This window comes from Streptomyces cinerochromogenes (assembly GCF_014648635.1).
Taxonomy (GTDB): Bacteria; Actinomycetota; Actinomycetes; order Streptomycetales; family Streptomycetaceae; genus Streptomyces; species Streptomyces cinerochromogenes.
The window spans coordinates 111,969-340,576 of the sequence record NZ_BMRM01000005.1 but is presented as its reverse complement, the minus strand read 5'-3'; the positions used below and the strand labels follow the sequence as shown (position 1 = coordinate 340,576).

Genomic DNA, 228,608 nt, shown 5'->3' with positions numbered 1-228,608 from the left:
GTCCTCGTCGACGACCTGATCCGGCGGATCGAGTCGGACCTGTGCGTCGACACGACACAGCGCTTCGCCCTGGGGTTCAGCTACGGCGCCGCCATGTCGTACGCCCTCGCCTGTTCCCGCGCCACGGTCTTCCGCGCGGTCGCGGTCCAGAGCGGCGGGCAGCTCAGCGGATGCAGCGGCGGCACCCAGCCCATCGCCTACCTCGGCGTGCACGGCCTCAGGGACAACGTCCTCGGTATCTCCGGCGGACGGGCGATGAGGGACAGGTTCGTCAGGAACAACGGCTGCACCCCCCAGAACCCGCCGGAGCCGGCCCAGGGCAGCCTGACGCACCGGATCACCGCCTACGCGGGCTGTTCGGCCGGGCACCCGGTCGTCTGGGCCGCGTTCGACGAGGGACACATCGCCGCTCCGCAGGACGGGGCGCCAGGAGACAGCGGCTCCCGGACCTGGCTGCCCGGAGAGGTGTGGAAGTTCTTCGCACAGTTCCAGCCCTCCGCCCCGCCGCCCGGATCCGCGACCTGCCGGGTCACCGACACCGTCAACGCCTGGAACACCGGCCTCACCTCCAGCATCACCCTCACCAACACCGGTACGACGCCGGTCGACGACTGGTCCCTGGTGTTCACCCTCCCCGACGGACAGACCATCACCTCCGGCTGGAACGCGGAGTACACGCCCTCCTCCGGCCGGGTGACGGCCCGGCACGTCGCCCACAACGCCACCATCGCCCCCGGCGCCTCCGTCGACATCGGCTTCCAGGCCGTCCACGCCGGCAACACCGCCCCGCCCGGTTCCTACACCCTCAACGGCACTGCCTGCACCGTCACGACAAGCGCGTACGGAACAGCGAACCCGAACCACCCCGCGGGGATTGTTGGTTAGGGTGGCGGACGGAGACCGACTCCCGTGCCCCTTGCCGGGGTGACGGCCGGGCTGGGGCGAGGCGGGCAACGGCCGGCGGTTCCCGCGTCGGGAGAGTCGGATGTCGATCCCGACGGGAGGGCGAGGTGCAGCGCATCTGCCGGACGCTCGGCGACGGTGTGCGGGATCTTCCCCGCTGCGGTCGGCTCGGCCGTCGCCGGCCGGGTGCGGTGGGCGTGTGAGCGGCCGGCCGGTGTCCGCGGCGCTGCCCCGGCCGCTGCGTGCGGGGTGCGGGCTGGTCGCGGGTCTCGCCGCGCTGGTGGTGGTCGTGCTCGGGGTGGTGTACGCCGGCCGCGGCGAGCCCGGCAGAGCGGACCGGTGGATCGTCCCGCCGACGGCGGACAGCGTCCGGCCGCCGTGGCGGCGCGTCGCCCTGGCCATGGACTACCTGGGGGAACCCGCCGGAGCGCTGATGCTCGTCGCGGCCGTCGTGACGGGCTGCCTGCTGCTTCGGCGCCCCCGTGCGGCCGTGCTCGTCGTCGCCGGAGCCGCCGCGACCGTGGGCGCGGCGACACTGCTCAAGCACCTGGTGGGACGCACCATCCACGGCGAGGGCAACCTGTCCTACCCGAGCGGGCACACCGCCTTCCTCACCGCGCTCGCCCTCGCCCTGGCGCTGCCCGAGGCCGGCCGGCTCGGCCTCGGCAGGACGGCCGGCACGTCACTCGTGCTCGCCGCGGCGCTGACGGCCGGCGCCGCCATGGGCTGGGCGGAGGTCGCCCTGGGCGCGCACTACCCGACCGACGCCCTCGGCGGCTGGTGCACCGCGCTGGTGGTGGCACCGGCGACCGCGTGGCTGGTCGACCGGGTGGCCGATCGGACGGCCGGTGGCCGGACGCCCGGCAGGCAGGCCGGGCGGAGGGCCGACTCCGGTCCTGCCGACCGCCGCTGACGTCACGTCACGTCACGTCACGTCACGTCACGTAACTTCACTTGACGCCAGGTCAGGTCACGTCACAGCACGTCGCGTCACGCCAGACGGCGGAACACCGGCTTCACCGGTCGTCCGCCCAGCCAGGGAGCGGGGTCGCCGGCGTCCAGTGCCTTCCGGTACACCGCACACGCCTCGGCCACCACGTCGACGGTGCGATCGATGTCGGCGTCGCTGAGCGCGCTGCTCACCACGAACGACGGGGCCAGCACCCCGCCCGTGAGCAGCCGGCGCAGGAACAGGGTGCGGTACCGCTGCGACGGCTGCCCGTGTTCGTCGAGGGTCGCGAAGACCAGGTTGCTGGGCCGGCCCCGGACGACGACGTGCTCGCCGACGCCCATGGCGGCCGCGGCGCCGCGGACACCGGCGGCCAGCCGCTCGCCGAGGGCGTGCAGCCGCGCGGTGACGCCCTCCTCCGTGTAGGTGGCGAGCACGGCCATCGCGGCCGCCAGGGAGTGCGTCTCCGCACCGTGCGTGGTGGACAGCAGGAACACCCGGTCGCCGCAGTGACGCAGCCCGCCCCGCTCCATCAGCTCGCGGCGCCCGGCCAGCGCGGAGACGGCGAACCCGTTGCCCAGCGCCTTGCCGAACGTGGAGAGGTCGGGGACGACGCCGTACAGGCCCTGGGCGCCCGCCTCGGACCAGCGGAAACCGGTGATCATCTCGTCGAAGACCAGGACGCAGCCGTGCCGGTCGGCCAGCTCCCGCAGCCCGGCGAGGTACCCGGGCGGCGGCTCGGTGTGGGTGGCGGGTTCCAGGACCAGGCAGGCGACCTCGCCCTCGTACCGGGTGAGCAGCTCCTCCGTGGCCGCCAGATCCCCGTAGGGGAACGCCACGGTCAGCTCGGCGGTCGCCGCCGGAACGCCGGCGGACATCGGCGTGGTCCCGATGAACCAGTCGTCGACGGAGAAGAACGGATGGTCGGCACAGAGGGCCACCCGCGGCCGCCCGGTGGCGGCGCGGGCGAGGCGCACCGCGGCGGTGGTGGCGTCGGAGCCGTTCTTCGCGAACTTCACCATCTCGGCGGTCGGTACCGTGGCCAGGAAGCGTTCCGCGGCGTCCAGCTCCACGACGGAGGGCCGGACGAAGTTGCCGCCGCGGTCGAGTTCCCGCCGCACCGCCTCGACGACGCGGGGGTGGGCGTGGCCGAGGCTGACCGACCGCAGGCCGGAGCCGTACTCGACGTAGCGGTTGCCGTCGATGTCCCACACGTGGGCACCGCGGCCGTGGCTGATGACCGGGGCCAGGTGCTCGGGGTACTGGTCGTCGCCCTTGGCGTAGGTGTGCGCGCCCCCGGGGACCAGGCTGTGCAGCCGTTCGTTCGCCGCCCGCGACCGGGGCAGGTGGAACTCTCCAGTGTCCAAGCCGACTTCATCCTTCCTGGAGCTTCAGGACCTCGGCGAGGCTCGGCGCCTCCCGGTCCCGTCGGGACATCGAGGTGACCGGCAGCGGCCACGGAACGGCCAGCTGCGGGTCGTCGTAGGCGATCGTCACGTCCTCGGACGGGTCGTGCGGGCGGTCGATCCGGTACGAGGTGTCGGCGGTCTCGGTCAGCGCCTGGAAGCCGTGGGCGCACCCCGCCGGGATGTACAGGGTCGCCTGCGTGTCGCCGGACAGCTCGAAGAAGGCCCGGCCCAGGTAGGTCGGCGAGTCCGGTCGCAGATCCACGACGACGTCGAAGATCCTCCCGTACGAGCAGCGCACCAGCTTGGCTTCGCCGGCTCCGGAGCGCAGGTGCAGGCCGCGCAGGACGCCCCGGACCGAGCGGGACACGCTGTCCTGGACGAAGGCGTGCGGGTCGAGGCCCACCGAGCGGACCACGTCGGCGTCGAAGGTGCGGCAGAAGAAGCCGCGCTCGTCGGCGTACGGCGTCGGCTCGAAGAGGTACGCGCCGGTGATCTCCGGGACTTCGGTCGCCTTCATGGAGCCTCCCGCAGGGCGTGGGTGTGGCCGGCCGCCGGGAACAGGGCCGAGGTCAGGGCGGTGAACTGCTGCTCCAGGTGCCGGACGGCGGCCTGGTTCCGCTCGGCCAGGGTCCGCCGCAGCTCGGCCGACCGCTGCTCCAGCGAACGGAACTGCGCGAGCAGCCGGTCGGCGTCGACCTCGCGCGCCGGGTGGCAGTACGCGCCCAGCCCCATCCGGTCCATGAGGGCGTCGCTCTTCGCCGCGTAGCAGAGGGCGAGCACCGGCGTGCCGGTCTTCAGCGCGCAGATCAGGTTGTGGTAGCGGACGGCCACGACGGTGTCGGCGGCCGCCATCTCCTTCATCAGGTCGTCCAGCGAGGCCGGCTCGGCGGCGGTGACCAGCGGCGAGTCCACCGCGTCGAGGATCGCGGCGACCACCGACGCGTCGCAGTCGTCGCCGGTGAGCAGCCGGACCGGCCGGCCCTCCTCGACCAGCGCGCGGACGAACCGGATCGTCCCGTCGAGATAGCGGCGGTGGATCTCCTCGGCCCGGGCACGGTCGTCGTTGCCGCCGTGGAAGTCCATGACGCCGACGCAGACCGGGCCCGGCGCGTCCGAGGGCGCGCTCACCCGCGGTGCCGGCAGGCTGAACGCGAGGTCCGGGTAGACCTCGTCGCGCGTGGTGTCCACGCCCATCGCCCGCATCGCGTCACGGGACTGGGCGTCCCGGTACGACCGGTACGCGGCCAGCCGCGCCGACCAGCGCACCAGGGCCCGGGTGGGCCGGTCGCGGATCGTCGCGGCGCCGACGCTGACCAGCGCGACCCGGGTCCCGAAGACCCGGCCGGCCGCGCAGAGCAGGAACAGCGAGTACGGGAAGCCCCACGGCCGCAGCGGCAGCGTGGCCTCCAGGACACCCATGCCCGGCACGATCACCACGTCGTGCCGGCGCACCCAGGCGGCGGTGCGGAAGACGTCGACGAGTTTGCCGAGCCCCTTCGCCGCGATCGAGCCCGCCCGGGACGCGGTCCGGTACTCCCCGCGGTACCAGTGCAGCCGCGTCGCGGGGATCCCGAACCGCGCCTCGACGGCTTCGGGGCCGCCGCACAGCGCGTCCACGACCGCCTCCGGGTGCTCGGCGCGCAGGTATCCCAGCACGGCCTGCAGCGAGCCGTCGTTGCCGAGGTTGCCGGAGCCGAGCAGGCCGAACACCCCCACACGTGTCGCCCTCCTCATGCCTGCCTCCCCTCACGGCCGGCGACGAGGGCGTCGACGGAGACGGTGAGCAGGGACGGGTCGACCGGGGCGCGGTCCTCGACCCGCTCGCCGGCGCCCGGCCGGACCCGGCTGGTCATCCACGCGGCCAGATGGCGGTAGCACGCGCGCCGGTCGGCCGCGGACAGCGGCGCCCGCCCGACCGCCGCGACGAAGCCCCAGACGTACTCGGCGAGCAGCCGGGGCGTCGGGTGCAGCGGGCCCGCCCGGCGCGGGTCCAGGTTGACGCACCGGGAGCGCTTGGAGGGGTTCGCCCGCTCCGCCCGGGCGGGGTGGTCGCGGCGGAAGTACAGCAGCTCCGGCACCTGGTGGAAGCGCCCGTGCAGGGCGATCTCGGCGACGAACGTGCGGTCCGCGTGGTGGTAGCTGTCCAGCGGCCTCACCCGGCGCAGCACGTCGGCCCGGATCACCCCGTAGAAGTCGTCGCCGCCGGGCTCGAACAGCATGCTGCGGAACCGCTCCGGGGCGTGCGGCGAGTCGGTGGCGAGCGTGTACGCGTACGGGACCTTCACCTGGCCGTCGCCGTCGACGACCGCCTGGTCGGCGTGGGCGAGGATCACCTCCGGACGCTCGTCCAGCGCCTCGACACAGCGCCGCAGCAGGTCGCGGGCGTACAGGTCGTCGTGCGAGGCCCACTTGAACAGCTCGCCCCGGCACTCGGTGAACACGTAGTTGTGGTTCGGCGTGGCACCGACGTTCCGGGGCAGCCGGATGTACCGGATGCGGGAGTCCCGCGCGGCGTACGTGCGGCAGATGTCCTCGGTCCCGTCGGTCGAGGCGTTGTCGGAGACGACCAGCTCGAAGTCCTCGTAGGTCTGGCCGAGCAGCGCGTCGAGCGACTCGGCCAGGTACTCCTCGCCGTTGTACACGGGCAGGCCGATGCTCAGCCTGGGACGGTCGTTCATGAGGTCCTCACTTCGGGAACGGGGTCGTGGCGGCGCTCGCGCAGGGCGGGCCGCAGGTGCAGCCACCACACGGCCGAGCCGCCGACGGTCGCGGCGGCGACGCCCCAGGCCGAGCCGACGGTGCCGGCGGCGGCCGCCCCGCCGAGCCCGCCGCCGACGTAGGCGGCGGAGGCGAACAGCTGGGAGCGCAGGCTGCGCCGGGCCGCGCCGAGCGCGCGCAGCCCGGCCGCCGCGCCGGTGCCGAGGCCCGCGCCGGCGACGCCGAGGGTGATCGGCACGATGAGCTGTGCGGAGGAGCGCCAGACGTCGCCGAGGGCGAGTTCGCCGAGCCGGTCCGGCATCAGCAGCAGCGCCGCGCCCCACACGAGCGCGGCACCCGCCTGCCCGCCGCCGAGGACGAGGCAGAACCTGCCGAGGCGGTGCGGGGCCTGCCGCAGCACGCGCGCCGCTTCCGGGACGGTGACCAGCGAAAGCCCCATCAGCACGGCGAGGAAGGGGCCCATCAGGAGTTCGGCGCCCCGCACCGCCCCCACCGCGCCGAGCCCGGCGATCGCGCCGAGCCCGTAGGCCCGCAGCTGGCTGGCGCCGCTCAGGCTGACGTTCTCGACCAGGTAGCGGTAGCCGAGATCGCGCTGTTCGCGCAGCCACCCGCGCGCCTCGCTCACCCGGGGCCCGATGCCGGCCTGGACGTAGCCGTACCCGGCCGCCACCGTGGCGGACGCACCCCAGGCGAGCACGAACGCGGCCACGCTGCCCGCGCGGGCCGCCACCACCATGGCGGGGACGAGCGCGACGCCCCACACGACGTCGTTGACGAACGCCTTCCGCCCGGCGCCGGCGGCGAAGAACGCGAACCGCCAGGCATCCTGCAGCAGCAGCCCCGGCAGCAGGACGCCGAGGCAGACGAACGCGGGTCCCACGCGGCCGCCGAGACCGAGCCCGGCCACCAGGGACGCCGCGCCGAGGGCGGTACCGACGCCGAGCGCGGTACCCGTCGACCGGGCCACCGCCCCGCGCCAGGACGCGTCCGGAACGCCGCTGAAGCGCACCACGAGCGGATCGGTGGCAACGCCGCGGGAGACGTTCAGCACCACGCCGTACGTCACCCAGGCCAGGCTGAACACGCCGAACGCGCTCACCCCCAGCGAGCGGGCCACGTAGACGCCCACCGCGAAGTTGCTGATGCTGGAGGCCGCCTGGTCGGCCAGTCCCCAGGACAGCCGGCCGACCAGGGCCCGTTTGGCGGACCCGGCCGGTGGCGCCGTCGTCCGCGGATCCTCCCCCTCGGCGGTCATCGGCGTCATGCCTTGATCAGCCCGGCGCCGTGCAGGGCGCCGGCCGCGGCGGCGACGGTGTCGAACGGCAGCCCGGACCGCTCGGCGACGTCCAGCAGGCTGTGCTCGCCGTCGGAGAGGCTGAGCACCCAGAGCATGGCCATCTGGGCCTGCTGGGCGTCGCTGCGCCCGCCGAGCGAGTCGTACAGCCCCCGCCGGCCCAGCTGCGGTTCGCCGTAGGGGCTGAGGTTGACGTACCGCCGGTTGCGGTCCAGCACGGCGAACGCCTCGCGGCAGAGGGCGAGTGTGTCCGCCATCGCCCGCGGGGAGACGAAGTCCGGGTTGTCCGCCGAGGTGTGGTACTCCGGATAGCCCGCGTACGGGGTCCGGCTGAGCGAGCCCACGCCGAGATCGAACCCGGGCGAGCAGAACTGCCGCTCGTCGTAGCCGTACGGAGTGAACTCGGTGATGCGGTGCGGTCGTTGCGAGGCTTCCAGTACGTGCCGCATCACCCGGTCGATCTCCGCGTCGCCGCGTCTGCTCTGCTTGTACGTCAGCCGGCCCGGGTCGCCGGCGCAGGCCAGCACCAGCCCGTGCCTGACCCGCTCCACCCTTTCCGCGTTGCGGGCCAGCCAGGTGATCGCCCCGATGGTGCCGGGCGCGAACAGGAACCGGTAGGTGTAGTACGGCGTCCCCTCCGCCAGCGCCCGGGCCAGGAACGTCGCCACCGCGATGCCGGCCAGGTTGTCGTTGGCCAGCGACGGGTGGCAGACGTGGCAGGAGACGATGACCTCGTCGGGGACCTGACCGGGGACCACGTGCTCGGCGTAGGTGAGGTGGCCGTCGTCGAGCGTGGAGTCGATGCGCACCTCGTACTCGCCGTCCGGCAGCGCGTCCAGGGTCTCCTGGGCCAGGCAGAAGCCCCACTCGGGCGTGTAGTAGCTGGTGCGGTACGGCACCCAGGCGGGGTGGTCCGGCAGGGTGTGCAGGTGCGGGCGCAGCTCGGACAGGGACATGGTCGCCGACACCGGCACGCTGTAGCCGAGCACGTGCAGGTTGGACGCGGCGAAGTCGACCACCCGGTTGCCGGCGCCGTCGGCGATGTACGCGTCCCGGATGTTCCACTCCCGGGGTACCGTCCAGTCGAGCACCTGCGTCCCGGTCGGCACCTCGTGCACCTGGAGCGGGACGTACTCGCCGACGATGTCCAGGGTGGCGCGCACCCCGTCGCCGGTGATGCTCCGGCACAGCGGGTACAGCCGCTCCACCAGCGCGTGCATCTCCTCGCCGGCCGAGGTCATCGGCTGTTCGCCGGTCTCGGTCATCCGCGCCGCCGCAGGGTGTCGTCGACGGTGCCGGCCTCGGACGCCGCGCGCAGCACCGCGAGGCGGGTGAAGCGCTGCTCGAAGTCGTCCTTGGCCAGCCCGAAGGTCCGGTAGGCGTCGGCGAGTTCGAGGGCGCCCCGTTTCACCGTCCACTCGCAGTCGAAGCCGGGCACCGCGGCGCGGAACCGGGAGAAGTCCACCCGGTACGACCGCGGATCGGCACCCGTCTCCCCGGTGATGACGACCTTCGCGCCGGACACCGCCTCGGCGACCTGCCCGGCGATCTCGGCGACCGTGACGTTGTTGGTCTCGCTGCCGATGTTGAACGCCCGGTCGTGCACCGCCTCCCGCGGCGCGGTCAGCGCGGCCGTGAAGGCCCGGGCGATGTCGGCGGCGTGCACCAGCGGGCGCCAGGGGGTGCCGTCGGAGAGCACCAGCACCTCACCGGACAGCAGCGCGTGGCCCACCAGGTTGTTCAGCACGATGTCGGCGCGCAGCCGGGGCGAGTAGCCGAAGGCGGTGGCGTTGCGCAGGAACACCGGGCTGAAGTCGCCGTCGGCCAGCGCGTGCAGGTCGTCCTCCACCCGCACCTTCGACTCCGCGTACGGCGTCACGGGGCGCAGCGGGGCGTCCTCGCCCACCAGGTCCTCGCCGCCGGCGGCGCCGTACACCGAGCAGGTCGACGCGTACAGGAAGCGCCGCACCCCGGCGTCGCGGGCCAGCCGGGCGAGCCGCACGGACGCGTGGTGGTTGATGTCGTAGGTGAGGTCCGGCGCCAGCGAGCCCAGCGGGTCGTTGGAGAGCGCGGCCAGGTGGATCACGGCGTCCACCCCGGCCACGTGCTCGGCCGTGACATCGCGCAGGTCCACCCGGTGCCCCGGCGGGTCCGCGGGCGCCGGGCCGAGCACGCAGTCGGCGAACAGGCCGGCGTCGAGGCCGACGACCTCGTGCCCGGCGGCCGTGAGGACCGGGGCCATGACGGTTCCCAGGTAGCCCTGGTGTCCGGTGAGCAGTACGCGCAAGGTTCAACCCCCCAGGTTGAGCGTGAGTTTGGTGACGGCGAACGCCTCGGCGTAGCGCTCGTGGCATTCGATGCCGCGGATCCGGGCGAGGCCGAGGAAGGCCTCCCGGTCGTACCAGGGCCGGTGCCGCTGCGAGGGGTAGTGCTCCTGCAGCAGCCGCACCTTCTCCTCGGCGATCCGCGGCGACAGCGGCTGGTACGCCGCCGGGCGGCCGAGGTCGCCGTCCCACTTGACGATCTCGTAGCCGAGCACGAGGTGGTCGCGGAAGGCGGTGGGTACCAGCCGCGCCAGGCCGCGGTGGTCCTGGTGGGCGTCGTCGGTGCGCGGGGCGAGGACCAGGTCCGGGTCGGTCCGCTCGCGCAGTTCCTCGACCGCGGCCTTGGCCTCCTCCCAGTGCGCGGGCAGCCGTCCGTCGGGCAGCTTGTGCACGGTCAGCCGCAGGTCGGCGCCCGGGCAGAAGGCGGTGAGCGCGGCCTGCTCCTCCTGCTCCCGCTCGCCGCCGCCGCCGGAGAGCACCAGCGCGTCGACGCGGAGGCCCGGCCGCGCGCGGCACAGCGTCAGCAGGGTGCCGCCGGCGCCGATGGCGATGTCGTCGCAGTGCGCGCCCACCGCGACGATCCGGTCCGGGCGCCCGGCCCCGAGCCGGATCACGCGCCCACCCCGGCGGTGTCGTGCTCCCACACGGCCCACGGGCGGTCCCCCCGGGCGTAGGCGGCGTCGAGCGCGGCACGCTCCTTCACCGTGTCGGTCGGCTTCCAGAAGCCTCGGTGCTGGTGCGCCACCAGCCGTCCGCGCTTGGCCAGCCGGGCGCAGCCGTCGGCGACCAGGTCCCCGTTCTCCGGGATGTGGTCGAAGACCTCCTGACGCAGGACGAAATAGCCGCCGTTCTCCCACAGCGGCAGCTCGCTCACCGCGGTGATGCCGCCCACCAGGCCGTCCTCGCCCAGCTCCACGCAGTGGAACGACGACTGCGGCGGCACCACCATCATCGACGCGCCCGCGTCACGCTGCGCGAACCGGTCGATCATCTCCGGCAGAGGGGCGTCGGTGAGGACGTCGGCGTAGTTGGCGAGGAACATCTCGTCACCGTCCAGGTGGTGCCGCACCCGGCGCAGCCGCTCCCCGATCGGTGACTCGATGCCGGTCTGCGCGAACGTGATCGTCCAGTCGGAGATGTCGGTGGACAGCAGTTCGGTCCGTCCGCCGCGCAGCACGAAGTCGTTGGACGCCGTCTCCTCGTAGGTGAGGAAGAAGTCCTTGATGTGGTGCGCGCCGTAGCCGAGGCACAGGATGAACTCCTTGTGCCCGAAGTGCGCGTAGTAGCGCATGACATGCCAGATCAGCGGTCTGGGGCCGACCATCGCCATCGGCTTGGGCACGTCGTCCGCGGCACCGCTGCGCATCCGCATCCCGTAACCGCCGCAGAACAGGACGACCTTCATGCTGTGACCTCTTTCGACGCGGCCTCGACGATGCTCAGTTCCGGGATGGGAAAGACCAGCCGGCCGCCCCAGTCGTGCACGAAGGACAGCTGCTCGACCAGTTCGGCCCGCAGGTTCCACGGCAGGACCAGCACGTAGTCCGGCCTGTCGGCGGCGATCTGCTCGGGCGGAAGGATCGGGATGCGGGTGCCCGGGGTGAACCTGCCGTGCTTGTACGGGTTGCGGTCGACCGTGTACGCGAGCAGGTCGGGCCGGATGCCGCAGTGGTTGAGCAGGGTGTTGCCCTTGCCCGGGGCGCCGTAGCCGACGACCGTCTCGCCGCGCTCGGCCGCCCCGATGAGGAACTTCAGCAGGTCCCGGCGCACCTTGGCCACCCGGGCGGAGAACTCGGTGTACCCGGACAGCTCCTGCAGTCCGGCGGCCTTCTCCCGGGCCAGCACGTCGGCGACCTGCCGCGTCGGTTCCCCGGCCGTCTCGGCGGGCCGGGCCCACAGCCGGATGGAACCGCCGTGCGTGGGCAGCAACTCGACGTCCACGAGCGCGAGTCCGCCGCTCTCGAGGGCCCGGATCGCGGACGCGACCGTGTAGTACTGGAAGTGCTCGTGGTAGATCGTGTCGTACTGGTTCTCCTCGATCAGGGTCAGCAGGTGCTGCACCTCGATGGAGACCCAGCCGTCGTCGGCGACCAGGGCGCGCAGCCCCTGCGTGAACCCGATCACGTCGGGGATGTGCGCGTACACGTTGTTGGCCACGACCAGGTCCGCCGGGCCGTGCTCGGCGCGGACGGCCGTCCCGGTGTCCGGGCTCAGGAACTCCGTGAGCGTGGGCACGCCCGCGTCCCGCGCCGCCGCGCCGACGTTCACCGACGGCTCGATGCCCAGGCAGCGGATCCCCCGGTCCACGACGTGCCTGAGCAGGTACCCGTCGTTGCTCGCGACCTCGACCACGAAGGCGTCGGGGCCGAGCCCCAGCCGCCGTACGGCGCCGTCGACGAACGTGCGCGCGTGCTCCACCCAGGAGGTCGAGTACGAGGAGAAGTACGCGTACTCCTCGAACGTCTCCTCCGGCGTGATCAGCGGCGGGATCTGCGCCAGCCAGCAGTCGGTGCAGACCCGCAGGTGCAGCGGGTACGCCGGCTCCGGCCGGTCCAGTCGGTCCGCGGCGAGAAAGCTCTCGCACGGTGGTGTCGCCCCCAGGTCGACGACGCTCGCCAGCGCCGCCGAGCCGCAGAGTCGGCATCGTGTCATGTACTGCCCCCCATTGCTTCCGTCCGTCCCGCGATCGCGGTGCGGTACTCCTCCAGCAGGCGCTCCAGGCCGACGGCCGGGCTGAAACCCTGCTCGTAACGGCGCCGGGCCGCCTGGCCCATCTCCCGGCCCCGGGCCGGCTCGGCCGCGATCCGGCGTATGCAGGACGCGAGCGAGGCCTGCTCGCCCGGCCGGTGCAGCAGCCCGGTCACGCCGTCCTCGACGAGTTCGACGAAGGCACCGTGACCGGCGGCGACGGCCGGGACCCCGGCCGCCATCGCCTCCACGACCACCAGGCCGAACGCCTCCAGCCACGTCGAGGGAGCCACCACGGCGACCGAGCGCGCGATGACCTCGCGGCACTGCGCCGGGTCCAGCAGGCCGACCGGGCGCACGTCGTCCCGGCCCGCCGCCCAGGCGGCCACCTCCCGCTCCAGCGGCCCCGCGCCGGCGATCACGAGCGGCACGCCCGCACCGCCGCTCGCCGCGATCTCGTCCCACGCGGCCATGAGCAGCCGTACTCCCTTGGCCTCCGCGAGGCGCCCGAGATAGAGCAGATGCTCTCCCGCGCCCACGCGGCACGCGCCCGGATCCGGCACGAAGTTGTGTTTCACCGCCAGCCGCTCGGCCGGCATGCCGGCCCGCACCAGGACGTTGCGCTGCGCCGCGGAGATGCACAGGAACCGCTCCACGCCGGACCACCACCGCCGCCGGTTGACCGACAGGCTGACCGCGAGCGGCACCGTCGCGAGGCGGGATCCCCGGTAGCAGCCGTGCCGGACGGCGGGCAGCGGCGTGGACCCGACGCACTCGGTGCACGGCCGGCCCTCCCGCTGCAGCGTGCCCGGCGGGCAGATCTGGGTGTAGTTGTGCAGCGTGGCGACGGCGGGCACGCCGGCGTCGGCGCAGGCGGCGAGGACCGCGGGCGACAGGAGCGGGAAGACGTTGTGGACGTGGACGATGTCGGGCCGTTCGGTCCGCAGCCGGGCGGCGAGTTCCGTGCGGACCGCCGGGTTCCACGGCACCAGCAGCGGCACCGCGGCCTTCCCCCGCAGGGAGCGGGCGGCGATGTCGTCGCTGCGCCGCTCGAACACCTCGACCCGGTGGCCGGCCGCGCGCAGCAGCTCCACCTCCTGGTCGACGACCTTGTTCTCGCCGCTCGGCTGGGCCGAGGCGTAGCGGTTGTGCACCACGAGGACGTGCATGCTCAGGTCACCTCCGATCTCTGGGCCCAGCGCGGGACGCGCCGTCGAGGGACGCCGGGGGGCGCCGGGGGAGCGGCGGCGGGTGTCGCCAGCAGCGAGGCGGCCACGGCCAGATGCAGCAGGTACGGCGAGGCGTCGCCCAGACCGGCCTCGGTGTACGACGCGATCGCGCAGTAGCTGATCAGGAAGATCGCGCAGGCCCTCGACAGCGACGGCGGCCGCAGCAGCGCGACGCCGCCCAGCACGACGAACACCGCCGCCACCAGGGCGACGCCGGTCAGCCCCTGCTCGTGGTAGACGGCCAGCCAGCTGTTGTCGATCGGCAGCCCGCCGAACGACTTGTCGCCCAGGCCCGTGCCGAACAGCTGCTCCGAGGGCGTCCGGGGCGCTGCCAGCAGGGCGTCCCAGACCTTGGCCCGGCCGGTGAGGCTGGAGAAGTTCTCCTTGCTCTGCCCGCGCAGGAACCACGCCTGCAGCACGGAGCCGAGCGCGACCGCGGCCACGGCGGCGCACAGCACCGCCCAGGCGAAGAACCGGCGGGCGGCGGCGCTGGTCAGGACGAGCGAGCCGATCGCCAGCGCCAGCCCGATGAGCAGGCCCAGCGTGGCCGTCCGGGTATGGGTCAGCGCGAGCAGGACGAGCGAGGGCACGATGACCACCGCCGCGCTGGTCCTGTCGGTCCTGCGGCCCAGGACGAGCAGCACGGTGAGCCCGATGATCACCGCGGCGTACTGTCCGATCTGCGGCGGGGTGAGCGGCCACAACGCGCCGACCAGCCGCCCGCCGTAGAGGTCGGGCAGGGCCGCGCCCGGTGAGACGACCAGGCCGGCGGCCACCGACCCGAGCACCGCGAAGTACAGCCGGATGTGGTGCCGCACGAACGTCAGGCCGCCGTCCCACCAGCGGCTGAGCAGCCACAGCGTGCCGACGAAGAGGGCCAGCCGGGCACAGCGGAACAGCGCGCCGAACCCCGACTCCAGGTTCGCGCTGGAGATCAGGCTCGGCACCAGCAGCAGGGTGAGCAGGAAGACGTAGGCGCTGGCGCGGATGCGCAGCCGGAGGTTGACCGCGAGCGCCAGCGCGAACGCGGCGGCCAGCGCACCCATGGTGACCATCTGGATGAGGGAGCGGGGCAGCGGGACGATGGTCTTCGCCCCGGCGGAGCCCAGCGTGTTGAGGACCAGCAGCCCCCACACGATCCCGACGGTCCTCGGTGTCCCCTCGCGCATCTCAACCACCGGCCCGTGGGTCGAAGGAGCTGCCCGCGTCCTGCCGGTACGGCGTGCCCTGCCACTGCGCGTAGTCCAGTGTCCGGCTCGGGTCGTGGGCGACGAACTCCCACGGTCCGACGTAGACGTTGTCGTGCCAGCGGTTGTGCTGACGGCGGGTGATCGCCTCGGCCACCCGCTCGCCCTGGTACGGCGACCAGTCCGGGTAGGTGCCGTAGTTGGCCAGCACCGCCATCCGGTCGCACCGCACCGTGCAGCCGACGACGGACTTGTCCAGCACGAAGCGGTTGCCGTGGATGTCCACCCGCTGGGTCTTCCACCGGCAGTCGGCGTAGAGCGGTGCCGTGGCGATCGCCGGCCGTGCGCAGCGGCGGGTGTTCCTCACCAGCAGGGTGCAGTCACCGGACGAGGTGTTGGCCGGGCTGTTGCAGAACCGGTCGGCGTTCTCCCACAGGGTGATCCCGGACCAGTTGTTCTCCAGGAGGTTCCCGTAGATGTCGATCTTGCCGGTGCGGGCCCGGATCCGTGGTTCGCCGCCGGACTCGGACAGGTAGACGGTCGCGAACGGGAAGGTGTCGCCGCGGTCGGCCGCCTTGCGGCCCGCGACCCAGTTGTTCCGCCGGATCGTGTTCTTCCGGATGACCGCGTTGTAGCTGGTCTCGTAGATCAGCGCGGCACCGTCGTTGGCCTCCAGCACGTTGTCCTCGATGCGGAAGTCGTTGTTGTTGGTGTCCGCCCACAGCCCGGCGCCGCGGTTGTCGTGCACCCAGTTGCCGCGGACGTCCGCGCCGTCGACGGCCCAGAACTTCACGCCCGCGGTGCAGCCGCAGCCCGGCCGCCGCCGCTCCCAGTCGCCGGTGTTGTTGCCCGTGATCTCGTTGTCCTCGACCACCAGGCCGCGCAGGGCGCCGCCGGCCTTGTACGCGTTCATGCCGTACTGGCCGTTGTCGCGCAGACAGCTGGAGCGGACCCGCTGCCGGGCACCGGCCATCAGCCCGGCGCCGGAGTTGTTCCGGATCGTCGCGTGCTCGACCACCCACCCGTCGGCCGAGTCGTGGTTGACCACGCCCTCGTTCTGCGGCGCGACGAAACCCCGCACGGTCAGGTAGCGGATGGTGACGTCCCGGGCGGTGCCGCCGAACGCGTACTGGTTCTTCTTCCGGCCGTCGAGGACCGCCCCCGGCGCACCGAGGTAGCGGTCGCCCTCCTTGGGGACGACCTGGGCGTAGCGGTCCGGGTCGAGCCTGTGCCTGCCCGGCCGGAGCCAGAACGTGGTGTGCGGCGGGTGGCTCTTGGTCTTCGCCGCCAGGTCGCCGACGACCGCGGGGTCGACCGCCACCGCGCCCGCCGGCGCCTTCGCCGGCCCGGCCGCGGGTTCGGCGCACACCCGGGCCACGGAGCGGGCCGCGGACGTGGACGGCACGGCGGTCGGCGCGGCGGCCGGCTTCGTCCGGGCGCCCGGTGTGCTCTCGCAGCCGGTCGCCACCAGCAGGGCCAGCGCCAGCGGTACCGCCGCCGCCACCCAGTGCGGCCTCCTGATCCCCACGCGCCCCCCTAGCCGCGGAACCCGAGCACGGTGGTGAAACCCTCCGCGCCGTCGGTGAAACCGGTGCCGACCAGCGTGGTGCTGGGTTCCCTGCGCCCGAAGCCGGCCGAGTACCAGCCCAGCGGCGGATCGGTCTCCCCGCGATGCGCCCGCCACGACAGCCGCGCGGGCAGGTCGAGCACCGCGGAGCGGTCCTCGCCGTCCCGGGTCCAGGTGAGGACGGCCCGGTGGCCCGTCAGCTCCGCGGTGACCGCCGGCCCGAGGTGGAACGCCAGGCGTGCGGCCCGGCGGGGGCCGCGCACCTCGTCCACCACCCGCAGCTCCCGGCGCGCGGCCGTCAGCTCCACCCGGCGGCGGTGCACGGAGCCCTGGTAGCCGTCGTGCTCGGCGCACCAGCGGGCCACGCCCTCGTCGGACGTGTCCGCGGTCAGGACGCGGCTCGCGGCGTGCCGGGTCCACAGGAACGGGCCGCCGGAGACGGACTGATCGGTGCCGTCCAGTTGCAGCGTGTTGTGGCCGAGGGTCGACCGGAAGTACCGCCGCCACTCGGGCTGCCCGTGGTAGCAGTACGTCCCCGGGTCGGCGAGCACGTCCACCCCGTCGTGCCGGACCTCCAGCGACAGCGCGTCCGCGTGGGCGTGCGCGGCGATGGACAGGAAGCCGTGCGGGCCGCCGTCGCAGCGGCACCAGATGCCGCCCGGACCGCGCAGGACGGTGAGCCCGGCGTCGGCGAAGTGGGCCGGCCGGCTCGCCGGGCGGGACACGGACGGTCCGGCGGGCTTGACGAGCGCGGCCAGCAGCGGGGTGCGCACATCGGTGCCGGTCACCGCCGGCCACCAGGCGAGCCGGCCGAACACGGCGTCCCCGGTGGCCAGCAGCGAGGCCCAGCGGTCGGTGCCCGCGCCGTCCACGACCAGACCGTGCCCGTCGTCCGCGTCGCCCTGGCGCGGCGGCCGCAGCCGGCTGTCCACGACGGCCGCGAGCGCGTCGGTCATCCGCAGCAGCACCAGCCGGATCGTCGCCGGGACCGGTACGCCCGCGGCGTCCGCCTCGGCCACCGCGGCCAGGCCCAGCTCCAGCACGAGTCCGTGGTACTCGGTGGCCAGTTCGCGGTTGAGGCCGGAGGGGAAGGTGTTGGCGCGCAGGTGCCGCTCCAGCGACCGCAGCGCGTCGGCCCGCCAGCGCGCCGAGGCGGGGAACCAGGCGAACGCGCAGGCCGCGGCGAACTGCCCGGCGGCCTCGGCGATGACGTGGTTGTTCGCCGAGGACCCCCGGCTGGGGAAGGCGGCCAGCCAGCGCTGGTGGTGCCAGATCTGTGCCCGTGCCACCGGGTTCTCCTCGAACAGGGCGGCCGCGCCCGGCCAGCCGTCGAGCAGCCGGCGGACCCACACCCAGGACAGCAGCCGGATCCCCAGCTCGATGCCGCTGGTCCAGTGCACTCCGCGCAACGGCGCGTTGCCCGCCCACCAGGACCGCAGGTGCCCGGCCACGCGCTCGGCGTACCGCTCGTCCCCGGTGACCGCGTAGGCGGCGGCGAGCACGGTGAGGTACTGGTGCCGGGACAGCTCCCAGATCTGCTTGATGTCCCCGCACGCGTCCTCGTCCCGGTACGGCACGTCGAAGGCGTAGCCCCCCGGGGCCCGGCGCCCGGTCTTCGGGTCGTACCACCAGTCCGGGTCGGCCAGGTCGTCGCGGACCACCCCGAAGTACTCGGCGTGCCCGTACATCAGCCGGTCCGCCTCGGCGACGAGACGCTTCACGGCGTCCGGCGGGACCGCGGCGAGCGTCCCCGCGGGCAGTACGGCGGTGAACCGGGCGCCGGTCACGTCCGGGCAGTCCGGCGGCGCCGACCGCCACCGCCGCCTGCGCACCGTGTCGGCCACCCGGCCCGCGACCTCCTGCGGTCCCATCCGGGACAGCCGCCGCAGGTACCAGCCCGCACTCCCCGAACGGACCGTCACCGTGCCCGCTCCAACGCCACCGGCGCGCCCCCGGCCAGGCCGGCCTGCACGGCGAGGGTGGCCGCCGTGGTGGCGACCAGCGACTGAAGCGGCACCGGCATCGGCCCGCCGGTCCGTACGGCCTTGACGAACGCGGCCAGCTCGGCGTTCTGGCCCTTGTCCCGGGCCTTGGGCAGCCGCGAACTGACCCACTTCTTGCGGCCGTACACCGAGGCCCGGACGAAGTCGTCGAGCCGCAGTGCCCTGCCGTCCGCGACCAGGTCCAACGTCTCCTTGGGGAGGCCGGCCGGGCCGCTGGTGACGTAGCTGATGGCGGCGGTGGAGCCGTCCGGGTAGCGCAGTACGACCTGGAGGTCCTCGTTGCCGGCCGGGGCGACCGCGTACACCGACACCGGGTCGGCGTCGAGCAGCCAGCTCGCCGTGTCGATGAAGTGACCGCCCTCGCCGGCGAACCGGGAGCCCTCGGTGCCCTGCTGGAGGTACCAGCTGCCGTGCTGGAGCCGGCCCGCGTTGACCAGGTAGCGCAGGTGCGCCGGGCCGGTCCGGGCGCCGAACCGCTCCCTGGCCTCCCGCAGCAGCGGCGCGAACCGGCGGTTGAAGCCCACCTGCAGCCGGTCGTTGCCGGACTCCTCCACCGCCGCGAGCACGCCGGCCAGCTCCTCCTCGGTGAGCGCCAGCGGCTTCTCCACGAACACGGTCTTCCCGGCCAGCAGTGCCCTGCGGGTCAGTTCGGCGTGCGAGCTGTGCCGGGTGACCACGAACACCGCGTCGATGGACTTGTCGCCGAGCACGGCGTCGAGATCGGTGGTCGCCTCCGCGAAGCCGAACTTCCGCTGCGCGTTGGCCGCGGACAGCGCCGTCGTGGTGACGACGGCCGACAACTCGACACCGTCGCGCTGCGCCAGGTGCGGCAGCAGCATCGACGTCGCGTAGTTCCCCGCGCCGACGAAGGCGAGCCGCACCGGCGTCCTGGCGGCCCGGGTCCCGCTCGGCCGCACGGTCACCGTCGGCACGGCCACTTCCGGAACCGCCCGCTCCGTGGCGTGCTCGGGGTACCGGAACAGCACGGCGACCGCCTTCAGGCCGCCGTCCTCCAGGCTCCGGTACGTCTCGACGGCGTCGTCGAAGTCGGCGACGTGGGACACCAACGGCTCCACGTCGACGCTGCCGCGGGCGACGAGGTCGAGGAAGCAGGCCAGATTGCGGCGCTCGGTCCAGCGCACGTAGCCGACCGGGTAGTCCCGGCCCTCCAGCTCGTACTCCGGGTCGTAGCGCCCGGGGCCGTAACTGCGGGAGAACCGGACGTCGAGTTCCTTCTCGTAGTACGCGTTCCACGGCAGGTCCAGACGGCACTTGCCGATGTCGACGACCCGGCCGCGGTCCCGGCTCAGCCTGGCGGCCAGCTCGACGGGCTGGTTGCTGCCGCCGCCGGCGGCCAGGTACACCTGGTCCACGCCCAGGCCGCCGGTGAGGTCGGCGACGGCGGCCTCCACGGCCGCGGACCCGGGATCCCCCGAGGCCGCGGCGCCCAGACGCTCCGCCAGCTCGCAGCGCACCGGGTCGGGGTCGACCCCGACGACACGGACTCCGCAGGCGGCGAGGAGCTGCACCACCAGCTGCCCGATCAGCCCGAGGCCGATGACCAGCGCCACCTCGCCGAGCTGCGGCTCACCGCGGCGGACGCCCTGCAACGCGATCGACCCGACGGTGCCGAAGGCCGCGTGCCGGGGCGCGAGCCCGTCCGGAACCGGGGCGTAGAGGTTCTTCGGCACCCAGTTCAGCTCGGCGTGCAGCGCGTGCTCGTTGCCGGCGCAGGCCACGAGGTCACCGACCGCCACATCGTCGATCCCGGCGCCGACCTCCTCGACCACCCCGCACAGGGAGTAGCCCAGCGGCGTGTAGGAGTCCAGCTTGCCCATCACCTTGCGGTAGGTGGCGGGCACCCCGTTGGTGGCCACGCTCTGCATGACCTTGGCCACCTGGTCCGGGCGGGAGCGCGCCTTGCCCAGCATCGACATGCCGGCCTCGGAGACCTTCATCAGCTCGGTCCCGGTGGAGATCAGCGAGTAGGCGGTACGGACCAGCACACCGCCCGGCTTGCACCCCGGCACCGGCACGTCGAGCACCGCCAGCTCGCCGCTCTTGTAGTTCTGCACAACCTGTTTCACCCGAAGTCCTCTTGTCTCTACGCCGTCGACGGCGAGTTCTGGCCGGACCCGGAGGTCGCGTCGCGGTACCAGTACTCAAGGGTCAGCACATGCCACAGATGCTTGGAGAAGTCCCGCTGCCCGGAGGCGTCCTCGGCGACGAGCCGCGCCAGCGCGTCGCGGCGCAGGAACCCGGAACGGACGAGCACACCGTCGTTGACCACCTCGCGCACCAGCGGTGCCAGGTCCCGGCTCATCCAGGCCCGCAGCGGGGCGCTGAACAGGCCCTTGGGCCGGTACACGATCTCCCGGGGCAGGACCGAGGCGGCCGCCTCCTTCAGGACGGCCTTGCCCTGCCGTCCGGCGATCTTGCGGTCGCCGGGTACGGCGAACGCCGCCCTGACCACCTCGACGTCCACGTACGGCACCCGCACCTCGGTCGACGCGGCCATGCTGGAGCGGTCCGTGTAGGCGAGGTTCAGGCCCGGCAGGAACATCCGGGCGTCGGCCAGGCACATGCGGTTGACGAAGTCGTCGAGGCCGTTGTCCTCGTAGACGTCCGCATGTTCGGTCAGCACGTCCTCGACCACCGGGGCCAGGTCCGGATCGAGAAGGGCGAGCAACTCCTCCCGGTCGTACAGGGTGTAGCTGCGCCGGAACGCGGTCTCCTCCGGCAGACCGGCGAAGGAGAGGAACCGCTTCGCGAACCGCACCGACCGGTACCCCCGGCGGGACGTGGCGACCGGCAGCCGGTCCACGGCCGCGGACACCCCGCGCCGCAGGGGCCCGGGGACGCGCTGGTAGCGCAGCGCGAGCAGGTTGGCCAGGTGCTTGCGGTACCCGGCGAACAACTCGTCGGCGCCCATCCCCGAGAGCATCACCTTGACGCCGGCCTCCCGGGCGGCCGAGCAGATCAGGAACGTGTTGATCGCGGCGGGGTCGCCGATCGGCTCGTCCAGGTGGTACGTCATCCGCGGCAGCAGGTCGAGCACGTCCGGCGCGATCTCGATCTCGTGCAGGTCCACGCCGAACCGCTCGGCCACCTGCCGGGCATGGCGCAGGTCGTCCGGCATCGCCTCGAACCTGGCGTCCTCGGCGCGGAAACCGATCGTGTAGGCGGAGATCCCGGGCCGGTCACGGGCCGCCAGCGCGGTCAGGTAGCTGGAGTCGAGGCCACCGGAGAGGAAGGTCGCCACGGGGACGTCGGACAGCAGGTGACGCCGGGTCGACTCCTCGACGACGGCGGCCAGGTCCGGCAGCTCGCCGGCCCGGGCCCGCTCCCGGCCCTCGGCGGCGACGTCCTTCAGGTGCCAGAACCGGCCGCGCTCCACCCTGCCGTCGGGCCGGCACCTCAGCCAGCTTCCCGGCGGCAGCTTCTCCGCCTCGCGGAACGCGCACCGCGAGTCCGGCACCCAGTAGTACAGCAGCGAGGCCACCAGCGCCGCGTCGTCCACCTCCAGCCTGCCGCCGGTGGCGGCGGCGAGTGCCTTCAGCTCGGAGGCGAACACCAGCCCCTCGCCGCGCCGGAGCAGGAACAGCGGCTTGATGCCGAGCTGGTCGCGGGCGAGCACCAGCTCACCGGTCCGCTCGTCGAAGATCCCGAACGCGAACATGCCGCGCAGCCGGGGCAGGCAGTCGGTGCCCCAGCGCCGCCAGGCCTCCAGCAGCACCTCGGTGTCGGAGGTACCGCGGAAGCGCACCCCGGCGGCCGCCAGCTCGGCACGCAGCTCCGGCGCGTTGTACAGCTCGCCGTTGTACGTCAGGACGAGGCCGCCCGAGACCATCGGCTGCGCGCCGGTCTCGGACAGGTCGATGATGGCCAGCCGGCGGTGCCCCAGGTGCACTTCGCCGTCACCGGCGGGGTGGCTGTACCGGCCCGCCCCGTCCGGGCCGCGGTGGGCGAGGGTGTCGGTGAGCCGGTCGGCCACGGCCTTCCCGTCCGGCCAGCGGTACGTGCCTGCGATGCCACACATGTCTACCGCGCCTCCTGGTCGCTGTCCGGAACCCGTCCCGCCCACATCGGCAGCCGCTCCGTCTGCCGCCGGCCGTCCCCCACCGCCTGAACGGCGTGGGAGGTACCCCCACCGTGCTGCCGGGGGAGCCGCTCGCCGTGGCCCCGCAGCGCCATGTGCAGCCCGTCCCACAGCGTGCCGTCGGTCCGGTCCCGCGGATCGGGGTCGATCAGCACCACACCGATCACCGGGATCCGCTGGTCCGCGAGCTGCCGCGCCACGGTGTGCAGCCACGCGGCGCTGCCGTGCCCGGCCCGCACGACGAGCACGGTCCGGGTGCCGAGGTACCGCAGGTCGGTCCACGCCGTGCCGGGCGCGACCGAGCCGACGCCGAGCCGGAGCCCCTGGCGCGGCACGCCCTCGGCACCCTCGCCGCCGACCACGGCCGGGTCCCCCGGCTTCTGGCGGCGGCCCGCGATCTGCCGCCCGGGCAGGCCGTCGACGACGACCACGGGTCCCTCCGCCGCCAGTGCCCTGGCGACGCCCAGGGCGATCTCGCTCGTGCTGCGCGCACAGCCCAGTTCCAGCAGGGACACCGGTTCCGCGGAGTCGCGCACCGTGCGGGCCAGGGACACGGTGAGCCCGGTCCGTGCCGCCCGGGTCCTCCGGCGCTGCCACAGCCCGGCCGGCCGGCGGGGCGTGCGGGGCAGCTCCGCGATGACCGAGGCGCCCAGGTTCGCCGCGATGTCGCGGCGCAGCACGGGGCGGTCCGCCACCACCGCGCCGACCGCGGCCACCGCGAGCCCCAGGACGAGCCCGAGGACGAGCCCGATCACGGCGTCGGTGGCGGCGGTCCTGGGCAGGGACTGCCGTACCGCGCGCGGGGCGTCCACGATCTGCGTGCCGGCGACGAGCCGGGGCGTGCCCATCCGCGCCTCTTCGGCGCGCTGGTCGAAGTCGGCGATCCGCGCGGTGAGTTCGGCCCGGCGGGCGAAGAGCGATTCCATGCCCGCCGACGCCTTCGGGTCGCTCTGCGGCGGTCCGTCCCCGATCTCCTTGTTGACGCCGGCGAGTTCCTCGCGCATCCGGTCACGCTGGTCGAGCAGGGCCTTGGACTCGGCCTTCGCGGTCTCCCGCATCCGCCTCACATGGTCCGCGACGAACGCGTCGGCCAGCGCCTTGGCCCGGGCCACCGCCTCCGCCGCGCTGTCGCCCGTCACGTCGATCTGCAGCAGGTTGTTGGTCAAGCCGGTACCGCGGTACTCCCGCATGAAGTCCGCCGGCTTCTCCGGGGACTTCAGGGACCGCAGGGCCTCGCCGGCGATCCGCGTGGTCTGCAGCAGCGCCACATCGGTGCGGATCAGCGTTCCGGTGTCGTTCGGCTGGTCCTCCTTGTGCGCGACCAGCACCTTGGTCACCGCGGCCGGCGGGGGCGGCATCAGGACCGCCAACGCCGCGCCGGCCAGCAGCCCCAGCAGCGCCAGGGAGCACCACAGACGGCGGCGCCTGCGCACCGCCACCACCAGCGCCTGCAGATCCAGCAGCGGGGCGGCGGCCGACGACTCCGGTGTCCTGCCCGTCGTCATACCGAGCCTCCCGTCGCGTGGCCGCGTCCCGCGAGCACCGGAGCGGCTTCGTCCGCCGGACGGCCGGCGGAGCGCGCCGGACGGCCCCGGACCGCGCCGGCGACGACGACGCCGACGACCTCGTGCCCCGCGTCCGCGCACGCCTCGGCGATACCGGCCAGCTCCCCGGCGGTCCAGGTGCCCGCGCTGAGCACCACCAGGGCACCGGACTCGGTGTCGCGGTCCGGCACCAGCGGCCGGGACACCGAGACCCCCACCGCCCGCAGCGCGGGACACCTGTTGCCCGGCGTGGCCGGGGAGGGATCGCCCTCGGCCTCGAAGACCAGCTGCCCGGCGGCCCGGCGGGCGATCTCGTCGCCGTCCGGTACGACGACCAGCAGCCGCCGCGAGCCCGGCAGCCGGTCCCTCAGACGGGCACACACCCGCCGGTAGCGGATCCGCCTGCCGGCCTCGCCGCCGGACGGCTGCGGATCCGGTACGTCCCACCGGGTGTCGACACCCAGCAGCCGGCGGATCCAGGCCCGCGGGCCACGGCCCCTCGGGCGGCTCCCGGGACCTTCACCGGGTACGTCGACGGTACCCAGCAGCGCCGAGCCCAGCGCCGCGGCGATCTCCGGCGCGGTGCGCGGCCGGCGGCTCACCCGCGCGGTGGTGAGATGGCCGACGACCGCGAGGAGGAGGAACAGCACCGCCCCGGCGGCGATGAACTGCGTCCTGGTCGGCGCTGCCTCGCCGGTCGGCCGGGACGCCGGCCCCATGACGACCATGGTGGCCTTGTCGGTCGCCGGGTCGGCCTCCTCCAGCTTCTTCACGGCGTCCTGCAGCGCGGTGCGCAGCTTCTCCAGCTCGGTGCGGGCCTGCACGCTCTCCACGCGCTGCCCCGGATCGGCCGCCTCGGCCAGGTCGGTGATGCGGCGGCTGGTCTGCGCCACCATCTTGCGCAGCGTGTCGGGCCCGGCCGCCGAACCGGGGTCGGTGCCGTCGCCCGTGAGCCGCGCGGCGAAGGCGACGAACTGCTGCGCCACCTGGTCGGCGAGCCGCTGCGCACGCGCCGGGGTGTCGGCCGTACCCGAGATCCTGATGATGTTCCCGTCGGCGGCCTTGGCGCTCACCCGGTCCTCGAGTTCCCTGCCGCCGACCCCGGGCCAGCGGAGTGCGGCGGCCGCGCGGTCGGCCACCACCGAACTGGTCGCGATCTCCGCCTGGGTCAGCAGCTCGCGCTCCTCCCACTGCCCCGGCAGCAGTACCGACGCCGACGTCGTGTACCGGGGCGGGAACAGCAGGGAGGTGCCGTAGCCGACGAGCGCGCCCACCAGGGCGAGGACGGTGAGAAGCCGCCAGCGCCGGCGGAATATCCGCCCGATCGTGACCAGGCGTATCGTGTCGTCGCTCAACGGCGCGGCCTCTTCCCTGCCCGGCCCGGGGCACCCGCCGGCACCGGAGCGTGGTCACGGCAGGCGGCGGCGTAGGCGGCGAGCAGCGACACCTGGGAGTTCCGCCAGGAGAGCGGTCCGCCGATCCGCTCCTGGCCGGTCTTGCCCATCCAGGCCCGCTTTTCCGGATCGTCCAGCAGCAGCGCGACGAGCCTGGCGAACTCGGCCTCGTCGTTGGCGGGTGCGTAGACGGCGGCGTCACCGGCGGAGACCCGCGCCTCCTTCAGGTCGAACGAGACGACCGGCCGGCCCATCACCATGTACTCCAGGACCTTGTTCATGGTCGACACGTCGTTGAGCGGATTGCGGGGGTCGGGGGAGAGGCACACGTCCGCCGTGGACAGGTAGCGCACCAGGTCGGCGTCCGGAACCCGCCCGGTGAACTGCACCTGCTCGGAGAGCCCGAGCCGCCGGGACAGCTCCACCATCGCGTCGAAGGTGTCGCCGGCGCCGACGAACACCGCGTGCCAGTCGGTCCGCCCGAGGTCGTCGCGCAGCTTCGCCAGGGCCCGCAAGGCGTAGTCGACGCCGTCCTGCGGGCCCATGACGCCGAGGTAGCACAGCAGATGGGGCTTGCCGCGCTTCAGCTCCGGCTCGGGCGGCACGGGGTGGAACCGGTCGGTGTCGGGCGCGCTGCGCACCACGAAGACGTCCTCCGGCCGCCGGCCCCCGCGGCGCAGCGCGACGTCCCGGTAGCTCTCGTTCGTGGCGAGCACGACGTCCGCGGCCCGGTAGGTCCGCCGTTCCAGCGCGCACACGGCGCGGTAGAGCAGGTCCTCGCCGCGGCCGAACCGGGAGAGGTACAGCTCGGGCACCAGGTCGTGCTGGTCGAACACGAACCGCGCGCCGCGCCGCTTCAGCCACAGGGCCGGCAGGAACAGCAGGTCGGGCGGGTTGCAGGCGTGGACCACGTCGACCGGGCCGATCTTCCGGGCCAGCCGGACGGTGTGCCACAGCGCCGATCCGTACTCCCGCAGGTAGCCGGCCGGCCCTCCGGTGGCCGCGCGCAACGGGTAGCGGTGGATCCGCACCCCGTCGATCTCCGCCTCCGGCTCCGTGTCCCGCTTGGTTCCGCGGGGACAGATGACGTGCACCGTCCAGCCCGCGTCCCGCAGCGTCGTGCACTCCTGCCACACCCGCCGGTCGAACGGCACCGACAGGTTCTCCACCAGGATCAGCGCCCGTCGGCCCGACCCGTCACCGCCGACCGCGTCACCAAGCAAGGCCCACGTACCCCGGTTCGGCCCGGCGCGACTCGGCGTCGGGGAGGCGGATGAGGTCGACCAGCACCGGTCCGCCGCCCTGGGGCAGCGCCGACAGCACGGCCGGGTCCCTGGTCCCGACCAGGCACACCTCGGCGTGGTCCAGCACCTCCTGGACGGAGTCCGCGAGGAGCTGCGCGAGGTGCGGCAGCCGGTTCTCGATGTACTCGCGGTTCGCGCCGATCAGCCGGGAGAGGTTCACGTTGGCGTCGTAGATCCGCAGGTCGTACCCCTTGCCGAAGAGCCGCTCCGCCAGCTCGACCAGCGGGCTCTCGCGGAGGTCGTCGGTGCCGGGTTTGAAGGAGAGCCCGAACAGCCCTATGCGGCGTCTGCCGGTGCGCTCGACCAGGTCCACCGCGCGTTGCAGGTGCTCGGAGTTGGAGGGCAGGACGTGGGCGAGGATGGGCACCGAGACGTCGGCCCGCTGCGCCGCGTGGACCAGGCTGCGCAGGTCCTTGGGCAGGCAGGAGCCGCCGAAGGCGAAACCGGGCCGCAGGTAGGCGGGGCTGATGTTGAGCTTGCGGTCGGCGAGGAACACGTCCATCACCTGGTGCGAGTCCACGCCGAGCGCCTGGCACACCGCGCCCAGCTCGTTCGCGAAGCCGATCTTGAGGCCGTGGAAGGCGTTGTCCGCGTACTTGATCGCCTCGGCCGTCGGGACCGGCACCCGGAACACCTCGCCGGGCAGGCCGTCGTACAGTGCCGTCACCGCGTCACCGCTCGCGGAGTCCAGCTCGCCGATGACTGTCTTGGGCGGATCGAAGAAGTCCCGCACGCTGGTGCCCTCGCGCAGGAACTCCGGGTTGACCGCGACCCCGATGTCCACCCCGGCCGTACCGCCGACGTACTTCTCCAGGATCGGCACCAGCAGGTTCAGGCAGGTGCCGGGGAGCATGGTGCTGCGGAAGACGACGGTGTGCCGCCCGCCCCGCTCGGCCAGCGCCGCGCCGATCTCCTCCGTGACCCGCTCCAGATACGTGGTGCACAGGCTGCCGTTGGGCTCCGACGGCGTGCCCACGCAGACCAGCGACATCTCGCTGCCGCTGATCGCTTCGCGGACGTCGGTGGTGGCGCGCAGCGCCCCGCTCCGTACGACCTCGGCGGTGAGTTCGCCGATCCGCTCCTCGACCACCGGGGCCTTGCCGTCGTTGACCAGGTCGACCTTGACCTGGTTCACGTCCACCCCGATGACCTCGTGACCCATGCTGGCCAGGCACGCGGCCGACACGCAGCCCACGTAGCCGAGCCCGAAAACGCTGACTCTCATGACTCGTTCCTCCCCCCCCCAGGCAGGCCTTCCGGCCTGCGGTTCGCGCGCCAGGCCGGACGACGGCCCGCACGCATCAGTAGGCGCCCTGCCCGTAGACCACCGCACGCAGCGTCTTCCACAAGATCACTGTGTCCAGGGCGAGCGACCAGTCCTCCACGTACCGCAGGTCCAGCCGGACCGCCTCCTCCCACGACAGGTCGCTGCGTCCGCTGATCTGCCACAGGCCGGTGAGGCCGGGCTTGACCAGCAGCCGCCGCCGGATGTCCGGGTCGTACGCGGCGCACTCCTCCGGCAGCGGAGGCCGCGGACCGACGAGCGACATGGATCCGGTGAGCACGTTGAAGAGCTGCGGCAGTTCGTCGATCGAGTACCGGCGCAGCACTGATCCCACCCGGGTCACCCGCGGGTCCCGGCGCAGTTTGAACAGCGGGCCGGCGCCCTCGTTGCGGTCGGCCAGCCGGGCGCGTGCCCGGTCGGCCCCGACGGCCATGGTGCGGAACTTGTACATGGTGAACTCGTGGCCGTCCTTGCCGACCCTGCGCTGGCGGTAGAACGCCCCACCCCGGCTGTCCGCCATCACGAGCAGCCCGACGAACACCATCAGCGGCGCGAACAGCACCAGCAGGACCGCCGCGCCCATCCGGTCGACGACCCCTTTGACCGCCCGGCGGCCCCCGGTGAAGGTCGGCATGCTGACCCGCAGCAGCGGGATCCCGAGCACCGCGTCGACGTGCAGCCGCGGACCGGCCACCTCCATCAGCACGGGTGCCACGACCATCTCGGCGTCGCTGCCCTCCAGGTTCCAGGCCAGCCGTTGCAGCCGGTCCGGTGACCAGTGCGGGTCCGGTGTGACCGCGACGACGCGGTAGCCGTCGCGGCGGACGTGGTGGGCGACGTCCGTCAGCCGGCCGACGATGGGCACGCCGTCCAGTTCGTCACCGTCGAGCCCGGCACCGTCCGTCGTGCACACCGCGTCCACGCGCCAGCCCAGGTGCGGGAACTTGCGGGTCCGGATGATCAGGTCGCGCACGGTGGCCACGCCGCCGGCGGCGAGCACCGGCCTCAGGCACCGTCCTTCCTTCCGGTGTCTGTGCAGCCACAGACGCAGCAGATATCGCGCGGCCATGGTGACGAGCGCGATGGCGGGGATCGCCACGAAGATCCAGAGTTTGATGTTGCGTGAGGTGAGGGCGATCCCGCCGAGCGCCAGTACGACGGTCGCCGTGAACAGTGAGCGGCCGAGTCGCCGGAATTCCTCGGCGCCCTGGCCGAGCACGGCCGGAGCCCATGACCGGCTCACCGCGAGCGCACCCAGCACCAGCAGTTCGGTGCCGAATGCGAGAATGCCCCACTTCTCGTGCCAGTTGGCCGCGTCCCGGGCCCCGAAGAAATTTCCGATCGCCGCCACCACGAAGGCGGTGGCCACGGTGTCGCTGATGATCACGGTACGGCGGTACCGCTGCTCCCACTCGCTCGTGGGCCGGTTGATCGCCCCGTCCGCCAGACGCTCGCGCGCCGACGGAACAGGGCGGACAAGTCCCCCTTGCCGCACAGAACCCCCCCAGGTCCCAGTGGTTCGACGTGTTCGCCCAACACTGTTCCTCCCCATCGGGAGGCCCCCGCCTCCCGCACCGCTCCTCCTTTCGGGAGGCCCCCGGGCGCATGCCGTCCCGGCTATTCCAGAGCTATTCGAACAACCCGCCCTGGCGGCAGCGCATTCGCGTGCCGTGCCAGATACCGGGGTGTTCGAAAACCCGTCGAATCCTCGGCTGCTCCCCACACCCGAGGTGCCCTTTCGGGCTTCAGGAATTGATCATCCGCACGTCCGGCGCCGGGCGCGCGACTGCTGGCTTTCCGTAACGCCGGACCTAAAGATCATTAACGGTTGCCCCGTGTCCGAACGGCTGAAGCACGGTCAATCTAGACCATCGGAACCGGTATGGAGAGGGGATGTGTGGAATTTGTGCTCAAGCTTTGAGGCGGATCTTCCGGTCGGCGCCCGCCCGGGGATGTATTCGCGCCAGTGCGCTCCCGCGGCTGGCCTGTACGCGACCGTCACACCCGTATGACGGCTTGAACGTTTGATCGGTCATTTTTCAACCACCGTGCCGGACAAGGGAGTTAGGGTAGGGGCTGGTGTGTCCACGACAGTCAGGTGAGGGCCGTCGCCACGATGCCGACCGGCCAGGCGCCGAGCCCGTACCGAAAGGAACGACCCCATGGCGACACGTGACGAGCCCCGCAAGGAGTTGCTCGACGCGAGCGACGCGACCATCGAGGACGCCGTCCGGTACGCCGACCCGATGGTGCTGCGGGGCCTGCTGTACCAGCTGACCGGGGACGAGGAGGTCGCTGCGACGCAGGTGACGACCGTGCCGGCGGGCGCCCTCGCCATGCAGGTCGTCCACCGCGACGAGGACATCGCGCTGCTCCAGCGGAAGGCGGCGCGGTTCCTGAAGGAGTACCGCGACGCGGGAGCCGGTGACATCGGGCCCGGGCCGGCCGAGCGCCTGCCGGCCAGCCTGACGCTCGCGGCGGGCCAGGACATCCCCGACGAGGACATGGGACTGTGGCTGGAGGATCTCGCCCTGGACCCGTGGGCACGCTCCCTGCGGTGGCAGGGGCCGCCGCCCCGCGAGCGGCTGGACGACTTCCACGTCACGGTGATCGGCGCCGGCCTCGGAGGCCTCAACGCCGCCGTCCAGCTCAAGCGGGCAGGCATCGCCCACACCGTCATCGAGAAGAACTCCGGTGTCGGCGGCACATGGTGGGAGAACCGCTACCCGGGCTGCCGCGTCGACTCCCCGAGCCGCGCGTACACGCACCTGTACGGCGTCGACTTCGGCCTTCCCTACCCCTTCTGCCCCGCGGAGAAGAACGCCGAGTACCTGGACTGGGTCGCCGACGAGTTCGACGTCCGCACCGACATCGTGTTCGACACGGAGGTGCGCGCGATGGACTGGGACGAGGACTCAGGGACATGGGCGATCCACGTCACGGGCCCGCAGGGGCAGTACACGGTCCGCTCGAACGCGGTCATCTCCGCCGTGGGCTTCCTGAACCGGCCGCACGTCCCCCGGATCGAGGGGGCCGAGGAGTTCGACGGGCCGTCCTGGCACACGGCCCGGTGGCCCAAGGAGGCCGGCCTGGCCGGCAAGCGGGTCGCGGTCATCGGGACGGGCTGCACGGGCTACCAGCTCATCCCGGAGCTGGCCCTGGAGGCCGGACACGTCACCGTCTTCCAGCGCACGCCGCAGTGGCTGTTCGGTGTGCCCGGCTACCGCTCGCCCTTCCCCGGGCAGGTCACCTGGCTGGACCGGAACCTGCCGTACCACACCAACTTCATGCGTTTCCGGGCGACGTACGCGACCGAGGCGCTGGCGAGCGTGACCGAGATCGACCCCGACTTCGACGACCCGCACTCCCTGAGCGCCGCGAACAAGGCGGCCAGGGACCACGCCCTGGCCTTCCTGGAGAGCAAACTCGCCGACCCCCGGCTCGTGGAGAGGATGACGCCCCCGCATCCCGTGCTCGCGGCGCGGCCGGTCCTGGTGGACACCGAGTACAGCGTCCTCGACGCCCTCCAGCGGGACGACGTCACGCTCGTCACCGACGGCATCCGCCGGATCAACCGCACGGGGATCGAGACGGAGGACGGCACCCAGCACGACCTGGACGCGATCGTCTACGCGACCGGCTTCCGCGCCAGGGACTACCTGTTCCCGATGAAGATCACAGGGCGTGACGGGCTGACGCTGGACGAGCTGTGGAGCGAGGCCGGAGCACGGGCCTACAAGGGCTGCATGATGCCGGGCTTCCCGAACCTGTGGACCGTCTACGGCCCGAACACCAGCAGCATGCTCAACATCCCCACCTATCACGAACTCATCACCGTCCACGCCCTCGAATGCATCGAGCGCCTGGTGCGCGACGGCAAGAAGGCGATCACGGTGCGGGAAGAGCCGTACCGGCGGTTCAACGAGGAGGTCGACCGGCGCAACCTCACCAAGACGTGGAGCGATCCCCGCGCGCGCAACTACTACTGGACGGAGGCGGGCCGCACGGCGACCCAGTGCCCCTTCTCGGCCGGCGAGGTGTGGCGCTTCCTGCGCCATCCGGACTTCGCGGACCTGGAGATCCGCTGAGTCCGGTGGCCGGCCACCACACCCTCGCCGTGCGCGCGTACGGCTCGCGCCCGCTCGATCAGAGGTCGCTGTCCGCGAAGTCCTCGCCGCCCAGGCCGCTCTCGTCGATGTCGGGCTCGCCCGTCGCCGCGCCGCCGAAGAAGCCCTGCGCCATCTCGCCGAGGTCCAGCTTCTTCGCGCCGGCCGGGGCGGTGGGCCGGGTGCCCTCGCTCATCCGCAGCGTCAGGCCCAGCTTCTTGACCTTGGCGTCCTCGGCCAGCTTGGCGAGGTCCACGTCCACCTCGGTCAGCTCACCGTCCTTGAGCGTGAAGTCCGCCGTCACCTTCTTGTTCGGGGCGTCCTTCAGGTCCTTGTCCGTCGGCAGCTCCATGCCCGGCGGCAGGTCCTTCGCCAGGGGGCGGATCTCGCCGAACAGCTGGGTGACGAGCGACCGGAAGGGGGCCGTGGCGGTGACGTGCTCGGTGCCGTCCTCGCCGTCGGCGGTCTTGAACGTGACCTCACGGGCGACGACCTTGCGCAGGGCCTCCGTGAGCTTCTTCTGCGTCCTGGCGTCGAAGGACGGCGCGGGAGCGGGACCGCCCCCGGCCTCCTCGCCCTTGCCGGACGCCTTCTCCATGTCCTTCGTGCTGAACTTCACCCACTTGCCCTGAAGGACGTCCTTGAACGCCCCGGCCTCCGGGGGCAGGTCGTCGGCGGAGGGGACGGGGCTGCCGGTCACCTTGCCGACGGTGTCCATGTCGGCGCGGACGTAGGCGACGTCGCCGATCACCCGGTACTCGACGAGGTCGCCGTCCGGGCTGCTGACCTTCATGGCCATGCCGACGAAGTCCTTGTCGCCGGAGTCCTGGATCGGCTTCTTCGACTGCACGGTCAGGGTGACCTTCGCACCGCTGAGCATGTCGGCGGCCTCGTCCGGGATCTCCTCACCGGGCTCGGGGTCGGACTTGGCGTCCAGCGCCTTCAGGGACGCGGCGTCGGTGTCCAGGTCCAGCTCGAAGGAGATCCGGTTCTTCTCGCCGAGCTTGTCGAAGGCGCGGTCGAGCTTCTTGCCGGCGGAGAGCTGCTCCACCGTTCCGCAGGCGGCGGACCCCGCGAGGACGACACCGACGACGGCGGCGGCGGTCAGGGTCTTGTGTATGGCGCTGATGATGGTCTCCCGGTGGGTCCGATCACGACATGATCGATCAGAAGACTCCCGACCTGCCCGGATGGTTGCCCCGCGCGGGCAAAACGGCCCCCGCGTCCGCGGACAGGTTTTACCCTCCCGTGGTTGTCGCCCCGAACGGGCCCGTCGGATTCTTGGTCACCATGCCGTCGGGCAACTGGTCGTGCTGGTCACGGGGGGGTTCAGGGGCCCCCGCGTCGAGCGGGGATGGTTCATGCACCTGGAGTTCCGCCACCTGCGTGTCCTGCTCACGGTCGCCGAGGCCGGCAGCATCCGCAAGGCCGCCGCACGGCTCCAGCTCTCGCAGCCCGCCATGAGCGCCCAGCTGAAACGGATCGAACACGAGCTGGGCGGCCCCCTCTTCGTCCGCGGCGCCGACGGTGTGAAGCCGAACGAGAACGGGCAGTACGTACTGCGCTGCGCCCGCGACCTCGTCGCCGGCTTCGACCGGCTGCGCGCGCACGCGCGGTCGGCGGCCGAGGCGGACAGGCGGGCCGCCGCCCCGCTGAGGGCGGGCGGAACCGCCGGCCCCCTGGTGTCCCTGCTGCTCTCCGCCCTCTTCGAACTCGTCCCGGAACGCCCGCTCACCATCGACGCCCGCCGCTCCGTGCACACCCTGGTCAGATCGCTGAGCCAGTCGAAGTGCGACATCGCGGTGTTCGGCGAGTTCCCGGGCTTCCCCCTCCCGGCCGGCGAGTCGGTGGCGACCCGCACCCTGCTCCGCGAGCCGGTCTTCGTCCTGCTCGCCGAGGACCACCCGCTGGCCCGCAAGGAGACGGTGGCCCTCCACGAACTGGCCGACGAGGACTGGGTGATGCCGGAGGCCGACGAGAGCGGTGTGCACGCGTACCTCCATCTCACGTGCCAGTCGGCGGGTTTCACCCCGCGCATCGCCCATGTGACGCCGGACCTGTCCGTGGCGCAGATCCTGGTCGCCGGCCGGCGCGCCGTCTGCGGGGTGTGGCCGACCGCCGACGTCTCCGCGCAGGGCACCGTGCAACGGCCGCTCGTGGACGTCCCGTTCCACCGGCGGCTGGTACTGGCCTGGAACAGGGAATCGTTTCCGTCGGAGCTGGCCGACGCGGCGTGCGAGCGCCTGCTGGCCGCCTATCTGTCGCTGGTGCGGCAGCGGCCGCAGTATCTGGCCTGGTGGGAGGGCGGGGGAGCGGAGTTCGCCCTCGGCGGGGGCGGCTGACCGGCCGGGCCGGGTTCCCTGGTGCCCTATAACTCCGGGGTTGTAGTCCAGATGGGATCACGTCAGGAACATGTCACCTGGTGAACACTTCGCGTCAACGTCCACGGGACGTCGTCACCCCACGACGAGCGAAGGAATCACCCCGTCATGCCCCGTCCTCTTCTTGCCCTTTCCGCGATGGTCGCCGCCGGCGTCATCACCACGGGTGCCCTGGCCGTACCCGCCTACTCGCAGCCCCACACGGCACGGAGCGGAACCTCCGTCCGCGACACGGCGATATCCCGGGCCCGGGCGAACGTGGCCCGGCACGCCGACACCTTCGGGTTCGGCGCGGGCCAGGCGCTCAAGGTGAAGGACGTCGTGATCGACGCCGACGGCACCCAGCACGTCCGCTTCGAGCGGACCTACCGCGGGCTCCCCGTCGTCGGCGGCGACTTCGTCGTCCACCAGAAGGCCGACGGCTCGCTCAAGGGATCCACCCGCGCCAAGGCCCACAAGGTGGCGCTCGCCTCCGTCACTCCGGCCGTCGACGCCAAGGGCACCGCCGCCAGAGCCCTGAAGCGCTCCCACGGGCTGGTGCGCAACGCCAGGTCCACCCCCGAGCTGATCGTGTGGGCCGCCGACGGCTCCCCGCGCCTGGCCTGGCGCACCACCGTGCAGGGCCTGGGCGACAAGGGCCAGCCGCACGGCGAGGTCTTCGTCACCGACGCCGCCACCGGTGCGGCGATCGAGAACTACGACGCCGAGCGCGAGTCGACCGGCACCGGCCACACCGAGTACACCGGCGACATCACCCTCGACACCACCCAGCAGGCCGACGGCACCTTCGCCCTGATCGACCCGGTGCGCGGCCATGTCACCAAGGACGCGCGCAACGCCTCGTCCTCCTCCCTCAACAGCTCCTCCGGGACCCTGTTCACCGACGCCGACAACGTCTGGGGCGACGGCAGGAAGTTCTCCACCGACCGGGCCACCGCAGCCGCCGACGCGCACGCCAACACCGCGAAGACGTTCGACTACTACAAGACGACCTTCGGCCGCAACGGCATCAAGAACGACGGCCGCGGCGCCACCGTCTTCGTCCACGTCGGCACCAACTGGGACAACGCCCAGTGGTCGGACTCCTGCTTCTGCATGATGACCGGCGACGGCAACGGCAGCACCGACCCCGAGCAGGTCGACCTCGACACCATGGGCCACGAGATGACCCACGGCGTCACCTCGGCCACCGCCAACCTGCGCTACAGCGGCGAGTCCGGCGGTCTGAACGAGGCCACCAGCGACATCCTCGGCACCATGGTCGAGTGGTACGCCGACAACCCCGTCGACACCCCCGACTACCTCTTCAGCGACCAGTCCACCCCGCCGTGGCTGCGCCGCTTCGACAAGCCGTCCCTGGACGGCCGTTCCGCCGACTGCTGGTCGAAGTCGGTCGGCCGGCTCGACGTGCACTACTCCTCGGGCGTCGGCAACCACTGGTTCTACCTCGCGAGCGAGGGCAGCGGTGCCAAGACCGTCAACGGCGTCTCCTACAACAGCCCCACCTGCAACGGCTCCACCGTCACCGGCATCGGCAACAAGAAGGCCTCCGCGATCTGGTACCGGGCGCTGACCGTCTACATGACCTCCACGACGGACTACAAGGGCGCCCGCACCGCGACGCTGAACGCGGCGAAGGACCTCTACGGCGCCACCAGCCCCGAGTACACCACCGTGGCCGCGGCCTGGAGCGCCGTCAACGTCCTCTGATCCGCCCCACCCCGGTCAGCGGGCCCCGCCCGCCTCCGTCCCGTGGACCTTCTCCACGACGGTGTCCTCCGGTCCCACCAGCCGTCCGTCCGCCGCCCGGACCTCCACCGGGCGCAACGGGCGGCTGGTCCGGCGGTCCAGCAGGCGGGAGTGGTCCTCCCCGGGACCGAAGCACTGCCCCTCGCCCCACTGGCGCAGGGCGACGATCACCGGGAAGAGGGCGCGGCCCTTGTCCGTGAGGAGGTACTCGCGGTGGGACCCGCCCTCCGGTGCGGGGGCGCCGCGCAGCACCCCGGCCTCCTCCAGCGCGCGCAGCCGCGCCGCCAGGATGTTCTTGGCGATGCCGAGGCTGCGCTGGAACTCGCCGAACCGGCGGCTGCCGTCGAAGGCGTCCCGCACGATCAGCAGGGACCACCAGTCGCCGATCGCGTTCACCGACCGGGCCACCGGACAGGGGTCGGCGTCGAAACGGGTGCGGGCGACCATCCGCGGCTCCTCTCCTCCCGCACCCCCTCAGGTGCGGTTGCAACATGCTACCTCGCACGGCTACGGTCATGTAGGTAGCAAGATGCAACCAAGGGGAGAGGTGTGTCGGTGTGGCGATCCAGTGCTCGGACGCGGTCGGCGGGTGCGGCGGGACGGCCGGCCACGAGGCGCACACCGACGCGCCGGCGCCGGACGCGCCACCGCCCGCCCGGCTCCTCCCGCTGCTGGCCCTCGCCTGCGGCAGCTCCGTCGCCACCGTCTACTTCGCCCAGCCCCTGCTGGTGACCCTCGGCGAGCGGTTCGCGCTCGGCGCGGGGCTGCTCGGCGCGATCGTCACCGTGACCCAACTCGGCTACGCGGCCGGCCTGCTGACGCTCGTTCCGCTCGGCGACCTGCTCGGTCACCGGCGGCTGGTCACCGTCCAACTCGGGCTGCTGGCCCTCGCCCTGCTGGTCGCGGGGCTGGCCCCGGGCGTCGTGGCGCTGCTCGGCGCGCTCGCCCTGGTCGGGCTGCTCGCCGTCGTCGCCCAGACGATGGTCGCGGCTGCCGCCGCCCTGAGCCCGCCCGCCCGGCGGGGCCGCGCTGTCGGAACGGTCACCGGCGGCATCGTCACCGGCATCCTGCTGGCCCGCGCCGCCGCCGGTGTCCTCGCCGACCTGGCCGGATGGCGGGCCGTCTATCTGACGTCCGCGGGCGTCACCGCCGTCCTCGCCGTACTGCTGCGCCGCGCGCTGCCGCCGGGCGCGCCGTCCGCCGGGCTGCGCGAGGTGTCGTACGGGCGGCTCGTGGCCTCGACCCTCACCCTGTTCGCCCGCCATCCCCTGCTGCGGATCCGGGGCGCCCTCGCCCTGCTGGTGTTCGCGGCCTTCAGCACGCTGTGGAGCGGGGTGGCGCAGCCGCTGAGCGGGCCGCCGTGGTCGCTGTCGCACACCGCGATCGGCGCGTTCGGGCTCGCCGGAGCGGCCGGGGCCGTCGCCGCCCGGGCGGCCGGGCGCTGGAACGACCGGGGGCTCGCCCAGCGCACGACCGGCGCCGGCCTCGCCCTGCTCGCGCTGTCCTGGCTCCCGATCGCCCTGACCCGGCAGTCGCTGTGGGCGCTCGCGGCCGGCGCCGTCCTGCTGGACTTCGCCGTGCAGGCCGTCCACGTCACCAACCAGACCCTGATCCACGCCGTCCGGCCCGACGCGGGCAGCAGGATCATCGGCGGCTACATGGTCTTCTACTCGGCGGGCAGCGGCCTCGGCGGCCTCGGCTCCTCCCTCGCCTACGCGGCGGCGGGCTGGCCGGCCGTGTCCGCCCTCGGCGCCTCCTTCAGCCTCGCCGCCCTGCTCCTGTGGGCGGCGACCCGCCGGCGCCCGGCGCTCGGTGAACCGAAGGGTGAGCGGTGAGCGGTGAGGTCCGGTGCCGGGCGGTCCGTCACCGGCGCCAGATCCTCCGGTACGCCTCCCGGTAGCCCGAGGGATTCCAGGTCGTGGCGCCCGCGCTGTTGTCCGCCGTGGAGACGTGGACGGGCGCGACATAGCCGCTGGCCGGGCGGCCGGAGAAGGCCCGGTTGAACTCGTCGAGGATCTGCCAGCCCTGCAGCGACAGCGGTTCGGGGACGGTGGCCGCCTGGTACTGCCCGCCGTTGACGCGCTGGAAGGCGGACGGGTCGCCGTCGCCGGCGCCGATGTTGAAGGGCGGCCCGGAGCCCTTCTGACCGGCCGCGCGGAAGGCGGGGGCGGCGTCGGCGAAGTACAGGTCGTTGATGGCGACGGAGTGGGTCCACCGGCTCCCGAAGCGGGACAGGAGGAAGGAGACCTCCCTGGGCGTACGGCTGCTCGCGTCCGGGATCGGGATGTTCTCGTACGCCAGCAGCCGCACGCCCCGGCACGCGGCCAGCGCCTTCCTGATCAGCTCGGACTTGTGCTGGGCGAAGGGGATCGAGGCGTCGGTGAAGAGGACGACCCCGGCGTTGCCGCGGGAGCGCGCGATGACCCACCGGGCACTGATCGAGGCGACGTCGTCCACGTCCGTGGTGACGTTGGTGAAGAGCCTGGGTCTCGTGCTGGGGCCGGGGGCCGCGACGGCGTGCCAGCCGATGAGCGGGATGCGGGCCGCCGTCGCCCGAGCGACCTGCTGCGAGGTCGAGGCCGGGTCGAAACCGCCGATGACGATGCCCGAGGGCCTGAGGGCCACGGCCTCGCCCAGCGCCGCCTGGATGCCGGCGGGGGTGCCCTCGCCGTCGATCACCCGGACCTTCCAGCCGATGACCCGCGCGGCCTCCCGTACACCCTGCGCGACACCGGCCACCCCGGGGTTGGTCATGGTCTGGGCGACGTAGACGATCGTCCTGCCGGGTACGGCCGCGGGGCCGCTGGTCGGCCCGTTCCAGGGGACGTCGGTCCTCTCCGCCCGGGCGACGGCGGCCCGCGCCTCGGCCTGGACCGCGGGGCAGCCGTTCGGGCCCGTGGGGGAGGGCACCGCCTCGTGCGAGGAGCCGCGTTCGCAGCCCGCGAGGGCGGTGGCCGCCAGCAGCAGGGCGACGGAGGCCGATCGCGCCTTGGCGACGCCGGGGACGCTCTCGCGGTCGCGGTGCACGGCAGCTCCTCGCGGACGGGGCGGACGGGGCGGACGGGATGGACGGGGGGACGGGACGTGCGGGCGGGACGCGGATCACGGGCCGGTGCCCGGCGTGCCGCCGTCCCGGCCGGGGGACGGCGGCACCGGGGACGGGGCGGGCGTCCCCCGGGGCGCGTCGGCACCGGTGCGCAGGCGGCGGGCGGAGTAGCCGGCCAGGCCGACGGCGAGCAGCAGGGTGCCGCCGTAGAACAGCGGAACCGCCCAGAAGTCGGCGCCCAGCTGGCCGATGCCGGTGAGGCCGACGGCGAGTACGGCGACGGCGACCAGCGTGCCCAGGGCGTTGGGGCGGCCGGGCCTGATCGCGGTGGAGCCGAGGAGGGCGCCGACGAACGCGGGCAGCAGATAGTCGAGGCCGACGCTGGGATTGCCGATCTGCTGCTGGGCCGCGAGCAGGACTCCGGCGAAGGCGACGACCAGGCCCGACGCGGTGAACGCGTAGACGGTGTACCTGCGGGCCGGGATGCCGACGAGCTCGGCGGCGCGCGGGCTGGAGCCGACGACGTACAGGCACCGGCCGAGCGGCAGCCGCTCCAGCACCAGCCAGAGGGCGAGCGTGAGGGCGAGGACGTAGAAGGCGGGGACCGGAACGCCGAGGAGGGTGGAGTCGTAGAGACCGGTGAAGGCCGGCGGGAGGCCCTGGGGGCCGGGGACGATCCGGCCGCCGCCGGTGACCCAGCCGGTCACGGCGTACATCATGCTGCCGGTGCCGAGGGTGGCGATGAAGGAGTCGATCCGGCCGAACTCGACCACGACACCGTTGAGGACGCCCACGGCCACCCCTCCGGCGACCACCGCCAGGCACGCCCACGGCCAGGGCCACCGCTCGTTCACGACGAGCTGCATCACCATGACGTGCGCCAGACCGAGGCCGTAGCCGAGGGAGAGGTCGAACGCGCCGGTCACGATGGGGACCATGGCGGCCAGCGCGAGGACGGCGGGGATCGACTGGCTGGACAGCAGCGCGTGGACGGTGTCCCGGGTGGGGAACGTCCGCGGCAGGAGGAGGGAGAAGAGGAGGAACAGCAGCACCGTGAGGGCCGGCAGGCCGTAGGCGCCGACGTGGTGGGCGGCCGGCCCGCGCCGGCGCGGCCGGGACGGGGGCGCCGGGGACGGGGACGCGGGGGGCGGGGGCGGTGCGGTCATGAGGGTGTCGCGGTTCCGGCGGGGGGCAGGGCCGAGGCCGCCCGGGTGAGTCCTGCGACGGTGAGGGCCGGGCCGCTCAGCTCGGCCGCCACGGTCCCGTGGACGAACACCAGGGCGCGCCGGCACACGCCCGCGACCTCCTCGAAGTCCGTGGAGACGAGCAGTACCGCGAGACCGCCGGCCAGCGCCTCGTCGAGCAGGCGGTGGACCGCGGCCTTGGCCCCGACGTCCACGCTCGCGGTCGGTTCCTCCAGGATCAGCAGGCGCAGGCCCACCCGGAGCCACCGGCCGATCATGACCTTCTGCTGGTTCCCGCCGGACAGGGTGCCGATGGGCGCCTCGGTGTCGCGGGGGCGCACCGCGAACCGTTCGATCAGGGCGGCGGCCTCGGCGCGTTCGCGGCGGGGGGCGATCCACCGCAGCGCGGGCAGGCCCCCGGCGCGCGGGTTGGCCAGGAGGTTCTCCCGCACGGTCAGTTCCGCGGCGCAGCCCTCCCGCTGCCGGTCGCCGGGCACGAGGCCGACGCCGAGGCGGACGGCGTCGGTGACCGTGCGGGGGCGGTACGGCCGTCCGCCGAGGAGTGCCCGGCCGCCGAGCAGGGGCCGGGCACCGGCGAGGGCCCGGCCCAGCTCCGTGTGCCCCGCACCCGACAGGCCCACCAGGCCCACGGCCTCCCCGGCCGCGAGTTCCAGGCCGACGGGTCCCGCGCCCGCGGTGCGTACGCCGTCGAGGGTCAGCACGGCCGGGCCGTCGGCGGGCGCGGGGCGGTGGGCGGCCGGTTCCTCGCCGACGGCACCGACGATGTCCTGCACCAGACGGGCGGGGCTGTGGCCCGCCAGGGTGCCGTGGCTGACGAGGCGGCCGTCGCGCAGGACGGCGAAGGCGTCGGCGACCTCGTACACCTCGTCCAGGCGGTGGCTGACGTAGAGGATGCCGTGCCCCTGGTCGCGCAGGGCGTGCAGGACGCGGAAGAGCCGGGCGCAGTCCGGCGCGGGCAGACGGGCGGTCGGCTCGTCCAGGACGATCAGCTTCGCCCGGGCGGCCAGAGCGCGGGCGACGGCGACCAGCGAGCGCTCGGCGGGGGAGAGGCGGGCGACCGGCGCGGCGGGGTCCAGGTGTCCCGCGACCGTGCGCAGGACCTCGGCGCAGCGCTCCCGGGTGCGCCGCCAGGAGATCAGCCCGGCGCGCCGGGGGTATCCGGTGCCCAGGGCGATGTTCTCGGCGACCGTCATCCACTCCACGAGACCGAGGTCCTGGTGGATGAAGGACATCGCGCGGGAGGCGGCACGGCTGCCGAGCGGATGGCCGTCCACCGTGATCTGCCCCGCGTCGGCGTGGTGGACCCCGGCGAGCACCTTGATGAGGGTGGACTTCCCGGCTCCGTTGGGGCCGAGGAGGGCGAGGACGCTGCCCGCGCGGACGTCGAGATCGACCCCGTCCAGCGCGCGGGTCCCGCCGAACCGCTTGGCGAGCCCGCGGATGCGGACGAGGGGTTGCGCACCGGTGCCGGGAGGGTCGGGAGGGTCGTGCACGGACATCTCCGAAGGTCGGCCTGGCGAGTTCTTCCCGACGGTCCCCCGATGGTAGGGGCCCGGTCAGGGGCATCGGCGGTATTTGCCGCTTTCCGTAACGCCAATGGGTGAGTGGCGCGGCCGGTCGCCGACGTGCCCCGGACCCCGCCCGGACCTCAGACGCCGGCCAGGTCGCACTCGGCCCAGATGACCTTGCCCTGGGGCAGGTAGCGCGTGCCCCAGCTCCGTGCCAGCTGGGCGACGAGGAACAGGCCCCGGCCGCCCTCGTCGGTGCTGGCCGCCCGGCGCAGGTGCGGTGCGGTGTTGCTGGCGTCGCAGACCTCGCAGATCAGGGTGCGGCCGTGGAGCAGCCGGACGCGGACGGGGCCGGAACCGTGGCGTATGGCGTTGGTGACGAGCTCGCTGAGCATCAGCTCCACGGCGAACGCGGCTTCGTCGAGCCCCCAGTCGGCCAGCCGGCGCAGGGCGCGGGCGCGGACCTCGCCGACGACGGCCGGGTCCGGCTCCAGGTCCCAGGTGGCGATCCGGTCCGGGTCCAGGGCGCGGGTGCGGGCGACGAGCAGGGCGATGTCGTCGCCCGGGTGGGCGGGCGCCACGCTGTTGAGGACCACCTGGCAGGTCTCCTCCGGCGTGCGCCCGGGGTGGGCCAGTGCCGCGCGCAACTGGTCGAGGACCCGGTCGACGTCGCGATGGCGGTCCTCGATCAGTCCGTCGGTGTAGAGGACCAGCTGGCTGCCCTCGGGCAGGTCGGTCTCGACCGCTTCGAAGGGCAGACCCCCGAGGCCGAGCGGAGGCCCGGCGGGCAGCTCCGCGAAGGACACCGTGCCGTCCGGCCGGACCACCGCGGGGGGAGGGTGCCCGGCGCGGGCCATGGTGCACCGCTGGGTCGTCGGGTCGTAGACGGCGTACAGACAGGTCGCACCGATGATGTCCGTCGCGTCGGCGGCGGGGTCCTCCCGGTCCAGGCGCCCCACCAGGTTGTCGAGGTGGGTGAGGACCTCGTCCGGGGGGAAGTCGAGCTCGGCGAAGCTGCGGGCGGCGGTGCGCAGCCGGCCCATGGTGGCGGCGGAGAGCATGCCGTGGCCGACGACGTCCCCGACCATGAGGCCGATGCGGGTGCCGGAGAGCGGGATGACGTCGTACCAGTCGCCGCCCACGTCGGACTCCGCGGGCAGATAGCGGTGGGCGACGTCGACGGCGTCCTGGTCGGGCAGCCCCTGCGGGAGCAGGCTGCGCTGGAGGGCCAGGACCATGGTGCGTTCGCGCGTGTAGCGCCGGGCGTTGTCGACGGACAGGGCGGCACGGGCGGCGAGTTCCCGGGCCAGCGAGCGGTCGTCGTCGCCGAACGGGACGGGATCCCGGCCGCGGTAGAAGGCGGCGACGCCCAGGACGACACCGCGCGCCACCAGGGGGACCGCGATGAGCGAGTGGACGTGGGCCAGCAGTTCCGCGGTGTGCTCGGGGTCGTGGGCGAGCCAGCCCGCGGCGGCCGTCAGGTCCGGCTCCAGCACCGCCTCCCCGCTGGTCAGGCTGCGCAGCTGGGGCGTGGCCGGGCCGTAGTCCACCTGCTTGCCGACCGGATGGAAGGGGCAGTCGTCGCGGATGCCGTGGACCACCGTGCGGCGCAGGTCGCCGTGCGGGTCCGCGGCCTCCTCGCCGCGCAGTACGGCCTCCGGCAGGTCGATCGTGACGTAGTCGGCGAGCTGCGGCACCGCCGTCTCGGCCAGTTCCTGGGCCGTGCGGCGCACGTCCAGGGTGGTGCCGATGCGCGTACTGGCCTCGGACAGCAGCTCCAGGCGGCGTCGTGCGGCGAGGGCGTGCCGCGCCACCTCCGGCTCCCCGACGAGCAGCAGCCCCCTCGACGCGGGCGCGGGGCCGGGACGGCCGTCCTCCGCTCCGACGGGGGTGAGACTCCTGGCGGCCCGGCCGGGTGCGGCGACGGCGGCGGCCCCCGCCGGCGCGGTCGCGTGGGAGACGGCGGCCTCGGCGGGGAAGTCCGGCAACGCGTCGATCCGCCGGGGTGCGACGAGGGGGTGCCGTGCTGCGGGGCCCGGCAGGACGGCCTCGATGGCCAGGCCCTCCACCCCGGTGGCACTCGTCATCGGACGGCTCATCAGCGTGACACGCCGGCCGTCGGACAGCGGGACGTGGACGGCGGCCCGCTGGGCGAAGGAGATCAGCTCGGTGGCCTTCTCCATGAGGATCGCGCGGTCGCGGGGGTGCTGGGCGAGGGCCAGTTCGTCCAGTCCGACGGTGTGGTGACCGCCGACCGCGGCTTCGGCCTCGGTGTCCAGGTACGCCCGCAGCAGCGCGCGCTCCCGTGCGGAGCTGCGCCCGAGCAGCCGCCGTTCGATGGCCCGGGCGGCCTTGCGGATGACGGTGGCCAGCGCGGGGTCCTCGAAGGAACGGGGATAGCCGAAGCACAGGACGCCCTCGATCCGGCCGCTGAGCAGGTCGCGGACCGGGAGCGCGCGGCAGGCGCTGCCCTGGGCGCGCTCGGCGAAGTGCTCGGCGCCGTGGACGTGGACGAGCCGCCGCTCCGCCAGCGCGAGGCCGATGCCGTTGGTCCCCGCGTACTGTTCGGCGAACACGAACCCCGGTACGCGCTGGATCGCGGGCAGGCTCCTGGCCAGGGACGCCTCGCCGAAACGGCGCAGCAGGACGGTGCCCTGCGCGTCGGCGACACAGAGGTTCATCGGGGTGCCGGCGAACATGTACTCCAGCCGGTCGAGCACCGGCACGGCCGCGCCGACGATCCGGGCCTCCGGGTCGAGGCCCTCACGGAAGGGCAGGTCGGACCCGTCCGGCGAGAGCCCCAGGGACCGGCAGCGCTGCCACGAGTCGGAGATGGGCGTCCGCACGCCCGGGTCGACCGGGCCGCCCTCCAGGAAACGCACGCGCGAACGGACGGGCGCTGCGTCGTCTGTCGCACGCCCCGCCGGTGTCGATGCCCCGCCGGACCGAACCACGCTTCGCCTCACTCGCGAGAGGTCAGCTTTTCGGAAACAGTGTGACATAAATGAAAGATACGGACATCAGGTGGATTCAGGGCGCTCGTCGAGTGTTCGCCGGACGGTCGTCACGGGTGGTGTGCGTGCCTGTCACGGGCGGTATGCGTTCTGGCCGGTCGTCACAGGACCGCCACCGGATTGACCGGCGAGCCCGTCCCGCCCGGCACCCTCAGCGGCGCCACGACCAGCAGGAACGCATACCGCCCGGCCTCCGCGGTCGCGGCGGACAGCGCTTCCAGGTCCAGGTTGTCCAGCAGCGGGACCCCCATCGCGGCCACCGCCAGGGCGTGCACCGGCGAGTGCACGCCCTCCACCGGGGAGGGCCGCACATCGCTGTCGCCGTCCCCGCCGAGCAGGGCGACACCCCGCTCGGCCAGCAGCGGTACGGCGTCCACGTGGAGGCCCGCGCTCGCCGTGTCCGGGTCCCAGGCGCCCAGCTCCGCGCGGCGGCGGACCTGCCCGGAGCGCAGCAGCACCGCGTCCGCCTCGCCGATCGTCACGCCGAGCGCCCGCTCCGCGGCGGTGATGTCCCGCGCGTGCACCGCGCGTCCCGGCTCCAGCCAGCGGATCCCGAGGACCGCGGGGAGGTCGAGGAGCACCCCTCGCGTGACCAGTGGCCCCAGCGTCGACACCGCGCCGAAGCGGGCGCCTTCGCTGCCGACGGCATCGCCGGCGGCCCGGCCGTCGTAGAGCTGCCCCCGGTAGGCGATGTGGGAGAGGGCGTCGAGATGGGTGACGCCCTTGCCGTGGTAGTCGGCGGCGATGAAGTCCTTGTGGGTGGAGGGTTCCGGGCTCTCCACGTCACCGAGGTCGGTCATGTGGTGCAGGGCGGGCCTGCGGTTGTCGGGGCCGGGACGGGTGTTCCAGGGCAGCGCCAGCGGTACGACCACCCCGGACCGCACTCCGGCCGCGGCCCGCCGGACGTGGTCCGCGGTCACCCGGTTCCAGGCACCGCGGTCGGCCGGGGTCCAGCGGCCCCAGGTGCGGACCGCCTCGAAGAGCGCGTCGAACTCCCGGCGGGAGACGGCGGGGCCGTTGCCCGGGGCGGAGGGAGCGGGACCGCGGAGGGCGGCTCCAGGGGCAGGCGTGGCGGGTTCGGGACCGGGGGCGGCGGGTCCGGGGTCATGCGTGGCGGGTCCGGGACCGGGGACGGCGGGTCCGGGGTCGGGGGTGTCGGCGGGTGTGGACGTCATCTGTGCTCACCCCTCACCCTTCTCCGGGCGGGACGCCGGGAAGCGTGGCGTTCGTGATCCGCTCCAGCTTCGCACGCGACCGCGTCACGCGGCCTGTCCACCCGGCGGACCGGAGTGTCCGGAATGCCTGGAGTGTCCACCAGTCGGACCGGGTGTTGTGCCGCCTCGGTCTGGGACGACCATGGATGGGGAGAACGCCCGCCGGTAGCGCACGAGCCGTGGCACCGAGCGGGAGGGAGGATGAGGCATGGGCACGACGGACTCCTCCCGGGCAGGCGACGCCCGGCCGGTGGCAGGCCCGGCCGGGCCGCCCAGCGGGCTGCTCGACCTGCTGAGCGTCGCCGCGGTGGTGCTGAACACGACCGGGCAGGTCGTCTTCTGGAGCACCAAGGCCGAGGAGCTGTTCGGCTACACCGCGACGGAGGCGCTCGGTCAGTACGCGGCTCCGCTGACCGTCCACGAGGAGCACCGGGACGCAGTGATCAAGCTGTTCGCCGAGGTCATGCAGTCCGGCACCGACTGGGCCGGGGCCTTCCCGATCCGGCACAAGGACGGCAGCACCCGCCTGGTGGAGTTCCGCAACATGCGGCTGCTGGACGACCTCGGCGACACCTACGTCCTGGGCCTCGCCGCGGACCAGGCGGCCGTGGAACGGGTCGAGCGGGACGCAGCCCTGGCCATGCGCCTGGTGTCCCAGTCCCCGATCGGGCTCGCGATCCTCGACCCGCAGCTGCGCTACCTCGCCGTGAACCCGGCCCTCGAACGCATCACCGGCCAGTGCGCCGCCGACCGTCTCGGCCGGACGGTCGGCGAGGTCCTGACCTACCTGGACACGGACCCCGAGGCGCGGCTGCGCCGGGTCCTGGAGACGGGCGAGTCGGTCGTGGACCGGGACATCGTCTGCCGTCCCCCCGTCGACCCGGACCACGAGCACGCCTGGTCGGTCTCGTACTACCGGCTGGAGGACTCCGGCGGGCGCGTGCTGGGCCTGGCCTACTCCGTCATCGACGTCACCGAGCGCCACCGGGCCGCCGCCGAGGCGGCGCAGGCCCGGCAGCGACTGGCGCTGATCGCCAGGGCGTCCGCCTCCGTGGGGACCACCCTCGATCTGGAGACGACGGCGTGCGAGCTGGCCGAGGTCGTCGTGCCGGCCCTGGCCGACGTGGCGGCAGTGGACGTCCTCGACAGCGCCCTGGACGGCCGCACCGCGTCGGACGACGGCCCGGCCCGCTTCCGCGCGCTCGCCATCAGCGCCTCCCACGCCACCGAGGCGGTCCGGGCCGCCGACCCGCCGGGGGAACTCGCCACCTACGACAGCGACCGGCTGATCACCCGGTGCGTACGCACCCGCCAACCGGTTCTGCTGCCCCGCACCACCCGGGAGGACCTGGACCGCATCGCCCGCCACGGCGAGGCCGCCGCCCATCTCGCGGCGGCCGGTGTGCACTCGTACCTGGCGGTGCCGCTGCTCGCCCGGGGAGAGGTCCTCGGCGCCCTCGACCTCAAACGCACCCGGAACCGGGCACCGTTCGACGACGACGACCTGCTCCTCGCCTGGGAGCTGGCCGGGCGTGCCGCGGTCTGCATCGACAACGCCCGCGGGTACCAGGCCCAGCGCCACGCGGCCCTCACGCTCCAGCGCAGTCTGCTTCCCGAGCCCCCGTCGCACGTGCCCGGGCTGGAGGTCGCCTGCCGCTACCAGCCGGCCGGGGCCACGAGCGAGATCGGCGGCGACTGGTACGACGCCGTTCCGCTGCGGGACGACAAGACGGCGCTGGTCGTCGGGGACGTCATGGGCAGCGGTATCACGGCCGCCGCCACCATGGGACAACTCCGCAGCGCCGCCCGGGCGTTCGCCGAACTGGCCCTTCCCCCGGCGGAGGCGCTGCGCCACCTGGACCATCTGACCGAGGGAATCGAGCAGACCATCACCACCTGCATCTACTGCGTCTACGACCCCGGCCGCGGCGAGTGCGAGATCTGCCTCGCCGGTCACCTGCCCCCGGCCCTGGTGCGGCCGGGCCGGCCGGCCCGGCTTCTCGACCTGCCCACCGGGGCACCGCTCGGCGTCGGCGGGGTCCCCTTCGAGGCCACCACCATCCCCTTCCGCCCCGGCGACGAGCTGGTCCTCTACACGGACGGTCTGGTCGAGACCCGGAACGAACCCATCGACGCCCGCCTGCGCACCCTGCTCGACGCCCTCACCGCGACGCGGGGCCGTGATCTGCAGGACAGCTGCGACCGCATCCTGCGGATGCTCCGGGCGCCCGGCGGCGACGACGACGTGGCCCTGCTCATCGCCCGGGCCCGGCCCTGAGCGGGCCGGGACACCGGGCGTGCCCGAGGCGGTAGGGGCTCGGCGACCCGGTGGTTCGGTAACGCGGTGACTCGGCGGCCGAGCAGCCGCTTCACCCTCCTGCCCTGGGCGGACTCGTCCAGCGTGTCCCACAGCCCGGCCGAGCCGGTGTACGTGTACACACCCGGAGCGCCCTGGGCGGCGCAGCCGTCGCCGTACGACACGATGCCCACCTGGTAGACCCCGCGGCGGCCCGGCAGCTTGCGGAACAGCGGTCCGCCGCTGCTGCTGAAGATGACCGAGCAGCTCCCCGTAGCCCCTTCGTCAGCTGCTGTGGACGCCGACCTCGTACAGCGAGTAGCCCCACTGCGTGCCACGTTCCGTGCCCGTGACGCGGACGTAGCGCGCCGGTGTTCCGGGGAAGCGCGCGGTGTCCAGGCCGCCGTCGCCCGTGGTGGTCGACCAGACCGTCTGCCAGTTCGTGCCGTCCGTGGAGAGCTGGATGCCGTACGCCTTCCCGTACGCCCGCTCCCAGTCGAGCGTGACCCGGCCGACCCGGTGGGTGGAGCCCAGGTCGATCCGCAGCCACTGGCCGTCGCTCCACTCGCTGGCCCAGCGGGTGTCCCGGGTGCCGTCGACGGCGCGACCGGGGGCGTAGCTGGTGAACGGGTTCCACCACTCCGCGGAACTGGCCGTGGCGGGCGCCCCCTGGGCGAGGTCGACCCCCGCCTGGTGCCGCTCGGTCGCTCCCCAGGTGTCGAGGTAGGACTCGGCGCCCCGGAACAGGTCCTTCACCACGTCCTGGCCGCCGACGCGCCGGATGTCCTCGATCCAGTCCGGGACGAGTCCGTAGTGCGCGGCCCCGTCGGTGTTCAGGTCCCAGGTGCGCTCACCGGTGGTCACCCGGTCGATGAGGGAGCCTCCGTCGACGCTGCGGAAGGGGTAGGTGACCTTGTTCGGCGCGTCCGCGCCCCGGGGCCCCGGCCAGCCGCCGACGCCGTTCATGTCCGTGCCGTACCCGTAGCCGACGCCGTACTTGTCCCGCAGCGACCTGGTGCGGTTCGCCTCGGCGACGAAGCCCTCCGAGCCGTTCATGTACTGGGCGACGAAACCGCCGAGCCCGTAGACCCGGTCGGTCCAGTTCATGTCCATCCAGCTGTGCGAGGAGATCACGCCCGGGTAGGACGCGGAGTCGAAGATGTCGAGCGCGCGCCCCACGGCCTTGACGCTCATGTGGTCGATCTCCAGCATCATCTTGCGCTTCATCATGCCCCGCACGGCGTACTCACCGAGGTCGGTGAGCCCCCGCACATTGCACCGCGCGTCCGCGTCGTACGAGGGGACACTCACGCCCGCCGGGAGCTTCGCCTCCGCCCCGGGCGCCGCGGCCGAGCCGATGGGGTTGTCGGCCTGCGGCCCCGTGCACTTCTCCGTCTTCCAGAAGGTGCCGGTCGACAGGAACTGCCCGACGTTGATGGCCGTTCCGAGGCTGCCGGAGTCGAAACGCACCCCGCACAGCGCGTTGTCGAACTTGTGGCACAGGAACATGCTGCGCACGCCCAGCGCGTACAGCTCGTCCAGGCCGGCGTCGATGTCCTTGCGGTCGCACTGCGGGACGTCCAGGATCTGCTTGCAGCCGAAGGGCTCGGAGGTCTCCACGCCCAGGACGACCGCCAGCTTGCCCTGCCGGACGACCTCACGGGCCTGGGCGCTGTCGGTGACGATCCGGAACCAGCCCTTGCCCGGTCCGCCGTACATCCGGTCGACGTAGGCCTGGAGGTCGTAACTCAGCTTCGCCTGGAGCCGGATGGACGTCATCTCGTCGCAGCCGCGGTCCTTGAAGAAGTACACCGAGCAGATCACGCCGTTGGTGACGAGGTCGTTCACGAGCACCCGCTGGCCGCCGCGCCAGGCCCGCTCCACCCATGCGTAGTAGTTCTGCTGGTGCGTCAGCGAGTCGTGCGCCGGCCAGTCCTTGAAGGTGGGCCAGCCGACCGGGTCGTGCCGGCCGTCACCGCCCTTGGTGATGAAGTCGAACACGGCCAGCGAGCCGTCGGGGTAGTGCTCGGGGCAGTCCTTGAGCGCGTCGGCGATCCCGGCCTCGGAGAAGACCTTGCCGCAGATGAGCCGGCCGCCGAAGGCCTCGTTGGCGAACAGGTGGTCGTGGGCGTCCACGAACCCGCGCACCTCGCCCTGGGCGTCCGTGCCGGTGAACGGCTCGCCGGTGACGCCGATCCCGGAGTCCGGTGAGGGCCGTGCGCTCGGGACCCACCAGTCGTTTCCGGCCGCCGAACTCGGGGTGGGGCCGAGCACGGCGGCCAGGACGAGGAGGAGCAGCGACACTACGGTGACGTCTGTGCGTCGGCGGTACGGGCGGCTGGTCATGGCCACGGCCCACGTCCCTCGGTCGGCGGGAACCTGTTTGTCATGTCTGCGTAAACTGTGCGCCATGAGGATGGGTGGTGCCGCCTTACGAGTCAAGACTCGGGCCCGCGGGGACGGTCGCGGGGAGGCTGCCCGGCCCGCTCTCCGGTTACTCCCGCGTAGTAATAAGCTGGAGGGACGTGAGAACCGTACGTAGAAGACCGCGCCGGACAACGGCTCGAGGGTGAGGGAGCGACCGATGACATCGGAGACCGAGCGGGCCGTACTCGCGGGCGGTTGTTTCTGGGGCATGCAGGACCTGATCCGCAAGCAGCCGGGCGTGGTGTCCACCCGCGTCGGGTACAGCGGCGGCGACACGCCGAACGCCACCTACCGCAACCACGGCGACCACGCCGAGGCCATCGAGATCCTCTTCGATCCCGCGGCCACCAGCTACCGCGACATCCTGGAGTTCTTCTTCCAGATCCACGACCCGACGACGAAGGACCGCCAGGGCAACGACATCGGGCGCAGCTACCGCTCCGCCATCTTCTACACCGACGAGGAACAGCACCGCGTCGCCCTGGACACCATCGCGGACGTCGAGGCGAGCGGTCTGTGGCCGGGCAAGGTGGTCACCGAGGTCGAGCCCGTGGGCGACTTCTGGGAGGCCGAGCCGGAGCACCAGGACTACCTGGAGCGCTATCCGGACGGCTACACCTGCCACTTCCCGCGCCCCGGCTGGAAGCTGCCGCGCCGGGCCTCGTCCCCGACGGGCTGAGGCGCCCCGCCGCTCACCCCCTGCGCCGCCGCCTGATCGGCTCCCCCACGCGGTGCAGGTGGGCCAGCGCCTCGCGGTAGGAGCGGATCAGTCCGGTCTCGTGGTACGGCACCCCGATCTCAGCGCAGTACCGCCGCACGATCACCTGCGCCCGGCGCAGGTGGACCGTGGGCATGCCCGGGAACAGATGGTGCTCGATCTGGTAGTTGAGCCCGCCCAGCATCACGTCGGTGAACCGGCCGCCGCGCACATTGCGGGAGGTCAGGACCTGGCGGCGCAGGAAGTCGAGCCGCTGGTCACCGGTGAGCGTCGGCATGCCCTTGTGGTTGGGGGCGAAGGTGCAGCCCAGGTAGACGCCGAACAGGCACTGGTTCACGGCGAGGAACGCCACCGCCTTGCCCGGCGGGAGCACCAGGAACAGGGCGGAGAGCACGGCGGCGAAGTGCAGCAGGAGCAGCGCGCCCTCCAGCACACGGTTCTTCACGAACGGTGAGCGCAGCGCCCGCACGCTCGCGACGTGCAGGTTGAAGCCCTCCAGGGTCAGCAACGGGAAGAACAGCAGCGCCTGGTGGCCTCCGAGGAGGCGGGCCGGCCCCCGGCTGGCGCGGGCCTGGTCCGCGGACCACACCAGGATGTCCGGGGCGACGTCCGGGTCGAGTTCCTCGTGGTTGGGGTGCGCGTGGTGGCGGGTGTGCTTGTTCATCCACCACCCGTAGCTCATGCCGATGCCGAGATTGCCGAACAGCCGCCCCCCGATCTCGCCGTGCCGGCGCCGCCGGAAGACCTGACCGTGCGCCAGGTCGTGGGCGACCAGGGCGACCTGCCCGAACACCAGGGCGAGGAAGGCGGCCACGGCCAGTTGCCACCAGGTGTCGCCCAGGGCGAAGAAGGCCGCCCAGCCGGCGGCGAAGGAGCCGGTCACGAGGGCGAGCCGCACCGTGTAGTAGCCGGGGCGCCGCTCCAGCAGGCCGGCCTCGGTGATCCGCCGGGCCAGCCCGGCGAAGTCGCTGCCGGTCGCGACGGGGGCGTCAGGAGAGATCGTCATGCCGAGAATTCTCGGGACGGCCGTACCCCCGAAGAAGCCTGCCAGCCACCGTCTGCGGACAAGGCCCGCCCCCACCCCCGGGCGGGGGTTTTCCCCCGGACGCGTCCGTGACCTCGGCCCGCGGCGGGCCCCCGGCACCCCGCCCGGCGAGCGTGACCTGGACCACATCTCCAGGTCTTCCACCCCGCCCGGCGGAGGCGTAGGTTCCCTATCACCCCGCGACGGCGCCCTTGGTGGCGCTGGTCCGCCGGTCCCGGGGCGGCGGACCAGCGGGGGCCAAATCTGCACAGGGGCGCACGGACGCGGTGCCCGGCACCGGCGCGCCGGACCGGCTCACACCGGTTCGGGCTGCGGTTCCGGTTGCAGGGCCGGCGCGGCCTTCGGTTCCCACAGCCGGGTGGCGCGTACGTAGGCGTGGACCACCGAGGCCACCGCGAGCACGAGGAGCGGCCCGAAGAGCCACGCGTGCTGGGCCATCTGCAACGGCAGGTAGCGGTACGACACCAGGAGCGCGGTGAAGACCGTCGCGCCGTGGGCGACCAGCTGGGTCCCCGACCGGTCCCAGCCGCGTGCGAGCGAGCGCAGCGCCGCCTCGATCGTGAGCGTGAACACCACACCGGCGAGGATGTCCGCGCCGTAGTGGTAGCCGAAGCCCAGGGTCGCGCCGAGGGTGGCGATCAGCCAGAACGTGCCGGCGAACCGCAGGACGCGGGGCCCCTTGCGGGAGTGGATGAAGATCGCGGTGGCCCACGCGGTGTGCAGGCTGGGCATGCAGTTGCGCGGGGTGATCCCGTCGAACGGCATGGCGTGCGGGACGGTGACCGGCGACGGTGTGTTCGGCCACAGGGCGGCCACCGCCCAGTGCCCGCCGTCGGCGCCGTACGCGAAGATCGGGCCCACCACCGGGAAGATCATGTAGATGCCCGGCCCGAGCAGGCCGATCACCAGGAAGGTGCGCACCAGGTGGTGGTCCGGGAAGCGGCGCTCGACGGCCACATGGCGCAGCTGGTACAGCGCGACGACGACCGCGGCCACCGCGAGCTGGATGTAGACGTAGTCGAGGACGTGGGCGCCGACCGTGCCGGTGGCCTCGACCAACCGCCCCACCAGCCAGGACGGGTTGCCCAGCGCGTGGTCGGCGGTCGCCACGTACTGGTCGAGCACCGTCGGGCGGGTCTTCGACGTGATGAGCAGCCAGGTGTCACCGGTCTTGCGGCCGGCCACCAGCAGCAGGCCCAGCCCGACGCCCTTCAGCAGCAGCACGCGTTCCCGGCCGGCGCGGCGCGTGAGCGCGATCACCGCGTAGCCCAGAAGCACCCACAACGCGCCGTTGCCGAAGGGGTGGCCGCTGTGCGGCGGCGTCTTGGCGTCGACCGCCCACCGCACCAGGAAGAAGACGATGTCGATGCCGACCGCGATCCCGGCCGCGATGAACCGCTCCCGCCAGGTGAGCACCACCATCATCAGCGCCATGCTGGCGTACAGCAGCGGCCCTGACTTGGGGGCGAACACCACCTCCTTCGCCTGGTTGGTGATCGGTCCCGGCATGCCGTAGTGGCGCGCGGCGATCTCCAGCGCGATGAGGAAACCCAGGGTCACCACTGCCGCGACGGCCCACAGGACGGTTCGTGGCCGGCGCCACACCGCGATATCGGTTCTGTCGTTTATTCGCGAAAACGCCCGCGATGGTCTATTTATCAATTGTTTTGGCCGTTTTGTCGGTTGTAAGCAAACAGGTCACTCTTCGTGTGCGTTCGATGATGTTATCGGAGGGGTACGGGCTCAGGCCCTGAGGAAGTCGATGAGGGCTTCGTTCACCTCGCGCGGGCGTTCCTGCTGGGTCCAGTGCCCGCAGCCCTCCAGCTTCAGGGGCGCCCGCCACAGGTTGGGCATCAGCTCGGGCAGCCTCGCGATGAGTTCCGGGGTGCCGGGGAAAGCGGGGACGAGGTCGCGGTCGCCGTAGACGTACAGGGCGCGCGGGGTGACGACGGCGCCGTGCCAGGCGGCGGTCAGCTCCCAGTTGCGGTCGAGGTTGCGGTACCAGTTGAGAGCCCCGGTGAAGCCGTGCGAGAAGCTCTCGGTGAGCGCGTCCAGGTCCTCCTCGGTGAACCACTCCGGCAGCACCTCCGGATCCGGCATGGTCGCGAGCCAGCCGCGCTCGGGGTCGACCAGCGGCTGCCGTCCCGAGCCGGCGTCGGGAGCGTCCCCGGAAGCCCAGTAGAAGAACTTCCGCAACGTGGTGCGCGTGTCCCTCGCGAACTCGGCGTCGGCGACGCCGGGGCGGCTGAAGTAGTTCCAGTAGAACCGGCCGTCGAACCGCTCCTCCATGGCGGCGAGCGGCGGCTGCGTCCCGCGGAACGGCGGCGGCACGCTCAGGCCGGCCACCCCGAGCACCACGTCCGGCCGCAGCAGCGCGGTGTGCCAGGCGACCGGGGCACCCCAGTCGTGCCCCACGACGTACGCCTTCTCCTCGCCGAGCGCGTGGATCAGCCCGACGACATCGCCCACCAGGTGGAGGATCGTGTACGCGTCGACGGCCTCGGGGCGGTCGCTCCGCCCGTACCCGCGCTGGTCGGGGGCGACCACGCGGAAGCCCGCGTCGGCGAGCGGACCGAACTGGTGCTGCCAGGAGTGCCAGGACTCGGGGAAGCCGTGCAGCAGCACCACCAGGGGGCCGCTGCCCTGCTCGGCGATGTGCAGCCGGATGCCGTTCACGTCCACGATGCGATGCTCGATCATGGGCAGAGCGTACGCGTGGTGGCGATCTTCCGACGGTCAGTGGACATCGCGGACGTGGCGCCTTCCCGCGGGCTGGTGCCCCGCTGCCCGGTGGGCCGGTGTCGTGGTGGGCCCGGTGGGCCGGTGGACCGGCGTCCGAACCGCGGTGCCCAGCGGTCGGCGAACCGGGCGCCCCCGGTGACCTGGGCCGTCGCGGGTCACCGCGGAGGCCGCCGTGCGGTGTCCGGGAGCAGCAGCACCGTGTTGGAGACGGCTCCCGCCGCGGTGTTCACCGGCTCCGCCGCGGAGTGCGTCCCCGGGCCCGGGTGCCGGACGTGGGCGCCCGCGACACGGCCGTCCACCAGGAACGGGGAGAGGACGAACGGCACCCGGGCCGCAGCCCGGGCTCCGTCGAGGCTCCGGAACCGCATCCCCGTCACGTCGGGCACGAGCCGGCGCTGCAGGACGAGCGTCTCCTCGGCGGATCGCCGCGTCAGCAGGTCGAGCCAGTCCCGGTCCGTGACCCCGGTCCCGGCGACGAAGCCCGCGCCCCCGTGGCCGCACGAGGGTTTGACGACGAGGCCGGTCCTCTCCCGCACGGCCCGGTCCAGGACGCGGCGGCGCCGCTCGGCGGACTGCCCGGGGCCCAGCCACGCCGTCCACGGCACGTGCCGCAGGATCAGCGCACGGTCCGCGGGCTCGTACAGGTCCACGTCCTCGTGCATCCAGGCCAGCACCTGCTTCGTGCTGAGCAGGCACGACGCCTCCGGGACGAACAGCCGCACGGCGCCGGCCAGGACCGCCGCGCGCAGGACGCCGCGGGCTCCGCCGTCCGCCAGCACCCGGCCGGCGAACTGGTTGAACACCACATCGACGCGGTCCTCACCCGCCCACAGCCCGCCGGCACCGCCGCGCACCTCGGACAGGTCCGCGACGGACACGTCCAGGCCCGCAGCACGAGCGGCTTCCGCGGCCGGCCGGAGACAGCGGCGCAGGGCCGGGGCGCCGTCCAGCTTCGCCGCGAGGCCCGAGGTCGCCCGCCAGGTCGGGACGAGTACCCGGCCACGCCTGCCGTCCGGCGTCGCTACGGCCCCGGCCAGCGCGGCCGCCCGGGCGCGCAGGGTCGACGGGGGCTCGGCGAGGGTGCCGTCCGGCAGGCTGCGGGCGAACGCCGCACCCCGGTCCTCCAGGCCCGGCACCCCGTAGATGTTCGGCCCGATGTTCAGCTCCACGAACCACGGCGTACCGCCCACCAGCAGCGCGTCGGGCCGGGCCATGCGCAGCAGAGCCGGGTCGGACAGTGGTTGCGCCGGGTCGAGGAGCGGCAGCCCGGGGCGGTCGTGCAGCGCCCCGCACAGCTCGCCGGCGGTCCCCGCCCGGCGCCCGCACGCGAGGAGAGCGCACCGGAGCACGCCCGCCGCGAGCGCGCCGAACCGGTGGTAGTCCGCCGCGGAGAACACCAGCGGGCGCAGCGCCTCCCAGTGGCTCGGCGACGCGTCCAGGACCCAGCGGCCGGCCTCGCAGCCGCACCGCAGCAGCGCCGAGCGGACCCCACCCGGCAGCCGGGGCCACAGGTCACGCAGGATCACTCCCGAACCGCACTCCACGTCTGCCTCCCTCGACGGGACGGTGCCGCGGTCCTTCTCCTTCCGACGGTAGGCCGTCGCCTGCCGCCCCTCATCACCGGGCCCGCTCGACGTACGGCCGCCGAGGAGCCACCCATAGGATTCCCTATGCCGGATATTCGGTTCCTCATTGGAAAGCAATGGCGGAGCGCCGTACGTTCGAGGGCATCGCCGCACCGACGGTCCGCTACTCACCCCGTCCGGTACGGCACCACGTCCGCCACCCCTGGGAAGAAACACCATGTCGAAGATCCTCTTCGTGATGACCGGCGCCGACCACTGGACGCTGGCCGACGGGACCGAACACCCCACCGGCTTCTGGGCCGAGGAGGCCGTCACCCCCTACGAGGCGTTCAAGGCAGCCGGATACGAGATCGTCGTCGCCACCCCCGGCGGCGTCGTCCCCACCGTCGACAAGGGCAGCCTCGCCGCCGAGGTCAACGGCGGCCAGGCGAACGCCGACAGCATCGCGGCCCGGCTCGCCGCCATGACCGAGCTGCGGCACCCGGTCCGGCTGGAGGACGTCGACCTCGACGCCTACGCCGCCGTCTTCTACCCCGGCGGCCACGGCCCCATGGAGGACCTCGCCGTCGACACCGCCTCCGGCGGCCTGCTGATCGACGCCCTCGCCGCCGGCAAGCCGCTCGGCGTGGTCTGCCACGCCTCCGCCGCGCTGCTCGCCGCCACCCGCGAGGACGGCACCAACGCCTTCGCCGGCTATGAGGTCGCCGCGTTCACCAACGCCGAGGAGACCCAGGCCGGCCTCGCCGGCAACGCCAAGTGGCTGCTGCAGGACCGCCTCACCGAGGCCGGCGTGCAGGTGCGGGTCGGCGAGCCGTGGGCGCCCCACGTGGTGGTCGACCGCACCCTGGTCACCGGCCAGAACCCGGCCTCCTCGGGCCCGGTCGCCACCGAGCTGCTCAAGCAGCTGGGCTGAGCCGTGACACGCACCACACCCCTCGCCCGGAACTCGTCCCCGGAGCGCGCCGACTCCTGAACCGGTACGGCTCGATCCCGCCGATGCCGTACGACGTGATCGGGGACCGGTGATGGACGAGTTGCGAGAAGCCTCCTCCGGCGTGCGTGCGCCGCTGCGGAAGGTGCTGCCCCCGCCCGCCCTGTGCGGCTTCCTCCTGCTGCTCGCGCTGATGGGCGCGGCGGCGTACGCCGCCGGGGCGGCCTCCGGCCCCGTGGCACCCGGGATGCAGGACACCGGCACACACCGGGGCGGCGGTGCGGGCGGCGGGACCGCGGACATGGGCGGCATGCACGGGGGAGACCGCTGATGGGCGCGGAGCCGGTGGCGGCAGACCTGGTCACCACCGACCTGACCGTGGGCGGCATGACCTGCGCGGCCTGCGTCAGGCGTGTCGAGAGGAAGCTCGGCAGGCTCGACGGGGTCACGGCCGGCGTCAACCTGGCCACCGGGCGGGCCCGGGTGAGCCATCCGCCAGGGATCGGTCTGGAGGAACTCGTCGCGGCGGTCGAGCAGGCCGGCTACACGGCCGCCCTGCCCCGACCGCCCGGACAGCGGCACGGCGGGGAGGAGTCCGGGGAGGGCCGGGAGGAGCGGATACGGCTGCTGGTCACGGCACTGCTCGCCGTGCCCGTGCTGGTGCTGTCGATGGTGCCCGCGCTCCAGTTCCGGAACTGGCAGTGGCTGTGCTTCGCGCTGGCCGCCCCGGTCGCGGTGTGGGGCGCGTGGCCGTTCCACGCGCGGGCGGTGCGCGGGCTGCGCCACCCGGCGGCCACCATGGACACGCTGGTCTCCCTGGGGGTCGTGGCGTCCTTCTCCTGGTCGGCGTACGCGCTCTTCCTCGGCGGTGCCGGGGCCCCGGGCATGCGGATGCCGTTCAGCCTGGTGCCCACCGCCTCGGACGGCGCGGCCCACCTCTATCTCGAAGCGGCCGTCGGTGTCCCCCTGTTCGTACGGACGGGACGCTTCCTGGAGGCCAGGGCCAGGCGCGGAACCGGGGCGGCCCTCAGGTCGCTGGCACAACTGACGGTCAAGGAGGTGTCGGTACGCCGGGACGGAACCGAACACCTCGTCCCCGTCGAGCGGTTGGCGGTGGGGCAGGTCTTCGTCGTCCGTCCCGGGGAGCGCGTGGCCACCGACGGCGAGGTGGTGGAGGGGCGTTCGGCGGTGGACCTGTCCCTGGTCACCGGCGAGAGCGAGCCCGTCGATGTGCGGCCGGGCGCCACGGTGGTCGGCGGGGCCGTCAACGCCGGCGGGCTGCTCGCCGTCCGGGCCACCGCGGTGGGCGCCGACACCCGGCTCGCCCGCATCGCCCGGCTGGTGACCGACGCCCAGGCCGGGAAGGCGAGGGCGCAACGGCTGGCCGACTCGGTGGCCGGCGTCTTCGTTCCGGTCGTCCTGGCCCTGGCCGTCACCACCCTCGGGTTCTGGCTCGGCGCCGGAGCCGATCCGCAGGCCGCCGTCACCGCGAGCGTCGCCGTCCTCGTCGTGGCCTGCCCGTGCGCGCTCGGCCTCGCCACCCCGACCGCGCTGATGGCCGCGACCGGACGCGGCGCCCGGCTCGGCGTCCTGGTGCGCGGGCCACAGGCGCTGGAGGGACTTCAGCACATCGACACCGTGGTCCTCGACAAGACCGGCACGCTCACCTCCGGACACATGACCGTCACCCGGGTCACCGTCACGGCCGACGGCCTCGGACGGGACACGGTGCTGCGGCTGGCCGCAGCGGTGGAACAGGGCTCCGAGCACCCCCTCGGCCGGGCCGTCACCGCCCACGCCCGACAGCTCCTGCGCGGCCGGCCCTTGCCGGACGTGAGCGACTTCACCGCGGAGCCGGGAGCGGGTGTGCGCGGGCGGGTCGAGGGCCGGTGGGTCGAAGTCGTCGCACCGGGGGCGATGTTGACCGACGGGGAGCCGGGGGGCGGGCGGCGGTTGCCGGACGGCGCGTTGTCAGGTGGCGGTTCGTCGGATGCCGCCTTGCCGGGTGGCGCCTTGTCCGACGGTGCTTTGGCGGGCGGCGTGTTGTCCGACAGTGCTTTGTCGGGTGGCGCGTTGTCGGGTGGCGCTTCGTCCGACGGCGCGTTGTGGGGCGGGGTGTTGTCAGGTGACGCCTTGTCCGATGGTGCCTCGTCCGACGGTGCCTCGTCCGACGGTGCCTTGTCGGGCCGTGAGTTGGCGGCCGGCGGGTTGCCGGACGGCGGCGCGCTGCCTCCGGTCCTGGGCGAGGCGCTGGCCGTGGCGGAGGCCGCCGCCCACACCCCGGTCCTGGTCCGGGTGGACGGCAGGGCCGAAGCCCTGATCGCGGTCGGAGACGTCGTACGAGCCGGAAGCTACCGGGCCGTGGACCGGCTGCGGCGCCTCGGTGTGCGTCCGGTGCTGGCCACCGGTGACCGGGAGGCGCCCGCCCGGGCCGTCGCCGCCGCCCTGCGCATCGACGAGGTGCACGCCCGCCGCACCCCCGAGGACAAGGCCCGCCTCGTCCGCGAGCTGCGGGCGCAGGGCCACAGGGTCGCGGTCGTCGGCGACGGCGTGAACGACGCCGCCGCCCTCGCCGCGGCCGACCTCGGTATCGCCATGGGCAGCGGCACGGACGTCGCCATCGGGGCCGCCGACGTGACCCTGGTGCGCGGTGACATCGAGGCCCTGGCGGACGCCGTCCGGCTGGCCCGGCGCACCCTGCGCACCATCCGCGCCAACCTCGCCTGGGCCTTCGGCTACAACCTCGTGACCGTGCCGCCGGCCATGGTCGGCCTGCTCGCCCCGATGCCGGCCGCGGCCGCGATGTCGGTGAGCTCCCTGCTGGTGGTCGGCAACAGCCTGCGGCTGCGCGCCTGGCAGCCGTCGCCCGTCCGGGGGAGGCCCGGCCGATGACCACGAGCCCCCGGCGGCCGGCCCGCCGTCGCCCGGCGGACGCTCTGCGCGCCGCTCTCGCCCCCGTGGCCGCGTTCGGCCTCGCCCTCGCCGGCCTGACCCTCTGGGTCACGGCCGGGCAGGCGGGCAGTCCGCCCAGGGTCCAGGTGGCTCCCGGACGTGTCCTCCTGCCCTACGGCGGTACGACGGAGACCGCCGCGTTCTTCTCGCTCCTCAACTCCGGCGGCGCCGACGACCGGTTGGTCGAGGTGACCTCCGCCGCGACCGGCGGCGAGGTCGCGCTCAGCCGCCACCGCATGTCCGGCAGCGGTGCCGCCTACCGGCAGAGCGTGGACTCGGTGACCGTTCCGGCCGGCGGGGCCGTCCTCATGTCACCGGCCGGCGTCGACGTGACGCTCCGGGCGGGGAAGGGGTGGAAGGCCGGGGACGTCGTGCCGTTCACCCTGCGCTTCGAGCACAGCGGGACGATCAGGACGACAGCCGTTGTGATCCGCCCGGCCGACAGCGCTTCCTGACGAAACATGACTGCCGGGTGGTGTTCTCGTACGGTACGGGCCGCGGTGTTCGCCGCCGTCTGTGTGCTGCTCGGCGTCCTCGGCCACGTCCTCATGTCCGGAAGCCGTGTGCCCGCCCGGGCGCCGGCCGCCGGGTTCGCCGCGACCGGTTCCCTGGGCTGGTGCCTGGCGGGCCGTGAGCGCGGGTTGCCGCTGATCGTGACCGTCGTGCTCGCCGTACAGACCGTCCTGCACCCATGGGTGGTGGCACCTCGTCGTTCGGCATGTCCCCAAGTTCGGCATCCGCCTCCTCGACGCCCCCGACGCCTGGACCACGCCCTGGCACGCGGCGGACCTGCGCCGTGCCGACGGCACCTGGACCCTGCCGCCGCGTGCCCGGGCCGCCCGGCTCGGCCGCCCGGTCCTGCGCGACGGCGGGCCGAGCCACTTCGGGCAGGAGCGCTATCCCCGCCAGGGCCCGGTCACCGCGAAGGTGGTGCCGGGCGTGTAGCAGTTGACGTACATCGTCCCGCCGTCGGGGGAGAAGGCGACCCCGGCGAACTCGCCCCATTCCGGCGCCGCGGGGGTTCCGCCCGCCGCCGCGGCGGCGGCCGACGTGAGGACCTGTCGGTTGCGGGCCATCGCGTACACCTCGCCGGTGCGCGTCACGCCGAAGACGTGCTGTGCGCCGTTGCCGTCCTCGCACACCATCAGGCCGCCGCTCGGGGCGAGGCAGATGTTGTCCGGGGACTCGCCGGGCAGTTGCACGTCCGTGGCCGGGCCGAAGACGACGACCAGCGTCAGGCGGCGCCGCCGCGGGTCGTAGCGCCAGATCTGGCCGTAGTGGTCGGCCGCCGAACCCTCCGCGCTGCGGGCGAAGGACGACACGAAGTACACGCAGGAGCCGCCCCAGTAGCAGCCCTCCAGCTTCTGCGCGTGCGTGATGCCCCGCGGGCCGTAGTCCTGCAGGCGGGTGGGGGTGGCGGCGGCCAGCGGGTCGGGTACGTCCACCCATTCCACGCCGTCGAAGTGCGCGCCGGTCTCCTGGATCGTGGACAGGTCCGGTACGCCGGGCACCCGCATCGCCTGGAGCCGGCCGCCCGCGCGCAGCGAACCGACGCCGCCCAGCGGCTTGTGCGGGAGGAAGCGGTAGAACAGGCCGAACGGCTTGAGGAACGCGTCCTCCGTCTCGTACACGACGCCGCTGCGCGGGTCGACCGCGATCGCCTCGTGCTGGAAGCGGCCCATCGCGGTCAGCGGGACGGCGCCGGTGCGGTGCGGGTCGGTGGGGTGGACCTCGAAGATGAAGCCGTGGTCCTTGGTGTAGCCGTTGGTTCCCGCCCTGTCCTCGGTCTCCTCGCAGGTCAGCCAGGTGCCCCACGGAGTGCGGCCCCCCGCGCAGTTGACGGCCGTACCGGCGATGGCGACCCGCTCGGACAGCACGCGGTCGTCGGCGTCGAGGGTCAGGGCCGTACAGCCGCCCTTGCCCGCCGGGTCGTAGGTGAGACCGCTGACGGTCGGTACCGGGATCCGCGCGGTGACGCGGTTCTCGTGGTTGCGGACGAGGTGCGTACGGCCGGCTCTGCCGGCGAAGGCGGCCATGCCGTCGTGGTTCGAGGGGACAAGGCCCTCTCCGGAGCGGAGCTGGTCGCCCTCGCGGGAGAGCACGGTGTAGCGGAAACCTTTCGGCAGATCGAGCAGGCCGTTCGGATCGGGGACGAGCGGGCCGTAGCCGGTGCGACCCGGGCCCAGCGCGGCGGCGGTGCCCGCGAAGAGCTCGGACAGGGCTCCGGTGAAGGCGATGCCCGCTCCCAGGGCACTTGCTTTGGCCAGGATCTGACGGCGTGTTGCAGACATGCGGCAGCAACCTTCCTGCTGGCGGACAGGAACTGTGATCCCGCTGTGTCTATCACCTGGTCCGGGCCACGGGAACCACGCGCGTAGCCCGTGTCCCCTCCGGCCGGCGCCGCCGCGCCACGCGCCGGCGGCGGCGGACCGCCGTGCCAGGCAGGGCCGATCGGCCCTGGTCCTTGGTCCCTCGGAGGGGGAAGGATCACCGAGGAGAACCGAACGTGTCACAAGGAGCGACCCATGGCGGAGCGCGAGCAGGCCGGACCCGACCACCCCATCCGGGTCTTCCTCCTGGACGACCACGAGGTGGTGCGGCGCGGGGTGCGCGACCTGCTGGACGACGAGCCGGACATCACGGTGACCGGCGAGGCGGCCACCGTCGCGCAGGCCCTGGCGCGTGTCCCCGCCTTGCGCCCCGACGTCGCGGTGCTCGACGTCCGGCTGCCCGACGGCGACGGGGTGACCGCCTGCCGGGAACTGCGTTCGCAGCTGCCGGAGCTGGCCTGTCTGATGCTGACCTCGTTCGACGACGAGGAGGCCCTGCTCGACTCGATCATGGCCGGTGCGTCCGGCTACGTCCTGAAGCAGATCCAGGGCTCCGGCCTGGTCTCGGCGGTGCGCACGGTGGCCGCGGGGCAGTCCCTGCTGGACCCGAGCGCCACCACCAGGCTCATGGCCCGACTGCGGGACGGCCGGGAGAAGGAGACCGAGCCGGACGCCCTGCCCGGGCTGACCGCGCGGGAGCGGGAGATCCTGGCCCTCATCGGCGAGGGCCTGACCAACCGGGAGATCGGCGGGCGGCTGTACCTCGCCGAGAAGACGGTGAAGAACCACATCTCCCGGCTGCTGGCCAAGCTCGGCGTCGAGCGCCGGGTCCAGGCCGCCGTCATCGCCACCCAGGCCCAGGACCGCCTGCGGGCCGAAGGACACGCCCAGGGACACGCCGAAGGGCGCTGAGCCGCCGGCACCCCGCGCTCACGTGCCGGACAGCCGGCGCCCGGTGACCATGTCCGACTCGATCCGTACGAACACCCCGTCCCCGACCGGCATCCAGGAGTCGGGGCCGTACCGTGCGAGGCGTTCGTGCTCGGCGGGGTCCGTCACCAGCGCGGCCCGGCCGGTCACGACCACGCTCCAGCCGGAGTGGGTCACCGCGTCGAACTCGTCCGCCTCGAAGGCGACCACGGCACCGTCGACCGCGCGCACCAGCTCCGAGCCGGCCGCGGTCCGCAGCACCACCGAGGAGTCCGTGTCCAGGCGGAAGTTGACCGGCAGCACGGCCGGCAGCGCCTGCTGGGTGTACACGACACGGCCGACCGGCACCCCGCCCAGCAGGCGCAGGCAGGCCCGTCGGTCGAGCGTGTGAAAGTCGCCGTTCCGAAGCACCAGGCCATCGTCCGCGCGGGCACCCCGGACGGGATAGGGCCGACCGGCCCTGTCCAGGGGGCGGCCGCCGCAGCCGCGGCAACGGCTCCGCAGGGCGGCGGCAACGGCCGCAGCATCAGTCCCGGCCCGCGACATCAGCGACACCGCCGCCCGCGGCGGCATCGGCTGCCGGCGTCCCGAGCCCGATCACCCCGCTGTCCGGCTGCCCGGCCGCCGGGCAGCCGTACGCGCGATCCCGTGTCGTCCCCCCGGCCCGCGGCCCGCTAACGTGAGTCCCGGTGGGGCGGTTGTACGCGGGGACGGGGCTGGAGGAACGGCAGTGGGAAGCTCCGAGGACGGGCGCGCGGCACGGGGCGTGCGGCTGCCCCAGCTGAGGCTGGACGAACTGCTGGACGAGCTTCAGGCCCGTCTGGACGCGGCCCGCGGCACCCAGGACCGGGTGCACAGCCTGCTGGAGGCGGTGCTCTCCGTCGGCCGCGAACTCGACCTGGAACAGGCGCTGCGCGGCATCGTGGAGGCCGCCGCGGCCCTGGTCGACGCCGAGTACGCGGCGCTCGGCGTGATCGGCTCGGACGGCAGGCGGCTCTCGGCGTTCATCACGGTCGGCGTCGGCGACGAGGAGATCGCCCGCATCGGCCGCTTCCCCGACGGCCGCGGCATCCTGGGCGAACTGATCCGCCACCCCGTGCCGCTGCGGCTGGCCAAGCTCTCCGAGCACGCCGCGTCGTACGGCTTCCCGCCCAACCATCCGCCGATGAACAGCTTCCTCGGCGTTCCCATCCGGGTGCGCGACCAGGTCTTCGGCAATCTCTACCTGACCGAGAAGCGGGGCGGGCGGCAGTTCGACGAGGACGACGAGTCGCTGCTGTCCACGCTGGCCGTGGCGGCGGGCGTGGCGATCGACAACGCCCGCCTGTACGAGGAGTCCCGGCTGCGGGAGCGCTGGCTGGAGGCGAGCGCGGAGATCAGCAGCACCCTGATGTCCGGCGCGGGCCAGCACGAGGCGCTGGGGCTGATCGCGGAGCGGGCGCGGGACATCACCGGCGCGGCGCTCGCCACGGTGGCGACCCCCGTGAAGGACACCGGCACCCTCGCGGTGGAACTGGCCCTCGGCCGGGAGGCGGAGGCACACCGCGGCCTGGTGCTGCCCGTCGACGGCAGCCTCACGGGACGGGCCTTCGCCCTCGGCGCGCCGGTCAGCAGCCCGGACGTCTCGCGCGACGAGCGGGTCACCGCGGGCCCTCGGCGGTTCGCCGGCCTGGGCCCGGCCGTCGCCGTGCCGATCGGCCGGGAGGACCGGATGCGGGGCGTGGTGCTGCTGGTGCGGGAGTCGGGGGCGAGTGACTTCTCCGAGAAGGAGACGGAGCTGCTGAAGGGGTTCGCCGCGCAGGCCGCCGTCGCGATGGAACTCGCCGAGCGCCGCCGGGACGCCGAGCAGATCGCGCTGCTGGAGGACCGCGACCGGATCGCCCGGGACCTGCACGACCTGGCCATCCAGCGGCTGTTCGCGACGGGGATGACGCTGCAGAGCGCGGGCCGGTTCATCCAGCACGCCGAGGCCTCGGAGCGGGTGCGGCGGGCCGTGGACGACCTCGACGAGACCATCAAGATCATCAGGTCGACGATCTTCGGCCTGCGCACCCGCGAGGGCGACGAGGCGCCGGGGCTGCGGGCCCGCGCGGTGCGGGTGGTCGGCCAGGCGGCGCCCGTACTGGGCTTCGCGCCCAGCGTCCGGATGGAGGGGCTGCTCGACACGCACGTGCCGCAGGAGACCGCCGACCACGTCGTGGCCGTCCTGGCCGAGTCCCTCACCAACATCGCCCGGCACGCCCGCGCCGGCCGCGCCGACGTGGTCCTCCGGACCGACGGCCGCGAGGTCCGCCTCACGGTCACCGACGACGGCGTAGGCATCCCGCCCGAGGGCCGCCGCAGCGGTCTGCGCAACCTCACGGAGCGGGCGCGCGGACTCGGCGGCGACATGCGACTCGACCGTCCGCCGACGGGCGGCACCCGACTGGTCTGGCACGCGCCTCTGGGCGCGGGCGAGGCCAAGTCCGGCGCCAGGACAGAGGCCTGAGAGCCGACTCCCTGTCAGCGCAGGCGGCGTGGGGCCGGTCGGGGGCGGGCAGCGCAGGGGGGGCGCGGCGGGCCGGTCCGCGGACCCGCTGCGGCCCGGCGCGAGCGGCGGGGCATGACGGGTCGGCCCTGTCAGCGCAGGCGGCGGAGGTACGGGTCGTTCGGGCGGTGGGGGGTGAGGTGGATCCGGGCGTTCAGGGCGTGGACGCCGTGGGGTCCGGCCAGGAGGGGGTCGAGGGCGGCCTCCGTCACGTGGGGCAGGTCGCAGGCGAGCCGGGACAGGCGGTGCAGGAGCTGTTCCAGGCGGGCGGTGTGCGCGGCGGGCGCGGCCGGAAGGCCGGGTGCGGTCACCAGGTCGTGCGCGTCGCGGCCGGTGAGCGGGGCGAGCCGTACGGCGTGGCCGGCGAGCGGCTCCGCCGCCGCGCCGCCGGGGCCGTAGACCACCAGCGGGCCGAAGACCTCGTCCTGGACGACCCCGGCGAACAGCTCGGTGCCCCGGTCGGCGGGCGGCTGGACCACCACGCCGGCCAGCAGGTCGCCGAAGCGGGTGACCAGGTCCCGGTGGGCGGCCCTGATGCGCGCGGCACCGTGCACGTCGAGAGGGACGGCACCCCGTTCGTCCCGGGGCGGCGGCCCCGGCACGTACGCCCTCAGCACCACCCGCCCGTCGGCCCCCGCGAGCCGCTCCGCGGCCCGCACCGCCTCGTCCTCGTCGCGCGCCCAGGCCCAGGGCGGCTGCGGGATGCCGTAGCAGGCGAGGAGCGCGGCCGTGTCGCGCGGGTCGAGCCGGCCGCCCGCGGGATGCTCCTCCAGCCAGGCGGCGACGAGCCGCCTGGCCCTGCCGGTGTCGGCCTCGACCGGTTCCGGTGAGGTGTCCGGCCGCTGGGACAGCCAGGCGGCCCGCCGGGCGGCGTGGGCGAGGGCGCGGGCGGCGTCCGCGGCGTCGGAGTGGACGGGCAGCGGCGTGCCGCCCCGTGACCGCCGCAGCTCCACCCGGGCCGCCTGCGCGGGCAGCACCGCGACCACCGGGCGGGGGAGCGGGAAGGGCAGCTCCGTCAGCGCGCGGAGCGGATCGTCACCGGTCGCCGCGGCGACCGCCGTCGGCACCAGGGTGACCAGGACCGCGTCGACGCCGTCGTGCCGGGCCAGGCGTTCGACGCAGGCCAGCAACCGCTCCTCGCCGACGGCGGCCGTGACGTCCACCGGGTTCCCGGCGGCGGCCCCCTCGGGCAGCAGGTCCCGCAGCTCCGCCGCCAGGGCCGCGTCGAGCGGCGGCACGCTCAGTCCGGCGTCCGCGCAGGCGTCGGCGGCCAGCACGCCCAGCCCGCGCGCGTTGCTCACGACGGCGACCCGTGTGCCGTGCGGCAGCGGTTGCGCGTGCAGCAGGGCCGCGGTGTCGAGGAGTTCGGCGACCGTTCGGGTGGCGGTGATCCCGGCCTGGGCGAACAAGGCCTGCCGGGTCACGGCGCGGCCCGGCTCGGAACGGCCGGCGTCCACGGTCAGCACCGGCATCGCCCGGGCCACCCGGCGGGCGGTACGGGAGAAGGCGCGCGGGTTGCCGAAGGACTCCAGGTGCAGCACCGCGAGGCCGGTGCGGCCGTCGGCCTCCCACCACTGGAGCAGGTCGTTGCCGCTGACGTCGTACTTGTCGCCGAGCGAGACGAACTCCGACAGGCCGATGCCGAGCCGCGCCAGACCGTCGAGCAGGGCGATGCCGACGCCGCCGGACTGCACGGCCACCCCGGCGGTGCCGGGCCCGGGGGGGCCGGTGGTGAGGGTGGCGTTCAGCCGGATGCCGTCGTCGGTGGTGGCGAGGCCGAGGGAGTGGGGGCCGAGCAGCCGCATCCCGTGGCCGCGGCACACCTCCATCAGGGCGTTCGAGAGGCGGGCGTCGAGCCCGTCGGACACGACGAGCAGGGCGCGCACCCCCGCTCGGCCGCACTCCTCGGCGGCCCCGGGCACGGCCGCGGCGGGTACGGCGATCACCGCCAGGTCGGGCACGACCGGCAGCGCGGCGACGGAGGGGTGGGCGGGCACCCCGCACAGCGCGTGCGCCCCGGGATGCACGGCGAACAGGCGGCCCGTGAAGCCGCCGCGACGGATGGTGCGCAGGACGGCCCGGCCCGCGGAACCGGGCCCGCGGCCGGCGCCGATCACCACCACGGACCGGGGACGCAGCAGCGGTCGCAGGCTGGCCACCCCGGCGCGGCCGGCGCGTGCCTCCACGGCGCGCAGGTAGTCCTCGTCCTCGGTGAGTTCGACGACACAGTGCACCTCCGGTCCGTCGTAGTGGCGCGTCACCCGCAGTCCGAGGTCGTGGAAGACCTTCAGGACCTCGCGGTTCTCGGCCAGGGCGTCGGCGGTGAACGCCGTGATGCCGGCCGTGCGTGCGGCGTCCGCGAGGTGTTCGAGCAGCAGGGTGGCGACGCCGCGGTGGTGCCAGTCGTCGGCGACGGCCAGGGCCGCGTCGGCCGTGGTGCCGCCGGGCGGACCGTCGTACTCCGCCAGACCCACCAGGCGGCCGGCGTGCTCGGCGAGCAGGGTGCGGTGCCCGGGCCGCCCGGGCGCGGTCGCGCGGTGGGCGGCCCGTTGGACGGAGACCCGGCTGAGACTGAAGAACCGCAGCCGGAGGTTGTCCGGGGACATCGCCTCGTACAGCGCCAGCACCGCGTCGTGGTCCTCGGGGCCGGCCCGCCGGATCCGGACGGTGGTGCCGTCCGCGAGCAGCGCGTGCACGGGCGCGTGACGGGCGGGCGCGGGCGCCTGCTGGACGTCTGCGGGCGTCCGCGGGGGCGTCTGCTCGGCGTGTACGGGCGTTCGCCGGGGGTGTACGGGTGTCTGCTCGGCGTGTACGGGTGTCTGCCGGACGTGGACGGGCACGGGCTGGGCGGGTGTCGGCGCGGGCCGGGTGTCGGGCATCGGGGCGTCTCCCTCCGGGGCGGTGCGGCCAGCGTCCGCCGTCCGGCCGGACGGGGCCCAGGGGCCGGCCGGGCATCCCGCGGGGCCGGACGTCCCCGGGTCCGGAGCGGAGGCCGGACCGGTCGGCGCGGGCCGGCGGGCCGGACGTCCCCGGGGACGGAGGGGCCGTCTGCTCGTGGCCGCGCGCGGGACGGTGGGGGCCGTCTGCTCGTGCCCGCGCGCGAGGCGTGTCACGGTGGCATCGAGGGACCGTGCTGCCGGCGGGGCGGCCCGGTGAAAGGCGGTGAGCCCGATGACGGAACTGCCCCTGGTGGTGGGAGTGGACGGATCGGAGCCCAGTCTGACGGCCGTCGACTGGGCGGTGGACGAGGCGGCCCGCCGCCGCCTGCCGCTGCGGCTGGTGTACGCCTCCCTGTGGGAGCGCTACGAGGGTGCCGTACCGCCGGGCGAGCAGGAACCTCCCTCGGAGCAGGTGATGGCCGAGCAGATCGTCGCCTCGGCGGCCGCGCGGGCCCGGCAGCGGTCGCCGGACGTCAGGACGGTCACCGACATCCTCCCGCAGAGCCCGGTGGACGCACTGCTGCAGGCAGGGCAGGAGGCCTTCGCCCTCGTCACCGGGGCACGCGGCCGGAGCGCGCTCAAGGGGCTGCTGCCCGGCTCGGTCGGGCCGGCCGTGGCCGCCCGCGCCCGCTGCCCGGTCATCGTCGTCCGCGGGGACCGGGCCGGACTGGCGGGCACCCACGGCCGGGTGCTGCTCGGCGCCGGGGAACCGGACACCGCCGGCGACGCCGTGCGCTTCGCCTTCCAGGAGGCCGAGGCCCGCGGCTGTGTCCTCGATGCCGTACGCGCCTGGCACGCGCCCGCGCACGAGAGCGTCGTCCGTCCCCTGCGCGCCGGGGAGGCCGCGCACCGGCACGAGCGGCAGGCGGCCGAACTGCTCGACACCCTGCTGGGGGACGTGACCGCCGGGCATCCCCGGGTGCGCGTGCGGCGCGCGACACCCGAGGGCACGGCCCGCAAGGTGCTCGCGGAGCTGTCGGCCGCGGCCGACCTCGTCGTCGTCGGCGCCCGTCACCGGCACGACGGTTCCGGGCACCAGCTCGGCCGCGTCGCGCACACCCTGCTGCGCCAGTCCCAGTGCCCGGTGGCGGTCGTGCCCCAGCGCTGAGCCGGGTCCGCCGGCACCGTGATCACCGAAGCCCCGCAGGACCGCCCCGCAAGAATTAGAATATTCAAACATCATGGCGGAGGGGGCGGAAGTGTCCGCACAAGAGGCGGCCGCACAGGAGGCGGCGTTCGGGCCACTGCTGCGGGAGATGCGGCTGGGCAAGTCGCTGACCATGGAGGCCCTGGCGGAGGCGTCCGGTGTCAGCGTGCGCGGCATCGGCGATCTGGAGCGCGGACGGCGGGCCGCACCGCAGCGGCGGACGGTGGCGGCGCTCGCGGACGGACTCGGTCTGGACGACGCCGAGCGGGAGCGGCTGCTCGCCGCCGCCCGCGCCGGACGCACCCCCGGTTACAGCCCCGTTGGCGTCCGCTCCTTCCCCCGCGGCACGGACGACTTCGTCGGCCGCGTGGACGAGCTGACCCGCCTGGAGGCGCTCGCCGGCCCGCCCGCGAGGGCCGGTGCCGAGGACCGCGTCCTTGGGGCGGGCGGCGCCGCCACGGAGCCCCATCCCGTCGTCGTCGCCATCCACGGCCCGCCCGGCACCGGCAAGACCACCCTCGCGCTGCGCGCCGCCCGCCGGCTCGCCGACCGCTTCCCGGACGGCCAGCTCATGGTGGACCTGCGCGGGACCGACGACAGCCCGCCCGCCCCGTCCGAGCTGATGGTCCGGGTGCTCAAGGCCGTCGGCGTACCCGACCGGGACCTGGCGAAGGCCGGAGCACAGGCCCACCCCGCCCTGTACCGGCAGGTCCTCGCCGACCGCCGCTGCCTGCTGGTGCTGGACAACGCCCGCGACGAGGCGCAGGTACGTCCGCTGCTGCCCGGCTCGGGCGGGACACTGGTCCTGGTGACCAGCCGCCGTATGCTCACCGGCCTGGACGACGTGCACCGGCTGCCGCTCGGCCGGCTCGAACCCGCCGAGTCGGCCGCCTTCCTCGCCTCCCTCGTCGGCGCTGACCGCGCCGCGGCCGAACCGCGGGCACTGGAGGAGGTCGCCCGGCTCTGCGCGCACCTCCCGCTCGCCCTCAGGGTCGCGGGCAACTGGCTGGCCACCCGCACCGGTTGGAGCGTGCGCCGGCTCGCGGACCGGCTGGCCGACGAGGAACGGCGGCTGGACGCGCTGGCCGCCGGGGACGTCCGGGTGGCGGGCGCCTTCTACCTGTCCTACCGCCAGCTGACGCCCACGGCCGCCCGCCTGTTCCGGCGGCTGTCCCTGGTCCCCGGCCCCGACGTGAGCGCGGCCTGCGCCGCCCGGCTCACCGGCCAGGACCTCTACGACACCGAGGACACCCTGGAGGAACTGGTCGAGGCGGGCCTGCTCGGCGGCAGCGACGACCGCTACCGGCTGCACGACCTGCTGTGCCTGTACGGCCGTGACCGCCTTCTCGCCGAGGACGGCGAGGCGGACGTCGACCGGGCCCGCCGGTCGATGTTCCGCTGGCTGCTGGAGACGGCCGTCGTGGCCGGCCGGTGGTACGAACCCGGTCACGGGGCCCCGCCGCCGTCCTGGCGGGGCACGGTGGACCTCTCCAGCGCCGACAGGGCCCGTGACTGGCTCCAGACCGAGTCCGCCAACTGGCTGGCGGCCCTGCACGCCGCCGCCGCGGACGGCGACCACACCACCGTCGTCGAGGTGGCCGAGGCCCTGCACTGGTTCTCCGACCAGTGGATGTTCTGGGGGCACTGGCCGGAGGTGTTCGGCGCGTCCGCCCGGTCCGCCGAGGCCCTCGGCGACCCCCTGCTCGAAGCGACCCACCTCAACTACTACGCCTGGGCCCTGCTGTTGTGCGAGGGCAGGCCCCGCGACAGCCTCCCGTACTCCGCCCGCGGCCTCGCCGCGGCCGAGCGGGCCGGTGACCTCGCCCAGCAGGCGTGGGCGCACCTGTACGCCGCGTGGGCCCACCACCTGCTGGGCGAGGTGGAGCAGTTCGCCGGGCACATCACCGACGCCCTGGCGCTGTTCCAGGCCGCCGGAGACCTGCCCGGCATGCTCCAGGCGCTCGCCGCACGCGGCTGGCAGCTGAGGGGAGCCGGGCGCCACGAGGAGGCGATCGAGGTCAACCGGGAGATCCTGACCCGGCTGGACGAGGCCGGTGACGGCGTCGAACCGCACATCGCCGCCTTCACCCGGGTCACCGCCCTCGCGAACGTGGGCATCAGCTACAGCCATCTGGGACGCTGGGACGAAGCGGTGGAGCAGCTGCGGGCCTCGGTGGAGCTGAGCCGCAAGGAGGGCAACGTCGGTCTGGAGAGCCGCTATCTGCTCTCGCTCGGCGACGTCCTGCGGAAAGCCGGCCGTACCGGGGAGGCGCGCGAGGCGTTCACGCGCTGTGTCGCCCTCGGCGCCGACGCGGACGCGCGCCGGATCGCCGCGGCACGCGCCCGGCTCGCGGAACTGGACACCGGCTGAGACGGGTGGCCCCGGCGCGTCAGCTCCCGTACCGGTCGCCCTCGCCCCCGTCCGCGTGCACCTGCCGCCACTCCCGCGGGGAGAGCCCGTAGGCGGCGCGGAACGCGCGGCTGAAGTGGGACGGACTGACGAATCCCCAGCGCCGGGCCACCGCCGAGACGGTGGGGGTCACCCGCCCGCGGCGGGCGAGTTCACGGGCGCACGCCTCCAGCCGCCGCTGCTGGACGAGACGGCCCACGGTGATCCCCTCGCCCTCGAAGAGCCGGTGCAGGTAGCGGACGGATATGTGGTGCGCCCGGGCGATGGACTCCGGGGAGAGGGAGACCTCGCCGAGGTTCCGGTCGATGTGGGCGCGGACGTTCTGCACGAGGTGGTCGGGGGCGCCGTCCGGGTCCCGGCCGGCGCGATCGGCGATCAGGGTGGCGAACAGGTCGACGACGTGCCCGGCCAGCCGCTGACCCACGGCGGGCGGGTAGGAGGGGGCCGCGTCGGCCAGCGTGGTGAGGAAGGGCCGCAGCACCGCGCCGAAGCCGTGCCCCGTGCCGATCGCGACACCGGTGACCTGCCGGATGTCGCTGTCCGCGACGCCGAGCTGATGGCGCGGCAACTGGAAGACGTGGGTGGTGAAACGCTGCGGACAGCTCAGGGAGAAGGGCCGCGCCGTGTCGTAGACCACCAGGTCGCCGCTGCCCAGCTCGGCCCGCCGGCCGTCCTGGACGAGGGTGGCGGCACCCGACACCTGCAGGCCGAACGCCACCTGGTCCCCGGGGTGACGCGCGATCAGGGCCGGGGTGCGGCTGATCCGCTGCGCACCGCCCTCGATGCGGGAGATCCGGAGGCAGCCGAGGGCGTCGGTGGTGATCCCGCCGTCGAACGGCTCGTCGTGGGGCGTGACGGCGACCGGTACCAGCGCTCTGCCCACCGCGTCGCTCCAGGAAGGGGCCCTGTCCCGGTCCGGCACCGCGTCGGTCGTCAGCACCCAGCTCACCTTGTTCTCCCTGGCATGAGGTCACCGGGGCCGTACCGGTCGTGCCCCGTGGACCAGCCAAGCAGCGGGCACCACCGGGCCACCAGGAAGAACACAGGCAGAAACGTCTCAGGCGAAGTGCCGCCACAGCGCGGCGACCGCGGGCGGCGCCTCACCGGGAGGCCGCACCAGCATGATCTTCCAGCGGGGTGCGTGCCGCCGGATCCGGTAGGTCGTCAGGTCGGGGAAGCGGTCCGCGATCGACCGGGGCATGATGCAGACCCCCAGGTCGGTGCGGACCAGCTCGGCCGCCGCGACGATGTCGTTCACCTCGAAGGTCGTGGTGCGGTCGACGCCGGCGGCCCGGAAGGCCCGGTCCACCGCGTGCCGGATCGCCCAGCCCTGGCTGAAGTCCACCAGCGGCAGCCGGGCGGCATCGGCGAGTTCGGCCTCACCCCGGGAGGCCGAGGCGCCCGGGTCCCGCCCCGGCGAGGCCACCAGCACCATCTCCTCCTGGGACAGCAGCCGGGTCGTCAGACCGCGCTGCTGCTGCCGGTCCAGCGCCACCACGGCCATGTCCACCGTGCCCTCCCGCAGTGCCTGCCGGATGTCGGCGACCGCCGCCTGCCGCAGCTGCACCCCGAGACCCGGGTGTTCCGCCCGGAGCGCGGCCAGCGCGTGGTGCAGGCCGGCCCACACGCCCTGCATCGTGCCCACCGTGATCCGGCCGCGCAGCTCCCCGCGGACCGCGTCGACCGCCTCCCGGGCGGCCTCCGCCGCCCGCAGAGCGGCCCGTGCCGCCGGGACGAACGCCTCGCCCGCCGGGGTCAGCGCGACCCGGTGCGTGGTGCGGTCGAACAGCGGGGTGCCCAGTTCCCGTTCCAGCGCCCGCACGGTGCCGGAGACCGCCGACTGGACCACGTGCAGCCGTCGCGCCGCCGCCGTGAAGCCGCCCGCGTCGGCCACCGCCACGACGACCTCCATCTGCCGCAGATCCATCCTGTGCTCCTTCGGGGGCCGGCCGGGCCGCGCGGCCCGGCGCTCGTCGGCGGGCCGGGTCTCAGTGAGTCTCCCCCGCCGGGGCCCGCCCGCCCGGCCGCGGCCGCTCGAACGCCCAGTAGACGAGCGCGGCCAGCGGGAGCACGGCTCCCAGTACGGTGAGCGCCGCCCAGCCTCCGGCGTGGTAGACCGACGAGCCCAGCTGGGAGCCGGCCGCGCCGCCGACGAAGAACATGGCGATGAAGGCGCTGTTGAGCCGGGCACGGGCGCCGGGGTCGAGCGCGTAGACGGTGTGCTGCCCCAGGATGAGGGTCGTCTGTACGGCCATGTCGATCAGGATCGCCGCCACGGCTATCAGGACGACGCTGTGCCCGCCCACGCCCGCGAGCACGAAGGACAGGGCGGCGACCACGAACGCGGCACCCGTCATGGGACGCGTGAGCCCCCGGTCGGCCCAGTGCCCGGCGAACGGCGCCACCGCGGCACCCGCCGCGCCCACGAGGGCGAAGACGCCGACACCGACCGGCGAGTAGTGGAAGCGGGGGCCGGTCAGGACGAAGGAGACCGTCGTCCAGAAGGCGCTGAACGCGGCGAACATCGCCGCCTGGTACAGCCCGCGGCGCAGCAGCACCGGGTGGGTGCGGACCAGCTGGACCGTGGAGCGCAGCACGTGGTGGTACGGCACGGAGGTGGTGGGGGCGTGGCGGGGGAGCGCGGCGCGCAGAGCCACCGTCAGCACGGCCATGAGGACGGCGGAGCCCAGGAAGACCACGCGCCAGCCCGCCACGTCGGACACCAGGCTGCTGAGCGTCCGGGAGAGCAGGATGCCGGTGAGGAGACCGCTCATCACCCGGCCCACGATCCGCCCCCTGGCGTGGTCCGGGGCGAGGCTCGCGGCGAACGGCACCAGGATCTGGGCCACCACCGAGGTGCCACCGCTGACCAGCGCGGCGGCCAGCAGCACGGGGAAGTTCGGGGCCAGGCCGGCCACCACGAGGGCGAGGGCCGTGACGGTCAGCAGGACCGAGACCAGACCGCGCTTCTCCAGCCGGTCACCGAGCGGGACCAGGAAGACCATGCCGAGGACGTAGCCGATCTGGGTGAGCGTGATCAGTGTGCCCGCGGTGGCCGTGCTGATCCGGAAGACCTCGCTGAGCGCCGACAGCAGCGGCTGCGCGTAGTAGAGGTTGGCGACCGTCATACCGGACGCGACGGCCAGCAGTGCCACCAGCCGGCCCGGGACGCCGTGCGCCTGCGGCGCGGAGCGGTCCGGACGGCGTACCGCACGTGAGGGGAACATGTGCACCTTCTTTCGTCACGCAGCCACAACGACCGGACCCCCGGCCGCCTTCCTCACCCGGTGCGATCGTTCGCGATGTCAGTCATCTCGCAGGGAGATGAGCGGCGGGACGCGGCCCGCGGCCGCCCCCGCCCTCAGGAGCAACCCTGGAGCCGCGTGACCGGTGCCCCTTGCCGCGCGGCGCACGGCGCGATGCCTCACCGCGCACGGCTCATGCCCCTGTGCGCAGCGAACGCCGGACGGCCTCCCCCACGCCCTGCGACCGGACCAGGCTGGGCGTCGTGGGCGCCACCGGCGGACGCCCGCCGCCGGACCCTCCCGGTTCGCGAACCACCGCAGCGACACAGGGGATCCCATGAACCCGATGCCCCCGCCCACCGCCACCGGCCGCGACGCCGGCCGAACGCCGTACCCGGACCTGACCCTGGCGAGCAGACGGGTCCCCGCGCACCTGCGGTCCTTCCTGCCGGCCCAGGCCCGTGCCGGCGCCCGCTTCACCGACCCGGCGCACGTCCGCACGCTCGGCCTGCTCCGGTTGAGCACCTACCGGGGAGCGGCCCGGTCCCTGGTCGCCTCCGCCGACGGCACCGGCGAGCCGCATCTCGTGCTGGGTGTCCACTCCTTCGGCAGGGCGACCCTCGTCCGCGGGGACGGCACCGTCTCCCGCGGCCCGGACGACCTCTTCGTCTGCGACGGAGCGGTCCCCTTCCTGCTGCACGAGGCGGCGCCCTTCGAAGTGCACCTCGTGAGCGTCCCGCGGCACGCCCTCGCCGCGACCGACCGCCAGGTGCGCACCCTCAGCGGCCGGACGGACTTCGCCGGCAGCCCGGTGGCGCCCCTGCTCGGCCCCTTCCTGCGGCAGTTCCTCGACACCCTGCCCGAGTACGCCCCGCGGACGGCCCTCCGCCTGGCCACGACGATCACCGGCTTCGTCGGTTCCCTCGCCGCGGAGGCCGCCCCGGAGCCCCGGCACCAGGAGCCGGGGTCCGAACCCGCCCGGGAGCGCCAGGAGTTGCTCGACCGGGTGCGCTCCTACGTCGACGCCCGGCTGGGGGACCGCACCCTGACGCCCGCCGCCGTCGCGAGGGCCCAGCACATCTCGGTCCGCTATCTGCACAAGCTCTTCGAGCAGCAGGGCAGCACCGTCGGCCGGTGGATCCGGCACCGCCGCCTGGAGGAGGCGCGGCGCGAGCTGGCCGCGCCCGGATCGGCCGGACTCACGGTGTCGTCGGTGGCCCGGCGCTGGGGCTTCGCCAACGCCACCCACTTCAGCCGCAGCTTCCGCGCGGCCTACGGCATGTCACCCCGCGAGTGGCGCAGCCGTACCCAGCCGTCCGGGGCGACCGGGAGCGGGGCGGGCTGACCGGTGCGAACTGTGCACGCTGCGGCAAGTATTCGTACGACGGCGGCCGCCGCATCCCGCGTGGCGCGGCCTAGGCTGGGCACCCGTACCGGTGGAGCCGCCTCCGGTACCGAGTGCCTGCCTGCCCGGCCGCGGGGGAGGGCCGGCGGCTCCTCCCGACGGCCCGCACCGCCACCCCGGCCCGACCCCCGCGCAGGAGTTCTGTTGTCCGACCACGTTCCGGCCCCTGGGACCGAGCCCGTCCTGGAGCGGCTCACCCGCGCCTTCGTCGAGACGTACGAACTGCCCGTGCCGTCGGACACGGACCCGGACACGGACCCGGACAGGGCTGCCGCCCGGGCGCGGATGGCACCCCTGTGGACCGGTGACGGCGGCGCCGAGCCGGACGTCGAGGAGGAGTGGCTGGCCCTGCCCGGCGGCGCGGGCGGCCGGATCCGGGTGCGCGTCCTGCGCCCCGCGGGCAGCGACGAGGACCTGCCGGTCGTGCTGTACCTGCACGGTCTCGGCTGGATGCTGACGGACGCGTACGCGCACCGGCAGCTGGTGACGGACCTCGTCCTCGGCGCGGACGCCGCCGTGGTCGTCCCCGAGTACGACACCCCGGACGACGTCCGCTATCCGGGTGCCGTCGAGCGGGCCCACACCGTGGCCCGGTGGATCGCCCGGCACGGCTCGGGCTGCCGGCTCGACGGGAGCAGGATGGCCGTCGTCGGCGCCAGCGCGGGCGCCCAGCAGGCCGCCGCGCTCGCCCTCCTGGCACGGTGGCGCGGCGGTCCCGTCCTCCGGCAGCAGGTGCTGCTCTGCCCGGTGACCGACGCGGCGATGGACACCCCGTCGTACGACGCGTTCGCCGACGGCTACTTCCTGACCCGGGACGCCATGCGGGACTACTGGCACCGGTACGCACCGGACCCCCTGCTCCGTACGCAGGAGGCCGTCTCCCCGCTGCGCGCGCCCACCCCCCGGCTGCGGGGGCTGCCGCCGGCGCTCGTCGTCACCGCGGAGGCGGACGTGGTCCGTGACGAGGGCGAGGCGTACGCCGCGCGCCTGCGGGAGGCGGACGTCCCCGTCATCTCGCTGCGCTACCACGGGACGATCCACGGATTCGTCCTGTTCGACGGGCTCCGCGGCACGGACGCGTCGAGGGCGGCACGCATCCAGGTGACGGACACGCTGCACACCGCCCTGCACGCCGTCTGACCGGGCCCCTCCCGGCGGCCAGCCGCGTCCGCGGCGGTCACCCGGCCGTGCCCGCCGCCTCCGTGCGCCGGTGCCGCCGCCACTCGCTCGGTGCCACCCCGTACGCCGCCCGGAAGCGACGGCTGAAGTGGCTCGGGCTGCCGAACCCGCAGCGGGCCGCGACCGCCGCCACCGTCAGACGGTCGTACCGGGCGGACGCCAGCATCTCGCGTGCCCTGCCGAGGCGTTCCGTGATGAGCCACTGCTCCAGGCTGAGCCCCGCCTCGCTGAACAGCACGTAGAGCCGGCGTACGGAGACGGCGTGCTCGGCCGCGATCCGCTCCGGCGTCAGGGAACGATCGGCGAGGTGGCGCCGGGCGTGGGCCATGATCCGGGTGAGCAGGGTGTCGTCCAGGACGGACCGGACCGCCGGGGACTCCTCGGCGTGTGCGGCCGAGAGCAGCAGCGCGCGCACCAACTCGGTGGTCGCGGACGCCAGGTGCGGTGCCCCCGGGTCGCCCTCCAGGCGGTCCGGGTCGCGCCACACCTCGCGCAGATGGTGCAGGACCAGCTCGTGCAGGGGACTGGCGCGCAGCCGCGGGGCCGCCCGCACCACCACGTCCACCGGTACGCCGAGCCGGCGCACGTCGAACAGCACGGACCGGGACCCCCCGTCGCCGGACCAGCCGTACACGCGCGGCGACAGCTCGTGGAAGACGCAGATGTCGTCGAGGCCCAACAGCCGCCGCTCACCGGCGACCTCGGCCCGGTGCACCCCCTCGGTCTGCAGCGAGACGGAGACCACGGGGCTGCTCCGGTGGTGGCGTACGTGCCGTTCCGTCCGCCGCACCTCGAAGCCGGAGTTGCGGGTGGCGAACAGGTGCAGTCCGCCCACCCGCCACATCTCCATGCGGGCGTGGATGCCGGAGGCGGGCTCCTCGTGGACCACGTCGTTGGGCACCGAGGAGTCCGTCAGCGCGTGGTGGAACGCGTCCACCCGGTCCCGCGGCGCCACGGTGGCGAGATCGAGCAACAGCACACTACCCCCCCCGGGTTCCCGTACTCGGCCGTCGTGATCCGACGATAGGACGGGCCGAGACGGCCGGGGGCCGGTGAGCGCGGACAGGCCACAGCCGGTGCACAGACAGTCAATCCCCCTGCTCCCGCCGGTCCTAGCGTCTCGCTTGTGCCGGCGGCAGCGCCCTCGGCACGGTGCCCGGTGCCGGTCCGAGGAGAACCCCGGACGGGAGCGACCGTCACGGCGGGCCGCGCACCGCGCACCGACCGGCCGGGCCGGACCGTCCTCCGGCCCGGCCACCCACCCCGCGCCCGACCCGGCCGCACCCGGGCGGCGGCCGACCCGTCCCCATCCACGAGGGAGTTCCCCCATGTCCCGTTCCGACCGCCCGACCGTCGTCCTGGTCCACGGAGCCTTCGCCGACGCCTCCAGCTACGCGGAGGTCATTCCCCGGCTGATCGCCCGCGGCCTGGACGTCATCGCCCCGGCCGTGCCCAACCGCAGCCTGCTCGGGGACGCCGCCTACGTCGCCGAGATCGTCCGTCAAACACCCGGACCCGTCGTCCTGGTGGGCCACTCCTACGGCGGCGCCGTCATCACCGTCGCCGGCACCGAGGACAACGTCACCGCGCTGGTCTACCTGGCCGGTTACGCCCTGGAGGAGGGCGAGAGCCTCGGCGAGCTGCAGGGCCGCTTCCCCGACTCCGACCTGGCCGACGCCCTCGTCTACACCCCCTACCCGGTCGAGGGGTCGGACCGGCCCGGAACCGACGTGTCGGTCCGGCCGGACAGGTTCCCGGCCGTCTTCGCCGCCGACGTCGACCCCCGCCTCGCCTCCGTCCTCGCCGTGTCCCAGCGCCCCCTGGCCGCACAGGCCTTCACCGAGGCGGCCCCGGCCGCGGCCTGGAAGACCAAGCCCTCCTGGGGCCTGGTCGCCTCCGCCGACCACACCATCAACCCCGACGTGGAGCGCTACGGCTACCGGCGGGCCGGCATGACCACCGTCGAGGTGGACTCCTCCCACCTGGTCATGCTCGCCCACCCCGAGCGGGTCGTCCGCCTGATCGAGGAAGCCGTCCGGGCCACCTCCCGCTGACCGAGGCCGCCTCCGGCACCCCCCGACCCGCAACCCCTGAAGAGAGCGAACGATGAACCCACCGATCTCACGCCGCACCGTGACCGCGTCCCTGCTGGCCGGCGCCGCCGCCCTGGGCACCGCCGGCGCCGCGCAGGCCCTGCCCGCCGCCGGCCGCCCGGCCACCGGGCACGGCCGCCCGGACGCCCCCACCGTCGTCCTCGTCCACGGCGCCTTCGCCGACGGCTCCAGCTGGCGCGGTGTCGTCCAGCGGCTGCTGCGGCAGGGCCACCGGGTGCTCGTACCCGCCCTGCCGCTGCGCGGACTGGCGAGCGACGCCGCCTACATCCGCAGCGTCCTGGAGAGCGTGAGCGGGCCGGTCGTCCTGGTGGGCCACTCCTACGGCGGCGCCGTCATCAGCCAGGCCGCGGCCGGCCTCCCGCAGGTCCGGGCGCTCGTCTACATCGCCGCGTTCGTCCCCGAGATCGGGGAGAGCGCGCTCCAGCTCACCGACAGGTTCCCGGGCAGCACCCTGGGGCAGGCCACCGTCACCCAGTACTACCCGCTGCCCGGCGGAGGCCGGGGCGAGGAACTGGTCATCAGGAAGGACCTGTTCCGCAACCAGTTCGCCGCCGGTGTCCCCGTGCCCACCGCCCAGGTCATGGCCGCGGGCCAGCGCCCGATCACCCTGGCCGCGCTCCAGGAACCGGCCACCGCGGCCGCGTGGAAGAAGATCCCCAGCTGGTACCTCGTGGCCACCGAGGACCGCAACATCCCGCCGGCCGCCGAGCGGTGGATGGCCGAGCGTGCCCACGCCCGCACCGTCTCCGTGCGCGCCCCGCACGCGGTGTCCGTGAGCGACCCCGGCCCGGTGACCGACCTGATCCTGCGCGCGGTCCGGTCCGTCCGCTCGGGCGACTGAGCGGGTGCGCGGTCCGCTCGGGCCGCTGATCCTGCGCGCGGTCCGGTCGGGTGACTGAGCGGGCGCGCCGGCCGGTCCGTCCGTTCCGGCCGTTGAGCGGGCGCGCCGTCCGTCCTCGCCACGGCCGGGCCGCAGCGCCATGGGGCCTCCGGCCCGGCCGGGGCCGGCTTCCCGGGCGTGGCGTGCGTCGACGCGGCGGGCGCCGCCGCGTCGCCCCGGACCCCGCCCGACCACCGACGATCACGACAGGAGACAGCGTGTCCCGCACCCGCCTGCGCGGCTTCTCCCGCTCCGACACGACCCGCGCCGAAGCCTTCAGCGACGGCGTGCTGGCCATCGCCGTCACACTGCTGGCCCTCGGGCTGGCCGACCCCCCGCACCGGCCGGGCGGCCTCGGCCGCGCCCTGCTGGCCCAGTGGCCCTCCTACCTGGGCTATCTCGCCTCGTTCGGCTACGTCTCGGTGATCTGGCTCAATCACCACCAGGCCTTCGTACGGGTCCGGGTCATGGACCGCGGGCTGCACGCCGCCAATCTGCTGCTGCTGTTCACCACGGCGGCGCTCTCGTTCCCCACCGCGGTGCTCGCGGACGCGCTCCAGGCCGACCCCTCGGGCTCCGACGCGCGGGTCGCCGTCGCCCTCTACGCCGGGCTCGCCGCGGCGATGTGCCTGAGCTGGGTGGCCTTCTACCACCAGCTCGCCCGCCGGCCCGAGCTGCTGACCCCGGACGTGGAGCAGGCGTACGTACGGCACGGGCGCGTGCGCTCCTGGGCCGGGGCGCTCGCGTACGGGGCGGCCGGGCTCCTCGGCGCGGTCGTCGCACCGCTGTCCGCCGTGGCGGTCTTCGTCGTGCTCCCGGTCTTCTACTTCCTCACCAGCGAGGGCCTGCCCGATGGGCGCCGGCCGGAACGTCCCGTATCCTAGGTAGACCGACCTACCTAGTTTCGGCTGCGGCGAGGAGGCCCGGATGAGTGCGACGGAGAGCGGACGGCGGCGTCCGGCGCGGGAGCGGCTGCTGGCAGCGGCGGCCCGGCGCTTCTACGCCGACGGCGTGGCGGCGACCGGTATCGACACGATCACCGCGGACGCCGGCGTGGCCAAGATGAGCCTCTACAACAACTTCTCCTCCAAGGCCGAGCTGGTCAGGGCCTACCTGGAGGCCCGGCACGAGGAATGGCTCGGGCTGTACCGGGCCCGGCTGGAGAAGGCCCGGGGCCCGCGCGAGGGCGTCCTCGCCGTCTTCGACGCCTACGCCGACCACGCGGCGTTCGCCTACGAGCACGGCTTCCGCGGCTGCGGCCTGCTCAACGCGGCCGCCGAGCTTCCGGCCGGGGACGAGGGCCGGGCGGTGGTCCGCGCCCACAAGGAGGAGGTCGAGCGGCTGATCGCGGGCCACCTGCGGGAACTGCTGCCCGGGCGCCCGGACGAGGTGCCCGCGCTGGCCGAACACCTCGCGTTCCTCCTGGAGGGTGCGATGGCCCGGGCCGGACTGGAGGGCGACGGCGACCGCGTGCGGCACGCCCGCTCCCTGGCGGCCGGCCTGCTGGACCGGCTGTGAGGCGGCCCGCCGGCACCGGCGCCCTGTGCGTGCTGGTCGCCTCCGTCCTGTGGGGGACGACGGGCACGGCCGCCACCTTCGCCCCGGACGCGGGGCCGCTCGCCGTCGGGGCGGTCGCCATGGGCCTCGGCGGACTGCTCCAGGCCCTCGTCGCCGCCCCGCAGATCGCCCGCCACGCGGGCCGCCTGCGCGAGCAGCGCGGCACGGTGCTGCTCGGCGCGGCCTCGGTGGCGGTCTACCCGCTGGCGTTCTACAGCTCCATGCGCCTGGCCGGGGTCGCCGTGGGCACCGTGGTGTCGATCGGTACGGCACCGCTCGCCTCGGTGCTGATCGAACGCGTCCTGGACCGCCGCCGGCTCACCCGCCGCTGGACGGCCGCGGCCGCCCTCGGTCTGCTCGGCACCGTGCTGCTGTGCGTCGCCGAAGCCGCCCGTGCCGCCGGCCGCACCGGCCGGGCGCCCGTGGCCGGCACGCTGGCCGGCGTGGGCCTCGGTCTGCTCGCCGCCGCGACCTACGCCCTCTACTCGTGGGCCGCGCACCGGCTCATCACCCGCCGGCTGCCCTCCCGTGCGGCGATGGGCACGGTCTTCGGGCTCGGCGGGCTGTTCCTGCTGCCCGTCCTGCTGGCCACCGGCGCACCGCTGGTCGCCTCGTGGTCCGCCGCGGCCGTCGGCACCTATATGGCGCTCGTCCCCATGTTCGCCGGTTACGTCCTGTTCGGCTGGGGGCTGGCACGCGTACCGGCGAGCACCGCGACCACGCTGTCCCTGCTCGAACCGGCCGTCGCGGCGGTCCTCGCCGTCCTCGTCGTCGGCGAACGCCTCCCCGCCGCGGGCTGGGCCGGTATCGCGCTCGTCATCGCCTGCCTCGTCGTGCTCACCACCCCCTCGCCCGCCCTCCGTCGCCGCGGGCCGGGGCCCGGGAGCCGGGTGCGGCCCGGGGCCCGGCAGGGCAGTGCACCGCCGGCGGCGAGGGACCGCACGTGAACGCTCAGACGGTGACCCGGGGCTGCGCCGGGTCGAGGTGGTGCACGGCGGTCTGCGCGGCGTGCGGGGCGAGCAGGCTCTGGAGTTCCTCCGCCGCGACCTTCAGGAGCCCGCCGTCGCGGTCGGCACGGAGGGTTTCGAGGAGGAAGGCGACGCGGGTGGAGTCCTCCGTGACGCGGGTCCGGTGGGCGTCGCGGTGGTTCCAGTGGCGGGTCAGCACGCCGGTGGTGTCCGCGTAGACGATCTCGCCCGGCCTGGGGTGCTCGACGGTGCCGGGTTCGCCGAGCGGGGTGAAGGACTCGGTGCCGTCCGCGTGCCGGATGTCGACGTCGCCGGTGACCCGGTCGAGGTCGAAGGCGCCGGCGGGCAGCCCGTGCCGTACGGAGACGGAGTTGTAGGAGTCGACGGCCGGGTTGATGCGGGGCAGGCTCCGCTTCTTCGCCATACGGCGGCCCAGGGCGTCGACGCTGGGCCGGACGCGGCGGGGGTTGGTGCCGAAGGAGCGGTAGGCGGCGTGCCAGGCCTCGATGCGGGGGTCGCTCTCGTCGGCGGGCCGCCAGCTGCCGTCGGCGAGCCGCTGCTCCAGCTCCTCCAGCGCGGCCTCGGTGTGCGGCCAGGGTTCGCGGCCGCGCAGGCCGGTGGCGGTGACGAGGGCGATGAGGGTGCCGGGGAAGGCGTCCGTGACGGCGGGAGCGATGCGGAAGGCGGGCATGGGCGGTGTTCCGTTTCCTGGCGGGTGGGCGGACGTGCGGGGCGGGGCGGCGAGGCTCGGGGTTCCGGACCGTGCGGGACCGCCGGTCAGGTGAGGGCGAGGAGACTGACGGCGACCGCGGCCGTACCCAGGCCGACGAGCTGGCCGCGGTGGATGCGTTCGGCGAGCACGCCGCGGGCCAGCAGGACCGTGCCGGCCGGGTAGAGGGCGGTGACCACGGCCACGATCGTGAGGTCCCCGCTCCGGGCGGCCAGCAGGAACAGCAGGTTCGCCACCGAGTCCAGCACGCCCGCCGTGGCGGACATCGCGTACGCCGGCCGCTCGGAGCCGAGCCTGCGGCGCAGCAGCCCGGCCGCGGCCAGGGTGACGGCGGAGGAGACCGCACGGCCGGTGATCAACGGGGCCACGCCGCTGTCGGACGGGGCCTGGTGCAGGCAGACCAGCTGGAGCGCGATGGCGGCGCCCGCGCCGAGCGCCAGCAGCAGCGCCGTACCCGAGGGGCGCGCCGCGCCGGCCCCGTGTCCGGCGCTGACCAGCACCACCGCCACCAGCGCCAGCGGCAGGCCGGCCAGCCCGGCGGTAGTCAGGTGCTCGCCCTGGAGCAGTCCGACCCCGACCGGCAGTGCGGCGGAGACCAGCGCGGTCACGGGCGACAGCACGTTCATCGGGCCGATCGCCAGCGTGCGGTAGAGCAGGGCGAACGCGGCGGCCGAGGCGACCCCGGAGGCCGCGCCCCAGGCCAGGGTGGAGGTGTCGAACGAGGCGCCGAGGAACGGCCACAGCAGCAGCTCGACCATGAGCGAGGCCGGAGCCGCGACCATCACCGTCCGCAGCACATGGGCCTTGCGGGCGCCGAGGCCGCCGAGGAAGTCGGCGCATCCGTAGGCGAGGGAGCTGCCCAGAGCCAGCAGCAGAGCGATCACGGTACATCCCTTACAATCAATGGAACGACCGAACCGTACAACGAAACGACCGTCGCGTGTCAACCGAACGACCGCCCGGTGCATTGTGATGGTCCCCTCGCGAGGAAGTGATCGGATGGCCGAGACGGCCGCAGCCCTCCAGGCGCTCGCGCGCAACGTGAGGGCGGCCCGCACCCGCGCCGGTCTGTCCCTGGACGAACTCGGCCGGCGCGCCCAGGTCAGCAAGGGCGCCCTCGTCGGCCTGGAGAAGGCCCAGGGCAACCCCAACTTCGCCACCCTCGTCCGGCTGGCCGACACCCTCGGCGTCTCGGTGTCCGCGCTGCTGGAGGGCCCGGCCGAGGGCCGCGTCCGCGTCGTCTCCGCCGAGGCGGTGGCACCCCTGTGGACCGGGGCGCGGGGCAGCGAGGCCCGGCTCATGCTGACGACGTCGGGCCCGGCCCCGGTCGAGGTCTGGTGCTGGCGGCTGGAACCGGGGGAGGAGTACCCCAGCCACCCCCATCAGTCCGGGGTCGTGGAGACCGTCAGCGTCACCGCCGGCCGGATGACGCTGGTCGTCGACGGCACCGAACACACCGTGGAAGCCGGCCAGACCGCCACCTTCGACGCCGACGCCCCGCACACCTACCGCGGCACCGGCACCGAGAGCTGCCACCTGGTCATGACGGTCCACCTGCCGCCCGGCGCGACAGGGTGAGGGCGTCGGTCACGGCGCGGAGGAGGCGGAACCCGCGGAGGAGGCGGAATCCGCGCAGGGGGCGGAACCCGCGGAGCGAGCAGGACCCACGGCGGCCGGGCACCGCGAGCCGCCCGGCCGCGCGCGGCGACCGGGTGGTGCGGGGTGCTCTCGTTCAGCCCTCCGGGTCGAGGACCACCGGCAGTTCCGCGAGGCCGCGGAAGGCCGGGAACGGCACCTCCAGCCACCGGGGACCCTCGGCGGGGCGGGCCAGGGCCATCCGGGGGAACCGGTCGAACAGACGGGTGAGCGCCAGCTGCGTCTCCAGCCGGGCCAGCGGGGCGCCCAGGCAGTAGTGGCTGCCGTGCCCGAAGCCGAGGTGGGCGTCCTGCGCGTTGCCCGGCCGCGTCACGTTCAGCTCGTCCGGTGAGTCGAACTTCTGCGGATCGCGGTTGGCCGAGCTGATCGCGATCTGCACCAGGGCGCCCTTGGGGATCAGCGTCCCGCTGTACTCCACGTCCTCGGTCGCGTAGCGGAACGTCGCGCTCTCCACCGAGCCGTCGTAGCGCACGAGTTCCTCGACCGCGGCCCGGGTCAGGTCCGGGTCCTCCCGCACGGCGCGGAGCTGCTCGGGGTGGGAGAGCAGGTGGTGGACGGCGTTGCCGATGAGGTAGGCGGTCGTCTTGTGACCGGCGAACATCAGCAGGAACGCGGTGGAGACCAGCTCGCTCTCGGTGAGCGCGTCGTCGTTGTCCCGGACCGCGATCAGCGCGCTCAGCAGATCGTCACCCGGGCGCTCCCGCTTGGCGTCGATGAGTGCGGTGAAGTACGCGTGCAGGGCCTCCTCCGCCTGCTGTTGCGCACGCTTGGCCTCCTCGCCGAAACCGGTCTGCGCCACCGTGGTGGACAGCTGCTGCATCCGTGTCCGGTCCTCGGCCGGCACGCCGAGCAGATCGCAGATCACGGCGATCGGGAGCGGGAACGCGAACGCGGGCAGCAGGTCGAAGGGTTCCCGGGCCGGGCACGCGTCCAGCAGGTTCCGGACGATGTCCTCGATCCGCGGCCGCAGCGCCTCCACGCGCCGCGGCGTGAACGCGGAGTTGACCATCCGGCGCAGCCGGGTGTGCTTCGGCGCGTCCGAGTTGAGCATGTTGTCGTCCAGCGCGACGGACGAGTCGCCGAAGATCCTCCGGTACGCGTCCATCGCCCCGTACATGTCCTTGCTCAGCCGCGGATCCGCCAGGGCGGCCCGCGCGTCGTCGTACCGGGTGATGAGGTACGTCTCGTTGCCGTGCGGCGGTCTCATGGGGCAGACCGGCGCCGCCGTGCGCAGATGGGCGTAGAACGCGTGCGGATCCCGCCGGAACTCCGGGGTGCACCGCTCGGCCGCGGCGACGGCCTCGTGCGTGGTGGTCACGGACGACTCCTGAGGTCGAAGAGGGCTTGTGCGTTGCCGCCGAGGATGAGCTGCTGGGAGGCCGCGTCGACCGGGAGCTTCTCGACCATGTGGACGAAGTCCTCCAGCGGCGCCGCCATCGGCGGAGAGTCGGTGCCGAACAACATCCGCTCCGGCCCCAGCACTTCGGCGTTCAGACTCAGGTGCGCCGGGCTGAACGGGCTCGTGTCGACGTACATGCGCCGCAGCGCCGCGGCCGGGTCGGCGGACGGCCGCACCCCCTCTTCGTCGGGGGCCTCGGCGGCCCCCGGTGAAGCGGCGCCCGGCCCGGGCCGGCCGGAGGGCGGCGCGCCCCCGGCCCAGTGCCGGGGGCGCGCCGCCGTCTGCAGGCGCTCCGGCAGCAGCGCCATCGCGCCGCCGCCGGTCGCGCCGATCAGCCGCAGACCGGGGTACTTGTCCAGCCATCCCGCGAAGGCGATCATGGCCATGCCCAGGGTGACATCGCCGAAGCGCCCGATCTGCTCCACGAAGCCGGTCCGGTCCACCCGCTCCGTGCCCACCGGTTCGGCCGGGGCGTGCACCAGGACCGGCACCCCCGCCTCCGCGGCGAGCGCGAAGAAGGAGTCCGCGCGCTGCGAGCCGAGCAGCTCCCCGTGCACGCTCGACGTGGTGATCAGACCGACGAAGGCGGGGTCCTCCAGGGTCTCCCGCACCCCTTCGAGGTGATCGTCGTCGCCGAACGGGTTGGCGTACACGTAACCGCGCAACTGGTCCGGGAACCTGCGGATCAGCCCCGACATCCAGGCGTGGAAACCGCGCAGCCGGTCGCGCGGCTGGGCGTAGTTGTCCACGCCCGGCACGCGCGCCATCGCGCCCGCCCCGACGGGGCTGCCGATGATGGTGAGGTCGATCCCGGCCTCGGCGCGCGCGGCGAGCATGCCGTCCACGTCGGTCAGGCTCGGCGGCATGGGGAAACGTTTCGCCGCCTCTGGTGGGGACAGATGCCCGTGGATGTCGATGATCACGTGTCGGTTCCCGGTTTCGGTGCGAGGGCGCGGGTGACCGCGGCACAGTCCTGGTCGCCCAGTCCCTGCTCGGTGGCACGGACGTGGGTCTCCGCCGCGGCGTTCGCCAGCGGCAGGGTCAGGCCGACGGCTGCCGCCTGCTTGGAAGCGAGCATGAGGTCTTTCGCCATCAGCCGCAGCCGGAAGTCCGGCTCGTCGAACCGGCCGGAGGCCAGCCGCCGGGACTTGAACGCCATCACCGGCGAGGCGAATCCGCTGCCCGCGATGGTCCTCAGGACCAGCTGCCGGTCGAGGCCGCAGGCGTCCGCCAGTTCGGTGGCCTCGGCCAGCGCCTGCACCTCTATGCCCATCAGCAGGTTGAGGAGCAGTTTCATCCGCATGCCGGAACCGAGTGCGCCCAGATGGACCACTTCCTTGCCCAGCGTCTCCAGCAGCGGGCGGGCGGTGTCGAACGCCCGCTGCTCGCCGCCGGCGAAGAGCCGCAGCTCCCCGTCGCGCGCGTGGTCGCGGTTGCCGAGCATGCCGACGTCCAGGACCGCGGGGAACTCGCCGGCGATCTGGACGACCTCCTCGGGGGCGACGGTGCTCGCGCAGACGAGGACGCCCGGGTACGGGCCCTCGGCCAGTACGCCGCCCGGTCCGTGCAGCACGGCGCCGAGGGCCTGTCCGTCGGCCACCACGCAGAGGGCGGCGCTCGTGCCCGCGACGGCGTCGGCGGGGTTGGCGGCCACGTGGGCGCCCGCCCGGGCGAGCGGCGCGGCGCGCTCCGGGGTACGGTTCCAGACCCGGACCTGTACCCCCTGGTCGAGGAGGCGACCGGCCAGTCCGGCGCCCATCGTGCCCAGGCCGAGTACGGCGACGGGGCCGTGCACGGGGGGCGTCATGAGGCGACTCCCTTGGTCTCCTTGACGATGCGGAACCGCATCGACTGCCGCTGGTCGACCCACTCGCGCAGCGGAGCCACCAGTTCCTGGTGCTCGGCGCTCTGCTGCCAGGCGAAGAAGTCCTCCGCCGACCGCCATTCACTGGTGATCACCCACTGGCGGGAGTCGTCCACGGGCTCACCGAGCCGTTCGACGATGTGACCGGGGGTGCCGGCCACGGACTTCCGCAGGTGCTCGTACAGGTCGAGGAAGCCCTGCTCGCCGCCCTCGATCACGCGGACCGCGAAGACGACGTTCAGCTTCTCGGCCGTCAGGCCCTTGTCGTTGGTGCCCACTGTCTCCTCCTGTGGTGAGAGCCGGAAGACACGACACCAACGGACTCATGTCCCTCGTACGGCCGCAACTCCGAACGGGGGACGACCCCGGGGACGACCCAGTGGGGACAAGGGCTGCACGGTCCGTCATTAGGCGTTTCGGGTGACTGCTCCGCATCCCTCGTGCGAGTGATCCGCGTCCGCACCGGGTCTCGGAGGCGGACGAGGGGTCCTAGGACCAAGGGCTGATCGGCAGTCAGAGATTCTTGCTGTTAACGTGCAGCTGCAAGTCATTCGCAATAATGTCGGAGGACGTTGGACATGGCGCTGTACACGCTCCCGGAGCTCCCGTACGACTACTCGGCGCTCGCCCCGGTCATCAGCCCGGAGATCATCGAGCTGCACCACGACAAGCACCACGCTGCCTATGTGAAGGGCGCGAACGACACCCTCGAGCAGCTCGCCGAGGCGCGGGAGAAGGAGGCGTGGGGCTCGGTCAACGGACTGGAGAAGAACCTGGCCTTCCACCTCTCCGGGCACATCCTGCACTCGATCTACTGGCAGAACATGACCGGCCCGAAGGACGGAGGCGGTGAGCCCCTCGCCGCCGACGGCGTGGGCGAGCTGGCCGAGGCGATCAAGGAGTCCTTCGGCTCCTTCGCCGCCTTCAAGACCCAGCTGTCCAAGGCCGCCGCCACCACCCAGGGTTCGGGCTGGGGCGTTCTCGCCCACGAGCCGCTGAGCGGGCGCCTGATCGTGGAGCAGGTCTACGACCACCAGGGCAACGTCGGCCAGGGCTCCACCCCGATCCTGGTCTTCGACGCCTGGGAGCACGCCTTCTACCTCCAGTACCGCAACCAGAAGGTGGACTTCATCGAGGCGATGTGGCAGGTCGTCAACTGGCAGGACGTCGCCCGCCGTTACGAGGCCGCCAGGTCCCGCGCGAACGTGCTGCTGCTCGCGCCGTGACGCCGTAGTCCCTCCGCACGGTGGGGGCCGGGGTCCGGCGGCCGGGGTGTCACCGTGGATGACATGATGACCACGACGCGAGGAGACGGCGGGCGGATCTCCGGGACCTCCCGGAACCCCCGCCCCTCCGGGGAGGGATGGACGGGCGTGCCCGAGAGGCCGACGAAAGAGACATCGGGCGGACCGGTGCCCTGCCGGGTCGTCGTGTGCCGGGACTGCTGCTGCGGCAGCCCCAAGGTCACCGGCGACCACGCGGCGCAGACCGCGCGGCTGCGCGCGGAGGTGCCCGTGCGCATCTCCGACTGCCTCGACGTGTGCGACCAGGCCAACGTCATCGTCGTACAGCCCTCCACGACCGGCCGGGCCGCCGGCGCGCGGCCCGTCTGGCTGGGGCTCGTCAACGACCCCGACGCGACCGAGGACATCGTCGCCTGGGTGCGCGCCGGCGGCCCGGGCGTGGCGCCGCAGCCGGACATCCTCGACCTGTACGCCTTCACGCCCCCGCGCCGGCGCGCCGAGCCCTGAGCCCCGTCGGGCACACCTTCCCCGGCGGGCTCCGCGCCCGGCGGGAGAGGAAGATCACCCGGCCCGAGGCGGTCTTGGCCGGACGCCGGTCGCGCGGTACGGTCTCTGCGATATCGACGACGGCACGACGGAAGCCGGTGGGAATCCGGCACGGTCGCGCCACTGTATGCGGAACCCGCTCGGGAGTTCGTGAGTCAGACCCGTGGCCGTCGTCCTGTGCACCACCGAGATGGGACGCGAACTCCCAGAGGAGGTTCTGCCATGGCGCAGACCGTCGCCCGGCCGACAGCCACCACCCCCGCCGTCCCCGCCAAGCTGCCGCTGAAGGCGGTTGCTCCCTGGGCGGTCTTCTTCGGCATCCTCATGCTGGTCCTGCTCTACTTCGTCGGCGCCGAGCAGGGCGCCACCTCCGTGTTCAACGGCACGGACGTCCACGAATGGGTGCACGACGCCCGCCATCTGCTCGGCTTCCCCTGCCACTGACGCGAGGGGACTCCGCCCGTCCATGAACTCCGCAACCGTACGGAACCTTCTCGTACGGGGCATGCTCGCCGGCCTCGCGGCCGGCGTGCTCGCCCTGATCGCGGCCTACTTCCTCGGTGAACCGCACGTCGACAAGGCGATCGGCTTCGAGGACGCCCACGCCCACGAGCACGAGGTGGAAGTCGTCTCGCGCTCCCTGCAGTCCACCGCGGGCCTCGCCACCGGTGTCCTCGTCTACGGGGTCGCCTTCGGCGGCATCGCCGCACTCGCCTTCTGCGTCGCGCTCGGCCGGGTCGGCCGTTTCGGCCCCCGCGCCACCGCGCTGCTGCTGTCGGGCTGCGCGCTGCTCACCGTGTACGTCGTGCCGTTCCTGAAGTACCCGGCCAACCCGCCGTCGGTCGGCGATCCCGACACCATCGGCGAGCGGACCACCCTGTACTTCCTGATGATGCTGCTCAGCGTCCTGCTGGCGATCGGCGCGACCCTTCTCGGCAAGCGCCTCGCGCCCGTCCTGGGCACCTGGTGGGCGACCGTGGCCGCGGTGGCCGCGTTCGCCGCCGTCGTCGGCCTCGCCTACGCGTTCCTGCCGGCCGTCAACGAGGTGCCGGGCGACTTCCCCGCCACCCTGCTGTGGCGCTTCCGCCTGTCCGCGCTGGCCGTCCAGACCGTCCTGTGGGGTGGATTCGGGCTCGCCTTCGGCGAGTTGGCCGAGCGGCTGCTGACCCCGAGGCCGGAGCCGGCCGCGAGGAGGCGAGCGGTTCCGGCCGCGCGCTGACTCCGTCCGGTCTTCAGCCGCCTCCCTCCGGACACCAGCCGCCTCCTTCCGATCGACAGAGGGCCCTTCGGAACCGTCCGGGGGCCCTCCGGCGTTCGAGAAGTGCGGTGCCGAGGTGGCCTGCATCGACGCGGCGTCTGGGGAGTGCCGTGTCGGGGCGGCCCGTCTGCGTTGCGCCGTGGCGGCGCTGCTCCGGCGGCACCGGAACCCGGCCTCCGGCGCCTAACCGGCCCCCGGCGCGGACAGCGGACGTCCGAGCCGCAGATTCCACCGCCCGGCCCGGCCGCTGAGTTCGGTCACGGTCAGCGGTGGCACGTCCAGGCGCCAGAAGGCCCCGGCGGACATGTCCAGCGCCGCCACGACCGCGGCCCGCACCACCTCCGCCTCGACCACGGCGAGCGTACGGCCCTTAACGGTCTGCGCGTCGGCGAGCCAGCGCGCGACCCGTCCGCACAGGTCCTCGACGGACTCGCCGCCGTGCGGTGCGCAGCCGGGGTCGGTGAGCCAGCGGCCGACCGCCTCGGGTTCGGCGGCCCCCACCTCGTCCAGGGTGCGGCCCCGCCAGCGGCCCACGTCGAGCCCCGCCAGCTCCGGTGCCGACGCACCGTCCAGGCCCAGGGCCGCGGCCGTCTCCGTACAGCGCGCGCTGGGGGAGACCAGCACACGGGCCGCCGCGGAGGGCAGCGACCCGGCCGCCGCACGGGCCCGCGCCGCGCCGCCCTCGTCGAGCGATCCGCCGTCGTCGAAGCGGGCCTGCCGCAGCGACGCGCTCAGGGCGGCCGACACGAACAGGACTCGGCTGGTCACGCGGCGCTCCTGTCACGGGCGGACTCACGGGCGGGGCCACGGGCGGCGGAAGTCCGGCGGGCGCCCACGGCGGGCGGGGTCCGGCCTTCCCGCGGCGCCCGCCCCCGCGAACCTAGCATCACCTCGTCCGCCCCGGTCGCCGTCCAGCCGGGGGAGGTGCCGCCCGGCCGGCCCCCCCGGGACGGCGGCGCGGCCGTCCCGGGCGCCGGCTGCCGCGCACACCGATCGGCCGGCGCGGCCGTCCGGGCCCGGCTGCCGCGCACACCGATCGGCGGCGCGCACCCGTCCGTCACCCGGGCCGCGTGGGTTTACGGTGGTGCTGAGGGCTCTGTTCGGCCGTCGAGCGTAGCCCGGACAACCGGCTCCGCCGGACCGTACCGCTCCTGCTCGTCCGGGGGGTGCCATGAGAATCGAAATGATCCAGAGGGCCGCCGACGTGCTCTTCGACGTGCCGGACGACACGCACGAGGAGATCATCACGCTCATCGACGCGGTCACCCGGGACTCCCGGACCCACGCACCGGACCTGGCGGCCGCGTTCGGGGAGTGGTGCTGGCTGGTGTACACGGTCCACGGCGACGTCATCGAGGTGCTGGACGTCGGCTGCGCCCGCTGACCCCGGCCCGCGCGCTCCCCGCGTTTCGGCGCCTGCCGCTCAGGGAACCCGGTGCCGCACCCGCGGAAATGGGGGTACGCCGTGCCCGACACCCACCTGGCCGCCATCCGGAGCCAGGCCCTCCCGCTGACAGGACCGGCATCGCTCGACCCGCTGATGGAGCGAATCGGCGACGCACGCTACGTGCTGCTGGGCGAGGCGTCCCACGGCACCGCCGACTACTACCGGGTGCGTGACACGCTGACGCGCCGGCTCATCGAGGAGAAGGGCTTCTCCTTCGTCGCGGTGGAGGGCGACTGGCCGGACTGCCAGGCCGTGCACCGCTCCGTGGCCGCGGTGCCGGGCGCGCCCGAGGACCCGGGCGAGGTGCTCGCCGGCTTCGACCGCTGGCCCGCCTGGCTCTGGGGCAACACCGAGGTCGCCGCGTTCGCCCGCTGGCTGCGCCGGCACAACGGGGAACGGCCGGCCGAGCGGCGCGTCGGCTTCTACGGCCTGGACGTCTACAGCCTCTGGGAGTCGCTGCACGCGGTCCTCGACCACCTCCGCGCACACGACCCCGACCGGGTGGAGCACGCGCTGGAGGCGTACCGCTGCTTCGAGCCGTACGCCGGGGAACCGCAGGCCTACGTCCTGTCCACGCGGTACCTGCCCGAGGGCTGTGAGCCGCAGGTCCTCTCCCTGCTCACCGAGCTGCGGCGGCGGGCCGCACGGGCGGCCGGCGGGGGCGGCTCGCCGGAGGAGTTCGCCGCCCGGCAGAACGCCGAGGTGCTGGCCGGGGCCGAGAGCTACTACCGGGCCATGGTCGACAGCGGGCCCCAGTCCTGGAACATCCGCGACCACCACATGGCCGACACCCTGGACCGGCTGATGGACCACCACGGTCCGGACGCCAAGGCGGTGGTGTGGGCGCACAACACCCACATCGGCGACGCGCGTGCCACGGACATGGCCGACACCGGCATGGTCAACATCGGTCAGCTGGTGCGTGAACGCCACATGGGCAAGGGCGTGGTCCTGGTGGGGTTCGGCTCGCACTCCGGTACCGTGCTCGCCGCGGACGCCTGGGGCGGCGTACCGCGGATCATGGACCTGCCGCCCGCGCACCCCGGCAGCCTGGAGGACCTGCTGCACCGGGCGCTTCCGGGGGAGCGGGCGCTGTTCGTCTTCCCCCACGTGCAGCTCCAGCACCCGCACGCCGCCGGCCGGACCGAGTGGTTCCACGAGGAGCACGGCCACCGCGCGACCGGCGTGGTCCACCGGCCGCACGTCGAGCAGGTCGCCGCCTACGTGCCCACCGTCCTCGCCCAGCGCTACGACGCCTTCTGCTACCTCGACCGCACCCAGGCGCTCACCCCGCTCCAGCCCCTGGCCGAGGACAGCCGGGAGGCGCAGACCTGGCCCGTGGGCGTGTGACGGCGTGATCCGTGGGCGTGTGACGGCGTGATCCGAGGTTCTGATCCGCCCTCCGCCGGGCGTGATCCGCCCGCTCCCGCGCTCAGGCCCCTCGCAGTGCCCGGAGCACTTCCTCGTCGGTGACCTGGTCGAAGCGCTCGTACCACTGGCTGACGGCCACGAAGGTGCCCGGCCGGTGCAGGCACAGCAGTTCGTCGGCCTCTCCGCGCAGCAGGACGGCGGCCTGTGGTGAACACACCGGCACGGCCAGCACCACACGCTCGGGCGACTGGCTGCGGACCCGGCGCAGCGCGGCGCGCGCGGTCGCGCCGGCGGCCAGACCGTCGTCCACGACGATCACGGTGTGGTCCCGCAGGTCCGGAGCCGGCCGGCCCTGCCGGTACAGCTCCTCGCGACGGCGCGCCTCCGCCCGCTCCCGTGCCACCACGTCCGCCAGGGCGCTCTCGCTGAGCCCCAGCCGGTCCAGGGCGTCCGGGTCGAAGAGCGGGGGGTCCTCGCCGGTGAGCGCGCCGACGCCCACCGCCTCGCGGGACGGCGCGCCGATCGTGCGGGCGACGAGCACGTCCAGGGGCGCTTCCAGCGCGTCGGCGACCTCGCGGGCGACCACCACTCCGCCCCGGGGCAGGGCCAGCACGACCGGATGCGCGAGCGCGCCCTTCTCCTGCTGGATGCGCAGCCGCGCGGCCAGTTCCCGCCCGGCGTGCCTGCGGTCATGGAACTGCATGCCCTGTCGGCTCCTTCCATCCTCACCGGTCACCGGCGGCCGGGGCGACGCTCGGCCTCCCGGACGGCGGACGTCTGCAGCGGGCGGGTACCCGACGCCCCACCCCACCACACCCGCGGCCGCCACGGGGCACCGTTCCACCGTCGCCGACGCGGTCTCCGGCGAGGAAGCCGACCACCCGCTGTCCCGGCTGCCGGGCTCCGACGCCGACCGGCTCGCCCGTCCGGGAGCCGGGCCGAGGCGTGGCCGGGACCGGACCGCGGGGCCCGCGGCGACCGGTAGGTTACGTGCGACTACCCTCAAGTAGCCCGGCTGCCGGGTCGGTTCGGCCGTCGGCCCGGTGCACACGACCAAGGCGGGAGGCGGCATCCCTTGCGTGCCATGCGGTTCGAGCGGTTCGGCGGTCCGGAGGTCCTGGAGGAGGTCGAGGCGCCGGACCCGGTGGCGGGGCCGGGCGAGACCCTGGTCGAGGTGGAGGCCGCGGGCGTCAACTTCGGCGACATCAAGGACATCGCCGGTGAGCTGACCGACGGCCCCTACGCGATGCAGGGGCCCCTGCCGCGCATCCCCGGCATGGAGGTCGTCGGCCGGACCGCCGACGGCCGGCGGGTCCTCGGCTACGTCCGCCAGGGCGGCTACGCCGCGAAGGCCGTCGTCGCCGACCGGGACCTCGCCCCGCTGCCGCGGGAGGTGCGTGCGGGTGAGGCCCTGGCACTCCTCGTGCAGGGCCTGACCGCGTGGCACCTGCTGAGGTCGGTGGCGCGCCTGCGGGCGGGGGAGAGCGTCGTGGTCCACGCCGCCGCGGGCGGGACCGGCAGCCTGGTGGTGCAACTGGCCCGCGAGTTCGGGGCGGGCCGGATCATCGCCACGGCGTCGTCCGAGGAGAAGCGGGCCTTCGCCCTGGAACTGGGCGCCGACGTCGCCGTCGACGGAGCGGCGGAGGGCTACCGGGAGCGCGTCCTGGACGCCAACCAGGGCCGGCCGGTCGACATCGTCCTGGACGCCGTAGGGGGACCCGTGCTCGACGCCGCCCTGGACACCCTCGGCTTCCTGGGGCGGCTGATCACCTACGGGTCCTCGTCCCGGCAGCCCGCCACCCCCGTGCCGCCGGCCCGCCTCGCCGTGCGGAACGCCGCCGTCGCCGGCTTCTGGGTCACTCCGCTCCTCGCCCGGACCGGGGCGGGCGGTGCGGCGCTGGAGGAGCTGATCGACCTCACCGCACGGCACCGCCTCCGGCCGCTGGTCGGCTCGGAGTACGACCTGGGAAGCGCCGCCGCCGCCCACGCCGATCTCCTGGGCCGCCGCTCGAAGGGCAAACTCGTCCTGCTTCCCTGAGCCTGCCCCTAGGCGGTCTGGGCCTTGTCGTACAGGGCCTTGACCACGTCACCGAAGTAGGGGCCGAACATCCGGTTCGGCAGGAAGGTGTAGCCGAAGCTGTTCACGGAGACCTGCAGGCCGGTCCCGGACGCCTCGGTGAAGCCGGTGAACCAGGGGCCGCCGCTGGAGCCGCCCGTCATGTTGCAGCCCAGGCCGTGGTCCTGCGAGAACAGGAAGTCCTTCGAGCTGGTGCCGCTGCAGTAGACGAGCTTCGTGCCGTCGTACGGCGACGCCGCCGGGAAACCGAAGGAGTACATCGGCTTGGTGTAGCCGCCGTTGAACTGGATGCCCTGGGCGCCGACGACCGAGGTGAGGGTCCTGCCGTTCACGGGGCTGACGACCGCGGCTCCGACGTCGTAGTTGATGTCCTCGCTCGCCTCCCACTGCGGGGTGGTCAGCGTCGTGGCCGCGGTCCACTGGCCGTACGGCGCGTTGCCGTTGTCGTATCCGGGGACGAAGACCCAGTTGGTGTGCCAGCTGCCCTGGTACTTCACGCAGTGCCCGGCCGTGAGGACCGTGCTGGAGTTCTGGCTGGTCACGGCGTTGCCGGTGCAGGAGGCGGTGCGCCCTTGGAAGGTGAAGAACACCCGCCCGGAGGTCGCGGTCACGGCGCCGCCGCCGGTCCACGGGCCACCGGCCTGCGGGAAGGAGGCGAGGGAGGGGCGGGTGGGTGCGACGGTGGTCGAAGGTCCGTGGCGCCCGGGGGACTTGAGGCGTTCGGCCGCCTTCCCGCTCAGCAGCAGGTCGAGGGGGGTGGCGCCGCGCATGCGCTCGGCGGTCCAGAAGGCGCGGGCCCGGTGCTGTGCGGCCGCCGAGGCGGTGCGGGCGGCGGCCGCCGGCGCGGAGGGCGCCGCGCCGGCGGCCCCGGCCTGGACGAGGCCGCCGGCGAACAGGGCTCCGACGGCCAACAGAATGCCCGCGGCGGTGCGATGGCGTCTCACGCAGGTCTCCTTCTGCCGTGCCCCGACCGGTCGGGTCCGGGCAGGGTGGGGGAACGAAGAACGGTGCGGATGGACGTGCGTGAGGCAGAGTGCCACGGGAACCGTGAGATGTCAGGAGCACGTAAAAGACGATTCCGCGGGGGCGGGTCAGCGGCCGGGGCGGCGCAGCAGGAGGTCGGCGACGACCGGGCGGTGGTCCGAGGCGGTGGTCGCCCACACCCGCGCGCCGGTGACGGAGACCTCCGGGGAGACGGTCACGAGGTCGATCCGCCTGACCGGGCCGGCCGCCGGGTAGGTCCTGCCGCCGTCCGGAGCGGCGTCGGCCAACGGACCCCACAGCCTGGCCAGTTCGGGGGCGCCCGGTTCGGCGTTGAAGTCCCCGAGGAGTACCTTCGGGCCCGCGTCCTCGGCCAGGACGGCCAGCATGTCGTCGACCTGGGCACGCCGGACGGAGGGGTCCGTACGGTAGTCCAGGTGGGTCGTGTACACGTGCACGGCGGCGCCCCGGACCCGGACCGTCACCTCGGCGAAGCCCGGAGCGGGCGCCGGCACCGGATCCGGGGTCTGCGTGGACAGCCGGGTGATCTCGTGGTTCTGCGCGTCCCGCACCGGATACCGGCTCAGGACGGCGACCCCGTACTGCCGCCGTTCCCCGTCCGCCGTCGCGGGAGGGAGGTCGTAGATCGGCGCGAAGAAGACCCGCATGCGCAGCCGCATGGCCAACTCCCGGGCCTCGTCCGCGAAGCCGCTCCGGGCTCCCCAGTGCACGTCGACCTCCTGGAGGCCGATCACGTCGGCGCCGAGGGCCCGGATCGCCGCCGCCGTGCGGTCGAGGTCGAAGACGTTGTCCTCGCCGGCTCCGGCATGGATGTTGTAGGTCGCCACGCGCAGCGGGACGCGCGCCGCGCCCGGTCCGGTGCCGGCCGCCCGGTCCGCCGCCGAGGCGCCCGGCGCCGCCGCGCCGAGCGCGGCGGTGACGGCGAGCACGACGGCGAGCACACGGCGGGCGGGGCGTCGGGGTGTGCGGTCCACTGGTCCTCCCATGGTGGTCCGGTAGGTGTGCGGGGGCTCAACGCGCCGGTGCGGGCGCCGGGTTGCCCTGGTGAGTGAAGGCCGCCCAGTGATGGAGGTCGCGCAGATCGGCGCGGCCGGCCTCACGCCGGAGCGGGTCGTCCAGGTCGAACGGGAGCGTGCGGTGCGGGTCGAGCATCCACGACTGGGCGGCGCGCAGGGCGTCGGGCGGGGCCAGCCCGCCGGCCGTGAGGTGGTGGTGGAAGACGGCCATCATCACGGCGGTCGGACCGTCCCGCACCGCCCACCGCGATCCCACGACATCCGCGGCACCCCGCGTGACCAGCGCGGTGGCCAGGGTCAGCGCCTCGTCGTGCTGCCGGGCGCTCAGATCGGTCTCGCAGGCGCTGAGCACCACCAGCGGGCCGGCGGTGTCCGGCGGTACGTCGGCGACCCCGTCCAGGATGCCCGCCACGGTGAGCCGGCCGGACTCCGGGCCCGCGCCGGGCGGTCCGGCCAGCCGCAGCGCGGAGTCCGTGGGCCGTGACGCGGCCCGGGCGTGACAGGCCAGGTGGACCACGGACGCCGGTGACGCACCGCCGGGCAGCACCGCGAGCAGCTCCGCCGGCGTTCCCGCGGCGTCCGGTTCCTCCCCGCTGCCGAGGAACTCGCCGTAGCGCAGCGCCCGGGGATAGCAGCAGGCGCGCAGCGCCTCCGCCTCCACCTCGGCCCAGGGCAGGGTCAGTTCCGGGTCCGCGACGAGCACCTGCCGCCCGTCGGCGGGGGACATGCGCCGTCGGCCGGCCGCGGTGAGGAACTGGGTGCCGGACGGCGCATAGCTGATCACGGCCTCCTGGCAGGCGTACCGGTGCCCGTGTCCGCCGGCGCTCCCCGTCCGCGCGGCGTGCCACGGTACGACGCCCAGCCGGCCGCACGGCACCAGCACGATCCGCGGCGGCCGGCCGGACGGGAACGCGGCGGCCGGCGGCGGACCCACCGCCGAGAGCACCGGCCCCATCACCGCCGGCCAGGCCCAGTCGCACAGTTCCCGCAGCGAGGCCTGCCAGTCCATCTCGAAGGCGGCCCGGAACGACGCGTGCATGGTCGGGTGGACGAGCGCCCGGGAACGCGAGGCCGCCGCTTTGAGGTACCGCTCCAGCGGTGCGCAGCCGGGGCGGATCAGCTCCGGCAGCGCGAGCAGGGCGGGCTCGGCGCCGGGGCGCACGATGAGCGCGTGGCCGGGGAACGAGCCGCCGGGCCCACGGGGCAGGGGCACCCCGGCCACCAGATAGACCAGCGCGTCGGCACCCGAGGCGGCGAGGCCCTCGGTGAGCGCGGCCACGTCCGCCGTGCCCGCCAACTGGCGGACGCCCCGGCGCCGCCCGGGGCGGGACCGGACACCGAGGACGGCCAGGACGTCACGGCGCAGGACACTGGGCACCGGCGGACCGCCGGCCCGGCCGGCCGGCGGGTCGCCGGTGCCCGGCCGCAGCGGGTCGGCGCGGACCTGGGCCCGCCACCGCCGGGCCAGTCCGGGGTGGCCCGCGGCGTCGAGGAGCTCGGGGATGCCGCGGGAGGCGAGCGTGGCCTGGTGCACCAGGCCACGCCCCCTCTCCAGGTCGGCCACCGCGTCGGCCGGCCGGCGCAGGAGGATGGCGGCCCACGCCAGCCGCTCCGCCAGCATGTCGCCGTTGAGGGCCGCCGTCAGGCCGTGGTCGGCCCCGGTCTGGAGCAGGACGTCGGCGGCCAGTTCGCCCAGCGCCTCCCGGGTGATCTCCACGAACGCCCGCTCGTCCGCTGCCCGCTGCGGCCCGCGCCGGGCGGCCCGCATCATGTGGGCCTCGGCCAGTTTCGTCAGGACGTCCACCTTGTGGTGTCCGCCCCGCCCCTCGGCGAGCAGCGCGCGGGCGCGGGTCAGCTGGGTGATGGCGGCGTCCAGCAGCGGCGGGTGGTTCAGGCCGCGTGTGACGGACAGGAGCAGCCGCATGCCCAGCTGGGCGCGCCGGTCGTACTCGTGCTCGTGGTAGGCCGGTGGTTCCTCCAGCTCACTGCCGATCCGGTCGACCCAGCGCCCGAGGTCCTGCAGTTCGGCGGCGACGTCCAGCGGCCCGGCCGGCCCCGGTTCCGTACCCGGGCCGGCCCGTCGCCCGTCCGCGCACAGCTCCTCCAGCTCCTCCAGCCGCCGTGCCAGCTCGCCGCGCCACCTGCTGTCCGCGGGCAGCGCGGCGTGCCGGGCGCGCAGTTCCTCCATCAGCGGTGGCAGCGCCTCCCGGTTCCCGGTGCGCCGCGCGTGGCGCAGCTCCAGGTCCGCGGTGGACAGCAGCAGCTCCAGGACGAACGGCGCGTCGGGCGGCAGTGAGCCGTCGTGCCGCAGCCTCGCACCCAGTTCGCGCAGGGTGGCCAGGGAGCTGTCCGCGTCGTGGAAGCTGCCGCCGTGCGCGGCGGCCTGCTCCTGGATCTCGGCGAGTTCCACCCGCAGGGCCATGACCCACCAGGAGTCCGGCGGGCTCGCGTCGATCGCCTCCCCGAGCACGGTGGCGGCGTCCTCCAGGTATCCGGGGTCGCCGGTCCGGTAGGCCAGCATCCGGTCGATGCGGGCCGCGTGCCGCCGCTCGTACACGCCGATCTCGAGAGCGAAGTCCCGCACACTCCCGTTGAGGAAGGCGGCCAGACCGGGCTCCAGGGTGAGGCCGAGCGGCCAGTCCCGCAGTCGGTCGCGGTGGGCGTCGGCCGGGTCCGGCGCGGGCCGCTCCACGGTGGCGAAGTCGGCCGATCCCGGCTCCGCGATCTCCAGCGCGGCCACCAGATGGGCGTGCAGCCTGGCCACCCGGGCCCGTTCGGGTGCGTCCGCCGGCAGGGCGCGGAGCGACCCCAGCACCAGGCCGGCGGCGCGGCGGAGCCCGTCGGCACCGGCCGGCCCGCCGGTGCCGGTCCGGCGCAGCAGCGCCGAGGCTTCCTGGTCCGGCTCCACCACCTCGCTGCGGGACTGGTCGTTCCCGGAGCCCAGCGTCGCGCTCAGCCAGACCAGGACCCGGGTGTACTGCGCCGTGCTGCGGACGCGGGCCAGGGCCACCAGGCCGCGGACGGCGTCGAGCAGTGCCGCCTCCGTGTCTGCGCCGTCCTGCCGGGGTGCGGCGGTGCCGGTGTCCGTGTCGTTCGTGTCCTCCGTGTCAGCGCCGTCCTGCCGGGGCGCCGTGCTGCCGGTGTCCGCCGCCTCGACGGCGGGCGTTTCCGTCCCGGGCAGGTCCATCTCGACCAGGCCGGGGTTCAGCATGCGCTCGATGACGTGCCGGACGTTCGCGGTCCGCTGCCGGAACTCCGCGTCGAGCGGGGCCTCGGCGATCCGGCAGGCGACCTCCCCGGCCTCGGTGAGGTCCCGGCGCAACGACTCGGTCAGCAGGTCCGCGCCCTGTCCGGCGGTGAGCAGCGCGTCCCGCAGCACGGTGTGGCTGCCGTCGGCGCGGGGCATGGCCCAGGGCACGAGCAGGAAGACCAGCATCATCCGGGCCTGCACGACGAGCAGGTCGTCCGGCTCACCGTGGCGATCCACCCACCGCAGGCGCCGCAGCACCTCGTCCCGCTCCCGTGAGGCGGAGTCCGACGGCGTGTGCTCGCCCCTGAGCAGGCAGTACGTACCGACCACCAGACTCAGGAAGACGAAGACGCCGGAGAAGTCCTCCCCGTGCTCCCGCAACGCCGTCTCGACGCGGTTCAGCCGGTGGGCCACCGGAACCAGTGCATCCGCCGACCGGTTCGTGGTGTCGTCCAACAGCCGGCGGGCCTCCCGGACGGCTTCGGCCGACTCGCGTCGTCGTTCCGCCGCCCCGGCGCCGTCCCCGTCCCGCGGTACCTCGCTGACCATCGGCTCCCCCGCCGCACGCCCGCCTCGTTCCGGCATCATGCCCGGCGGGGGAGCCGGTTGACCACCGAGGCGTCGAGTTCCGCAAGCGCTCCCGACCGGGGCGCGGCCGGTCGGGTCCGTGCCGGTTTCGGGGTACACGCGGGACAGGGATCAGGCGGTCGGCGAGCGGGTGTCGCGAGGCACGCCGCCGCGAACACGGTGACTATGAAGGGACACGGTGACGGCGAAGAGCGTGCGCCGTCGAAGGAACGCGGGTGAGGCGCCCACGCGGCGCGTCCTCCCACCGGGTGGGAGAGGAGCACGGGGATGGGCACGACGGACACCTCACGACCCGGCCGGGGCCGCCCCCTGGCCGGTGCCGGCACGTCACCCACCGGACTGCTCGACCTGCTGAACGTCGCCGCGGTGGTGCTGGACACCAACGGTCGCGTCGTGTTCTGGAGCCCCCAGGCGGAGGATCTGTTCGGTTACACCGCCGAGGAGGCGCTCGGCCGGTTCGCGGTGCAACTGCTGGTGAACGAGGAGCACCGCGACGAGGTGATCACACTGTTCGCCGAGGTCATGGGGTCCGGTACCGACTGGGCGGGGGCCTTCCCGGTCCGGCACAAGGACGGCAGCACCCGGTTGGTCGAGTTCCGCAACATGCGGCTGCTGGACGACCTCGGTGACACCTACGCCCTGGGCCTGGCCGTGGACCAGGCGACCGTGGCCCGTGTCGAGCGGGGCGTCGCCCTCTCCGCGCGCCTGGTCACCCAGTCGCCGGTCGGCCTGGCCATCCTCGATCCCGGCCTGCGCTACCTGACCGTGAACCCGGCGCTGGAACGCATCCACGGCCGCTCCGCCGCCGAACACCTCGGCCGGCGGGTCCCCGACGTCCTGACCTTCCTGGACGCCGAGGCCATCGAGGACGAGCTGCGCCAGGTCCTGGCGACCGGAGAGCCGGTGACCGACCGGTACGTCGTCGGCCGTCCCCCCTCCGACCCGCACCGCGAGCACGCCTGGTCCGTGTCGATGCACCGGCTGGAGGACGCGGCCGGCCGGGTGCTCGGCGTGGCCACGTCCGTCATCGACATCACGGAGCGCCACGAGGCGACCATCGCGGCGACCCGGGCCCGGAACCGGCTGGCCATGATCGCGGGCGCCTCCGCGGCCATCGGTTCGACCCTCGACGTGGAGCAGACGGCGCACGAGCTGGCCGGCGTCGTCGTACCGGACCTGGCCGACGTCGCCACCGTCCACGTCCTCGACAGCATCCTGCGCGGGCGCACCCCCTCGGTCGCCGGGCCCGCCCGCTTCCGCGCCGTCGCCGTCGCCGCGGCCCACGCCCCCGAGGCGCACATCACCGACCCGCCCGGAGAACTCATCCGGTACGACGGCGACCGCCTGCTCACCCGCTGTGTGCGCACCCGCCGGCCGGTACGGGTCGCCGCGACCACCCGCGACGACCTGCGCCGCATCGCCCGCAGCAGCGAGGCCGCCGCGCTCCTGGAGAGCACGGGCGTGCACTCGTACCTCGCCGTCCCGCTCCTGGCCCGCGGGGAGGTGCTGGGCGCCCTGAGCCTCGAACGCACCCGCACCCCCGCGCCGTTCGACGAGGACGACACGCTCCTCGCCTGCGAGCTGGCCGGCCGTGCCGCGATCTGCATCGACAACGCCCGCTGGTACCAGAGCGCCCGCAACACCGCCCTCACCCTCCAGCGCCGGCTGCTCCCGCAGCTGCCGTCCCGGCTGCCGGGCCTCTCGATCGCCTGCCGCTACCTGCCGGCCGGGGCCTCCAGCGAGATCGGCGGTGACTGGTTCGACGCCATGCGGCTGGCCGGGGACAGGAGCGCCCTCGTCGTCGGCGACGTCATGGGCAGCGGCATCAACGCCGCCGCCAGCATGGGCCAGCTGCGCAGCGCCACCCGCGCGTTCGCCGGACTCGACCTCGACCCGGCGGAGGTGCTCCGGCAGCTCGACCGCCTGACCGAGGACGTCGAGCACACCATCGCCACCTGCGCCTACTGCCGCTACGACCCCGAGCGGGGCCGGTGCCGCATCAGCCTCGCCGGTCATCTGCCCCCGGCCCTCGTCCGGTCCGGCCGGCCGGCGCAGCTGCTCGACCTGCCGTCCGGGGTACCGCTGGGGGTCGGCGGTACGGCCTTCACGACGACCGAGTTCCCCTTCCGCCCCGGCGACCAGCTCGCGCTCTACACCGACGGGCTGGTGGAGACCCGCCGCGACCCGATCGACGCCCGCCTCGGCACCCTCCTCGACGTCCTGACCGCCACGGCCGACCGGGACCTGGGGGAGACGTGCGACCGGGTCCTGGAGACACTCCGGCCGCCCGGGGGTGACGACGACGTCGCGCTGCTGGTGGCACGGGTGGAGTCCTGAGGAGCCTGCCGCGCCCCGCCGTGGCCGGGAGTCACCCGCGCCTCGGAGTCACCCCGTGCCCTGGAGCCCTCAGGTCACCCGTGTGGTCAGCGTGGGTACGGCCCGACGATCGTGCCGCCGGCCGGCTGCCGCCGGGCCCCGGCACACGACCGGTCAGCCGGCCCACTCCAGCAGGCGCTCGCCGGTCTCGGGGGCCCGCAGCCGGCCGAGGGACTCCTTCTCCAGCTGACGGACGCGTTCCCGGGTCAGCCCCACCTGGTCGGCCACCTGCTGCAGCGTGCGGGGCTGCCCGTCGTGCAGGCCGTAGCGCAGACTGAGGATCATGGCCTCGCGGGGTGCCAGCAGGCCCAGGGCGTCCCTCAGGTCCTCGGCGAGCGCCCGGTACTCGGCCACCGCGGGGGCCTGGAGCACGTCGGCGGCGGGGACGAGGTCGCCCACCACGGTCTCCCCTGCGTCGTCCACGGGGGTGTCGAGGCTCAGCGTCTGCCGGCCGACCCGGCGCAGCCAGGCCACCCGGCCCTCGTCGAAACCGCTCTCCCGGGCGACCTCGCCGTCCGTCGGCTCATGACCGAGGCGCAGCTGGAGCCGCCGTTCCGCCTTCGCGAGCTTCTGCAGCTCCTCCACGACGTGCATGGGCAGCCGCACGGTACGGGCGTGCTGGGCCAGGCCCCGTTCGATCGCCTGGCGGATCCACCAGGTGGCGTAGGTGGAGAACTTGAAGCCCTTGGTGTGGTCGAACTTCTCCACGGCCCGGATCAGCCCCAGGTTGCCCTCCTGGATCACGTCGAGCAGGGGCACGCCCCGGTGCGCGTGCCGTTTGGCGATCGACACCACCAGCCGCAGGTTGGCCCGGATCATGTGGTCCTTGGCGTGCCAGCCGTCCCGCACGACCGCGTCCAGCTCCCGGCGCCGTTCCGGCGGCGGGCGCCACTCGCCGGCCTCGGCCCGCTCCAGCTCCTCGGCGGCGTGCACCCCGGCCTTGATGCGCCGGGCCAGCCGCACCTCGTCCTCGGCGGTGAGCAGCGGGGTCGCGGCGATCTGGGCGAGGTACTGGCCGAGCAGGTCCGGGTCGTCGCCGGTCTCGTGGACCCTGCTCCGCGGACGCGCGGAGCGGGCGGCGGCACGGCGGCGTTCTCGGGGATCCGCGACGGCGGATCGTGCCGGCGCAGGCATGGTTCCGGCCCTCCGTCCCTGACGATCGCTGTGCGTCGTCTCTCTGTCTCCGGTGGCGTGCCGGGTACCCGGGCGGGACGCCGTGACACAGGCGGGACGGCGCCGTCCGTCCGGAACCGCGTCCTCGGCACGGGGTACCCGCCCCGCCGGCGTCACCCCCGCTCGGGCCGCTGCGTGAGGGCGGCGAAGCGGTCGACGTCGATGTTGCCGCCGGACGCGATGACGCCGATCCGCCGCGGCGGGTTCTCGACGCGTCCGGCCAGCAGCGCGGCCAGCGGAGTGGCGCCGCTGGGCTCCAGGACGGTCTTGAGGCGTTCGAAGGCGAAGCGCATCGCGGTGACGATCTCGGCGTCGCTGACGAGCGCGATGGAGTCGACCAGGCGCTGGTTGATGGGGAAGGTGATCTCGCCGGGGGTGTCCAGGGCCTGGCCGTCGGCGATGGTGCGGGGGACCGGCACGGTCACGCGTGCCCCGGCCTCCAGGGACCGCTTGGTGTCGTCGCCCGCCTCCGGTTCGACGCCGATGACGCGGATCCCGGGATGCAGGGCCGTCGCGGCGGTCGCACTGCCGGCGATGAGGCCGCCGCCCCCCACGGGCACCAGGAGGGCGTCCAACGGGCCGGTCTCCTCCAGGAGTTCCAGCGCGGCGGTGCCCTGCCCGGCGATGACGTCGGGGTGGTCGTAGGGCGGGATCAGGGTCAGTCCGCGCTCCTCGGCCAGGGCGTGGGCGAGCGCGGAGCGGTCCTGGGTGTAGCGGTCGTAGGTGACGACCTCCGCCCCGTAGCCGAGGGTCGCCGCCAGCTTGGAACGCGGCGCGTCCTCGGGCATCACGATGACGGCCGTGGTGCCCAGTTCCCGGGCGGCCAGCGCGGTGGCCTGGGCGTGGTTGCCGGACGAGTAGGCCGCGATGCCCTTCGCCCGCTGCTCGGCGGTCAGCCGGGCGATGGCGTTGTAGGCGCCGCGGAACTTGAAGGCGCCCATCCGCTGGTGGTTCTCGGCCTTGATGAACACCTCCGCGCCGACCAGGGAGTCCAGGGTGCGGGAGGTGAGGACGGGCGTGCGGTGGGCGATGCCCCGGAGGCGGGCGGCGGCCTCGCGGACGTCGGCGAACGAAACGGGCGGTGCGGCGGTGGCCATGGGGGTCCTCGGGATGTCCTCGACGGGCGGGGGAAGGGGCGGCAGACGGCTCACCAGCCGGTGACGCGTGGCCAGTATGCCGTGATCATCGGGGCGGGCGCCGCCGGGCCGTGGGCGCCGTCCACGACGTGGTACCCCTGGTGCTGGGCGGCGGTGGCGCAGGCGTGGTTGGGCAGGATCCGCAGCCGGGTGCCGATGGGCAGCTCGGGCAGGACGGCTCCGTTCCGGGCGGTGAGCGTGCCGTGCTCCTGGCTGGCCGCGGTCATGACCACGTCCGGGATCGGCGTGCCGTCCAGGTCGGTGACCAGACCGTAGCCCTGGTCCTGCGGCTGGGCGGAGGTGCCCCGGTCGCGGGACATCGCCATCCAGCCGCCGTCGGTGACGATCCATCCGTACTCGGGGCGGTGACCGATGACGGTGACCACCACCGACAGGGCGAGGTCGTCCAGCTCGCACACACCGAGGCCGGCCATCACCAGGTCGAAGAAGACGTAGGTGCCGGCGCGCAGTTCGGTGACCCCGGTGAGGTCGTCGGCCGCGTGCGCGGTGGGGGTGGAGCCCACGCTGACGGTGGGCACGGGCAGGCCGGCCGCGCGCAGCCGCTCGGCCGCGGCGACCGCGGCCTCGCGCTCGTTCAGCGCCGCCGCGCGCCGCTCCTCGGCGGTGTGGCAGTGGTACGACTCGCCCGCGTGGGTCAGTACGCCGTCCAGGCAGCCCGCGTCGTGCAGGATCCGGGCGATCCCGGGGAGTCCGGGGGCGTCGGGCCTGAGGCCGCCTCGGTGGCCGTCGCAGTCGATCTCGATCTGGGCGGGAAGGGCGACCCGGGCCTCCCGCGCGGCCGTGGCGACGAACGTCGCCTGCTCGGTGCTGTCCAGCAGGACGCGCAGCGTGACGCCCCGGCGCACCAGGGCGACCACCCGCGGGAGTTTGTGCGGCTCGATGCCGACGGCGTACGTGAGGTCGCGGTAGCCGGCGGCGGCGAACGCCTCGGCCTCGGCGAGGGTGGAGACGGTGACGGGGCCCGGGGTGCCGTCGTGCAGGAGGGCGGCGGCGTCGAGGCTCTTGGCCGTCTTCACGTGCGGACGCAGCACGACCCCGAGCCGCTCCGCCCGCGCCCGCAGCCGGGCGATGTTGCGCCGGACCCTGTGTACGTCGACGACGGCGAACGGGGTGTCGGGACCGGCCAGGGTCCGGGCGCCGGAGGAGACGGCGGCGGAGGTGACAGCGGGAGGGGAGGGGGACGGCGGGGTGGAGGGGGCGGAGGGGGTGGAGGGGGCGCTGGTCATGGTCGGGTGACCCTTCACTTCGCGTAGTTGTAGACCGTGGCCCGGGAGACGCCGAGCAGGTCCGCGATGGTCTGGGCGGCGTCGCGCGAGTCGAAGTAGCCGTCGCGCTGGAGCTGTCGTACGAGGGCCTTCTTGTCCTCCCGGCTCAGTGAGCGGGGCGTGGCGGCGCGCTCGGCGGCACGGGCCTCCACCACCTGGCGCAGCTCGCGTGCGGTGCGGTCCCGCAGGGTCTCCAGCGGCTGGTCGCGGTGGTCGGTGTCCGTGGCCACGAGGTTGGACAGCGCGAGGGTCACCGGGGACAGGACGGACACGTCCAGGTTCAGACACAGCGCCGCGATGTACTCGCCGGCGGCGTTCTTGATGCCGATGGACGTGCTCTTCGCCGGGCGGCCGTCGGGGAACCGGTTGGGGTAGTTCTGGATGACGCTGGGGTACTGCGGGTCGGCGATCCGGGCCAGTCCCAACTCCGTGGCGCTGTCGCCGACCTGACGGCCCGACAGGTTGTTCTCGATCGCGCGGATCGCGTGGTCGGGGTCCCGCAGGTCGTGCAGCACCACCTCGCACAGGCCGGGGAACATGCGGCCCAGCGCGACGGCGATCTTCTCGGCCTCCCGGATCAGGTGCTCGTCCGTACCGTCCTCGCCCACACCGGCCTCCGGTTCGACTAATCGTCCAGATCTGGACAGGTAGTCTAGGAATGGGGGTGCGCCGCGTCAAGCGGGCACGGCAGAGGGGCGGGACGGCACAGGGGCGGAACGGCACGGGAACCTCCGGAACGGAACGCCTCCTCCGCGGCTCGGAACGCCCCTCAGTACCGTGGGACACAGCAGGTTCGACACGTTCCACCGAGGGGGACACATGGCCGACCGGTCCGGCACGGAGCACCAGTTGTGGCTGCGCAGTTTCCACCAGGCGGCACCGGGAGCGCCGCGGCTGCTGTGCCTGCCGCACGCCGGTGGCTCCGCGAGCTTCTACTTCCCCGTCTCCAAGGCGCTGTCGCCGGCGGTGGATGTGCGTGCGGTGCAGTATCCCGGCCGGCAGGACCGCCACCTGGAGACTCCCCTGGACTCCGTCCAGGACCTCGCCCGGGGCGTGTTCGGCGCGCTGGACGAGCGGGACGGCACACCGCTCGCCCTCTTCGGGCACAGCATGGGCGCCATGGTCGGCTTCGAGCTGGCCCGGCTCCTGGAGGACGCCGGGCGGCCGCCCGCGGTGTTCTTCGTCTCCGGCCGCCGGGGGCCCTCCGTCGAGCGGCCCGAGGGCGTCCCCCAGGGCGACGACGCGCGGCTGATCGAGGAGGTCACCAGGCTCGGCGGCACCGACGCGGCCGTGCTCCGGGACGAGGAGATGCTGAGCATGATCCTGCCCGTGCTGCGGGCGGACTACCGTGCGGTGGAGACGTACCGGCACACCCCCGGGCCACGGCTGAGCTGTCCCTTCGTCGCGCTGACGGGCGACGCCGACCCCCGCGTGACCCCCGAGGAGGCCCGGACCTGGTCACAGGAGACCGACGGCCCGTTCGAGCTGCACGTGTACCCCGGGGACCACTTCTATCTGGTGGCCCAGCAACAGGCCGTACTGGCCCGGATCGAGACCACGCTGCGACGGCTCGCCTCCGGAACCGGAGCCGCGGTCTGATCCGGCCTCGGATTCGACCGCCCTCGGGCCGGACGGGCCGGACGGTACGACGCGGGCGGCACCGGTGGACCGGTACCGCCCGGCGGGGTGTGCGTCAGGCGACGACCGTGGCGGACTCGATGACCACGGTCTCCGTGGGGACGTCCTGGTGGCCCATCCGGCTGCCCGTCTTGACCGCCTTGATGGAGTCGACGACGTCCTTGCCCTCGACGACCTTGCCGAACACGGCGTAACCCCAACCGGTCGGCGTCTTCGCCGAGTAGTTGAGGAAGGCGTTGTCCGAAACGTTGATGAAGAACTGGGCCGTCGCGGAGTGCGGGTCGTTCGTCCGCGCCATCGCCACGGTGTAGTTGTCGTTCTTCAGACCGTTGTCGGCCTCGTTCTGGATCGGCGCCTGGGTGCGCTTCTGGTCCATGTCCGGGGTGAAACCGCCGCCCTGGATCATGAAGCCGTTGATCACCCGGTGGAAAATCGTGCCGTCGTAATGGCCGCTGCGCACGTACGACAGGAAGTTCTCGACGGTCTTGGGCGCCTCGGCGTCGTTGAGTTCCAGCACGATCTGGCCGAAGTTCGTCTTCAGCGCGACTTTCGACATCGATATCTCCTCATTCCGGTGGGGCTCGCCCACGTCTACGGTACGGAATATAGGATCACAGGTCGCACGCACCGCGCGGCAGCGCCCCGTGGTTCGAACGGCCATCCGGGTGTCTCAGGACAGCCGGGGAGCGTCCCCCGGGCCCGGGGGAAGGGCCAGGTGGGCGAGGTCCTCCGGCGGGGGCGTTCTCACCGGCCACAGCGGAGCCGCCTGCCCGTCGGCGAGCGCGGCCGGCGCGTCGGTGAGGTTCATCCGCTCGCGCAGCCGGCCGTAGAAGTCCATCGGACCGAGCCGCACGGCCTTCAGCCTGCGCGGTGCGGCGTACACGCCGATCCAGTCGCCGGGGCTCAGCACCCCGCGCAACTGGCCGTCGATGCTGACCGCGGCCTGGCCCGACCGTTCCAGCACGCGCAGCGCGACGGGCTCGTCCGGCGCGGCCACCACCGAACGGTTGAACACCATGTGCGGTGCGACCGGGGTGAAGACCAGTCCCTCCGCGCGGGGCGAGACCACCGGACCGCCCGCGGCGAAGCTGTACGCCGTGGAGCCCGTGGGCGTGGCCACCAGCAGCGCGTCGGCCGAGTAGCAGGCCAGGAGCCGGCCCGCCAGATAGACCGCGACCGACACCTGCCGGTCCCGGGCCAGCTTCTCCACGACCACGTCGTTCAGCGCGGTGACGTTCAGGGCGACACCCCAGTCACCGCCCGCCTCGCACTCCGTGCGCACCCGCGGCGGCGGCAGCATGGGCCCGCGGCCGTACCGCAGCAGCGCCTCCATCTGTGCGGGCACCTCCAGCCGGCACGACGCCCGCAGGGTCAGCAGCATCCGGCTCTCGACGTCGATCCGCTCCTCCCGTACGGCGTCCAGCGCGGCCCGCACCGACGTGGCCGGTACCTCCGTGAGGAAGCCGACCCGGCCGAGGTCGACACCGAGCACCAGGGCGTCGTTCTCGGCCGCCAGCCGGGCCCCGCGCAGGAACGTGCCGTCACCGCCCAGGGTGACGACGAGGTCCGGGTCGCCCGCGCCGGCCATCTCCTCGCGGGCGCTGTGCCGGGCGCCCTCCTGCCAGACGTCGATGTCCGCGCATCCCACGGCGTGCTCGGCGCACCACGCGCGCACGGCCCGCGCGGCGGCCACCGCCTCGGCGCGCCCGCCGTGCACGACCAGGCCGACACGGTTCACCGTCATACCCGCACACCCGCCTCCCAGTCGGTTCGTCCGGGCGCCATCCTCGCCGCGGACCGCGCCGCCCCGGCGCGCGCCACGCCGCCCGGTGGCCACCGCGCGGCCTTCCGTGCACCTCCGGCCCTGGTTTGTCACCGGCGTGTCACAACGGCCGGACCGGGGAACCCGGGGCCCCGGCACCCGGTCTGTGCGGGTGAGCACCGGCGACCTGCCGGTCGCTCCGACCACACACCACGGACAATCGGGGGATCCCATGCACCACCGACACACCAGCCGCGTCACCGTGACGGCCCTGGCCGCCGTCGCCGCCACCCTGTCGCTGACGGCCTTCCAGTCGGCGAGCAGCAGGGCAGCGGGTACGGCCCCGACGCCGAAGGCTCCCGCCGCCACCGTGGCGGCCGCGGCGACCGCCGGGTCGGCCGAGGCCGCCGCGCCCGTCCGCGTCTCCCTGGTCGCCCACACCACCTCCCGTGCCACGCCGGCCTGCGCGGCCAAGGCGCTGGAGGCGTCGGCGTACCAGTCCGCCGTCCGGCCGCGGGGCACGGGCACCGGGGCCGCGGTCGTCCAGTTCAAGAACGTCTCCTCGGCGGCGTGCGTGCTGCGCGGCCACCCGACGGTGGCCGGGGCGGGCAACGGCTCGCCGCAGCGGTCCGTCCCGCTGAAGGTGACCCCCAAGGGCACCGCGACCACCGTGCGCCTCGCACCGGGCGGCAAGGCGTGGCTGAAGCTGACCTTCGTCCAGGTGCAGGGCGAGGCGGACGGTTACTGCGTCTCCGGCGCGACCCCGTCCGTGTTCCCGACGCTGGTGGTCGGCCTGCCGAAGGCGGGCAAGCACCAGGTCGCCCTGGACGACGGCTGGTTCGCCGAGTGCGACAACAAGGTCACCGCGACGGCGGTGTCGAAGGTGAAGCCCGCCTGACCCTTCCGCGCCGGGGACGCGGGGTCAGTCCCGGTCCCCGGCGAGGAACGGTTCCAGGAGCTCCAGCAGCGCCTTCGGGCGGTCCAGCGGGATGATGTGACCGCAGTCCGGGATGACATGGCCGGTCAACCGGTCGGCGTGCGGGCCCAGTTGGTGTTCCAGCGCATGGCCGACCGGGTGGGCGCCGACCGTGAGCGCGGGGACGGTGAGCCGGGCGCCGGCCACGGCCGCCCGGATCTGCCGGGCGGTTTCCGGCAGGGCCCGGTACGGTCCGAACGCCGCGCGCAGCGCCTCGCCCCCGGTGTAGGCGCGGACCAACTCCGCGCGCACATCCGGCCGTACGCCCCGCCCGAGGGTGCCGCGGTCCAGGAACCAGCCGATGTACTGCTCCTCGTGCCCCGCGAGCACGGTCTCCGCGAGGCCTGGCTCGGCGTGGAAGGCGAACCACCACGGCGGACCGCCGGCGAGGAACGCGCCGGCGCCCGGCAGGTCGCCCAGCAGCGACTCCATCAGCACCAGCCGCCGTACCAGTCCGGGCCGCCGCATGGCCAGCAGGAACGCGGGCGGGGTGCCGAGGTCGATGCCGACCACGGCGGCCGGGCCGGCGCCGAGTGCCTCCAGCAGGCCCTCGGCGTCGGCGGCGAGCGTCCCCGCGTCGTACCCGTCCGCCGGCCGGTCGCTGTCGCCGAAACCCCGCAGGTCCGGTGCGATCACCCGGTACCGGCGGGCCAGCGGGCCGATGACCTCGGTCCACAGCCGCCAGGTGTGCGGGAAGCCGTGCAGCAGCAGGACGGCCGGTCCCTGCCCGGCCGTGGCGACGTTGAGTCCGACGCCGTTGACGGTGACCCGGCGCAGCCGCACGCCGGGGGAGGAGTTGACGGTCATGGACGATCCCTTGGGTAACCGATGGTGACAAGGGAACGCTAGGAAACTACTCTCGGGCTCACCAGACCGCACTTTCCCGTGAGTTGGTGAGCTTCAGGTGACCTCCCAGGCCAAGGACGGTCCCGCCGCGCGCGGCGACCTGTTCGACCCCGCGTGCCCGACCCGCCGGTTGCTCGACCGGATCGGTACGAAGTGGACGTCGATGGCGGTGAAGGTGCTGGCGGAGGCGGCCCCGGACGAGGTGCGCTTCGCCGAGCTGCTGCGCCGGATGCCCGGCGTCTCGCAGAAGATGCTGTCCGTGACCCTGCGGAGCCTGGTCCGGGACGGCCTGGTCGCCCGCAGGGTGGAGCCCTCCGTACCGCCCGCCGTGCACTACCGGCTCACCGCACTCGGCCTGTCGCTCGAAACCGTCCTCGTGGCCGTCCGGGACTGGGCCGAGGCACACATGGCCGAGGTGGACCGGGCGAACCGGCTGGACGGCGGAGCGGAGGACCCCCCGGGATCCGCCACGGTGTGATCTTCTCCCTTGCGGCCGGCGCACCGCTGCTGTGAGTCTCCCGTCGAACGATTTTCCGAAGAACTGTTATCGGCACCGCACCGGGCGGTCTCCCAGGTAACGGACAGCATCGTTCGGCGTCGAGGACAGGGAAGCTCTGATGAGGACACAGCACACGGTGGACACGGCGGCACTGGTGACCGCCGCCCGGGCGGGAGACCCGGCGGCCCAGGACGCCCTGGTCAGCGCCTGTCTCCCGCTGCTCTACAACATCGTGGGGCGGGCCCTGAACGGTTCGGTCGACGTCGACGACGTGGTCCAGGAGACCATGCTCCGGGCCCTCGGCTCGCTCGGTGACCTGCGCACCCCGGAGAGCTTCCGCTCCTGGCTCGTGGCCATCGCGATGAACCGGGTCCGGGCGCACTGGCAGGATCGGCAACTCGCCCCGGACGCCGTGGAGGAGACCGGCGACGTCGCCGATCCGGGCGCCGACTTCGTGGACCTGACCATCGTCCGGCTCCAGCTGTCCGGCCAGCGCCAGGAGACCGCGCGCGCCACCCGCTGGCTGGAGCCGGAGGACCGGGAGGTGCTGTCGCTGTGGTGGCTGGAGTGCGCCGGTGAGCTGACCCGGGCCGAGGTCGCCGCGGCCCTCGCGGTGTCGCCGCAGCACACCGCGGTCCGGGTGCAGCGGATGAAGGCGCGGCTGGAGGCGGCCCGGGTGGTGGTACGGGCGCTGGACGCGCGGCCCGGCTGCGGGGAACTGCGCGGAATGCTGGCCTCCTGGGACGGCCGGCCCTCCGCTCTGTGGCGCAAGCGAATAGCCCGGCACGCCCGGGAGTGCGCGCGCTGCGGCGGGCTGTGGAGCGGTCTGCTGCCCGCGGAGGGGCTGCTGGCCGGGCTGGCCCTCGTCGCGGTGTCGTCGGCGCTGCTGACGGCGACCCGGTCCGCCGTGCCCGGCCTGACGGCGGCCGCCTCCGCCGCACCGCTCCCCGAGGTCACCGGGACCGCCGGCCACGGGCAGGCGGACGCGGGCACCGCCGCAGGGGACCAGGGCTCGGTGCAGGGCACCACCGGCTCCGCCCCGGACGCCGACGGATCGGACCCGAGCGCCCTCGCGGCGGATTCCGGCACCCCCCAGGCGGATCCGGGTGCCGGCGGCCCGGGTGCCGGCGGCAGTGACTCCGGCGCCCCGGTCGGGCTGCGCGCCTCCCGCCGCCGTGGCACCGGCCGCGGCGAGGCACGGCGACGGCGGCGGACACGGCGCCGGGCCGTCGGAGGCGCCGTGGTGGCGGCCTGCGTGGCGGGTGGCGGCCTCTGGTACTTCGGCACCGGCTCCGGTCCGGAGACCAGGGAGGCGACCACCGCGCACACCGCCGACGCCCCCGTCGTGGACCTCGCCGAGCCCAGCGTCACCGCGACCTCGTCCCCGCCCTCGGCGTCCGCGTCGCCGTCCCCGTCGCACTCGAAGAAGCCGCACGCCTCCAGGAGCCCCCGCCCGGCGCGCACCAGCAGCACCCCGACGGCCCGGCCGAGCACGCCGACGACTCCTCGCGCCTCGCGCACCCCGCAGGCGCAGTCGGCGCCCACGGGCACCGTGGCGCAGGTCGTCGCGCTGGTCAACAAGGAACGGGCCGCCGCCGGCTGCGGCCCGGTCACCGAGGACGGGCAACTGGACCGGGCCGCCCAGGGCCACTCCGACGACATGGCCGCCCGCGGTTTCTTCGACCACACCAACCCGGACGGCGACGGACCCGGCGAGCGCATCACCGCGGCGGGCTACCGCTGGTCGACGTACGGCGAGAACATCGCGAAGGGGCAGCAGACCCCGCAGGCCGTGATGGACTCGTGGATGAACAGCCCCGGCCACCGCGCCAACATCCTCAACTGCTCGTTCAAGAACATCGGCGTGGGCGTCCACAACGGCTCGGGCGGCCCGTGGTGGACCCAGGCCTTCGGCGCCAGGCTGTGAGCGCCGCCAGGCTGTTGAGCGCGTCCAGGCTGTGAGCGTGTCCAGACTGTGCCGCCAGGACCTGGGCGCTACGGGGTGCTGCCCGGCGTGTGCCCGAAGGTGCGCCGGAAGACGTCGATGAACGCGCTGGCGGAGGACCACCCGCACCGGTGCGCCACCGTCGTCACCGGCGTCCGCTCCGCCAGCAGCACCAGCGCGTGGTGCAGCCGCAGCTGGGTGCGCCACTGCGGGAACGTCATCCCGAGGTCGCGGCGGAACAGCCGGGACAGGGTACGGTCGCTCGCCCCGACCTGACGCCCCAGCTCCGCCAGCGTGCGGCCGTCGGCCGGATCGGCGCGCAGGACGTCGCACAGGGCGCGCAGCACCGGCGACGCGGGCGTCGGCAGATGCAGCGGCTGCTGGGGCGAGGCGCGCAACTGGTCCAGCAACACCGCGCGCAGCCGCGCCCGTTCGGGACTGCCGTCGTCCGGGGCGCCGGTGTGGGCGACGATCAGTTCGCGCAGCAGCGGCCCCACGGCCAGCACGGTCGGCGCGTCCAGGCCGAGCGGGTTCTCGTCCGCGGACAGCCCCACCAGGTGCAGTTCGAGCGCGCCGTGCGCCTGGTGGGCGTGCACGGTGCCGGCCGGCACCCACAGGGCGCGGGTGGCCGGGGCGACCCAGGAACCGGCGTCGGTGGTGACGGCCAGCACGCCCCGGCCCGCGTACACGATCTGGTGGTCGTCGTGCCGGTGGGCGTCTATCGCCGCGCCCGGCGCCAGCCACTGGGTGCGGGTGGGGGCCACCGGCTCGTGGCGGATCTCCGTCATCACCTGGCAGGTTATCGAAAGCGCGACAGCCCCGCGGGCCCGGAGCATGACCGGGTGCGAAGGAAAGCATCGATCACCCTGCTGTCCGTCGGGCACGCCTGTGTCGACGTCTACCAGGGAGCCGTGGCGTCCCTGATCCCGTTCCTCGTCGCCGAGCGCTCCTACGGCTACGCCGCGGCCGCGGGGGTCGTCATGGCCGCCTCCCTGCTGTCCTCGGTGGCGCAGCCGCTGTTCGGCGCGCTCACCGACCGCCGGCCCGTTCCCTGGCTGCTGCCGGCCGCCACCCTCCTGGCCGGGCTGGGCATCGCGCTGTGCGGGACCAGCGGTTCCTACGCGCTGACGCTGGTCTGCGTGGCGGTGTCCGGTGCCGGCGTGGCCGCCTATCACCCCGAGTCCGCGCGCGTGGCCCGGCTCGCCGGCGGGGGAGGCCACAGCGCCATGGGCTGGTTCTCCCTGGGCGGCAACGCCGGCTTCGCCCTGGCCCCGCTCCTGGTCACCGCCGTCGTGGGCACGGGCGGCCTCGCCTGGACGCCGCTGCTGGTGCTGCCCGCGCTCGTCGGCACGGCGCTGAACCTGACGGTCCTGCGCGCACCGGAGCAGCGGCGGCACCTCACCGGGACCACACCGGCGTACGGCACCGACGACAGGGCGTCCTTCCTGAGACTGTCCCTGGCCGTGGTGTGCCGCTCGGTCGTCTTCACCGGACTGAGCAGCTTCCTGTCCCTGTACGCGGCGCAGCGCACGGGCGGGGGTACGGCGGCCGGCACGGCCGCGCTGTGCGTGCTCTACGTGGGCGGCGCGGCCGGTTCCGTGCTGGGCGGCCGGCTCGCCGGGCGCTGGGACCGCGTGACGGTCTGCCGCTGGTCGTACCTGCTCTCGGTCGCGGCGGTCGCCGGCGTCGTCCTCGTCCCCGGCCCCGCCCTGTACCTGTGCGTGGCCCTGACCTCCGCCGGTCTGTACGTGCCGTTCTCCCTCCAGGTCACCCTCGGCCAGGACTACCTGCCTTCGCGGGTCGGCACCGCCGGGGGCGTCACCCTCGGCCTGACCGTCAGCGTCGGCGGACTGGCGAGCCCCCTCATCGGCCGGGTCGCCGACGCGACGTCCCTGCGGACCGCGCTGGCCCCGCTGGTCCTGATGCCGGCGCTCAGCTGGCTGCTGCTGCGCGCCCTGCCCGAACCAGCGGGTCCCGGCGGCCGGGACGACGCGCCGGCCGCCGGCGCTCAGCGTGCCGTGCCGAAGTCCTGGGTCCAGTAGCTGCCGGGCTGCGCGAGGCCGACGCCGATCTCCTTGAACCCGCAGTTGAGGATGTTGGCCCGGTGGCCCGGGCTGGCCATCCAGCCCGCCATGACCTGCTCCGCCGTGCCGTAGCCGTAGGCGACGTTCTCGCCGTAGCTGCTCCAGGTGTAGCCGGCGGCGGTGATGCGGTCGCCCGGGTTCGACCCGTCGGACCCGGTGTGCGACATGTTCTGGTGGGACGCCATGTCCGCGCTGTGCGCCTGTGCGGCCTTGGTCAGCGCCGGGTCGAGGGTCAGCGCCTGGCAACCGGCCTTCGCCCGCTCGTCGTTCACCAACTGCAGGATCTCGCCGGTGACCCCGGACGCCGTGGCGGCCGGCTTCGGGGTGCTCGGCGCGGCGGGGGCGGCGGAAGCGGAAGGAGAAGCGGAAGGAGGAGCGGAAGGGGTGGCCTGCGCAGTGCCGGGGGTGGCTGTCCGCCGCGGGTGGTGGACCGTGGCCTTCTTCGTGGCGGTGGGGTGGGCGCTCGGCGGTGCCGTGGTCAAGGGCGTGGACGGCGCGGTGGTCTGCGGCGCGCCGGTGTCGTACGCGCTGCCACCGGTGTCGTACACGTTGCTGTGGTGATGCCCGGGGGTGTACTGCCACTGCCCCACGGGCGTGCTCGTCGCGACGGCCTGTGCCGGGTCCTGCGTGCCGTACGGCCACTCGGCACAGGCCAGGGCGACGGACGGCACGCCCACGGCGCCGACGGCTGCTGCGGCGACGACTATTCGCCGGTAGTGCTTCGTTTTGCGGTGCTGGCCCATTCGTCAACCTCACTCGGTGATCGCCGAGCGCTCATTGTTGGGACGGCGTCACAGGGAGCGCAAAGGCCGCCTCTACTATCGCGCCTCGTAGAGGCGCGCGGGTCTTGTCAGGCGAGCCCGGAGATGCCGACTTCGCGAACGCGATGTTTGCGCAACTCTTTCGCCGCGTCAGAAACACCTGAGCGAGGACGAATGGGAGGAGTCGCCGGGAGGCCGGTCCGGCGTCGCCGTGACCCCGACCGTCGCCCACGGCAAGACGGACATGTCTCATTTGCCATGGAGGCCGCGTCTACTATGCCGCCCGCCTAGTCGCCGACTCCGCTGTGAGGGATGTCACGTCCACCGGGTCCCCGTGTTGTAAAGGCCGCGAAACAGCGGGGCAATACCGCGGCACGAACCTTCCTGCACTGCACCGGACCGTCCGGGCGCAGCGCAGGAGGAGGGGAGCGCCGTGACGGAGACCGTCGACACCCAAGCGCCACCGGAGCCGCCCGGCGGTCGGACGTACAACGGCTGGACGCGCAACGACACGCTGGAGGACTACTCGCTGCGCTACGCGCCCAAGTCCTTCCGCCGCTGGTCGCCGTATGTCGTGGCCACCACGGCCCTCGGCGGCATCGCCTATCTCGCGGACTTCGCCATCGGCGGCTCGATCGCCGTCTCGCACGGCTTCTCCAGTGCCCTGGTGGCGATCCTGACCGCGGCGGTGGTCATCTTCCTCACCGGGATCCCGATCTCGTACTACTCGGCCAAGTACTCCATCGACATGGACCTGCTGACCCGGGGCGCGGGCTTCGGGTACCTCGGTTCGACGCTCACCTCGGTGATCTACGCGAGCTTCACCTTCATCTTCTTCGCCCTCGAAGGCTCGATCATGGCGCAGGCCCTGGAACTCGGCCTGCACATCCCGCTCCCCGTCGGCTACGTCGTCTGCTCACTGGTCATCCTGCCGCTCGTCGTCTACGGCATGACCGCGCTGTCGAGGATGCAGGTGTGGACCCAGCCGGTCTGGCTGGTGCTGATGGTCGCCCCGTTCGTGTCCGTGGCGATCCAGGAACCCGCGAAATTCTCGGAGTTCACGCACTTCGCGGGTGACTCGCCCACCGGCTCGGCGATCAGCGTGCTCGGTGTCGGGGCGGGCGCGGGCGTCGCGCTGTCGCTGATCGCGCAGATCGGGGAGCAGGTCGACTATCTGCGCTTCATGCCCGACAAGACCCCCGAGAACAGCGGGCGGTGGTGGGCCGCGGTGCTCGGTGCCGGCCCCGGCTGGGTGGTTCTCGGGGCGCTGAAGCAGATCGGAGGCGCCTTCCTCGCCTTCTGCATCGCCGACGGCGTCGGGCTCGGCAAGGCCGACGAGCCGATCCAGCAGTACGTCCACGGCTTCGGGACGTTCGCCGCGCCGGTCGCCCTCGGCCTGGCCACCTTCTTCGTCATCCTGTCCCAGGTGAAGATCAACTCGACGAACGCCTACTCCGGCTCCCTGTCCTGGTCGAACTTCTTCTCCCGTCTGACGCACCGCCACCCCGGCCGGGTCGTCTACATCTTCCTCAACGTCGGCATCGCCCTCGCGCTGATGGAGGGCGGCGTCTTCGGCTTCCTCAACACGGTGCTCGGCTTCTACTCCAACGTGGCCATCGCCTGGATCGGCGCGGTCGTCGCCGACCTCGTCATCAACAAGCCGCTGCGGCTGAGCCCGTCGTACATCGAGTTCAAGCGGGCCCACCTGTACCGCTTCAACCCGGTCGGCTTCGGCTCGATGCTGATCGCGTCCGCGGTCTCCGTCGCCGCGTACTTCGACGCCTTCGGCGCCTACGGCAAGGCGTTCTCGCCGTTCCTCGCGCTGGTCCTGGCCATGGTGCTCTCACCGTTGTTCGCCGTGCTCACCAAGGGCCGGTACTACATCGCCCGCACCGACGACCTGGAGGAGCCGCTGCTCGGTCCGGACGGTCTGCCCTCCGCCGCCGTGCTGACCTGCGCGGTGTGCGCGACCGACTTCGAGCGGCCGGACATGGCCGCCTGCCCCTTCCACCAGGGCTCGGTCTGCTCGCTGTGCTGCAGCCTGGAGAAGGACTGCCACGACTCCTGCAAGGGCGGCACGCCCGGCCCGGTCCTCCTCGCCCCGCCCACGGTGCGGTCCGGCGGCGGTCCCGCTCCCGGGTGAGCCGCGCACCGCGCGGCGGCCGGAGCGGAAGCCGCCCGGCCGCCGCGCATCCCTGTGCGCTCGCCGTCACTCGTTCCGGAAGACGGCCTTGCTGACCTCGGCGGGGTTCTCGAACTTCTTCTTGCCGAGGTGGGAGATCCGTTCGGTGATCTCCTTGGACGCGTGGTTGTTCTCGGCGACCTTCCGAAGCTGGTCGGAAGTGGCCGGGTAGTCCGCGCCCGACAGGGCTTTCTGCAGGTCAGGTGGGGTGATACCCGCCATGGCTCCTCCAGGCGGTGAGTTGGTGCACGATCATCGGGCCGGCGCCGCATGCTGCGCCGGACTGGTCAGGTACCCATCCCGCGGAAGCGGATTCAGGGATTCCGTGCGTGATGGGTTCCGTGCCGCACGGGTACCCGGGGCTTTCGAGCAGCGCGTCCCGCGCGAGAGGACCGGGAGCATCCGATGAGAGCGACGGCGCGTAGGGAGGCGTCATGAGCACTGCGCACACCAGCGTCCCCGAGGTGCTGGACGCGCTGAACGAGGTCACCTACCCGGCCGCCAGGGACCGGCTGGTCTCGGCCGCCAGGCAGGCGGGGGCCTCCGAGGAGGTCGTCAAGGCCCTGCGCGCCCTGCCCGCCGAGGACTACACCGGCCGCGACGACGTGGCGCGGTCGCTCCGCGTGGACCCCGACTCGGACCTGGGGACCGACGCCACCCGGCGGGCGGAACAGGCACGGCACGGCGGCAAACCGGGGCTCTCCCTGCATCTGCGCGAGGAGCCGAGGACACCCATCCAGGAGGAGTTCGACCGCTGACCGGGTGAACCGGGTACGACCTTGGGTGCCTTGACGCCCCCTGGGGGCCGCCCTAGCGTGATCGTCATCCGACACGTCCGGACAGGCAGGGCAGGTACCCCGGCGATGACCCAACCGCACGACCCGCTCGGCAGCGGAGCCGCGGGCCGCCGCCCCCTCCAGGTGGAGACGCACGGGCTCGACGTGATCGCGGACGCGGAGCGCCGGGGCACCCCGCGCTCCCTGTTCTGGCCCTGGTTCGGGGCCAACGTCTCCGTCCTCGGCCTCAGCTACGGCGCCTTCGCGCTCGGCTTCGGCATCTCCTTCTGGCAGGCCCTCGCCGCCGGGGTGCTCGGTATCGCCGTCTCGTTCCTGCTGTGCGGTTTCACCGCGGTCGCCGGAAAGCGCGGCTCGGCCCCCACCATGGTCCTCAGCCGGGCCGCCTACGGTGTGCGCGGCAACCGGCTGCCGTCCGTCGTGTCCTGGATACTCACCGTCGGCTGGGAGACCGTCCTGACCGCGCTCGCCACGATGGCCACCGCCACCGTCTTCACCAGCCTCGGCTGGGGCGGGGGCACCGAGACCAAGGCGGTCGCGCTCCTGGTGGTCGCCGCGCTGACCGTCGTCGGCGGGGTCATGGGCTTCGACCTGATCATGCGGCTGCAGACCTGGATCACCCTGATCACGGGCGTCCTCACGGTCCTCTACGTCGCCCTCGTCGCCGACCACATCCACTGGAGCGCGGTCGACGCGATCCCGGCCGGGTCGGCCCAGGAGTTCATCGGCGCGCTCGTGTTCATGATGACCGGCTTCGGCCTGGGCTGGATCAACGCCGCCGCGGACTACTCCCGCTATCTGCCCCGCGGCTCCTCCAGCCGGGGAGTGATCGGCTGGACCACCTTCGGCGCCTCCCTGGCCCCCCTGGTCCTGCTGGTCTTCGGCCTGCTGCTGGCCGGCTCCTCCGAGGACCTGAGCAAGGCGATCGCGGCCGACCCGATCGGCGCCCTGACCACCCTCCTGCCGACCTCGTTCCTGGTGCCGTTCGCCGTGGTCGCCGTCCTCGGCCTGGTCGGCGGCGCGGTCCTCGACATCTACTCCTCCGGCCTGGCCCTGCTCTCGGCCGGCCTGCGGGTGCCCCGCTATCTGGCCGCGCTCCTCGACGGCGTGCTGATGATCGCCGGCGCGATCTACATCGTGTTCTTCGCCGACGACTTCCTCGGCCAGTTCATGGGTTTCCTCACCACACTCGGCGTGCCCATCGCCGCCTGGGCCGGCGTCATGCTCGCCGACCTGGCGCTGCGCCGCCGCGACTACGACGACGGCGACCTGTTCCGCCCGCACGGCCGCTACGGCGACGTCCCCCTCGGCCCGCTGGTCCTCACCCTCGCCGCCACGGCCGTCGGCTGGGGCCTGGTCACCAACACCGCCGCGCGCTGGCTGACCTGGCAGGGCTATCTGCTGGAGCCCTTCGGCCTCGGTGGCAAGACCGGCGCCTGGGCCTACGCCAACCTGGGCGTCCTGGTCGCCCTCGCTCTCGCCTTCCTCGGCACCCTGCTGCTGGGCCGGGACCGGGTCCGCGCCCAGGAGGCCCAGGAGCCGAGCCCGGCACTCGACGCGGAGGTGCTGCACCCGTGAGCGCCGCCGACGCCGCCGTACCGAAGGAGGTGCCCCGCCCATGAGCGTGAGCGCCGGCCATCTCGCCGTGATCGACATGCAGCGTGTCTTCGCCGATCCGGAGAGCCCCTGGGCCGCCCCCCGGTACGCCGACGCGGCAGCCGGCGTGCTCGCCCTGCTGCCGGCGTTCTCCGGCCGGGTCACCTTCACCCGCTTCCTGGCTCCCGCACAGCCGGCCGGCGCCTGGCGCGCCTACTACGACCGGTTCCCCTTCGCCCGCCGGCCCCCCGGCGCCGGCCTCTGGGCCCTCACCGACGAGTTCGCCGGCCTGGCCGAGCACGTCCTGGACACCACCACCTTCGGCAAGTGGACCCCTGAACTCGCCGCCCGGCTCGGCCCGGACGGCCGCCTGGTCCTGGCCGGCGTCAGCACCGACTGCTGTGTGCTGTCCACCGCCCTGGCCGCCGCCGACGCGGGCACCGAGGTACTGGTCGTGGCCGACGCCTGTGCCGGCGCCGACGACGACTCCCACCTCAGGGCCCTTCAGGTGATGGAGCTGTACCGGCCGCTGGTCCGGGTCACCACCATCGCCGACCTGCTCGCGGAGACCGGGCCGTGACCGACGCCCCGCCCACGCCCGCGGCGCCTCTGCCGCCGCCCGCACCGTCTCCCCACCGGACCTGACGCCGATCCCCACGCATGCCCCGCACCCCACCGGGTACGCGAGGCGGAGCACGCCCGGGCGGCAGCCTGCCCGGACGGCCCGTACGACGACCGCTACCTGGGGATCAGCCATGGAGACACCCGCACACGAGAACCTGCCGACGCCGGCCCAGCAGGCCCTGGACGCGCTCGCCGTGAATGTCGAGGACCAGGCCGCCCTGGACACTCTCGCCGGCAGTGACGTACTCGTCCCGGTACCGGACGACGCGGTGGACGGGGAGGGCGCCGACGCCACGACGGTGGCCCTGCCCGTCCTGGAACAGCCCGGCGGCGAGCCGGTCGTCCCCGTGTTCACCTCCGAGGGGGAGATGGCCGACCTGCTGCCGTTCGTCTCGCGCTACCGCCTGATCCCGCTCGGCGCCCTCGCCGCGCAGTGGCCCGAGGGCGACCTCTCCCTCGCCATCGACGGCAGCTCCGCCCACAAGCTGACCCTCACCTCGCAGGGGGTGCGCACCCTGCTGGTCCGCTGATCCGGACCTCGCAGAGGACAGGGACCGCACGGACGGCCCCCACACCACCCGCACCCCGCGGACGCGACCCGGAAACCCGCCGCCGAAGGACGGCCGGAACTGCCCCCTGCCGCCGGTAGTCACCGGCCGCCCGGGAGGGAAGATCCCAGCGGGAGACAGGTCCGGGCGAAAGCGAAGGAGCCGATGGTCGTGAGGGTCGTCCTGCTGGGCACCGCCGCCGGGGGCGGCTTCCCGCAGTGGAACTGCGCCTGCGCGCTCTGTACCGCCGCCCGGGGCGGCAAGCTGCCCTCCCGGAGCCAGGAGTGCGCCGCCGTCACCGGCAACGGCCGGGACTGGTGGCTGCTGAACGCCTCGCCCGACCTGCGGACCCAGCTCAGCGCCACCCCGCCGCTGTGGCCCGGCCCCGGCCCCCGGGACACCCCGCTGCGCGGAGTGCTGCTCACCGACGCCGAGGCCGACCACGTGGCCGGCCTCGCCGAGCTGCGCGGAGCGGCGGGGCTGAAGGTCTACGCCGCGCCGCCGGTGCGCGCCGTCCTCGCCCCCGCCCGTGCCGCACTCGGCCGTTACGCGCCGTGGGAGTGGGCCGACAGCCTGGCCGACGGGGGCTTCGTCCTGGCCGGCGGACTCGTCGTGACGGCCCATCCGGTGGGTGTGAAGATCCCGAAGTACGTACCGGTGCAGGGGCCCGCGGCCACGGAGCCGTGGGTGACGGCGTACCGCGTCGAGGACCTGGCCAGCGGGGGAGTGCTGGTCTACGCGCCCTGCGTAGGCGCCTGGAGCCCCGCCCTGGACGAGCTGTGCGCCGACGCCGACTGCGTGCTGGTGGACGGCACGTTCTTCGCCGCCGACGAGATGGGGACGGCGGTGCGCTCCGGGGCCGGGCAGGCCGCCATGGGCCATCTCCCGGTCAGCGGCCCGGACGGCTCCCTCGCCGCGCTGGCCCGGCATCCCGGCGCGCGGCGGATCTACACCCACCTGAACAACACCAACCCACTGCTGGACCCCGCCTCGGCCGCCCGCGCGCACGTGGCCGAGCACGGCGCCGAGGTCCTGCCGGACGGCACCGAGCTGGTGCTCTAGCGAGCCGGGGCTTTCCGGGGGCGGCTCAGGGGGAGGACAGGGCCCAGGGGTTGTGCCGCCGGGGGGCTAGCCCTCCTGCCCCGGCAGCGCGCGCCGCAGCACCGCCCGCTGCACCGGCAGCACTTCCGCGTGCAGCGCCCGGCCCTTGGGGGTGAGCGCGACCCACACCCCGCGCCGGTCCTCCGCGCACACCGAGCGTTCCACCAGGCCGTCCTTCTCCAGCCGGCCGATCAGCCGGGACAGCGCGCTCTGGCTGAGGTGGACCCGGCCGACCAGGTTCTGCACCCGGCACTGATCCCCCTGCTCGGGCGATTCCGCCGCCAGGATGTCCAGCACCTCGAAGTCGCTGGCGCCCAGCCCGTGCGGGTGCAGGGCACGGTCGATCTCGCACATCGTGCGCGCGTGGACGGCGAGGATGTCCCGCCAGCGTTCTTCGAGCCGGGTGTCGGCGGTCGTGACTGCCATAACCGCACCGTAGCACCGACCCGGCCAATCGTTGTGTGTGCAACTAGTGCTGGGTGCAGGCGTTCGTCCGGGGCTCAGGCCCCCGGGTCCTGCAGCAGCCCCACGAGGTTGCCGTCGGCGTCCTTCACGAAGGCGATCAGCCGGCCGCCGCCGACGTCCTGCGCGTCCTGGAGGAGTTCGGCGCCCGCCGCCAGCAGCGCCGCGAGCCGCTCCCGCAGATCCGTCACGTGCCAGTACGGCACCGGGCCCGTCATGCCCTTGGCGTGGCCGTTGGGGTCGAGGCCGATGTCCTGCCCGGCGGCCTTGAAACCGACGTAGTACGGCTCGTCCGCGTACGGCTCGACGCCCAGCAGCGCGCCGAACAGGGCCTTGGCGCGCTCCAGGTCCTTCACCGGGTAGATGATCGTCTGCAGGCCGGCAGCCATGGTGCTCACTCCTTCTGGGAGGCGGGGATCCGGCGGGCTCCCCGCCGGTGCTCCCACGCTAGGCCCCGGAAGCCCGCGACGGCTTCTCCGATCCTGACCGGTCGAAGATCGAGGTCCCGACCGGAACGCCGCACCGGGCGTCACGTGGAAGCGCGCCTGACCAGCTCGGTCGGAAGGATCACCGCCGCCGGGTCCTCGCCGCCTATCTGCGCCAGCAGCACCCGCACCATCTCGTTGCTGATCCGGTCCCACGGCTGCCGGATCGTGGTGAGTTCCGGGGTGGCGGCGGTCGCCGCCGGGGAGTCGTCGAAACCGCCGACGGCGATGTCCTCCGGAACCCGCCTCCCGGCCCGGTGCAGGGCCGCCAGCACACCCTGCGCCATCAGGTCGGAGGCGACGAACACGGCGTCCATGTCGGGTGCCTGCGCCAGCAGGCGTTCCGCGCCCGCCTCACCGCTGGCCCGGCTGTAGTCGCCGGAGACGACGAGCCGCTCGTCGGCCGCGATGCCCGCCTCGGCGAGCACCTCCCGGTACCCGGCGAGCCGCTCCACACCGCCCGGGGTGTCCAGCGGACCGGTGACCACGCCGATCCGGCGCCGGCCCAGCGACAGCAGGTGCCGGACCATGTCCCGGGCGCCGTCCCGGTCGTCGGCCGCCACGTAACTCACCTTCGAACCCAGCCCGATCGGCTTGCCGCAGGCCACCAGCGGCACCCCCGCCTCCCGCAGCTCCTCGGCGACCGGATCACCGGAGTGGCTGGAGACCAGCAGCACCCCGTCGACGTGCCCGGCGGTGATGTACCGCGTGATGCGCCGCCGTTCGTCCTCGGTGCCCGCCAGCATCAGCAGCAGCGGGATGTCGTGCGCGGCCAGCGCCTGGGTGCAGCCGCGCAGCAGGACGTTGAAGTTGGGGTCCTCGAAGAACCGCTCCTGCGGCTCGGTCAGCAGGAAGCCCACCGAGTCGGAGCGGCCGGTGATCAGCGAACGGGCGTGCCGGTTCACGACGTACCCGGTCCTGCGGATGGCGGCGTTGACCGCCTCCTGGGCGGCGGGGCTGACGTAGTGCCCGCCGTTGAGCACGCGCGAGACGGTGCCGCGCGAGACGCCCGCCTCGCGCGCCACGTCATGGATCGTCGGCGGTCTGCGCCGGCCCCCCGTTTGGCTCATGGTCATGACTTTACGGCCCCGGACAGCAGATCGAGGCTCCAGAAGCGCTGGATGACCAGGAAGAGGGCGATCAGCGGGAGCACCGCGAGGAACGCGCCCGTGATCACGAGGGTGTACAGCGCGGGCGTGTTCGCGCCCTGCTCCAGCAGCGTGTACAGGCCGAGCGTGAGCGGGAACCTCTCGTCGTCGCTGAGCATGATGTACGGCAGCAGGAAGTTGTTCCAGATCGCGACGAACTGGAACAGGAACACCGTGACCATGCCGGGGATCATCATCGGCAGCGCGATGCGGGTGAAGATCCGCCACTCGCTCGCCCCGTCCATCCGTCCCGCCTCCACCACGTCGGCCGGCACGGCGGCGGCCGCGTAGATCCGCGCGAGGTAGACACCGTACGGGGAGAGGATCTGCGGCAGCAGCACGGACAGGTAGGAGTCCGTGAGGTCGGCCTTCGCCAGCAGCAGGTACTGCGGGATCGCGAGGATCACCGGCGGCATCAGCACGCCCGCGAGCAGGACGTTGAACATCGTCTCGCGGCCCTTGAAGCGGTAGGTCGCGAGCGCGTAGCCGCTGAACGCGGACACGGCGGTGGACAGCAGGGCGCCGAGACCGGCGTACAGGGCGGAGTTGCCCATCCACGTCCAGTAGACGCCGTCCCGGTAGGCGTCGAGGTCCTTCAGGTTGTCGGCGAAGCCGGTGCCGGGCAGGAAGGTGAACGTGGAGAACAGCTCGTGCCCGGACTTCGTCGAGGCGATCACCACCCAGGCGACCGGGAGAAGGGTGTAGATCGCGCCCAGCAGCAGTGTGACCGTGGGAATCAAGGCGATCCGGCGGCGCAGCGGAGGGCCCTGCGCCGTACCGGGGGTGGTGCCGGCGGCCGGTGCGGCCTTGCGGACGGCGAGGGTGCTCATCCCGCTGCCTCCTGCTTGTTCCGTCGGTTCGCGGCCCGCAGGAAGCCGAACGACAGCAGCAGCGTGACCACGGCGATCAGCGTGGCCTCGGCCGCCGCCGAGTAGATGTCGTTCCGGCCGAAGGCGTCCTGGTACACCTTCATCAGCGGGCTCCAGGTCGTGTTGACCGAGTTGGTGAGCGGCTTCAGGGTGGTCGGCTCGTTGAACACCTGGAGCGTCGCGATGATCGAGAAGAAGAAGGTCAGCACCAGCGAGGGCGCCACCATCGGGATCTTGATCCGCAGCGCGATCTGCAGCGGGGTCGCGCCGTCCAGCTTCGCCGCCTCGTACACCTCGGCCGGGATCGACCTGAGCGAGGTGTAGATGACGATCATGTTGAAGCCGGTGCCGCCCCAGACCGCGATGTTCGACAGGGCGAGATACAGCGGACCGCCGTCCAGCAGGTCCGGCTGCGGCAGGCCCAGCCTGTCGAGCACGAAGTAGAACGGGCTGACGTCCGGCAGGTACAGGAAGCCCCACAGCAGCGCGGCCACCACGCCGGGAATGGCGTACGGCAGGAAGATCGCGAGCCGGGTGAACGGGGCGAGCCTCACCCTGTCGGAGTCCAGCATCAGCGCGAACAGCAGCGCGAGGCCCAGCATCACGGGGACGACGACGCAGCCGTAGCCGAGTACGCGCAGCGCTCCGTCCAGCAGCTCGCTGTCCCGGAAGGCGCCGGTGTAGTTCTCGAGACCGGCCCACACCTCCTGCCGCGCGCCCGGCCCCAGGCCGAGACCGGAGACGTGCACCTTGCGGAAGCTGAGCCAGACCGCGTAGCCGATGGGCAGCGCGAAGAAGAGGGCGAACAGGATCGTGGCGGGGAGGAGGAAGCCGTACGGGGCCCCCTTGACCCCGTACGACCTCCGGCTGGTGGAGCTGCTCACTGAGAAACCTCGAAGCCCTGCTTCTTCATGTCGGCGACCGTGTCGTCCTGCATCGTCTTCAGGGCGGCGGCGAAGTCCGACTTGTTCTTGGCGGCGGCGCCGAAGGCGTCCTTGAAGGACGTGTAGGCGACGTTGACGTTCGGACCCCACGCGGACGGCGCGGTGGTCTTCGCGATGCCGGCGGCCCTGGTGTAGAAGTCCGCCTGGTTGGAGAAGTACGCGGGCGGGTTGGAGAAGGCGCCGCTGAGCTGCGCGGAGGTGGAGGCCGGGTAGATGCCGCCCTCCTTCGCCAGCGCGTTCAGGGCGTCGTGGTCGGTGTTCAGCCAGGTCGCGAACTTGGCGGCGGCCTCCTTGTGCGCGGAGTCGGTGGTGACCGCCGTCGAGGAGCCGCCCCAGCTGCCGGTGACGTCCTGGTCGAGCGACCACTGGGGGAGCGGGGCCATGGCCCACTTGCCCTTGGTGTCCGGCGCCGCCGTGTTCAGCGTGCCGGGCGCCCACACGGCGCTGACCCAGGCGATCTGCTTGCCCGTGTTCAACGCCTTGTTCCAGGACGGGGTGTACATCGGCTGGTTGTCGACGACGCCCTCCTTGACCAGCCCGCCCCAGAACCTGGCGACCTTCTGGGTGGCCGCGTCGTCGATGCCGACCTTCCACTTGTCGCCGGAGGTGGTCCACCACTTGGCACCGGCCTGCTGGGCGAGCCCCGCGAAGAGGCCGGAGTCGTTGGCGGAGAAGGTGGTCAGGTCCTTGTCCGGCGCCTTCTTCTTCAGCCGGCGGGCGGTCTCGGCGAACTGCTCCCAGGTGGTGGGGACCTTCAGGCCGTACTGCTTGAACAGGTCCTCGCGGTAGTAGAACATCATCGGTCCGATGTCCTGCGGCACCGCGTAGACCGCGTCCGTGCCGAGCGTGGTCTGCTGCCAGACGCCCTCGGCGAACTTGTCCTTGACGTCGCCGACCTCGCCGGAGATGTCGGCGAGGGCGTCGTTGCTGACCAGCGTCGGCAGTGCCTGGTACTCGGCCTGCACCAGGTCCGGGGCCTTCTTCGCCTTGTGCGCGGTGAGGATCTTGGTGACCAGCGTGTCGCCGGACGCCTGCTTCTTCACCGTGACGGTGATCTGGTCCTTCTTCCCCGGCCCCTTGTTCCACAGGTCCACGACCTTGTCCATGCCGGGTGTCCAGGTCCAGTACGTCAGCGAGACGGGACCCGACTCGGCCTTGCTGCCGTCCTCGGAACCGCAGGCGGCGAGGGCGGTCGCGCCGAGGGACACGGCGACGGCGGTTGTCACGAGGCGACGGCGCTTCGTGTGCGGCATGGTTTCTCCCCTGACCTGGGTCCCCGCCCGCTGCGGGGACCTGCCATGCAGATGTGCACGTTCACATGGCCCGGTGCTCGCCGCGGGGGAGCCCTGCCATGCTTCTGTGAGCGTTCACAGTAGAGAAACATCCCGGACACTTGTCAATGGTTGTTGCTGTGCGGTTATGTTGGGCTCGCACCGCCGATCCTGTGTGTGCACGTTCCCAAATGATCGATTACCCGGGAGACATCCATGCCGGACACCAGCCCCAGGGGCCTCACCAGGCTCGCCTTCGGCGGGGACTACAACCCCGAGCAGTGGCCGGAATCCGTCTGGCAGGAGGACGTCCGGCTGATGCGGGAGGCCGGCGTCACGATGGTGAGCGTCGGGATCTTCTCCTGGGCGCTGCTGGAGCCGGCGGCCGGCGCGTACGACTTCGGCTGGCTGGACCGGGTGCTGGACCTGCTCCACGACAACGGCATCCGGGTCGACCTCGGCACCCCCACGGTCGTGCCGCCCGTCTGGTTCTACCGCGCGCACCCGGAAGCGCTGCCGGTCACCGCCGAGGGCGTGCGCTACGAGTTCGGCTCGCGCGGCGCGATCTGCCACAGCAACGCCGACTACCGCGCGGCCGCCGCCCGCATCACCACGAAGCTCGCCGAGCGCTACGGCGACCACCCGGCGCTCGCGATGTGGCACGTCCACAACGAGTACGGCGTTCCCGTGTCGGCCTGCTACTGCGAGTCCTGCGCGGACCACTTCCGCCGCTGGCTCGCGGACACCTACGGCAGCGTGGAGGCCGTCAACGAAGCCTGGGGCACGGCCTTCTGGGGCCAGCGCTACACCGACTTCGCGCAGATCAACCCGCCCCGGGCCACCCCGACCGTCGGCAACCCGGGCCAGGCCCTCGACTACAGGCGGTTCGCCGACGCCACCATCCGGGAGAACTTCCGCGCCGAGCGCGACATCCTGCACCGCCTCTCACCGGGCGTGCCGGTCACCACCAACTTCATGACCGCGCTGAGCCAGTGCGACTCCATGGACTACTGGGCGTGGGGCCGCGAGGTCGACCTCGTCACCAACGACCACTACCTGATCACCGACGGCCGCCGCACCCACGTCAACCTCGCCATGGCCGCCGACCTCACCCGCTCGGTCGCCGGCGGCGCCCCCTGGCTGCTGCTGGAGCACTCCACCTCGGGCGTCAACTGGCAGCCCCGCAACCCCGCGAAGGCCCCCGGGCAGATGGCCCGCAACTCCCTCGCCCACGTGGCGCGCGGCTCCGAGGGCGCGATGTTCTTCCAGTGGCGCCAGTCCCGGCGCGGCGCCGAGAAGTTCCACTCGGCGATGCTGCCGCACGGCGGCACCGACACCCGTGTCTGGCGCGAGGTCACCGAACTCGGCGCCTCGGTGGCCGCGTTGGAAGGGATCCGGGGGACCCGCACCGAGGCCGACGCGGCCATGCTGTGGGACTGGCAGTCCTGGTGGGCGCAGAACCTCGCCTGGCGCCCCAGCGAGGACCACGACGCGCGTGAGCGCGCCGACTCCTTCTACGAGGCCCTCTACGACCGCCACCTCACCGTCGACTTCGCCCACCCGGAAGCCGGCCTGTCGCGGTACCCGCTGGTCGTGGTGCCGGCCCTGTACCTGATGACCGAGGCCGCCGGGAACAACGTCAGGGAGTACGTCGAGAACGGCGGCACGCTCGTGGTGTCGTACTTCTCCGGCATCGTGGACGAGCACGACGCCGTCCACGACGGCGCCTACCCGGGTGTCCTGCGCGATGTCCTGGGGCTCACCGTGGAGGAGTTCTCGCCGCTGCTCAAGGACGAGCGGGTCTCTCTGACCGCTCCGGACGGCTCCGGCCTGACCGGGGACGTGTGGACGGAGTTCGTCGTCCCGCGCGGCGCCGAGACCGTGTGGGCGTACGCCGACGGGCTCACCGCGGGCCGCCCGGCCGTCACCCGCCACCGGTACGGCCGGGGCACCGCCTGGTACGTCTCCACCCGCCTCCACGCCCGGGACCTGGACGCGGTGCTCGGCCGGGCGGCCGACGACGCCGGTCTCGCCCCGCGCGCCGGCCTGCCCCGCGACGTCGAGGTCGTGCGCCGCCGCGGTGAGTCGGGCAGCTACCTCTTCGTCATCAACCACACCGCCGGCGACACCAAGGTGCCGCTGGACGCGCCCGGCACCGAGCTGCTGACGGGCGAACACGCCGCGGGCCGCCTCGCGGTCCCGGCGGGGGCCGTCCGGGTCGTACGACTCGACGGCTGAGCCGGCTCCCCTCCGCCCGCGTGTGCCACGAGAGCCGTGGGCGGAGGGGTTCTCCTCCAGCCCCACCGGAGGACACCCCTCCCCAGTTACGTCGAAGGGACGACGGACGATGAAGTTCCATCCCAGACGCACCATCAGGGCCCTGCTGCCGCCGCTCGCGGCCGGGCTCGCCCTCACCGCCCTGCCCGCACAGACCGCCCAGGCCGCGAGCACCCTCACCAACGGCGGCTTCGAGTCCGACCGCACCGGCTCGGCCGCCCCCGCGGGCTGGTCCGAGTACGGCGACACCGGCGCCTCGTACACCGAGTCCGGCGGCCACAGCGGCGGTTACCGCCTCAGCCACTACTCCTCCTCCGCGTACAAGGTGGAGACGTACCAGTACCTGTCCGGGCTGACCAACGGGAACTACACGCTCACGGCGTGGGTCCGCTCCAGCGGAGGACAGAACGCCGCGTACATGGCGCTCAGGAACTGCGGAAGTGCGGAACAGCGCACGGATCTCCCCATATCGTCCAGTGGGTGGATCCGGATCGTCACGTCGGTCAAGGTGACCAACAACCAGTGCACCATCAGCGTCAACAGTGACGCGAACGCCGGCAACTGGATCAATGTTGACGATCTGACCTTCACGTCCGGCACGACCGGTACATCCGTCCACGGCGCCGACGTGTCCTCCCTCGCCAAGAGCGAGGCCAAGGGCGGCGTCTACCGGACGAGTTCCGGTGCCACCGGCGACGCCCTGTCGATCCTCAAGTCGTCCGGCATGAACTACGCGCGCCTGAAGGTCTGGGTGAACCCGGCCGACGGCTTCAACGACAAGGCGCACGTCCTCGCCACCGCCAAGCGCGTCAAGGCGCAGGGCATGAAGCTCCTGGTCGACTTCCACTACTCGGACACCTGGGCCGACCCGGGAGCCCAGACGAAACCGGCCGCATGGGCGGGCCACACCTACAGCCAGCTGAAGACGGACGTGTACAACCACACGTACGACGTGCTGAACGCCTTGAAGGCGCAAGGCACCACCGCCGACATGGTCCAGGTGGGCAATGAGATCAACGGCGGCATGCTGTGGTCCGAGGGATCCACGGACCACTGGAGCCAGCTCGCCGGGTTGATCAACTCCGGCTACGACGCCGTCAAGGCGGTCAACTCGTCCACCCTCGTCGCGCTGCACCTGGCCAAGGGCGGGGACAAGGCCGGCACCGAGTGGTGGTTCGACAACGCGGTGGCCAACGGCGTGAAGTTCGACGCGATCGGCCTGTCGTACTACGGCTACTGGCACGGTCCGCTGTCCGACTTCCAGACCACCCTGGACGACGCGGCCTCCCGCTACGGCAAGCCGGTGTTCGTCGCCGAGACGGCCTACCCGTTCCGTCTCGACAGCGACGACTCGCTCACCAACCAGATCGACACCACCGGCGAGCTGGTCTCCGGCTACCCGGCGACCGTGGCCGGCCAGACCAAGTGGATGAACGACGTGGCGAGCATCGTGGAGGCCGCCCCGAACGGTCGCGGGCTCGGCGTCTTCTACTGGGAGGCGACCTGGACCGCCGTCAACGGCAACGGCTGGGACCCGACGGATGCCGGGTCCGGCAACGGCTGGGAGAACCAGGCCCTGTTCGGCTACGACGACAAGGCGCTCTCCTCCATGACGTGGTTCGGCCACCGCTGAGCCGTGCGTGACGGGGCCCGGCCGCACCCCGCGGCCGGGCCCCGTCGTGCGCGGGCGGACGGGAACCCTCCTCGGTCGCACGGCCGTTCGGTACCGGACAACGGCCGCGGAGTCCCGGACGGGACCGCGTCGCCGGGGCCACAGTGGGAACACTGCGTACGAGGAGGCCGGCAACGGAGGGCGGACGGATGACGGGTACTCCCTCGGGCCGGATGCGGCAGACCATCCTGGAGTGGCTCAAGGACCCGCCGGCGCACTTCCCCGCGGCGCGCCACCGCGGCCCCGCCGAGACCGGCGTCACCGCGCGGGCCGTCGCCGCCAAGCTGGGCGTGCCCTGCCGGACCGCCCGTTCCCACCTGGACCTCCTCACCCGCCTCGGCCTCCTGCGCACCCACCGGACGCGCTGCCGCACCTACTACCGGCGCGACGAGATCCGCATCGCCGAGGTGGCCCGGATGTTCGAGAAGGGCTGGTGACGGCGGCGGCCGCGGGCAGTTGACGGCGGGGGAGGCCACGGCACAGCAGGACACGGCACGGCGGGCACGGCACGGCAGGATGCGGCAGGGTGCGGCGGGGGACGACAGGGTGCGGCGGGGGACGGCAGGGTACGGCGGGGGACGGCAGGGGGGCGCAGGGGTCCCCGACGGAGGAGGGACCGCGCATGGACCGACCGACGGCACTCGTGCCGCTCCACTACGTCGCCCTGGGCGCCCGCGGCCCCGAGGACGTCGTCGCCGATCCGCACGGGCGCGTGCTGACCGGCGTCGCGGACGGACGCATCCTCCGCGTCCACCACCTCGGCGACCCGCGCACCGCCCGCGTGGAGGTGCTGGCCGAGACCGGCGGCCGTCCCCTCGGGCTCGAACCGCTGCCGGACGGCGACCTGCTGGTGTGCGACGCGGAACGCGGCCTGCTGCGCGTGGGCACGGACGACGGCACCGTCCGCGTCCTCGTGGACACCCTCGCGGGGGAGCCGCTCCGCTTCTGCAGCAACGCCGTCGCCCTGCCCGACGGCACCGTGTACGTCACCGTCTCCAGCCGCCGCTACCCGCTGAGCCGGTGGATCGGCGACATCGTCGAGCACACCGGCACCGGGCGCCTGCTGCGGCTCGCCCCCGGGGGCGGGGAACCCGACGTCGTGCTGGACGGGCTCCAGTTCGCCAACGGGCTCGCCCCGAGCGCCGACGGCTCCTTCCTGGTGATCGCCGAGACCGGCTCCTGCCGCCTCACCCGTTTCCTGCTCACCGGTCCCCGCGCCGGCCGCGCCGAACCCTTCGCCGAGCTGCCCGGCATGCCGGACAACCTCTGGCGCGAGGGCCCCGGCGGTCCCGTCTGGGTGGCCCTGGCCAGCCCCCGCGTCCCCCCGCTGGACCTGCTGCACCGCACCCCGCCGGCCGTCCGCCGGACCGCCGCCCGGGCCGTCGTGCGCGCGCCGTACCGCCCGAGCGGGACCGTCGGCGTCGTCGCCGTGGACGACCGGGGCCGCACCGTGCACCACCTCGTCCGCCGGCGCTCCGGCTTCCGCATGGTCACCAGTGTGTGCGCCGTCGGTGACCACCTGGTGCTCGGCAGCCTCCAGGAGCCGGGGGTGGCGGTCTGCGCCCGGCCCGGCGCCGGCTGAGGCGGCGGTACCCTGGTCCCGGCCTTGATCGCCCGTCGGGGCAGGGGCCGAAGAGGAGACGTACCAGATGACAGCCCCGGAGACGGAGACCCGCGGCGTCCGCCCGGCGCCGCCGCGACGGCCCGAGTGGCGTGCGCAGGCGCCCGTCGTCGCGGTCGTGGCGGCCGGCGGCGCGCTCGGCGCGGTGGCCCGCTACGCGCTCACGCTCGCCCTGCCGACGCCCCCCGGCGGCTTCCCGTGGGCGACGTTCTGGACCAACGTCTCCGGCTGCGCCGCCATGGGCGTGCTCATGGTGCTGGTCACCGAGGTGTGGGCGGCCCACCGGCTGCTGCGGCCGTTCCTCGGCACCGGCGTCCTCGGCGGCTTCACCACCTTCTCCACCTACGCGGTCGACACGCGCGGGCTGGTCGACGCCGGCCGCCCGGGGCTGGGCCTCGCCTATCTCGCCGTGACGCTCCTGGCGGCCCTCTCGGCGGTGTGGCTCGCCTCGGCCGCCGCCCGCGGGCTGCTCGTCAGGAGGCAGCGATGACATCCCTCACCGGCCCCGCCCTCCGGCTCACCGTGTACGTCGACGAGAACGAGACCTGGCACCACAAACCGCTCTACTCCGAGATCGTCCACCGCGCGCACGCCGCCGGACTCGCCGGCGCCAGCGTCTTCCGGGGCATCGAGGGCTACGGCGCCTCCTCCCGCATCCACACCTCCCGCCTGCTGTCGCTGAGCGAGGACCTGCCGGTCGCGGTGGTCGTCGTGGACGCCGAGGAGCGGGTGCGGGCCTTCCTGCCGCAGCTGGAGGAGCTCGTCGGCGAGGGCCTCGTGACCCTGGAGGAGTGCGAGGTCGTCCTTCCCCGGTCGCACCGGCGTACCCCGGGCCCGGACGGAACGGACGGGGAAGGTAAGAAGTCGTTGTGAACTGGCTGCTGGTCGTCGCGGGAGCCGTCGTCGGCGCGCCCGTGCGCTATCTCACCGACCGTGCCGTGCAGGCCCGCCACGACTCGCTGTTCCCCTGGGGCACCTTCGTGGTGAACGTGGTCGGCTGCCTGGTCCTGGGGCTGCTCACCGGTGCCGTCTCCGCCGGGGTCGCCGGGCCGGATCTGCGGCTCCTGGTGGGCGCCGGGCTGTGCGGTGCGCTGACGACGTACTCGACCTTCTCCTACGAGACCCTGCGGCTGACCGAGGCGGGCTCGGGGCTCTACGCTGCCCTGAACGTCGTGGCAAGCGTGTCGGCGGGGCTCGCGGCAGCCTTTACCGGGGCCTCACTCGCCGGCGCCCTGTGGGCCTGAGGGCTTGCCACCCGGCCGGGCACAGCAATTAGTGTCTACAGCACTGTCGACCAACTCCTCAGAACTGGATCCCATGAGCGCCATCTCCGTCGGTCAGGCCGTCGTCCTCGGAGTAGTCGAGGGGGTGACCGAGTTCCTCCCCGTGTCCTCCACCGGCCACCTCAAGATCGCCGAGGGGCTCATGGACATCCCCGTCGACGACAAGTCCGTCGTCGGGTTCTCCGCCGTCATCCAGGTCGGCGCCATCGCCGCCGTGCTCGTGTACTTCTTCAAGGACATCCGGCGGATCGTCACCGCCTGGTTCCGCGGTCTGACCAACCGCGAGGAGCGCTACCACCACGACTACAAGTTCGCCTGGTGGGTGATCGCCGCCACCGTCCCGATCGTCGTGGTGGGTCTGGCCGCGAAGCCCCTGATCGACGGCCCGCTCGCCTCGCTGTGGGTCGTCGCCGGATCGCTGATCGTCGGCTCGGGCGTGATGTGGGCCGCCGACCAGATGGGCCGGCACAAGCGCGGTGAGGACGACACGTCCTTCAAGGATGCGATGTGGGTCGGCTGCTCCCAGATCCTCGCCCTGCTCTTCCCCGGCTTCTCCCGCTCCGGCGCCACCATGTCCACCGCGCTCATCCTGGACCTGGACCGCGTCGCCGCCACCCGGCTCTCCTTCTTCCTCGGCATCCCCGCCCTGACCGGTGCGGGCCTGTACGAGCTGAAGGACGCCCTGGGCGCGGGCGTCGGCGCCGCCCCGCTGGCCGTCGGCACCGTCGTCTCGTTCGTCGTCGCGTACGCCTCCATCGCCTGGCTGCTCAAGTTCGTCGCCAAGCACTCCTTCAACGCCTTCGTGATCTACCGGATCGTCGTCGGTGTCCTCCTCCTCGGCCTGCTGGCCACCGGCACGCTCAGCAGCTGAACCGACGCCGCTGATCACCCACGGGGTGCGGATGCCTGCATACAGGCATCCGCACCCCGTGAATGTTTCCTTACCGGATGCCTTGACAGCCCCTGCCCGCACCCCGCAGGATCGCTCCCGTGAACCTGTCAGACAGCCAGACAGGTGGTCTCGTCCCCCGGCGCGTCAGTGCCATGGAAGCGGTGCTCGACCACCTCCGCAGCGCCATCGAGCGCGGGCAGTACGCCATCGGTGACAAGCTCCCCTCCGAGGCCGAGCTGTGCCGCACCCTGGAGGTGTCCCGGCCCGTGCTGCGCGAGGCGCTGCGCGCGCTGCAGACGATGGGCCTCACGGTCTCCCGGACCGGCAAGGGGACCTTCGTCGTCGCGAACACCGTCGAGGACCCCACCTTCGGCGACTACGCGGCCAGCGACCTGCTCGAAGTGCGCCGCCACATCGAGATCCCGGTCGCCGGGTACGCGGCCCTGCGCCGCACCCCGGAGAACCTGGACCACCTGGCCCACCTGCTCGACCGCATGGAGCGGGAGGCGGACACCACCGCCTGGGTCGCGATGGACACCCTCTTCCACCTCGCCGTGGCCGAGGCCGCCCAGAACCCGGTCTTCCGCCGGGTCATCGAGGAGATCCGCGACGCACTGGCGCGTCAGTCGGCCTTCCTCAACGAGCTGGGCGGGCGCCGCGAGCAGTCCAACCGCGAGCACCGGGCGATCGTGGAGGCGCTGGTCGACGGTTCCGAACGCGACGCGGCGGAGGCCATGAGCCACCACCTGGACCGCGTCGAGACGACCCTCACCGACATCGTCCGTCCCCAGCGGACGGACTCCCCAACGGAAGGCGGACCCGAGGCGTGAGCGAGCAGCACCTCAAAGACGAGACGCGCCCCTCGTCCGGCCATGTCGACGCCGGAGACGCCGGCTACAGCAAAGGCCTGAAGCACCGGCACGTCAACATGATCGCCATCGGCGGTGCCATCGGCACCGGCCTCTTCCTCGGCGCGGGCGGCCGGCTCGCCGACGCCGGGCCCTCCCTCTTCATCGCGTACGCCGTCTGCGGCGTCTTCGCCTTCCTGGTCGTCCGCGCCCTCGGCGAACTCGTCCTGTACCGCCCCTCCTCCGGCGCCTTCGTGTCGTACGCCCGGGAGTTCCTGGGCGAGAAGGGCGCCTACACCGCGGGCTGGATGTACTTCCTCAACTGGGCCACCACCGGTATCGCCGACATCACGGCGGTCGCCACCTACACCCACTACTGGGGCATGTTCTCCGACGTCCCGCAGTGGTTGATCGCATTGATCGCCCTTGCGGTCGTGTTGACCGTCAACCTGATCTCCGTCAAGATCTTCGGCGAACTGGAGTTCTGGTTCGCGATCGTCAAGGTCAGCGCGCTCGTCGTCTTCATGTGCATCGGCATCTTCCTGCTGGTCACGCAGCACCCGGTCGACGGCCACCAGCCCGGCCCGTCCCTGATCACCGACAACGGCGGCGTCTTCCCGAGCGGTCTGCTGCCCATGCTGCTGATCATCCAGGGCGTCGTCTTCGCCTACGCCTCCGTCGAACTGGTCGGCGTGGCCGCCGGCGAGACCGAAAACCCCGAGAAGATCATGCCGAAGGCGATCAACTCGATCATGTGGCGCGTGGGCCTGTTCTACGTCGGCTCCGTGGTCCTGCTGTCGATGCTCCTCCCGTGGAACGAGTACGCCGCCGGCGAGAGCCCCTTCGTCACGGTGCTGTCCCACATCGGGGTCCCCGCGGCGGGCGGCGTGATGAACCTGGTCGTCCTGACCGCGGCCATGTCGTCCCTGAACTCCGGCCTGTACTCCACCGGCCGCATCCTGCGCTCCATGGCGATGAGCGGCTCCGCCCCGAAGTTCACCGCCCGGATGAGCCGCAGCCAGGTCCCGTACGGCGGAATCCTGCTCACCAGCGGTATCTGTGTCCTCGGCGTGGGCCTGAACTACGTGGTCCCCGCCGACGCGTTCGAGATCGTCCTCAACTTCGCGGCGATCGGCATCCTCGCGACCTGGGGCATGATCATGGTCTGCCACCTGCTCTTCTGGCGGAAGACCCGCAGCGGCGAGCTGGCCCGGCCGTCGTACCGTCTGCCGGGCTCCCCCTGGACCGAGATCGTGACGCTGGCGTTCCTCGCCTCCGTCCTGGTCCTCATGTACGCCGACGGCGGCGCCGGACGCACCACCGTGCTCTGTCTGCCGCTGATCGTCGCAGCACTGGTCGCGGGCTGGTACACCATCCGCGCCCGCATAGCCCGCACATCCACCGGCGCCGACGCGTGACCCGCGTTCCGGCCGCCCCCGACCCCCGATTCCAGGCAGTGATGTACAGCAGTTCCCCCGCCGACGCCCCCGTCGTCCGCGAACCCCTCCACGCCCCCGTCGCCCACCTCGTCCGCGGCGGGGTCGTCGAGGGCATCCACTACGGCTCCGTCGTCGTCCTCGGCGCCGACGGCCAGGTGCAGTTCCAGCTCGGCGACATCGAGGCCGCCTTCTACCCGCGCTCGGCCGTCAAGCCCCTCCAGGCCGTGGCCATGCTGCGGGCCGGCCTTCCGCTCGACGGCGAACTGCTGTCGCTGGCCGCCGCGAGCCACTCCGGCGAGGAGCGCCACCTCGCCGGCACCCGGCGCATCCTCGAACTCGCCGATCTCACCGAGGACGACCTGCGCAACGTGCCCGACATGCCGTTCGACCCGGTCGTCCGGGACGCCTGGATCCGCGAGGGCCGGCTGCCCTCCCGCCTCGCCCAGAACTGCTCCGGCAAGCACGCGGCCATGCTCTGGACCGCCCGGCTCAACGGCTGGTCCCTGCAGGACTACCTGGACCCGGCGCACCCGCTGCAGCAGGCCGTCGCCGCGACCGTCGAGGACCTGACCGGCCAGCGCGTCGCCCGGGTCACCGTGGACGGCTGCGGCGCCCCGCTGTTCTCCATCTCCCTGCACGGCCTCGCCCGCGCCCTCGCCCGGATCACCACGGCCGCGCCCGGCACCCCCGAGGCCCGGGTCGCCGACGCGATGCGCGAGCACGCCGAGATGGCCTCCGGCTCCGGCCGCGACGTCGCCGCGCTCATGCGGGCCGTGCCCGGGCTGCTCGCCAAGGACGGCTTCGAGGGCGTACAGGTCGCCGCGCTGCCCGACGGCCGGGCCGTCGCGGTCAAGATCGCCGACGGGGCGAACCGCGCCCGCGTCCCGGTCGCCGCGGCCGCGCTGGCACGGGCCGGGGTGGACCCGGCTCTGCTGACCGAGTTCGCGGGGGAGCCGCTGCTCGGGGGCGGGGAGCCGGTGGGATGCGTGCGGCCGGTGCGGTCGCTGGATCCGGTTCCGCTCACCGCCTGCGCGTAGTCCCCCCCGCGTTCCGATGACGACTGCCGGCCGTCGCGGCCCGGCGCTTTCACCTCCGTACCTCAGAAAGAGGACCCCTGCCCTCATGACCGCCGCCACTCGCTCCGAACACGACCTGCTCGGCGACCGCGACGTCCCCGTCGACGCGTACTGGGGCATCCACACCCTGCGCGCGACGGAGAACTTCCCCATCACCGGCACCCCGATCTCCGCCTACCCGCACCTGATCGACGCCCTGGCCGCCGTGAAGGAGGCCGCCGCGCTCGCCAACGAGGAACTCGGGCTGCTGGCGCCGGAGAAGGCCGCCGCGATCGTCGCCGCCTGCCGCGAGATCCGCAACGGCGAGCTGCACGACCAGTTCGTCGTGGACGTCATCCAGGGCGGCGCCGGCACGTCCACGAACATGAACGCCAACGAGGTCGTGGCGAACCGCGCGCTGGAGTTGATGGGCCACGCCAAGGGGCAGTACACGTATCTGCACCCCAACGAGGACGTCAACCTGAGCCAGTCGACCAATGACGTCTACCCGACGGCCGTCAAGGTGGCGACGGTCTTCGCGGTACGTGGACTGCTCAGGTCGATGTCCGTACTCCAGGACGCCTTCGCCCGCAAGGCCGTCGAGTTCCGTGACGTGCTCAAGATGGGCCGTACACAGTTGCAGGACGCGGTACCGATGACGCTCGGTCAGGAGTTCTCCGCGTTCGCCGTCATGATCGAGGAGGACCGCAGCCGTCTGGCCGAGGCCGTCGAGCTGATCCATGAGATCAACCTGGGAGCCACGGCCATCGGCACCGGCCTCAACGCCCCCGCCGGGTACGCCGAGGCCGCCCGCCGCCACCTCTCCGCCCTCACCGGCCTGCACCTGGTCACCGCCGCCAACCTGGTCGAGGCCACCCAGGACTGCGGCGCCTTCGTCCAGATGTCCGGCGTCCTCAAGCGGATCGCGGTCAAGCTCTCCAAGAGCTGCAACGACCTGCGGCTGCTGTCCTCCGGCCCGCGCGCGGGTCTCGGCGAGATCAACCTGCCGCCGGTGCAGGCCGGTTCGTCGATCATGCCGGGCAAGGTCAACCCGGTCATCCCCGAGGTGGTCAACCAGGTCGCCTTCGAGGTGATCGGCAACGACGTCGCCATCACCATGGCCGCCGAGGCCGGACAGCTCCAGCTCAACGCCTTCGAGCCGATCATCCTGCACTCCCTGTCGGAGTCGATCACGCACCTGGAGAGCGCCTGCCGCACGCTGGCCGAGCGCTGCGTCTTCGGCATCACCGCCAACACGGAGCGGCTGCGGGCCACCGTGGAGAACTCCATCGGCCTGGTCACCGCGCTCAACCCGCACATCGGCTACACGGCGGCGACCGACATCGCCAAGGAAGCCCTCGTCACCGGCCGGGGCGTGGCCGAACTGGTGCTGGAGAAGGGCCTGCTGCCCCCCGGGAAGCTGGCCGACCTGCTGCGTCCGGAGGTCGTCGCCGGCAGCGGGGCACCGGCCGCCTGACCTGCGGTGACGCCAGCACGATGACGCTCCGGGGCCGACGGGAGGCACAATAGTGATCATGACAACGACGTCGTCCCTCCCCTTCCTGCCGGTCCTGGAGCGCATCGCCGAGGAGATCAGCCGCACGCCCGGGCGCGGCCGGGCCGCCGACTACATCCCGGCGCTCGCCGCCTGCGACCCCCGCAGCTTCGGCATGGCCGTCGCCGAGCTGGACGGCACGGTGTACGGCGTGGGGGACTGGCGGCAGCCGTTCTCCACCCAGTCGATCACCAAGGTGTTCACGCTCGCCCTGGACCTGGCCCGGGAGGGCGACGAACTCTGGGAGCACGTGGGCCGGGAACCCTCCGGCAACCCGTTCAACTCCCTGGTCCAGCTGGAGTACGAGAACGGCATCCCGCGGAATCCTTTCATCAACGCGGGTGCCCTCGTCGTCACCGACCGCCTGCAGACCCGTACCGGCGACGCGGCCGGCGAGCTGCTGGCCTTCCTGCGCGCCGAGAGCGGCAACCCGGAGCTGGACTTCGACAAGGAGGTCGCCGCCTCGGAGACCGCGCACGGCGACCGCAACGCCGCCCTCGCCCATTTCATGGCGTCCTACGGCAACATCGACAACGAGGTGCCGGTCCTGCTCGACCAGTACTTCCGGCAGTGCTCCATCGGCGCCTCCTGCGCCGACCTGGCCCTCGCCACCGGCTTCCTCGCCCGGCACGGCATCCGCGCCGACGGCAGCCGGCTGCTCAGCCGCAGCCAGGCCAAGCAGGTCAACGCGGTCATGCTGACGTGCGGCACGTACGACGCGGCCGGCGACTTCGCCTACCGCGTCGGCCTGCCCGGCAAGAGCGGGGTCGGCGGAGGGATCATCGCCGTCGTACCGGGCCGGTGCACGCTGTGCGTGTGGAGCCCGGGCCTGGACGAACGCGGGAACTCCGTGGCCGGTGTGGCGGCCCTGGACCGGTTCACCACACTCACCGGCCTGTCGGTGTTCTGAGTACGGCCCCCGCCACCCGCGCCCTCCGGCGGTCACCGCTGCTCACGCGCCGGTCACACGGGGGCCGCCCGCAGGTGGAGGGAGTGTCTCCTTCCGGCCACCCGGCGTTGACACGCTGCACCGGTGTTGGCCATGGCGTTCCCCGTCGACCTCCGCCGCTGCCAGGTGCTGGGCCTGGTCGGTACCGCCTTCCTCGCGCTCGGCGGTGAGACGGCCGGCGCCCTGCCCGTCCGGGACCTCCTGGCGCCGGCCTCGGCGCGGGCGGCGCTGGGCCTGGTCGGGGTGTACTTCGGCGTCGTCCTGCTGATCGCGGCCTGGGTGCTCCTCGGCCGTCTGGTCCGCGGTCCCGAGCCGCCCGGCCCGCGCGCGCTGCTGGTCGTGCTGGCCGTCTGGGCGGCCCCGCTGCTGCTCGCCCCGCCGCTGTTCAGCCGGGACGTGTACAGCTACCTCGCGCAGGGCGCCATGGTCGACGCCCACATGGACGTCTACGCCCACGGCCCGGCGCAGCTCGGCGGCCCGCTCGCCGACGAGGTCGCCCCGATGTGGCGGCACACCGGCGCCCCCTACGGACCCGCCTTCCTGGTCCTGGCCTCCGCGCTGTCCGGACTGACCCGCGGCGAGGTGCCCGCGGGCCTGCTCGGCATGCGTCTGGTCGCCCTGCTCGGCGTGGCCCTCATGGCGGTGGCGCTGCCCCGGCTGGCCCGGCACAGCGGTGCCGACCCCTCCGCCGCGCTGTGGCTCGGCGCCCTCAACCCGCTCGTGCTGCTGCACCTGGTCGCGGGCGCCCACAACGACGCCCTCATGCTCGGTCTGCTGGGGCTCGGCCTGGTCGCCGCGCGGGGCCGCAGACCCGTCGTCGGCGCGGTCCTCGTCACGCTCGCCGCCCTGGTCAAGGCGCCGGCGGCGCTCGGTCTGCTGGCGGTCGTGGCCCTGCGGGTCCGCTCCGGCCGCCGCCCGCTGCCGGCCGTACTGGTCACCGCCGCGGCCGCCGCGACGACCACGGTCGCCGCGACCGCCCTCGCCGGCACCGGCTACGGCTGGATCGGCGCCCTGGACACCCCGGTCTCCCCGCACAACTGGGCGCTGACCAGCCTGCTCGGCCGCGCCACCGGCACCCTGCTCGCCCACCTCGGCAGCGACCTGGCCCCGCTGGCCGTCCCGGCCTGGCAGCTGCTCGGCCTCGCGGCCACCGCCGTGGCCGTCCCGCTGATCTGGCTGCGGCTGCGTCCCCGGCCGGTGTACGCGCTGGGCCTGAGCCTCCTCGCGGTAGCCGTCCTCGGCCCGGCGATCCGGCCCTGGTACCTGCTGTGGGGCCTGTTCCTCATCGCCGCCGCCGCGCCCAGCGCCTCGGTACGGCACCGGGTGGCGGCCCTGGCGGGCGTGCTCGCCCTCGCCGTCCTCCCCGGCGGCGGCCCTGCCGACGCCGGTCAACTGGTGCTCGCGGTCTCCGGCGGGGCACTCGGCGTGGTCGTCCTGTGCCAGGCGCACCAGGCCCGCCAGGCCGCGGCGCACCAGGCCGGCCGCGCCGCCCTCCCGGGAGGTACGGCATGACGGGCCCGGGGGACCGGCCGGGACGGCCCGGGCGGCGGCGACCGCCGGGCCCGCGCACGGACCGGGGCCGGCTGCTGCTGGTCCTGCTCCTCGTGGCCGCGGTGACCGTGTTCACGGCGACCGTGCCGCTGCTGCGCGGCTTCTTCGACCTGCGCGTGTACTACGGCACAGTGCACACCTGGGCGCACCACGGCGGCCGGATCTACGACTACCGGGTGCCGGGCACCTCGTACGGCTTCACCTACCCGCCCTTCGCGGCCGTCGTCATGCTGCCGCTGGCCCTGGTCGGCCGCACCACGGCGATCGTGGTGTCCGTGCTGGTGAACCTGGCCGCGCTGGCCGTGGTGCTGCGGATCCTCGCAGGTCCCGACTGGCGCCGGCACGGCTGGTACCGGTGGGCGCTGTGCCTGTGCCTGCTCGCCCTGTTCGAGCCGCTGCGGGACACCGTCAGCTTCGGCCAGGTGAACCTGGTGCTGCTCGCCCTGGTCCTCGGCGACTCCTGGCTGCCGGCGACCGGCCGGGGCCGCTGGGCGGGCGCCGGGATCGGGCTCGCCGCCGCCGTGAAGCTCACGCCCGCCCTCTTCATCGGCCTGCTGCTGCTCGCCGGGCGCCGGCGGGCGGCCGGCACCGCGCTGGCCGTCGCCGGGGTGGCGACCGCGCTGGCCTTCTGGGCGGACCCGGCGGCCTCCCGCTTCTACTGGACCGAGGCGCTGTGGGACACCAGCCGGGTGGGCCGCCTCGACTACGTGTCGAACCAGTCGCTGCAAGGGGTACTGGCCCGTCTCGGCGAGACCGGCCGCCCGCTGTGGGCGACGGCGGTCCTGCTGACCCTCTGCGTCTGGGGGTGGCGCGGCCGCCGGGCGGTCGCGGCCGGTGACAGGACGGCGGCGTTCGCGCTCACCGGCGCGGCGGCCTGCCTGGTCAGCCCCATCACCTGGGTGCACCATCTGGTCTGGCTGCTGCCGTCCTTCGCGGTGCTGGTGCGCGCCGGGCACCGGCGGACCGCGGCGGCCCTGTACGCGGTGCTGTGCACCAGCGTGGTGTGGCTGTGGGCCGGCGACTCCTCCGGCCCGGCCGGGTTCCTCGGCGGCAACCTCTACACCTGGGTCGCGCTGGGCCTGCTGCTCGGCCTGCCGGTCGGTCAGCCGCGGGACGACCTGCCTCCCTTGGCCCGCAACGCCAGCGCCACGGCCCCCGCGCCGAGCCCGGTCAGCCCCGCGACGACGGCGGTGCCGGACCAGTCCGAGTCCTCGTCCCGCGCCGGGGCCACGGCCGCCGCCACCGGTGCGGCGGACGCGGTCGGACGGGAGGGCGGGCGCAGCCCGTCCAGCGAGCCGACCGGGTCGACCCGCCCGGCCGCCGCGAAACCCCAGTCGAGCAGGGTCCGGGCCTCCTCGTACACGGTCAGTCCGCCGCCCGCCTGAGGGTTGAGCACGCTCACCACGAGGGTGCGCCCGTCCCGGCGCGCCGCGGCCACCAGCGTGTTGCCCGCGTTGCTGGTGTAGCCGTTCTTGATCCCGATGATCCCGGGGTAGGGCGCCACACCGTCCTCGCCGGTCAGCAGCCGGTTGGTGTTCTCGATGGGGTACCACGACCCGTCACCGGGGAAGGGGGCCTCGACGGTGGCGCAGTAACGGGCGAAGTCGGGGTTGCCGAGGCCGGTCCGCCCGAACACCGCCAGGTCGTAGGCGGAGGACACCTGGCCGGGGGCGTCGTAGCCGTCCGGGGAGACCACATGGGTGTCGAGGGCGCCGAGCGAGCGGGCCTTGTCCTGCATCCGGCGGACCGTGGTCTGCCAGCCGCCGCCCAGCTGGGCGAGGACGTGCACGGCGTCGTTCCCGGAGCTGAGGAAGACCCCGCGCCACAGGTCCGCCACCGTGTAGGTGTGCCCCTCCTCGACGCCGACCAGGCTGCTGCCCTCGCCGACGTCCGCCAGTTCCTCGTACCGCACGGTGTGCTGCAACCCGCTGGGCAGTGCCGGCAGGACGGTGAGCGCGAAGAGGGTCTTCAGGGTGCTGGCGGGCGGCAGTTCGCGGTGCGCGTCGCTCGCGGCCAGCACCTCGCCGCTGCCCGCGTCGGCGACGAGCCAGGAGAGCGCCGAGACGTCCGGCAGCTGGGGCGTGTCCCGGTGCGGCCGGACCTGGACGCCGGAGTGGTAGAGCAGGGACGGCGCGGGCACCGCCGCCCGGGGACCCGGTGGGAGGGGCTCTCCGGCCCGGGGTCCGGCGGCGGCAGCGGCCGGCGTGAGCGCCAGCAGACCCGCCACACAGAGGGAGCAGGCCGACACAGCCGCGCGAGAAGAGAATCCGGTGACCATATGATCAACGTACGAAGATGGTCCGCGCGCACCACGCTGCCCGGGCCGTTCGGGTCTCCGGGCAACCCGGATGCCGCACCCGGCGCTCCTGCGGCACTCCTGTGGCACTCCCGCGGCGGTCCCGCGGCGTCCCGGGGCGGGACTCAGCCGGCCGGCAGGGTGGGCAGGATCTGCCGCAGGAACGTGGCGTTGTCGGGTGTGGCGCGCAGCCGCTCCAGCAGGGTCTCCAGGGCGGTAGGCCCGGCCTCGCGGGAGCGCAGGGCACGGCGCAGGCCGCGTACGGCCGTCAACTCGGCCGGGGTGAGGAGGAGTTCCTCCCGTCGGGTGCCGCTGCCGTCGATGTCGACGGCGGGGAAGACCCGGCGGCCGGCGAGGTCCCGGTCCAGGCGCAGTTCCATGTTGCCGGTGCTCTTCAGCTCCTCGAAGAAGTAGCCGTCGGCGCGGGAGCCGGTGTCCACCAGGGCCGTGGCGAGGATGGTGAGCGAGCCGCCCTCCTCGGCCTGGCGCGCGGCGCCGAAGAACCGCTTGGGTCCGAGCAGTGCGCCGGCGTCGACACCGCCGCTCAGGGTCCGGCCGCCCGCGGCGGAGGCGTTGTTGTGGGCCCGGCACAGCCGGGTCAGCGAGTCCAGCAGGACGACGACGTCCTCACCGGCCTCGACCAGGCGTTTGGCCCGCTCCACGACGAGGTCGGCGAGGGCGATGTGCTCCTTGGGCGACCGGTCGAAGGTGGAGGCGTACACCTCGCCGCGCACCGAGCGGCGCATCTCGGTGACCTCCTCGGGCCGCTCGTCCAGCAGCAGGACCATCAGCCGGCACTCGGGGTGGTTGCCGGCCACGGCGGCGGCGAGCTGCTGGAGCAGTACGGTCTTGCCGCTCTTCGGCGGGGCCACGAGGAGGCCGCGCTGGCCCTTGCCGACCGGTGCGAGCAGGTCGGTGACGCGTCCGGCGAGACCGGAGCCGGGGTGTTCGAGGCGGAGGCGCCGGTGCGGGTGGAGCGGCGTGAGGTCGCGGAAGTGCCGGCGGGAGTGCTGCTTCCCCAGGGCGCGCCCGTTGACGCGGGCGACGTCGGTCAGGGTGCGCTGCGCACCCCGGACGCCCTCGACCAGGTCGCCCTTGCGCAGCCCGTGCCGGCGGATCAGCGCCGGCGCGACCTGCGGATCGCCGGCGGAGGGGAGGAGGTGCGCGGCCCTCAGGTGCCCCTTCCCGTGCGCGTCGATGTCGAGGACACCGGTGACCAGCGGGGCGGACGGGGCCTGCGGGGCCTCGGGAAGGTGTTCGAGTGTGGTGGTCATGAGAAGAGGTCCTTTCACGGACGGAGAAGAGATGCGCTGCGAGGAGGGGGTGAGGCCGCGAGCGGGAGGCGTCTGCGACTGCCTCCGGGCGGTGGGAGCGGCACCCCGGGTACGGCGGCGAACGCCTGCCTGAGGTGGTGCTGGGAAGCTGACGCGCCGGGAGCCGGACATCCGGAGAACGGCGGGCGGATCAGCGAGAAGGGGAGAAACGGGCACCGGCGCCCACGACGGGCGTGCACAAGTGCTCACGGCACGGTACCACTCGACGGTGTGCCGCGTCCGTGATCGGGTCAACAAACCACCGGATCGGGTTATTCCGGCGTGGGACGGCCGCTGTTCGCGGGGTGGGACGGCCGCCGTTCCCGGGATGGGAGTGCCCGCTGTTCCCGCGGGCGGATGCCCGCTGTTCCGGGGTGGGATGATCGGGGGCCCCGTCCGGGAAACGTCAGGAGGATCCGGTGGACCCCTCTTCCGCCCGCACCCCGTACCGCCTCGACCCCGCCGGCGGCTGCCCGCACGCCGTCAACGCCCGGCTGCTGGCGCGGGGTGCCGTGGCCCCGGTCGAGCTGCCCGGCGGTATCGAGGGCATGGCCGTCCTGGGGCACGAGGCGCTGAGGGAGTTCCTGCAGCACCCCGACGTGGCCAAGGACGCCCGTCACTTCACGGCCCTGCGCGAGGGAAGGATCGCCGAGGGCTGGCCGCTGCTGACCTTCGCCACCGTCCCCGGCATGACCACCGCCGACGGTGACGACCACCGGCGGCTGCGCTCCCTGGCCGCCCGCGCCTTCACCCCGCGCCGTGTCGCCGGACTACGGCCCCGGATCGAGGAGTTGACCGACACGCTGCTCGACGGCCTGGCGCGCGCAGCCGCCGCCGGTGACGGGGTCGCCGATCTGCGGCGGCACTTCGCCCTCCCGCTGCCGATGGGTGTCATCTGCGAACTCCTCGGCGTGGACGTCGAGTTCCGCGACCGGCTGCACCGGCTCGGCAGCCAGGTCGTGGCCACGGACACCGGGCCCGACGAGGCCGTCGCCGCCAACCGGGAACTCGTCGCCGTCCTGACCGGGATCGCCACGGCGAAGGCGGCACAGCCCGGCGACGACCTCACCAGTGCGCTCATCGCCGCCCGGGACGAGGGCGGCGACCGGCTCGGGCAGCACGAGCTGATCGGCACCCTGCTGCTGATGGTCATCGCGGGCCACGAGACCACCCTCAACCTGATCACCAACGCCGTACGCGCCCTGTGCGCCCACCCCGAGCAGCTCGCCCTGGTGCGCGCGGGCGAGGCGAGCTGGGCGGACGCGGTGGAGGAGACGCTGCGCTGGGACGCGCCGGTCAGCTACTTCCCGTTCCGCTATCCCGTGCGGGACCTGACCGTCGCCGGCACGCCCATACCCGCCGGCACCCCGGTGCTCGCCGGTTACTCCGCCGCCGGCCGCGACCCGGCGGCGCACGGACCGGACGCCGACCGCTTCGACCTCACCCGCCCCGCCCGGCCCGGTGCCGTGCGTCACCTGTCCCTCGGCCACGGCGCCCACTACTGCCTGGGCGCACCCTTGGCCCGGCTGGAGGCCACGGTCGCGCTGGAGCGGCTGTTCACCCGCTTCCCGGCGCTCGGACTCGCCGTGCCCGAAGCCGATCTGGCGCCGCACGCGGGGTTCGTCGGCAACAGCGTACGGAGCCTGCCGGTGCGGCTCGGACCGGAGCAGAAGTCCGCAGACCGTAACGATCCCGGACGTCGGGGGACTTGACCGCCAACCTTGTACTATCTTCACGACATGTCCACGCCACCGCAGCCCCCGCAGCCGGCCGACCAGCCCGCGCAGCAGCCCCAGCCGCCCGCGCCGCAGCCGCCCGCGCCGCAGCCGGCCGTGCCGCCGCAGCCGACGGCCTACCCGTACCCGAACCCGCAGTCACCCCCGCCGGGAGCCTTCTACGCCCAGCCCACGCTGGTCGGCCACCCCGCGCCGGGTCAGCCGGGACTGCCGGGGCAGCCGGCTCCGGGACAGCCAGGACTCCCGGGGCAGCCGGGACTCCCGGGTCAGCCGCAGCCTGGGAACCCCTACGTGCAGTCGCCCTACGGACCCGTGCCGCCCCCGCCCCCGGCCGGCGGCGGAGGAGCCGGCCGGGCGGTGCTGTGGGCGGCCGTCGGCGCGGTGGTGGCGTCCGCCGCCTGGGCGGCCGGTGTCTTCCTCGTCGGAGGGAAGGGCGACAGCGCGGACCTGCGCGGCTACTCGGCGCCCTCCAACCTGTGCTCCGGTGCCGACTACTCCTCCTTCAAGGACGAGTACACCGAGAACGACTCCTCACCGACCCACAACGCCCTCAAGGACGGGGCGCTGGACGAGAGTTACTGCAGCCTGAGCCTGAAGAAGCCCGGCTCGTCGTACGCGGACGCCTACCTGACCCTCCAGCTGGACCTGCACAAGAAGACCGAACCCGGGCCGGAGTTCACCGCCACCTGGAAGAACTACGGGGAGAGCCACACGGGTTACGACGTCGACCCGGTCGAGGGCATCGGCGACGAGGCCTACCTGGTCAGCCAGGACACCACCAACGGCTCCTCCAGCGGCTCGCGTTACGCCACGCTCGCCGTCCGCGACGGCTGGATGACGTACACCATGAGCTACAGCACCTACCTCACCTCCTACGACGAGGACAAGGACCCGCCCGCGCTCACCGACGTCACCGACTGGCTGAAGACCGACGCGAAGGCCACGCTGCGCCGGTTGCAGGGCTGAATCCGCACGGCACGGGCGGGGCGGGTCCGGTGCCGTAACCCGCCGTACCGGCCGATCGCCCATGGGGGTGGTGATATCCGGCGGCGCGGGCCGTGAGCCGGGGCGGTGCGGCACAGTGGGCGGGTGCCTCGCCGACTTCTCCCGCTGCTGGCGGCGGCGCTGATGGGCCTCGCCGGCTGCACCACCGTCAGCTCCGCCCCCGCCCCCGACGCCGCCCACCCCCGGCAGTCCCTCGCGCCCGCCACGGCCGTACGCCCCTCGGTCCTCCAGGAGCCGCTGAGGGAGCCGTCCGGGAAGGCGGCACTGGTACGCACCGGCCACGCCCACCGGAACCGGCCCGGGCCGGCCGCCGCGCCGAGGCGGAACCCCGGCCCCGGCCGCGCACCGGTGTCCGCTCCGCCGCGCCGGGCCGCCGCCCCGCCGGCGCGACACCCCCGCCCGGAGCGCAGGCCCCCCGCGCGACGCCCGGCCCCGCGCCCCCGCCCGGCCCCCCGGAAGCCCCCCACGGACCAGATGCGCGCGCTGTGCCGGCAGGCGGACGGCGTGGCCGCGCCCGGAATCGTGAAGCTGTGCCACGACACCTTCGGCTGAGGAGCGCGGCCGGGACCGCCGCAGCGGGCCCGCCGCCCCTGCCGCCGCACCGGCCTGCGGCATAGGCTGGCGCCATGTTCGGTCCCGAAGGCCCCACGCTCCGCGAACTCGCCGTGCAGGCCCTGTCGTCCGTCGAGCACGGCTACGACCTGCTCGCGCCGAAGTTCGACCACACCCCCTTCCGGACACCCGACGCCGTGCTCGACTCCGTGGCCGAGGCGCTGGCGCCGCTCGGCCCCTTCGAGGAGGGGCTCGACCTGTGCTGCGGCACCGGCGCCGGGACACGGGTGCTGACCGGACTGTGCCGCCGCGGTGTCACCGGGGTCGACTTCAGCGCCGGCATGCTCGACATCGCCCGGCGACGGGTGCGGCCCGCGGACGGGCCCGGGATCGCCTGGGTGCGCGGCGACGCCCGGGCCCTGCCGTTCACGGCCGCTTTCGATCTCGTCGTCTCCTTCGGGGCGTTCGGCCACTTCCTGCCGCGGGAACTGCCCGGCCTGTTCACCCAGGTCCGCTCGGTGCTGCGGCCGGGCGGCCGGTTCGCCTTCCCGGTGTTCGCGCCGCCCCGCCCGGCCCGCCCCGGCTTCTGGCTGCTGTGGGGCTTCGACACGGTGATGCGGGTGCGCAACGCGCTGTGGCGTCCGCCGTTCGTCATGTACTACCGGGCGTTCCGACTCGGCACCGTGCTGGGCGAGTTGGAGCGCGCCGGCCTGACGGTCGAGCTGGGTGTCCTGCCCGGGTTCGGGCGGCGAGCCGACGGCAGCCCGCGCGCCCGGCTGGTGGTGGCCCGCCGAGCCGACGCCCCGCCTAGGGAGGTCAGCGCCCCGCCTGCGGGGGTCAGCCGGCCGCGGGGAGCGTGAACTCGTAGACCAGCGCGTCCTGTTCGGCGTTCACCACCAGGTCGGTGATCTCCAGCGGGCGGGCGTACTGGTCGTGGACGCGCCGGGTCACCCGTACCGAGGAGGCGTCGCCGACCTGGGTGATGGAGTCCCGGTGGTGCAGGGCCAGCCCGGCCTTGCGCATCCAGTCGTAGGCCCGTCGCAGCTGGGCGGGCGTCGCCCCGTCGGCCCGGTCCCGGTACCGGGCCAGCTCCGCCACCTCGGTCAGCACCACCGCCGAGAACGAGGTCACCGCCGTCCGCAGCGAGCGGCCGTCCGGTGTCACCGAAAGGTAGCGGTGGACCAGGGTCGGCCGGTGCGGGGCCAGCCCGAGCGCCCGGGCGTGCTCCGGCGGCGGCGCCTCCCAGGCCACCGTCGCCCGGTCGACCGCACACGGGTCCGCAGGCCGGGCGCCCACCGGGAAGGTGAGCGACTCCGGCGTCTCGACCGGCCGGCCGGGCAGCGTGGCATGGCTGCCCCGCCGGTCCGTGGCGACCAGGCCGTTGCGGCGCAGCACCTCCAGCGCCTGGCGGACGGTCTCCCGGCTGACCCCGTAGCGCGCGGCCAGGTGCCGCTCGCCGGGCAGCCGTTCGCCCGGCGGAACGGTGCCGTCGCGCAGTTCGTCGAGCAGCAGCGCGGCGATCCGCCCGTACAGGGGCCGGACGTCGCTGGGCGGGGGATCGTGCGGGGTGGTGCGGGCCATGCCGCGCCCTCCTGTCGGTGACAACACGTAGTCGTGCGGGCTCGTTGCGCGACCACAATTAGCATTGGTCTAAACCACGAGGGAAGGGCGGTCTGCCGGTTCGACCGAAATCCGCCCGCACGCGCGCCGGTCACCAGCCCTCGCGACGTCCGCTGCGAGGGCGTGGGGGAGGGCGCCGGCCGCTGCGGTTCTCCGGGGGTGACCGGCGAGGTGGATGACCGAAAAGCCCGCGGACGCGTGGGATGCGTGACGTTTCCGGGCGGGGATCGCATGACGTTCCTGCGGGGACGCGTGACGATCCCGCGCGGGGGCCATGAGTACGGGTACTCATGCGCGGGCCGGCGGCGCGCGTCTACCGTCTCCGGGTGCCCGAGAACCCGACACCGCGCCCGGCCGCCGACGGCCGGGGCGGCTGGTGCTGCCTGCTGCTGTGCGTCGCTCCGCCCCTGCTGTGGTTCATCGCGGGCCGGTTCCTGCCGGAGCGGCTCCTCTGGTACCCGATCTGGCTGGCCGCCGTGGTGTGGAACGGGCCGGACGGCCACGGCGGCATCAGCCACCTGCTCGGCTGAGCGCCGGCCCGCAGGCGGTCGGCGCCCGGCGTCTCAGGCGGTGGCGTCCCAGCCGGTGGCGTCTCAGGCGTACGACCGGAGCCAGCGCACCTGCGCCGCCTCCTGGAACGGGCCGCCGCCCTCGTGGTCGTTGAAGTCGTACACCTCGATCGTCTTGTCCTCGTGCGCCCACGCGTTGAACGCCGCGAACACGGTCGACGGCGGGCAGGTCTGGTCCTCCAGGGCCGCCGAGAACAGGGCCGGTGCCCGGCCCCGGGCCGCGAAGTGCACGCCGTCGAAGTAGGAGAGCGTACGCAGCACGTCGGCCGAGCGGCCGCGGTGCGTCTTGAGGAACAGGCCGATCTCCCGGTACGGGTGACGGTCCGTCAGGAAGACGGCGCGCGGGAAGTCGCACAGGAACGGCACGTCCGGGGCGACCGCCACCACGTCGGGGACCAGCGCGCCGACGGCCAGGGAGATGCCGCCGCCCTGGCTCTCGCCGGTGACCGCGGTCCGCGCCGCGTCGGTCAGCGGATGGGAGCGGGCCGCCTCGACCGCGCGGACGGCGTCCGTGAACACCCGGCGGTAGTAGTAGTTCTCCGGCGCGTCGATGCCGCGCGTCATGTACCCGGGGTAGGCGGGCGCCGCGCCCACCGGGTCCGGCGTGCCGCCCCCGCCGCCCCAGCCGCTGCCCTGTCCGCGGGTGTCCATGGTGAAGTGCGCCCGGCCCGTCGAGGCCCACAGCAGGTTCTCGTGCGGCAGGCCGCGTCCGCCGCCGTACCCGAGGAACTCCACGACCAGCGGCAGCGGTTCCGTGGCCCCGGCCGGCAGGCGCAGCCAGCCCTTGACGGGGTGGCCGCCGAACCCGGCGAACGTCACGTCGTACACCTCGACCGTGGACAGTCCGGTCTCCACCGGCTCGAACCGCGCGCCCAGGTCGTGTTCGCGGGCCTCCTGCAGCGTCTTGTCCCAGAAGGCGTCGAAGTCCTCCGGTGCCGAGGACTGGCTTCGGTACGCGCGGAGTTCGTCGAGAGGCAGGTCGAACAGAGCCATCAACAACCACCTTTGAGAAGGGACCCTACGGAGCCTCACCGTACGTGGGTGGTCGGATGACTCGCCAGGGTCCGGCGGGGACGTGGCTCGGTTCGATCGCTCCGCGGCGGGGCGACTCACCGCTGGTCCAGCGTTGAGTAAGCGCTTGCTCCGGATGCTCGGCCAAGTGGTCCGTCACGGCCTCAGTGGTCGGGTCACCCGTCCCTCACGTCCGCGGCTGGGTCCAGCGCGGGCCCGTCCGGGCCCACTCCCGCTCCCACTCGGCCAGCCGGTGGCGCAGGGCGATCCGGCGCTCGACCGCGTGGCCGAGGAGCACCACGGTCGCCGTGCCGCCCGCCGCGCACAGCCCGATGGTGACCGCGTGCTGCCAGACGGCGGCGTCGTCCGGCGGCGGGGCGACGTTGCGGCCCCGGGAGTCGAACCACACCGGTACCGGCTCCCCGGCCCGCGTCCCCGCGGGCACCCGGGCCCACGCCGTCCGGACGCCCTTGCCCGGCTCGGTCCAGCGCACCTGGGCGCGGTAGGGGTTCCGGCGGTCGCTCTGCACCTCGGACACCCGCTCGGGCACGTCGCCGATCACCACGGCCCGCACCTGGTGGCGTTCGGCCCGCTGGGCCGCGGCCAGCGCCCGGGCCTGGTCGTGCGCGTGCAGGCCCGCGGCCACGCCGACCAGGGGCGCGACCACGAACAGAAGGACGGCGACCACCAGCACCGTCCATGCCTCCACGACGTCCGACCGGCGCCGCAGCGGATTGCGCCGCCAGCGCCAGCCACGCACCCGGGTACGCATGTCCACCTCCTCGCCACCGCCGGAGCCGGAGAGCCGGTGGAGCCGGGTCTCCGCTCCACCGCCCCCACCGCTCACGTACACGAGCGCCCACACCCGTCTCGTACCCCGTTCGGCGCACCTCGCGCATGCCGTGAACCGCGAGTTCCAGCCCATATGGCGCACGGTACGCGCCTCGCGCCCCACGATCGCGCGGCGTACCACGCCGCGCGACCCGGACTCCGGGCCCGCCCCCCCGGGGCTCCGCCGAACACCGAGGCGACCGCTTCAGCCGCACCCCGGCGTCTCGGTCTCGACCGAACCCCGGGCCGCCCGCCTCAGCCGAACCCCAGGGTCTCCGCCTGAGCCGAACCCCAGGGTCTCGGTCTCAGTCGACCCCGGGCCGCCCCTCTCGGCCGGACCCGGGATTCCCGCCTCGGCCGACCCCAGGGGACCGGCCTCAGCCGAACCGCTCGATCCGGATCCGCTCCACCGGCTGGCCGGCCGCGACCAGCAGCCGGGACGCGTGCTCGGCGAACGCGTTGGACCCGCACACATAGGCCTCCCACCCATGAGAGGGTTGCTCGGCCAGGAGCGGCGCCACATGTGCGGCCGTCATACGTCCCACCGGCACCCCGGGCGGAGCGCTGCGCGTGAACACGGGCGTCGTCTCCGCGCCCAGCTCGGCCGCGTAGATCAGCTCCTCGGGGCTGCGCGCCGACACCAGCATCCGCAACGGGACACCCAGGTCGCGCGCCCGGTGGTACCGCACCATCGACATCAGCGGTACGACGCCGGAGCCGGCCCCGAGCAGCAGCGCGGGCCGGTCGCCCGGCCAGGCGAAGAAGCCGCTGAGCGGACCGCGCACCTCGACCGTGTCACCGGGCCGGGCCACGGTGTGGAACCAGCCGGAGACCTCGCCGTCCGGCACCCGGTCCAGGGTCAGCTCGATGTGGCCGGAGTCGTCCGGCGCGGACGCGATCGAGTAGTGGCGCTGGGCCGCATAGCCGTCGGCGGCGGTCAGCCGCAGCATCAGGTGCTGGCCCGGCAGATGCCCCGCCCAGCCCGGCACCGCCAGGCGGAACGTGGCCGCGCGCGGCGTCTCGTGCCGGATCTCCGTCAGGGTGGCGGTCTGCCACACCGTCGCCGCCTGCTCGCTCACGGTGATCCGCCCGGGTACCGCGAAACGCGTCAGGGGAGTCGTGGTCTCAGTCACCGGAGTACCGCTGCTCCTCCCAGGGGTTGCCGCGCGCGTGGTAGCCGTTGCGCTCCCAGAAGCCCGGTTCGTCGTGGTCCATGAGCGTGATGCCCGCGATCCACTTGGCGCTCTTCCAGAAGTAGAGGTGCGGCACCACCAGCCGCGCCGGGCCCCCGTGCTCCGGCGGCAGCGGTGCGCCGTCGTACTCCCAGGCGATCCAGGCCCGGCCGCCGGTGAGGTCGGCGAGCGGCAGGTTGGCGGTGTAGCCGGTGTGGGAGCGGGCGAGCGCATGGGTGGCGGACCCATGGGGCCGCACCACATCGAAGAACGCGTCCAGCGAGACCCCGCCGAACCGTACGCCGAACTTCGACCAGCCGGTCACACAGTGGATGTCGCCCGCGTACGCCGACGCCGGCAGCGCGTGCGCGGCGTCCCAGTCCCAGGTGTACGGGCGGTCGACCAGGCCGTCGATGCGGAAGGACCAGTCGGCGGGCGCGAGATCGGGGGTGACCTCGGCGGACAGGACGGGCCAGTCGTCCCGCGCGTCGTACTGCCCGGGCGGCAGCCCCGGGTTGTGGACGCGCGGACGGCCCGTGAAGCCTCGCGTGACGTTCATGGTTCAACCGTACGCTGTCGCTCCGCGTGCTCCGGCCGTGGCCGACACCCCCTTGTTGCTGCCGTATGAACGCGTTGCGGCCGTATGAACTCTGCGCGGGGCAGGGAATACCGGCCCCGTGCCGCTCCTTGCCGATCGGTGCCGGCGGCCGTGGTGCGCCGGTGACAGCACAAGGGAAGCGAGGGAACGAGGATGCCCCAGGCGTACGCCTTCTCGGTCTTCACGTCGGTGACCGACGTGACCGTGGCCGAGGTGACCGAAGTGACGGAGACGGCCGAGGTGACCGGATGAGCGCCCCGCGCGGCCGGCACGTCCTCGACAACCCTGCCCTCGCCTCCCTGACCGGTCCGCACGCCCGCTTCGCCGAGCGGCGGGGGCGGGTGCTGCGCTATCCGGTCGACGTCTCGCCGTGGCTGGCGCTGCCCGACGAACCGGAGGAGCGGGACTGGGCGGACCTCGCCGCGCTGGCCGGCCCCCACGCCGAGATCCCGCTGCCCGGTTTCCGCGGGGAGGTCCCGCAGGGCTGGGAGATCACCGAACGGGTCGAGGGAGTGCAGTTCGTGGACGACGGGCTCGCCGCGGCGCCGGATGCGGAGGCGGTCCGCCTCGGCCCGGCGGACGTGCCCGAGATGCTCGGCCTGGTGGCCCGTACCCGGCCGGGACCGTTCCTGCCGCGCACCGTGGAGCTCGGCACGTACCTGGGTATCCGCCGTGACGGCGCGCTGGTCGCCATGGCGGGGGAGCGGCTGCACCCGCCGGGCTGGACCGAGATCAGCGCGGTCTGCACCGACCCCGCGTTCCGCGGCGAGGGCCTGGCCACCCGGCTGATCCTCGCCGTCGCGCACGGCATCCGCGAGCGCGGGGAGACGCCGTTCCTGCACACCAGCGCCAGGAACACCGGCGCCATCCGCCTGTACGAGTCCCTCGGTTTCCGGCTGCGCCGCCGTACGGCGTTCCTCGCGGCCCGGGCTCCGCGGCGGCCGGCGGACGACCGCGCGGCGGTACCGGTGCCCTGAACCGGCGGCGGTGCCGTGGCCCGGCACCGGTGCTTTGGCCGGCACCGGTGCTGTGTCCCGGTACCGGGGCTCACGCCGGGTCCGGGTCGCCCTGCCCCGCGTTGTACCGCTCCAGGTACGCCGCGAAGCGGACCAGGTCCTCCTCCGGCCAGCCCGCGAGCCGCTCCCGGAAGGCGGCTCGGCGGCTGCGGGTGACCTGGGCCAGGATCTCCTGGCCGGCCTCCGTCAGGTGCAGCACCTGGACCCGGTGGTCCTCCGGGTCCAGCCGGCGCTCGATCAGCCCGGCCCGCTCCAGCGCCGCCACCTGGCGGCTCACCGTGGACTTGTCCAGGGCGTAGTGCGCCGCCAGGTCCGTCGCCCGGCAGCCGCCGCGCTCCTCCAGGTGGCCGAGCAGGGTGTACGACACCAGGGACAGCTCGGGGTGCATACGGCCCGCCGAGGCACGGGCCCGGCGGGCGAAGATGGTCATCTCGCGCTGGATCGTCTCCACGGCCGACTCCGCTGCGCTCACGGGAATACCTCCTCCGGCTTTCTAGTTGTATAGTACAACTTGAACAGGAAGTTGTATAAGCCAACCATTGGAGGTCGCGCGCGATGAGGTCACCGGCACTGCGCCATGTGCTCACGCACCTGATCACCCCGCTGCTGATGTGCATCGGCATGGGGCTCGCGTACATGGGGGCGTTCGTCACCCCGGAGCCGAACCACCTGCCGGTCGCCGTCGTCGGCACCGCCCCGAAGGCCAAGGTCTTCGCGCAGACGGTCAAGGACACCGCGGGGGACAAGCTCGACGTCCGGACGGTCGCCAGCCGCGCGGACGCCGTCGACCTGCTCCGGTCCCGCGAGGTGACCGGCGCCTACGTGCCGAGCGCCAAGGCTCCCGAGCTGCTGGTGGCGAGCGCGGCCTCCGACATGGGCGCCACGGCCGTGGAGAAGGTCTTCACGCCGGTCGCCGCCCGGGCCGGGGTCCCGCTGAAGGTCACCGACGTCGCCAGGCCCGTGGCCGACGACCCCACCGGCCAGGGTCTGTTCTTCCTGCTGATCGCGGTCAGCATCGGCTCCTACGCCTCGGTCGCCGCCCTCGGCGCCGCGGGCGCCGCCCTGGCGATGCGCGTCCGGGCCCTGCTGGCGCTCGGCGTCTCCGCCGTGGTCAGCGGCATCGGCGCGCTGCTCGCCGGGCCGGTGTTCCACCTCGCCCACCACGACCTCGCGGGCGTCTGGGGCATGGCCTGGCTGTACTCGGCGGGCATCCTCTTCATCGGCGTCGGCCTGCACACCTTCCTGAAGCGGTGGACCACGCTGACCATGATGGTGCTGTTCGTGATGCTGAACTTCACCAGCTCCGGCGGGTTGTTCCGGCCCGAACTGCAGAACGGGTTCTTCGGCACCCTGCACGCCTTCTGGAACGGCGCCGGTTTCGTCGAGGGTGTCCGCAGCCTGCTCTACTTCGGCGACGACGGCCTCGCCCGCACGGTGTGGACCCTGGTCGCCTGGCTGCTGGCCGGCCTCGCGGTGACCGCCGTCGCCGGCCTGTACGAACGCGCCCGCCGCACCCGGCAGGCCCGGCAGGACGCCGAGGCGGAGGCCGCGCGGGAGGCGGCGCGGACGGCGGGGGAAGAGACCGAGGAAGAGGCCGAGGAAGAGATCGAGGAGACGGTCGGCGTCTGAACACCGCGTCACCGGGGGCCCGTCGGGGGCCGTGGGGTAAGGTGGCCGTCCGGTCGCGGACGTGTCGCGGCCCCGAGGGCGAGGAGGTGAGACCCATTACCGCTGTGTCGGCTGGGGTGCTCTCTCCTCGTGACGGCGCGGTACACCGGCAGCGGTGACCGCGGGAGCGCCCTGAAGGCTTCGCGCTCCCGAAAGGTCCCGGCTTCCATGCCCACCCCCGCACCGTTCCCCCCGCTCTCCCCGTCCTCCCCGGCCGCCGTCGTCTCCGTGTTGCGTGCCGCCGGGTGCGTCTTCGCCGAGGACGAGGCCGCGTTGATCCTCGCCGCCGCGCGCACCCCCGAGGAGGTGGCCGGCATGGTGGACCGGAGGGCCGCCGGGCTGCCGCTCGAACACGTCCTCGGCTGGGCCGAGTTCCACGGGCTGCGCATCCTCGTGGAACCAGGGGTCTTCGTGCCCCGCCGACGTACCGAGTTCCTGGTCGACCAGGCACTGGCCGCCGCACCGGACGCCACCGTGGTCGTGGACCTGTGCTGCGGTTCCGGTGCGCTCGGCGCGGCCCTCGCCGCCGCCCTGGACGGTGCCGAGGTGCACGCCGCCGACATCGACCCGGCCGCCGTCCGCTGTGCCCGCCGCAACCTCGCCGCGTCCGGCGGCCGGGCCCACCAGGGCGACCTGTACGACGCCCTGCCCGCCGGCCTGCGCGGCCGGGTGGACGTCCTGACGGCCAACGTGCCCTACGTCCCCACCGCCGAAGTGGCCCTGCTGCCCGCGGAGGCCCGCGACCACGAGCCGCCGGCCGCGCTGGACGGCGGCGCCGACGGACTCGACGTGCTGCGCCGGGTGGTCGCCGGGGCCCCCGCCTGGCTCGCCCCCGGCGGCTGCCTGCTGACGGAGACCAGCGAACGCCAGGCACCCGCCGCCCTGCGGGCCTTCGCCGACGCCGGTCTGACGCCCCGTCTGGCGGTGGACGAGGACCGGTACGCGCATGTGGTGATCGGCGTACTGCCCTGACCGTGCCCCCGGCGCCGCCGCGCAGTCGCCGACGACGCGGATCCGTTCGTCGTCCGCACTGCGCAGGTACGCGCCCACGAGCGCGCGGCCCTGCGGGGCGACGCCGAGGCCGCTGCGGGCCGCGAGGCCGGGGCGGCCGGAGACGACCGCCCACGGGGTCAGGCCGTGGGCGGGCACCATGCCCGGACCGAGGCGCACGGCGCCGCCGCCGACCTCGGTGACCTCGTTGTCCACGACGTGACTCCCGGCGATCCGGTTCGCCGCCGGCGTGCCCGCGTAGCCGGCACCCACCACCGCCCCCTTCGTCCCCGGCGTCCTGTCGGATGTCCGTGTGACCGGCCGGTCAGGAGGTGCCGGGGGGCGGATCTGATGACCCTTCGGTGTGGCGTGTCTCACATGCCGGGCGTGTCATGGAACGGCGGGGCCGGGCGTCGTATGTGCGGCACATTCACGAGCGAAGATCCGGGAGCCGAGCATGAGCGAGGACGGCCACCGTCCCGACCCCGCCACCGAGGCGTTCGTCACCCACCGCAACCTGCTGTTCACCGTCGCCTACGAACTGCTCGGATCGGCCGCGGACGCGGAGGACGTGTTGCAGGAGACCTGGTTGCGCTGGGCCGGCGTCGACCTCTCCGCGGTCCGGGACCGGCGCGCGTACCTGGTCCGGATCACCACCCGGCAGGCGCTCGGCCGGCTGCGCGTGCTCGGCCGGCGCAAGGAGTCGTACGTCGGCCCCTGGCTGCCCGAGCCGCTGCTGACCGCGCCGGACGTGGCCGAGGACGTGGAACTGGCCGACAGCATCTCCCTGGCGATGATGCTCGTCCTGGAGACGCTGGGACCCGCCGAGCGGGCGGTGTTCGTGCTGCGCGACGTCTTCGACCTCGGCTACGACGAGATCGCCGAAGCCGTCGGCAAGAGCCTTCCCGCGGTCCGCCAGATCGCCCACCGGGCGCGCGCCCACGTCGCCGCGCGCCGCCCGCGCGGTGCCGTCTCGGCGGCCGAGACCCGGGCCGCGCTCGGAGCCTTCCAGCGGGCGGTCGAGACGGGCGATCTGCAGGGCCTGCTCGACCTCCTCGCCCCGGACGTCGTCGCCCTGAGCGACGGCGGCGGCGTCAAACAGGCGATGCCGCGGCCCGTCGTCGGCGCCGAGAAGGTGGGCCGCCTGCTGGCCGCCGGCGTGGCGGTGTGGGGCCCCGTCTCGACGGTGCAGCGGACCGAGGTCAACGGCCACCCCGCGCTGATCCTGCGGGTCGACGGGGAGATCGACCTGGTCGTGGCGCTGCGCATGGACGACGGCCGCGTCACCGGCATCTACACCGTGCGCAACCCCGAGAAGCTCACCCGGATGGAACGGGCGACCGCCGTGAGCCGCTGAGCCGCTGAGCCGCTGAGCCGCTGAGCCCTGAGGGCCGCTGGGACCGCACGGGCCGTCACGGCAGCGGCTGTGCCCGGGCGATGAGCAGGGCCACGTCGTCGTGGTTGTCCGGGTGGTGCAGCGTGCGCAGGAGGAGGTCGCAGGCCTCCTCCAGCGGACGGGCCGGGTCGTCCAGCAGGGACAGCAGGGTGGCCAGGCGCTCGTCCAGCGAGTGGCTGCGGGTCTCCACCAGACCGTCGGTGTAGAACACCAGCTCGTCGCCCGGTTCGAAGTCGACCGTGACGGTGGAGAAGGCGACCCCGCCCACCCCCAGCGGCACCCCCGTGGGCAGGTCCAGCAGCTCCGCCGGGCGGCCGGGCCGTACCCGGACCGGCGGCAGGTGGCCGGCGTTGGCGATCCGGCACTGGCGCAGATGCGGGTCGTGGACCGCGTACGCGCAGGTGGCGATGGAGTGGTCCAGCGCCGAGGTCGTCTTGTCCAGGTGCTCCAGCAGCCGGGCCGGGTCCAGGCCCAGGGCGGCCAGCGTGGTCGTCGCGGTGCGCAGCCGGCCCATCGTGGCGGCGGCACTGATCCCGCTGCCCATCACGTCACCCACGACGAGCGCGGCCTTGCCGCCCTCCAGCGGGATGACGTCGAACCAGTCCCCACCGACCTCGATGGTGGCTCCCGCCGGCTGGTAGCGGGAGGCCACCTCCAGGCCGGTGGTGACCGGGGGGTGACCGGGCAGCAGGCTGCGCTGCAGGGTGAGGGCGGTGTCGCGGGCGTTCTGGTACCAGCGCGCGTTGTCGATCTGCACGGCCGCCCGGGCGGCCAGCTCCCGCGCCAGCAGGACGTCGTCCTCGCCGAAGGGCACCGGATTGCGGGTGCGCTTGAGGTCGAGCGCGCCCAGCACCTCGCCGCGCGCGATCAGCGGCACCGCCAGATACGAGTGCAGGCCCGCCCGGCCGAGCAGGACGGCGGCCTCCGGGGAACGGGCGATGCGCGGCAGGTCCTCGTCCTTGACGTGCGGCACCAGCACCGCCTCGCCGGTGCGCACGCACTCGGTGACCAGGCGGTCGGGCGCGTACCGGGCGATCTGGCCGGGCGGGTCGGCGGCGCGCACGGCGTCGGTGCCGTCCGCCGGACGCAGCGCGAGCGCCCGGATCACGGCGGCCTCCGAGGGGCCCAGGGTGCTCTGCCGGCCGTCGACCACCGCGTCCAGCAGGTCCACGGCCGCGACGTCCGCCAGCTCCGGTACGGCGACCTCGGCCAGCTCGCAGGCGGTGCGCTCCAGCTCGAGCGTGGTCCCGATCCGGGCGGAGGCGTCCGCGATGACCGCGAGCCGGCGCCGCGCGGCCTCCGCCTCGACGGACGCCCGGTGCTGCTCGGTGATGTCGACCATCGAGACCGCCACGCCCAGCACCGTGCCCGTCGCGTCCTCCAGCCGGTACAGCGAGTGCGCCCAGGTGTGGTCCTCCTCCGGGTCGGCGGGGGTACGGCCGACCAGCGTCTCGTCGATCAGGGGCGTCCCGGTCTCCAGGACCCGCCGGGCGGCGGCCTCCACGGGAGAGGCGTCCAGCGTCGGCAGCACCTCGCGCAGCGTCCGGCCCACGTGCTCGGCGGCCGGCACCCCGTTGATCCTCTCCAGCGCCGGGTTGACCGACACGAACCGCAGCTCGGTGTCGAGCACGGCGTATCCGATCGGTGACTGCTTCACCATGCGCTCGGACAGCGCCACGTCCTGCTCCAGCCGCCGTACGGTCGACTGGTCGGCGGCGAGTCCGAGCGCGTACACGTCGCCGCGGTCGTCCAGCAGCCGCATGTTGCGGAACTCCACCAGACGGGTGCTGCCGTCCTTGTGCCGGACCGGGAAGCCGCCGGCCCAGCTCTGCCCCGTGCGCATCACGTCGGCGAAGAGCTGGCCGACCAGCCGGCTGTGCCGTTCGTGCACCATGAGCCGGGCGGCGTACTGGCCGAGGGCCTCCGCGGCGGTGTAGCCGAACAGCTCCTCCGCCTGCGGGCTCCACAACACGATCCGGCCGTCGGTGTCCAGCACCACGGACGCCACGCCCAGGACGTCGAGCAGCCCGCCCGGGGGCACCGGCCCGCGGGCGGGTTCGCCGCTCTCCATCGCCGGAGCCTCGGCTGCACTCATGCCACGCACCGCCCTCGCCCGTCCGCACGGCACGCCGTCCCCCGTGCCGACTCCCCTTGTTCTACCGCGCTCACACCCGACTCTCCGACGCCTGTGCCCGACTACCTCCACCATCTCTCACCCCGGCGCGGAGCGTCCGCCGAAGCCGCCGCGCCGCGGCCGCGCGCGTCGCGGGGCCCCTGCCCAGACCGTACAGCGATGTCCGGCGGGCCGTGAGAGTTCACACACAGGGTGCGTGATTGGCCTGTACATGACCAGCACGCCACGCCAGACTGTCCGCCGACCGAGTGCCACCCCCACGCCCCGTCCGAGGAGTCGGCCATGCCCGCGTCCGCCCGGCAACGCTGTCACGCAGTCCTCGCCGGACTCGTCACCCTCGCCACCGCCGCCGTCGTGTCCCTCGCCGCGCCCACGCCCGCGGGTGCGGCCGACGTCTGGACCGAGACCGGCTCCGACCGCGCCGACCCGCTGACCGAGAGCCAGGGCCTGACCTCCGTGGAGGTGCCCGCGGGCAGCCCCAACCACTACACCGGCATCGGCACCATCCCCCTCGGCGTCTCCAGCCGCGGCTGGAACCACGTCGGCGACCCCGACACCTCGTACGACGGCCACTCCATCGAGCCCTACCAGCGGGACTCCGGCAACTCCAAGATGTTCCGCGTGCGCGCGCCCGGCGGCACCTGGTCGGAGTACGTCCACACGCTCGGCGCGGGCGAGGCGCTGAACAACTCCTGGGTCGCCGTCTCGCCCGACGGCCAGTGGATGCTGTCCGGCGAGTGGGGCACCATGACCCGCCTGCTCGTCTTCCCGACCCCGGGCGTCAACCCCTCCACCTCGCCCGCGGAGAACCTCCCGCAGGCCTCGACCGTCCGCCTCGACCACGCCGTCCGTGACGTCCAGGGCTGCGACTTCTCCGGCCCGACCACCCTGCTGTGCTCCTCCGACGACCCGGAGGGCAGTCTCTTCGGGATCACCAAACCGCTGCTCCAGATCGACCTGTCGGCCGCGCCGAACGGCACCTCGGACGTCTCCGGCCATGTCACCGGGCTGCGCCGGCTGCCGCTGCGCAGCTCCTGCTCGGGCGCGTTCGAGGCGGAGGGCATCGACTACGACCGCCGCACCGGCACCCTGCGCGTGATCGTGATCTCGCCGGGCTTCTGCGTGCTGACGGACAGCAAGACGTACAAGTTCTCCCGCGGCTGAGGTGTGCCCGGCGGCCGGTGGTGCTTTGCTGAGGGGATGGACGCGGTGCGGCGGGGTACTCCGTTCCCTCGCAGCGCGGCCATGAAAGGAGCGATCAATGGCAGACACGGAGCGGTCGCACCCGGAAACCGTCTCGGTGGAGATCAGCGGATATTCCAAGGACGACGCCCGGCTCGTCTTCGAAGCGCTCAGCGCCTGCTTCGCCTCCGACCGGGCGCCCGAGGAGGTACCGCAGCAACTCCACGAGACGCGTCCGATGGTGTGGCTCGGCACGTACGACGTCGCGGACGCCCGCGGCGGGGGCTGCCCGCCCGTCCACCTCGGATCCCCCGTCCAGGCGGACGTGCAGGGCAGCTACTGGGCGGTGGAGCGCTTCCGCCACACCCTGGACTCGATGTTCAGCGTGCAGGAGACCTGCACGGCCTCCGGCGACCAGGAGCGGGACCTGCACCTGCGCCTGGAGAGCCGCTGAATCCTAAGGCAGCGCCCCGGCCGGCCCCTCGCCGGCCGGGGCGTACTGTGCCAGGCCGTGACCGAAGGACCAGTCGGCGTCGCCGTTCTCGGTCAGGGTGACGAACACGTTGCGCGGCTCGGTGCCGGTGCGCTCGTGCACCAGCTCGGCGATCCGCCGGTACACGGCCCGCTTGCGGTCCGCGTCGCGCCCCGCGCGCAGCGTGATCGCGACGAAGACGAGCGAGTCGTCCCGGCGGATGCCCAAGTAGTCGCCGTGGCGCACGGTGCTGGTGACACCGTCGTGGCCGGTCAGCACCTGGAAGCGGTCCTCGGGCGGGATGCCCAGCGTCTGCACCAGAGCGTCCTGGACGGCCTGGCCGAGCGCGTCGAGGCGGGCGGGGTCGGTGCCGAGCGTGTCTATGCGGACGAAGGGCATGCGGGAACGTCCTTTCGGGGCGGTCGTGGGCACGTGGTGTACATACTAGTAGGTACAGAGTGGCGGGGTTCACTGCCGACCGCTTGTGCAACTAGTTGCATAAAGCGGGGGGCTTCCTCTACAACAAGAGGCGGACGACACCGCGCACGGAGGGCCCCCATGAGCCGATACCCGCACCTGATGACCCCGCTCGACCTGGGCTTCACCACGCTGCCCAACCGCGTGCTCATGGGCTCGATGCACGTCGGCCTGGAGGAGGCCGAGCGCGGCTTCGAGCGGATGGCGGCGTTCTACGCGGCCCGCGCGCGCGGGGGAGTGGGACTCATCGTCACCGGCGGCATCGCCCCCAACGACGAGGGGCGGCCGTACGAGGGCGGCGCCAGGCTCACCACCGAGGCGGAGGCCGAGCAGCACAAGGCGGTCACCGAGGCCGTGCACCGCGAGGGCGGCCGGATCGCCCTGCAGATCCTGCACTTCGGCCGGTACGCCTACCACCAGGACCTCGTCGCGCCGAGCCCCCTCCAGGCGCCGATCAGCCCCTTCGTGCCCCGCGAGCTGACCGAGGCCGACATCGAGCGCACCATCGGGGACTACGCCCGCGTCGCCCGCCTGGCCCGGCAGGCCGGCTACGACGGTGTGGAGATCATGGGCTCCGAGGGCTACCTGATCAACGAGTTCATCGCCGTGCAGACGAACCAGCGCACCGACCGCTGGGGCGGCTCGTACGAGAACCGGATGCGCTTCCCGGTCGAGATCGTCCGGCGGGTCCGCGAGGCCGTCGGCGAGGACTTCATCGTCATCTACCGGCTGTCCATGCTGGACCTGGTCCCCGGCGGCTCCTCGCTGGACGAGGTGATCACGCTCGGCAAGGCCGTCGAGGCCGCCGGAGCCACGATCATCAACACCGGCATCGGCTGGCACGAGGCCCGCATCCCCACCATCGCCACCTCCGTGCCGCGCGGCGCCTACACCTGGGTCACCAAGAAGCTCATGGGCGAGGTCTCCGTGCCCCTGGTGACCACCAACCGCATCAACACCCCGGAACTCGCCGAGCAGCTGCTGGCCGACGGCTGCGCGGACATGGTCTCCATGGCCCGCCCGATGCTCGCCGACCCCGACTTCGTCGCCAAGGCCGCCGCCGGCACCCCGGAGGCCATCAACACCTGCATCGGCTGCAACCAGGCCTGCCTCGACCACACCTTCAGCGGCCGGATCACCTCCTGCCTGGTCAACCCGCGCGCCTGCCACGAGACCGAGCTGGTCCTCGCGCCGACCCGGCTGAAGAAGCGCGTCGCCGTCGTCGGCGCCGGTCCGGCCGGACTCGCCTGCGCCGTCTCCGCCGCCGAACGCGGCCACGCCGTCACCCTGTTCGACGCGGGGAGCGAGATCGGCGGACAGCTCAACATCGCCCGCAGGGTGCCCGGCAAGCAGGAGTTCGACGAGACCCTGCGCTACTTCCGCCACCAGCTCGACGCCCACGGCGTCGACGTACGCCTGGACACCTGGGTGGAGGCCGGCGACCTGGAGGGCTACGACGAGGTCGTCGTCGCCACCGGCGTCACCCCGCGCACCCCGGACATCCCCGGCGTCGACCACCCCCGCGTCCTCGGCTACCTCGACGTCCTGCGCGACGGCGCCCCCGTCGGCGACCGCGTCGCCATCCTCGGCGCCGGCGGCATCGGCTTCGACGTCGCCGAGTTCCTCACCGACGGCGGCGACAAGGCGAGCGAGGACCCGCGGACCTACTTCCGCCACTGGGGCGTCGACATGGACTACCAGGCACCCGGCGGCCTCGCCGCCCCCGAGCGGCCCGCCCCGCCCCGCCAGATCCACCTGCTCCAGCGCAAGACCACCAAGGTCGGCGCCGGACTCGGCAAGACCACCGGCTGGATCCACCGCACCGAGCTGAAGCACCGGGGCGTGACCATGGTGCCGGGCGTGCGCTACGACCGGATCGACGACGCCGGCCTGCACATCACCGTCGGCGAGGAGAGCACCGTCCTGGACGTCGACACCGTGGTCCTCTGCACCGGTCAGGAGCCGCGCCGCGGCCTGTACGAGGAGCTGGTCGCCGCCGGCCGCAGCGCGCACCTGATCGGGGGCGCCGACGTCGCCGCCGAACTGGACGCCAAGCGCGCCATCCAGCAGGGCACCGAGCTGGCGGCGGCCCTGTAGGCACCGCGGGGGCCGCGGACGCGGTCCCTAGGATGAGCCCATGTCACTCCCGCACGCGATCCTCACCGCCCTGCTGGAAAAGCCCTCGTCGGGGCTGGAGCTGACCCGCCGGTTCGACAAGTCGATCGGCTACTTCTGGTCGGCGACGCACCAGCAGATCTACCGCGAGCTGGGGAAGCTGGAGGCCGAGGGCCTCATCCGCGTGCTGCCGTCCGCCCAGCCGGCCCGCGGGCAGAAGAAGAGCTACGAGGTCCTGCCCGCGGGCCGCGCCGAACTGGCCCGCTGGACCGCCGCCGCGCAGGACCCCAAGATCCTCCGGGACCCGCTCCTGCTCCGGCTGCGCGCGGCGGCCGTGGTCGGCACCGCGGGCCTGGAGGCCGACCTCCGCCGCCATCTCCAGCTGCACCGGCGGCAGCTGGCCGAGTACCAGGAGATCGAGGAGCGCGACTTCCCGCCGGAACGGGACACCCCCGAGGACCGGCTGCGCCACCTGGTCCTGCGGGCCGGCATCGACCTGGAGACCTTCTGGACCCAGTGGCTCACGCACGCCCTGGCGGAGTTCGCGGAACTGCCCGGCCGGGAGCGGGAACAGGGCTGACTCAGAGCCGGTACGGCTTCGAGCGGCGGCGCAGCACCCAGGCGGTGGCCACGATCCCGGCGCCGACCAGGGCGCCGCCGACGCCCATGGTCAGCGGGCCGTAGTCGCGGGCCGCACCGCCGAGACCGCCCATCACGCCGCGCGGCGGAGCGGGGCTGGACGTCGAGGAGATCGTGGGCCTCGCGGGGCTCGCGGGCGCGGAGACGATCACCGACTGGCTGCCCGCGGTGGCGCCGCTGGAGCAGACCACGACCACGGTGTACGTCCCCGGGCTCACCGACGACCAGGCGGCGGACTGGCTGACGGAGGTGCCGGACAGGGCCACCTGCCGGCCCTGGGCGAAGTTCGCCTGCCGGCTCGTGAGCAGCGCCGCGGTGCCCCAGCTGCCGTTGATCTGGGTGCACGCGCTGGTGACCACCGAGACCGTGGAGCCGGTGGTGCTGACCGAGATGCCCGAGACCGCGGCGGACGGCCCGGCCAGCGCGGCCGGGAGCGCGGCGGCGGCCGCCAGGGTCAGGCCGGAGCGGAGCAGAAGTCGCGAGTTGTCCATGGGCTGGCCTCCGGCGGCACGGTTGGCGGTACGTCCCATGCGCCGCCGAGGGTCGGAAACGTCCGTGCTGCCTCAACCGCAGCCAACGCGGCCCCGGACCCGCGCGCACGCGGGGTGGACCCGGTCGGGTGACGGGTTCCGCCGGCCGGCGCACCGGGGCACGGCGCACCCGCGCGGCAGCGCGTCGCGGACCGATCCGCCGACGAGGGCGGGCGAGAAGCCGGCCTCCCGCCTCCCGGTCTCCCGGAATCGGCGGGCGAGGCCGTCGGCGGCGTCGGTCCACCACTCGGCCGCACCACTCGGCCGCAGAGCTCGGTCGCACAGCTCGGCCGTGCCGGTCAGCCGCCCGTGGTCACGGTCCGCTCCGCCGACCAGCCGCCCCAGGTGCCGTCCGGCAGCCGCGCCCGCAGCCGTACCCGGTGTTCCTCACCGGCGGCCGTGCCCACGTAGAAGCTGTTCCGGGCCCGGCCGCTCGGCGGTGTGCCGCCCCAGACCAGCGAGGTGACCGCGGTGCCGTCCAGCTGGATCTGGTACTCGGTGATCACGCCGTCCGTGCGCGGCGGGTCCCAGGCGAGGTCGACGGAGAAGGCGCCGCCGGAGCGGTGGGTGGCGGCGGTGAAGGCGGTGGGCGCGGTGCTGCGGCCGTCGTCGCTGCCCGGTGTGGCGAGGCGGACCGGCGCGCCGGCGGGGGAGAGGTTGTCGGCGGCGTCCCGGGCCCGGACCGTGAAGACGTACCGGCTGCCGGGGCGCAGTCCGGTGACGACGGTGGCGGTCTGGTTCCCGCCGACGCTGTGGATCTTCACCCCGCCCTGGTAGACGTCGTACGACACCACCCCCCGGTCGTCCCGGGACGCGCCCCAGCTCAGCTGGGCCGCGCGGCTGCTCACGGCCCGCCCGGCGGTCGGCCCCGGCCGGGACGGTGCCGACCGGTCCGCCGCCGTCGCGGCCGGTGTCCGCGCCCGCACCGCGCGGCTCGGCGGGCCCAGCCGGCCCTCGGTGCCCCGCGCCCGCACGGTGAAGGCGTACATGGTCGACGGCCTGAGCCTGGTGACGTCCACCATGTGCCGGGAAGACGGTACTTCGGCCACTTTTGTGGTGCCGCGATAGACCTCGTAGCCACGGACCCCGGAAGACCCCGGGGCCGCGTTCCACATCACGTGCACGCTCGTGGAACTGCCCGCCGCGGCGGTCACCCCGGCCGGAGCCCCGGGTGCCCGGCCCTCGCCGCCGTCGTCGGCCCGGCTCCAGCCGCAGGCCGTCACCAGCAGCAGCGATCCGCAGACCAGCGCGAGCGGGACGGGAACGCGTCGCACGGCTGTGCCTCCTGGACGGCCTCGGCAGCACGTAAAGGTCCGGACCAATATGGCCCGACGGGTGGGTCCACAGCAAGGGGCCGTGTTGGTGACCATCGCCGGACCTTACGTATGCTGAACCTCCCTACGGCTGAACTACCCGAGAGGGCAGGGAAGTTCATGCCTGTGGCGCGGACACGCTGTCGTCGCCGATCCCGCGCCGGCGCGGGTGGCCGGGGGGTCCGGGCGGGTACGGCCGGACCCCCGGCCCCTGTTGTCCCCACGCGACCCGCCATGTGGGCTTATCCGTCCCCTTACGGGGTGTCAGCCGCGTGCTCCATCCGGCCCCTTGGCGGCGGCCCCCGTGGCCGGGCGCCCGGACCGGCACCACAGTGTGCTGCACGTTCGCCTTGTCCCCGACGAGAGGGTCCCTCATCGTGCGTGTCCCGTCGCTGACCCTGGCCGCGGCCGGCGCCGTCCTGATCGCCCCGACGGCGCTGCCCGGCCCCGCCACCGCCGTCCCGCCCCGCGAGCGGCCCGTGGCCCGAGACGACGGTGCGGTCACCGCCGCCGACCTGCTGGCCCGGACCGGCACGTGCACCCGGCTCTCCCGGGGCCGTTACCGCACCGACGCCGGCAGCCCCGCGACCGTTCCCGTGTGCGGCACCCGCGACGCCGTCTTCTGGAAGGCCGACCTGGACATCGACTGCGACGGCCGGCCCAGCGCCCGCTGCAACCGCCGCACCGACCCGGTGTTCGCCGCCACCACCGCCTTCCAGCAGTCCGACGGCAGGCACCTCAGCGCCGAGAACCTGCCCTACATCGTGGTCCCGCCGCCGAGCCGCCGCTGGAACCCCCGCGCTCACGGCGTACGGGGAGGCTCCGTCGCCGCCGTCCTCTACCGCGGCCGGGTGCAGTACGCGGTCGTCGGCGACACCGGTCCCCGGGACGTCATCGGCGAGGCCTCCTACGCCACCGCCCGCGGCCTCGGCATCCCCGCCGACCCGCGCGAGGGCGGGGCGCCCTCGGGCGTGACCTACATCGTCTTCCGGAACTCCCGGGTCAGCCCCATCGAGGACCACGCGGCGGCGGTCGCGGAGGGACGGCGCCTGGCACGGCTCTTCGTCGCCAAGCACTGACCAGCCCGGGCCCGGGGCCCTGTCGCACCGTGCGGGAGCGCTGTGCGGCCCCGGGACCGTGACCCACTGTGCGGGAGCGTTGTGCGGGCCCAGGGCCGTGTCCCACCGTGCGGCCCCGGGCCCCTGGCCCACCGTGCGGCAGCGCTGCGCGGCCCCCGGGCCCCGTCACACCTTCCGGTAGCCGTACGCCTCCGTCGCCGCGGCCTCCACCGCGTCCAGATCCCCGCCCGCGGCGGCGGTGACCACCGCGGCCACCGCCCCCTCCACGAACGGCGCGTCCAGCAGGCGCGTGCCGTCCGGGAGTTCGTCGCCCTCGGCGAGCAGCGCCTTCACGGTGAGCACCGCGCTGCCCAGATCGGTGAGGACCGCCACCCCGGCCCCCCGGTCCACCGAGGCCGCCGCCGCCGAGACCAGTTCGGCACTGGTGCCGAGCCCGCCGCCCTCGACGCCGCCCGCCGGGGCCACCGGCACCGCGGCGGCCCCGCCCGCCAGCCCCTTGGCCAGCTCGGCGACCGAGGCGGCCACCTCCGCGCTGTGCGACACCAGCACGATCCCGACCCGCTTCTCCTCACTCACCGTCCGCCTCCGCCGTGTCGGCCAGCGCGGCGATCAGCAGTGCGGACGAGGTCGCCCCCGGATCCTGGTGGCCGATGCTGCGCTCGCCCAGATAGCTCGCCCGTCCCTTGCGGGCCTGCAACGGCGTGGTGGCCACCGCACCCTCCTCCGCCGCGGCCCGCGCGGCGGCGAATCCGCTCCCGAGCGCTTCCACGGCCGGCACCAGGGCGTCGATCATCGTCTTGTCGCCGGGCGCGGCCCCGCCGAGCTTCATCACCCCGTCCACGCCGGCGCGCAGCGCCTCGGCCAGCTGCTCCCCGCCGACCTCCGCGGCGTCGCCGAGCGCCTTGCCGGTCCGGCGCAGCAGGGTGCCGTACAGCGGGCCGGACGCACCCCCGACCGTCGAGATCAACTGCCGCCCGGCCAGGGTCAGGACGGCCCCCGGGGTGTCCGGCGCCTCCTTCTCCAGGGCGGCCGTCACGGCCCGGAACCCGCGCTGCAGATTGCTGCCGTGGTCGGCGTCCCCGATGGCCGAGTCGAGAGCGGTGAGCCGGTCCGCCTCGCGGTCGACGGACGCGGCGGCCGTCGTCATCCAACGGCGGAAGAAATCGGCGTCGAGCACTGGATCTCCTTGCGTGGTAGGGCCGTTGACCATGCCACCGGGCCGGTGGCCGCCTGCTCCGCCGGATCACATCCCCCAGCGCAGCGCCGGGGTCTTCACCGGCGCGTCCCACAGCCGCAGCAGTTCCTCGTCCGCCTGGCACAGCGTCACCGACGCACCCGCCATGTCCAGGGAGGTGACGTAGTTGCCGACGAGGGTGCGGGCCACGGCGACACCGCGTTCCCGGAGCACCCGCTGCACCTCGGCGTTGAAGCCGTACAGCTCCAGCAGCGGCGTCGCGCCCATGCCGTTGACCAGCACCAGGACCGGGCCGCGCGGCGGCATGTCCTCCAGGATCGCGTTCACCGCGAAGTCGGCGATCTCCCCGGACGTCATCATCGGCCGCCGCTCCCGGCCCGGCTCGCCGTGGATGCCGATGCCCAGCTCCAGCTCGCCGTCCGGCAGATCGAAGGTCGGGCTGCCCTTCGCCGGGGTCGTACAGGCGCTCAGGGCCACACCGAAGCTGCGGGAGTTGTCGTTGACCTGCCGGCCGATCGCCTCCACCCGCTCCAGCGGCTGCCCCTCGGCCGCGGCGGCGCCCGCGATCTTCTCCACGAAGAGCGTCGCGCCGGTGCCGCGCCGGCCCGCCGTGTAGAGGCTGTCGGTCACCGCGACGTCGTCGTTCACGAGCACCTTGGCGACCTGGATGCCCTCGTCCTCGGCCAGTTCGGCCGCCATGTCGAAGTTCAGCACGTCGCCGGTGTAGTTCTTCACCACGAACAGCACACCCGCGCCGCTGTCCACGGCCGCCGCGGCGCGCGCCATCTGGTCCGGCACCGGCGAGGTGAACACCTCCCCGGGGCAGGCGGCGGAGAGCATCCCGGGACCCACGAACCCGCCGTGCAGCGGCTCGTGTCCGGAACCGCCGCCCGACACGAGCCCCACCTGCCCGGCCACGGGGGCGTCCCGGCGGACGATCACCCGGTTCTCCACGTCCACGTTCAGGTCCGGGTACGCGGCCGCCAGCCCGCGCAGCGCGTCCGCCACGACGGTCTCCGGCACGTTGATCAGCATCCTCATCGGTGTCTCCTCGTGGGCTGAGCACTAGGAATCGTTGACTGCGGGTCGAGGCGGGTCGCGGCGGTGCGTCAGGTACTGCCGGCCGCCCCGTGGAGGCGGTCCCCTGACGCGGTCTACTGGCAGTATCGACCTTGCGGCGGCGAAGGTCACGTGTGTCCGCCCCGACGAGCGCCGGAAGGGACCGGGAACCGGAGCCGTCCCCCACGTGCCTGCCGATCCCGGCACCGGCCCTGCGCCGGCGAAGGCCATGTGCGTCGCACGCTTCCGTCCGGGCCGGCCGGGGAACTCGGTGGCCGGGAACCCTTCGGGCCGCCGACCGGCGGAGGAGGTGCCGTTGCCGTGGACGACTGGGAGATCTGGGAGAAGCCCGACGAGGTACGGCTGTCACTGCGCGAGCGGCTCGTGCTGGCGCGGATCGAGGCCGGTCTGCGCCAGGACCGGCGGTTCGCGCACCGGATGGGCCGTACCCGCCGGATGGGCTGGAGGGGCCGTATGCGCCGGATGGGCCGTACACGCCGCGGCGGCCGGACACGCCGTACCGGCCGCGCGCGCCGGGAGGTGTGGCTGCCGGCGGCGGTGCTGCTGCTGACGGTCGCGTCGGTGTTCGTCGCCGTCATGGGCATCCGCACGTCGGACCCCGCGCTGCTGTGGTGCTTCGCGCTGTTGTGGCCGCTGACCCTGCTCCAGGCCTTCCGGCTGCTGTGCCGCGCGGCCCGCGCCCGCTCCGGCCACGGCTCCCGGCTCACGCCGTGGCTCTGACCCGCACACGGCCCGGCCCACCCGGTCCCACAGCCGGCGAAGGAACCAGCCGCGGAAGAACGTGAAAAAGGGGCCGGGCACGTGCCCGGCCCCGGGGGAGTGCCCCGTCGGATCAGCTCTCCTTGCCGCGCCCCGACAGCATGTCGCGCATCCGGTCGACCAGCCCGGCTCCCGGTGCCAGCAGCTTGTTGGCCGGGGGAGTGTCCGGGGCCGACGGGTGCGGACGGGTCGGGGCCATCTTCTTCGCCCGGCGGACCTTGTCACCCAGGTCCATCAGCGCGTCCGGCGGACACGCCGCCTCCATCCGCGGGAAGAGGTTCTGCTCCTCGTCCGCCACATGGGAGCGGATCTCGCTCATCAGCTGCATCATGAGCGTGTCGAAGCGCGGATCGTCCGCCTGGCAGCCCTCCAGGTCCTTCATGATCTGCTCGGCCTTGGAGTGGTCCTCGATCTCCTTGTCGGCCAAGGCGTCCCCGCCCGTCAGATGCCGGCGCACCGCCGGGTACAGGTAGGCCTCCTCCGCCACCGAGTGCCGGACCAGCTCCATCGTGGCCTGGTCGCAGAGGGTCTTGCGCTCCGCGGAGCCGGACGGCAGCGCCTCGATGCGGCCGAAGATCTCCTCGACCTCGCGGTGGTCGGTGGTCAGCTCCTGGATGACGTTTCCGCCGTGGCCCATGCTCGTTACCTCCTGCGTGAAACGCGGCGGCCCGTGGACGGCCGGCCGTCGCCGCGCCGAGTGCCCCGGGCGCGGCGCGCTACACGGCCCGCCGGGCCCGTCAGCCCATCGAGTGGCAGGCGGCGGCCGTCCGGCCCGTCTCCGACAGTGCCCACTCCCACCACCGGTCCAGAATCTCGCGGGTCAGCGCGTCCGCCGCCACCAGCGCCGGCCAGTCCAGGGCGCGGGCCTGCGCGCTGACCTTGGCACCGCCCGCGACCGGGTCGACGGCGATCACCGGGGTGCCGGTGCGCAGCGCCAGCACCAGACCGTGCAGCCGGGTGGTGACGACCACGTCGAAGCGGGCGACCAGGGCGAGGAACTGCTCGGCGGTGGCGCACAGCCGCCAGTCGTCGGTGGCCAGCCGGGTGTCGGCCGGCACGCGCACACAGTCCTTGCCGGCCAGCCAGCCGGTGATCCGGTCGCTCACCTCCGTGTGCCGCCGTCGCTCCCCGTACTCGCCCTGGCCGTGGGTCAGCACCACCCCGGCCACCGGAGGCGGCGGGCCCGCCGGCGCTCCGCCCGCCAGGTCCCGCCGGGCCGGGGCGCCGGTGCCGTCGCGGGCGACGACCGTGTGGAAGCCGGTGGCCGCGGGGTCCGCCGGGTCGACCACCGAGACCCCGGCCGCGAGTCGTCTGCAGAACCTGAACCTGTCATGGAGGGCGGCCACTTGGGGTCCGTGCACCGGACCGCACACGAAGAGCAGCGTGTCGTACGCGCCCGGGTCGGCCGCCTCCAGGGACAGGGCGCCGGGCCGGAAACCGGGGCTCCACGCCGTGTCGTGCGGGATACCGGACCGGGTCAGCGCGGCCGACATGTGCGCCTGCGCGAGCACGTCCCCGGCCGTCGCCTCCCCGTCGTGGAAGCTGAACCAGCCGGTGAGCAGCAGCCGCCGCGGGGACCGGCCGGACCCCCGCAGCGCGCGCAGCGCGGCATCCGCGACCTCGTCGTGCATGAGCTTCACCACCGTGGTCACCGGTGCGCAGGAGTCGCGCGAGTACCCCTGATTCCGGAGAATAAGAATCCAACGTGTGAAACCAACTGGCACGGGAACCCAGCTGCCAGTGCCGTCCAGCCAGCGGCGGCCCACCCAGGGCGGTCCTCCTGATCAGTGGGGACCCGAGCCCTGTCCTCTCCCTCTCCCACGGGCCGACGACGTCGCGCCCGTCGACGCGACACGCGCCGAACACCCGCCCACAGCCCCTCCCACCTGGGGAGCGAGGCGCTCGGGGGCCGCGCACCGACGCGGACGACGTGGACGAAGGACGACGAAGGAACAGCCCCATGACTGGTGACACACCGTTCTCCTGGCGGCGCGCCCTCGTGACCGGCGGCGCCGGATTCCTCGGCTCCCACCTGTGCGAGCGCCTGCTGGATTCAGGGGTCGAAGTCGACTGCGCCGACAACCTGGCCTGCGGGCGCCGCGAGAACATCGCCCACCTGGAGGACCGGCCCGGTTTCCGCTACGTCCACTGCGACCTGTGCGCGCCCGACTGCACCGAGCGCCTGCCGGGCCCGTACGACCTGGTCCTGCACTTCGCCTGTCCGGCCTCGCCCGCCGACTACCTGCGGATGCCGCTGCAGACCCTGGACGTGGGCAGCCTCGGCACCCGCAACGCCCTGGCGATCACCGAACGCGACGGCGCCCGCCTGCTGCTCGCCTCCACCTCCGAGGTGTACGGCGATCCGCTGGTGCACCCGCAGCACGAGGGCTACTGGGGCAACGTGAACCCGGTCGGGCCGCGCAGCGTGTACGACGAGTCCAAGCGGTTCGCCGAGGCCCTGGTGACCGCGCACACGGGCACCCACGGCACGAACGCCGGGATAGTGCGGCTGTTCAACACCTACGGCCCGCGGATGCGGGCCCACGACGGCCGCGCGGTGCCCACCTTCATCTGCCAGGCCCTCGCCGGCGAGCCGCTCACGGTGACCGGCGACGGCAGCCAGACCCGCTCCCTGTGCTACGTGGACGACACCGTCGAGGGCATCCTGCGGGTGGCCGAGAGCCGGTCCGTACGGCCGGTGAACATCGGCGGCAGCGACGAGATCACCATGGCGGACCTGGCCCGCCGGATCGTCGCCCTGACCGGTTCCCGCTCCCCGATCGCGTTCGTCGACCGGCCCGTCGACGACCCCGGCCGCCGCCGCCCCGACACCACCCTCGCGCGCGAGCTGCTCGGCTGGTCGCCGCAGGTGCCGTGGGAGGAGGGCCTGAAGCAGACGATCGCCTACTTCGCCGCCCTGCCCCCACAGCCGGCCCCGCCCGCGGAGGAACCCGCCCGGTCCTGACCCGACCCCCTCGCCCTTCCCCGGCCCTGGAGACAGCGCATGCACGTCCTCGGAATCAACGCACTCTTCCACGACCCCGCCGCCGCCCTGATCACCGACGGCCGGATCGTGGCGGCGGCGGAGGAGGAGCGTTTCTCCCGCCGCAAGCACGGCAAACGGCCCGTTCCGTTCTCCGCCTGGGAGCTGCCGGAGCAGTCCGCCCGCTGGTGCCTGGAGCAGGCCGGACTCACCCCGGCCGACCTCGACGCCGTCGCCTACTCCTACGACCCCGCGCTCGCCCGCCCCGCCGAGGAGATGGGCCTGCACGACCCCTGGGACCACCTGCGCCAGCAGTACGCCCGCGAGGCCCCGGACTTCCTCGCCGAGGCGCTGCCCGGACTCGACCCGGCGAAGGTGAGGTTCGTCCCGCACCACGTCGCGCACGCCGCCTCCGCCGGGCCCGTCTCGCCGTATCCCGACTGCGCCGTCCTCGTCCTGGACGGCCGCGGAGAGTGCGGCTCCCACCTGGCCGGCCGCTACACCAACCGCGAACTGACCGTCCTCGGCACCCAGCGGCTGCCGGACTCCCTCGGCCTGTTCTACGAGGACCTCACCCACCACCTCGGATTCCTGCGCAGCAGCGACGAGTTCAAGGTGATGGCCCTCGCCTCCTACGGCACCCCGCGCTTCGCCGGCCGGCTGCGGGAGTACGTCCACGCCGGCGGGGAGTGGGGTTTCCGGGCCCGCCCGGTGCCCTGGGCCGACCTGGTCCCGCCCCGCCCGGCCGGCGGTGCCTTCGGCCAGGACCACGCCGACCTCGCCGCCAGTGCCCAGCTGTGCCTGGAGGAGACGATGCTGGCCCTCGCCCGCCGGCTGCACGAGGCGACCGGTGAGGACGCGCTCACCATGGCCGGCGGTGTCGCCCTGAACTGCGTGGCCAACACCCGGCTGTGGCGCGAGAGCGGCTTCCGGCACGTGTGGGTGCAGCCCGCCGCCGGCGACGCCGGCACGGCCCTCGGCGCGGCGGCCCACGTCGCCGGAGAGAAGGACACCCTGGAGCCGATGCCGACGGCCGCGCTCGGCCGCGGCTGGAGCGACGCCGAACTGCGGGCGTGGCTGGAGCGGGCGGCCGTACCGTACGAGGAGCCCGCCGACATCGCCGAGACGGCCGCCCGGACGCTGGCCGACGACGGGATCGTGGCCTGGTTCCAGGGACGCAGCGAGTACGGGCCGCGGGCGCTCGGGCACCGGTCGCTGCTCGCCCACCCCGGCAGGGCGGAGAACCTGGAGCGGCTCAACGCGGTCAAGGGGCGCGAGGAGTTCCGGCCGGTGGCGCCCATGGTGCTCGCCGAACGCGCGGCCGAGATCTTCGACGGGCCGCTGCCCAGCCCGCACATGCTGTTCGTGCACGACGTGGCCGCCGACTGGAAGACCCGCATCCCGGCCGTCGTGCACGTCGACGGCACGGCCCGCATCCAGACCGTGGACCGCGCCCAGGAGCCCCTGGTGGCCCGGATGATCGAGGGCTTCGAACGACGCACCGGGCTGCCGGTGGTCGTCAACACCAGCCTCAACACCGCCGGGCGGCCCATGGTCGACGACCCGCGCGACGCCCTGGAGTGCTTCGGCTCGGCCCCCGTGGACCTGCTGGTGCTCGGGCCGTTCGCGATCCGCCGTGGGAAGGCGTTCGCATGAGCGACGCACCCGCCTACACCGTCGTCGTCCCGACGATCGGCCGCCCCTGCCTCGCCGAGTGCCTGCGCGCGCTCGCCGCGGCCGAAGGCCATCCGCCCCACGAGGTGGTCGTCGTGGACGACCGGCCCGCACCCGACGGCCACCTGACGCTGGAGACGGCCGGGCAACTGCTCGACCGGGTGCGCACCCTGCGCACCGGCGGCCGGGGCCCGGCCGCCGCCCGCAACGCCGGGTGGCGGACCGTCCGCACCCCGTGGACGGTGTTCCTCGACGACGACGTCCAGGTGCTGCCGGACTGGTCCCGGCGGCTCGCCCAGGACCTCAGGGAGGCCGGCCCCGACGTCGGCGGCGTCCAGGGCCGGCTGCGGGTCCCCCTGCCCCTGGACCGCCGGCCCACCGACTGGGAACGCACCACCAAGGGCCTGGAGAACGCCGCCTGGGCCACCGCCGACATGGCCTACCGCACCGAGGCGCTCAAGCGCACCGGCGGCTTCGACGAACGCTTCCCCCGGGCCTTCCGCGAGGACGCCGACCTCGCGCTGCGCGTGCAGCGGGCCGGCTGGTCCCTGACCCGGGGCACCCGGATCACCCGGCACCCCGTCCGCCCCGCCCACTGGTGGGCCTCGCTGCCCGCGCAGCGCGGCAACGCCGACGACGCGCTGATGAACCGGCTGCACGGCCGCGACTGGTGGGACCGCGCCCAGGCACCCCGCGGCCGCCTGCCCCGCCACCTGGCGGTCACCGGCGCCGCACTCGCCGCGGCCGGCTGCGCCCTCACCGGGCGGCGCCGCGCCGCGACCGCCTGCGCCGCCCTGTGGAGCCTCGGCACCGCCGAGTTCGCCCTCGCCCGGATCCTGCCCGGCCCCCGCACCGCCCGCGAGATCGCCGGGATGCTCGGCACCAGTGTGCTCATCCCGCCGCTCGCCGTCCGGCACTGGCTGCGCGGAGTCGTCCGCCACCGGCACGCCGAGCCCCTGGGAGGCACCGCGTGAGCAGGCTGTCCGCCGTCCTCTTCGACCGCGACGGCACCCTCGTCGCCGATGTGCCCTACAACGGCGACCCCGACCGGGTCCGGCTGCTGCCGGGCGCCGCCGCGGCCGTCGCGCTGGCCCGGGCCCACGGCCTGGCCACCGGCGTCGTCAGCAACCAGTCCGGCATCGGCCGGGGGCTGCTCACCACCGACCAGGTGCACCGCGTCAACCAGCGCGCCGACGAACTGCTCGGCGGGCTGGACACCTGGCTGTTCTGCCCGCACGCCCCCGACGCCGGCTGCGCCTGCCGCAAACCGCGCCCCGGCCTGATCCACCGGGCCGCCGCCCGGCTCGGCGTACCGCCGGCCGAGTGCCTGGTGATCGGCGACATCGCCGCCGACGTCCTGGCCGCCCGCGCGGCCGGCGCCCGCGGCGTCCTGGTCCCCAACGCGGCCACCGCCCCCGAGGAGGTACGCCGCTTCGCCACGGAATCGGCCCCCGACGCCCTGACCGCGGTCCGCGCGGCCCTGTTCGAGGCGGGCTTCCCGGCGGTCGGGCGAGCACCCGCACCGGACACGGCGGTCCCCGCGCGCACCCCGTCACCCGTGCCCCGGGCCGCCCGCTCCGCGGGGAGGCGGTCGGGATGAGGTCGCTCGTGGTGCGGTTGGACAGTTTCGGCGACGTGTTGCTGGCCGGGCCCGCCGTGCGTGCCGTCGCCGCCCGCTCCTCCCGTCTCACGATGCTGTGCGGCCCCCGGGGCGCGGATGCCGCACGGCTGTTGCCCGGCGTGGACGAGGTGCTCGTGTGGGAGGCCCCGTGGGAGGGGTTCGACCCGCCCGACGTGGTCCCGGCGGACATCGACGCACTGGTCGGGCGGCTGCGGGCCGGTGCCTACGACGCCGCGCTCGTCCTCACCTCCTTCCACCAGAGCCCGCTGCCCACCGCGCTGCTGCTCCGGCTCGCCGGTGTCCGCAGGATCGGCGCCGACAGCGTCGACCACCCCGGCCGGCTCCTCGACGTACGCCACCGGCGCCTCCCGGGACGGCACGAGGCCGAGGCGGCGCTGGACACCGCCGCCGCCCTGGGCTTCCCGGCCCCGCCGGGGGACGACGGCCGGCTGCGCGTGCTGCCGCCCCCGGACACCAGCGGCCTCACCGGCCGCGGCCCCTACGTCGTCCTCCACCCCGGTGCCACCGCCCCCGCGCGCGCCTGGAGCCCGCGCCGCTGCGCCGAGGCGGTCGCGCTGCTCGCCGACGCCGGGCACCGGGTCGTCGTCACCGGCGGCCCCGGCGAGACGGACCTCACCCGGCGGGTCGGCGGCGGCCTGGCCGTGGACCTCGGCGGCCGGACCTCCCCCCGGACCCTCGCCGGGGTGCTGCGCCTGGCCGACGTCGTGATCAGCGCCAACACCGGCCCCGCCCACCTCGCCGCCGCCGTCGGCACCCCGGTCGTCTCGCTCTTCGCGCCCGTCGTACCGGCGGAGCGCTGGGCGCCGTACGGCGTCCCCGTCATCCTGCTCGGCGACCAGTCGGCGCCGTGCGCGGACACCCGGGCCCTCACCTGTCCGGTCCCCGGCCACCCCTGCCTGGACGAGGTCACCGGACAGGACGTGGTGCGCGCGGTGCACAAGCTCATCCAGGAGCGGCAGTCATGAACATCCTCGTCTGGCACGTGCACGGATCCTGGCTCACCGCCTTCGTGCAGGGCCCGCACACCTACCTGGTCCCGGTCACCGAGGACCGCGGACCCGACGGCCTCGGCCGGGCCGTCAGCTGGGACTGGCCGGCGTCGGTCGAGGAACGCACGCCCCGGCAGCTGTGGGACTCCGACATCGACCTGATGGTGCTGCAGCGCCCGCACGAACTCGACCTGGCCCTGCGCTGGACCGGCCGCCGCCCCGGCGTGGACGTGCCCGCCGTGTACGTCGAGCACAACAGCCCCGACCAGTCGCCCGAGCGGCAACTCCACCCGCTGGCCGGGCAGTCGGCGATCCCCGTCGTCCACGTCACCCACTTCAACCGGCTGATGTGGGACAGCGGCCAGGCCCCGACCGAGGTCGTCGAGCACGGCATCATCGACCCCGGCCCGCTGTGGACCGGCACCGAGCGGCGCGCGGCCGTCGTGGTCAACGAGCCCGTGCGCAGGGGCCGTACCACCGGAACCGACCTGCTGCCCCGGTTCTCCCGCTCCGCGCCCCTGGACGTCTTCGGGATGCGCACGGAGGGCCTCGCCGAACACCTCGGCCTGCCCCCCGAACGCTGCCGCGCCCGGGACCTGCCGCAGCACGAACTGCACCGGGAGATGGCCCGCTGCCGGGTCTATCTGCACCCCGTGCGCTGGACCTCGCTCGGTCTGTCCCTGCTGGAAGCCATGTTCCTGGGCATGCCCGTGGTCGCCCTGGACACCACGGAGGTCCGCGAGGCGATACCCGACGGCGCCGGAGTGGTCTCGAACCGCCTCGACGTCCTGGAGGACGCCGTACGGACCTTCCTCGCCGAACCCGGGCAGGCCCGCCGCACCGGCGCGGCCGCCCGGGCCGCGGCCCAGGCCCGCTACGGAGAACGGCGCTTCCTCGACGACTGGGAGCGCCTGATCAAGGAGGTCACCCGATGAGCCGCATTCCGCACACCGCCGGGCGCGTCGCCATGGTCTCCGAGCACGCCAGCCCGCTGGCCGCGCTCGGCGGACCGGACGCGGGCGGCCAGAACGTGTACGTGGCACAGGTCGCCCGGCAGCTCGCCAGAAGGGGATACCGCGTCACGGTGTACACCCGGCGGGACTCGGCGGGCCTGCCGGACCGGGTGACCCTCATCGACGGCGTGCAGGTGGTGCACGTGCCCGCCGGACCGCCCGCACCCGTCCCCAAGGACGAACTCCTGCCCCACATGACCGAGTTCGGGCGCTTCCTGGCCCGGCAGTGGGCCCAGAACCCGCCCGACGTGGTGCACGCCCACTTCTGGATGTCCGGCCTCGCCGCCCTCGCCGGCGCCCGCGACCTCGGCATCCCCGTCGTGCAGACCTACCACGCGCTCGGCACGGTGAAGAAGCGCTACCAGGGCGCCGCCGACACCAGCCCCCCGCAGCGCCTCGCCGTCGAGGAGGCCATCGGCCACGAGTGCGCCAGGATCATCGCCACCTGCAGCGACGAGGTGGCCGAACTGAAGGCCATGGGGCTGCCGGAGGACCGGATCAGCGTCGTGCCGTGCGGGGTGGACCCCGACCAGTTCGCACCGGCCGGCCGCACCCGCCCGCCCGGCGCCCGCAGGCGGCTGCTCGCCGTCGGCCGGCTCGTGCCCCGCAAGGGCTTCGACCGCGCCGTCCGCGCCCTGGCCGGCGTCCCCGACGCCGAACTCCTCGTCGCCGGCGGCCCCGAGGCCGACCTCCTCGGCACCGACCCCGAGGCCGCCCGCCTCTACGCCATCGCCGGCGAGTACGGCGTCCTGGACCGGGTCACCCTGCTCGGCGGGGTCAGCCGCGCCCGGATGCCCCGGCTGATGTCCAGCGCCGACCTGGTGCTGTCGCTGCCGCTGTACGAGCCCTTCGGCATCGTCCCGCTGGAGGCCATGGCCTGCGCCACGCCGGTCGTGGCCACCGCCGTCGGCGGCCAGCTCGACACGGTCGTGGACGGCACCACGGGCGTCCTGGTACCGGCCGACGACGACTACGACCTCGGCGCGGTCGTCCGCGCGCTGCTCGCCGACCCCGACCGGCTCGCCCGGTACGGAACCGCCGGCCGCTCCCGGGTGCTGAACCACTACACCTGGGACCGGGTGGCCGACGGGGTGGCCGGGGTGTACGGCGCCGTGTCCTCGATCCGCTCGCTCTCGGGAGTCGTCCGATGAACACCGCCACCGGCACCACGCACTGCGACGACCTCGCCAAGGCCCTGGAGGCCTTCCGCGAGCACGGCCCGCTCCTCGAACGCTGGGGCACCGAACTCGCCCGGCGGCTCGGCTCGGGCGCCCGGCTCCTCGTCGCCGGCAACGGCGGCAGCGCCGCCCAGGCACAGCACCTCACCGCCGAACTCGTGGGCCGCTACCGCGACGACCGGCCGCCGTTCTCCGCGGTCGCCCTGCACGCCGACACCTCCTCCACCACCGCGATCGCCAACGACTACGGCGTCCAGGAGGTGTTCGCCCGGCAGACCGCCGCCCACGGCCGCCCCGGAGACGTACTGCTGCTGCTGTCCACCAGCGGAGCCAGCGCCAACCTGCTGACCGCCGCCGACGCCGCGCACCGGCTCGGCATGACGGTGTGGGCGCTGACCGGGCGGGCCCCCAACCCGCTGCAGCTCGGCGCGGACGACGCGCTGTGCGCCGACGCCCCCGTCGCCGCCACCGTGCAGGAACTGCACCTGGTCGCCGTGCACATGCTCTGTGAAGCCTTCGACCAGGCGGTCGAGCGCGGCGAGGCCGGCCACCGGGCCCCCGGCCACGGCATCGACGGCAAGCCCGCGGCCGACGGCCGGCCGGGTGCCGCCAGCCGGCCGGATGCCGACGGACGGCCGGGTGTCGTCGGCCGGCTCGTCGGCCGCGCCCGCACCGTCGGCCGTACCCCCGCGCCCGGCGCGCCGGTGGCCCCCAGGAAGGGACACGCATGACCGCCTCGCAGACACGCATGACCGCCTCGCAGACACCCCTGGTCGTCGTGGGCGACGCCCTGCTCGACCACGACCTGTGCGGCCGGGCCGAGCGGCTGGCCCCGGACGCGCCCGTCCCCGTCGTCCACGGCACCCGGCGCAGTTCCCGCCCGGGCGGCGCCGCCCTCGCCGCCTGCCTCGCGGCCGCCGACGGACGCCCCGTCACGCTGGTCACCGCGCTCGGCTCCGACACCGCCAGCGACACCCTGCGGGAGCTGCTGGCCGGCCGGGTCGGGCTGGTCGAGGTGCCGCTGGAGGGAACCCTCAGCAGCAAGACCCGCGTCCTCGCCGGGGACCGGCCGCTGCTCCGCCTCGACGACGGCGAGGGCCGCGCCCGCGAGGCCACCCAGGAGGCGGTGTCCACGGTCGCGGCGGCCGCCGGCGTCCTCGTCGCCGACTACGGCCGCGGCACCGCCGACGTGCTGCGGGACGCCCTGGCGCACACGGCGGCCCCCGTCGTCTGGGACCCGCACGTGCGCGGCCGGCCCCCCGTCCCCGGCGTCCGCCTGGCCACCCCCTCCGCCCAGGAGGCCCGCGTCTTCGCCCGGCGACTCGACGGCACCGCGTCCGGCGACGCGGCCGGACTGCGCACCGCCGCCCAGGACGCCCGCGCCCTGGTCCGGGCCTGGCAGGCCCAGGCCGTCGCGGTCACCCTCGGCGAGCGCGGCGCCCTGCTCTCCCACGGCGAGACCCCGCTGCTGGTGCCGACCCCGGCCGCCGCCACCGGCGACCCGTGCGGCGCCGGCGACCGGTTCGCCGCCGCAGCAGCGGGCCTGCTCGCCGACGGCGCCCTCACGGAGGCCGCGGTCCAGGCCGCCGTGCACGCCGCCACCCGGTACGTCGCCGAGGGCGGCGCCCGCGCGGTCGCCGTCCCGGACCAGCCGGAGACGGCCGCGGAACCGTCGGCCGACGGCGACACCACCGGGGACGCCGTGCGCACCGCCGCCCGGGTCCGCGCCGCGGGCGGCACCGTCGTCGCCGCGGGCGGCTGCTTCGACCTGCTGCACGCCGGGCACGTCGCCCTGCTCCAGGCCGCGCGCCGGGCCGGCGACTGCCTCGTCGTGTGCGTCAACTCCGACGACTCGGTACGCCGCCGCAAGGGCGACGGCCGGCCCCTCGTCCCGGCCGCCGACCGGGTGCGGGTGCTGCGCGCCCTGGAGTGCGTGGACGCCGTCGCCGTGTTCGACGAGGACACCCCCGAACGCATCCTCGGCGAACTCCGCCCGCACATCTGGGCCAAGGGCGGCGACTACGCCCGGACCCAGCTGCCCGAACAGCCCCTGGTGGAGAGCTGGGGCGGCCAGGTCCTGCTGCTGCCCTACCTGGACGGCCGCTCCACCACAGGACTCGCCCGCCGCGCGGCCCTGGCCCCGAGCCCCGCGGGAGGACGGCCCAGGTGACGACGCGACGTTCCTGCCGGACCCCGCCGAGGCACGGGCACGGCTCCGCGCGGGCCCCCGGCCCCGGCCCCCGGCCCCGGCCACCGGACGGCCGCACCCCGCACACCGGCCGACACGCCCCGCCTCCGACCCACGGTTCCGCTGTGCACTCACGCCGCGGACACGGCCGCCGGGCGCCGGCACGGCCGGATCCGGTGGGGCCGGATCCGGTGGGGCACGGTGCCGCTCCTTCCTCCCACCCCCGTACAGCTCCCACCCCCATCCAGCGGAGGTCCCCCTCGGTGACCACTGACCGCTCCCCGAGCCCCCCTTGCGTGCTCGTCCTGCGCGCGCTGGGCCTGGGCGACCTGCTGGCCGGTGTGCCCGCGCTGCGCGGCATCCGCCGGGCCTTTCCCGGGCACCGGGTCGTCCTCGCCCAGCCGCCGGGCCTCGCCGAACTCGCCCTGGCCAGCGGGGCGGTCGACGCCGTGTTCCCGGCCGAGGCACCGGGCCGCGCGGTGCCGGACCTCGCCCACTGGCCCGGCCCGCCCCCCGACGTCGCCGTCGACCTGCACGGCAACGGCCCCGAGAGCCGGGACGCCCTGGCGGCGCTGTCCCCGCGCCGGCTGCTCGCCCACGCCTGCCCGGACGGCCCGCCGTGGCGGGCCACCGACAACGAACGGGACCGCTGGTGCGCCTTCCTGCACGGCTACGGCATCCCGGCCGACCCCCTGGACCTGCGGCTGCCCCCGCCCGCCACGCCGTCCCCGGCCCCGGGCGCGGTCGTCGTGCACCCCGGCGCGGCCTCGGGCTCCCGGCGGTGGCCGGGGGAGCGGTTCGCCGCCGTCGTACGGTGCCTGCGCGCCGCCGGTCACCGCGTGGTCCTCACCGGCGGCCCCGGCGAGGACGCCCTGGTCCGTTCCGTCGCCGAACGCAGCGGCCGGCCCGGCGGCGACGTCCTCACCGGCGGCCTGCCGTTCGGGCAGCTGTCCGCGCTGGTCACCGGCGCGTCCCTGGTGCTCAGCGGTGACACCGGCCTCGCCCATCTCGCGGTGGCCCACGGCACCCGCACCGTCACCCTGTTCGGGCCGGTCTCCCCGCGCCTGTGGGGGCCGCCCCCGAGCCCGGACCACGTCGCCCTGTGGAAGCCCGGCCCGCCCGGCGACCCGCACGGCCGCACCCCCGACCCCCGCCTGCTGCGCATCCGTACCGGCGAGGTCGCCGCGGCCTGCCTCATGCTCCTGCGCGACGGACGTGGCCGTCAGCGGCAGCCCCGACCCGAGGTGGCGACGCATGTCCACTGAGCACGCCCCCGGCCGCGTCCTCCGGCCCGCCGGCCCGGGAGACCCCCGCGTCACCGTCGCCGTGATCACCCGTGACCGCAGTGCCAGCCTGCTGCGCACCCTGGACGTGCTGGCCGCGCTGCCCGAGCGGCCACCGGTCATCGTGGTCGACAACTCCCGCGACGACACCACCTCCCGGGCCGTCGCCGGCCACCCGGCGATCGCCCGGCTGCTGAGGCCCGCCGCCAACACCGGTGCCCTCGGCCGCAACCTGGCCGTGCGGCACGCCCGCACGCCCTACGTCGCCTTCAGCGACGACGACTCCTGGTGGGAGCCCGGCAGCCTGCGCCGGGCCGCCGACCTGCTCGACCGGTACCCGCGGCTCGGCCTGCTCGCCGCCCGCACCCTGGTCGGCGAGCAGGCCGCCGAGGACCCCCTCAACGCCGTGCTCGCCGCCTCCCCGCTGCCGCCCGAGCCGGACCTGCCCGGCCGCCCGGTGCTCGGCTTCCTCGGCTGCGCCTGCGTGGTCCGCCGCGAGGCCTTCCTGAGCGCCGGCGGCTACCACCCGCTGCTCTTCTTCGGCGGCGAGGAGACCCTGCTCGCCTACGACCTGGCCGCCGCCGGCTGGGGCGTCGCCTACGAGCCGTCCCTGGCCGCCTGCCACCACCCCGAGGACCACGGCCGCACCGGCCGCTCCTTCCTCGTCCGGCGCAACCACGTGCTCACCACCTGCCTGCGCCGCCCCTGGCCGGTCGCCCTGCGCGCCTTCGGCGATCTCGCCGCCGCCGCGGCGGCCGGCCGCCCCGGCGCCCGCCGCGCCCTCAGGGAGACCGTCGCCCGGTTCCCGGCCGCCCTCGCCCGCCGCCGCACTCTGCCCCCGCACGTCGAACACGCCGCCCGCCTGCTCGACCGGGACGCGGCCGGCCGCCTGGAGGGAGACACCGCCCGAGCACCGGGAACGCCGACAGACGCCGCAAGGAAGGAGGTGCCGTGCGATGACCCGGACGTGCCCTGACGATCCGTGGGGAGGTAGCGCGCGATGACCCGGACGTGCCCTGACGACCCGCAGGCAGGTGCCGCACGATGATCCCGACCGCCACCGAACCCCGTACCCGTACCGGCCCCGACGCCCGTACGACCGTCGTCGTGATCACCCACAACCGCCGCGACGAACTGCTGCGCACCCTCGCCCTGCTGCGCCGGCTGCCCGAACGCCCGCGCGTGATCGTCACCGACAACGCCTCCACCGACGGCACCGCCGAAGCGGTCGCCCGGGACTTCCCCGAGACGACCCTGCTGCGCCCGGGCCGCAACCTCGGCGCCATCGGCCGCAACCTGGCCGTCCAGCGGGTGCGCACGCCCTACGTCGCGTTCTGCGACGACGACACCTGGTGGGAGCCCGGCAGCCTGCGCCGCGCCGCCGACCTGCTGGACGCCCGGCCCCGGCTCGCGGGCGTCACCGCGCGGATCGTGGTGGAACCGGACGGCACCGAGGACCCGGTCGTGCGCGAGCTGCGCGAGTCCCCGCTGTCCGGCCCCGACTGGCTCCCCGGCCCCGCCCTCGGCTCCTTCCTCGCCGCCGCCACCGTCCTGCGCACCGAGGCCTTCCGGGCCGGCGGCGGCTTCCACCCGGGTCTCTGGCTCGGCGGCGAGGAGGAACTGCTCGCCTGCGACCTGCTGCGCCAGGGCTGGTGGCTCGCCTACGCCGAGGACCTCACCGTCCACCATCACGCCTCCCGGCTGCGCGACGGCACGGCCCGCCGCGTCCTCGGCCTGCGCAACACCCTGTGGTTCACCTGGCTGCGCCGGCCGCTGCTGCCGGCGCTGCGCCGCACCGGCCACCTCATCCGGACCGTGCCCCGGGACGCGGCCTCCGCCCGCGCGTTCGCCCGTGCCGCCGCCGGACTGCCGTGGGTGCTGCGCCAGCGCGACCCCGTACCGCCGGAGCTGGAGCGCCGGCTCGCCGCGCTGGAACGCGCCCGCAGGGACTCACCCGCACGGCGGTACGTCGGCTGACCGGGCCCGCGCCACGACACGCCCTGGAGGCGTCGTTGCATCGGGCATCCGGGCGAGGGCACAGTGAGGTCCCGGTCAAGAAGCGGCCGGCCGAGATCCTCCCGCCCCGCGCCCAGGAAGCCCGTGCCCCATGGAAATCGGTCAGCCGTCCCCGTCCCCTTCCTCTTCCCCGGCCTCTCCGCCTTCCCCCTCCCGCGTCCGCCCCGGCGGCCCCGCCCCGCTGCTTCTGCAGACCGTGCACGAGCACCGCACCGGCCTCGGCGGCATCAGCGTCCTGAAGGCCCGCGGCACGGTCGACGCCGCCAACGCCGGACGCTTCGCCGAGGCCCTCGCCGACCACCTCCTCCACGCCGGCCAGGCCGGAGAACACGCCTTGCTGGACCTGAGCGAGGTGTACCTGGCCTGCGCCGACGCGGTCCGCTCCCTGGAGCGGGCGACCGGGCTCCTCGCCCGCTCCGGTCGCGCCCTGCCCGTCGTACAGCCCCGCCCGCACGTGCGGGAGGCCCTGGCCAGGGCCGGTGTGCCGGGGATCCGGCTGCACGCCTCCCTGCCGGCCGCCCTGGACGCCCTGGCCGCGCTGCCCGGATAGCCGACCCGCCGCCCGGCCCACGGCCCGCTGCCTCCCCGGCCCGCCGCCCGCCACCGGGACCCGCCCACGGATCGCTGCGCCTCCGGCGCGCCGCGCCGTGCGGTTGAGGGCCGGGGATCTACCGTGCAATGTGGTGCAAAGGCCGGGAAGAGGCCGATCGAGTTCTTTTGGGACGTCCCGTCTGGGTGATGCGATGAAACCTTCTTCCGGCCGCCCGGCCGCACCGGCACCCCTCGTCATCGAGTCCTCCGTGGTCGAGGGACTGCCCGCCGAAGGCGCCCTGCTGCTGCGCATGGCGGGCAGCCTCGACGCCGCCGGCGCCGAAGCCTGGTCGGAGGAGCTGCGCGGTCACCTGGAACAGGCCGACCGCGCCGGACTGCGCCCCGTGCTCGACATGGCGCACGTCCAGCTCGGCGGCGCCGCCGTGCTCCGCACGCTCAGCGAGACGACCCGGGCGCGCGCCGGACGCCCGGACCTGATCATCGTCCGCGCCCGGCCCGGCGTACGCGAGGCGGTGCACCTGGCCCGGCTGGAGGGCGTCCGGTTGTACGCCACCCTGGACGAGGCCCTGCGCGAGCTGGCCCGCGCCGCCGCCCGGGTCGAGGAGCTGCCCGCCTGGCGCTCCCAGATGGCGGACCCGCTGCGGCCCTCGTACGAGGACCTGCACAAGGAGGTCCGCGCGCTGCGCGCCCGCGTGCGGACCGCGCCGGTGATCGGCATGGCGCAGGGTGCGCTCATGGTCCGCTACGGCCTGCCGGACGCCGGCAGCGCCTTCCGGGTGCTGCGCGAGGCCTCGCAGCGCTTCAACGTGCCGCTGCGGGTCCTCGTCTCCGCCGTGGTGGTGGCCCGGCCCCCGGACGGCGAGGTGTGGTTCCCGGGCCGCCGCTCCCTGCCCGTGCCCCAGCTGCGGATCCTGGCCCGGGGCGGCCGGGACCCGCGCTGCCGGCGGCAGATGATCGACGCCGTCGTGCACGAGGCGCTGGCCGTCGGTCGGGCCCCCGCCGGGTACGTGCAGTTGGTGGACCCGGCCGTGAACGCCCTGATGCTGGAGACCCACCACGGCTGTGCGGACGTGTTCCTCGACCACCTCGTGCGCGGGCGCGGCGAGGGTACGGCCGACGCGGCGGCCCGCGTCGGGGGCCGCCAGGTCGGCGTGCCCGACGTCGCCGCCGACCCCCGGCTCTCCGACGACTGCCGGCGCGCCCTGCTGGCCACCGGCACCCACGCCGTGCGGAGCGTCCCCGTCCTCTCCGCCGCCGGCTCCTGCACCGGTGTGATCACCCTGCACTGGCCCGACGCCGGCCACCGGCCGACCTCCGCGCAGACCGAGGCGCTCGCCCTGCTGGCCACGGAGACCTCGGCCTGGCTGAGCTGGTACCACCGCTCCGTGCTCCTGGACGCCCTGGAACACCTCCACCGGACCCTGATCCGCCCCGCGCCCCGAGCCGGTCCGCAGGCGGGTGCGTCAGGCGTGCCGCCCTGGGAACCCGGACCCGCACGGAACACGCACCACGGGAAGGGAGTCCGGCGCATGTCCAATCCGCAGCAGCCCGACAGCGGCGCAGTGACAAGGGCGGCGCCACACCGCAGGACAGCGGCGAGCTGAAGGCCCGCCAGACCGACCGGGACGCGGGCGCCCGTCCGCACGGCACGGACAAGGGCGGCAAGGGCGGGGGCGAGGGCGGCGGAGTGCCTCCGGCACAGCAGCCCGACCACCCCTGACCGGCCCTTACCCGGTCCTGTACGACCGGGACCCACGGTCCCGTACGGCCACGACCCCCCTACGACGTCCACGGGCGCGTACCAGCGGCCCCGTCAGGCGTTACGCTCCGGGGTATGCGGATCTCCGTCTCCTCCGACATGGACGAACCCGTGGCCCGCCTCCTGGTCGCGGAGCTGCGCCGGCGTGGGCACGAGGTCCGGGAGCACGGCGCGCTGCGGCCCGGGGCCGACGCGCAGTGGGCGGTCTGTTCGGAGGCCGCCGCCCGGGAGGTGGCCGAGGGCACCGCGGACCAGGCGGTGGTGTGCTGCTGGACCGGGACCGGCGCGTCCATCGCGGCCAACAAGGTGCCGGGCGTGCGGGCGGCGCTGTGCACGGACGCTGGCACAGCCGACGGCGCGCGCCGCTGGAACGACGCCAACGTCCTGGCGCTGAGCCTCCGGCTGACCTCGGAACCGGTGCTGAAGGAGATCCTCGACGCCTGGTTCGCGGCCGAGCCCAGCCAGGACCCGGAGGACCGGCAGAACGTGGCCCGCGTCGGCCGTCTGGACGCCGCTCGGTAGACCCAGACCCTCCAGGGGAGAGGCGGGGCGGAACCGGGGTTCAGTGGGCGCCGAGTCCGCCGCCGCCGAACGAACCGCTGGAACCCTTGCTCCAGCGCGGGCGTTCCGTCGTCTCGCTCGGCCTGGAGTCCATGTTGCTCAGCTCGTACGGGGTGAGGGGGCGCTCGCCCTTGGGGATCCGTGGTATCTCCGCGGACTCCCTGTTCTGCCGGACCTCGTGCACCGCCCCTTCCGGCGGCAGTTTGGGCTGTTCCTCGGGGCGGGGGCGCGGCGACTCGTTGGACCTGACACGGGAGGTCATGTAGAAGCCGCCGGCGAGCAGCGCGAGGACGCCCACGGCCACGATGAACAGAACGAGGCTCATCAGGCCGCTCGCCGCGGCCAGCTGCATCGATGCGGTAGTCATAGAACAGGAATACCCCACCCAGAAGGGCGTGAACCCGGACATTACGGGTTATGGCGGGCGGTGCGGGGCGGTCGGCGGCCGGGATCGGTCCGCAGGGCGTTCCGGGCCCGTCGGCGGGGGTTTGCCGCTGCCCGCCCCGGCTACCCGCACGATGTGACATCGCCGACTTCGCAGCAGCTGTACCGCTTCTTGGAAGACCGCTTCACCTGTGCGCAGGCCTGCACGGAGTGCGCCCGGGCCTGTGCCGTGCGCGCGAGCCTGGTCGACCCGGACGGCACCGAGCGCCAGGAGCGGGTGCGCCGGCTGGGCATCATGTGCGCCGAGGTGTGCGACGCCACCTGCCGCGTCCTCTGCGAGGAGGGTCAGCAGGACGAGGAGGCCATCCGGGTCCGGGTCGACTGGTGCCGCTCGGTCTGCCTGGAGAGCGCCCGCGCGTTCGACGAGTACACCGGTGCCGAATCCGCCGCGGGCAGCTGCCGGGCCTGCGCGGCGGCCTGCGCGGATTTCCTGAAGACGCTCCGGTGACGGCCGGACGGGCCATTCCGGCCGGAACGGCCGTTCGCGGCGGCCCCGGCATTCCCAATTTCTGAAACACGTTCTACGGTGTGCGCCGTCAGGACCGCCCTTGGGGAGCCTGGAGGCGCCGTGCACCTCGACCACACACCCGAGCAGCAGCGGCTGCGCACCGAGCTGCGTGCCTACTTCGCCGAGCTGGTTCCGGACCACGCCTACGCCCGGTACGCTGACCCGGCCGCACAGAAGCGGTTCTACCGCGCCACCATCCGCCGGCTCGGCGCGGACGGCTGGCTCGGCGTCGGCTGGCCCCAGGAGTACGGCGGGCGCGGGATGACGGCGATGGAGCAGTTCATCTTCTTCGACGAGGCCGCACAGGCCGGCGTACCCCTGCCGCTGATGGCCCTGAACACCGTCGGGCCGACGATCATGCGGTACGGCAGCGACGAGCAGAAGGCCTACTTCCTGCCCCGGATCCTCTCCGGCGAGATCGACTTCGCGATCGGCTACAGCGAGCCCGGGGCCGGCACCGACCTCGCCGCGCTGAGGACCCGCGCCGTACGCGACGGTGACGACTACGTCGTCAACGGGCAGAAGATCTGGACCACCAACGGCGACACCGCGGACTGGGTGTGGCTGGCCGTGCGGACCGACCCGGCGGCCCCGCCGCACAAGGGCATCACCATGCTGCTGGTGCCGACCTCCGACCCGGGCTACTCCTGCACGCTCATCCGCACGCTCGCCTCCCACGACACCACCGCGAGCTACTACGAGAACGTCCGCGTCCCCGTCTCCCGCCGCGTCGGCGCCGAGAACGAGGGCTGGCGGCTGATCACCAACCAGCTCAACCACGAACGCGTCACCCTCGCCGCCCACGGCACCATGGCGATCCGCGCGCTGCACGACGTACAGCGCTGGGCGAGGGAGACCAAGCTCGCCGACGGCCGCCGAGTCGCCGACCTGCCCTGGGTGCGCCGGCTCCTCGCCCGCACCCACACCCGCCTCGACGCGCTCAAGCTCCTCAACTGGCAGATGGTCTCCGCCGTCCAGGACGGCACGCTCACCCCGCAGGACGCCTCGGCCGTCAAGGTCTACGGCTCCGAGGCCCGCCGGGACGCCTACGCCTGGCTCATGGAGATCGTCGCGGCGGCCGGCCCGCTGAAGGAGGGCTCGGCGGGCGCCGTCCTGCACGGCGAACTGGAACGCGGCTACCGTTCGGCGGTCATCTTCACCTTCGGCGGCGGCAACAACGAGATCCAGCGCGAGATCATCTCCTGGATCGGCCTGGGGATGCCCAGGGTGCGCCGCTGACCCGGCGCGCTCGCGCGGGGAGCCGCCCGGTCACCCGTCCACGACGCGCAGCACCGCGAGCGTGATGTTGTCGGGGCCGCCGGCCGCGATGGCGGCCTTCCACAGTTCGAAGACGGCCCGTCCGTCGTCGTACTCCCTCAGCACCCCGTCCAGGACGTCGTTCGGCAGCGGGTCGGTGAGGCCGTCGGTGCAGACCAGGTAGCGGTCGCCGGGGGCGACGGCGGTGCTGGTCACATGGGGGGTGACCGCGCGGTACTCCGGAGTGCCGCCCAGGGCCTGGGTCACCAGGGACGTGGTGCGCTGCCCCGGCGCCCGCGGGGGGCTGTCGTCCACGCTGAGCTGGACCACCCCGTCCCGGGGCGCGGCGAAGACCCGGCTGTCGCCGACGTTGAACGCCAGCAGCGACTCGGGCTGTACGACGGCGCCCGCGACGGTCGTCCCCATCGTGGTCAGGACGTCCCCGCCGCCGCGCGCGGTCACGTACACCTGGCGGTTGCAGGCGTGCAGGGCCTCGCGGACGTCGTCCTCACCGGCCAGCCGCGGCCCCGTCGCGGCGAGCCGCTGCACGACCAGCGCACTGGCGACCTCGCCTCCGGGCTGGCCCCCGAGCCCGTCGGCGACCGCCACGACGAGCGGCGTACCGAGCGGGAACACCAGCGTCTGCGGGTTCTCGGTCACCGTGGCGCACAGGGTCCACGGCCCGGCGACCAGGCTGTCCTCGTTGCGTGTGCGGACCAGCCCGGGGTGGCTCAGGGCGCTCACGGCGACGTACGCCATCGATGGCACTCCCTGCCGGGGATCAGCCCGCGTACACCCGCTGGACGAACTCGGCCAGCTGGTCGTCGGTGAGGTGACGGGCGATGTCCGCCTCGCTGATCATGCCGATCATGCGCTTGTCCTCGATCACCGGCAGGCGCTTGATCCGGTGGCCCTCCATCTCCTGCAGGACGTCGGAGACGTCGGAGCCGGCGTCGATCCAGCGCGGGGTGCCCTCGCACAGGTCGCCGCACCGGACCCGCGCGGGGTCGTGGCCCTCGGCGACGCACTTTACGACGATGTCGCGGTCCGTGATGATGCCGCACATCCGGTCGTCGTGGTTCGGGTCGCTGACCGGCAGCGCCCCCACCTGGTGGTCCCGCATCATCTGTGCGGCGCGGTCCAGCGTCTCGGACGCGGGGATCCACTGGGCTCCGGGGCTCATGATGTCCTTGGCAGTCGTCATCGTCCGTCTCTCCTCCGTCGTGTGTGAACGGGATCGGTTTCATCGGTTGCGTGTCAGCTCAGCCGGCGTGAGGTCACCGTGAACTGGGCGCCGTCGGGGTCGCGCAGTACCGCCTCGTCCTCTCCTTCCGCCAGGACGCTGCCACCGTGCTTCTCCGCCGCCCGGGCGCAGGACCCCACGTCCGTCACGGTGAAGTGCACCTGCCAGTGCGCCCGGACCGAGGGATCGGGCGGGGCCTCCACCGAGCCGGACTCGATGCGGGCCACGACGGCGCCCCGGCTGCGCAGCAGCACCGCCTCCTCCGCGTACTCGACCTCGCAGCCGCCGGGGCGGCCCGAGGCCCAGTCCAGGATCTGGCCGTAGAAGATCACGGCGTCGAAGGCGTCGCGGGTGTGGAGGGTGATGAACGTCGGTGCCGCCCGCCGCCACGCCTCCCACTCGGTGACGAGCTTGCCCTGCCACACCCCGAACGCCGCTCCGTCGCGGTCGGCGAGCAACGCCGCCCTGCCGGGAGGGAAGGAGATCGGCCCGACCGCCACGGTGCCGCCGCGCTCCCGGGTGCGGGACGCGGCGTCGTCGGCGTTCGTCACGGCGAAGTACGGCGTCCAGGCCGCGGCCCGCTGGCCCACGGCGGCCACCGCCGCGATCCCGGCGACCGGTATCCCGTCCTTCAGCGCGGTCCGGAAGTGCTCGCCCAGGCGGGCCTGGCGGAACCGCCAGCCCAGCACGGCACCGTAGAAGTCCTCGGTGGCGTCGAGATCGCGGCTGGTCAGGCTCACCCAGCACGGCGCCCCGGACACCGAACTCGTGTCGACGTCATGCGCCGCACCGACATCCGTTGCACCGACATCCGCCGCGCCGACTTCCGTCGCACCGGATGGGTCTGTCGTGCCGTGGTTCATGGCATCGCTCGCACCCTGGTCTCGTAGACCGGCGGCCACCGCTCTGCTTTCCAGTGTCCGACGGGAACCCCGGCCCCGCACGCCGTGCCCACCGGAACGCGGACCCCGTGGAACGCCGGCCCCGTGGACGCCGGACGGTGGACGCCTACACTTCCGAGTGACTGTTTCCCTGCGGGAAGGGGCGTGCGGTGGCTGTGGTCACACCTGCGGACAGCGGCGACCCCGGGCTGTTCACCCCCGCCTCCGTGACCTGGCAGATGCACGGCGACCCCATGATGTGGGTCGCCGGCGTCCGCGCGCTCTACCTCCAGGCCCTGCACCCGCGCGCGGTCCGGGGCGTGATGCAGAACTCCGACTTCCGCCGCGACGCCTGGGGCCGGCTGATGCGCACCGCCCACTTCGTGGGGACGACGACGTACGGCACCACCGGGGCGGCCGAGCGGGCCGGGGCCCGGGTGCGCAGGATCCACCGCATGCTCACCGCCACCGACCCCGACACCGGTGAGCGCTACGGCGTCGACGAGCCCGAGCTGCTGCTGTGGGTGCACTGCGCGGAGATCGACTCCTACCTGCACGTCCTGCGCCGCTCCGGCTTCCCGCTCACCGACGCCCAGGCCGACCGCTACCTTGCCGAACACCGCGTCAGCGCCCGCCTGGTGGGCCTCGATCCGTCGACCGTACCCGGGAGCCGGGCGGAGCTGGCCGCGTACTTCGCGGCGGTCCGGCCGCGGCTGGCCGCCGGCCCCGACGCGCGCGCGGTGGACGACTTCCTGCTCCGTCCGCCGATCCACCCCCTCCTCGTCCCGGCACGGGAACTGCTGTGGCGGCGCGTGGCCCTGCTGGCGTACGGGGCGCTGCCGGCGTACGCCCACGAGCTGTACGGCAGACCGGCCCCCGCGCCCGCCACGGTCACCCGCCGGCTGCGGACCACCGGCGCCCTGCTCCGCCGTGTCCCCGCACGGCTGCGCTGGCAGCTCCCCCCGAAACACATCCTGCGGGCCATGGCACGCCTCGGCCCGGACGCGCGCCCGGCACCGGAGAAGGTTCCGGGACCGGAGAAGGTTCCCGGACCCGAGAAGGCTCCGTCACAGGAGACGGCTCCGGCAGCGCGGAAGGCGGCAGAAGCGGGGGAGTGACCCGGTCCGGTCCGCCTCTGGCCGCCGTGGATCACCGCGTGCTACGAAGGACCATGTCCGCGAACGAGACACCCCGCGCCTACGACGCCGTCATCGTCGGCGGCGGCCACAACGGCCTGGTCGCCGCCGCCTACCTGGCCCGGGCCGGCCGCTCGGTGCTGGTGCTGGAACGCCTGGACCACACCGGCGGAGCGGCCGTCTCCACCCGCCCGTTCGCCGGGGTCGACGCCCGGCTGTCGCGCTACTCCTACCTGGTCAGCCTGCTGCCACCCAAGATCGTCCGCGATCTCGGGCTGGACGTCCGGCTCCGCTCCCGCACCATCTCCTCGTACACCCCGGCGCAGCGGGCGGGCAAGCCCACCGGCCTCCTCGTCGGCGGGGGCGAACAGCGCACCCGGGAGGCGTTCGCCCGGCTCACCGGCGGCGACCGCGAGTACGAGGCCTGGCAGCGCTTCTACGGCATGACGGGCCGGGTCGCCCAGCGCGTCTTCCCGACCCTCACCGAACCCCTGCCCACCCGCGAGGAACTCCGCCGCCGCATCGACGACGAGGCCGCCTGGCGGGCCCTGTTCGAGGAGCCGGTCGGCGTGGCGATCGAGGAGACCTTCGCCGACGACCTGGTCCGGGGCATCGTCCTCACCGACGCGCTCATCGGCACCTTCGCCGACGCCCACGACCCCGGCCTGGACCAGAACCGCTGCTTCCTCTACCACGTCATCGGCGGCGGGACCGGCGCCTGGGACGTGCCCGTCGGCGGCATGGGGGCCCTCACCGACGCGCTGGCCGCGGCGGCGCGCTCCGCGGGGGCGCGCATCGCCACGGGCCACGAGGTGACCCGGATCGACACGGACGGGCACATCGCCGAGGTCGCCTACCGCACGACGGACGGCGAGGGCGTCGCCGCGGCCCGGCACGTCCTGGTGAACGCCTCCCCGCAGGAACTGGCCGCCCTCACCGGCGACCCGGCACCGGAGCCCGCCGAGGGAGCCCAGCTCAAGGTCAACATGCTGCTGACCCGGCTGCCCCGGCTGCGCGACCCGGACACCGACCCGCGCGAGGCGTTCGCCGGCACCTTCCACATCGCCGAGGGCTACCGGCAGCTGGCCACCGCCCACGCCCAGGCCGCCGCCGGCGAACTGCCCGCCGCACCCCCCTCGGAGATCTACTGCCACTCCCTGACCGACCCCACCATCCTCGGCGCCGACCTCGCCGAGCGCGGCTACCAGACGCTCACCCTGTTCGGGCTGCACGCCCCGGCCCGGCTCTTCGACCGGGACAACGACGGCGCCCGCGAGGAGCTGCTGACGTCCACCCTCGACCAGCTCGACGCCCACCTCGCCGAACCCCTCGCGGACTGCCTGGCCACCGACGCCGACGGCCGCCCCTGCATCGAGGCGAAGACCCCGCTCGACCTCGAACGCGACCTGCGGCTGCCCGGCGGCAACATCTTCCACCGGGCCCTGTCCTGGCCGTACGCCGAGGAGGGCGGCGGGCGCTGGGGGGTGGAGACACGGCACGTCAACGTCCTGCTGTGCGGGGCGGGCGCGGTGCGCGGAGGCGGGGTGAGCGGGGTGCCGGGGCACAACGCGGCGATGGCGGTGCTGGAGCGGCCCTGATCGCCGTTCCCGGCCGTCTCAGTCGGTGGACCGCTGCCAGCCGGCCGCCGTGATCCGCGCCGCGTCCGCCGGCCGGGCCCCGTCGAACAGCACGGCCCCGCCCGCCTCGACGCGCAGCGCGTCCACGTAGGCGCCCCGGCCGACGTACAGCCGGTCGGTGGTGTACCGCCAGCGCACGGCGAGCCGCGGGGCGGCAGGCAATGCGGCGGTCACCCGGTGCCAGACCCGGCCCGACCAGCCGGTGACCGTACCCGCCGGGTGCTCCCCGGGATCCTCGCCGTGGCGGGTGGTGGTGAACGGGACCGGCCGCCAGGTGGTGCCGCCGTCCGCCGTGGACTCCAGGACCACCGCGTCGGAGCCCGGTTCGGTGTCCCACCACAGGGCGCAGCGCAGCCGGGCCGGGCCGGCGGAGGTGTCCAGCGCCGGCAGCGTGAGCGTCGCGGCCGTGGCGTTCGCCATGCCCGAGAACCAGGCCGTACGGCCGCGCTCCGGGCGCACCGGTACCGCGCGGGCGAGGTGGTTGCCGGCGGCGACCCGCGGCGCGGAACCGGAGCGCCAGGTGCGCACCGGGTGCACGGAGTTGCCGAGCACGACCAGGAACGAGTCGGTGGTGGGATCGAGCACCAGTGAGGTGCCGGTGAAGCCGGTGTGGCCCGCCGTGCGCGGCGTGGCCATCGCCCCCATGTACCAGTGCTGGTACAGCTCGAAGCCGAGCCCGTGCCCGTCGCCCGGGAAGGCCGTGTTGAAGTCGGTGAACATCAGGTCCACGGACTCGGGCCGCAGGATGCGCGCCCGGCCGTAGCAGCCGCCGTTGAGCAGCGTCCGGCCCAGCACCGCGAGGTCCCACGCGCTCGCGAAGACGCCCGCGTGACCGGACACACCGCCCAGGCTGTAGGCGTTCTCGTCGTGCACCTCGCCCCACACCAGCCCCCGGTCCAGCCCGGACCAGGGCCTGCGCGCGTCCTCGGTGGCCGCGATCCGCGGCTTCCAGGAGGCTGGCGGGTTGTAGCGGGTGCTGTCCAGGCCGAGCGGGCCGGTGACCTCCTCGGCCAGCAGCACGTCCAGGGGACGGCCGGTGATCCTCTCCAGCACCAGGTGCAGGGAGATCAGGTTCAGGTCGGAGTAGAGGTAGGCGGTGCCCGGCGGGGTGAGGGGTGCCTCGTCCCAGATGAGCCGGAGCTTCTCCTCGTACGTCGGCGCGTTGTACAGCGGGATCCAGGAGCGGAAGCCGGAGGTGTGGGTGAGGAGCTGGCGGACGGTCACGTCCTGCTTGCCCGCACGGCCGAAGTCCGGGAGGTACGAGGCGACCGCGCCCTCCAGTTCCAGCGTGCCCCGCTCGATCTGCTGGACGGCGAGGACGGAGGTGAACAGCTTGGAGACGGAGGCCAGGTCGAACACCGTGTCCCGGGTCGTCGGGAGCTGCTGATCGGGCGGCAGTTCGACGCCGGTGTCGGTCGTCTCGTCGTACCGGGCGTAGCGCACGGCCGTGCCGATCGGCTCGTGCAGGGCCACGGTGCCGCCGCGCCCGGCGAGCAGGACGGCGCCCGCGTACCAGGGGTGGCGGGGCGAGGGGGAGAGGAACGTTTCCGCGTCCGCGACGAGTTGGCGCAGGTGCGCGGGGAGCAGTCCGGCGCGTTCAGGGGAGCCGTGGCGCAGGGTGGGACGGCGGCCGGAGGCGGGTGCGGCGGCGGCCGGGCCCGCCGGGAGCGCGCCGAGGGCCAGCGCGCCGCCGGTGGCCAGGGAGCCCACGACGAGCCGGCGGCGGGTCGGTCCGCTCGCGGGTCTGCCTGCGGCTTCGTCCGTCATGGTGCGGCCTCCTGACTGAAAGAATCTTTCCGGGGCTGCCTCGCACCGTGAAACTTTCCTGTCAGCGGGTGGGTGTGTCAACGGGGCGCGTGGTCTTCCGGGAAAACTGACGGACCATCAGAAAAGGTCTTCCGTCGTCCGGCAGGCTGCGGCATCCTGCGCCCATGCAGACGGAGCTGAGCAGGAAACTGGGAATCGAGCACGCCGTCTTCGGCTTCACGCCGTTCCCCGCCGTCGCCGCGGCCATCAGCCGGGCCGGCTGCTTCGGCGTGCTCGGCGCGGTCCGTTACACGGCCCCCGACGACCTCGCACGCGACCTCGACTGGCTCGACGCGCACACCGGCGGCCGGCCCTACGGGCTCGATGTGGTCATGCCCGCCAAGAAGGCCGAAGGCCCGGAGAACCGGACGCTGACCGAGTCCGACGTCGAGGCGATGATCCCGCGGGAGCACCGGCGTTTCGTCCGGGACACCCTCGCCGCGCACGGGGTGCCGGAACTGGCCGAGGGCGAGGCGTCCGGATGGCGCATCACCGGCTGGATGGAGCAGGTCGCCCGCACCCAGCTCGACGTCGCCTTCGACCATCCGATCAGGCTGCTCGCCAACGCCCTCGGCTCCCCGCCCGCCGACGTCGTCGCACGCGCCCACGACCGGGACGTCCTGGTCGCCGCGCTCGCCGGCAGCGCCCGGCACGCCGAAAAGCACCGGCAGGCGGGCATCGACATCGTCGTGGCCCAGGGCTACGAGGCCGGCGGCCACACCGGGGAGATCGCCACCATGGTGCTCACCCCCGAGATCGTGGAGGCCGTCGACCCGCTGCCCGTCCTGGCCGCGGGCGGCATCGGCAGCGGCCCGCAGGTGGCGGCAGCGCTCACCCTCGGCGCCCAAGGGGTGTGGCTCGGCTCCGTGTGGCTGACCACCACAGAGGCGGAGCTGCACTCGCCCGCCCTCACCCGCAAGCTGCTCGCCGCCGGCTCCGGGGACACCGTCCGCTCCCGCGCCCTGACCGGGAAGCCCGCCCGCCAGCTCCGTACCGCCTGGACCGACGCCTGGGACGACCCGGCCGGCCCCGGCACCCTGCCGATGCCCCTGCAGGGCCTGCTGGTCGCCGAGGCGGTCTCCCGCATCCAGAAGTACGAGGTCGAGCCGCTGCTCGGCACCCCCGTCGGCCAGATCGTCGGCTGCATGACCACCGAACGCAGTGTCCAGGCCGTCGTCGACGACCTCACCCGCGGCTTCGAACGGGCCGTGGACCGCATCAACCGCATCGCCGGAAGGAGCGGCCAGTCGTGAGCACACCCGCCAGCACACCTCCCGCCGGTTTCTGGGCCCAGGCGGCCCACGACCCCGGCCGCACGGTCCTGGTCGCACCGGACGGCACCGAGTGGACGGCCGGCCGGCTGCTCGCCGCCGCCAACCGTCTCGTCCACGGGCTGCGCGCCGCCGGACTGGGCCGCGGGGACGCGCTCGCGGTCGTCCTGCCCAACGGCCCCGAGTTCCTCACCGCCTACCTCGCCGCCGGCCAGGCCGGTCTCTACCTCGTCCCCGTCAACCACCACTTCGTGGGCCCGGAGACCGCCTGGATCCTCGCCGACTCCGGCGCCAAGGTCCTCATCGCCCACGAGCGGTTCGCCGGCCCGGCCCGTGAGGCCGCCGACGAGGCCGGTCTGACGGCGAGCCACCGGTACGCCGTCGGCCCCGCCGAGGGCTTCCGGCCGTACGCCGAACTCCTCGAAGGGCAGCCCGAGTCGGCGCCCGGGGACCGGGAGCTGGGCTGGGTCATGAACTACACCTCGGGCACGACCGGCCGCCCGCGCGGCATCCGCCGGCCGCTGCCCGGCAAGCGCCCCGAGGACGCCTATCTCGGCGGATTCCTCGGCATCTTCGGCATCCGGCCGTACGACGACAACGTGCACCTCGTCTGCTCACCGCTGTACCACACCGCCGTCCTGCAGTTCGCCGGCGCGTCCCTGCACATCGGGCACCGCCTGGTGCTGATGGACAAGTGGACGCCCGAGGAGATGCTTCGTGTCATCGACACCCACCGGTGCACCCACACCCATATGGTCCCGACCCAGTTCCACCGGCTGCTGGCGCTGCCGGACGAGGTCAGGGCCCGCTACGACGTCTCGTCCATGCGCCACGCCATCCACGGGGCCGCGCCCTGCCCCGACCATGTGAAACGCGCGATGATCGACTGGTGGGGCCACTGTGTGGAGGAGTACTACGCCGCCAGCGAGGGCGGCGGGGCCTTCGCCACCGCCGAGGACTGGCTGAAGAAGCCCGGCACCGTCGGCAAGGCCTGGCCCATCAGCGAACTCGCGGTCTTCGACGAGGACGGCAGACGGCTGCCGCCCGGTGAACTCGGCACCGTCTACCTGAAGATGAACACCGGCGGCTTCTCCTACCACAAGGACGAGGCGAAGACGCGGAAGAACCGCATCGGCGACTTCTTCACCGTCGGCGACCTCGGCTACCTGGACGAGGACGGCTACCTCTTCCTCCGCGACCGCAAGATCGACATGATCATCTCCGGTGGGGTGAACATCTACCCGGCCGAGATCGAGTCCGCCCTGCTGGCCCATCCCGCCGTCGCCGACGCCGCCGTCTTCGGTATCCCGCACGACGACTGGGGCGAGGAGGTCAAGGCCGTGGTCGAACCCGCCCCCGGCCACGAGCCCGGCCCCGGGCTGGCCGCCGCGCTCCTCGACCACTGCGCCGGTCGGCTCGCCGGCTACAAGCGGCCCCGGAGCGTCGACTTCATCGCCGAGATGCCCCGCGATCCCAACGGCAAGCTGTACAAGCGGCGGCTGCGGGACCCGTACTGGGAGGGACGCACACGCCCCGTATGAGACAGGTGTGGTCCCGCCCCAGGGGGGACGGGACCACAGGCGGGAGCGCAGGTTCAGCGTTCGCGCACGCGCACGACCCTGAGCGCGGGGGAGGACACGATGTCCTTCTCGCAGAAGCGCGGTGTCACCCACTTCTCCTGGGAGAACAGCCGGGTCTGGTCACTGGAGTGGGGCGAGTTCGGGTCGGAGGACTGGGAGTACGTCAGGAGCGTACGGGCCACCGGGCATCGGCTGCCGTCCCAGCCCACCGCCTGGATGTGGCTGGAGCCGAACGCGACGTCCGTGTAGCCGCCGTGCGCCGGATCCCACACCGGCTCGATCTTGTTCCACACGCCCAGGGCCTCCGTGCCGCCCGGAACGGGCATCCGCTCACCCCTGCGCACGAGGAACTGGTGTTCCCCCAGCGGGGAGTCCAGCGGGATGCCGGCCGCCCGCAGCTCGGTCACCGCGTCCGCGAGGGCCGTGGCGAAGCCCGGGGCACCGGTGTCGAGCGTGTTCGGTGTGTGCACCGGGTCAGCCGCCGAGAACGGCACCTTCCACCGCTGGGCGTTCGGCACCAGCGCGCCGATCCGCCGCCAGAAGCGGTCGAAGAGCAGCGCTCCCCGGCTGCCGGTGCCGGCGGTGCGGTCCCAGGCCGCCAGCACCGGGCACGCCGCGGAGACGTCGACCTGCGTGCCGTCCTTGTTCCTGGCGACGCCGCCGGGCAGCGCGGCGCAGGCCCGCGCCGCGTCCCCGGCCGCCAGCTCGCCCACGGTCACCCGGTTCGCGAACTGCTGTGCCTGGAGGTCCCGTACGGTCAGCCCGCCCCGCCCGGCCATCGCCGCCACGGCGTCGATCGCGCCCCGGGTGCGCGGTGAGCGCGCGGTGCCGATGGTGCCGAATATCCGCTCGTACCCGGTGAGCGGCCGGTCGGCGTTGGCCAGCCAGGCGCTGTCGTTGGAGTTCTCCGCGTACGGGGCGTCCTTCAGCGTCGGCATGCGGGCGGGCCCGAAGGTGCCGGGCTGCACGGCGTCGGCGTCGCGGCCGAGGGCGCAGGTACCGCGGGAGCCGTCGAGGACCGCGAGGCCCGCCGCCGGGTAGGTGGCCCTGCCGAGGTCCGTGGAGCAGCGCGCCGCCAGGTCGTCGGTGATCCGGGGCAGTACCTGCGACTGGCTGAACAGGGAGTGCCCCGAGGAGTCCGCGGCGACGGTGTTCACCCAGGGCAGCCCCTGGTGCCGGGCGAGGGACGCGAGGACGTCCGCCGTGTTCCGCGCCGTGCCGAAACCGAGGGAGGTGTCGGCGAACCGCATGTTGGCGGCGTTGGGGTCGTTCAGCGCGAACGCCGTCGTGGCGGTCCAGGGCAGCGGGAGGTCGCCGTCGGCGGAGGCGACGACGGGGCCGTAGCGGGTCCACCACTGGGTGCGGGTCACGGGCGGGCCGTCCTTGACCGGGACGGTCACGGTCCGCCGCGTCATCCGTTCCGGCTTGCCGTCGACCAGGTAGACGGTGGGATCGGCCGGGTCGAGGGTGAGCTGGGTGAGGTTGAAGGGGACGCCGGAGGAGACCGTGTGGCTCCACGCCACACGGGAGTTGTACCCGATCGACACGGTCGGCGAGCCGAGCAGCGAGGCGCCGGCGACGTCGAGTTCGCCCGGGATCGTCTGCTGCACCTGCCAGAACCGGCGGCCGCCCTGCCAGGGGTAGTGCGGGTTGCCCAGCAGCAGGCCGCGGCCGTTCGCCGTGGTGCCGCCGGCGAAGGCGACGGCGTTCGACCCCATGTCCGCGTCGGCGGCCCGCTTGCGCATGGCCCGTATCAGGGCCCGGGCGTCGGGCGCGGTGCCGGTGCCGGTACGGGAGCCCCGGACCGCGGCGGTGGGCGGCTGGGCCCCGGTGATGTCGTCCACGGATCCGCCCTGACCGCCGATCACGGCGAGGGCGTAGAAGCGGGCGGCCACGTCCAGGGTGGTGACCGGGCGCACCCAGGGGGCGCCCTTGCAGGCCGGGTCGGTGGTCCGGTGCTGCCGCAGCCACGTGTCGTACCCGGCCGCGTAGCCCCGCATCAGGTCCTTGACCTGCCGGCTCGGGCCCAGCGGAGCCGGTGCGGCGAGCAGCTTCTCCACCGTGCCCGCCTCCCGGACGCCCCGGAAGTACAGATCGCTGGAGAGGTTGTCGCGGGCGGAGGACAGGGAGCCGTCGGTCGCGGCCGTCGGCCCGAAGAAGCGCGAGCGTTCGCCGCGCACGGTCACGAAGCCGTCGGCGAGGACGCACAGCTGGTCGGCGGCCTGCGCCCAGCCGGTGCCGAAGCCGAGGTCCGCGTAACTCTTCGCGCGTATGTGGGGGATGCCGTACTCGGTGTAGCGGATGACGGCGGACAGACCGCCGTGCGCGGGGTGTTCCTGGCGGCTCGGCCGCTCGGCCGCGGCGGCCGGCAGTGCGGCCGAGGCGGTGAGCAGGGCGACGGCCGCGACGGCCAGTCGTCTGACGCGGTGACGCAAGTCGTGCCTCCCGACATCATTGAGGGAAGGAGCGGTTGAGCGTACCAACCGGTATGTGTCCGCGTCCCCCGGGTGCTTGACCTGTCCCGGTGGCGGACCGAGGATCATGAGTCATGACGCAGGGACAGGGCAGCACGGTTGACGGGGTGCTGCGGCGCAGTGCCCGGCGCACCCCGGCACGGATCGCGGTCGAGTACGGCGACCGCGCCTGGACGTACGAGGAGCTGGACGCGGCCGTCTCCCGCGCGGCGAGCGTCCTGCTCGCCCAGGGACTCACCGCCGGCGACCGGGTCGGCTCCTACGGCCACAACTCCGACGCGTACCTGATCGGCTTCCTGGCCTGCGCCCGCGCCGGCCTCGTGCACGTGCCGGTCAACCACCACCTGACCGGCGACGACCTCGCGTACATCGTCGGCCAGTCCGGCAGCTCCCTGGTCCTCGCCGACCCCCCTCTCGCGGACCGGCTCCCCGCCGGCGTGCGCACGCTGCCCCTGCGCGACGCCGACGACTCGCTCCTGGCCCGGCTCGCGACGGCACCCCCGTACGACGGCCCCGAACCGCGCACCGAGGACCTGGTGCAGCTGCTCTACACCTCCGGGACCACCGCGCTCCCCAAGGGCGCGATGATGACGCACCGCGCCCTGGTCCACGAGTACCTGAGCGCGATCACCGCCCTCGACCTCAGCGCCGGCGACCGTCCCGCGCACTCCCTGCCGCTGTACCACTCCGCGCAGATGCACGTCTTCCTGCTGCCCTGCCTGGCGGTCGGCGCCACCAACCTGATCCTCGACGGGCCCGACGGGGACCGGCTGTTCGACCTGATCGAGGCGGGACGCGTGGACAGCCTGTTCGCCCCGCCGACGGTCTGGATCGGCCTGTCCCAGCGGCCCGACTTCGCGACCCGGGACCTGTCCGGGCTGCGCAAGGCCTACTACGGCGCGTCCGTCATGCCGGTGCCGGTCCTGGAGCGCCTGCGCGAGCGGCTCCCGGGGCTGGGCTTCTACAACTGCTTCGGCCAGAGCGAGATCGGCCCGCTGGCCACCGTCCTGGCGCCCGACGAACACGAGGGTCGCATGGACTCCTGCGGCCGTCCCGTCCTGTTCGTGGACGCCCGGGTGGTCGACGAGGACGGCAAGGACGTCCCCGCCGGCACGCCCGGCGAGATCGTCTACCGCTCACCGCAGTTGTGCGAGGGGTACTGGGACAGGCCCGAGGAGACGGCCGAGGCCTTCCGTGACGGCTGGTTCCACTCCGGCGACCTCGCGGTGCGGGACGCCGAGGGCTACCTCACCATCGTGGACCGGGTGAAGGACGTCATCAACTCCGGTGGCGTGCTGGTGGCTTCACGCCAGGTCGAGGACGCCCTGTACACCCATGAGGCGGTCGCGGAGGCCGCGGTGATCGGCCTGCCCGACGAGCGGTGGATCGAGGCCGTCACGGCGGTCGTCGTCCCGCGCGGCGAGGTGACGGAGGATCTGCTCATCCGGCATGTGAAGGAGCGGCTGGCGCCGTTCAAGGTGCCCAAACGGGTCCTGTTCGTCACCGACTTGCCGCGCAACGCTGGCGGAAAGATCCTCAAACGCGAGCTGCGGGACCGCTTCAGCGGCTAGCCGCGGCCCGCTCCGGCAGCAGCGCGTCGGCGAGCAGCTTCCAGTACGGCAGGGTCGACGCGCCCGGCTCGACCCCGACGACCTGTACGGCCACATGGTCGGCGCCCGCGTCGACATGGCCGCGCAGCTTCCGCACGACGGTGTCCGCGTCGCCCCAGAAGACCAGGTCGTCCACGAAGCGGTCGCTGCCGCCGCCGGACAGGTCGTCCTCCGTGTAGCCCAGCCGGCGGAACTTGGCGAGGTTGTACGGCGTCTGGAGGTAGCCGTGGAGGTGCTCGCGGGCCACGGCGCGGGCCTTGACCGGGTCGGACTCGAACAGCACGGCGTGCTCGACGGCGAGGAAGGCGTCCGGGCCGAGGATCTCCCGGGCCTCAGCGGTGTGGGCGGTGTTCACGTGGTACGTCTGGGCGCCGTCGGCGCGGTCGCGGGCCAGCTCCAGCATCTTCGGCCCGTACGCCGCCAGCAGGCGCCGGACCGGGGTCTCCGGGCCGGGGTTGGGGGTCTCCAGGGTGTCCAGCTCGTCCAGGTAGGCGGACATGGCGGCCAGCGGCTTGACGCCCGGCCGGGGGTCGCCGCCGAAGCCGAGGCCGAGCACGTGCCGGCCCGGGTAGGCGTCCGCGAGCAGTGTGGACGCGCCCTTGGTCCAGCGGGCCTCCCGGGACCAGATCCGCGCGATGCCGTTGACCACGTTCAGCTGCCGGGTCGAGGCGAGCAGCAGCCCGGCGTGCGTGAACGCGTCCCGGCCGAGCAGCTCGGGGACCCACAGCGCCCGCCAGCCCATGTCCTCCAGCTGCCGGGCGGAGTCCCGGAGCTGGGCGGCCGACTGGAACTCGAAGTCGAAGGTGTAGATCCCGTACGTGCCGAGGTTCATCGGTGTGCTCCCTTGGTTTCGTCGATTCGCAATATTGCAGATTCTCGATATGACCCGCAAGTGGCAGCCGGCGCGCCGGGGTTGGGTGGGTGCCGAGCGGCGTGCGGCGGCCGGGGAACGCCTGGTGGGCGGCGCGCGAGCGGCTGAGCCGTTCGGGTGACGCAAGATCGATTCGGCGGCGCACGGACCGCACCGGGCGGCCCGGCCTCGGGAAGGATGGCGCCCGCACTCGTCGCTCCTTGTGAAGGGACACCCTTTCCATGCGTCTTCGCACCGCCGCGGTCGCCGCCTTCGGCGCCCTCGCCCTGGTCCTGACCGTTCCCGGCTCCGCCTGCGCCGCGGAGGGTCAGTTCCAGTACACCTACACCGGCCTGGACGGCACACCGCGGATCGCCGTGCTGGAGGATCCGGAGAACGGGGAGTGCATCACCCTGCCGGAGGTGGCGGACCCGGGCGCCGGCTCGCCGGCCCACTCCCCGCGCAACCGCACCGACGCGCCCGCCGTGGTCTTCACGGAGCCGGACTGCGCGGGCGACTCGTTCACGCTCCGCCCGCACACCGGCCACGGCAGCGAACGGCTCAAGCTCCGCTCCGTCCTGTTCCTCTGACGGCGGTCCGGGGCGCCCTCCGGTGGTGGTCCGGCGCCTTCTGGCGGCGGTCCGCGGCGCCCTCCGATGGCCGCCGAGGTGCCCCCTCCGGCGGCGGCCTAGAGCGTCCGTCCCAGCTCCGCGACGAGGTCGGCGATGCGCTGCTCGTCCCGCTTGTAGTGGGTCCACTTGCCCACCCGGGTCGCGCGGACCAGGCCCGCACGCTGGAGCTCCGCCATGTAGGCCGACACCGTCGACTGCGCCAGCCCGGCCTTGGCCTGGATGTGGCTCACGCATACACCCACCTCGGCCGGGTCGGCGATGGCGGCCTCCATCGGGAAGTGCCGCTCCGGCTCACGCAGCCACCGCAGCATCTGCAGCCGCATCGGGTTGGACAGCGCCCGCAGCGCGTTGACCAGGTCCGGGTCCGGGGTGAGGGCGGTGTCCGTCATGCTTGCGGAGTATAGGCGCCGCCGACGTTTCGAGGTACGTCGATGCGATCCGTTCGACGCTCGGTGCGCCGCGCTTCTCTCACCCCGCCTCGCGCGGGCGCAGGTCCACGATGCGGCGGATCTTGCCCACCGACCGTTCCAGCGACTCCGGCTCCACGATCTCCACGTCGACCGACACGCCGATGCCGTCCTTGACCGCGGCGACGATGGCCCGGGCGGCCGTCTCCCGCACCTCGAACGGCGCGTCCGGGCGGGCCTCGGCCCGGACGGTCAGCGCGTCCAGCCGGCCCTCCCGGGTGAGACGCAGCTGGAAGTGCGGCGCCACGCCGGGCGTGCGCAGCACGATCTCCTCGATCTGGGTCGGGAACAGGTTGACCCCGCGCAGGATCACCATGTCGTCACTGCGCCCGGTGATCTTCTCCATCCGCCGGAACACCCGGGCCGTGCCGGGCAGCAGCCGCGTCAGGTCCCGCGTCCGGTACCGGACGACCGGCATCGCCTCCTTGGTCAGCGAGGTGAACACCAGCTCGCCCTTCTCGCCCTCCGGCAGCACCTCACCGGTGATCGGATCCACGATCTCCGGATAGAAGTGGTCCTCCCACACGTGGAGACCGTCCTTGGTCTCCGCGCACTCCTGGGCCACACCCGGACCGATCACCTCGGACAGTCCGTAGATGTCGACGGCGTCGATCGCGCACCGCTCCTCGATCTCCCGCCGCATCTGCTCGGTCCAGGGCTCGGCACCGAAAACCCCCACCCGCAGCGAGGTGCCGCGCGGGTCCACGCCCTGCCGCTCGAACTCGTCCAGCAGCGTGAGCATGTAGGACGGGGTCACCATGATGACCGACGGCCGCAGGTCCTGGATCAGCTGCACCTGCCGGGCCGTCATGCCGCCGGACGCGGGGACGACCGTACAGCCGAGGCGCTCGGCGCCGTAGTGGGCGCCCAGCCCGCCGGTGAACAGCCCGTAGCCGTACGCCACATGGACGACGTCCCCCGGCCGGCCGCCGGCCGCCCTGATCGACCGCGCCACCATGTCGGCCCACAGGGAGAGGTCGTTGTCGGTGTAGCCGACCACCGTGGGGCGGCCCGTGGTGCCGCTGGAGGCGTGCAGACGGCGGATCCGCTCCCGGGGCACGGCGAACATGCCGTACGGGTAGTTCTCCCGGAGGTCGGCCTTGGTGGTGAAGGGGAAGCGGGCCAGATCGGCGAGCGAACGGCAGTCCTCCGGGCGGACGCCGGCCTTGTCGAAGGACTTCCGGTAGAACGGCACGTTCTCGTACGCGTGCCGCAGAGTGGTCCGCAGCCGCTCCAGCTGCAGCGCCCGCAGCTCCTTAGGGCCGAGCCGTTCGCCCGCGTCGAGCAGGTCCGTCACATCCGCCATCGCGACGTCTCCCTCACCAGCAGTACCAGCTGGCCGACCGATCATTCGGTCGACCCGTTCGGGGTCAGTAATCCAGGCCGGGCGGCCGGAAGCAAGAGGGCGGCGGGGATTTTCCGTACGGCGTGATCTTCCGCGGCGCGATCCCCCGGCGGCGCGGCCGCGGAAGGGCGTTGCGCGTCCGGGGCGCCCGGCCCGATGATCAGCGGCATGCCCACCTTCGCCACGACCGACGGCACCCGGCTCGCCTACCACCTGCGCGGGGAGGGCGAGCCGCTGGCCGTGCTCCCCGGCGGGCCGATGCGTGCCTCCGCCTACCTCGGGGACCTCGGCGGGCTGACCGCCCACCGCCGGCTGGCCCTCCTCGACCTGCGGGGCACCGGTGACTCGCAGGTGCCGGCGGACCCGGCGACGTACCGCTGTGACCGGATGGTCGAGGACGTGGAGGTATGGCGGGCCCACATGGGGCTGGAACACATGGATCTGCTCGCCCACTCGGCGGGTGCCGCCCTGGCGATGCTCTACGCGGCCCGCCACCCGCACCGGATCCGACGGCTGCTGCTGATCACCCCCAACCCGTCCGCCCTCGGCCTGCGGGCCACGCCCGAGGACCGGCTGGCCGCGGCCCGGCTGCGCGCGGACGAGCCGTGGTTCGCGCCGGCGTTCCCCGCGTACCGGGCCTGGCTGAAGGGGGAGGCGGAGTTCGACGACGTGTTCCTGCCGTTCTTCCACGGCCGCTGGGACGACACCGCCCGCGCCCACACGGATGCCGAGCTGCACCAGACCAACGAGGAGGCGGGCGAGCGCTACTTCGCCGACGGCGCCTTCACCCCGGACGCGACCCGGGCCGCCCTCGCCGCCCTGACCGCGCCGGTCCTCGTGTACGCCGGCGAGGTCGACGGCGGTCCGCGCCCCGGCCTCGCCCGCCGTACCGCGCAGGCCTTCCCGAACGCCGAGTGCGCCGTCCAGCCCGGTGCCGCGCACTACCCCTGGCTGGACGACCCGCAGGGGTTCGTGCGCCGGACGCTCGCCTTCCTCGACCGCTGACGGGTCTCAGCGCGGCGGCGGGCCGTACGCCCCAAGGAACCGGTCCCGGAACGCGTCCATCGGCCAGACGGGGGCGTCCGCGGCCGGCTTCAGGCCCTCGGTCCAGCCCCAGCCGGAGATCCGCTCCAGCACCTTCGGGTCGCGGGCGACGACCGTCACGGGCACGTCCTTTCGGGCGCCGCCCCCGGTGACCGCCGGAACGGGCTGGTGGTCGCCGAGGAAGACCAGGACGGTGCGCTCGTCGCCGTACCGCTGGAGGAACCCGATGACGCTGTGCAGCGAGTACGCGATCGCCTCCCGGTACCCGGCGCGCACGCCCTCCGGGTCCTTCCAGACCTCCTCGGCGTCCGTGCCGTCCTCGCGGATGCGGCGGAAGACCGAGCCGTCGCCGAGGCCGCGCCAGTCGGTCATGCGGGGCACCGGCGCCCACGGATGGTGGCTGGAGGTCAGGATGATCTCCGCCATCAGCGGACCCCGCCCCCGCCGCCCGAACTCCAGGCGCCTGAACGCCTCCAGGGTGAACTGGTCCGGCACCTGCGACCAGCCGAAGGCCGGGCCGCGGTAGCCGAGGCGGGCGCGGTCGTGGACGTGGTCCAGCCCGAAGAAGGCGCCCTCCGGCCAGGCCCGCCCCACCCCCGGCATGACGCCCACCGTCCGCCAGGCGCCGGCGGCGCGGAAGGCGCCGGTGAGGGTGGTCCGGTCGCTGGAGGTGAGGGTGCGGAACCGCTGCTGGTTGCTGATCCACAGCCCGGACAGGAAGGTCGCGTGGGCCAGCCAGCTGCCGCCGCCCGTCACCGGCGAGCGCAGCCAGCCGCTGCGCGCCCCGAACCCGGCCGCCCGCAGCGCCGCGGTGCCCTCCCGCAGGACCGCGCCGATCCGCGGGGCCGTCGCAGGATCCTCGACCGCCGAACGGCCGTAGCTCTCGACGAAGGTGAACAGCACGTCCTTGCCGCGCAGCCCGGTCAGCAGCCGGCCGGGCGGGGTGTGCGCGAAGGCGTCGTGGGCGGCCTCGCGCCGGAAGACCCGCGCGTCCGCGAGGGACGTACGGACCTGCCGGACGCGCTCGCCGACGAGGTCCGCGTCGACCGTGGCCGCCACCGGGACACCGCCGGTGTGCAGCCCGAGCGGGACACAGGTGGTCCAGGCGAGGGCCAGCGCCAGGGTGACGCGGGCCGCGCGCCGCCGGTGACGGGTCAGCGCGGTCGTCAGCCGGACCGCCGCCAGGGTGGTGAGGGCGAGGACGGCGAGCGCGAGGACGACGGCCCCGGCGGCGGCCAGCAGCTCGCCGCTCCGGCCGGACGTCTCCCGCAGGTAGTCCGCCGCGTTGCCCAGCAGCCCCCAGTCCAGCACCGGGTCGAACGGGCGCAGCAGCACCTCGTGAAAGCCCAGGTCGAGGCCCTTGAGCAGGGCGAGCAGCCCGGTCAGCAGGCCGCCGGCGGCGGCGCACACGGGCCGCGCCCGCGCCGGCAGCGCGAGCAGCAGGGCGGCGAGCGCGATGCCCTCGGCCGGCAGGCGCAGGAACGCGCCCGGGGAGAGACTGTCCAGCCGGTTGGGCAGCAACAGCGCGCCGAGCAGGAGGGCGGCGGCGAGCACGGTCGCGCAGGCGGCCGTACCGCGCCTGACCTGGACGCTCCGGCGGCCGGGCGGGGTGGCGTCCGGCGCCGGGCCAGGCATGAGGTGAGGCACCCGAGGTCCTTCCGTGCGGGCCGTCGGCCGTCACTGCGGGCCGGTGAACGACACGATCGTGCACACACGGTAATCACTCGCGGTGGCGCAGGCCGCCAGGAACACTTGCCCGGCTACGACCGGTCCGCCGCCACCGCCACCTCGCGTGCCCACCCGTAGTCGGCCTTGCCGCTCGGCGACCGCTGGATGACGTCGGTGATCACCAGCTGGCGGGGGACCTTGTACCCGGCCAGGCGGCTGCGGCAGTGGCTCTGGATGTCGGCGAGCGAGGGGCGTGGCGCTCCCGGGCGCAGCTGCACCACGGCCGCCACATGGTTGCCCCACCTGCTGTCCGGCACGCCGGCGACCAGCGCGTCGTACACGTCCGGGTGCGCCTTCAGTGCCTGCTCGACCTCCTCCGGGTACACCTTCTCGCCGCCCGTGTTGATGCACTGCGAGCCCCGGCCCAGGACGGTGACCACGCCGTCGGCGTCGACCGTCGCCATGTCGCCCAGCAGCACCCAGCGCTGCCCGTCCTTCTCGAAGAACGTCCCGGCTGTGGCCCCCGAGTCGTTGTAGTAGCCGAGCGGGACATGACCGCACTGCGCGACCCGGCCCACCTCGCCGGGAGCCACCGGCTCCCGAGTCGCCGGATCGACCACGGTCGTACGGGAGTTGACCCGGATCCGGAAACCGCGCTCGGGTCCGGCGTCCTCGGTCGCGGTGCCGTTGAAGCCGGACTCGGAGGAACCGAAGTTGTTCAGCAGCACCGCGTTCGGGAGCAGCTCGCGGAACTGCCGGCGCACCGTCTCCGACATGACCGCGCCCGACGACGAGACGCTGAACAGCGCCGAGCAGTCCGTGCCCTTCAACGGACCGGCGAGCGCGTCGACCAGCGGCCGGAGCATCGCGTCACCGACCAGCGACATGCTGGTGACCCGCTCCCGTTCGACGGTCCGCAGCACCTCCTCCGGCACGAACTTGCGGTGCAGCACGACACGTTGGCCGAAGTTGAAGCCGATGAACGCGGTGAGCGTCGACGTGCCGTGCATCAGTGGGGGAGTGGGGAAGAAGGTGATCCCGGCGCCGCCCGCGGCGACCCGCTGCGCCAGCTCCCGCGGTGCGTTCACCGGCTCCCCGGTCGGTGCCCCGCCGCCCAGTCCGGCGAAGAACAGGTCCTCCTGACGCCACATCACACCCTTGGGCATGCCCGTCGTGCCGCCGGTGTAGATGATGAACAGGTCGTCCCCGGAGCGCGCGGGGAAGCCCCGCCCGGGCGACCCGGCGGCCTCCGCCTCGGCGAAGGACACCGCTCCGGGCACCGCCTCCGCGGACGGCACCGCCCCGGTCACCGCCTCCGTCACCGCCTCCGCGGACGGCGCTGCGTTTGCGCCCGGGGCGCCCACCGAGCCCACCCGCAGCAGGTGCCGCAGCTTCGGCGCCCGCGGCAGCGCCCCCGCCACCCGGCCCTCGAACTCCGCGTCGAAGACCAGCGCGACCAGGTCGGCGTCCCGGTACAGATACACCAACTCGTCCTCGACGTAGCGGTAGTTGACGTTCACCGGGACGATCCTGGCCTTCAGGCAGCCCAGCACCGTCTGCAGGTACTCGACCCCGTTGTACAGGTGCAGGCCCAGGTGCTCGCCGGGGCGTACGCCGCTGTCGAGCAGGTGGTGCCCGATGCGGTTGGCGGCGGCGTCCAGCTCGGCGTAGGTCAGCCGGCGCTCCGCGCCCGTGCCGGGGTGGTCGAGGTACACGAGCGCCTCGCGGTCCGGGACCGCGTCGACGACCGACTCGAACAGGTCGGCAAGGTTGTACTCCACCGCTTCCTCCTGACCCCGGCACGTCCTGGCGACGAGAGGCGCATCCGTCGGTTCGCCGGTCATCAGAGCAAAGGGCGCCGCAACTGTGAAGGGTCCGCACCAACAAATCTGACTGACTGTCAGAAAACCCTTGAAGTGCCTCCCCGCCTCCTGCAACCTGTTCTCGTTCTGACCGAGGGGAGATGGCCCATGGGTGGGACCGAACACCTCACCGTGCGGCGGGAAGGCGCCACACTGGTGCTCACGCTCAACCGGCCCGACGCCAGGAACGCGCTCTCGCTGGCGATGCTCGTCGGCCTGTACGACGGCTGGCTGGAGGCCGACGCGGACGACACGGTCCGCTCGATCGTGCTCACCGGGGCCGGCGGCGCCTTCTGCGCCGGCATGGACCTCAAGGCGCTGGCCGGCGACGGCATGCAGGGGCAGCGGTACCGCGACCGGCTGAAGGCCGATCCCGACCTGCACTGGAAGGCGATGCTGCGCCACCACCGCCCCCGCAAACCGGTGATCGCCGCCGTCGAGGGGCACTGCGTCGCGGGCGGCACCGAGATCCTCCAGGGCACGGACATCCGGGTCGCGGGCGAGTCCGCGACCTTCGGCCTGTTCGAGGTCAGACGCGGCCTGTTCCCGATCGGCGGCTCCACCGTCCGCCTCCAGCGCCAGATCCCGCGCACCCACGCCCTGGAGATGCTGCTCACCGGACGCCCCTACAGCGCGCAGGAGGCTGCCCGTATCGGCCTGATCGGGCACGTCGTCCCCGAGGGCGGCGCCCTCGATGCGGCCCTGGAGATCGCCGACCGGATCAACGCCTGCGGTCCGCTGGCCGTGGAGGCCGTCAAAGCGTCGGTGTACGAGACCGCCGAGATGACCGAGACCGACGGCCTCGCCGCCGAACTCACCCGCGGCTGGCCCGTCTTCGACACCGCCGACGCCAGGGAAGGCGCCCGCGCCTTCGCGGAGAAGCGGCCCCCCGTCTACAGACGCGCGTGACGCTCCGCCGGGGCCGGCGGACGCCGTCCGCACCACCGCGGGCCGTCTCGGCCGGCCGCGCCCGCGCGGCGGAGCCACCCGTGTCACGGCCCCGCGCCCCGTACGGGGCGCGCCCCACCGCCGACCTCCCAAGGAGGCAGCCGATGCCAGACGTCCTCTCCGCCCCGCTCGTCGTGGAGTTCCCCTTCACCCGCTCCCTCGGCCCCGTCCAGAGCGCCTTCCTCACCGGCCTGCGCGAGCGCGTCCTCCTCGGTGTGCGGACGAACGACGGCCGCACCCTCGTCCCGCCCGTCGAGTACGACCCCGTCACCGCCGAGGAGATCCGCGACCTCGTCGAGGTCGCCCCCACCGGCACGGTCACCACCTGGGCCTGGAACCACGCACCCCGCCGCGGGCAGCCCCTCGACACGCCCTTCGCCTGGGTCCTGGTACGGCTCGACGGCGCCGACACCGCTCTCCTGCACGCCCTCGACGCCCCCGGCCCCGACGCCGTGCACACCGGAATGCGCGTCCGCGTGCGCTGGGCCGCGGAACGCTCCGGCGCCATCACCGACATCGCCTGCTTCGAGCCGTACGACGGCGAGGCGGCCCGGCCGACGGGCCACAGCGGCGCGTTCGCTGACGCGGTCAGCGGCGTCGTCGTCCCCGCCCGCCTCGACTACACCTACTCCCCGGGACGCGCCCAGTCCGACTACATCCGCGCCCTCGCCGAGCGGCGCACGGTCGGTGAACGCTGCCCCTCCTGCCGCAAGGTGTACGTCCCGCCGAGGGGTGCGTGCCCCACATGTGGTGTCGCCACAGCGGAACACGTCGAAGTGGGTCCCCGGGGCACAGTGACCACCTTCTGCATCGTCAACATCAAGGCGAAGAACCTCGACATCGAGGTGCCCTACGTCTACGCGCACATCGCCCTGGACGGCGCCGACCTGGCCCTGCACGCCCGCATCGGCGGTATCCCCTACGACCAGGTGCGCATGGGCCTGCGCGTCGAACCCGTGTGGACGGAAGGGACCCGCCACCCCGACCACTACCGGCCCACCGGCGAGCCCGACGCGGCGTACGACACCTACAAGGAGCTGCTGTGACCAGCGAGGAAGCCCCCGGCCCCCGGGACATCGCCGTCGTCGCCTTCGCCCAGACCGACCACCGGCGCTCCACCGCCGAGTCCTCCGAGGTCGAGATGCTCATGCCGGTCCTGCACGACGTCCTGGACCGGACCGGCCTGCGGACCTCCGACATCGGCTTCACCTGCTCCGGCTCCAGCGACTACCTCGCGGGCCGCGCCTTCTCCTTCACCCTCGCCCTCGACGGCGTCGGCGCCTGGCCGCCCATCTCCGAGTCGCACGTCGAGATGGACGGCGCCTGGGCGCTGTACGAGGCCTGGACCAAGCTGCTCACCGGCGACGCCGACACCGCGCTCGTCTACTCCTACGGAAAGTGCTCCCCCGGCTCCGTGCGGGACGTGCTCACCCGCCAGCTCGACCCGTACTACGTCGCCCCCCTGTGGCCCGACGCCATAGCCCTCGCCGCCCTCCAGGCCCAGGCCCTCATCGACGCCGGACACACCGACGAACCCGCGCTCGCCGCCGTCGCCGCCCGCAGCAGGTCCGACGCCGCCGCCAACCCCCACGCCCAACTGGCGGGCCGCGTACCGCAGGGCGACTACGTGGTACGGCCGCTGCGCACCGGCGACTGCCCGCCCGTCGGCGACGGCGCCGCCGCCGTGATCCTCGCGGCGGGGGAGCGGGCCCGCCGGCTGTGCGAGCGGCCCGCCTGGATCCGCGGCATCGACCACCGCATCGAGGCCCACGGCCTGGGCGTGCGCGACCTCACCGACTCGCCCTCCACCCGGCTCGCCGCCGAGAGGGCGGGCGCCTTCGAACGGCCCGTCGACACCGCCGAGCTGCACGCCCCGTTCAGCGCGCAGGAGGTGGTCCTGCGCCGGGCCCTGCGCCTGGACGACACCGTGCGCGTCAACCCCTCCGGCGGCGCGCTCGCCGCCAACCCCGTCATGGCCGCCGGACTCGTCCGCATCGGCGAGGCCGCCGCCCGCATCCACCGCGGCGCCTCCGACCGCGCCCTCGCCCACGCCACCTCCGGTCCCTGCCTCCAGCAGAACCTGGTCGCCGTCCTCGAAGGGGATCCACGATGAGCAAGGAACCCGTGGCCGTCGTCGGGATCGGCCAGACCAGGCACGTCGCCGCCCGCCGGGACGTGTCGATCGCCGGCCTCGTCCGCGAGGCCGCCCGGCGTGCCCTGGACGACGCGGCCCTGACGTGGGCCGACGTCGACGCCGTCGTCATCGGCAAGGCGCCCGACTTCTTCGAGGGCGTCATGATGCCCGAGCTCTACCTCGCCGACGCGCTGGGCGCCGTCGGCAAACCCGTGCTGCGGGTGCACACCGCCGGCTCCGTCGGCGGCTCCACCGCGCTGGTCGCCGCCAACCTGGTGGCCGCCCGCGTCCACGGCACGGTCCTCACCCTCGCCTTCGAAAAACAGTCCGAGTCCAACGCCATGTGGGGCCTGTCCCTGCCCATCCCCTTCCAGCAGCCCCTGCTCGCCGGAGCCGGAGGCTTCTTCGCCCCCCATGTGCGCGCGTACATGCGGCGCAGCGGCGCCCCCGACACCATCGGCGCCCTCGTCGCCTACAAGGACCGGCGCAACGCCCTGAAGAACCCCTACGCCCACCTCCACGAACACGACATCACCCTGGAAAAGGTGGTGGCGTCCCCCATGTTGTGGGACCCCATTCGCTACTCGGAGACCTGCCCGTCCTCCGACGGCGCCTGCGCCATGGTCCTCACCGACCGTGCCGGAGCCGCCCGCGCGCCCCGCCCGCCCGCCTGGGTGCTCGGCGGTGCCATGCGCAGCGAACCCACCCTGTTCGCCGGCAAGGACTTCGTCTCCCCGCGGGCCGGCCAGGACTGCGCCGCCGACGTCTACCGGCAGGCCGGCATCGCCGACCCCCGCCGGGACATCGACGCCGCCGAGATCTACGTGCCGTTCTCCTGGTACGAGCCCATGTGGCTGGAGAACCTGGGCTTCGCCGAAGAGGGCGAGGGCTGGAAGCTCACCGAGTCCGGCGCGACCGGACTCGACGGCGACCTGCCCGTCAACATGTCGGGCGGGGTGCTGTCCACCAACCCCATCGGCGCCTCCGGGATGATCCGCTTCGCCGAGGCCGCCCTCCAGGTGCGCGGCCAGGCCGGCGAACACCAGCTGGACCGGGCCCGCAGGGTGCTCGGACACGCCTACGGCGGCGGCTCGCAGTTCTTCTCCATGTGGCTCGTGGGCTCCGCGCCCCCCGACTCCTGACCGCCCGGCGGGGAAGGCCCGGCCCGGCTCCGGGAAGGTCGTCCCCGCGTGCCCTGTCCGCCGTGGCGACCGGTCGCTAGGCTGGCCCGCGGACGACGAACCGGGAGGAGCACGGACGTGGCCGAGAGCACCATCCAGCAGCAGCCGCTCGTGGGCTGGGACAAGCCGGAGCTGGACCTCAGCAGCGCACAGTGGCAGTCCAGCAGCCGAGGCCTGGGCGATGTCCAGATCGCCTTCGTCGAGGGCTTCGTCGCGATGCGCAACAGCCGCCGGCCGGAGAGCCCGTCCCTGATCTTCACCCCGGCCGAATGGGGCGCCTTCGTCTCCGGCGCGCGCGAGGGCGAGTTCGACCTCACCTGAACTCCAGGTGGTGCGACCTCACCTGAACCGGGAGTGTCGCGACCGGATCTCCGGACACGCGACCGGGAGTGCCCCGCGGGGGACCGGACCTGAGCGAGGCTGGCCCCAGCGGGGGAAGGCCGTGTTCCGGAGGTGAGGTGAGGATGAGCGCTGCGCCGGTCATCGCCGCGGTCGACGGGTCCGCCGACAGTCTGCGTGCCCTGGACTGGGCCCTGGACGCCGCCCGCCGCCGCGCGGCACCGCTGCGGGTGGTGCACGTACGGCAGTACGCCGCCTGGGGCCAGGCCGACGTCCTGGTCGCCGGGGAGCCCGACGCGGAGGGCGACCCGGTCCTCGACGAGGTGCGCGCCCGGCTCGCGGACCGTGCCGGGGACCAGGTGGTGGAGTACATCGCGCTGGAGGGCGTACCGGGGGCCGTCCTGCCCGAACTGGGCGGCGACGCCCAGCTGTTGGTGCTCGGTTCCCGGGGCCGCGGCGGCTTCGCCGGCCTGCTGCTCGGCTCCAACGGCCTCGCCGCCGCCCGGGACGCCGAGTGCCCGGTGGTGGTCGTCCCCCGGCCGGGCCGCGAGGTGCACGGCGAAGGGCCCGCCGAGCCCGGGCCCCGGGTGGTCGCCGGCCTGCACGCCGACAGCCCCGACGAGGGCGTCCTCTCCTTCGCCTGCGCCGAGGCCGCCCGGCGCGGCGCCCGGCTGCAGGTGATCGCCGCCTATCCGTGGCCGCTGCAGACCTGGTCCGCACCCGGCCAGATGGTCCCGCCGCCGGTCGGCCAGGACGCCGTGGAGCACGAGACCCGCGTCCTCGCCGACGGCTTCCTCGCCCCGCACCGGGAGCGCCACCCCGAGGTCCGCGCCTGTGTCGAGGCGCTGCCCGGCGACGCGGCCGGTCACCTGGTCGCCGCCTCCCAGGACGCCGACCTGGTCGTGGTCGGCCGGCACCGGCGGCGGCTGCTCGCCCCGGCCCGCATGATGGGCTCGGTCACCCAGGCGGTGCTGCTGCACGCGGCGAGCCCCGTCGCGGTGGTGCCGCCGGCCCCGCCGGAGGAGTGAGGACGGCACCGTGTAGCAGACCGCACGGCGGCCCGCAATCCGTCCGGGGCCGACCCGGACACCGACGGCTGTGGTGCCCGGCGCCATGGTCCCCGGACACACCCGAACCTATGGTTCCGCCACCCCGGTGCTCCAGCGCCGTCCCGCGCCGGAGCGGCCGGGACCCGTGTGTCCACCGAAGGAGCCGCCATGCCCCTGCCCGCGTCCCGCACGGCGCCCGGAGCGCCACCCCGCGCCCGCCTCCTGGTCCGCCTCCTCGCGGTCCTCGCCGTCGTCCTCGGCACCGCGCTCGCCGCCCCCGCACCCCAGGCCCGCGCCGCCGTCACGCTCACCCGGGTGACCGACTTCGGGACCAACCCGGGCGCCCTCACCATGTACGTCCACCGGCCGGCCACCCTGCCGGCCCACCCGCCGGTCGTGGTCGCCCTGCACGGCTGCACCCAGAGCGCGCAGGTCTACGCCGACAACTCCGGCCTCCCCCAGCTCGCCGACCAGGACGGCTTCCTGCTGGTCCTCGCCGAGACCTCCGCCGCGAACAACCCGAGCGGGTGCTTCAACTGGTTCCAGTCCGGCGACAACCGGCGCGGCCAGGGCGAGGCCCTGTCCGTCCGGCAGATGGTGAGCCACGCCGTCACCGCCTACGGCGCCGACCCCCGGCGCGTCTACGTCACCGGACTGTCCGCCGGCGGCGCCATGACCGCCGTCATGCTCGCCACCTACCCCGACGTGTTCTCGGCGGGCGCCGTCGTCGCCGGCCTGCCGTACGACTGCACCCGGGACAACAGCCCCTACACCTGCATGAACCCCGGCGTCGACCTGAGTCCGGCCGACTGGGCCCAGCGGGTGCGCGACGCCTCCCCCTCGTACACCGGCCCGTGGCCGCGCACCGCGATCTGGTACGGCGACCAGGACACCACCGTCGTACCGCGCAACGCCACCGAACTGCGCGACCAGTGGACGGCCCTGCACGGCCTGTCCCAGACGCCCACCCGGACCTCCTCCATCGGGCCCGACGCCACCCGGCAGGACCAGTACCTGGCCGCCGACGGCACGGTCGCCGTCGAGGTCGACCGGGTCCCGGGCATCGGGCACGGCACCCCGGTCGACCCCGGCACCGGCAGCGAACAGTGCGGCAGCACCGGTGCCCCGTACTTCCTCGACTCGATCTGCTCCAGCCGCTGGATCGCCCGGTTCTTCGGCCTGGACACCACCGGCCCCGGCGGACCCGGCGATCCCGGCCCCGGCGACCCGGGTGACGGCGGGACCGCCGCCTGCTGGACGGCGAGCAACTACGCCCAGGTGCAGGCCGGCCGGGCCACCACCAGCGGCGGCTCCACCTACGCCAAGGGATCCGGCCAGAACATGGGCCTGTACAACACGTTCGTCACCCACACCCTGAAGGAGTCACCCACGGGCTACTTCACCCTCGCCGACGCCGGCTGCCCCTGACGGGGGAGACTGGGCACCGACACCGCCGCCATGGTGGCCGACGCCCCCTAACGGGTCGTCATCATGGCGGCTGCACACATGTCCCGAGCCCCCACACCAGCCCTAACCTCCAGCGCGTCCCCAACCCGCCGGAGGAACCGCATGCTGCCCCACCCCAGCCCACCGCTCGTCCGCCGCCCACGGCCCGCCCGCCGTACCCGCCGCACCGCCCTGGGCGCGCTCACCCTCGCCGCCGCCTGCTCCCTCCTGGTCACGCCGCCCGCCACCGCGGCCCCCGCCGGCCCTGGGGCACCCGACGCCCACTGCGCCGGCAGCGCCCGGCTGCACGTCCCCGGTGCCGCCCGCCAGCAGGCCGACTGCCTGGACGAGCTGACCACCGCCGGGACCGTGGCCACCGGCCACACCGACCCGGCCGACTACGCGGGCCTCACCCCCAAGGACCTGCCCACCCCGACGGGCGTCCCCGGCATCCAGATCGACGGCTACTTCCCGGACGGCTCCACCACCAACACCAACCACGGCTGGCACCACGACGCACAGTTCGTCATCCGCCTGCCCGACCACTGGAACGGCGGCCTGGTGGTCGCCGGCACCCCGGGCAACCGCGAGCAGTACGCCAACGACCGGGCGATCGCCGACTGGGTGCTCGCCCGCGGCTACGCCTACGCCGCCACCGACAAGGGCAACACGGGAACCGCCTTCTTCCGCGACGGCCGCCGGCCCGGCGACGCCATCGCCGAGTGGAACACCCGTCTCACCCAACTCACCCGCGCCGCCCGCACCGTCGTCGCCCAGCGCTACCACCGGCCCCCGGCCCGCACCCTCGCCACCGGCCTGTCCAACGGCGGCTATCTGGTCCGCTGGCAACTGGAGAACCACCCCGAGCTGTACGACGGCGGAGTCGACTGGGAGGGCACCCTCTGGCGCGCCGACGGCCCCAACCCGCTCACCTCCCTGCCGGCCGCACTGCGCCACTACCCCGCCTACGCCGCCGGCGGACCCGGCGCCGCCGAGGCCCGGGCGGCACTGCACCGGGCCGGCTTCCCGGCGGGCTCCGAGTTCCTGTGGCCGTACCACCACCAGGTCTACTGGGACCTCACCCAGCGCATCTACCGCGAGGAACTCGACCCCGGCTACGACGGCGCCACCGAGGCGGGCACCCCGTTCTGCGCCTCCGGCACCCCCGGGTGCGACGCCGACTACGACTACGCGGCCCGCCCCGCCGCCGTCCACCGGGCGGTCGGCCGCATCGCCCTCACCGGACGCGTCGGCAAGCCCCTGATCACCCTCCAGGGCACCCTCGACGTGCTGCTGCCGATCAGCGAGGACTCCGACGTCTACGCCCGTATGGTCCACGAGGCCGGCCGCGGCTCCCTGCTGCGGTACTACCGCGTCGAGGACGGCACCCACACCGACGCGCTGGCCGACGCCTTCCCCGGCCGGCTCCGCCCGATGGTGCCCTGCCACCGTTCGGCCTTCGAGGCCCTGGAACGCTGGATCGCGGGGGACGCCGTCCCCCCGGCCGACCACACGGTCCCGCGCCCGCCCGACGCGGCTCCGGACACGCTGCTGACCAGCTGTCCCCTGAGCTGAGCGGGGGGCGAGCGGCGCCGACGAACCCGCACAAGATCGACCACCCCGTCACGGCACTTCCCGGGCAGCCCACGTACCATGGCCGCATGTC

The 228,608-nt window shown here is 73.9% G+C and carries 201 protein-coding genes, 3 pseudogenes and 1 riboswitch (2 of these 205 cut by a window edge); of the genes and pseudogenes, 108 read left to right on the top strand and 96 right to left on the bottom strand.

The features are described 5' to 3' along the window. Positions 1-885, top strand: the 3' portion of a protein-coding gene (locus IEZ20_RS12650; RefSeq protein ID WP_189297664.1) for a CE1 family esterase. It extends 441 nt beyond the left edge of the window; the window shows 885 of its 1,326 coding nt (coding positions 442-1,326); its start codon lies beyond the left edge, outside the window; its stop codon occupies positions 883-885. 217 nt (positions 886-1,102) lie between these two features. Beyond that, positions 1,103-1,816 (top strand): phosphatase PAP2 family protein, encoded by a 714-nt coding sequence (locus tag IEZ20_RS12645; RefSeq protein ID WP_229896036.1) that lies wholly within the window; start codon positions 1,103-1,105, stop codon positions 1,814-1,816. Positions 1,817-1,893: 77 nt separating this feature from the next. On the opposite strand, the gene IEZ20_RS12640 is transcribed toward IEZ20_RS12645, so the two are convergent. The 21 genes from IEZ20_RS12640 to IEZ20_RS12540 all read right to left on the bottom strand — a co-directional run bounded on the left by IEZ20_RS12640 (position 1,894) and on the right by IEZ20_RS12540 (position 29,392). Continuing rightward, complete coding sequence (locus IEZ20_RS12640) at positions 1,894-3,219, bottom strand: glutamate-1-semialdehyde 2,1-aminomutase (protein ID WP_189297660.1); 1,326 nt, start codon at positions 3,217-3,219, stop codon at positions 1,894-1,896. A 7-nt stretch (positions 3,220-3,226) separates the two neighbouring features. Then, on the bottom strand, positions 3,227-3,778 hold the full coding sequence (locus tag IEZ20_RS12635) for a dTDP-4-dehydrorhamnose 3,5-epimerase family protein (protein ID WP_189297658.1): 552 nt from the start codon (positions 3,776-3,778) through the stop codon (positions 3,227-3,229). Beyond that, complete coding sequence (locus tag IEZ20_RS12630; protein WP_189297656.1) at positions 3,775-4,995, bottom strand: polysaccharide pyruvyl transferase family protein; 1,221 nt, start codon at positions 4,993-4,995, stop codon at positions 3,775-3,777. The genes IEZ20_RS12635 and IEZ20_RS12630 overlap by 4 nt, the downstream gene beginning before the upstream one ends. Next, positions 4,992-5,939, bottom strand: a complete 948-nt coding sequence (locus tag IEZ20_RS12625; RefSeq protein WP_189297654.1) for a glycosyltransferase family 2 protein — start codon at positions 5,937-5,939, stop codon at positions 4,992-4,994. Before IEZ20_RS12625 ends, IEZ20_RS12630 begins: the two co-directional genes overlap by 4 nt. Next, the gene (locus IEZ20_RS12620; protein ID WP_189297652.1) at positions 5,936-7,243 is read right to left on the bottom strand and encodes an MATE family efflux transporter; all 1,308 of its coding nucleotides are present in this window, start codon (positions 7,241-7,243) and stop codon (positions 5,936-5,938) included. The genes IEZ20_RS12625 and IEZ20_RS12620 overlap by 4 nt, the downstream gene beginning before the upstream one ends. Next, on the bottom strand, positions 7,240-8,538 hold the full coding sequence (locus IEZ20_RS12615; protein WP_229896035.1) for a DUF4910 domain-containing protein: 1,299 nt from the start codon (positions 8,536-8,538) through the stop codon (positions 7,240-7,242). The genes IEZ20_RS12620 and IEZ20_RS12615 overlap by 4 nt, the downstream gene beginning before the upstream one ends. Further along, positions 8,535-9,560, bottom strand: coding sequence for an NAD-dependent epimerase/dehydratase family protein (locus IEZ20_RS12610; RefSeq protein ID WP_189297651.1), 1,026 nt, complete (start codon positions 9,558-9,560; stop codon positions 8,535-8,537). Before IEZ20_RS12610 ends, IEZ20_RS12615 begins: the two co-directional genes overlap by 4 nt. Positions 9,561-9,563: 3 nt before the next feature. After that, entirely contained in the window at positions 9,564-10,211 is a 648-nt protein-coding gene (locus IEZ20_RS12605; RefSeq protein WP_189297649.1) for a PIG-L deacetylase family protein, read from the bottom strand. Further along, on the bottom strand, positions 10,208-11,002 hold the full coding sequence (locus IEZ20_RS12600) for a glycosyltransferase family protein (RefSeq protein ID WP_189297647.1): 795 nt from the start codon (positions 11,000-11,002) through the stop codon (positions 10,208-10,210). The genes IEZ20_RS12605 and IEZ20_RS12600 overlap by 4 nt, the downstream gene beginning before the upstream one ends. Continuing rightward, positions 10,999-12,249, bottom strand: a complete 1,251-nt coding sequence (locus IEZ20_RS12595; RefSeq protein ID WP_189297645.1) for a class I SAM-dependent methyltransferase — start codon at positions 12,247-12,249, stop codon at positions 10,999-11,001. The genes IEZ20_RS12600 and IEZ20_RS12595 overlap by 4 nt, the downstream gene beginning before the upstream one ends. Further along, a complete protein-coding gene (locus tag IEZ20_RS12590; protein ID WP_189297644.1) occupies positions 12,246-13,454 on the bottom strand; it encodes a glycosyltransferase in 1,209 nt (402 codons plus the stop codon). Before IEZ20_RS12590 ends, IEZ20_RS12595 begins: the two co-directional genes overlap by 4 nt. Positions 13,455-13,456: 2 nt before the next feature. After that, the gene (locus IEZ20_RS12585; RefSeq protein WP_189297826.1) at positions 13,457-14,683 is read right to left on the bottom strand and encodes an O-antigen ligase domain-containing protein; all 1,227 of its coding nucleotides are present in this window, start codon (positions 14,681-14,683) and stop codon (positions 13,457-13,459) included. Between the two features lies 1 nt (position 14,684). Next, a complete protein-coding gene (locus IEZ20_RS12580) occupies positions 14,685-16,229 on the bottom strand; it encodes a right-handed parallel beta-helix repeat-containing protein (protein WP_189297642.1) in 1,545 nt (514 codons plus the stop codon). A gap of 8 nt (positions 16,230-16,237) precedes the next feature. Then, positions 16,238-18,139 carry an alginate lyase family protein gene (locus IEZ20_RS12575; protein WP_189297824.1) on the bottom strand — a complete coding sequence of 634 codons (1,902 nt, stop codon included), beginning with the start codon at positions 18,137-18,139 and terminating at the stop codon, positions 16,238-16,240. Positions 18,140-18,186: 47 nt separating this feature from the next. Further along, a complete protein-coding gene (locus IEZ20_RS12570; RefSeq protein ID WP_189297640.1) occupies positions 18,187-20,358 on the bottom strand; it encodes a bi-domain-containing oxidoreductase in 2,172 nt (723 codons plus the stop codon). Between the two features lie 17 nt (positions 20,359-20,375). Next, on the bottom strand, positions 20,376-22,310 hold the full coding sequence (gene asnB / locus IEZ20_RS12565; protein WP_189297638.1) for an asparagine synthase (glutamine-hydrolyzing): 1,935 nt from the start codon (positions 22,308-22,310) through the stop codon (positions 20,376-20,378). Positions 22,311-22,312: 2 nt separating this feature from the next. Continuing rightward, on the bottom strand, positions 22,313-23,875 hold the full coding sequence (locus IEZ20_RS12560; RefSeq protein ID WP_189297636.1) for a Wzz/FepE/Etk N-terminal domain-containing protein: 1,563 nt from the start codon (positions 23,873-23,875) through the stop codon (positions 22,313-22,315). Continuing rightward, a complete protein-coding gene (locus tag IEZ20_RS12555) occupies positions 23,872-25,269 on the bottom strand; it encodes a Wzz/FepE/Etk N-terminal domain-containing protein (RefSeq protein WP_189297634.1) in 1,398 nt (465 codons plus the stop codon). The genes IEZ20_RS12560 and IEZ20_RS12555 overlap by 4 nt, the downstream gene beginning before the upstream one ends. Continuing rightward, on the bottom strand, positions 25,266-26,531 hold the full coding sequence (locus tag IEZ20_RS12550; RefSeq protein WP_189297632.1) for a glycosyltransferase family 4 protein: 1,266 nt from the start codon (positions 26,529-26,531) through the stop codon (positions 25,266-25,268). Before IEZ20_RS12550 ends, IEZ20_RS12555 begins: the two co-directional genes overlap by 4 nt. Continuing rightward, entirely contained in the window at positions 26,521-27,837 is a 1,317-nt protein-coding gene (locus IEZ20_RS12545) for a nucleotide sugar dehydrogenase (protein WP_189297630.1), read from the bottom strand. The genes IEZ20_RS12550 and IEZ20_RS12545 overlap by 11 nt, the downstream gene beginning before the upstream one ends. Before the next feature lie 76 nt (positions 27,838-27,913). Further along, positions 27,914-29,392: a sugar transferase gene (locus IEZ20_RS12540; protein ID WP_189297620.1), complete on the bottom strand. Its 1,479-nt coding sequence runs from the start codon at positions 29,390-29,392 to the stop codon at positions 27,914-27,916. Between the two features lie 667 nt (positions 29,393-30,059). On the opposite strand from IEZ20_RS12540, the gene IEZ20_RS12535 reads away from it, so the two are divergent. After that, on the top strand, positions 30,060-31,985 hold the full coding sequence (locus tag IEZ20_RS12535) for a flavin-containing monooxygenase (RefSeq protein ID WP_189297618.1): 1,926 nt from the start codon (positions 30,060-30,062) through the stop codon (positions 31,983-31,985). A 58-nt stretch (positions 31,986-32,043) separates the two neighbouring features. Here IEZ20_RS12535 and IEZ20_RS12530 read toward each other — a convergent pair whose 3' ends face one another. Next, positions 32,044-33,054, bottom strand: a complete 1,011-nt coding sequence (locus tag IEZ20_RS12530; RefSeq protein WP_189297616.1) for a hypothetical protein — start codon at positions 33,052-33,054, stop codon at positions 32,044-32,046. 310 nt (positions 33,055-33,364) lie between these two features. Between IEZ20_RS12530 and IEZ20_RS12525 the strand changes: the two genes are divergently transcribed. Further along, positions 33,365-34,345, top strand: coding sequence for a LysR family transcriptional regulator (locus tag IEZ20_RS12525; protein ID WP_189297614.1), 981 nt, complete (start codon positions 33,365-33,367; stop codon positions 34,343-34,345). Positions 34,346-34,492: 147 nt separating this feature from the next. Further along, a complete protein-coding gene (locus tag IEZ20_RS12520) occupies positions 34,493-36,094 on the top strand; it encodes a M4 family metallopeptidase (protein ID WP_229896034.1) in 1,602 nt (533 codons plus the stop codon). 15 nt (positions 36,095-36,109) lie between these two features. Here the strand turns inward: IEZ20_RS12520 and IEZ20_RS12515 are convergent, their stop codons facing one another. Further along, a complete protein-coding gene (locus tag IEZ20_RS12515; protein WP_189297612.1) occupies positions 36,110-36,580 on the bottom strand; it encodes a winged helix-turn-helix transcriptional regulator in 471 nt (156 codons plus the stop codon). 110 nt (positions 36,581-36,690) lie between these two features. Here IEZ20_RS12515 and IEZ20_RS12510 point away from each other — a divergent pair, with 110 nt between their 5' ends. Then, positions 36,691-37,968 (top strand): MFS transporter, encoded by a 1,278-nt coding sequence (locus IEZ20_RS12510; RefSeq protein ID WP_189297610.1) that lies wholly within the window; start codon positions 36,691-36,693, stop codon positions 37,966-37,968. Positions 37,969-37,996: 28 nt separating this feature from the next. Here the strand turns inward: IEZ20_RS12510 and IEZ20_RS12505 are convergent, their stop codons facing one another. From IEZ20_RS12505 to IEZ20_RS12485, 5 genes are all read right to left on the bottom strand, one after another. Next, positions 37,997-39,160, bottom strand: a complete 1,164-nt coding sequence (locus IEZ20_RS12505; RefSeq protein ID WP_189297608.1) for a substrate-binding domain-containing protein — start codon at positions 39,158-39,160, stop codon at positions 37,997-37,999. A 75-nt stretch (positions 39,161-39,235) separates the two neighbouring features. Further along, positions 39,236-40,345, bottom strand: coding sequence for an ABC transporter permease (locus tag IEZ20_RS12500; protein ID WP_189297606.1), 1,110 nt, complete (start codon positions 40,343-40,345; stop codon positions 39,236-39,238). Next, positions 40,342-41,883, bottom strand: a complete 1,542-nt coding sequence (locus IEZ20_RS12495) for a sugar ABC transporter ATP-binding protein (protein WP_189297604.1) — start codon at positions 41,881-41,883, stop codon at positions 40,342-40,344. Before IEZ20_RS12495 ends, IEZ20_RS12500 begins: the two co-directional genes overlap by 4 nt. A 149-nt stretch (positions 41,884-42,032) precedes the next feature. Further along, positions 42,033-44,846, bottom strand: coding sequence for a SpoIIE family protein phosphatase (locus IEZ20_RS12490; protein WP_373303924.1), 2,814 nt, complete (start codon positions 44,844-44,846; stop codon positions 42,033-42,035). A 161-nt stretch (positions 44,847-45,007) separates the two neighbouring features. After that, a complete protein-coding gene (locus tag IEZ20_RS12485) occupies positions 45,008-46,081 on the bottom strand; it encodes a cyclase family protein (protein WP_189297600.1) in 1,074 nt (357 codons plus the stop codon). A gap of 247 nt (positions 46,082-46,328) precedes the next feature. On the opposite strand from IEZ20_RS12485, the gene IEZ20_RS12480 reads away from it, so the two are divergent. Beyond that, entirely contained in the window at positions 46,329-48,398 is a 2,070-nt protein-coding gene (locus tag IEZ20_RS12480; RefSeq protein ID WP_189297598.1) for a SpoIIE family protein phosphatase, read from the top strand. 66 nt (positions 48,399-48,464) lie between these two features. Next, a complete protein-coding gene (locus IEZ20_RS39635) occupies positions 48,465-48,617 on the top strand; it encodes a hypothetical protein (RefSeq protein ID WP_229896051.1) in 153 nt (50 codons plus the stop codon). Here the strand turns inward: IEZ20_RS39635 and IEZ20_RS39630 are convergent. Together IEZ20_RS39630 and IEZ20_RS12470 are read right to left on the bottom strand one after the other, a co-directional pair. Continuing rightward, a pseudogene (locus IEZ20_RS39630) lies at positions 48,605-48,754 on the bottom strand (hypothetical protein); the annotation flags it as partial. The gene IEZ20_RS39635 and the pseudogene IEZ20_RS39630 overlap by 13 nt on opposite strands. Then, positions 48,702-50,762, bottom strand: coding sequence for a galactose-binding domain-containing protein (locus tag IEZ20_RS12470; RefSeq protein WP_189297820.1), 2,061 nt, complete (start codon positions 50,760-50,762; stop codon positions 48,702-48,704). The pseudogene IEZ20_RS39630 and the gene IEZ20_RS12470, both read right to left, overlap by 53 nt. A 238-nt stretch (positions 50,763-51,000) precedes the next feature. Between IEZ20_RS12470 and msrA the strand changes: the two genes are divergently transcribed. Then, positions 51,001-51,522, top strand: coding sequence for a peptide-methionine (S)-S-oxide reductase MsrA (msrA, locus tag IEZ20_RS12465; protein WP_189297596.1), 522 nt, complete (start codon positions 51,001-51,003; stop codon positions 51,520-51,522). A gap of 13 nt (positions 51,523-51,535) precedes the next feature. On the opposite strand, the gene IEZ20_RS12460 is transcribed toward msrA, so the two are convergent. From IEZ20_RS12460 to IEZ20_RS12445, 4 genes are all read right to left on the bottom strand, one after another. Further along, positions 51,536-52,567, bottom strand: a complete 1,032-nt coding sequence (locus IEZ20_RS12460) for a fatty acid desaturase family protein (RefSeq protein WP_189297595.1) — start codon at positions 52,565-52,567, stop codon at positions 51,536-51,538. Positions 52,568-52,900: 333 nt separating this feature from the next. Next, positions 52,901-54,217 carry a phosphatase PAP2 family protein gene (locus IEZ20_RS12455; protein ID WP_229896049.1) on the bottom strand — a complete coding sequence of 439 codons (1,317 nt, stop codon included), beginning with the start codon at positions 54,215-54,217 and terminating at the stop codon, positions 52,901-52,903. Between the two features lie 132 nt (positions 54,218-54,349). Then, positions 54,350-55,306, bottom strand: coding sequence for an alpha/beta fold hydrolase (locus tag IEZ20_RS12450; protein ID WP_189297591.1), 957 nt, complete (start codon positions 55,304-55,306; stop codon positions 54,350-54,352). Between the two features lie 197 nt (positions 55,307-55,503). Continuing rightward, on the bottom strand, positions 55,504-56,874 hold the full coding sequence (locus IEZ20_RS12445; RefSeq protein ID WP_189297589.1) for a hypothetical protein: 1,371 nt from the start codon (positions 56,872-56,874) through the stop codon (positions 55,504-55,506). 277 nt (positions 56,875-57,151) lie between these two features. On the opposite strand from IEZ20_RS12445, the gene IEZ20_RS12440 reads away from it, so the two are divergent. From IEZ20_RS12440 to IEZ20_RS39625, 5 genes and pseudogenes are all read left to right on the top strand, one after another. Further along, positions 57,152-57,847, top strand: a complete 696-nt coding sequence (locus IEZ20_RS12440; RefSeq protein WP_189297587.1) for a type 1 glutamine amidotransferase domain-containing protein — start codon at positions 57,152-57,154, stop codon at positions 57,845-57,847. Between the two features lie 112 nt (positions 57,848-57,959). Continuing rightward, on the top strand, positions 57,960-58,196 hold the full coding sequence (locus IEZ20_RS12435; RefSeq protein ID WP_189297585.1) for a hypothetical protein: 237 nt from the start codon (positions 57,960-57,962) through the stop codon (positions 58,194-58,196). After that, a complete protein-coding gene (locus tag IEZ20_RS12430) occupies positions 58,196-60,757 on the top strand; it encodes a heavy metal translocating P-type ATPase (protein WP_189297583.1) in 2,562 nt (853 codons plus the stop codon). Before IEZ20_RS12435 ends, IEZ20_RS12430 begins: the two co-directional genes overlap by 1 nt. After that, the gene (locus IEZ20_RS12425; RefSeq protein WP_189297581.1) at positions 60,754-61,272 is read left to right on the top strand and encodes a copper chaperone PCu(A)C; all 519 of its coding nucleotides are present in this window, start codon (positions 60,754-60,756) and stop codon (positions 61,270-61,272) included. Before IEZ20_RS12430 ends, IEZ20_RS12425 begins: the two co-directional genes overlap by 4 nt. 6 nt (positions 61,273-61,278) lie before the next feature. Further along, positions 61,279-61,506, top strand: a pseudogene (locus IEZ20_RS39625) (hypothetical protein); the annotation flags it as partial. Between the two features lie 207 nt (positions 61,507-61,713). Here the strand turns inward: IEZ20_RS39625 and IEZ20_RS12420 are convergent. After that, positions 61,714-63,108 (bottom strand): PhoX family protein, encoded by a 1,395-nt coding sequence (locus IEZ20_RS12420; RefSeq protein ID WP_189297579.1) that lies wholly within the window; start codon positions 63,106-63,108, stop codon positions 61,714-61,716. A gap of 234 nt (positions 63,109-63,342) precedes the next feature. Here IEZ20_RS12420 and IEZ20_RS12415 point away from each other — a divergent pair, with 234 nt between their 5' ends. Beyond that, a complete protein-coding gene (locus IEZ20_RS12415; protein ID WP_189297577.1) occupies positions 63,343-64,059 on the top strand; it encodes a response regulator in 717 nt (238 codons plus the stop codon). A gap of 18 nt (positions 64,060-64,077) precedes the next feature. Here the strand turns inward: IEZ20_RS12415 and IEZ20_RS12410 are convergent, their stop codons facing one another. Continuing rightward, positions 64,078-64,488, bottom strand: a complete 411-nt coding sequence (locus tag IEZ20_RS12410; protein ID WP_229896032.1) for a pyridoxamine 5'-phosphate oxidase family protein — start codon at positions 64,486-64,488, stop codon at positions 64,078-64,080. Positions 64,489-64,807: 319 nt separating this feature from the next. On the opposite strand from IEZ20_RS12410, the gene IEZ20_RS12405 reads away from it, so the two are divergent. Then, positions 64,808-66,565, top strand: coding sequence for a GAF domain-containing sensor histidine kinase (locus IEZ20_RS12405; RefSeq protein ID WP_189297573.1), 1,758 nt, complete (start codon positions 64,808-64,810; stop codon positions 66,563-66,565). A gap of 131 nt (positions 66,566-66,696) precedes the next feature. Here the strand turns inward: IEZ20_RS12405 and IEZ20_RS12400 are convergent, their stop codons facing one another. Next, positions 66,697-69,483 (bottom strand): bifunctional acetate--CoA ligase family protein/GNAT family N-acetyltransferase, encoded by a 2,787-nt coding sequence (locus tag IEZ20_RS12400; RefSeq protein WP_189297571.1) that lies wholly within the window; start codon positions 69,481-69,483, stop codon positions 66,697-66,699. A gap of 292 nt (positions 69,484-69,775) precedes the next feature. Between IEZ20_RS12400 and IEZ20_RS12395 the strand changes: the two genes are divergently transcribed. Both IEZ20_RS12395 and IEZ20_RS12390 read left to right on the top strand, forming a co-directional pair. Further along, positions 69,776-70,651 carry a universal stress protein gene (locus tag IEZ20_RS12395; protein ID WP_189297570.1) on the top strand — a complete coding sequence of 292 codons (876 nt, stop codon included), beginning with the start codon at positions 69,776-69,778 and terminating at the stop codon, positions 70,649-70,651. A 91-nt stretch (positions 70,652-70,742) separates the two neighbouring features. Beyond that, positions 70,743-73,061 (top strand): ATP-binding protein, encoded by a 2,319-nt coding sequence (locus IEZ20_RS12390; RefSeq protein ID WP_229896031.1) that lies wholly within the window; start codon positions 70,743-70,745, stop codon positions 73,059-73,061. 19 nt (positions 73,062-73,080) lie between these two features. Here the strand turns inward: IEZ20_RS12390 and IEZ20_RS12385 are convergent, their stop codons facing one another. From IEZ20_RS12385 to IEZ20_RS12375, 3 genes are all read right to left on the bottom strand, one after another. Further along, positions 73,081-74,049, bottom strand: coding sequence for an AraC-like ligand-binding domain-containing protein (locus IEZ20_RS12385; RefSeq protein WP_189297566.1), 969 nt, complete (start codon positions 74,047-74,049; stop codon positions 73,081-73,083). Positions 74,050-74,157: 108 nt separating this feature from the next. Next, complete coding sequence (locus IEZ20_RS12380; protein ID WP_189297564.1) at positions 74,158-75,027, bottom strand: LysR family transcriptional regulator; 870 nt, start codon at positions 75,025-75,027, stop codon at positions 74,158-74,160. Positions 75,028-75,088: 61 nt separating this feature from the next. Beyond that, complete coding sequence (locus IEZ20_RS12375; RefSeq protein ID WP_189297562.1) at positions 75,089-76,327, bottom strand: MFS transporter; 1,239 nt, start codon at positions 76,325-76,327, stop codon at positions 75,089-75,091. A gap of 355 nt (positions 76,328-76,682) precedes the next feature. Here IEZ20_RS12375 and IEZ20_RS12370 point away from each other — a divergent pair, with 355 nt between their 5' ends. Together IEZ20_RS12370 and IEZ20_RS12365 are read left to right on the top strand one after the other, a co-directional pair. Continuing rightward, positions 76,683-77,690 carry a helix-turn-helix transcriptional regulator gene (locus IEZ20_RS12370; protein ID WP_189297560.1) on the top strand — a complete coding sequence of 336 codons (1,008 nt, stop codon included), beginning with the start codon at positions 76,683-76,685 and terminating at the stop codon, positions 77,688-77,690. Between the two features lie 204 nt (positions 77,691-77,894). Further along, positions 77,895-78,890, top strand: coding sequence for an alpha/beta hydrolase (locus IEZ20_RS12365; protein WP_189297558.1), 996 nt, complete (start codon positions 77,895-77,897; stop codon positions 78,888-78,890). A gap of 37 nt (positions 78,891-78,927) precedes the next feature. On the opposite strand, the gene IEZ20_RS12360 is transcribed toward IEZ20_RS12365, so the two are convergent. Continuing rightward, positions 78,928-79,908 (bottom strand): AraC family transcriptional regulator, encoded by a 981-nt coding sequence (locus IEZ20_RS12360; protein ID WP_189297556.1) that lies wholly within the window; start codon positions 79,906-79,908, stop codon positions 78,928-78,930. Between the two features lie 349 nt (positions 79,909-80,257). Here IEZ20_RS12360 and IEZ20_RS12355 point away from each other — a divergent pair, with 349 nt between their 5' ends. From IEZ20_RS12355 to IEZ20_RS12335, 5 genes are all read left to right on the top strand, one after another. Then, on the top strand, positions 80,258-80,983 hold the full coding sequence (locus IEZ20_RS12355; RefSeq protein ID WP_189297554.1) for an alpha/beta fold hydrolase: 726 nt from the start codon (positions 80,258-80,260) through the stop codon (positions 80,981-80,983). Between the two features lie 52 nt (positions 80,984-81,035). Continuing rightward, entirely contained in the window at positions 81,036-81,884 is an 849-nt protein-coding gene (locus tag IEZ20_RS12350) for an alpha/beta fold hydrolase (RefSeq protein ID WP_189297552.1), read from the top strand. 257 nt (positions 81,885-82,141) lie between these two features. After that, positions 82,142-82,807 (top strand): TMEM175 family protein, encoded by a 666-nt coding sequence (locus IEZ20_RS12345; protein ID WP_189297550.1) that lies wholly within the window; start codon positions 82,142-82,144, stop codon positions 82,805-82,807. 43 nt (positions 82,808-82,850) lie between these two features. Then, complete coding sequence (locus IEZ20_RS12340; RefSeq protein WP_189297548.1) at positions 82,851-83,441, top strand: TetR/AcrR family transcriptional regulator; 591 nt, start codon at positions 82,851-82,853, stop codon at positions 83,439-83,441. After that, complete coding sequence (locus tag IEZ20_RS12335; protein ID WP_268253043.1) at positions 83,438-84,427, top strand: DMT family transporter; 990 nt, start codon at positions 83,438-83,440, stop codon at positions 84,425-84,427. The genes IEZ20_RS12340 and IEZ20_RS12335 overlap by 4 nt, the downstream gene beginning before the upstream one ends. 4 nt (positions 84,428-84,431) lie before the next feature. On the opposite strand, the gene IEZ20_RS12330 is transcribed toward IEZ20_RS12335, so the two are convergent. Together IEZ20_RS12330 and IEZ20_RS12325 are read right to left on the bottom strand one after the other, a co-directional pair. Further along, a complete protein-coding gene (locus IEZ20_RS12330; protein ID WP_189297546.1) occupies positions 84,432-85,139 on the bottom strand; it encodes a B3/B4 domain-containing protein in 708 nt (235 codons plus the stop codon). Between the two features lie 86 nt (positions 85,140-85,225). After that, entirely contained in the window at positions 85,226-86,062 is an 837-nt protein-coding gene (locus IEZ20_RS12325; protein WP_189297544.1) for an EamA family transporter, read from the bottom strand. A gap of 115 nt (positions 86,063-86,177) precedes the next feature. Between IEZ20_RS12325 and IEZ20_RS12320 the strand changes: the two genes are divergently transcribed. Continuing rightward, positions 86,178-86,756, top strand: a complete 579-nt coding sequence (locus IEZ20_RS12320) for a helix-turn-helix domain-containing protein (protein WP_189297542.1) — start codon at positions 86,178-86,180, stop codon at positions 86,754-86,756. A gap of 154 nt (positions 86,757-86,910) precedes the next feature. On the opposite strand, the gene IEZ20_RS12315 is transcribed toward IEZ20_RS12320, so the two are convergent. The 4 genes from IEZ20_RS12315 to IEZ20_RS12300 are packed head-to-tail and all read right to left on the bottom strand — an operon-like array spanning position 86,911 to position 90,375. Continuing rightward, positions 86,911-88,152, bottom strand: coding sequence for a cytochrome P450 family protein (locus IEZ20_RS12315; RefSeq protein WP_189297540.1), 1,242 nt, complete (start codon positions 88,150-88,152; stop codon positions 86,911-86,913). Beyond that, the gene (locus tag IEZ20_RS12310) at positions 88,149-89,099 is read right to left on the bottom strand and encodes an amidohydrolase family protein (protein ID WP_229896030.1); all 951 of its coding nucleotides are present in this window, start codon (positions 89,097-89,099) and stop codon (positions 88,149-88,151) included. Before IEZ20_RS12310 ends, IEZ20_RS12315 begins: the two co-directional genes overlap by 4 nt. Positions 89,100-89,152: 53 nt before the next feature. Beyond that, a complete protein-coding gene (locus tag IEZ20_RS12305; protein ID WP_189297536.1) occupies positions 89,153-90,040 on the bottom strand; it encodes an NAD(P)-dependent oxidoreductase in 888 nt (295 codons plus the stop codon). Continuing rightward, positions 90,037-90,375 (bottom strand): antibiotic biosynthesis monooxygenase family protein, encoded by a 339-nt coding sequence (locus tag IEZ20_RS12300; RefSeq protein WP_189297534.1) that lies wholly within the window; start codon positions 90,373-90,375, stop codon positions 90,037-90,039. Before IEZ20_RS12300 ends, IEZ20_RS12305 begins: the two co-directional genes overlap by 4 nt. A 300-nt stretch (positions 90,376-90,675) precedes the next feature. Between IEZ20_RS12300 and IEZ20_RS12295 the strand changes: the two genes are divergently transcribed. The 4 genes from IEZ20_RS12295 (at position 90,676) to IEZ20_RS12280 (ending at position 93,106) form a co-directional block, all read left to right on the top strand. After that, the gene (locus IEZ20_RS12295; RefSeq protein ID WP_189297532.1) at positions 90,676-91,323 is read left to right on the top strand and encodes a superoxide dismutase; all 648 of its coding nucleotides are present in this window, start codon (positions 90,676-90,678) and stop codon (positions 91,321-91,323) included. 147 nt (positions 91,324-91,470) lie between these two features. After that, positions 91,471-91,848, top strand: coding sequence for a (2Fe-2S) ferredoxin domain-containing protein (locus IEZ20_RS12290; RefSeq protein WP_189297531.1), 378 nt, complete (start codon positions 91,471-91,473; stop codon positions 91,846-91,848). A 69-nt stretch (positions 91,849-91,917) separates the two neighbouring features. Then, positions 91,918-92,073, top strand: a riboswitch (cobalamin riboswitch). Between the two features lie 36 nt (positions 92,074-92,109). Next, positions 92,110-92,331 (top strand): CbtB domain-containing protein, encoded by a 222-nt coding sequence (locus IEZ20_RS12285; RefSeq protein ID WP_189297529.1) that lies wholly within the window; start codon positions 92,110-92,112, stop codon positions 92,329-92,331. Between the two features lie 22 nt (positions 92,332-92,353). Continuing rightward, on the top strand, positions 92,354-93,106 hold the full coding sequence (locus IEZ20_RS12280) for a CbtA family protein (RefSeq protein WP_189297527.1): 753 nt from the start codon (positions 92,354-92,356) through the stop codon (positions 93,104-93,106). Positions 93,107-93,328: 222 nt separating this feature from the next. On the opposite strand, the gene IEZ20_RS12275 is transcribed toward IEZ20_RS12280, so the two are convergent. Beyond that, on the bottom strand, positions 93,329-93,913 hold the full coding sequence (locus tag IEZ20_RS12275; RefSeq protein WP_189297525.1) for a histidine phosphatase family protein: 585 nt from the start codon (positions 93,911-93,913) through the stop codon (positions 93,329-93,331). A 415-nt stretch (positions 93,914-94,328) separates the two neighbouring features. On the opposite strand from IEZ20_RS12275, the gene IEZ20_RS12270 reads away from it, so the two are divergent. Together IEZ20_RS12270 and IEZ20_RS12265 are read left to right on the top strand one after the other, a co-directional pair. Beyond that, positions 94,329-94,529: a hypothetical protein gene (locus IEZ20_RS12270; RefSeq protein ID WP_229896029.1), complete on the top strand. Its 201-nt coding sequence runs from the start codon at positions 94,329-94,331 to the stop codon at positions 94,527-94,529. Between the two features lie 81 nt (positions 94,530-94,610). Next, positions 94,611-95,942: an erythromycin esterase family protein gene (locus tag IEZ20_RS12265; protein ID WP_229896028.1), complete on the top strand. Its 1,332-nt coding sequence runs from the start codon at positions 94,611-94,613 to the stop codon at positions 95,940-95,942. An 82-nt stretch (positions 95,943-96,024) separates the two neighbouring features. On the opposite strand, the gene IEZ20_RS12260 is transcribed toward IEZ20_RS12265, so the two are convergent. After that, the gene (locus tag IEZ20_RS12260) at positions 96,025-96,666 is read right to left on the bottom strand and encodes a phosphoribosyltransferase (RefSeq protein WP_189297521.1); all 642 of its coding nucleotides are present in this window, start codon (positions 96,664-96,666) and stop codon (positions 96,025-96,027) included. A 381-nt stretch (positions 96,667-97,047) separates the two neighbouring features. On the opposite strand from IEZ20_RS12260, the gene IEZ20_RS12255 reads away from it, so the two are divergent. Continuing rightward, a complete protein-coding gene (locus IEZ20_RS12255; RefSeq protein WP_308434657.1) occupies positions 97,048-98,001 on the top strand; it encodes a quinone oxidoreductase family protein in 954 nt (317 codons plus the stop codon). Between the two features lie 8 nt (positions 98,002-98,009). Here the strand turns inward: IEZ20_RS12255 and IEZ20_RS12250 are convergent, their stop codons facing one another. From IEZ20_RS12250 to IEZ20_RS12240, 3 genes are all read right to left on the bottom strand, one after another. Further along, a complete protein-coding gene (locus tag IEZ20_RS12250) occupies positions 98,010-98,984 on the bottom strand; it encodes a trypsin-like serine peptidase (protein WP_189297518.1) in 975 nt (324 codons plus the stop codon). Positions 98,985-99,131: 147 nt separating this feature from the next. Then, positions 99,132-100,016, bottom strand: a complete 885-nt coding sequence (locus IEZ20_RS12245) for an endonuclease/exonuclease/phosphatase family protein (RefSeq protein WP_229896027.1) — start codon at positions 100,014-100,016, stop codon at positions 99,132-99,134. 37 nt (positions 100,017-100,053) lie between these two features. Then, positions 100,054-103,857, bottom strand: coding sequence for a CHAT domain-containing protein (locus tag IEZ20_RS12240; RefSeq protein WP_189297514.1), 3,804 nt, complete (start codon positions 103,855-103,857; stop codon positions 100,054-100,056). A gap of 306 nt (positions 103,858-104,163) precedes the next feature. Between IEZ20_RS12240 and IEZ20_RS12235 the strand changes: the two genes are divergently transcribed. Next, a complete protein-coding gene (locus IEZ20_RS12235) occupies positions 104,164-106,233 on the top strand; it encodes a SpoIIE family protein phosphatase (protein WP_189297512.1) in 2,070 nt (689 codons plus the stop codon). A gap of 153 nt (positions 106,234-106,386) precedes the next feature. Here the strand turns inward: IEZ20_RS12235 and IEZ20_RS12230 are convergent, their stop codons facing one another. The 4 genes from IEZ20_RS12230 to IEZ20_RS12215 all read right to left on the bottom strand — a co-directional run bounded on the left by IEZ20_RS12230 (position 106,387) and on the right by IEZ20_RS12215 (position 110,475). Continuing rightward, positions 106,387-107,406, bottom strand: a complete 1,020-nt coding sequence (locus tag IEZ20_RS12230) for a sigma-70 family RNA polymerase sigma factor (RefSeq protein WP_189297510.1) — start codon at positions 107,404-107,406, stop codon at positions 106,387-106,389. Positions 107,407-107,558: 152 nt separating this feature from the next. After that, positions 107,559-108,542, bottom strand: coding sequence for a threo-3-hydroxy-L-aspartate ammonia-lyase (locus IEZ20_RS12225; RefSeq protein ID WP_189297508.1), 984 nt, complete (start codon positions 108,540-108,542; stop codon positions 107,559-107,561). A 50-nt stretch (positions 108,543-108,592) separates the two neighbouring features. Continuing rightward, a complete protein-coding gene (locus tag IEZ20_RS12220) occupies positions 108,593-109,828 on the bottom strand; it encodes an alanine racemase (RefSeq protein WP_189297505.1) in 1,236 nt (411 codons plus the stop codon). A 14-nt stretch (positions 109,829-109,842) separates the two neighbouring features. Further along, complete coding sequence (locus IEZ20_RS12215; RefSeq protein ID WP_189297503.1) at positions 109,843-110,475, bottom strand: helix-turn-helix transcriptional regulator; 633 nt, start codon at positions 110,473-110,475, stop codon at positions 109,843-109,845. Between the two features lie 211 nt (positions 110,476-110,686). Between IEZ20_RS12215 and IEZ20_RS12210 the strand changes: the two genes are divergently transcribed. After that, positions 110,687-111,466, top strand: a complete 780-nt coding sequence (locus IEZ20_RS12210; RefSeq protein ID WP_305809421.1) for a thioesterase II family protein — start codon at positions 110,687-110,689, stop codon at positions 111,464-111,466. 94 nt (positions 111,467-111,560) lie between these two features. On the opposite strand, the gene IEZ20_RS12205 is transcribed toward IEZ20_RS12210, so the two are convergent. Together IEZ20_RS12205 and IEZ20_RS12200 are read right to left on the bottom strand one after the other, a co-directional pair. Beyond that, positions 111,561-112,061 carry a peptidylprolyl isomerase gene (locus IEZ20_RS12205; RefSeq protein WP_189297501.1) on the bottom strand — a complete coding sequence of 167 codons (501 nt, stop codon included), beginning with the start codon at positions 112,059-112,061 and terminating at the stop codon, positions 111,561-111,563. A gap of 114 nt (positions 112,062-112,175) precedes the next feature. Continuing rightward, on the bottom strand, positions 112,176-113,249 hold the full coding sequence (locus IEZ20_RS12200; RefSeq protein ID WP_189297499.1) for an NAD(+)/NADH kinase: 1,074 nt from the start codon (positions 113,247-113,249) through the stop codon (positions 112,176-112,178). 250 nt (positions 113,250-113,499) lie between these two features. Between IEZ20_RS12200 and IEZ20_RS12195 the strand changes: the two genes are divergently transcribed. After that, positions 113,500-114,165, top strand: a complete 666-nt coding sequence (locus IEZ20_RS12195; RefSeq protein WP_189297497.1) for a DUF4232 domain-containing protein — start codon at positions 113,500-113,502, stop codon at positions 114,163-114,165. 24 nt (positions 114,166-114,189) lie between these two features. On the opposite strand, the gene IEZ20_RS12190 is transcribed toward IEZ20_RS12195, so the two are convergent. After that, a complete protein-coding gene (locus IEZ20_RS12190) occupies positions 114,190-115,050 on the bottom strand; it encodes an alpha/beta fold hydrolase (RefSeq protein ID WP_189297495.1) in 861 nt (286 codons plus the stop codon). Positions 115,051-115,147: 97 nt separating this feature from the next. Here IEZ20_RS12190 and IEZ20_RS12185 point away from each other — a divergent pair, with 97 nt between their 5' ends. Continuing rightward, complete coding sequence (locus tag IEZ20_RS12185; RefSeq protein WP_189297493.1) at positions 115,148-115,567, top strand: winged helix-turn-helix transcriptional regulator; 420 nt, start codon at positions 115,148-115,150, stop codon at positions 115,565-115,567. Between the two features lie 139 nt (positions 115,568-115,706). Then, complete coding sequence (locus tag IEZ20_RS12180; RefSeq protein ID WP_189297491.1) at positions 115,707-117,515, top strand: sigma-70 family RNA polymerase sigma factor; 1,809 nt, start codon at positions 115,707-115,709, stop codon at positions 117,513-117,515. 68 nt (positions 117,516-117,583) lie between these two features. On the opposite strand, the gene IEZ20_RS12175 is transcribed toward IEZ20_RS12180, so the two are convergent. Beyond that, a complete protein-coding gene (locus tag IEZ20_RS12175) occupies positions 117,584-118,321 on the bottom strand; it encodes an AraC family transcriptional regulator (RefSeq protein WP_189297489.1) in 738 nt (245 codons plus the stop codon). Between the two features lie 54 nt (positions 118,322-118,375). Here IEZ20_RS12175 and IEZ20_RS12170 point away from each other — a divergent pair, with 54 nt between their 5' ends. After that, entirely contained in the window at positions 118,376-119,575 is a 1,200-nt protein-coding gene (locus IEZ20_RS12170; protein ID WP_189297487.1) for an MFS transporter, read from the top strand. Here the strand turns inward: IEZ20_RS12170 and IEZ20_RS12165 are convergent. Then, on the bottom strand, positions 119,542-120,360 hold the full coding sequence (locus IEZ20_RS12165; RefSeq protein WP_189297485.1) for a CAP domain-containing protein: 819 nt from the start codon (positions 120,358-120,360) through the stop codon (positions 119,542-119,544). The two genes, IEZ20_RS12170 and IEZ20_RS12165, sit on opposite strands and share 34 nt — an antisense overlap. Positions 120,361-120,811: 451 nt before the next feature. Between IEZ20_RS12165 and IEZ20_RS12160 the strand changes: the two genes are divergently transcribed. Beyond that, positions 120,812-122,521 (top strand): purine-cytosine permease family protein, encoded by a 1,710-nt coding sequence (locus IEZ20_RS12160; protein WP_189297482.1) that lies wholly within the window; start codon positions 120,812-120,814, stop codon positions 122,519-122,521. Positions 122,522-122,587: 66 nt separating this feature from the next. Here the strand turns inward: IEZ20_RS12160 and IEZ20_RS12155 are convergent, their stop codons facing one another. Continuing rightward, positions 122,588-122,782 carry a DUF2795 domain-containing protein gene (locus IEZ20_RS12155; RefSeq protein ID WP_189297480.1) on the bottom strand — a complete coding sequence of 65 codons (195 nt, stop codon included), beginning with the start codon at positions 122,780-122,782 and terminating at the stop codon, positions 122,588-122,590. Positions 122,783-122,994: 212 nt separating this feature from the next. On the opposite strand from IEZ20_RS12155, the gene IEZ20_RS12150 reads away from it, so the two are divergent. From IEZ20_RS12150 to pqqB, 5 genes are all read left to right on the top strand, one after another. Continuing rightward, positions 122,995-123,318: a DUF2795 domain-containing protein gene (locus tag IEZ20_RS12150; RefSeq protein WP_189297478.1), complete on the top strand. Its 324-nt coding sequence runs from the start codon at positions 122,995-122,997 to the stop codon at positions 123,316-123,318. A gap of 105 nt (positions 123,319-123,423) precedes the next feature. Next, positions 123,424-124,932 (top strand): purine-cytosine permease family protein, encoded by a 1,509-nt coding sequence (locus IEZ20_RS12145; RefSeq protein ID WP_189297476.1) that lies wholly within the window; start codon positions 123,424-123,426, stop codon positions 124,930-124,932. 40 nt (positions 124,933-124,972) lie between these two features. Next, complete coding sequence (locus IEZ20_RS12140; RefSeq protein ID WP_189297474.1) at positions 124,973-125,530, top strand: isochorismatase family protein; 558 nt, start codon at positions 124,973-124,975, stop codon at positions 125,528-125,530. 175 nt (positions 125,531-125,705) lie between these two features. Further along, positions 125,706-126,104: an SseB family protein gene (locus IEZ20_RS12135; RefSeq protein WP_189297472.1), complete on the top strand. Its 399-nt coding sequence runs from the start codon at positions 125,706-125,708 to the stop codon at positions 126,102-126,104. A 189-nt stretch (positions 126,105-126,293) separates the two neighbouring features. After that, complete coding sequence (gene pqqB, locus IEZ20_RS12130) at positions 126,294-127,184, top strand: pyrroloquinoline quinone biosynthesis protein PqqB (protein WP_189297470.1); 891 nt, start codon at positions 126,294-126,296, stop codon at positions 127,182-127,184. Positions 127,185-127,250: 66 nt separating this feature from the next. On the opposite strand, the gene IEZ20_RS12125 is transcribed toward pqqB, so the two are convergent. From IEZ20_RS12125 to IEZ20_RS12100, 6 genes are all read right to left on the bottom strand, one after another. Next, positions 127,251-127,649, bottom strand: a complete 399-nt coding sequence (locus IEZ20_RS12125; protein ID WP_189297468.1) for a MarR family winged helix-turn-helix transcriptional regulator — start codon at positions 127,647-127,649, stop codon at positions 127,251-127,253. 74 nt (positions 127,650-127,723) lie between these two features. After that, positions 127,724-128,074: a VOC family protein gene (locus tag IEZ20_RS12120; RefSeq protein ID WP_189297466.1), complete on the bottom strand. Its 351-nt coding sequence runs from the start codon at positions 128,072-128,074 to the stop codon at positions 127,724-127,726. A gap of 140 nt (positions 128,075-128,214) precedes the next feature. Continuing rightward, a complete protein-coding gene (locus IEZ20_RS12115) occupies positions 128,215-129,246 on the bottom strand; it encodes a LacI family DNA-binding transcriptional regulator (protein WP_189297464.1) in 1,032 nt (343 codons plus the stop codon). Beyond that, positions 129,243-130,148 (bottom strand): carbohydrate ABC transporter permease, encoded by a 906-nt coding sequence (locus IEZ20_RS12110; RefSeq protein ID WP_189297462.1) that lies wholly within the window; start codon positions 130,146-130,148, stop codon positions 129,243-129,245. The genes IEZ20_RS12115 and IEZ20_RS12110 overlap by 4 nt, the downstream gene beginning before the upstream one ends. Further along, positions 130,145-131,071 (bottom strand): carbohydrate ABC transporter permease, encoded by a 927-nt coding sequence (locus IEZ20_RS12105; protein ID WP_189297460.1) that lies wholly within the window; start codon positions 131,069-131,071, stop codon positions 130,145-130,147. Before IEZ20_RS12105 ends, IEZ20_RS12110 begins: the two co-directional genes overlap by 4 nt. After that, complete coding sequence (locus IEZ20_RS12100; RefSeq protein ID WP_189297457.1) at positions 131,068-132,384, bottom strand: ABC transporter substrate-binding protein; 1,317 nt, start codon at positions 132,382-132,384, stop codon at positions 131,068-131,070. The genes IEZ20_RS12105 and IEZ20_RS12100 overlap by 4 nt, the downstream gene beginning before the upstream one ends. 234 nt (positions 132,385-132,618) lie before the next feature. Here IEZ20_RS12100 and IEZ20_RS12095 point away from each other — a divergent pair, with 234 nt between their 5' ends. The 15 genes from IEZ20_RS12095 (at position 132,619) to IEZ20_RS40590 (ending at position 148,929) form a co-directional block, all read left to right on the top strand. Beyond that, a complete protein-coding gene (locus IEZ20_RS12095; protein ID WP_189297455.1) occupies positions 132,619-134,640 on the top strand; it encodes a beta-galactosidase in 2,022 nt (673 codons plus the stop codon). 109 nt (positions 134,641-134,749) lie between these two features. Continuing rightward, the gene (locus tag IEZ20_RS12090; RefSeq protein WP_189297453.1) at positions 134,750-136,312 is read left to right on the top strand and encodes a glycosyl hydrolase 53 family protein; all 1,563 of its coding nucleotides are present in this window, start codon (positions 134,750-134,752) and stop codon (positions 136,310-136,312) included. Positions 136,313-136,500: 188 nt separating this feature from the next. Further along, on the top strand, positions 136,501-136,788 hold the full coding sequence (locus IEZ20_RS12085) for a helix-turn-helix domain-containing protein (protein ID WP_189297451.1): 288 nt from the start codon (positions 136,501-136,503) through the stop codon (positions 136,786-136,788). Between the two features lie 185 nt (positions 136,789-136,973). Further along, a complete protein-coding gene (locus IEZ20_RS12080; protein WP_189297449.1) occupies positions 136,974-137,933 on the top strand; it encodes an SMP-30/gluconolactonase/LRE family protein in 960 nt (319 codons plus the stop codon). A gap of 67 nt (positions 137,934-138,000) precedes the next feature. Beyond that, the gene (crcB, locus tag IEZ20_RS12075) at positions 138,001-138,462 is read left to right on the top strand and encodes a fluoride efflux transporter CrcB (RefSeq protein ID WP_189297447.1); all 462 of its coding nucleotides are present in this window, start codon (positions 138,001-138,003) and stop codon (positions 138,460-138,462) included. Further along, entirely contained in the window at positions 138,459-138,845 is a 387-nt protein-coding gene (locus IEZ20_RS12070) for a DUF190 domain-containing protein (RefSeq protein ID WP_189297445.1), read from the top strand. The genes crcB (IEZ20_RS12075) and IEZ20_RS12070 overlap by 4 nt, the downstream gene beginning before the upstream one ends. Then, positions 138,842-139,216, top strand: coding sequence for a fluoride efflux transporter CrcB (crcB, locus tag IEZ20_RS12065; protein WP_189297443.1), 375 nt, complete (start codon positions 138,842-138,844; stop codon positions 139,214-139,216). The genes IEZ20_RS12070 and crcB (IEZ20_RS12065) overlap by 4 nt, the downstream gene beginning before the upstream one ends. A 73-nt stretch (positions 139,217-139,289) precedes the next feature. Beyond that, positions 139,290-140,126: an undecaprenyl-diphosphate phosphatase gene (locus IEZ20_RS12060; RefSeq protein WP_189297441.1), complete on the top strand. Its 837-nt coding sequence runs from the start codon at positions 139,290-139,292 to the stop codon at positions 140,124-140,126. 173 nt (positions 140,127-140,299) lie between these two features. Further along, positions 140,300-140,977, top strand: coding sequence for a FadR/GntR family transcriptional regulator (locus IEZ20_RS12055; protein WP_189297812.1), 678 nt, complete (start codon positions 140,300-140,302; stop codon positions 140,975-140,977). Continuing rightward, a complete protein-coding gene (locus IEZ20_RS12050) occupies positions 140,974-142,413 on the top strand; it encodes an amino acid permease (RefSeq protein WP_189297439.1) in 1,440 nt (479 codons plus the stop codon). The genes IEZ20_RS12055 and IEZ20_RS12050 overlap by 4 nt, the downstream gene beginning before the upstream one ends. Positions 142,414-142,454: 41 nt before the next feature. Next, positions 142,455-143,471, top strand: coding sequence for an asparaginase (locus IEZ20_RS12045; protein ID WP_189297437.1), 1,017 nt, complete (start codon positions 142,455-142,457; stop codon positions 143,469-143,471). A gap of 85 nt (positions 143,472-143,556) precedes the next feature. Next, positions 143,557-144,966 (top strand): aspartate ammonia-lyase, encoded by a 1,410-nt coding sequence (gene aspA / locus IEZ20_RS12040; RefSeq protein WP_189297435.1) that lies wholly within the window; start codon positions 143,557-143,559, stop codon positions 144,964-144,966. A 58-nt stretch (positions 144,967-145,024) separates the two neighbouring features. Next, positions 145,025-145,954, top strand: coding sequence for a glutaminase (locus IEZ20_RS12035; protein WP_373303923.1), 930 nt, complete (start codon positions 145,025-145,027; stop codon positions 145,952-145,954). A 132-nt stretch (positions 145,955-146,086) separates the two neighbouring features. Then, positions 146,087-147,505: a polyprenol phosphomannose-dependent alpha 1,6 mannosyltransferase MptB gene (gene mptB, locus IEZ20_RS12030; RefSeq protein WP_189297433.1), complete on the top strand. Its 1,419-nt coding sequence runs from the start codon at positions 146,087-146,089 to the stop codon at positions 147,503-147,505. Then, entirely contained in the window at positions 147,502-148,929 is a 1,428-nt protein-coding gene (locus tag IEZ20_RS40590) for a glycosyltransferase family 87 protein (protein ID WP_308434656.1), read from the top strand. Before mptB ends, IEZ20_RS40590 begins: the two co-directional genes overlap by 4 nt. A gap of 11 nt (positions 148,930-148,940) precedes the next feature. Here IEZ20_RS40590 and IEZ20_RS12025 read toward each other — a convergent pair. Both IEZ20_RS12025 and rho read right to left on the bottom strand, forming a co-directional pair. Further along, positions 148,941-149,822 (bottom strand): annotated as a pseudogene (locus IEZ20_RS12025) (D-alanyl-D-alanine carboxypeptidase family protein); the annotation flags it as partial. A gap of 143 nt (positions 149,823-149,965) precedes the next feature. Further along, positions 149,966-151,114 (bottom strand): transcription termination factor Rho, encoded by a 1,149-nt coding sequence (gene rho / locus IEZ20_RS12020; RefSeq protein WP_189297429.1) that lies wholly within the window; start codon positions 151,112-151,114, stop codon positions 149,966-149,968. A gap of 458 nt (positions 151,115-151,572) precedes the next feature. Here rho and IEZ20_RS12015 point away from each other — a divergent pair, with 458 nt between their 5' ends. The 4 genes from IEZ20_RS12015 (at position 151,573) to IEZ20_RS12000 (ending at position 155,306) form a co-directional block, all read left to right on the top strand. Continuing rightward, entirely contained in the window at positions 151,573-152,865 is a 1,293-nt protein-coding gene (locus IEZ20_RS12015; protein WP_189297427.1) for a cytochrome P450 family protein, read from the top strand. A gap of 27 nt (positions 152,866-152,892) precedes the next feature. Then, positions 152,893-153,855, top strand: a complete 963-nt coding sequence (locus IEZ20_RS39610; protein WP_229896026.1) for a collagen-like triple helix repeat-containing protein — start codon at positions 152,893-152,895, stop codon at positions 153,853-153,855. Positions 153,856-153,978: 123 nt separating this feature from the next. Beyond that, a complete protein-coding gene (locus IEZ20_RS12005) occupies positions 153,979-154,446 on the top strand; it encodes a hypothetical protein (protein ID WP_229896025.1) in 468 nt (155 codons plus the stop codon). Positions 154,447-154,520: 74 nt separating this feature from the next. Beyond that, positions 154,521-155,306 carry a class I SAM-dependent methyltransferase gene (locus IEZ20_RS12000; protein WP_189297425.1) on the top strand — a complete coding sequence of 262 codons (786 nt, stop codon included), beginning with the start codon at positions 154,521-154,523 and terminating at the stop codon, positions 155,304-155,306. Here IEZ20_RS12000 and IEZ20_RS11995 read toward each other — a convergent pair. Next, the gene (locus IEZ20_RS11995; protein ID WP_189297423.1) at positions 155,284-156,027 is read right to left on the bottom strand and encodes a GntR family transcriptional regulator; all 744 of its coding nucleotides are present in this window, start codon (positions 156,025-156,027) and stop codon (positions 155,284-155,286) included. The two genes, IEZ20_RS12000 and IEZ20_RS11995, sit on opposite strands and share 23 nt — an antisense overlap. A gap of 365 nt (positions 156,028-156,392) precedes the next feature. Between IEZ20_RS11995 and IEZ20_RS11990 the strand changes: the two genes are divergently transcribed. Then, positions 156,393-156,596: a hypothetical protein gene (locus tag IEZ20_RS11990; RefSeq protein ID WP_189297839.1), complete on the top strand. Its 204-nt coding sequence runs from the start codon at positions 156,393-156,395 to the stop codon at positions 156,594-156,596. 63 nt (positions 156,597-156,659) lie between these two features. Here IEZ20_RS11990 and IEZ20_RS11985 read toward each other — a convergent pair whose 3' ends face one another. The 4 genes from IEZ20_RS11985 to IEZ20_RS11970 form a co-directional block, all read right to left on the bottom strand. Continuing rightward, positions 156,660-157,628: an acetylxylan esterase gene (locus IEZ20_RS11985; protein WP_189297421.1), complete on the bottom strand. Its 969-nt coding sequence runs from the start codon at positions 157,626-157,628 to the stop codon at positions 156,660-156,662. Between the two features lie 205 nt (positions 157,629-157,833). Next, positions 157,834-158,418, bottom strand: coding sequence for an Rv1733c family protein (locus IEZ20_RS11980; RefSeq protein ID WP_189297419.1), 585 nt, complete (start codon positions 158,416-158,418; stop codon positions 157,834-157,836). 436 nt (positions 158,419-158,854) lie between these two features. Further along, a complete protein-coding gene (locus IEZ20_RS11975) occupies positions 158,855-159,610 on the bottom strand; it encodes a ferredoxin reductase (protein WP_189297417.1) in 756 nt (251 codons plus the stop codon). Next, on the bottom strand, positions 159,603-160,208 hold the full coding sequence (locus IEZ20_RS11970; RefSeq protein WP_189297415.1) for a sulfite oxidase-like oxidoreductase: 606 nt from the start codon (positions 160,206-160,208) through the stop codon (positions 159,603-159,605). The genes IEZ20_RS11975 and IEZ20_RS11970 overlap by 8 nt, the downstream gene beginning before the upstream one ends. Positions 160,209-160,495: 287 nt before the next feature. Here IEZ20_RS11970 and IEZ20_RS11965 point away from each other — a divergent pair, with 287 nt between their 5' ends. Then, complete coding sequence (locus IEZ20_RS11965) at positions 160,496-161,224, top strand: GNAT family N-acetyltransferase (RefSeq protein WP_189297413.1); 729 nt, start codon at positions 160,496-160,498, stop codon at positions 161,222-161,224. A gap of 70 nt (positions 161,225-161,294) precedes the next feature. Here the strand turns inward: IEZ20_RS11965 and IEZ20_RS11960 are convergent, their stop codons facing one another. Further along, positions 161,295-161,693 (bottom strand): MarR family winged helix-turn-helix transcriptional regulator, encoded by a 399-nt coding sequence (locus IEZ20_RS11960; RefSeq protein ID WP_229896048.1) that lies wholly within the window; start codon positions 161,691-161,693, stop codon positions 161,295-161,297. A 125-nt stretch (positions 161,694-161,818) separates the two neighbouring features. Between IEZ20_RS11960 and IEZ20_RS11955 the strand changes: the two genes are divergently transcribed. The 3 genes from IEZ20_RS11955 to IEZ20_RS11945 all read left to right on the top strand — a co-directional run bounded on the left by IEZ20_RS11955 (position 161,819) and on the right by IEZ20_RS11945 (position 165,278). Further along, complete coding sequence (locus tag IEZ20_RS11955; RefSeq protein WP_189297409.1) at positions 161,819-162,892, top strand: ABC-2 transporter permease; 1,074 nt, start codon at positions 161,819-161,821, stop codon at positions 162,890-162,892. A 207-nt stretch (positions 162,893-163,099) separates the two neighbouring features. Beyond that, positions 163,100-163,903: a putative protein N(5)-glutamine methyltransferase gene (locus IEZ20_RS11950; RefSeq protein WP_189297407.1), complete on the top strand. Its 804-nt coding sequence runs from the start codon at positions 163,100-163,102 to the stop codon at positions 163,901-163,903. Positions 163,904-164,378: 475 nt separating this feature from the next. After that, positions 164,379-165,278: an RNA polymerase sigma-70 factor gene (locus IEZ20_RS11945; protein WP_189297405.1), complete on the top strand. Its 900-nt coding sequence runs from the start codon at positions 164,379-164,381 to the stop codon at positions 165,276-165,278. Positions 165,279-165,333: 55 nt separating this feature from the next. Here the strand turns inward: IEZ20_RS11945 and IEZ20_RS11940 are convergent, their stop codons facing one another. Beyond that, complete coding sequence (locus tag IEZ20_RS11940; RefSeq protein ID WP_189297403.1) at positions 165,334-167,412, bottom strand: SpoIIE family protein phosphatase; 2,079 nt, start codon at positions 167,410-167,412, stop codon at positions 165,334-165,336. Between the two features lie 321 nt (positions 167,413-167,733). Here IEZ20_RS11940 and IEZ20_RS11935 point away from each other — a divergent pair, with 321 nt between their 5' ends. Together IEZ20_RS11935 and IEZ20_RS11930 are read left to right on the top strand one after the other, a co-directional pair. Next, positions 167,734-168,615 carry a hypothetical protein gene (locus tag IEZ20_RS11935; protein WP_189297401.1) on the top strand — a complete coding sequence of 294 codons (882 nt, stop codon included), beginning with the start codon at positions 167,734-167,736 and terminating at the stop codon, positions 168,613-168,615. Positions 168,616-168,712: 97 nt separating this feature from the next. Continuing rightward, complete coding sequence (locus tag IEZ20_RS11930) at positions 168,713-169,087, top strand: hypothetical protein (protein ID WP_189297399.1); 375 nt, start codon at positions 168,713-168,715, stop codon at positions 169,085-169,087. Between the two features lie 3 nt (positions 169,088-169,090). Here the strand turns inward: IEZ20_RS11930 and IEZ20_RS11925 are convergent, their stop codons facing one another. Next, on the bottom strand, positions 169,091-169,504 hold the full coding sequence (locus IEZ20_RS11925; RefSeq protein ID WP_189297397.1) for a tautomerase family protein: 414 nt from the start codon (positions 169,502-169,504) through the stop codon (positions 169,091-169,093). Positions 169,505-169,663: 159 nt separating this feature from the next. Between IEZ20_RS11925 and IEZ20_RS11920 the strand changes: the two genes are divergently transcribed. Beyond that, complete coding sequence (locus IEZ20_RS11920; protein WP_189297395.1) at positions 169,664-171,679, top strand: NADPH-dependent 2,4-dienoyl-CoA reductase; 2,016 nt, start codon at positions 169,664-169,666, stop codon at positions 171,677-171,679. A gap of 40 nt (positions 171,680-171,719) precedes the next feature. Then, positions 171,720-172,277, top strand: coding sequence for a PadR family transcriptional regulator (locus IEZ20_RS11915; protein WP_189297393.1), 558 nt, complete (start codon positions 171,720-171,722; stop codon positions 172,275-172,277). Between the two features lies 1 nt (position 172,278). On the opposite strand, the gene IEZ20_RS11910 is transcribed toward IEZ20_RS11915, so the two are convergent. Together IEZ20_RS11910 and IEZ20_RS11905 are read right to left on the bottom strand one after the other, a co-directional pair. After that, entirely contained in the window at positions 172,279-172,827 is a 549-nt protein-coding gene (locus IEZ20_RS11910) for a hypothetical protein (RefSeq protein WP_189297391.1), read from the bottom strand. Positions 172,828-173,165: 338 nt separating this feature from the next. Then, positions 173,166-174,140: a fibronectin type III domain-containing protein gene (locus IEZ20_RS11905; protein ID WP_189297389.1), complete on the bottom strand. Its 975-nt coding sequence runs from the start codon at positions 174,138-174,140 to the stop codon at positions 173,166-173,168. A 416-nt stretch (positions 174,141-174,556) separates the two neighbouring features. Here IEZ20_RS11905 and IEZ20_RS11900 point away from each other — a divergent pair, with 416 nt between their 5' ends. Further along, positions 174,557-175,258, top strand: coding sequence for a glycoside hydrolase family 75 protein (locus IEZ20_RS11900; RefSeq protein ID WP_189297387.1), 702 nt, complete (start codon positions 174,557-174,559; stop codon positions 175,256-175,258). A 165-nt stretch (positions 175,259-175,423) separates the two neighbouring features. On the opposite strand, the gene IEZ20_RS11895 is transcribed toward IEZ20_RS11900, so the two are convergent. From IEZ20_RS11895 to dhaK, 3 genes are all read right to left on the bottom strand, one after another. Then, positions 175,424-175,834, bottom strand: coding sequence for a PTS-dependent dihydroxyacetone kinase phosphotransferase subunit DhaM (locus tag IEZ20_RS11895; RefSeq protein ID WP_189297385.1), 411 nt, complete (start codon positions 175,832-175,834; stop codon positions 175,424-175,426). Then, positions 175,827-176,435, bottom strand: a complete 609-nt coding sequence (gene dhaL, locus IEZ20_RS11890) for a dihydroxyacetone kinase subunit DhaL (RefSeq protein ID WP_189297383.1) — start codon at positions 176,433-176,435, stop codon at positions 175,827-175,829. Before dhaL ends, IEZ20_RS11895 begins: the two co-directional genes overlap by 8 nt. A gap of 66 nt (positions 176,436-176,501) precedes the next feature. Further along, positions 176,502-177,494: a dihydroxyacetone kinase subunit DhaK gene (gene dhaK / locus IEZ20_RS11885; RefSeq protein WP_189297381.1), complete on the bottom strand. Its 993-nt coding sequence runs from the start codon at positions 177,492-177,494 to the stop codon at positions 176,502-176,504. Between the two features lie 339 nt (positions 177,495-177,833). Between dhaK and IEZ20_RS11880 the strand changes: the two genes are divergently transcribed. Next, positions 177,834-178,253, top strand: a complete 420-nt coding sequence (locus tag IEZ20_RS11880; RefSeq protein ID WP_189297379.1) for a DUF3040 domain-containing protein — start codon at positions 177,834-177,836, stop codon at positions 178,251-178,253. Between the two features lie 112 nt (positions 178,254-178,365). Here IEZ20_RS11880 and IEZ20_RS11875 read toward each other — a convergent pair whose 3' ends face one another. Together IEZ20_RS11875 and IEZ20_RS11870 are read right to left on the bottom strand one after the other, a co-directional pair. Further along, the gene (locus IEZ20_RS11875; RefSeq protein WP_189297377.1) at positions 178,366-178,929 is read right to left on the bottom strand and encodes a hemerythrin domain-containing protein; all 564 of its coding nucleotides are present in this window, start codon (positions 178,927-178,929) and stop codon (positions 178,366-178,368) included. Between the two features lie 100 nt (positions 178,930-179,029). Beyond that, a complete protein-coding gene (locus tag IEZ20_RS11870; protein WP_189297375.1) occupies positions 179,030-179,923 on the bottom strand; it encodes a polysaccharide pyruvyl transferase family protein in 894 nt (297 codons plus the stop codon). 329 nt (positions 179,924-180,252) lie between these two features. On the opposite strand from IEZ20_RS11870, the gene IEZ20_RS11865 reads away from it, so the two are divergent. The 15 genes from IEZ20_RS11865 to IEZ20_RS11790 all read left to right on the top strand — a co-directional run bounded on the left by IEZ20_RS11865 (position 180,253) and on the right by IEZ20_RS11790 (position 196,091). After that, positions 180,253-181,257 carry an NAD-dependent epimerase/dehydratase family protein gene (locus IEZ20_RS11865; protein WP_189297373.1) on the top strand — a complete coding sequence of 335 codons (1,005 nt, stop codon included), beginning with the start codon at positions 180,253-180,255 and terminating at the stop codon, positions 181,255-181,257. 39 nt (positions 181,258-181,296) lie between these two features. Beyond that, positions 181,297-182,931: a carbamoyltransferase family protein gene (locus IEZ20_RS11860; protein ID WP_189297371.1), complete on the top strand. Its 1,635-nt coding sequence runs from the start codon at positions 181,297-181,299 to the stop codon at positions 182,929-182,931. Then, positions 182,928-183,923, top strand: a complete 996-nt coding sequence (locus IEZ20_RS11855; RefSeq protein WP_189297369.1) for a glycosyltransferase family 2 protein — start codon at positions 182,928-182,930, stop codon at positions 183,921-183,923. The genes IEZ20_RS11860 and IEZ20_RS11855 overlap by 4 nt, the downstream gene beginning before the upstream one ends. Then, positions 183,920-184,549, top strand: a complete 630-nt coding sequence (locus IEZ20_RS11850; protein WP_189297367.1) for a D-glycero-alpha-D-manno-heptose-1,7-bisphosphate 7-phosphatase — start codon at positions 183,920-183,922, stop codon at positions 184,547-184,549. Before IEZ20_RS11855 ends, IEZ20_RS11850 begins: the two co-directional genes overlap by 4 nt. Then, positions 184,546-185,556, top strand: coding sequence for a glycosyltransferase family 9 protein (locus tag IEZ20_RS11845; protein ID WP_189297365.1), 1,011 nt, complete (start codon positions 184,546-184,548; stop codon positions 185,554-185,556). The genes IEZ20_RS11850 and IEZ20_RS11845 overlap by 4 nt, the downstream gene beginning before the upstream one ends. Continuing rightward, on the top strand, positions 185,553-186,515 hold the full coding sequence (locus IEZ20_RS11840) for a glycosyltransferase (protein ID WP_189297363.1): 963 nt from the start codon (positions 185,553-185,555) through the stop codon (positions 186,513-186,515). Before IEZ20_RS11845 ends, IEZ20_RS11840 begins: the two co-directional genes overlap by 4 nt. Next, on the top strand, positions 186,512-187,744 hold the full coding sequence (locus tag IEZ20_RS11835; RefSeq protein ID WP_189297361.1) for a glycosyltransferase: 1,233 nt from the start codon (positions 186,512-186,514) through the stop codon (positions 187,742-187,744). Before IEZ20_RS11840 ends, IEZ20_RS11835 begins: the two co-directional genes overlap by 4 nt. Next, complete coding sequence (locus tag IEZ20_RS11830; protein ID WP_189297359.1) at positions 187,741-188,502, top strand: D-sedoheptulose-7-phosphate isomerase; 762 nt, start codon at positions 187,741-187,743, stop codon at positions 188,500-188,502. The genes IEZ20_RS11835 and IEZ20_RS11830 overlap by 4 nt, the downstream gene beginning before the upstream one ends. Positions 188,503-188,519: 17 nt before the next feature. Continuing rightward, the gene (locus tag IEZ20_RS11825; protein ID WP_189297805.1) at positions 188,520-189,941 is read left to right on the top strand and encodes a PfkB family carbohydrate kinase; all 1,422 of its coding nucleotides are present in this window, start codon (positions 188,520-188,522) and stop codon (positions 189,939-189,941) included. 281 nt (positions 189,942-190,222) lie between these two features. Continuing rightward, positions 190,223-191,224 (top strand): glycosyltransferase family 9 protein, encoded by a 1,002-nt coding sequence (locus IEZ20_RS11820; protein WP_229896024.1) that lies wholly within the window; start codon positions 190,223-190,225, stop codon positions 191,222-191,224. Further along, entirely contained in the window at positions 191,214-192,218 is a 1,005-nt protein-coding gene (locus IEZ20_RS11815; protein WP_229896023.1) for a glycosyltransferase family 2 protein, read from the top strand. Before IEZ20_RS11820 ends, IEZ20_RS11815 begins: the two co-directional genes overlap by 11 nt. A gap of 68 nt (positions 192,219-192,286) precedes the next feature. Next, on the top strand, positions 192,287-193,219 hold the full coding sequence (locus IEZ20_RS11810) for a glycosyltransferase family 2 protein (protein ID WP_189297357.1): 933 nt from the start codon (positions 192,287-192,289) through the stop codon (positions 193,217-193,219). Between the two features lie 235 nt (positions 193,220-193,454). Next, the gene (locus tag IEZ20_RS11805) at positions 193,455-193,808 is read left to right on the top strand and encodes an STAS domain-containing protein (protein ID WP_229896022.1); all 354 of its coding nucleotides are present in this window, start codon (positions 193,455-193,457) and stop codon (positions 193,806-193,808) included. A 193-nt stretch (positions 193,809-194,001) separates the two neighbouring features. Further along, on the top strand, positions 194,002-195,414 hold the full coding sequence (locus tag IEZ20_RS11800; RefSeq protein ID WP_229896021.1) for an ANTAR domain-containing protein: 1,413 nt from the start codon (positions 194,002-194,004) through the stop codon (positions 195,412-195,414). Positions 195,415-195,644: 230 nt separating this feature from the next. After that, on the top strand, positions 195,645-196,091 hold the full coding sequence (locus IEZ20_RS11790) for an RpiB/LacA/LacB family sugar-phosphate isomerase (RefSeq protein ID WP_189297353.1): 447 nt from the start codon (positions 195,645-195,647) through the stop codon (positions 196,089-196,091). A 40-nt stretch (positions 196,092-196,131) separates the two neighbouring features. Here IEZ20_RS11790 and IEZ20_RS11785 read toward each other — a convergent pair whose 3' ends face one another. Then, on the bottom strand, positions 196,132-196,497 hold the full coding sequence (locus IEZ20_RS11785) for a DUF6479 family protein (protein ID WP_229896020.1): 366 nt from the start codon (positions 196,495-196,497) through the stop codon (positions 196,132-196,134). A 153-nt stretch (positions 196,498-196,650) separates the two neighbouring features. On the opposite strand from IEZ20_RS11785, the gene IEZ20_RS11780 reads away from it, so the two are divergent. Then, positions 196,651-197,022: a four-helix bundle copper-binding protein gene (locus tag IEZ20_RS11780; protein WP_189297351.1), complete on the top strand. Its 372-nt coding sequence runs from the start codon at positions 196,651-196,653 to the stop codon at positions 197,020-197,022. A 120-nt stretch (positions 197,023-197,142) separates the two neighbouring features. Next, positions 197,143-198,321, top strand: a complete 1,179-nt coding sequence (locus IEZ20_RS11775; protein ID WP_189297349.1) for an acyl-CoA dehydrogenase family protein — start codon at positions 197,143-197,145, stop codon at positions 198,319-198,321. A 30-nt stretch (positions 198,322-198,351) separates the two neighbouring features. Here the strand turns inward: IEZ20_RS11775 and IEZ20_RS11770 are convergent, their stop codons facing one another. Genes IEZ20_RS11770 through IEZ20_RS11760 form a run of 3 tightly spaced genes read right to left on the bottom strand, consistent with a single transcriptional unit; the run spans position 198,352 to position 200,445 of the window. Next, positions 198,352-199,098 (bottom strand): PP2C family protein-serine/threonine phosphatase, encoded by a 747-nt coding sequence (locus IEZ20_RS11770; protein WP_189297347.1) that lies wholly within the window; start codon positions 199,096-199,098, stop codon positions 198,352-198,354. Positions 199,099-199,120: 22 nt separating this feature from the next. Beyond that, positions 199,121-199,543, bottom strand: a complete 423-nt coding sequence (locus tag IEZ20_RS11765) for a CBS domain-containing protein (protein ID WP_189297345.1) — start codon at positions 199,541-199,543, stop codon at positions 199,121-199,123. 53 nt (positions 199,544-199,596) lie between these two features. Further along, entirely contained in the window at positions 199,597-200,445 is an 849-nt protein-coding gene (locus IEZ20_RS11760; RefSeq protein ID WP_189297343.1) for a VOC family protein, read from the bottom strand. Positions 200,446-200,702: 257 nt separating this feature from the next. Here IEZ20_RS11760 and IEZ20_RS11755 point away from each other — a divergent pair, with 257 nt between their 5' ends. Next, the gene (locus IEZ20_RS11755; RefSeq protein ID WP_229896047.1) at positions 200,703-201,581 is read left to right on the top strand and encodes an oxygenase MpaB family protein; all 879 of its coding nucleotides are present in this window, start codon (positions 200,703-200,705) and stop codon (positions 201,579-201,581) included. Positions 201,582-201,634: 53 nt separating this feature from the next. Then, a complete protein-coding gene (locus IEZ20_RS11750) occupies positions 201,635-203,197 on the top strand; it encodes a phytoene desaturase family protein (protein ID WP_189297341.1) in 1,563 nt (520 codons plus the stop codon). Positions 203,198-203,215: 18 nt separating this feature from the next. Here IEZ20_RS11750 and IEZ20_RS11745 read toward each other — a convergent pair whose 3' ends face one another. Next, on the bottom strand, positions 203,216-205,003 hold the full coding sequence (locus IEZ20_RS11745) for a serine hydrolase domain-containing protein (RefSeq protein WP_189297338.1): 1,788 nt from the start codon (positions 205,001-205,003) through the stop codon (positions 203,216-203,218). 164 nt (positions 205,004-205,167) lie between these two features. Between IEZ20_RS11745 and IEZ20_RS11740 the strand changes: the two genes are divergently transcribed. Further along, positions 205,168-206,295, top strand: a complete 1,128-nt coding sequence (locus IEZ20_RS11740) for a nitronate monooxygenase (protein ID WP_189297336.1) — start codon at positions 205,168-205,170, stop codon at positions 206,293-206,295. Beyond that, the gene (locus tag IEZ20_RS11735; protein ID WP_189297334.1) at positions 206,292-207,854 is read left to right on the top strand and encodes an acyl-CoA synthetase; all 1,563 of its coding nucleotides are present in this window, start codon (positions 206,292-206,294) and stop codon (positions 207,852-207,854) included. The genes IEZ20_RS11740 and IEZ20_RS11735 overlap by 4 nt, the downstream gene beginning before the upstream one ends. Before the next feature lie 53 nt (positions 207,855-207,907). Here the strand turns inward: IEZ20_RS11735 and IEZ20_RS11730 are convergent, their stop codons facing one another. Continuing rightward, the gene (locus IEZ20_RS11730) at positions 207,908-210,328 is read right to left on the bottom strand and encodes a penicillin acylase family protein (protein ID WP_189297332.1); all 2,421 of its coding nucleotides are present in this window, start codon (positions 210,326-210,328) and stop codon (positions 207,908-207,910) included. 113 nt (positions 210,329-210,441) lie between these two features. Between IEZ20_RS11730 and IEZ20_RS11725 the strand changes: the two genes are divergently transcribed. After that, entirely contained in the window at positions 210,442-211,938 is a 1,497-nt protein-coding gene (locus IEZ20_RS11725; RefSeq protein WP_189297330.1) for an acyl-CoA synthetase, read from the top strand. On the opposite strand, the gene IEZ20_RS11720 is transcribed toward IEZ20_RS11725, so the two are convergent. Next, entirely contained in the window at positions 211,928-212,809 is an 882-nt protein-coding gene (locus IEZ20_RS11720) for a TIGR03620 family F420-dependent LLM class oxidoreductase (RefSeq protein WP_189297328.1), read from the bottom strand. The two genes, IEZ20_RS11725 and IEZ20_RS11720, sit on opposite strands and share 11 nt — an antisense overlap. A 260-nt stretch (positions 212,810-213,069) precedes the next feature. Between IEZ20_RS11720 and IEZ20_RS11715 the strand changes: the two genes are divergently transcribed. Further along, the gene (locus IEZ20_RS11715; protein WP_189297326.1) at positions 213,070-213,417 is read left to right on the top strand and encodes a hypothetical protein; all 348 of its coding nucleotides are present in this window, start codon (positions 213,070-213,072) and stop codon (positions 213,415-213,417) included. Between the two features lie 98 nt (positions 213,418-213,515). On the opposite strand, the gene IEZ20_RS11710 is transcribed toward IEZ20_RS11715, so the two are convergent. Beyond that, the gene (locus IEZ20_RS11710; RefSeq protein ID WP_189297324.1) at positions 213,516-213,848 is read right to left on the bottom strand and encodes an ArsR/SmtB family transcription factor; all 333 of its coding nucleotides are present in this window, start codon (positions 213,846-213,848) and stop codon (positions 213,516-213,518) included. A gap of 79 nt (positions 213,849-213,927) precedes the next feature. Continuing rightward, entirely contained in the window at positions 213,928-215,232 is a 1,305-nt protein-coding gene (gene paaK / locus IEZ20_RS11705; RefSeq protein ID WP_189297322.1) for a phenylacetate--CoA ligase PaaK, read from the bottom strand. Between the two features lie 207 nt (positions 215,233-215,439). On the opposite strand from paaK, the gene IEZ20_RS11700 reads away from it, so the two are divergent. Continuing rightward, positions 215,440-216,276, top strand: coding sequence for an alpha/beta fold hydrolase (locus IEZ20_RS11700; RefSeq protein WP_189297320.1), 837 nt, complete (start codon positions 215,440-215,442; stop codon positions 216,274-216,276). A gap of 6 nt (positions 216,277-216,282) precedes the next feature. On the opposite strand, the gene IEZ20_RS11695 is transcribed toward IEZ20_RS11700, so the two are convergent. Further along, the gene (locus IEZ20_RS11695) at positions 216,283-217,950 is read right to left on the bottom strand and encodes an alkaline phosphatase family protein (RefSeq protein ID WP_229896019.1); all 1,668 of its coding nucleotides are present in this window, start codon (positions 217,948-217,950) and stop codon (positions 216,283-216,285) included. A 125-nt stretch (positions 217,951-218,075) separates the two neighbouring features. Next, on the bottom strand, positions 218,076-219,764 hold the full coding sequence (locus IEZ20_RS11690; protein ID WP_189297317.1) for an acyl-CoA synthetase: 1,689 nt from the start codon (positions 219,762-219,764) through the stop codon (positions 218,076-218,078). 189 nt (positions 219,765-219,953) lie between these two features. On the opposite strand from IEZ20_RS11690, the gene IEZ20_RS11685 reads away from it, so the two are divergent. The 9 genes from IEZ20_RS11685 to IEZ20_RS11645 form a co-directional block, all read left to right on the top strand. After that, on the top strand, positions 219,954-220,754 hold the full coding sequence (locus tag IEZ20_RS11685; RefSeq protein WP_189297315.1) for a crotonase/enoyl-CoA hydratase family protein: 801 nt from the start codon (positions 219,954-219,956) through the stop codon (positions 220,752-220,754). A 143-nt stretch (positions 220,755-220,897) separates the two neighbouring features. After that, on the top strand, positions 220,898-221,839 hold the full coding sequence (locus tag IEZ20_RS11680; protein WP_189297313.1) for a Zn-ribbon domain-containing OB-fold protein: 942 nt from the start codon (positions 220,898-220,900) through the stop codon (positions 221,837-221,839). Beyond that, positions 221,836-222,906, top strand: a complete 1,071-nt coding sequence (locus IEZ20_RS11675; RefSeq protein WP_189297305.1) for a thiolase family protein — start codon at positions 221,836-221,838, stop codon at positions 222,904-222,906. The genes IEZ20_RS11680 and IEZ20_RS11675 overlap by 4 nt, the downstream gene beginning before the upstream one ends. Beyond that, entirely contained in the window at positions 222,903-224,069 is a 1,167-nt protein-coding gene (locus tag IEZ20_RS11670; protein WP_189297303.1) for a thiolase family protein, read from the top strand. The genes IEZ20_RS11675 and IEZ20_RS11670 overlap by 4 nt, the downstream gene beginning before the upstream one ends. 117 nt (positions 224,070-224,186) lie before the next feature. Continuing rightward, positions 224,187-224,429, top strand: a complete 243-nt coding sequence (locus IEZ20_RS11665; protein ID WP_189297301.1) for a DUF397 domain-containing protein — start codon at positions 224,187-224,189, stop codon at positions 224,427-224,429. 143 nt (positions 224,430-224,572) lie between these two features. Then, the gene (locus IEZ20_RS11660) at positions 224,573-225,475 is read left to right on the top strand and encodes a universal stress protein (protein ID WP_189297298.1); all 903 of its coding nucleotides are present in this window, start codon (positions 224,573-224,575) and stop codon (positions 225,473-225,475) included. A 189-nt stretch (positions 225,476-225,664) separates the two neighbouring features. Then, a complete protein-coding gene (locus IEZ20_RS11655) occupies positions 225,665-226,924 on the top strand; it encodes an extracellular catalytic domain type 1 short-chain-length polyhydroxyalkanoate depolymerase (protein WP_189297297.1) in 1,260 nt (419 codons plus the stop codon). A 141-nt stretch (positions 226,925-227,065) separates the two neighbouring features. Further along, the gene (locus IEZ20_RS11650) at positions 227,066-228,517 is read left to right on the top strand and encodes a 3-hydroxybutyrate oligomer hydrolase family protein (protein WP_189297295.1); all 1,452 of its coding nucleotides are present in this window, start codon (positions 227,066-227,068) and stop codon (positions 228,515-228,517) included. Positions 228,518-228,603: 86 nt separating this feature from the next. Next, a protein-coding gene (locus tag IEZ20_RS11645; RefSeq protein ID WP_189297293.1) for a glycosyltransferase family protein crosses the window boundary here: on the top strand, positions 228,604-228,608 show its 5' portion. 493 nt of this gene lie beyond the right edge of the window; 5 of the gene's 498 nt are visible here — the first part of the coding sequence; its start codon is at positions 228,604-228,606; the stop codon falls past the right edge of the window.

Coding starts and splice junctions, on each gene's coding strand:
- IEZ20_RS11955 (WP_189297409.1), top strand. CDS start 161,819: ATGAGGTCACCGGCACTGCGCCATGTGCTCACGCACCTGATCACCCCG.
- IEZ20_RS11945 (WP_189297405.1), top strand. CDS start 164,379: ATGAGCGAGGACGGCCACCGTCCCGACCCCGCCACCGAGGCGTTCGTC.
- IEZ20_RS12140 (WP_189297474.1), top strand. CDS start 124,973: ATGAGCGTGAGCGCCGGCCATCTCGCCGTGATCGACATGCAGCGTGTC.
- aspA (WP_189297435.1), top strand. CDS start 143,557: ATGACCGCCGCCACTCGCTCCGAACACGACCTGCTCGGCGACCGCGAC.
- IEZ20_RS11980 (WP_189297419.1), bottom strand. CDS start 158,418: ATGCGTACCCGGGTGCGTGGCTGGCGCTGGCGGCGCAATCCGCTGCGG.
- IEZ20_RS12635 (WP_189297658.1), bottom strand. CDS start 3,778: ATGAAGGCGACCGAAGTCCCGGAGATCACCGGCGCGTACCTCTTCGAG.
- crcB (WP_189297447.1), top strand. CDS start 138,001: ATGACAGCCCCGGAGACGGAGACCCGCGGCGTCCGCCCGGCGCCGCCG.
- IEZ20_RS12395 (WP_189297570.1), top strand. CDS start 69,776: ATGACGGAACTGCCCCTGGTGGTGGGAGTGGACGGATCGGAGCCCAGT.
- IEZ20_RS12060 (WP_189297441.1), top strand. CDS start 139,290: ATGAGCGCCATCTCCGTCGGTCAGGCCGTCGTCCTCGGAGTAGTCGAG.
- IEZ20_RS11715 (WP_189297326.1), top strand. CDS start 213,070: ATGCGTCTTCGCACCGCCGCGGTCGCCGCCTTCGGCGCCCTCGCCCTG.
- IEZ20_RS12630 (WP_189297656.1), bottom strand. CDS start 4,995: ATGAGGAGGGCGACACGTGTGGGGGTGTTCGGCCTGCTCGGCTCCGGC.
- IEZ20_RS12595 (WP_189297645.1), bottom strand. CDS start 12,249: ATGACACGATGCCGACTCTGCGGCTCGGCGGCGCTGGCGAGCGTCGTC.
- IEZ20_RS11960 (WP_229896048.1), bottom strand. CDS start 161,693: ATGACCATCTTCGCCCGCCGGGCCCGTGCCTCGGCGGGCCGTATGCAC.
- IEZ20_RS12280 (WP_189297527.1), top strand. CDS start 92,354: ATGAACTCCGCAACCGTACGGAACCTTCTCGTACGGGGCATGCTCGCC.
- IEZ20_RS11670 (WP_189297303.1), top strand. CDS start 222,903: ATGAGCAAGGAACCCGTGGCCGTCGTCGGGATCGGCCAGACCAGGCAC.
- IEZ20_RS12195 (WP_189297497.1), top strand. CDS start 113,500: ATGCACCACCGACACACCAGCCGCGTCACCGTGACGGCCCTGGCCGCC.
- IEZ20_RS12235 (WP_189297512.1), top strand. CDS start 104,164: ATGGGCACGACGGACACCTCACGACCCGGCCGGGGCCGCCCCCTGGCC.
- IEZ20_RS12590 (WP_189297644.1), bottom strand. CDS start 13,454: ATGCACGTCCTCGTGGTGCACAACCGCTACGCCTCGGCCCAGCCGAGC.
- IEZ20_RS12260 (WP_189297521.1), bottom strand. CDS start 96,666: ATGCAGTTCCATGACCGCAGGCACGCCGGGCGGGAACTGGCCGCGCGG.
- IEZ20_RS11755 (WP_229896047.1), top strand. CDS start 200,703: ATGCACGGCGACCCCATGATGTGGGTCGCCGGCGTCCGCGCGCTCTAC.
- IEZ20_RS12585 (WP_189297826.1), bottom strand. CDS start 14,683: ATGCGCGAGGGGACACCGAGGACCGTCGGGATCGTGTGGGGGCTGCTG.
- IEZ20_RS12255 (WP_308434657.1), top strand. CDS start 97,048: ATGCGGTTCGAGCGGTTCGGCGGTCCGGAGGTCCTGGAGGAGGTCGAG.
- IEZ20_RS12155 (WP_189297480.1), bottom strand. CDS start 122,782: ATGGCGGGTATCACCCCACCTGACCTGCAGAAAGCCCTGTCGGGCGCG.
- IEZ20_RS11825 (WP_189297805.1), top strand. CDS start 188,520: ATGACCGCCTCGCAGACACCCCTGGTCGTCGTGGGCGACGCCCTGCTC.
- IEZ20_RS12110 (WP_189297462.1), bottom strand. CDS start 130,148: ATGAGCACCCTCGCCGTCCGCAAGGCCGCACCGGCCGCCGGCACCACC.
- mptB (WP_189297433.1), top strand. CDS start 146,087: ATGGCGTTCCCCGTCGACCTCCGCCGCTGCCAGGTGCTGGGCCTGGTC.
- IEZ20_RS12080 (WP_189297449.1), top strand. CDS start 136,974: ATGGACCGACCGACGGCACTCGTGCCGCTCCACTACGTCGCCCTGGGC.
- IEZ20_RS12355 (WP_189297554.1), top strand. CDS start 80,258: ATGTCCCGTTCCGACCGCCCGACCGTCGTCCTGGTCCACGGAGCCTTC.
- IEZ20_RS12460 (WP_189297595.1), bottom strand. CDS start 52,567: ATGACGATCTCTCCTGACGCCCCCGTCGCGACCGGCAGCGACTTCGCC.
- IEZ20_RS11700 (WP_189297320.1), top strand. CDS start 215,440: ATGCCCACCTTCGCCACGACCGACGGCACCCGGCTCGCCTACCACCTG.
- IEZ20_RS12285 (WP_189297529.1), top strand. CDS start 92,110: ATGGCGCAGACCGTCGCCCGGCCGACAGCCACCACCCCCGCCGTCCCC.
- IEZ20_RS11650 (WP_189297295.1), top strand. CDS start 227,066: ATGCTGCCCCACCCCAGCCCACCGCTCGTCCGCCGCCCACGGCCCGCC.
- IEZ20_RS12330 (WP_189297546.1), bottom strand. CDS start 85,139: ATGCCCGCCTTCCGCATCGCTCCCGCCGTCACGGACGCCTTCCCCGGC.
- IEZ20_RS12115 (WP_189297464.1), bottom strand. CDS start 129,246: ATGACCATGAGCCAAACGGGGGGCCGGCGCAGACCGCCGACGATCCAT.
- IEZ20_RS40590 (WP_308434656.1), top strand. CDS start 147,502: ATGACGGGCCCGGGGGACCGGCCGGGACGGCCCGGGCGGCGGCGACCG.
- IEZ20_RS12545 (WP_189297630.1), bottom strand. CDS start 27,837: ATGAGAGTCAGCGTTTTCGGGCTCGGCTACGTGGGCTGCGTGTCGGCC.
- IEZ20_RS39610 (WP_229896026.1), top strand. CDS start 152,893: ATGTCCACGCCACCGCAGCCCCCGCAGCCGGCCGACCAGCCCGCGCAG.
- IEZ20_RS12500 (WP_189297606.1), bottom strand. CDS start 40,345: ATGACCGCACCGCCCCCGCCCCCCGCGTCCCCGTCCCCGGCGCCCCCG.
- IEZ20_RS11865 (WP_189297373.1), top strand. CDS start 180,253: ATGACTGGTGACACACCGTTCTCCTGGCGGCGCGCCCTCGTGACCGGC.
- IEZ20_RS11860 (WP_189297371.1), top strand. CDS start 181,297: ATGCACGTCCTCGGAATCAACGCACTCTTCCACGACCCCGCCGCCGCC.
- IEZ20_RS12190 (WP_189297495.1), bottom strand. CDS start 115,050: ATGACCGTCAACTCCTCCCCCGGCGTGCGGCTGCGCCGGGTCACCGTC.
- IEZ20_RS12305 (WP_189297536.1), bottom strand. CDS start 90,040: ATGACGCCCCCCGTGCACGGCCCCGTCGCCGTACTCGGCCTGGGCACG.
- IEZ20_RS11685 (WP_189297315.1), top strand. CDS start 219,954: ATGGGTGGGACCGAACACCTCACCGTGCGGCGGGAAGGCGCCACACTG.
- IEZ20_RS12525 (WP_189297614.1), top strand. CDS start 33,365: ATGCACCTGGAGTTCCGCCACCTGCGTGTCCTGCTCACGGTCGCCGAG.
- IEZ20_RS12000 (WP_189297425.1), top strand. CDS start 154,521: ATGTTCGGTCCCGAAGGCCCCACGCTCCGCGAACTCGCCGTGCAGGCC.
- IEZ20_RS12035 (WP_373303923.1), top strand. CDS start 145,025: ATGACAACGACGTCGTCCCTCCCCTTCCTGCCGGTCCTGGAGCGCATC.
- paaK (WP_189297322.1), bottom strand. CDS start 215,232: ATGGCGGATGTGACGGACCTGCTCGACGCGGGCGAACGGCTCGGCCCT.
- IEZ20_RS12310 (WP_229896030.1), bottom strand. CDS start 89,099: ATGCCGCCGAGCCTGACCGACGTGGACGGCATGCTCGCCGCGCGCGCC.
- IEZ20_RS11935 (WP_189297401.1), top strand. CDS start 167,734: ATGCCCGCGTCCGCCCGGCAACGCTGTCACGCAGTCCTCGCCGGACTC.
- IEZ20_RS12625 (WP_189297654.1), bottom strand. CDS start 5,939: ATGAACGACCGTCCCAGGCTGAGCATCGGCCTGCCCGTGTACAACGGC.
- IEZ20_RS11840 (WP_189297363.1), top strand. CDS start 185,553: ATGAACATCCTCGTCTGGCACGTGCACGGATCCTGGCTCACCGCCTTC.
- IEZ20_RS12440 (WP_189297587.1), top strand. CDS start 57,152: ATGTCGAAGATCCTCTTCGTGATGACCGGCGCCGACCACTGGACGCTG.
- IEZ20_RS11845 (WP_189297365.1), top strand. CDS start 184,546: ATGAGGTCGCTCGTGGTGCGGTTGGACAGTTTCGGCGACGTGTTGCTG.
- IEZ20_RS12295 (WP_189297532.1), top strand. CDS start 90,676: ATGGCGCTGTACACGCTCCCGGAGCTCCCGTACGACTACTCGGCGCTC.
- IEZ20_RS12430 (WP_189297583.1), top strand. CDS start 58,196: ATGGGCGCGGAGCCGGTGGCGGCAGACCTGGTCACCACCGACCTGACC.
- IEZ20_RS12350 (WP_189297552.1), top strand. CDS start 81,036: ATGAACCCACCGATCTCACGCCGCACCGTGACCGCGTCCCTGCTGGCC.
- IEZ20_RS12615 (WP_229896035.1), bottom strand. CDS start 8,538: ATGACCGAGACCGGCGAACAGCCGATGACCTCGGCCGGCGAGGAGATG.
- IEZ20_RS11915 (WP_189297393.1), top strand. CDS start 171,720: ATGTCACTCCCGCACGCGATCCTCACCGCCCTGCTGGAAAAGCCCTCG.
- dhaK (WP_189297381.1), bottom strand. CDS start 177,494: ATGAGGATGCTGATCAACGTGCCGGAGACCGTCGTGGCGGACGCGCTG.
- IEZ20_RS12270 (WP_229896029.1), top strand. CDS start 94,329: ATGATCCAGAGGGCCGCCGACGTGCTCTTCGACGTGCCGGACGACACG.
- IEZ20_RS12240 (WP_189297514.1), bottom strand. CDS start 103,857: ATGGTCAGCGAGGTACCGCGGGACGGGGACGGCGCCGGGGCGGCGGAA.
- IEZ20_RS11985 (WP_189297421.1), bottom strand. CDS start 157,628: ATGGCTCTGTTCGACCTGCCTCTCGACGAACTCCGCGCGTACCGAAGC.
- IEZ20_RS12220 (WP_189297505.1), bottom strand. CDS start 109,828: ATGACCAGCGCCCCCTCCACCCCCTCCGCCCCCTCCACCCCGCCGTCC.
- IEZ20_RS11740 (WP_189297336.1), top strand. CDS start 205,168: ATGCAGACGGAGCTGAGCAGGAAACTGGGAATCGAGCACGCCGTCTTC.
- IEZ20_RS12515 (WP_189297612.1), bottom strand. CDS start 36,580: ATGGTCGCCCGCACCCGTTTCGACGCCGACCCCTGTCCGGTGGCCCGG.
- IEZ20_RS11710 (WP_189297324.1), bottom strand. CDS start 213,848: ATGACGGACACCGCCCTCACCCCGGACCCGGACCTGGTCAACGCGCTG.
- IEZ20_RS12620 (WP_189297652.1), bottom strand. CDS start 7,243: ATGACGCCGATGACCGCCGAGGGGGAGGATCCGCGGACGACGGCGCCA.
- IEZ20_RS12495 (WP_189297604.1), bottom strand. CDS start 41,883: ATGTCCGTGCACGACCCTCCCGACCCTCCCGGCACCGGTGCGCAACCC.
- IEZ20_RS11745 (WP_189297338.1), bottom strand. CDS start 205,003: ATGACGGACGAAGCCGCAGGCAGACCCGCGAGCGGACCGACCCGCCGC.
- IEZ20_RS11800 (WP_229896021.1), top strand. CDS start 194,002: ATGAAACCTTCTTCCGGCCGCCCGGCCGCACCGGCACCCCTCGTCATC.
- IEZ20_RS12125 (WP_189297468.1), bottom strand. CDS start 127,649: ATGGCAGTCACGACCGCCGACACCCGGCTCGAAGAACGCTGGCGGGAC.
- IEZ20_RS11720 (WP_189297328.1), bottom strand. CDS start 212,809: ATGAACCTCGGCACGTACGGGATCTACACCTTCGACTTCGAGTTCCAG.
- IEZ20_RS11830 (WP_189297359.1), top strand. CDS start 187,741: ATGAACACCGCCACCGGCACCACGCACTGCGACGACCTCGCCAAGGCC.
- IEZ20_RS11920 (WP_189297395.1), top strand. CDS start 169,664: ATGAGCCGATACCCGCACCTGATGACCCCGCTCGACCTGGGCTTCACC.
- IEZ20_RS12425 (WP_189297581.1), top strand. CDS start 60,754: ATGACCACGAGCCCCCGGCGGCCGGCCCGCCGTCGCCCGGCGGACGCT.
- IEZ20_RS12225 (WP_189297508.1), bottom strand. CDS start 108,542: ATGGCCACCGCCGCACCGCCCGTTTCGTTCGCCGACGTCCGCGAGGCC.
- IEZ20_RS12230 (WP_189297510.1), bottom strand. CDS start 107,406: ATGCCTGCGCCGGCACGATCCGCCGTCGCGGATCCCCGAGAACGCCGC.
- IEZ20_RS11695 (WP_229896019.1), bottom strand. CDS start 217,950: ATGCCTGGCCCGGCGCCGGACGCCACCCCGCCCGGCCGCCGGAGCGTC.
- IEZ20_RS11770 (WP_189297347.1), bottom strand. CDS start 199,098: ATGGCGTACGTCGCCGTGAGCGCCCTGAGCCACCCCGGGCTGGTCCGC.
- IEZ20_RS11995 (WP_189297423.1), bottom strand. CDS start 156,027: ATGGCCCGCACCACCCCGCACGATCCCCCGCCCAGCGACGTCCGGCCC.
- IEZ20_RS12470 (WP_189297820.1), bottom strand. CDS start 50,762: ATGACCAGCCGCCCGTACCGCCGACGCACAGACGTCACCGTAGTGTCG.
- IEZ20_RS12370 (WP_189297560.1), top strand. CDS start 76,683: ATGAACCCGATGCCCCCGCCCACCGCCACCGGCCGCGACGCCGGCCGA.
- IEZ20_RS12165 (WP_189297485.1), bottom strand. CDS start 120,360: ATGGGCCAGCACCGCAAAACGAAGCACTACCGGCGAATAGTCGTCGCC.
- IEZ20_RS11855 (WP_189297369.1), top strand. CDS start 182,928: ATGAGCGACGCACCCGCCTACACCGTCGTCGTCCCGACGATCGGCCGC.
- IEZ20_RS12055 (WP_189297812.1), top strand. CDS start 140,300: ATGGAAGCGGTGCTCGACCACCTCCGCAGCGCCATCGAGCGCGGGCAG.
- IEZ20_RS12070 (WP_189297445.1), top strand. CDS start 138,459: ATGACATCCCTCACCGGCCCCGCCCTCCGGCTCACCGTGTACGTCGAC.
- IEZ20_RS11815 (WP_229896023.1), top strand. CDS start 191,214: ATGTCCACTGAGCACGCCCCCGGCCGCGTCCTCCGGCCCGCCGGCCCG.
- IEZ20_RS11680 (WP_189297313.1), top strand. CDS start 220,898: ATGCCAGACGTCCTCTCCGCCCCGCTCGTCGTGGAGTTCCCCTTCACC.
- IEZ20_RS12535 (WP_189297618.1), top strand. CDS start 30,060: ATGGCGACACGTGACGAGCCCCGCAAGGAGTTGCTCGACGCGAGCGAC.
- IEZ20_RS12200 (WP_189297499.1), bottom strand. CDS start 113,249: ATGACGGTGAACCGTGTCGGCCTGGTCGTGCACGGCGGGCGCGCCGAG.
- IEZ20_RS12320 (WP_189297542.1), top strand. CDS start 86,178: ATGGCCGAGACGGCCGCAGCCCTCCAGGCGCTCGCGCGCAACGTGAGG.
- IEZ20_RS12210 (WP_305809421.1), top strand. CDS start 110,687: ATGGCCGACCGGTCCGGCACGGAGCACCAGTTGTGGCTGCGCAGTTTC.
- IEZ20_RS12380 (WP_189297564.1), bottom strand. CDS start 75,027: ATGGATCTGCGGCAGATGGAGGTCGTCGTGGCGGTGGCCGACGCGGGC.
- IEZ20_RS12100 (WP_189297457.1), bottom strand. CDS start 132,384: ATGCCGCACACGAAGCGCCGTCGCCTCGTGACAACCGCCGTCGCCGTG.
- IEZ20_RS11750 (WP_189297341.1), top strand. CDS start 201,635: ATGTCCGCGAACGAGACACCCCGCGCCTACGACGCCGTCATCGTCGGC.
- IEZ20_RS11875 (WP_189297377.1), bottom strand. CDS start 178,929: ATGGGCCACGGCGGAAACGTCATCCAGGAGCTGACCACCGACCACCGC.
- IEZ20_RS12415 (WP_189297577.1), top strand. CDS start 63,343: ATGGCGGAGCGCGAGCAGGCCGGACCCGACCACCCCATCCGGGTCTTC.
- IEZ20_RS12145 (WP_189297476.1), top strand. CDS start 123,424: ATGACCCAACCGCACGACCCGCTCGGCAGCGGAGCCGCGGGCCGCCGC.
- IEZ20_RS11910 (WP_189297391.1), bottom strand. CDS start 172,827: ATGGACAACTCGCGACTTCTGCTCCGCTCCGGCCTGACCCTGGCGGCC.
- IEZ20_RS12400 (WP_189297571.1), bottom strand. CDS start 69,483: ATGCCCGACACCCGGCCCGCGCCGACACCCGCCCAGCCCGTGCCCGTC.
- IEZ20_RS11790 (WP_189297353.1), top strand. CDS start 195,645: ATGCGGATCTCCGTCTCCTCCGACATGGACGAACCCGTGGCCCGCCTC.
- IEZ20_RS12045 (WP_189297437.1), top strand. CDS start 142,455: ATGTACAGCAGTTCCCCCGCCGACGCCCCCGTCGTCCGCGAACCCCTC.
- IEZ20_RS12135 (WP_189297472.1), top strand. CDS start 125,706: ATGGAGACACCCGCACACGAGAACCTGCCGACGCCGGCCCAGCAGGCC.
- IEZ20_RS12095 (WP_189297455.1), top strand. CDS start 132,619: ATGCCGGACACCAGCCCCAGGGGCCTCACCAGGCTCGCCTTCGGCGGG.
- IEZ20_RS12120 (WP_189297466.1), bottom strand. CDS start 128,074: ATGGCTGCCGGCCTGCAGACGATCATCTACCCGGTGAAGGACCTGGAG.
- IEZ20_RS11810 (WP_189297357.1), top strand. CDS start 192,287: ATGATCCCGACCGCCACCGAACCCCGTACCCGTACCGGCCCCGACGCC.
- IEZ20_RS12375 (WP_189297562.1), bottom strand. CDS start 76,327: ATGTTCCCCTCACGTGCGGTACGCCGTCCGGACCGCTCCGCGCCGCAG.
- IEZ20_RS12090 (WP_189297453.1), top strand. CDS start 134,750: ATGAAGTTCCATCCCAGACGCACCATCAGGGCCCTGCTGCCGCCGCTC.
- IEZ20_RS12450 (WP_189297591.1), bottom strand. CDS start 55,306: ATGATCGAGCATCGCATCGTGGACGTGAACGGCATCCGGCTGCACATC.
- IEZ20_RS11785 (WP_229896020.1), bottom strand. CDS start 196,497: ATGACTACCGCATCGATGCAGCTGGCCGCGGCGAGCGGCCTGATGAGC.
- IEZ20_RS11760 (WP_189297343.1), bottom strand. CDS start 200,445: ATGAACCACGGCACGACAGACCCATCCGGTGCGACGGAAGTCGGCGCG.
- IEZ20_RS11660 (WP_189297298.1), top strand. CDS start 224,573: ATGAGCGCTGCGCCGGTCATCGCCGCGGTCGACGGGTCCGCCGACAGT.
- msrA (WP_189297596.1), top strand. CDS start 51,001: ATGACATCGGAGACCGAGCGGGCCGTACTCGCGGGCGGTTGTTTCTGG.
- IEZ20_RS12485 (WP_189297600.1), bottom strand. CDS start 46,081: ATGACGTCCACACCCGCCGACACCCCCGACCCCGGACCCGCCGTCCCC.
- IEZ20_RS11970 (WP_189297415.1), bottom strand. CDS start 160,208: ATGAACGTCACGCGAGGCTTCACGGGCCGTCCGCGCGTCCACAACCCG.
- IEZ20_RS11870 (WP_189297375.1), bottom strand. CDS start 179,923: ATGCACGACGAGGTCGCGGATGCCGCGCTGCGCGCGCTGCGGGGGTCC.
- IEZ20_RS12600 (WP_189297647.1), bottom strand. CDS start 11,002: ATGAAGGTCGTCCTGTTCTGCGGCGGTTACGGGATGCGGATGCGCAGC.
- rho (WP_189297429.1), bottom strand. CDS start 151,114: ATGACCACCACACTCGAACACCTTCCCGAGGCCCCGCAGGCCCCGTCC.
- IEZ20_RS12420 (WP_189297579.1), bottom strand. CDS start 63,108: ATGTCTGCAACACGCCGTCAGATCCTGGCCAAAGCAAGTGCCCTGGGA.
- IEZ20_RS12435 (WP_189297585.1), top strand. CDS start 57,960: ATGGACGAGTTGCGAGAAGCCTCCTCCGGCGTGCGTGCGCCGCTGCGG.
- IEZ20_RS12560 (WP_189297636.1), bottom strand. CDS start 23,875: ATGACGACGGGCAGGACACCGGAGTCGTCGGCCGCCGCCCCGCTGCTG.
- IEZ20_RS12340 (WP_189297548.1), top strand. CDS start 82,851: ATGAGTGCGACGGAGAGCGGACGGCGGCGTCCGGCGCGGGAGCGGCTG.
- IEZ20_RS12180 (WP_189297491.1), top strand. CDS start 115,707: ATGAGGACACAGCACACGGTGGACACGGCGGCACTGGTGACCGCCGCC.
- IEZ20_RS11765 (WP_189297345.1), bottom strand. CDS start 199,543: ATGACGACTGCCAAGGACATCATGAGCCCCGGAGCCCAGTGGATCCCC.
- IEZ20_RS12085 (WP_189297451.1), top strand. CDS start 136,501: ATGACGGGTACTCCCTCGGGCCGGATGCGGCAGACCATCCTGGAGTGG.
- IEZ20_RS11940 (WP_189297403.1), bottom strand. CDS start 167,412: ATGAGTGCAGCCGAGGCTCCGGCGATGGAGAGCGGCGAACCCGCCCGC.
- IEZ20_RS12480 (WP_189297598.1), top strand. CDS start 46,329: ATGGGCACGACGGACTCCTCCCGGGCAGGCGACGCCCGGCCGGTGGCA.
- IEZ20_RS12575 (WP_189297824.1), bottom strand. CDS start 18,139: ATGGGACCGCAGGAGGTCGCGGGCCGGGTGGCCGACACGGTGCGCAGG.
- IEZ20_RS11930 (WP_189297399.1), top strand. CDS start 168,713: ATGGCAGACACGGAGCGGTCGCACCCGGAAACCGTCTCGGTGGAGATC.
- IEZ20_RS12205 (WP_189297501.1), bottom strand. CDS start 112,061: ATGTCGAAAGTCGCGCTGAAGACGAACTTCGGCCAGATCGTGCTGGAA.
- IEZ20_RS11925 (WP_189297397.1), bottom strand. CDS start 169,504: ATGCCCTTCGTCCGCATAGACACGCTCGGCACCGACCCCGCCCGCCTC.
- IEZ20_RS11965 (WP_189297413.1), top strand. CDS start 160,496: ATGAGCGCCCCGCGCGGCCGGCACGTCCTCGACAACCCTGCCCTCGCC.
- IEZ20_RS12150 (WP_189297478.1), top strand. CDS start 122,995: ATGAGCACTGCGCACACCAGCGTCCCCGAGGTGCTGGACGCGCTGAAC.
- IEZ20_RS11655 (WP_189297297.1), top strand. CDS start 225,665: ATGCCCCTGCCCGCGTCCCGCACGGCGCCCGGAGCGCCACCCCGCGCC.
- IEZ20_RS12175 (WP_189297489.1), bottom strand. CDS start 118,321: ATGACGGAGATCCGCCACGAGCCGGTGGCCCCCACCCGCACCCAGTGG.
- IEZ20_RS11950 (WP_189297407.1), top strand. CDS start 163,100: ATGCCCACCCCCGCACCGTTCCCCCCGCTCTCCCCGTCCTCCCCGGCC.
- IEZ20_RS11725 (WP_189297330.1), top strand. CDS start 210,442: ATGACGCAGGGACAGGGCAGCACGGTTGACGGGGTGCTGCGGCGCAGT.
- asnB (WP_189297638.1), bottom strand. CDS start 22,310: ATGTGTGGCATCGCAGGCACGTACCGCTGGCCGGACGGGAAGGCCGTG.
- IEZ20_RS11835 (WP_189297361.1), top strand. CDS start 186,512: ATGAGCCGCATTCCGCACACCGCCGGGCGCGTCGCCATGGTCTCCGAG.
- IEZ20_RS12520 (WP_229896034.1), top strand. CDS start 34,493: ATGCCCCGTCCTCTTCTTGCCCTTTCCGCGATGGTCGCCGCCGGCGTC.